Below are 230,686 nucleotides of genomic sequence, written 5' to 3'. Positions count from 1 at the left end.
TATGGGCAGCTGCCAGCCGTTTTCTCCAACATAGAGATGGGCGGTATTGCCGTTAATGGCGACGTGATGGCTGACCTTCCAGTCGCGTAAAAAACGCGCCACGGCTTCAGGGTCAACGCCCTCAGGCGGCAGGTAATCACGCCAGTTATCGCCGAGCAGGCTGTTTAATGCCTCCTCGTTTTGCTCGCTGATGGCTTTTGTCAGGGCGTCCGTTGCCTGTCCCGGCGTCGTGAAATTCTGCTGGGCCAGGGCGAAGGTGGATACCATAAGCAACAGTACGCCGCCAATCAGTTGTTTTTTCATCATGATGTCCTTAATGGTGGCGGAATTCTCGGTGTTCGGCGTGGCGTTCAGACGCCTGTTGTCTGAGGCTGGCACGCTGTTCATCGCTCAGCGATGCTCGCTGACGGCTTTGCAACCCGCGCTGCTGCTGCGCCTGCCAGCTCGGAGAACGGCTGTCGTTGCCGCTCAGGGCGTTGGCGTAGTGCTGAGGGTGCTGGCTTTGCGCGCGTCGCTCGGTCTGCAGGCGATCCTGAAGGGCGTGGTTATTTGCCTGCTGCGCGTGCGGCTTTATCCCGTCGTAGCCCCGGTAGTTATTGCGTTGAGTGATCTGCCTTAGCTGCTGGGTGGAGGCGGGGTGCTGCACGTTGCGGGTGACGGGATGCTGCAGTTGCGACAGCGATTTCCCGGTCGATTTTTGCACCTGCGCCAATGCCGCCTGACGCTGACTGTCGCGGTTAACCGGCTGATGCTGCGTCGCGCTCAATCCGGTGGGGGTCGACGTCGGATGGAACCGGCTGGCAAGCTGGCTGTTGGTATAGGGCACCCCGTTGCGATACGCCGGGTTGTGCTGCCACACCATATTGTTATCCGTGCGGTGCTCGCCGGTTATTTTATTGAAATTATTGACGTTGATATTGATGTTATCGCCGTTATGCGAGTATCCGTCATGGTGATAATAATCATCATCGTGGTGGTGGTGATCGTCGTCATCGTCCCAGTCGATATTGCTGAACAGCGCATAGGTAGTAGCCACGCCGAGGCTATAGCCGAACCCTTTTACAAAGCTGTTGGTGAACTGCTCGCCGGGAGACGGGGGGAGATAAACCGGCGGATAGCTGGCGTTTGGCCAGGTGCCGTAGACGGTCGTTGGGTTATAGGTGGGTACATACACTACCTGCGGATCGGCGGGCTCAATCTTTATCACCGTCTCGCTTGCAGGCGCGGCGACGACCGTTGAGGTGGTACTTTTGGCGGGCGCGGCTTTTTTAACCGTGGTCACCGTCTGCTGAGGAGTTGATTGCAGCGCGCCGGTTTGCTGCGCCAGCGCGCGAAGACGCTGCACGGAGTCCATGACGTCCTTCGGCTGGGCCAGAAATGCATTTCCTAAATTTTGCACCCACTCAGGGTTACCGCCCATCAGCGTCATCAGCTGTGGGAAGGCAACCAGCGATTTTACGCTGGCATCCCACGGCTGGCCGGAGACAGCCTGGATCGCAGCGTCGCCCTGCAATTTTGGATTGTCCTGCGACCACTGCGCGGCCTGGATGACGTTTGAAGGGTAGGTTGAGGCCATCAGGATTTGCGAAAGCAGCGCATCGGGGTAGAGCGCAATGGGCGCCGTCCACTGATCGATTTGAGCCGCAGTATAAGTCGGGGCAACGACCGGCGCGGGCTGAGCAGTTGGGGTGACGGGTTGTTGCGCGACAGGCGCAGGGGAGACCGGCGTTTCTGTCGTGCGGCTTTTAACAAACATCACGCCAGAGGCGGCGAATAACCCGGTACTGCACAGAAGAACAAGCAGATGTGGCTTAAGGGGCAACTTCATATAGTGACTCCGACGAGACCAGCGCAATGCCCTCAGGCGTTGCAATTGCCGCGAGTATTATTCACCCGTCTTTTACAGTTTTGACGATTGTTGGGAATTCACCAGAAGGTCCGGATAAAGAGTGTGAGTATTTATTACACAATTCTGTAAATGCACCTGCCGCAAACCTGCCAGCCACCGCAAGGCAACAAACTCACCGCCTTTCAGGCGGTTTTTTTGTCCCTCAAATTGGCCTCGTCTGCCCGCTATACCATTCTTAACGATTCAGCAAAGTATTTAATGTTGCTTTTTTGTAAACAGATTAACACTGTGCAGAAATCCTGCTATGCTGGCCGACGCGGTATCGGGCATTTACCCTACAAACTGCTGTCTCACAGGAGCGTGAAGAGAACGCCGGCCGCATATGACAATGAGAGCGAGGAGAACCGTCGTGCTAGAAGAATACCGTAAGCACGTAGCAGAACGTGCCGCCGAGGGAATTGTACCCAAACCTTTAGATGCAACCCAAATGGCCGCGCTCGTCGAGCTGCTGAAGAACCCGCCTGCGGGCGAAGAAGAATTCCTTTTAGATCTGCTGATCAACCGTGTACCGCCTGGCGTAGATGAAGCTGCCTACGTAAAAGCCGGATTCCTTGCCGCCGTTGCCAAAGGCGAAGCGACCTCCCCACTGGTTACTCCTGAAAAAGCGATTGAACTGCTCGGCACCATGCAGGGCGGCTATAACATTCATCCGCTGATTGACGCGCTGGACAACGAAAAGCTGGCACCGATTGCTGCCAAAGCGCTCTCTTCAACGCTGCTGATGTTCGATAACTTCTACGATGTGGAAGAGAAAGCCAAAGCGGGTAACGTCTACGCGAAGCAGGTAATGCAGTCCTGGGCCGATGCCGAATGGTTCCTGAACCGTCCTGCCCTGGCCGAAAAAATCACGGTTACCGTCTTCAAAGTGACCGGTGAAACTAACACCGATGACCTCTCCCCGGCACCGGATGCGTGGTCTCGCCCGGATATCCCTCTGCACGCGCTGGCGATGCTGAAAAACGCCCGCGAAGGCATCGAGCCGGATCAGCCTGGCAGCGTTGGCCCGATCAAACAGATCGAGGCCCTGCAGCAAAAAGGTTTCCCGCTGGCCTACGTCGGTGACGTTGTGGGTACTGGCTCTTCGCGTAAATCTGCAACCAACTCCGTGCTGTGGTTCATGGGCGATGATATCCCTCATGTGCCGAACAAACGCGGCGGCGGCCTGTGCCTCGGTGGCAAAATTGCGCCTATCTTCTTTAACACCATGGAAGATGCGGGCGCGCTGCCGATCGAAGTGGATGTTTCTAACCTGAACATGGGCGATGTGATTGACGTTTACCCGTTCAAGGGTGAAGTGCGTAACCACGAAACCAACGAACTGCTGGCAAGCTTCACGCTGAAAACCGACGTGCTGATCGACGAAGTCCGCGCCGGTGGCCGTATTCCGCTGATTATTGGCCGTGGCCTGACCACCAAAGCGCGTGACGCGCTCGGTCTGCCGCACTCAGACGTGTTCCGTCAGGCGAAAGACGTGGCGGAAAGCAGCCGCGGCTACTCCCTGGCTCAGAAAATGGTTGGCCGCGCCTGCGGCGTAGCGGGTGTCCGTCCGGGCGCTTACTGCGAACCTAAGATGACCTCTGTGGGGTCTCAGGATACCACCGGCCCAATGACGCGTGACGAACTGAAAGACCTGGCGTGCCTGGGCTTCTCTTCCGATCTGGTGATGCAGTCCTTCTGCCACACCGCGGCCTATCCGAAGCCAGTTGACGTCACCACGCACCACACGCTGCCGGACTTTATCATGAACCGTGGCGGCGTTTCCCTGCGTCCGGGCGACGGCGTGATCCACTCCTGGCTGAACCGCATGCTGCTGCCGGATACCGTCGGTACTGGTGGTGACTCCCATACCCGTTTCCCAATCGGGATCTCCTTCCCGGCCGGGTCAGGTCTGGTGGCGTTTGCCGCTGCGACCGGCGTAATGCCGCTGGATATGCCGGAGTCCGTGCTGGTGCGCTTCAAAGGTAAAATGCAGCCGGGTATCACCCTGCGCGACCTGGTTCACGCTATCCCGCTGTATGCCATCAAACAGGGCCTGCTGACCGTAGAGAAGAAGGGCAAGAAAAACATCTTCTCTGGCCGCATCCTCGAGATTGAAGGGCTGCCGGATCTGAAAGTGGAGCAGGCTTTCGAGCTGACTGATGCCTCCGCCGAGCGTTCTGCCGCGGGCTGTACCATCAAGCTGAACAAAGCGCCAATTGAAGAGTACCTGACGTCGAACATCGTGCTGCTGAAGTGGATGATTGCTGAAGGCTACGGCGACCGTCGTACGCTGGAGCGTCGTATTCAGGGTATGGAAAAATGGCTGGCCGATCCGCAGCTGCTGGAAGCCGATGCTGACGCAGAGTATGCGGCAGTGATCGACATCGATCTGGCGGATATCAAAGAGCCAATCCTGTGCGCGCCAAACGATCCGGACGACGCCCGTCCGCTGTCCGAGGTGCAGGGCGAGAAGATCGACGAAGTGTTTATCGGCTCGTGCATGACCAACATCGGCCACTTCCGCGCGGCGGGCAAGCTGCTGGATACTCACAAAGGCCAGCTGCCGACGCGTCTGTGGGTGGCACCGCCAACCCGTATGGACGCGGCACAGCTGACCGAAGAGGGCTACTACAGCGTGTTTGGTAAGAGCGGTGCGCGTATCGAAATCCCTGGCTGTTCCCTGTGCATGGGTAACCAGGCACGCGTGGCAGACGGTGCGACGGTGGTCTCTACCTCTACCCGTAACTTCCCTAACCGTTTAGGTACGGGAGCTAACGTCTTCCTGGCCTCTGCGGAGCTGGCGGCGGTTGCGGCGCTGATTGGCAAGCTGCCAACGCCGGAAGAGTACCAGACTTTTGTTGCTCAGGTAGATAAGACGGCGGTTGATACCTATCGCTATCTGAACTTCGACCAGCTTTCTCAGTACACCGAGAAGGCGGACGGGGTTATCTTCCAGACGGCAGTATAACATAATAAAGGGGGGCATATTGCCCCCCTTTTTCTGGTTAAATTATAACTTGCTCGTTATTAAGCAGGGATAAAATTTTATCCTTGGCGCAATCATACTCTAAATTATCTTCCCGTAACAAAATATGAACTGCTTTATGACAATTAGAGCAGAGCATAACAAAATCTTCAATTGAAACTGTGTGCGAGTTTTGATACGTGTGCAACGGTCTTTTATGATGCGCTTCTATATAATTTTTAGAATATAATTTTATAAATTCCAAATTGCAGATATCACATATCCAAGGCATTTTATTTTTTAAATCTTTAATTACTTGTGCATTGCGTTCAGCCAGAAGATGTGTGACAAATTTTCTTTCACCCTCTATATATTTTACATCTTTTTGGGTTGGGGGAGTTGGAATAATGTCTTGGTTTTTATTTAACTCGAGGAGGTTATGTATTTTCTTTAAAACAACAGATGTTTTATCCATTTTTATTATCGTAAAAAGCCCTTCAAAAATCCAATTACTTGATTTCTCGCTGAAGAGAAGAATGGGGTACCCACCTATGGGTTGATTTATAAGGGATTTATTGGCGTTATCATTATAATTGATGACGCCTTGTTGAGCTTTAAATGAATAGCTAAAAACAGTTTTTTCATTGTCCCGCCATCCATCATCTGCATAGCTTCCCTTTCTTGTTTTGATAATTACAGCTTTTAAGTCGAAATTGTTCCCAATCCAGTTTATTCCTTGCTGAGGAGTGTTGTTAATCTTCCACTCGTCTCCTTCATAATATTCAGTCTGATTTTGTTTGGAAAATTGTATGAGATCAAAAAGATTTCTTTTAGAGATGACTGTTTTTGATGTTAGCGATAATAATTGTGAAGGTTTGTTTAATTCTAGTGTTGGTGTCATTTTTTTCCTGAGTAAAGATAATAAATTCAAAATGTTTCTTTCAAGAAAAACTCATTCTTATTGTATTTGCAATTTTTATAGCCGTCAAACTTTTAAATTATAAAGAGGATTTGGGGTGTGATATAATAGTTTTTAGCAAGTGATAACTTTCATTGATTGAAATTAAATATAAATGAGCTTTGTCCTAAGATAAGGGTGTGTTAATTTTTTACAATGATTAAAATTTTTACCAGAAGAATATGTTAACGATAAATAGTTGATAGTAATTCGATTAAGAACGTAAAATATTTTTCTTTTTTTAATGCCTCCCGCTTTTTTTCTTCCTCTACGCTGCGATAATTACCCTAATGGCTTTGCAGAGGAAAACGCTATGGATTACGAATTTCTGCGCGACATCACCGGCGTGGTGAAGGTGCGTATGTCGATGGGCCACGAAGCCGTAGGGCACTGGTTTAATGAAGAGGTTAAAGACAACCTCGCGCTGCTGGATGAGGTGGAGCAGGCCGCGAACACGGTCAAAGGCAGCGAGCGATCCTGGCAACGCGGTGGGCATGAATACACCCTGTGGATGGATGGCGAAGAGGTGATGGTGCGCGCCAACCAGCTTGAGTTCTCGGGCGATGAGATGGAAGAGGGGATGAACTACTACGACGAAGAGAGCCTGTCGCTGTGCGGCGTTGAGGACTTTTTGCAGGTAGTTGCAGCGTATCGCGAGTTCATGAAACAGAAATAACGGTGGAGCATCCTTGCCCCGGCAATACCTACACGGCTGGAATGTTGCGGCCGTAGTAGATTTCGCGCATCTCTTTCCAGAGCAGGTCGGTAATGGCCTTGCGCTCGTCTTCGCTTAAATCTTCCGGTTTGGTGTGGAACATGTAGTGCTTAAGGTCGAACTCCTTAAGCAACATCTTGGTGTGGAAGATATTCTCCTGATAGACGTTGACGTCCATCATGTCATACAGCGCTTTCATATCCTCGGACATGAAGTTCTGAATGGAGTTAATTTCATGATCGATAAAGTGCTTCATGCCGTTGATATCACGGGTAAAACCGCGTACGCGGTAATCAACGGTCACGATATCGGATTCCAGCTGGTGGATTAAATAGTTCAGCGCGTTCAGCGGGGAGATCACGCCGCAGGTCGACACCTCGATATCGGCACGGAAGGTACACAGCCCGCCTTCCGGGTGGCTCTCCGGATAGGTGTGAACGCAGATATGGCTCTTGTCTAAATGCGCAACGACCACTTCCGGCAGCGGGCCGGGGTGCTCGGTTTTGTCGATAAGCTGAGGGTCAACCGGCTCTTCGCTGACCAGAATGGTGACGCTTGCGCCCTGCGGCTCGTAATCCTGACGGGCGATGTTCAGGATGTTGGCGCCGATGATTGAGCAGGTTTCCGACAAAATTTCCGTCAGGCGGTTGGCGTTATAGAGTTCATCGATATAGGCGATATAACCATCGCGCTCTTCTGCCGTCTTGGCGTAGCAGATATCGTAAATACAAAAACTCAGGCTTTTGGTCAGGTTGTTAAAGCCATGCAGTTTAAGCTTTTTCAATTAGTTCACCCCCTTAGAGGACAGCGCGTCTTGCAGATACTGTGGCAAGGCAAAGGCTGCGGTATGGATCGCCGGATTGTAGTAACGGCACTGAAGATGGGTCTGATGGAACCGGGCCTGGATAATTTCGGTGGAGAGATGGCGCAGCGCTTCGTTATCCGTTGCCCAGGCAAAGGTCATGATCCCGCCGTAGTAGGTCGGGATGGCAGCCTGATAGAAGCTCACGTCACTGAAATACGTGCTCAGCTTGCGATGGCTGTCGAGGGCTTCATCCTGCTGCAGGAAGCAGACGCCGTTTTGGGCCACAAAGATGCCGCCCGGTTTCAGGCAGCGCTTGCAGCCTTCGTAGAAGGATGAGGTAAACAGCGATGCGCCCGGGCCGATCGGGTCGGTGCAGTCCGAAATGATCACATCAAACGTTTGCGTGGTCTGGTTAACAAAATTGACGCCGTCGTCGATAACCAGATTGAAGCGCGGGTCGTCGTAGCTCCCGGCGTTGTGGTTAGGCAGGTACTGGCGACAGAAAGAGACCACGCCTGCGTCGATTTCCACCATGGTGATGGTTTCGACAGTCTGATGGCGGGACACTTCGCGCAGCATGGCACCGTCGCCGCCGCCGATAATTAACACGTGTTTTGCGTGGCCGTGCGCCAGCAGGGGAACGTGGGTCATCATCTCGTGATAGATAAACTCGTCGCGCTCGGTGGTTTGCACCACGCCGTCCAGCGCCATCACGCGGCCAAAGGCGGCGTTCTCGAAGATTATCAAATCCTGATGATCGGTTTTCTCATGATAAAGCACGTTATCAACGGCAAAATACTGACCAAACTGGTCATGCAGCGTTTCTTGCCAAACCGTTTTTTCGGTCATGGGGTGTCACCTTCTTCGTTAACATCCATTACTTCCAGCGGAATGGGCGCAACACAACACCGCGCGTGCGTGGCCAGAGTCAACAAGGTGCGTCGGGAAGGTTACTTCACGTAGGCGAGCAGGCTGAGTGAATCGCGTGCCAGTGCTTTGCATTTTTTGGCCGTAGGAATGCCAATGCCGCTTAAATCGCGGTAGCTGTCTTCACCGAGCGCTTTCATGTCGAAGCTGTCGTAGTTGCTAAGATCCCATTGGTTCTGCTGGGCAAAAAAGACCAGTGCGCGACGAATTTGCCCGTTGGGTAAATTCTGGTAACCACAATCGTTTTTCAGAAACACAAAAACAGCCGTCAGATCGGCCATATCTTCTGCTTCATTTTCACTCAGCGCATAACTGTTTGCACACATCGCCATCAGGCCACCGAACAGAATTGTTCTGAAAAACGTCTTCATTGCTTCTACCACTGCGTCACGGAAAATTAACGTTAGCATACTTGGTGCCAGGCCGACGATCTTTATTATCGCCGCTGTGCTTGACCTTCCGGTAAGGGGAGGGTTTATGCTCAAAAGATCGCCTGCTGGAAATAAGGAAATGAACATGCAACGTCGTGATTTTTTAAAATATTCAGTTGCGCTGGGTGCTGCCAGCGCTTTACCGCTCTGGAGCCGGGCGGTGTTTGCCGCCGACAGGCCTGCACTGCCGATCCCGGATTTACTGACCGCTGATGCCCGTGGCCGTATTCAGCTCGTCGTCCAGGCGGGTAAAACAACCTTTGGCAAACACACCGCAACGACGTGGGGCTACAACGGCAATCTGCTCGGCCCCGCGCTGCAGTTGCGCAAAGGCAAGGCCGTGACCGTTGATATCCACAACACGCTGACGCAAGAGACCACCGTGCACTGGCACGGGCTGGAAGTGCCCGGCGAGGTCGACGGCGGGCCGCAGGGCGTTATAAAAGCGGGTGGCAAACGTAGCGTTACCTTTACCCCGGACCAGCGCGCCGCGACCTGTTGGTTCCATCCGCATCAGCACGGCAAAACCGGCCATCAGGTTGCGATGGGTCTGGCGGGGTTAGTGCTGATTGACGATGACGAAAGCCGCCTGCTGCGTCTGCCAAAACAGTGGGGCATCGACGATGTGCCGGTGATCGTGCAGGACAAGAAATTTACCGCAGACGGGCAGATTGATTATCAGCTGGACGTCATGACCGCGGCCGTAGGCTGGTTTGGCGATACGTTGCTGACCAACGGCGCGATTTATCCGCAGCACGCCGCGCCGAAAGGCTGGTTGCGTTTACGCCTGCTCAACGGGTGTAACGCCCGCTCTCTCAACTTTGCCGCCAGCGACAAGCGTCCGCTGTATGTGGTGGCGAGCGACGGCGGCCTGCTGCCAGAGCCGGTTAAGGTAAGCGAGCTGCCAATGCTGATGGGCGAGCGCTTCGAGGTGCTGGTGGATATCAGCGACGGCAACGCGTTTGACTTGGTGACCCTGCCGGTCAGCCAGATGGGGATGGCCGTTGCGCCGTTTGATAAACCTCATCCGGTGCTGCGCATTCAGCCGCTGCAAATTACCGCCTCGGGCATACTGCCGGAGACCTTAACCACGCTGCCAGCACTGCCAGCCCTTGAGGGGCTAACGCAGCGTAAGCTACAGCTTTCGATGGACCCCATGCTCGACATGATGGGTATGCAGGCGTTAATGAAGAAATACGGTGAGCAGGCGATGGCGGGCATGCACCATGGGCAGATGATGGGCCACATGAATATGGACCACGGCAAGATGGGCGGGATGGATCATGGCGGCCACGGATTTGATTTCCACAATGCTAACAAGATCAACGGCAAAGCCTTCGACATGAACACGCCGATGTTTGCCGCCACAAAAGGGCAGTTTGAGCGCTGGGTGATTTCTGGCGAAGGCGACATGATGCTGCACCCGTTCCACATCCACGGCACGCAGTTCCGCATTCTCTCTGAAAACGGCAACGCACCTGCCGCGCATCGTTCAGGCTGGAAAGATACGGTGAAGGTAGAAGGGGGTGTAAGCGAGGTGCTGGTGAAGTTCGACCACGACGCGCCGAAGGAGTTTGCCTATATGGCGCACTGTCATCTGCTGGAACATGAAGATACAGGGATGATGCTGGGTTTTACTGTTTAAAGCAGTGTGGCCTGATGCCCGCACCCACGGGGAGAGGGCACAAACGCTAAAACGGCAACCGAGATTGCCGTTTTAGCATCTTTACGTAGGCCCGGTAAGCGTTAGCGCCACCGGGCTTTGTTGTTACTTAGCGTCGTCAGGCAGTGCATACGCGACAATATAGTCGCCCATCTTGGTGCCAAACGAACCGTGACCGCCCGCAGAGATGACAACGTACTGCTTGCCATTCACTTCATAGGTCATCGGCGTGGCCTGTCCGCCCGCTGGCAGACGGCCCTGCCACAGTTTCTCACCGTTGGTCATGTTGTACGCGCGCAGGTAGTTATCTGCGGTTGCCGCGATGAACAGCACGTTACCGGCGGTGGAGATTGGGCCACCCAGCATTGGCATACCCATATTGAACGGCACCGGAACCGGCATTGGGAACGGCATGCTGTCCTGTGGCGTACCAATACGTTTCTTCCACACAATCTGATTGGTTTTCAGATCCAGACCGGAGATATACCCCCAGGCAGGCTGTTTACACGGCAGACCGAAAGGCGACAGGAACGGGTTCAGCGTCACGCCATATGGCACGCCGTACTGCGGCTGAATACCCGCTTCGGTACCGCTGCCTTTAGCATCTTTCGGCTGTTCCATTGGGTTGCCCGGTCCGCGTGGGATCAGACGGGAAACAAACGGCAGCGCCATCGGGTTGGCAATCGCCACCTGACGGTTAGGGTCAACGGAGATCCCGCCCCATTCGAACATCCCCAGGTTACCCGGGAAGACCAGCGTGCCCTGTTCGGACGGCGGCGTGAAGATCCCTTCGTAGCGCAGCTGGTGGAACATCACGCGGCACACCAGCTGGTCAAACATAGTGGCACCCCACATGTCTGCTCCGCTGAGATCTTTCTTCGGACGGAAGCTCAGGTCAGAGAACGGCTGCGTTTTGCTGACGTAATCGCCTTTCGCGGCGCCCTGTGGAACCGGTTTTTCCGGTGCAGGGACAACCAGCTTACCGTTGCTGCGATCCAGCACGAAGATGTTGCCGGTTTTCGCCGGAGCGTAAATCACCGGAACGGTTTTACCGTTAACGGTAATGTCCGCCAGTGTCGGCTGGGACGGCATATCCATATCCCACAGGTCGTGGTGAACGGTCTGATAGCTCCATGCCAGCTTACCGGTGGTAGCGTTCAGCGCCACGATGGCGCTCGCGTAACGCTCCTGCTCTGGCGTGCGGTTACCGCCCCAGATATCCGGCGTGGACACGCCCATTGGCAGGTAGACCAGGTCCAGCTTCGCGTCATACGCGGCAGGGGCCCAGGAGTTTGGCGAGTTAAAGGTAAAGGTGTGTTCGTCTGACGGGATCGCGTTTGGATCTTTCGCGCCCGGGTCGAAGGCCCACAGCAGTTTACCGGTGTTCACGTCGAAACCACGGATAACGCCCGAGGTTTCGCGGGTAGAGAAGTTATCCGTTACCGAACCGGCAATCACGATGGTTTTATCGGTGATGATAGGCGGAGAGGTCGGTTCATACAGACCCGGCGTGGTGTCCGGCATGTTGGTCTGCAGATTCAGGATACCCTTGTTGGCGAAGGTTTCGCACAGCTTGCCCGTTTCGGCGTTGATGGCGAACAGACGACCATCGTTGACCGGCAGCATAATGCGGCGCGGACAGTCGGCAATGACTTCCGGGCTGGCATTATCGGCACGCGCTTCGTGGTAAGAGACACCGCGGCAGGTAACGTGCTGGAACGACGGGTTGGAGTTCAGCTGTGGATCGAAGTGCCATTTCTCTTTACCGGTGGCCGCGTCGAGCGCGAACAGTCGCTGGTGCGCCGTACACAGGTAGAGCATGTTGCCCACTTTAATTGGCGTAACTTCGTTGGTCAGTTCGCCCGGATCGTTTGGCATCTTCAGGTCGCCGGTGCGGAATACCCAGGCTTCCTTCAGATTATTAACGTTGTCGGCGTTGATCTGCTTGAGTGGAGAGTAGCGTTGGCCTTCCTGGTTACGCCCGTAGGCTGGCCAGTCGCCATCCGCAACCTGAGAAATGGCCGCAGCAGGGGTGGCCTCCGTGTTCAGCGTACCGTTGATCTCCTGCGGGTCGTTAAAGCCGGCCCAGGTCAGGATACCGCCGCTGATCAGCAGCGCCACGACCAGCGCCGCAACGGCACCGCTGGAAGGCACAATCAGGCGACGCCAGACAAACGGCAGGATCAGCCAGATGCCGAAGAACACCAGAATGTCACTGCGCGGCGTCAGTGCCCAGAAGTCGAACCCAACTTCCCAGACGCCCCAGATCATCGTTGCGAGGAGTAATGCAGCGTAAAGCCACAGTGCAGATTGCTTCCTGCGGAGAAGCAGGACGGTTACGGCAACCATAACCAGACCCGCAATCGGGTAATACCAGGAGCCGCCAAGCGCGACCAGCCAAACGCCACCGATTAACAAATACAACGCGCAGAAGGCTGCGAACGCTGCTGTTAATGTCACCAGTAGACGCGGCTGTTGAGTTTTTATTTCAGCCATAGAAAGTGTACTCGTCAGTTTGTTAATTATTTGCTAGCAATTAATTATAGGTATTAACAACTGTGATCGGAATCACAAAATTTGCTTTTTATAACTCATACGCCAGGGTTATCCATTTACTGGTATAATGGCTGGCTTGCGTATCGATGCCGGAGTAAGATTCACCTGCATTGAGAGATTTTCATTAAAATCATATGGTTAGTAATATGAAACATACTGTTGAAGTGATGATCCCGGAAGCCGAGATCAAAGCGCGTATCGCCGAACTGGGTCGTCAAATCACCGAACATTACAAGGACAGCGGCAGCGAAATGGTGCTGGTCGGACTGTTACGTGGCTCTTTCATGTTCATGGCAGACCTGTGCCGTGAAGTGCAGGTGTCCCATGAGGTCGATTTTATGACCGCCTCCAGCTACGGCAGCGGCATGTCCACAACCCGTGATGTGAAAATCCTGAAAGACCTGGATGAAGATATTCGTGGCAAAGATGTGTTGATCGTTGAGGACATCATCGACTCCGGTAACACTCTCTCGAAAGTGCGCGAGATCCTGAGCCTGCGCGAGCCTAAATCGCTGGCGATTTGTACCCTGCTGGATAAACCGTCCCGCCGTGAAGTTCAGGTGCCGGTGGAATACGTGGGCTTCTCCATCCCGGATGAATTCGTGGTGGGTTACGGTATTGATTACGCGCAGCGTTATCGTCATCTGCCGTATGTCGGGAAAGTGGTGATTCTGGACGAGTAGCCTGCGTCTGTTGCCCGGTGGCGCTACGCTTACCGGGCGCTACAAAGCGCACATGTGTAGGCCGGGTAAGGCGAAGCCGCCACCCGGCTTTTTTACAGGCGTTTATTTATGATTGACGTGCTTAAGCTTGAGGTTAGCAATCCCCGAACGGTAGCGCTGTTCCAGCGTTTCGCGGTTCGTCGCGGTCACTTCCAGATTACGCAGTAATCCGTCATGAATGCCGTATGCCCAGCCGTGAACGGAGACCTTCTGCCCGCGCTTCCAGGCGGACTGCATGATGGTGGAATGCCCCAGGTTATAGACCTGCTCCATCACGTTCAGCTCACACAGCGTGTCGAGGCGACGCTCCTGCGGCATTTCGCCCAGCAGTGAGCTATGTTTGAACCAGATATCGCGGATGTGCAGCAGCCAGTTGTCGATTAACCCCAGTTCGGTGTTTTCCACCGCGGCCTGAACGCCGCCGCAACCGTAGTGGCCGCAAATAATGATATGCTCGACTTCAAGCACATCCACGGCATACTGAACAACAGAAAGGCAGTTGAGATCGGTGTGGATAACCAGGTTAGCAACGTTACGGTGAACAAAGAGTTCGCCCGGTTCGAGACCGGTCAGGCGTTCTGCAGGTACACGGCTGTCGGAGCATCCAATCCATAAAAAACGCGGTTTTTGCGCGTGCGCCAGTTTTTCAAAAAATCCGGGATCGTCTTCCACCAGCATTTTTGACCATAGTGCATTGTTGCTGATGAGTGTATCTATGTCGTTCATGGAGGGTGACGGCCTGTAACCGAGTGATTGCGTTGCGCTACTATAGGGTAACCCGACTTTTAATGAAACCACACAACGTGTGTCAGAACTATAGGTAAGTTTAATTCATGGCGATTGCACTTGAGCTTGAACAGCTTAAAAAAACCTATCCGGGCGGCGTTCAGGCGCTACGCGGGATAGACCTTAAAGTAGAGGCGGGAGACTTCTACGCACTTCTGGGGCCAAACGGCGCGGGGAAATCCACCACCATCGGCATTATCAGCTCGCTGGTGAACAAGACCTCTGGGCGGGTGAGCGTGTTTGGCTACGACCTGCAAAAAGATGTGGTCAACGCCAAGCGTCAGCTGGGGCTGGTGCCGCAGGAGTTTAACTTTAACCCGTTTGAGACGGTGCAGCAGATCGTGGTTAACCAGGCGGGCTACTACGGCGTGGAGCGTAAAGAGGCCGTTGAGCGCGGGGAAAAGTACCTCAAACAGCTCGACCTGTGGGAAAAGCGTAACGAGCGTGCGCGGATGTTATCCGGTGGCATGAAGCGCCGCCTGATGATTGCCCGCGCGCTGATGCACGAGCCGAAGCTGCTGATCCTTGATGAGCCGACGGCGGGCGTGGATATCGAACTGCGTCGCTCAATGTGGGGCTTCCTGAAGGATCTCAACGACAAAGGCACCACCATTATCCTGACCACGCACTACCTCGAAGAGGCGGAAATGCTGTGCCGTAACATCGGCATCATTCAGCACGGGGAGCTGGTGGAAAACACCTCGATGAAAAATCTGCTTTCCAAGCTCAAGTCTGAGACCTTTATTCTCGACCTTGCGGCGAAAAGCCCGCTGCCGAAGCTGGAAGGGTACAACTACCGCCTGGTCGACACCTCCACGCTTGAAGTGGAAGTGCTGCGCGAGCAGGGCGTTAACAGCGTGTTCGCACAGCTGAGCGCGCAGGGCGTGCAGGTATTAAGTATGCGTAACAAAGCGAACCGACTGGAAGAGCTGTTTGTCTCTCTGGTGCATGAAAAACAAGGAGACAAAGCATGACGCATCTTTTCTGGGTCGCGCTGAAAAGCATCTGGGCGAAAGAGATTAACCGCTTTATGCGCATCTGGGTGCAAACCCTGGTGCCGCCGGTGATCACCATGACGCTCTACTTCATCATTTTCGGCAACCTGATCGGCTCCCGGATCGGTGAAATGCACGGCTTTAGCTATATGCAGTTTATCGTGCCGGGCTTAATCATGATGGCGGTGATCACCAACGCCTACGCTAACGTGGCGTCGTCGTTCTTTAGCGCCAAGTTTCAGCGCAACATTGAAGAACTGCTGGTGGCACCGGTGCCCACGCACGTGATCATCGCCGGTTACGTGGGCGGCGGTGTGGCGCGTGGCCTTTGCGTGGGTATTCTGGTCACTGCGATTTCGCTGTTCTTCGTGCCGTTCCAGGTGCACTCCTGGCTGTTTGTGGCGCTGACGCTGCTGCTGACGGCGATCCTGTTCTCGCTGGCCGGGTTGCTGAACGCCGTTTTCGCCAAAACCTTTGACGACATCAGCCTGATCCCGACCTTCGTTCTGACGCCGCTGACCTACCTCGGCGGGGTGTTTTACTCGCTGACGCTGCTGCCGCCGTTCTGGCAGGCGCTGTCTCACCTCAACCCGATCGTCTACATGATCAGCGGCTTCCGCTTTGGCTTCCTTGGCATCTCCGACGTGCCGCTGTTTACGACGGTGGCGGTGCTGGCGGTCTTTATCGTCGCGTTTTACGTGCTCTGCTGGTATCTGATCCAACGCGGGCGCGGCCTTCGCAGCTAACCTTCCGCCCGGCGGCTCTCCGCTCGCCGGGCGCTTTTCTTTGACAGTTATCACCGTAAACAAACCTTCACTCCGCTAAACTACTCGCCTGCTAAGGAGGGAGAGTTATGCTGGGATGGGTGATCACCTGCCACGACGAACACGCGCAGGATATGCTGCTGAAACTGGAAGCCCGGTTTGGTCCGCTGGTTCAGTGTCGTGCGGTAAATTACTGGCGGGGCTTAAGCACCAATATGCTGAGCCGTATGATGTGCGATGCGCTGCATGAAACCGACTCCGGCGATGGCGTCATTTTCCTGACTGACAAATCCGGCGCAGCGCCTTACCGTTCGGCCGCGTTGATGAGCCATAAGCATGACAATTGCGAAGTGATCTCCGGGATCAGCCTGCCGCTGCTGGAAATAATGTATCCATGCCGTGAATCAATGAGCAGCGACGAGTTTCGCCAGGCAATCGTGGCGCAAGGCACGCCAGGGGTCAGCAGTTTGTGGCATCAGCAGCAGAAAAACCCGCCTTTCGTCCTTCTGCACGATCTGTATAAGAATTAAACATTGGTATTGATGTCGCTTTTGATACAATGACGTCCGTTTTTTCGTGCCGATAAAGAACCCATGTTTACGCGTCTTCTAGCCTTGCTGTTATTAATCGTCTCCGGCGTCTGTTCCGCCAGTTTATTAAGCCAACAACGCGTGCCTGCGCAGTATATGCAAACCACCGAAGATGCGGCGATTTGGGCGCAGGTGGGTAATGACGTGATTAACGTGGGCAATGTGCGCGCCGGGCAAATTCTGGCCGTGGTGCCTACGGCGGCTGATTACTACGAGTTTCGCTTCGGGTTTGGGACGGGCTTTATCGACAAAGAGCACCTGGAGCCGGTGCAGGGCAAGCAGCGCGTCGAAGACAGCCTGGGCGATCTGAATAAACCGTTGAGCAATCAAAACCTCGTAACCTGGAAGGACACCCCGGTCTATAACGCGCCCAGCAGCGGCAGCGCGCCATTCGGTACCCTGAGCAGTAACCTTCGCTACCCGATCCTCAGCAAACTCAAGGATCGCCTCAACCAGACCTGGTTTCAGATCCGCATCGGTAACCGTCTGGCATGGGTAAGCAGCCTGGATGCGCAGGAAGACAACGGCATTCCTGTGCTGACGTACCACCATATTCTGCGCGACGAAGAGAACACGCGGTTTCGTCACACCTCAACGACCACCAGCGTGCGTGCCTTCAGTAACCAGATGACCTGGTTGCGCGATCAGGGCTATACCACCCTCACGATGTACCAGCTTGAAGGGTATGTGCGTAACAAAATCAATCTGCCGGCCAAAGCGGTGGCGATCACCTTTGACGATGGCCTGAAATCGGTGAGCCGCTATGCCTGGCCGATCCTCAAGGCATACGGGTTTAAGGCGACGGCGTTTGTTATCTCTTCCCGGATAAAAAGACATCCGCAGAAATGGGACCCAAAATCGCTGCAGTTTATGAGCGTGTCAGAGCTGAAGGCTATTCAGGACGTGTTTGATATCCAGTCCCACACCCATTTCCTGCATCGGGTTGATGGTTACAAACACCCGATCCTGCTGAGCCGTTCTTACCACGTGATCCTGTTTGATTTTGAGCGTTCCCGACGGGCGCTGACGCAGTTCAATCCGCATGTTTTGTATCTCTCCTATCCCTTTGGCGGCTACGACAATAAAGCGATAAAGGCCGCGAATGACGCCGGTTTTCACCTGGCGGTGACGACGGTAAAAGGAAAGGTGAAGCCGGGGGATAATCCATTCTTGCTTAAACGTTTGTATATCTTAAGAACGGATTCGCTGGAGACGATGTCGCGGCTGGTCAGCAACCAGCCGCAGGGGTAATTATTCGTAGGTGATCTGCAACGTGCCGATGGCGCTGAACAAGCCTGAAGTGACTTTTTCTGTACCAGACTTAACCAACTGAGCCGTGAGAGACTCGCTGAATGACGGAATGATGGTGTTCCCTGTTGTTGTATAGCTGTTGGTTGAATTAGGCACCGCCAGGCTGTTGTCCGGCCACTTCAGTAACACGCCCACGCCTTTTGCCGCATTTGACGATACGGTATTGGCGAGTAATGAGCCATCAGTTCCGGTTGTCTTGCTGGTGGTCAACTTCATCGTGATTTTACGTGTGTTAGTGCAATTCCCTGACACCATAGCAGAGACTTTTTGCGTGTTATCGTTTTCGACATCGGAAGCATCATATTCCCCCAGGTCTACGGTTTTTGGCGCCGTAAGCGTACAGGTCGGTTTTTCAACAGGAACATTGAAGCCCATATCGGGTATCGTGATTAACGGACGCGGATGGTCACTTTCATCTGAGGTCCAGGGGTTACCTACGACAATATTGCCAATATTTCCGGCTACTGGGCCAATCTTTGTGACGCTCGCGGGCACGCCAGCATATGAGGGTAATTGATAAAATTCCATACGGGCATACCACCATTTTGCTTTAACCACATCTGAATTATCTGCCTGATTGGCTGTCTCTACATAACTTCCTGTCGTTGCAGGAAAAAATGCGTTAAAAGCGTTGCTGGTCGGGTACATGGCCAGCGTGTAGGCGATCCCCGTAACGTTAGTTTTAAAGAGTGCTTTCCCGTCCACGCTACCGATGACCAGTGAGCTGTCCGTTTTCTGATAGACGCGCTCTCCATCATTACCTGATTGGCACCAGCTATAGAGTCCCGGATTCACCTGCAACTCAATAAGGCCACTTATCTTAGTTGGCGCGCTAACGTACTCCAGGGGAACGAGAGTGGGCTTTGCACCCTTGACATCCGAAATAGGCTGTACGCTATATCCATTAAATTTACATTCATACAAATCTGCCGATGCAGAAAAACTTATTGCAAAAATAGACAAAGCAAGGCCTGCACCTTTTATAAAGAAATGAGTTGTTCCGGTCCCTGCTGTATAAAACATTCAAAATCCTTATATCCAATACTTGATATATTTTAATTGTAAATAACATTCACCAGTACGCTTGTGATAACTTTTCCCGCGCTGACGATCCCTGTGCTTTGATAACGGGCATAGAAATTATAGTTTGTTAAATACTGACTTTCGGTTTGGTCGGATACATCAAAAATAACATTTGACGTTCCTGACGTATTTACCACGTTGGTATTGTCTTTTTCTGAAAAAATTACAATTCCTACATTCTCTGCTCCCCCCCCAGAGTCGGGGATTTCATTGGCGAACACCTGCTGGGAGCTTTCGGTAAATTTTCCACTTTGAGGTTTAAACTCAAAATGCAGGGTTTTAGCCAGCCCGGTTTCACTTTCTGCACAGTTTTTCAGCTGTATTTCGAAGCGAGTCCCCCCGGCTGCGTCACCGGGCTGGAGTCGCGGGCTGCCATCTGAGTTATAAAACCAATCTCTGCCAACGATCGGTAAAATGACTTTGCCATTATCCGGAATACTCACCTGGCAGGTATTGTTGATGATGTTTGCTGTCATCTCCATCTCCAGGCTCGAGGCAAACCCTGCTGCGGGAAACCCCAGACAGAAGACGAGCCATGGCATCGCATCTCTAAAGATTACGCGGGAGTGGAGCATCCTGTTTAAGCTACCTGTCTTAATAAACATTATTGATAGGTCACGACAAATGTCACAGGGGCGCTGACCGAACCGGTGGTCACGTCAGAAATGGTTTTATCTTTAGCAATGACGATGCGTGCATCCATTTCAAATTTCCCCGCCCCGTTAGACAGGTTGACGATAGTCGCCGGGGCCGTGGCACAGTTCAGCAGGGAACCTGAGTCGACAGAACCTTTCCAGATTTCAAAACCAACGTTATGTCCGGCGTCATACGAGGTTCCATTTCTGGCACTGCCAGTACAGGACCCACCTGCACCCGGCGTGGCCTGAATGGTGGCATTTTTTACCCCGGCACAGTTGGTGAACGCGATTTTGAATGACTCTCTTCGGTTCTGGTTCACCAGATCGGACTTAAACACATCGCCAAACGGCAAAATGCTTACAGGACCCCCGCTTGCATCCTGAATCTCGGCATTACAGGTACCCGCCTCAATAGTGGACGTAAACGTGGCCTGAACGCTTGTCGTACCCGTAATGGCGCTTAAAGAAACGGAAGGCAGGATGGCAGTCATCGCAAGCACCAGTGATGTCATTGTCTTTTTCATATTAACGCTCCGTATTGCGCCAGTTATTCATAGGTGAAATTAAACGTAGCGATACCGCTAAAGTTGCCGGTCGTGCCTTGTCCGCTTGCGGTTTCCACCAGCGTCGCCAGGAGTGAAACTTCACCAGCACTTATCTCTCCGCTCGACCAGACAAGGCGCTGAGTATCAGTGGATGAATTAATGACAAAGGGGGCGTCCGGAGTGGCGGTGCGAGAAATCGCCACGCCAATATTCTCCGCGCTGCCCTCGCCGGAGAGTGAATTTTTAATTGCCGTAGTCAGTGGGCTGACACTACCGCTAATGGTTGTGTTCAGCTTTGTCAGACTTGACGGGCAAGAGACCATTTTGAGTTTGAAATTTGTCGTTGCTTTGGCATTTTTAAGGATGATGTAATCCAGGCGCACCTTGCCGTCTGTACCGATGGGAATAACATTGCTGGAGCCATCACCGCTGCCACCTTCAATTTTCATATCGCAGGTGGTGTCACGGATATTAGCGGTAAAGGTGATATCGAGATTATCAGCGTATGTTCCGAACGACAGTGCCATCAGCCCCACACTTAACACCCATAATCCTGTTTTTTTCCCAGGTTTAAAAAGCATGCTCTAACTCCCTTTATAAGACAGTGATGTGGCAGGTCTGGCCTGCCAGCAACGTTGTTGGTCCAATCTTTTTCGCATTGGGCGGAATCAGATAGGAGACGGTACAGGATGTGCCGGGCTCACTTCCCCAGACGATGTTTAGCACCCCTTTATCTTCAATTCCGCGGATCCAGGCTTGCCCTGCCTGGCCTACGCTACCTACCGATACGCCTTGCTCAGTTTGAACATCGGCACCCAGCGGAATAAAGCCTCCGTCGTCACGCGTCAGTTCCATGAGTACTGAACGCCCCTGGTCGGTCTCAAAGTTAACCAGCACAACGGCACCGCTACGGGGGACGGTGGTGGAGCGGGTATTTTTGACTTCAACGTCAGAGCGCATATCGCTGATATCAAGACCTACGTTGTTTTCACGGTAGGCAGACAGATAGGGCATCAGGGCATAGCCTGATGATCCGATTTCACCGTTACCGATGGTGACACGGGCCCCTTCTGCTCCCTCTGCTTTAATCAACGCAAGCGTATCGCTTTCGCTAATGCTGCCAGGCGCGAGTGTTACGCCACCCGAGTGCAGAATCATCCCGCCGCTATAGCTGGCGGAATATTGTCGCGTATCGACATCGGATGCGGAGGCGGAAAGACTCACCGGTCCATGCGGGCCGTTATAACTGCCGTAACCGCTTAGCTGGTTTAACGTATCGTCGTTACGCGTGGTGCTTTCGGTGATGCTGTAACTGAAACGATTATCTTCTGAGTTGCCGTTGGCGCTGGCGTTAAAACTGCCGCCGCCTTTTAGATCGCTGCCGATGCCCGTAGTGAGTGATGAGAACCCGCCTGCACGCTTGCCGTTACCCATTAGCGTGTCGAAAGGAATAGTGAGGTTCAGATAGACACTATCGTCTTTTTCCCCGAACTCGTTGTAGGTGCGCTGCACTGAGAGGCTGTAACTTCCCCAGCGTAAAGACTGACTGTGGCCAACGGAGTATTGCGCTGATGAGCTGCTTTCATTCCAGTAGTCCTGCCAGGTTGAGTTGACATACAGCGACCCCAAATCAAGGTCGTCAAAGGCCAGCGGCTGGCTGATATTCACCTGGATCTGGTTCTTCATGCGCTGGAACGTTTGATACACATCGCTGTTATTACGGTCAGGGGTACGCTCTCTGTCACGGTATTTGATCTCGTTGGTCAAGGAGGCCGCATCGCTCAGGCTGAGATAGTCAGACGTCGAAAACCGGTATGCTGCGACGTTGAAAGAGGTATTCGTGGCTTCCATGAGTTTGCTGTAGGAAATGCGATAACTCTCGCCCGTAAGATGTCTTAAGCCCTCAATACGGGCATCAGAATGTGTGACATCAAAGGCGAATGCGCCAATTCGGGTGTTCATAGCCAAACCCAATAATCCGGCGTAAAAATCGCTATCGGTGTACTCCACACCCGCATAACCTGTAAAGGTATTGGATAATCCATAATAGCCCGTGGCGTAACCTACCCTTGGCTTGTCGCGCAGGCTATCGTCACGCAGCTCCCCTACGCCGACATCCCATCGTGAGTAGCCAGGGCGAAGCATTTGCGCGACCGAGGAATACGCGACCGAGAACGAACGCTTGCTACCATCCGTTTCTTCTACAGTGACGATAAGATCGCTACCGTAACCCGTTGTACTGAGATCTGAGATTTCAAAGGGACCCGGCGGCACGGAGGTTTCGTAAATTGTGTTTCCGCTTTGGGCGATCGTGACTTTAGCGTTGCTGTTTGCCACACCCCGAATCACTGGTGCATAAGTCGATATGCCATTAGGAAGCATACGGTCATCGTTATATAAACGTGCCCCGCGCAGACTAATGGAATCGAAAGCATCTCCACGGGTATAAGAATCTCCCGCGATAAACTGTGCTTTCAGCGGTGTGATGTCACGCTGAAGATAAATGTCCTGGCTGGCGTAATGGGTACCAGCATCCTGATCCCAGTTCAGATTACCTCGCGCACGCAGTCGCCACGGCCCCAGGTTTGCGCCATAGCGTAACCCCGCATAGGCCGTATCGGTGCTGTAATCAGGCGTGTCCGCGTGCCAGCCGTTAAGATCCCAGGAGAGCATCGCCGCTGGGATCCCGTCTTCCCAAAGTGAAGGGTCGACAAATCCCGCCGGGCGCTGAATGACGAAAGCCTGAGGAATAGAAAGATCCAACTCCTGTGTAGAAGGGTCGTAAGCCACACGAGAGCCGGGATAGGCGTCCGATACCGAGATACACGTTTCTTCGGAGTCATTCCCGGCCAGTTTAAGTTGTCCGGTCGTTACATTTGTCTGGGTGAGCAGTTTACGAGTGATGCAGGGAGTGGCGCGCGATGTGCCATTGTCCTTAAACACAAGCTCCGTGGTTATGGAAGGTTTCCCATTAATAATCACCTTCACCTTATACGTTCCGGCAAGAACAGGGTTGCCTTTTGAAAAACGGCTGACATCAATTGATGTGCCGGTGTTATAAAGAAACTGATCGTTAAACTGAACGTCTTCTTCTTGACTATTTTCAGCAGCAAATGCACAAAAAGGCAATACCGTGCTTATTGATAAATAGAGTAGCGAACGTCTAAACCGCATAATGAACTCTGTCCCAGAGTTAAGCCAATTATAATTCTTACGAATGATACAAAGTGGAAATGGCATCAATTTTGTATGGACTCATACTTATCAATCCCACCGTAATCATTGATGGCTTGCCAGATGATTTTGTTATTTCCGAAAGAGGTGTAATTTTTTACGTTCATAGTCTGGCTTGAGAATGGCTCAATATAATGCGTTTCAATATCGTAGCTTTTAGCCCCTGCAATAAGCGTTGCTCCCGCCAGTGATACATAATAAGGTGAATCATTCTTCGCACTGAGAACGATTTTTTGTCCTTGTCGGATTTGCGACCATTTAAGATTTTTAGCCGCGTCTGTCGGTGCTCCTTTCAAACCTGTAGGCCGGAAAAAGAGTTTTATGCGGGTTCGGAATGCAAGCTGAAGCAAGCTTTGTGTATTGCTATCCTTTGCCTTAGGCGGAACTTCCAGAACGTTAAACCAGAACAGGGATTCTTTATCTTTTGGCAATGACTGACCAAGCCAGGTGATTCTGACTGTTTGCCCTTTTTGCGGTTCAACACGCGAAACAGGGGGCGTCACAATAAAAGGAAGTTTCAGCTCCTGAGGATTAGTGGTATCTCTGCCGTCATCGAGCCAGGTTTGCACCAGTAAAGGCCGGGTGCCACGGTTATCCATAGACACCGTTACGTCTTTTTCCGATTCAGGATAAATGACACGGGTGCCGGAAATGACAATATCTGCACTGGCGTTAAGAGCAAAAACGCTCACCGAGGCCAGCAGCAGGGCTTTTAATCCGCTCTTAATATTCAGTACGTACATGTAAACTCTCAAATAATACGAAAAAATGTGCCCGGCAGGGCACATTAACAGGACGGATAAAATTATTCGTAGCTCATGGTGAAGTATGCGTTGGCGCTAACTTTACCAGACTGCACAGGGTTAGTGTCTTTCACCCAGTTGGAGCCAGGAACATAAGCAACGCGGTAGAACAGTTTACCCGTGCCGGCAGTCAGGTCTGTTTTCTGCGTATTATTGTCAGGCTGACCCACCATAATACGAGATGAAACGGTTGGCGCATTGTTATACAGGGCAAGTGCAACGTTGCTTGCAGAACCTGCTACGCTAGCATCGGGTTCAATGGTACCGTTCGCAATAGCGCCCATATTTTTTGACATAAAGCTTGCAGAGGCTTTAGTTAATGTCTGAGGGCAGTCGGTGAGCAGCAGTTCAAAATTTTTGGAGCCGACGCCGGCATCAACCGTTGTGGATTCAACTTCAGATTTTTTAACAACGGGTAAGGTAATAGTAATATTATTTTGTTGTGCACCGTTAGAGGTGGAAATATTACATGTTGTGTCTGTTACCGCACCGTCAAAGGTGATTAGACCGAGATCTGTATCTGCGATTGCTGAAAAAGAACCTATTGCAAACAAAGCGACCGCTGACGCTAAAAACGTTTTTTTTAACATAATTAAAATTCCATTTAAATATTCTACTGAGTTAATTCAAGCTAAATGATGATAGGGATCTCTGTATGTATTGGATATTTAAAATTGCTAAAAGTAATCATTAGAAAAAATTAAACATTGATAAGTTATTGAAAATGATCTTTAAAATGATTTTAAATAAACACATAAAGCATTTTTTTAATGTGTTTATATACTATTTGCGGACTTAAATTATAAATGACAAAGATCGTTTCCCTTTTTTATATCAGTCAGGGGAATGTCAATTTCTGAAAGGCGTCACGGGAAGAAAAGCTAAAATAGGGAGAAATGGGGGAGGCGCTATTTGCACAATAATGAATGATGTATTTTTTACCCTTCAAGGCGCGGAGGCTGAGAGCTCCGCGCCTTGTTGGAATCAGGCTACCTGCACCGGAATCGCCTTCGCGGTACGTTTCATCTCATTTTCGCCTTCAAAATAAGCCACTTTAGGCTGCCAGCGACGCGCTTCTTCATCAGACATCATCACGAAGCTGGCGATAATCACGATATCGCCCACGTCCGCGCAGTGCGCAGCCGCGCCGTTAACGGAGATGATTTTAGAGCCGCGCTCGGCGGCGATTGCGTACGTCGAGAAGCGTTTGCCGTTATTTACGTTCCAGATATCAATCGCTTCGTTTTCGAGGATACCCGCCGCGTCGAGAAAATCCTGGTCGATGGCGCAGGAACCTTCATAGTGCAGGTCGGCCTGGGTGACTTTGACACGGTGAAGCTTACCTTGCAGCATTTTGCGAATCATTACGTTTACCTTTCATATTCCTGGTAGAAAAAACTACGCCAGCTCAACCACTTTGTTATCGATAAGGCGCGCCTGACCGAGCCACGCCGCCACCAGAATAACCGCACGCTTGCTGGAATCCGTAAGCGGCAGGAGCGTATCGGCATCCCGAATTTGAACGTCGTCAGCACGAAGACCTTTGTCGTTCAGCGCCTGTTCAGCCAGCGCAACGATCTCTTCTGCGGTTAACTCTTTCGCCAGCAGTTGCTCTGCCATGGTATTCATGACTTTGCTTAATCCCGGCGCAATTTTACGCTGATCGGCGGTCAGATAGCCGTTGCGGGAGCTGAGCGCCAGGCCGTCTTTGGCACGCACAATCGGCACGCCCACAATCTCGATATCGTACCCCATGTCGGCAACCATTTTGCGGATCAATGCCAGCTGCTGGAAGTCCTTCTCGCCGAAGCAGGCAATGTCCGGCTGAACCAGGTTAAACAGCTTGCTGACGATGGTGGAGACGCCGCGGAAATGGCCCGGTCGGCTGGCCCCTTCCAGCATGGTGGATATGCCCGGTACGTCCACGAAGGTCGCTTCGTCGGTACCCTGAGGATAGATATCCGCTGGCGCAGGGGAGAAGACGATATCCACATGGCGTTTTTTCAGCTTCTCGCAATCTTCCTGCAGCGTGCGCGGATAGCGGGCGAGGTCATCGGCACGGTCAAACTGCATTGGGTTAACGAAGATACTGACCACCACAATATCGGCACGCGCTCTCGCTTCGTCGACCAGCTTCATATGGCCGTCGTGCAGGTTGCCCATGGTTGGCACCAGGGCGATACGTTGACCTTCCTGACGCGCCCGGCGGATGTGCTGGCGCAGCAGTGGCAGGGTTTCAATGATTAGCACACCTTAACTCCTTAATGGAAACTGTGTTCTTCGCCCGGATAAACGCCGGACTCTACCTCAGCGATATACTGCCGTACCGCGGCGCGCAAGTCGCCCGCCCCGGTCAGGAAATTTTTAGCAAATTTTGGAATGTGCCCGCCGGTTATGCCGAAGGCGTCGTGCATCACCAGTATCTGACCGTCGGTGACGTTACCCGCCCCGATGCCGATCACCGGAATAGAAAGCGCGTCGGTCACCCGTTTTGCCAGTTCGACCGGCACACACTCCAGCACCAGCAGCTGTGCGCCTGCCGCTTCCAGGGCGAGGGCGTCATCAAGCAGCGTCTGCCCGGCATCACCACGGCCCTGCACCTTATAGCCGCCAAAGATGTTTACGGACTGCGGCGTAAGCCCCAGGTGTCCGCATACCGGCACTGCGCGCTCGGTGAGCATTTTCACGGTGTCGACAAGCCAGGCGCCGCCTTCGATTTTGACCATGTTTGCCCCGGCGCGCATAACCGCAGCCGCATTGTCGAACGCCTGTTCGGGGGTGGCATATGCCATAAACGGCAGATCGGAAAGAAGCAGGCAGGCTGGTGCACCACGCCGCACGGCGCGCGTATGGTAAGCAATATCCTCAACCGTCACTGGCAGAGTGGAATCATGTCCTTGTACCGTCATCCCTAACGAATCCCCCACCAGCATCACGTTGATCCCTTCTTCGGCAAACAATTTGGCGAAGCTGTAGTCATACGCGGTGATGGTGGCGAAGCGTTTTTTTTCCTGTTTGCATTTCTGCAGTAAGGAGATGGTGGTTGGTTTCATACTGTTTCCTGATAACCCAAAAACGAATCTTTGCGCATTCTAACAGTAACATTTAAGGGAACAATGATTTTAGGCAATCGATTAACCACAAATATTTAATGGTTAACCGATAAAAAAGCGTATTACCAGCGGGCCGGTTTTTCCGCGTTGAGAACGTCAAGCACGGACTTCAGCGAGGTACCGTCAGGGAAGGTCAAATCGGGGGCGACTTCAAACAGCGGCCAGAGCATAAAGCCGCGGTTTTTCATGTCGTAATGCGGCACGGTAAGGCGCTCGGTATGGATAACGCTGTCGCCAAACAGCATGATGTCGAGGTCCAGCGTGCGCGGCCCCCAGCGTTCGGCTTTACGCACGCGCCCCTGCTGTAATTCGATGCGCTGGGTGTTATCGAGCAGCGTGTCGGCATCAAGCGCGGTGTCCAGCACCACGGCGGCATTCAGGTAATCAGGCTGATCCTGTGGACCCAGCGGCGGTGTGCGGTAGAAAGAGGAGACCGCAACAATGTGGCTGTGCGGGATCTCCCCCAGCGCCCGTACGGCAGCATTGACCTGCTCCAGCGGAGAGGCCAGATTGCTGCCAAGGGCGATGTACGCGAGGGTCACGCTGATCCTTCACGACGCGGCGCGCGTTTGCGCGGGCGGCGGTGACGACGACGCGGGGCCGGATCATCATCGAGATCGGTCAGCATATCTTTCTGCTCCGGCGGAGCGGAAACCTGGAATTCTCCCCACCACTGCGCCAGACGCTGCAGCTCCTGGTTCTTCTCGATTTCGGCCCGCAGAGAGAGCAGGTCGAACGCGGCGCGGAATTTTGGATGCTCCATTAGCTTCCAGGCGCGTTTACCCTGACGACGGGACATGCGCAGCTGAAGCTGCCAGATATCGCGCACCAGCGTGGTAATGCGTTTTGGAATAGCCAGTGTCCGGCAGGCTTCATCAAGCACGTCGTTAGCCGCCAGGGCAAAGGCGTCGTAATAGGCCAGACCGCTTTCCTGAGTGATCCGCTGAGCCGTTTCCAGCAAGGGATACCAGAACATCGCCGAGAACAGGAACGCCGGGTTCACACGCATATCGTTGTGGATGCGGGTATCGGTGTTCTTCAGCACCTGCGCAATCATGCGCTCCATCGGGCTGTCGCCGTTTTCGGTAAAGTAGCGCGTAATGGTCGGGAACAGCGGCTGGAACAGACTGTATTCACGCAGCAGGTTGTAGGTTTCGAACCCGTAACCGGCCTGCAGCAACTTCAGCGCTTCTTCGAACAGACGGGCCGGCGGTACGTCGTTAATGAGCGTTGCCAGACGGGGAATAGGCTCCGCCGTCTCCGGGCTAATGCGCATATTGAGCTTGGCGGCAAAGCGCACGGCACGCAGCATACGCACCGGGTCTTCGCGATAGCGCGTCTCAGGCGTGCCGATCAGGCGAATCAGGCCGTCTTTCAGGTCCTGCATGCCGCCGACATAATCACGCACGGTGAAATCGGCCACGCTGTAGTAAAGGCTGTTAATCGTGAAATCGCGACGCTGGGCGTCTTCTTCGATAGAGCCAAAGATGTTGTCTCGCAGCAACATGCCGTTCTGGCCGCGCTGGGAGGTGGTACGATCGGCTGCGCTCGCTTCGTGATGACCGCGAAAGGTGGCCACCTCGATAATTTCCGGGCCAAACATAACGTGGGCAAGACGGAAGCGGCGGCCAACCAGGCGGCAGTTGCGGAATAATTTACGCACCTGCTCAGGTGTGGCGCTGGTGGTCACATCGAAATCTTTTGGCTTTTTGCCCAGCAGTAAATCACGCACTCCACCGCCAACGAGATAGGCCTCGTAGCCCGCTTTGTTCAGACGATAGAGCACCTTGAGGGCATTTTCACTGATATCTTTGCGGGAAATATTGTGCTGCTCACGGGGAACAACCGACATGCGGTTTTGTGCAATAGCATCATTCGCCATGCTCTCTTCGCGGCTCAGCACTTTACGGCAAAAATTAGCGACTCGGGTAAAAATGGTACACCTCGTAGTGTGTTTTGTTATGAAAAAAGCGGCTAATCATAGCTCAGCGCAGCGCATTTGAGAATGCTGGATTTTTGGCACGGCCTCAAGTGACCAGTTGGCAATCGCCATTTTCAGCAGTTCTTCGGTCTGAAGATCCTGCCAGCCGTCGATGACAGTCTGGTTGAGAAACCGCAGCGCGTCGATTAAAACCGGGCGCGGATCGCCGCCCGGCAGGGCTGGCGCATGGTTTTGCTTGGACAACTTCAGGCCCGACGCGGTGACCGCCAGCGGGAGATGAATGTAATCCGGCGCTGCCCAGCCAAACTGACGGTACAGCGAAATATGGCGCACGGTGGGTTCCACCAGATCGGCGCCGCGCACAATTTCCGTGACGCCCTGGAAATGGTCATCCACGACCACCGCCAGGTTGTAGGCGAACAGGCCATCGCGGCGGTGGATGATGAAATCCTCCTGCGCCAGACGCGCATCCGCCTGTATCTCACCGGATAGCAGATCGTTAAAACGGGTTACGGGGTCGCGCTGACGCAGACGAACAGCCGCGTTTTCCGGGCCGTTGTTGAGCGTGCGGCAATGGCCGTCATAGACGCCCCCTACGCTCTGAATGCGGGCGCGGGTGCAGGTACAATTGTAGGAAAGCCCTTGCTCGTGAAGCCAGGCCAGCCGTTCACGATAGGCATCGTGGCGTGTTGATTGCCAGAGAACGTCGCCGTCCCAGTGAAGACCGTAATGTTCCAGCTGATGCAGAATGGTGTCTGCCGCACCGGGAACTTCACGCGGAGGATCGATATCTTCAATACGAACGAGCCAGGTACCCTGATGGGCGCGAGCCTGCAGGTAGCTGCCAAGGGCGGCTATCAATGAGCCGAAATGCAATTCACCGGAAGGGGATGGCGCGAAGCGCCCAATATAATGTGATTCAGACATATCAACTAATAAGGCGGGAGAGACTCCCGCCTTTACGGTGTGTTTAGAGGGCGGATTAACCGGCCATCTGTTTTTCGCGAATTTCTGCCAGCGTTTTACAGTCGATACACAGATCGGCGGTTGGACGCGCTTCGAGGCGGCGAATTCCGATTTCAACACCGCAGGATTCGCAGTAGCCAAAATCTTCGTCCTCAACCTTTTTCAGCGTTTTTTCGATCTTTTTGATCAGTTTGCGTTCGCGGTCACGGTTACGCAGTTCGAGGCTGAACTCTTCTTCCTGAGCGGCACGGTCTACCGGATCCGGGAAGTTAGCAGCTTCATCCTGCATATGAGTAACGGTGCGATCGACTTCATCCCTGAGTTGATTACGCCATGCTTCAAGAATACGCTTGAAGTGCGACAGCTGGGCTTCGTTCATATACTCTTCGCCCGGCTTCTCCTGGTATGGCTCCACCCCAGCGATGGCGAGAATACTCAGGGACGATGTTTTACGGTTTTGCCCTTCTTGCATGTTGCTTCTCCTTAACACGCACTATCGATCCCCGTGTCGGGGGAAAAATCAGGTCGCTATAAATAGCAGATGCTTTTCCGTAAGGCAATTATCTAAACGTAACACTTGACAAGCCTGTGAGGAAAAGCGTATTTGCGCACGCGGCCAGAACACATAATAACCAATCGTCTAATCCCTTATAAGACAATGGGAAGAGAGGATCTCAGAGTCATATTTTCGGCCGAAAGTTCCGCTTTATAAGCGAAAATCTCTACCCCCTGCTTTTGTGCCTCATGCAACAATTGCGCGTATTTAAGATCAATATGGCGGGCGGGAGAGAAGCGTTCGATGGCTGAGTGCAAAACGGCAAACAGCAATACGGCGCGCTTGCCCGCCGCCGCAACACTCATTAGCTCTCGCAGATGCTTCTGGCCACGTAGCGTTACCGCATCCGGAAAGTAGCCATTTTCCTGCTCTGCTAACGTCACTGATTTGACTTCAATATAGCACTCAGGACGATCTTCCGCCTGTAACATGAAGTCAATTCTGCTGCCCTCATCGCCATATTTCACTTCGCCTTTCAGCATACTGTAACCCGTAAGTTCCGGGAGCAAATCATTTGTTAGCGCTTCCTTCACTAATTGGTTTGCCCGCAGGGTGTTGACGCAAATAAATGCGCCATTTTGCGTCTGCGTCATTTCCCAGGTATGCGGGTATTTGCGTTTAGTATTTTCTGAAGTGGAATACCAGACGGTGTCCCCCGGCGTGGCACAGCCCGTCATGGCCCCGGTATTGGGGCAGTGCAGGGTAAAGTGTTCCCCCTCGGGAGTCACCACGTCAGCAAGAAAGCGTTTGTAGCGTTGGATAAGCGTGGCGTGCTGCAGAGCCGGACTAAACTTCATCAGAATTCCTTATCGTGTCGCCCAGCGTCCAGCGCTGAAGCGGGGTATAGCGGGTGCGTCCTCGTGCAAAAACCGATTCGTACAGCGCGAAGCCGTTCACCGGAAAAGACCAGTGAAAACCCGGCGGCGGGATGGCGACGGCGTGTCCCGCATCGCGCAGCAGCGTGATATGCGGATGAAACGGCTGCGGGCTTTGGTAGCACCCGCTGCGTGCCGCCTGTGCGCGCAGCATACTGGCAAGCTGTAACAGCCCGCGCGGCGGCTGACGCGTACCCAGCCAGACGACGCGGGAGCGCAACCACTGCCCGGCATCGTCAAGGTGCAGCGTAAACCCCGGCTGGGAAATTCGCCCGGCCATGGCCGCCAGCGCACGCTGCTTTTCGGCACTCACGTCGCCCAGAAATGCCAGCGTCAGGTGCAGGTTTGCCGCCGCAATCGGGCGGCCCGCTTCCGGCGGAAAGTGGCTGGCGCGCCAGCGCACAATTTGCCGCTGCACGTTGGCGGGCAACTCCAGGGCGAAAAACAGTCGTTTCGACTCAGACATACAGGGGACTCGGTAATGATATGCGCCGATGCTACAATGTACGCCGACTAAAGTTAACCCTCTGGAGCTGTTCGTGTCCTCTTTGCCGGTCGCCGTCGTCCTTCCTGAGCTTCTCACTGCCTTAAAATATGCCCCTCAGGTTTTGCTCAATGCCCCCACGGGCGCGGGGAAGTCCACCTGGCTGCCGCTGCAGATCCTGACATCGGGCGTGATCCCCGGGAAAATTATCCTGCTGGAGCCGCGCAGGCTGGCCGCGCGCAATGTGGCGCAGCGTCTGGCGGAGCTGCTGAACGAGAAACCGGGTGAAACGGTAGGCTACCGGATGCGGGCTGACACCTGTGTGGGGCCAACGACGCGCCTGGAGGTGGTGACCGAGGGTATCCTCACCCGCATGCTGCAAAACGATCCTGAGCTTAACGGCGTCGGGCTGGTGATTCTGGATGAATTCCACGAGCGTAGCCTGCAGGCGGATCTGGCGCTGGCGCTGCTGCTGGACGTGCAGCAGGGGCTGCGCGACGATCTCCGGCTGCTGATCATGTCGGCGACGCTGGACAATGCTCTGCTGCGCCAGGCGCTGCCCGACGCGCCGGTGATCTCATCCGAAGGCCGCGCGTTCCCGGTTGAGCGCCGATACCAATCGCTGCCTGCGCATCAGCGTTTTGACGACGCCGTGGCGATAGCGACGGCAGAGCTGCTGCGTCAGGAACCCGGTTCGCTGCTGCTGTTTTTACCCGGCGTGGGGGAAATCCAGCGCGTACAGGAGCAGCTCGCCACCCGCGTGGGCGGTGATGTCGTGCTTTGCCCGCTCTACGGCGCGCTGCCGCTCAGTGAGCAGCGCAAAGCGATTCTGCCTGCGCCTGCCGGTCAGCGTAAGGTGGTGCTGGCAACCAATATTGCCGAAACCAGCTTAACCATCGAAGGCATTCGCCTGGTGGTCGATTGCGCGCAGGAGAGGGTGGCGAGCTTTGATCCGCGGACCGGACTTACCCGACTGATTACGCAACGCATCAGCCAGGCGTCGATGGTGCAACGCGCAGGGCGTGCGGGGCGTCTTGAGCCGGGGATCTGTTTACACCTGATCGGCGCCGAGCAGGCCGAACGGGCGGCGCTGCACGGTACGCCGGAAATTCTGCAAAGCGACCTTTCGGGGCTGACGATGGATCTGCTTCAGTGGGGTTGTCCGGATCCGGAGCAACTGGTCTGGCTCAACCCGCCGCCGGTGGTCAATCTTGCCGCTGCCCGTACACTGCTGGCCCAGCTCGGTGCGCTGGACGGCGAACGGCTGTCGTCGCGTGGGCGGAAAATGGCGGCCATCGGCAACGATCCGCGTCTGGCGGCCATGCTGGTGGCGGCAGAGGGAGATGACGAAATTGCCACGGCCGCGAAACTGGCGGCTATCCTTGAGGAGCCGCCGCGAGGTGGCAGCAGCGATCTGGCGCAGGCCTTTTCCCGTCGTCAGGGGCACTGGCAGCAGCGCGCGCAGCAGCTGTGCCGACGGCTCAACAGCCACGGTGGCGCGCCCGACGGTGACCGTATCGTTCCCCTGCTGGCGCGGGCTTTTCCGGACCGGATCGCACGTCGTCGTGGCCTTGACGGACGCTACCAGCTGGCGAACGGCATGGGGGCCATGCTTGACGTCGACGACGCCCTGACGCGGCATGAATGGCTGATTGCGCCGCTGCTGTTGCAGGGCAGTCACTCGCCGGATGCGCGCATTCTGCAGGCGATTGCCGTTGATATCGACGCGCTCACCCGCGCCTGCCCGCAGTTGCTTCAGCAGTCTGACAGTGTGGAATGGGATGAAGCCCAGGGCACGCTGAAGGCGTTTCGCCGCAGCCAGATTGGCAGGCTGACGCTGGGGACGAAACCGCTGGCGAAGCCCTCGGAAGAGGAGCTGCATCAGGCGATGCTGAACGGCATCCGTGAGAAGGGGCTGGGCGTCCTGAACTGGACGCCGGAGGCCGAGCAGTATCGTCTTCGTCTGCTGTGCGCCGCGCGCTGGTTGCCGGAATATAACTGGCCTGCGGTAGATGACGACACGCTGCTGGCGTCGCTGGAAGTGTGGCTCTTGCCGCAAATGGCGGGCGTACACTCGCTGCGGGCGCTGAAAGCGCTCGATGTTAAGGCCGCGTTACAGAATTTACTGGACTGGTCATTACGTCAACGTCTGGATAGTGAACTGCCTGGGCATTACACTGTGCCGACCGGGAGCCGGATTGCCATTCGTTATCATGACGATAATCCGCCTGCGCTGGCGGTGCGTATGCAGGAAATGTTCGGTGAGGCGAGCACGCCGTCCATTGCCGAAGGGCGTGTGCCGCTGGTGCTGGAGCTGCTCTCACCCGCGCATCGTCCGCTGCAGATCACCCGTGATCTGGGCGCGTTTTGGGCGGGGAGCTACCGTGACGTGCAGAAAGAGATGAAGGGGCGCTACCCGAAACACGTCTGGCCGGACGATCCGGCGAACACCGCACCGACGCGGCGGACGAAGAAGTATTCGTAGGGTAAGTGCGGGCTAATGCCCTCACCCCGGCCCTCTCCCACGGGAGAGGGAGAAAAGACATAAATTTGAGAGATTTCTTCTATCACGCTGATGTGGAAGACAAGAGAATCTGGCCTTTGCGCCTGAATGTTGCGGAGAAAAAGCATGGCGGGGAATGACCGCGAGCCAATAGGACGTAAGGGAAAACCCACGCGTCCGGCGAAAGAAAAAGTGAGCCGTCGTCGACTCAGAGATGAGGAGTATGACGATGACTATGAAGACGATTATGAGGATAAAGGATCCATGCCACGCAAAGGAAAGGGCAAAGGACGCAGGCCTCGTGGTAAGCGCGGCTGGTTCTGGCTGCTGCTGAAGCTGTTCATTGTTTTTGTCGTGCTGATTGCGATTTACGGCGTGTATCTGGATCAGAAGATCCGCAGCCGAATCGATGGCAAAGTCTGGCAGTTACCCGCGGCGGTGTATGGCCGTATGGTCAACCTCGAGCCGGATATGTCCATCAGCAAGAACGAGATGGTCAAGCTGCTGCAGGCGACGCAGTATCGTCAGGTGACGAAGATGACGCGCCCTGGCGAGTTTACGGTACAGGCGAAAAGCATTGAGATGATCCGCCGTCCGTTCGACTTCCCGGACAGCAAAGAGGGGCAGGTGCGCGCGCGTCTGACCTTTGACGGCGATCGTCTTGAAACCATCGAGAACATGGATAACAACCGTCAGTTCGGTTTCTTCCGTCTCGATCCGCGTTTGATCACCATGCTGTCGTCGGCGAACGGCGAGCAGCGCCTGTTCGTAGCGCGTAACGGCTTCCCGGATCTGCTGGTGGATACCCTGCTGGCAACCGAGGACCGTCACTTCTACGAGCACGACGGTATCAGCCTTTACTCCATCGGTCGTGCGGTGCTGGCGAACCTGACGGCAGGGCGCACGGTGCAGGGGGCGAGTACCCTGACCCAGCAGCTGGTGAAGAACCTGTTCCTCTCCAGCGAACGCTCCTACTGGCGTAAGGCCAACGAAGCGTACATGGCAGTGCTGATGGACGCGCGCTACAGCAAGGATCGCATCCTTGAGCTGTATATGAACGAGGTCTATCTCGGCCAGAGCGGCGATAACGAAATTCGCGGCTTCCCGCTGGCGAGCCTGTACTACTTTGGCCGCCCGGTGGAAGAGCTGAGCCTTGACCAGCAGGCGCTGCTGGTGGGCATGGTGAAAGGGGCGTCCATCTATAACCCGTGGCGCAACCCGAAACTGGCGCTGGAGCGTCGTAACCTGGTGCTGCGTCTGCTGCAACAGCAGCAGGTCATTGACCAGGAGCTTTACGACATGCTGAGCGCGCGTCCGCTGGGCGTGCAGCCGCGTGGTGGGGTGATCTCTCCGCAGCCTGCGTTTATGCAGATGGTGCGTCAGGAGCTTCAGAGCAAGCTCGGTGACAAGGTGAAAGATCTCTCCGGTGTGAAAATCTTCACCACCTTCGATTCCGTCGCGCAGGATGCGGCAGAAAAGGCGGCCGTTGAAGGCATTCCGGTGCTGAAGAAACAGCGCAAGCTGAGCGATCTTGAAACGGCGATGGTGGTGGTTGACCGTAACACCGGTGAAGTGCGCGCCATGGTGGGCGGTGCTGAGCCGCAGTTCGCGGGCTACAACCGTGCAATGCAGGCGCGTCGTTCGATTGGTTCTCTGGCAAAACCGGCGACCTATCTCACCGCGCTGAGCCAGCCGAACCAGTACCGCCTGAACACCTGGATTGCCGATGCGCCAATTTCCCTGCGCCAGCCTAACGGCCAGGTATGGTCCCCGCAGAACGATGACAGACAGTTCAGCGGCCAGGTTATGCTGGTGGATGCGCTGACGCGCTCCATGAACGTGCCAACGGTTAACCTCGGTATGGCACTGGGTCTCCCGGCGATCACCGATACCTGGCAGAAGCTGGGCGTGCCGAAAGATCAGCTGCATCCGGTACCGGCGATGATCCTCGGGGCGCTGAACCTGACGCCAATTGAAGTCGCGCAGGCGTTCCAGACGATCGCCAGCGGCGGTAACCGTGCGCCATTGTCAGCCCTGCGTTCGGTCATTGCCGAAGATGGTTCAGTGCTGTATCAGAGCTTCCCGCAGGCAGAACGCGCGGTTCCGGCCCAGGCGGCCTATATGACCCTGTGGACCATGCAGCAGGTTGTACAACGTGGCACCGGGCGTCAGCTGGGGGCGAAGTATCCAGGCCTGCATCTGGCGGGTAAAACCGGGACCACCAACAACAACGTTGATACCTGGTTCGCCGGTATCGATGGCCGTGAAGTGGTGATCACCTGGGTAGGCCGCGATAACAACCAGCCGACCAAACTGTATGGTGCGAGCGGCGCGATGTCGATTTACCAGCGTTATCTTGCCAATCAGTCCCCGGTCCCGCTGAACCTGGTGGCACCGGAAGATATCGTCGATATGGGCGTGGATGACGCGGGTAACTTCATCTGCGGCGGCGGCGTGCGCATGCTGCCGGTCTGGACGACGAACCCGGATTCCCTGTGCCAGCAGAGCCAGCCGGAACAGCCGACGGGTAACCCGTTCGATCAGTCTTCTCAACCTCAACAGCCGCAGCAACAGCCGCAGCAGCAGAATGAGAAGAAAGACAGCGACGGCGTCGCAGGCTGGATCAAGGACATGTTTGGCGGAAACTGATTTTCCCCATGATAAAAAGCCGCTTCCTGACGAAGCGGCTTTTTTTTTGGTAACAGAGCCGCTTACTTTATTCGATAAGATCTCACTTCATTTAAAAATAATGAATATTTCTTTTAGAAATAATAACGATTGCTTTCTTTCAGAAAAATCAGTGAGTTAATAAGAATAGGGTGAGGGAGGCGGTTTTACCCGGTAGACGCACTTGAGGCGATTCTGATTTAATCTTGTTCAGTTTGAAATGTTATTCATTGAGTGGGTCAGAATATTTACCTTTCATTCGTCTCTACTCATTTGTTTTGTCAGGAATGGAATCATCTTTTTATCTCATATAAGGAATATTCGATGAAAAATAAAATTGTGTACTCTTTTTTCGCGGCCAGTATTTTGGCTGTATCATCACTGCCTGCGTTGGCGAGTGATTCCGGTACCGTGAATTTCGCCGGTAAAATTGTTGCTGATACCTGTGTCGTTAACGTTGATGATTCCAACTCAACGGTATCAACCGTTACCTTTGCAGACACGTATCCGTCTGACTATGGCTCAGATGGCAAAGTGGGCACCTCGAAAAATTTCAAAATTTCAGTGTCAGGCTGTGATCCCCTGGTCTCTAAACTGAACCTGAAATTTAGCGGTACCACGACGGATGCGGCGTATAAACGTCTGCAAAACGATCTGACGGGTGCCGGTAATGCGACCCATGTAGGGATTACCGTCACCAATAATAACGGTGGTAAAAGCGATGTGCTGTTTAACGGTTCTGTTCCTGACGGCATAACGGATGTCACGAACGACCCTGAGGGCACGGCTGCCTCTGTTTTTAACTATACCGCGAATGTCATCCAGGTCGGTGATACTGTGCCAACCGCAGGCCACTACTCGGCTTCCGCAACATTTGAAGTAATGTATCGCTAACTCTTTTCGGGGCAGTGTTAAATCGCTGCCCCTTTCGGATTTGAATATTATGAAAGCGTTATTAAAAGTATTATGCGGATGCATAGTCATTGGTTGCTGTTCAGCACAGGCCAGTATTGTATTAGGTGGCACCCGCGTTATTTATCCATCGAATAAATCTGAAGTGCAGATTGCGTTAAAAAATAAAGATCCCCATACGCGTTATTTAGTGCAGAGTTGGGTCAGTAATCCAGACGATACCAAAGCGCCATTTGTTGTTACCCCTCCGGTTTACAAATTGCAGGAAAACCGCCAGACGCTTTTACATATTATTTATACGGGCGATAAAAATGCGCTTCCCAACGACCGGGAAACATTCTTTGTGGCGAACGTTAAGTCCGTTTCGGCGCTTGCGCCAGAATTGAAAGATAAAAATACATTGCAGTTTGCCATGAAGACGCGGCTTAAGCTGTTCTGGCGGCCGTCGCAGTTAAAAGAAGCTGATGCGCTTCAGGCATGGGAAAAGATCGCTTTCCGCCGCCAGGGGACGCAGCTTATTGCGAAAAACCCTACGCCTTTCTATGTCTCCTTTGGCGAACTGGCCGTCGGGGGCAAAGCCGTGCCCGTTGTTGAAACCAAATCCACCCCCGGCGCGGTGGCGATGATGGTTGCGCCTTACAGCGAACAGACCTTCACCTTGCCCGCAGGCGCAAAGGGTGCCGTTACATGGACAGCCATTAACGACCATGGTGCACAAACGCCGCAGAAGCAGCAGGCCCTATAACACATCATGTTGGTAGCGTATGTCTTCGTTCTCAAATTACAGGCCGATTCTGAAGGGGGTCGCGTTAGCCATGCTGGCGTTATTCCAGCCTGCAAATGCGGACGACGAATTCAACCTGCGCATCCTTGAGCTGGACACTCCGCTGGAAAATACCGCTACACTTAAAAATTTCATCGGGAATAACAGCTTACTGGCCGGAAGCTACCCCGTGACCATTATGTGGGGACGGGACATCATCGATAAACGGACCGTGACCTTTGTACTGTCAGACGACAAGCAAAGGCTGCTGCCCGAACTGACCAAGGCAGACCTGCGTGATTTTGGCCTCAAGGTAGATACCCTGTCGGACATGAAAGATCTGGCTGATAGCGCCCGGGTAGAGGATATCTCGCATTTCATTGAAGGGGCGCAGTACGACTTTAATCAGGACGATCAAACCCTGAGTCTGGTGATCCCGCAGATTTATCGCGACCAAACGGCGTCAGGGACGATCAACCCAAAATACTGGGACGACGGAGCATCGGCTGCCTGGGCCAGCTACCAGGTCAGTGGCTCGCAGCAGGAATCAGATTCCGGTAAAAATACCTCCACCTGGCTGGGTCTGGATTCGGGCATTAACCTCGGCGCGTGGCGACTGCGTAATAACAGCACCTGGAGCGACACCGCTGGCTGGGACGCCATCAGTACCAGCCTGCAACGCGACATTAAAGCTTTACGAAGCCAGCTGGAGATTGGCCAGACTGCCACCAGCGGCGAGTTATTTGATAGCGTTCAGATGACGGGCGTAAAGCTTGAAACCGATATCTCCATGTTGCCAACCAGTCAGCAGGGGTTTGCGCCTGTGGTTCGCGGTATTGCCAATAGCGATGCGAAGGTCACCATCAAGCAAAATGGCTATACCCTCTACCAGACCAACGTCGCCCCCGGTCCGTTTGAAATTCATGACTTAAGTCAGGTTACCTCCGGTGCCGATCTCGAAGTGACCGTAGAAGAAGCGGATGGCAGTGAACACAGCTTTATTCAGGCCAGCGCCTCGGTACCCATTCTTCAGCGGGAAGGTGCGTTTAAATATTCCCTCGCAGCAGGAACGTTTCGCGGTAATGAAGGGGAGGAAGAACCTGCTTTTGCGCAAGGAACGGCGATTTATGGCCTGCCTTACGGCGTGACGATCTACTCCGGTGCGCTGGGAGCATCCCTTTATCATGCGTTTCTGGCCGGCGTCGGCGCGGATTTGGGGCGCTTCGGCTCGGCATCGGTTGACGTGACCGCCGCCCACACCCTGTTTGACGATGGCCGCGATCCCGCCAGCGGCTTGTCATGGCGCGCGCAGTATTCGAAAGACATTCCTGATACGGACACCACGGTCACGCTGGCGAGCTATCGCTATTCCACCGCCGGGTTTTATACCTTTCAGGAGGCTATCGACCAACGCGACAGCAACATTGACGACGGGATCTACACCTATCGACGGGTAAATAACCGTCGCAGCCGTATGCAGGTTAACCTCTCTCAGCGACTGGGGGACTGGGGCTCCACCTATGTTAACGCTTATCAGCAGAACTACTGGGATATGAGCGGCAGCGAACGCAGCGTGAGCGCCGGGTTTAGCTCAAGCTGGCGCGATATAACCTGGTCTGTCAGCTACAACCTGACCCGCACCCCGGATGCCGACAACGACAGGCAGCTGGCGCTGATGGTCAACATCCCTTTCTCACGCTGGCTGCCAAATTCATGGGCAAGCTACAGCATGACGACCGCCAGCGGCGGGTATACCTCTCATCAGGCGGGTATTGGCGGAACGGCGCTGGAGGATAATAAGCTCAGCTACAACCTTCAGCAGAGCTATACCAGCAACAATGTCGGATACGGCGCCAGTCTTTCAGGGCGTTACAGAGGATCGGCTGGCGAGGTCGGGCTGGGTTACAGCTACGGCGGCAGCAACAGGCAGTGGAATTACAACGCGAAAGGCTCGCTGGTAGCCCATGAGCACGGGGTGACGCTCGGGCAGTCTGTGCGCGACGCCTTTGCCATCGTCCATATCAAAGACGGCAGCAACGTGAAAGTCCAGAACGGGCGCGGGATTTATACCGACGCTTTTGGCAATGCGATTGTCCCGACGCTGACGGCCTATCGCCATAATGGCATCACCGTAAACACAGAGGATCGTGACGATCTGGATATCGAGCTCGCGACACAGGATGTGGTGCCAACCAAAGGGGCGGCCATGATGGCGAATTTTGATGCGCGTGCAGGCCAGCGCGCGCTGGTCAAGCTGATTTATCTCGGTAAACCCGTGCCGTTTGGGGCCATCGTCACGCTGGATAACACCTCCGCGATTGTCGGTGATGACGGGGAAGTCTGGCTAACCGGCCTGCAGGGGACTGTCGCGTTAAGCGTGCAGTGGGGTGAGGACGCCGGACAGCAGTGCAAAGGGACGTTGACCGTGCCTGCTGAGCGCGCGGCAAACATTTTAAAATCAACGGTGCATTGCCGTTAGGTGGGGAACGATGGGTAATGATTTATCACTCAGGCGTGCGCTGATGAGCATAGGGTTGCTGGCTGCTGCGGGGGCGTTGTCGCCTGCGTATGCCAACACAACCTGTGTCGGCAACCAACTGGAGAATGGGGTACTCAATTTTCAACTTCCGGCCATTATCCGAGTGGACCCCGATTTACCGGTGGGCTCCATTATCTATGAAGACAGTATTGAGAGCGGTCGGGTTGAGATGGAGTGCCAGAGCACCGGCAATAAATACAAAGGCTACGTTGCGTTAACCGACAGCGATGCGCGCAACGGGGTTATGGAGGGCGTTTATCAGACTAACGTTCCGGGTATCGGCATCCGTATGGCGCAAGCCCAGGACAGCACCGCGACCTTTACCTCTTCAGACATTATCACGCCGATGCATTTTGTCAGTTACGGCGGCAGCGGATGGAGCATCATTAAGACCACCTTCCATGGCGCGCTTCAGCTGGTGGTCACGGGAGAGGTGAAAGAGGGGTATCTGGATACGTCCAGGCTGACAGCTGAAGAGAGGTGGGGAAAGGACGTGGTAGCACAGCTGCTGATCTCCCCCGGCAGTGTGCAAATCGTAACGGCATCGCATACCTGCAATCTGGTGGATAAAAATATCTATGTCCCACTGAAAACGGTGAATGCCGGGGATTTTGATAATAACTATTCCGATATTCTCACTGATGAGCGTTTCAAAATCTCCCTGACCGAGTGCTCGGCGGATACCCGTGTGGACTTCCGATTCACCAGTAGCGGCTCCACCGGGGTAACCAATGGTCACACCCTGAACATTGCTGATAGCGCCCAGGCCGCCTCGGGGATAGGTATCCAGATTCTGGATAAGAACAATACACTGCTGACGTTCGACCAGGCCTACACCGCCACCACCAGCACGGGCGATAAAGAGGCCGTGGATATTCCACTGAAGGCGCGGTACATCAAAACGGGGGACGTGAGACCTGGCAAAGTCGATGCCGTAGCCACATTTGATGTGTTCTACCGATAAATGCACCACACCCGCGCCAGCGGGTTAAGTGCGATCAATTTTCTAACCTCATTAACCCTCTCTTTTCATCTGGTTATTTCTTAAACCCTTAATTCTCGTAGGGCCGCTTACTGCTTGCTATGCCGCCAGCGTTTCGCATATTATTCTGCGGTCATAATAATAATTCTCGTTTACGTTATCATTCACTCTTTCATCAGAGAACCATCATGGCGCTTTCCAATACTGCTCAGCCAATTAATACGACGCTGCGTAAAATCGCAGTTGTTGTCGCCACAGCGGTTACCGGCATGTCTGCATATGCACAGGCGGCGGAAACCCCGAAAAAAGAAGACACCATCACCGTTACTGCCGCGCCGGCTGCACAGGAAAGTGCCTGGGGCCCTGCTGCGACGATTGCCGCAAGACAATCCGCTACCGGGACCAAAACGGATACCCCTATTCAAAAAGTTCCGCAGTCCATTTCAGTGGTCACTGCAGAAGAGATGGCGCTGCATCAGCCTAAATCCGTGAAAGAAGCCCTCAGCTATACCCCGGGCGTTGCGGTGGGCACGCGTGGTGCATCCAATACCTATGACTATCTGATCATCCGTGGTTTCGCTGCCGACGGCCAAAGCCAGAACAACTATCTGGACGGCCTGAAGATGCAGGGCAACTTCTATAACGACGCGGTGATCGACCCTTATATGCTGGAACGCGCAGAAATCATGCGCGGTCCGGTTTCCGTTCTGTACGGAAAAAGCAGCCCTGGCGGCCTGCTGAACATGGTGAGCAAGCGCCCAACCACGGAGCAGCTGCGCGAGATCCAGTTCAAAATGGGCACCGACAACCTGTTCCAGACCGGCTTCGACTTCAGCGATGCGATCGATGACGACGGCGTTTACTCTTACCGTCTGACCGGCGTGGCGCGCTCCAACAATGCGCAGCAGGATGATAAAGGCGAGCAGCGTTACGCCATCGCGCCAGCGTTCTCCTGGCGTCCGGACGATAAAACCACCTTCACCTTCCTCTCTTACTTCCAGAACGAGCCGGAAACGGGCTACTACGGCTGGTTGCCAAAAGAGGGCACGGTTGATCCGCTGCCAAACGGCAGCCGTCTGCCGACCAATTTCAACGAAGGTGCGAAGAACAATACCTATTCCCGTAACCAGAAAATGGTGGGATATAGCTTCGATCACGCCTTCAACGATACCTTTACCGTGCGTCAGAACCTGCGTTATGCGCAGAATAAAACCTCGCAGAACAGCGTGTATGGCTACGGTATGTGCTCCGATCCGCTCTATTCAAGCAATCCGGCAACCAGCCCGTGTGCGAGCGTTCCACAGTCCCAGTGGGGTCATACGCTGACGCGTCAGTACGTCATTGATAATGAGAAGCTGGAAAACTTCTCTGTCGATACCCAACTGCAAAGCAAGTTCGCGACGGGTGCTGTCGATCATACCTTGCTGACCGGCGTTGATTTCATGCGTATGCGAAATGATATCGACTCCTGGTTCGGCTATGCCGGCTCCGTTACGCCTTCAGATATCTACAACCTGGATCGCGGCGACTTTGATTTCGGTTCGCACCCTGGCCCATCCGGGGCTTATCAGGTGCTGAACAAGCAGAAGCAGACCGGGGTATACGCACAGGATCAGATCGAGTGGGATAAAGTTCTGGTGACGCTGGGCGGACGTTATGACTGGGCGAAACAGGATTCCCTTAATCGCGTTGCCGGCACAACGGATTCCCGTAATGACAAAGAGTTTACCTGGCGTGGCGGTGTTAACTACCTGTTCGATAACGGGGTAACGCCTTACTTCAGCTACAGCGAATCCTTTGAACCTTCTTCTCAGGCAGGTGAGGGCGGTAAGATCTTTGCACCGTCTAAAGGCAAACAGTACGAAGCGGGCTTGAAATATGTGCCAAGCGATCGTCCTGTCGTCGTGACCGGTGCGCTGTACCAGCTTACCAAATCTAACAACCTGATGGCCGATCCGGCGGGGGGCATTTTCTCCGTAGAAGGCGGCGAGATCCGTGCTCGCGGCGTCGAGCTTGAAGCGAAAGCGGCGTTGTCTGCCAGCGTGAACGTTGTCGGTTCTTACACCTACACCGACGCTGAATACACCACCGACACCAATTATAAAGGCAACACGCCGGCTCAGGTGCCAAAACACATGGCGTCAGTATGGGGCGATTACACCCTGTTTGACGGCGCGCTGTCCGGCCTGACCCTGGGAACAGGCGTACGTTACACCGGCTCCAGCAAAGGTGACCCGGCGAACAGCTTCACCGTGGGCAGCTACACCGTGGTGGATGCGCTGGTCCGTTACGATCTGGCCCGTGTTGGCCTGGCGGGTTCCAACGTGGCGCTACACGTGAACAACCTGTTCGATCGTGAATACGTTGCCAGCTGCTTCAACACCTACGGTTGCTTCTGGGGTGCTGAACGTCAGGTTGTCGCGACTGCGACCTTCCGCTTCTAATCTCTCTTCGGGCACGGTTTTCCGTGCCCTTTTTATTAAAGTTGGCTGACATGCAGGACAATAAAACGCGCTCCGACACCACCTTTGCTCTCAACAACCTCTCCTTTCGCGTACCCGGGCGCACGCTGCTGCATCCGCTCTCTTTGACGTTCCCTGCCGGAAAAGTGACGGGCCTGATTGGTCATAACGGCTCAGGCAAATCAACGTTGCTCAAAATGCTGGGGCGTCATCAGCCGCCGTCGGAAGGCGAGATCCTGCTGGACGGTCAACCGCTGGAGAGCTGGAGCAGTAAAGCCTTTGCCCGCAAGGTGGCGTATCTGCCGCAGCAGTTACCGCAGGCAGAAGGGATGACGGTGCGCGAGCTGGTGGCGATTGGGCGTTATCCGTGGCACGGTGCGCTCGGTCGTTTTGGTGTCGCCGACAGAGAGAAAGTGGACGAGGCGATTGCGCTGGTAGGCTTAAAGCCGCTGGCGCACCGTCTGGTGGATAGCCTGTCCGGCGGCGAACGCCAGCGGGCGTGGATTGCGATGCTGGTGGCGCAGGACAGCCGTTGCCTGCTGCTTGATGAACCGACCTCGGCGCTGGATATCGCCCACCAGGTTGACGTTCTTGCGCTGGTGCATCGCTTAAGCCAGCAGCGTGGCCTGACGGTGATCGCGGTGCTGCATGATATTAATATGGCCGCGCGCTACTGCGATTATCTGGTGGCGCTGCGTGGCGGAGAGATGATTGCCCAGGGCACCCCTTCTGAACTGATGCGCAGCGACACGCTGGAGCACATTTACGGTATTCCAATGGGTATTTTGCCTCACCCTGCCGGGGCCGCACCGGTGAGCTTCGTCTACTGATGCAGGATCCCATCTCACTTAGCCGCCGCCGTCTGTTAACGGCGATGGTGCTCTCACCCCTGCTGTTCAACATGAACAGGGCTCAGGCGGCTGCGATCGATCCGCACCGCATCGTTGCCCTGGAGTGGCTGCCTGTCGAGCTGATGCTGGCGCTGGGCATCACGCCCTACGGTGTGGCCGATATTCCGAACTATACCCTGTGGGTGAACGAGCCAAAATTACCCGATTCGGTGATCGACATCGGTCTGCGCACCGAACCGAATCTTGAACTGCTCACGCAGATGAAACCATCATATCTGTTCTGGTCAGCGGGATATGGGCCGTCGGAAGAGACGCTGGCGCGTATCGCGCCTGGCCGGGGTTTTTCCTTTAGCGACGGGAAAAAACCGCTGACAATGGCGAAAAATTCCATTAACGAGATGGCGCAGTTCCTGAACCGCGAAGCGGCGGCGAAACGCCATCTTGACGCATTCGATGCCCTGATTGACTCCCTCAAACCGCGCTTTGCCCACCGTGGCGATCGGCCTTTGCTGATGGTCACGCTGCTGGACGCCCGCCATATGCTGGTCTTTGGTAAAAACTGCCTGTTCCAGGAAGTGCTCGACAGCTTTGGGATCCGCAATGCCTGGGAAGGAGAGATGACCTTCTGGGGCAGCACCACCGTGGGTATCGACCGTCTGGCGGCGTTTCGTGATGTTGACGTTCTGTGCTTCGACCACGGCAACGAGCGCGAGATGCAAACCCTGATGGCTACCCCGCTGTGGCAGGCGATGCCGTTTGTGCGCGCCCAGCGTTTCCTGCGTGCGCCAGCGGTGTGGTTCTACGGTGCAACGCTGTCGGCCATGCATTTCGCCCGCGTGCTGGACACGGCGCTGGGAGGCAAAGCATGAGTTCACGTATTGCACGTTTTCCGGCCCTGCTGCTGACGCTGATTTTTATCGCGGCGCTGGCGTTGACCGGGTTCAATCTGTCGACGGCTTTGCCCCGCAGCCAGTGGGGCGCAGCCCTCGCCGCGCCGGATATCGATAACATTCAACAGATGCTGTTCCACTACAGCCTGCTGCCGCGCCTGGCGATTTCGCTGCTGGTGGGGGCCGGGCTGGGGCTTGTCGGCGTCTTGTTCCAGCAGGTGCTGCGTAACCCGCTGGCAGAACCGACGACGCTCGGCGTCGCGACGGGCGCGCAGCTTGGGATCACCATCACGACGCTTTGGGCGCTGCCTGGGGCGTTAACCACGCAGTTTGCCGCGCTTACCGGAGCATGTGTGGTCGGCGCGCTGGTGTTCGGCGTCGCCTGGGGTAAACGTCTCTCGCCGGTCACCTTGATTCTGGCCGGTCTGGTAGTGAGCCTCTACTGCGGGGCGATTAACCAGTTGCTGGTGCTGTTCCATCACGATCAGCTGCAAAGCATGTTCCTGTGGAGTACCGGCACGCTCACGCAAACCGACTGGAGCGTGGTGCAGCGTCTGTGGCCGCAGCTGATCGGCGGCGTGGTGTTGACGCTGCTGCTGTTACGTCCGCTGACGCTGATGGGGCTGGATGATGGCGTCGCGCGTAATCTCGGGCTGGCGCTGTCGCTGGCGCGTCTGGCCGCGCTGACCCTGGCGATTGTGCTCAGTGCGCTGCTGGTAAACGCGGTGGGTATCATCGGCTTTATCGGGCTATTTGCGCCGCTGCTGGCGAAAATGCTCGGTGCGCGCCGTCTGCTGGCGCGCCTGATGCTGGCCCCGCTCATCGGAGCGCTGATCCTCTGGCTTTCCGATCAGCTTATCCTCTGGCTGGCGCGCGTGTGGATGGAAGTCTCGACCGGTTCGGTGACGGCGCTGATCGGCGCGCCGCTGCTGCTGTGGCTGCTGCCACGTCTGCGCAGCATCAGCGCACCGGCCATGGATGCCGGGGATAAAATACATGCAGAGCGGCAGTCGTTGCTGTGGTTTAGCCTGGCCGGGCTGGCGGTGCTGATTATCGCCGCCTTCGCGGCGCTTTCTCTGGGACGTGATGCGACAGGCTGGCACTGGGCGACGGGCGACCTGCTTCACGAACTGCTGCAGTGGCGCTGGCCGCGGATCTTCTCCGCGCTGATTGCGGGTGTGATGCTGGCGGTTGCGGGCTGTATTATTCAGCGTCTGACCGGTAACCCGATGGCCAGCCCGGAAGTGCTGGGGATCAGCTCCGGCGCTGCGTTCGGTGTGGTGCTAATGCTGTTCCTCGTGCCGGGAGATGCCTTTGGCTGGCTGATGCCTGCCGGGAGTATCGGCGCGGCGGTGACGCTGCTGATCATTTTGATTGCCTCCGGTCGCGGCGGCTTCTCCCCGCACCGTATGCTGCTGGCCGGGATGGCGCTCAGTACGGCGTTTACGATGCTGCTGATGATGTTACAGGCCAGCGGCGATCCGCGTATGGCGCAGATCCTGACCTGGATCGCCGGCTCTACCTATGGTGCCACCGGCAGCCAGGTGATTCACACCGGGATCGTGATGATCGTGCTGTTGGCCATTGTGCCGCTGTGTCGACGCTGGATGACTATCCTGCCGCTTGGCGGTGAAACCGCGCGTGCGGTGGGGATGGCGCTGACGCCAACGCGGGTGGGGCTGCTGCTGCTGGCGGCATGTCTGACGGCCACGGCGACCATGACCATCGGCCCGCTGAGCTTTGTGGGGTTAATGGCGCCGCATATCGCCAGAATGATGGGGTTCCGTCGGACGATGCCGCACATCGTCATGTCTGCCCTGACGGGCGGCGTGATGCTGGTCTTTGCTGACTGGTGCGGAAGAATGGTGCTGTTCCCGTATCAGATCCCAGCCGGGCTGCTGTCGACCTTTATCGGTGCGCCGTACTTTATTTATCTGCTGAGAAAGCAGAGTCGGTAGGATTAACAGGGAAAGGGTGTAGACCTGAATTCTCCCTCTCCCTGTGGGAGAGGGCCGGGGTGAGGGCATCAGGCCGCACACTGGTCAAGCATCACACCCGCATACTCCCCCTCACCCCAACCCTCTCCCCTAAGAGGAGAGGGAGTGGATCGAGCGGCTTTAACCCTTAGGCATTACAGCTTCGCAAACACCTTACGCGCTGCGTCGATGGTCTTATTGATATCCTCTTTGCTGTGCGCCACGGACATAAAGCCCGCCTCAAACGCTGACGGTGCCAGATACACGCCTTCTTCCAGCATCAGGTGGAAGAAGCGCTTGAAGCGTTCCACGTCGCACTTCACCACGTCCTGATAGCAGGTCACGGTTTTCGCCTCGGTGAAGAAGATCCCGAACATGCCGCCAACGTGGTTCACCACCAGCGGAATACCCGCTTCTTCAGCCGCCTCCAGCAGGCCGTCGGCAAGCTGGGTGGTCAGGTCGGTAAGGGTGTTATGAATACCCGGCTGCGCGACCTCGGTCAGACAGGCAAAGCCCGCCGCCATGGCTATCGGGTTACCGGAGAGCGTTCCCGCCTGGTACACCGGGCCGGTTGGCGCGAGCGCTTCCATTACCTCTTTGCGCCCGCCAAACGCACCTACCGGCATACCGCCGCCGATGATTTTGCCAAGGCAGGTCAGATCCGGGATGACGTCGTAGTAAGACTGCGCGCCCGCCAGCGCCACGCGGAAGCCGGTCATCACTTCATCGATAATCAGCAGCGCGCCAAATTCGTCGCACAGGGCGCGCAGGCCCGGCAGGAACTCGGGCTGAGGCGGAATACAGTTCATGTTGCCCGCGACCGGCTCAACGATAATGCAGGCGATCTCCTGTGGATACTGCTCGAACGCTTCGCGAACGGTGTTGAGATCGTTATAGGTGCAGGTCAGGGTGTGCTTAGCGAAGTCCGCAGGCACGCCCGGAGAGTTTGGCTGGCCGAGGGTCAGCGCGCCGGAGCCGGCTTTCACCAGCAGGCAGTCCGCGTGGCCGTGGTAGCAGCCTTCAAATTTGATGATCTTGTCTCGGCCGGTAAACCCGCGCGCCAGACGGATCGCGCTCATGGTCGCTTCGGTGCCCGAGTTCACCATGCGCACCATGTCCATCGTCGGCACCAGTTCGGTCACCAGCGCCGCCATTTTGACTTCCATCTCGGTCGGCGCGCCGAAGCTCAGACCGCGCTGGGCCGCTTCAATCACCGCGTTGCGGATAGCCGGGTGGTTATGCCCCAGCACCATCGGACCCCAGGAACCGACATAATCGATATAGGCTTTGCCATCGACATCAAACAGGTACGCGCCGTCAGCGCGTTCAATAAACAGCGGCGTTCCACCTACGCCGGTAAAGGCGCGAACCGGCGAGTTCACGCCGCCTGGAATAAGCTCGCGGGCTGCACTGTAGAGGTTTTCTGACTTGCTCATGGCGTGGTTCCTGGTTCGTATAAAATGATTAAGCACACTATTCTAAGTGATCCGCGGAGGGTTATGAAATGTTTGCCCTAATAACGCCTAAACAATTGTTAAGGATTATTCAGAGGACGATGGCGCAGTCTCTGGTAAAATCCTTGCGGCAATTTGTATGACGATAAAAGAACCGGACATGAAATCAGACTCTCCTTCTTTTGAAGAACAACAGTTTACGCGTGCGCAGCGACGCATCAGCATTCGTCGATTGCTTAACCGCGATAAGACTCCGCTGGCTATTTTGCTGGCCGCCGCCGTGGTAGGCACCGTTGCGGGGCTGCTGGGCGTGGCGTTCGAAAGGGCGGTCAATAGCGTCCTCAACTGGCGTATCGGCACCATCGCCGGGTATGCGGATCGCGAGTGGCTGGTCTGGGTATGGGCGTTTGGCCTGTCGGCACTGCTGGCGATGGTGGGGTATTTTCTGGTGCGCAAATTCGCGCCGGAGGCGGGCGGATCCGGTATCCCGGAAATTGAGGGGGCGCTCGAAGAGATGCGCCCGGTGCGCTGGTGGCGCGTGATCCCGGTAAAATTCATCGGCGGCATGGGCACGCTCGGGGCGGGCATGGTTCTCGGCAGGGAAGGGCCGACGGTGCAGCTCGGGGGTAACGTCGGGCGCATGATCGGCGATCTGTTCCGCATGCGCAGCGCCGAGGCGCGTCATACGCTTCTGGCAACCGGTGCGGCGGCGGGGCTTTCCGCGGCGTTTAATGCGCCGCTGGCGGGCATCCTGTTTATTATTGAGGAGATGCGCGCCCAGTTTCGCTATAACCTGATTTCGATTAAAGCGGTGTTCACCGGCGTAATCATGTCGAGCATTGTCTTTCGGATTTTCAATGGCGAAGGAGCCGTCATTGAAGTCGGTAAGTTGACCAATGCGCCGGTCAATACTCTGTGGCTTTACCTGGTGCTCGGGATGATTTTTGGCGTCGTCGGCCCGCTTTTCAACACGCTTATTTTGCGCGCGCAGGATATGTTCCAGCGCATTCACGGCGGCAATACGACCAAATGGGTGCTGGTAGGCGGACTGCTGGGTGGGGCCTGCGGCATCCTTGGGTTTATCGAGCCGAATGCGGTTGGCGGCGGGTTCGGGCTGATCCCCATCGCGGTGGCGGGAAATTTCAGCGTTGGGCTGCTGTTGTTTATGTTTATTTCACGCGTTATTACCACGGTGCTGTGCTTTTCCTCCGGCGCGCCAGGCGGCATTTTCGCCCCCATGCTGGCGCTTGGCACGCTGCTGGGTACCGCGTTTGGCATGGCGGCGGCCTCGGGTTTTCCGGCGTATCATCTCGAGGCAGGGACCTTTGCGGTGGCGGGAATGGGGGCGCTGCTGGCGGCCTCGCTTCGCGCCCCGTTGACCGGGATCGTGCTGGTTCTTGAGATGACCGACAATTATCAGCTCATTTTGCCAATGATCATTACCTGCCTCGGCGCGACACTATTAGCCCAATTCCTCGGTGGAAAACCGCTATACTCCACCATTCTTGCCCGTACCCTGGCGAAACAGGAGGCTGAACAGGCCTCGACGCAGAATACTTGAATGAATTACCAGGGTATTAGATAATGAACAAAAGAATTGGGTGATTTTTACCCAATCGCAGTAAGCAGTATTCATGGGAGCATAAGATGAGTGATGACGTAGCGCTGCCGCTGCAATTTACCGAAGCAGCAGCCAACAAAGTGAAAACCCTGATTGCCGACGAAGACAATCCGGATCTGAAACTGCGTGTCTATATTACGGGCGGCGGCTGTAGCGGCTTCCAGTACGGTTTTACCTTTGACGACCAGGTGAACGATGGTGATATGACTATCGAGAAGCAGGGCGTCGCGCTGGTGGTTGACCCGATGAGCCTGCAATATCTGGTGGGCGGTGCGGTTGACTACACCGAAGGACTGGAAGGTTCGCGTTTTGTGGTGACCAACCCAAATGCGACTAGCACCTGTGGGTGTGGTTCTTCGTTCAGCATCTAAAGCTGAATGCACATACAGGCCCGGTTAGCGTAGCGCCACCGGGCTTATCAACGACAGTTATCTGGCATTTTCATCCAGCGCAAACGTCGGCAGTTTCAGGTGCCAGCGTATCGCCGCTAAACGTATCACCAGCGTCACCACCATCCCCAGCATCGCCGCATTCTCCAGCGGAACGGCAAAGGTGTAATACGCCGTCGCATGAACGATCCCGCCGATAATACAGGCCGTCGCGTAGATTTCCGTTCGCAGGATCATCGGGACTTCACGCGCCAGAATATCGCGAATGATGCCGCCGCCTACGCCGGTTAACACCCCCATACAGATCGCCACCATCGGGCCGGTTCCGGCAAGGAATGCTTTGTTTACGCCGATACCCACAAACACGGCCAGGCCGACGGCATCCAGCACCGGAAGCACCCATTTGGGTAGCCTGCGGGGCTGTCGCACCAGGACAATGGTTAACAGACAGGTGACCATCGCCACCACCATATCGGTTGGGTCTTTGACCCAGAATACCGGACCGTTGGCCAGTGCCATGTCGCGGATCGTCCCACCGCCAACCGCTGTGACCACGCCCAGGACTAACACGCCAAACGGATCCATGCGCAGTTTCCCGGCGAGTAACACGCCGGAGATAGCAAAAACGGCTGTGCCAAGTATATCCAGCCAATACACGAGCATCCTGAAATCCTCGAAAGGGGGCCTGTAACGATGTTAATGACTCTCTGCCAGCGCGGCACAGAGTTGTTTTGCGGCGAGGATAATACGCGGGCTGGCGCGTTCAAACCAGTCGCTGTTTAGGGCGATTACCGGAATTTTGAGCTGGCGTTGCCAGAATTGTTCTATTTTAGGAATCTCACTCGCATTTCCGACCACCACAATTGCCTGCGGCTGCCGGGCGAGTACCTGTTCCCGACTGACCTGCGGCCACGGCACGCGGCTTGCGGCAAAGATATTTTCGCCACCGCAGAGTTCAAGTACCTGGTTCTGAATGGAGCCTTTGCCGGTGGTGAACAGCGGCTGGCTGCCAAACTGCAGGAAGACCCGTTTTTTAGCGGGAGTGTCGTATCTGGCTTTCAGCGCCGCATAGTCGCTGAGCATCTGCTGTGCAGCCTGTTCGGCTTTTATCGGCGTAGGGCTAAAAGGGGCGAGGGCGCGCAGCGCCTGGGCAACTTGCTCGACGCTCACCGCATCTACCCACATCACCTTGATCCCAAGCGACGCAAGCTGGTTAACCTGACGTTCGGCATTGCCGCCGCGCCAGGCCAGCACCAGATCCGGCTTTAGCGCCACAATGCGCTCCAGATTCATTCCCTGCCAGGTGGCGACCTGTTCGATGCCCGCGGCCTGCGCCGGGTAGTCTGAAAAGCTGCTGACGCCGACGGGGACGATCCCGGCTGCGAAGGCCAGTTCGGTATTTGCCGGCGAGAGGGTAATGACGCGCGGCGCGGCGAACAGCCAGGCCGGGGCGAGCAGAAGCAGGGCGCTCAGCGCCCTTACGATCCCTTTACCCACGAGCCAGTTTCTGCACCAGGGTTTCCACCATCACGGTGGACTGTTTTGCCGCAACGGCCAGGAACTCGTCGAAGCTCAGGTGCGATTGCTGGTCGGCCACGTCAGAGATGGCGCGAACCACCACGAACGGCACGCTGAAGTTATGGCAAACGTGGGCGATAGCGGTGGCTTCCATCTCAACGGCCACGGCCTGCGGGAAGTTATGGCGAATTTTCGCCAGGCCTACAGAACCGTTGATAAAGGCATCACCGCTGACGATCAGCCCGCGAACCGCGTTGAGGTTCAGCTCAGCAATGCAGTTTTCCGCGGCGGCAACCAGTTTATCGTCGGCTTTAAAGCCTGCCGGGCAGCCCGGAAGCTGGCCGTACTCGTAGCCAAAGGCCGTCACGTCCGCATCGTGATAACGCGCTTCGTCAGACACGACGATATCACCCACTTTCAGCGTCGGCGCCAGACCGCCCGCAGAACCGGTATTAATGATGAGGTCCGGTTTGCAGCGTTCGAGCAGCAGCGTTGCACCCAGCGCCGCAGCCACTTTACCGATGCCTGATTTCAGCAGAGCAACGTCAACGCCGTTCAGCTGGCCGGTATAGATCTCACAGCCACCCAGCGAAAGGGTCTGACGGTTCTCGATTTTGTCACGCAGCAGCGTAACTTCTTCTTCCATTGCACCAATAATGCCGATTTTCATAGATTTACTCGCGATGTGCCTTGTTAAGGGGCATAGTCTATCATGCGGTTAAGAGGAAACGCATTCTCACGCGGGGGAGCACATGTCACCAATCGATTTTCGAACCAAAATTAACTGGCACCGTCGTTTCCGTTCGCCGCAGGGCGAAAAGAGCGAACATGAGATTTTGCGCATCTTCGAAAGCGACCGTGGGCGCATCATTAACTCTCCGGCGATCCGCCGTCTGCAGCAAAAAACGCAGGTGTTCCCGCTGGAACGTAACGCGGCGGTGCGCACGCGCCTGACGCACTCTATGGAAGTTCAGCAGGTGGGGCGTTACATCGCCAAAGAAATTCTGAGCCGCCTCAAAGAGCAGCGGCTGCTGGAGACCTATCACCTTGACGAGCTGACCGGGCCTTTCGAAAGCATCGTCGAGATGGCCTGCCTGATGCACGATATCGGCAATCCGCCGTTTGGTCATTTCGGCGAGGCGGCCATCAATGACTGGTTTAAACAGCGACTTTTCCCCACGGACGCGAGCAGCCAGCCGCTCAGCGACGACCGCTGCGTGGTGCGAGATTTACGCCTTCGCGAAGGGGAAGAGGGGCTAAACGATCTGCGGCGCAAGGTGCGTCAGGATCTGTGTCATTTCGAAGGGAATGCTCAGGGCATTCGTCTGGTGCACACCCTGATGCGCATGAACCTGACGTGGGCGCAGGTGGGCTGCATCCTTAAATATACACGGCCAGCCTGGTGGATGGGGGAAACGCCCGCCACCCACAGCTATCTGATGAAGAAACCGGGGTATTATTTATCCGAAGAAGAGTATATAGCGCGGCTGCGTAATGCGTTGTCATTGACCCCGAACGGGCGCTTTCCATTGACGTGGATTATGGAGGCTGCCGACGACATCTCCTATTGTGTGGCCGACCTTGAAGACGCCGTAGAGAAAAGAATATTTAGCGTCGAAGAACTTTATCAGCATCTTTATGACGCCTGGGGTAAACATGAAAAAGGGTCTTTGTTTGCGCAGGTCGTAGAAAATGCCTGGGAGAAATCGCGCGCGAATACGCTGAGCCGCAGCACGGAAGATCAGTTCTTTATGTATTTGCGGGTCAATACATTAAATAAACTGGTGCCGTATGCCGCCTCGCGTTTTATTGATAACCTGCCGATGGTCTACAGCGGCGAATTTAATCACGCGTTGCTGGAAGATGACAGCAGCTATAGCCAACTGCTTGAGCTCTATAAAAATGTCGCGGTGCGCCACGTTTTCAGCCACCCGGACGTGGAGCAACTGGAGCTGCAGGGGTACCGGGTGATCAGCGGTTTGCTCGACATTTATCAACCCCTGCTGCAATTATCCGTCGATGAATTTAGCGAGCTGGTAGAAAACGAGCGCGTGCGGCGAATTCCGATTGAATCCCGGCTGTATCAAAAACTGTCGACCCGCCATCGTCTGGCCTATGTCGAAGCCATCAGTAAACTGGACCGGAACGCTGCTCAATGGCCGGTGATGGAATATTATTATCGCTGCCGCCTTATTCAGGACTATATCAGCGGCATGACAGATTTGTATGCCTGGGATGAATACCGCAAGCTGATGGCGGTTGAATAAGCCCGGAGTTTTGTAAAGACGACCAATAAATTTTTACTTTTTCCATAAACTTAATCCCGGAACTAAGCGGTATAAAACGAATCTGAGTTACACAGCAATTTTGCGTTATCTGTAAATTGAGATTGAGAAACATGAAAAAAACCACGTTAGCAATGAGTGCACTGGCTCTGAGTTTAGGTTTAGCGCTGTCTCCTCTGTCTGCTACTGCAGCCGAGACCGCGTCTTCGGCAGCAACCGCGCAGCAGATGCCAAGCCTGGCACCGATGCTCGAGAAGGTGATGCCATCGGTGGTGAGTATCAACGTTGAGGGCAGCACCACCGTCAATACGCCGCGCATGCCGCGTAACTTCCAGCAGTTCTTTGGTGATAACTCACCGTTCTGCCAGGACGGTTCGCCATTCCAGAGCTCCCCATTCTGTCAGGGCGGTGGCCCAGGGGATGACGGTCAGGGCGGTGGCGGCCAGCAGCAGAAATTCATGGCGCTCGGTTCGGGCGTTATTATTGACGCCGCGAAAGGCTATGTCGTGACCAACAACCACGTTGTTGATAACGCCAGCACCATCAAAGTGCAGCTGAGCGATGGCCGTAAGTTCGACGCCAAAGTCGTCGGCAAAGATCCGCGTTCGGATATCGCGCTGATCCAGATTCAGGATCCGAAAAACCTGACGGCGATTAAGCTTGCTGACTCTGATGCCCTGCGCGTCGGTGACTACACGGTCGCTATCGGTAACCCGTTTGGTCTGGGTGAAACCGTGACCTCCGGTATCGTTTCTGCGCTGGGCCGTAGCGGCCTTAACGCGGAAAACTACGAAAACTTCATTCAGACAGATGCGGCCATCAACCGCGGTAACTCCGGCGGTGCGCTGGTGAACCTGAACGGCGAGCTGATTGGTATCAACACCGCCATCCTCGCCCCGGACGGCGGCAACATCGGGATCGGCTTTGCTATCCCAAGCAATATGGTGAAAAACCTGACCGCGCAGATGGTGCAGTATGGCCAGGTGAAACGCGGTGAGCTGGGGATTATGGGCACCGAACTGAACTCCGAACTGGCGAAAGCCATGAAAGTTGACGCTCAGCGCGGCGCATTCGTAAGCCAGGTCATGGCGAACTCGTCTGCGGCGAAAGCAGGCATCAAAGCGGGTGATGTGATCACTTCCCTGAACGGTAAGCCGATCAGCAGCTTTGCCGCTCTGCGCGCCGAAGTGGGTTCCATGCCTATCGGCAGCAAAGTGACCCTTGGCCTGCTGCGTGACGGCAAGCCGGTTAACGTGAGCCTGGAGCTGCAGCAGAGCAGCCAGAATCAGGTAGATTCCAGCACCATCTTCAGCGGTATCGAAGGGGCTGAGATGAGCAACAAAGGCCAGGATAAAGGCGTGGTGGTGAATAACGTGAAGGCGAATTCACCGGCTGCCCGTATCGGCCTGAAAAAAGGCGATGTCATCATGGGTGCTAACCAGCAGCCGGTGAAAAACATTGCTGAACTGCGCAAAATTCTCGACAGCAAACCTTCCGTGCTGGCGCTGAATATTCAGCGTGGTGATACCTCTATCTATCTGCTGATGCAGTAATTCCCTCAAGCCCCTGCACATTGCGTGCAGGGGCTTTTCGCTTTTCTGTGACCCTTTCCACAAGTCCATACTTCTCTCCCTGAGTTTGTGCATCTGCACAATGCAGCGCTGTCGGTACTCCCCTATGCTTGAGCTCTGCTCACAGGAGGGTTACATGGCTGGCTGGCATCTCGATACCAAAATGGCGCAGGATATCGTGGCGCGCACCATGCGCATCATTGATACCAATATCAACGTAATGGATGCCCGCGGGCGCATTATTGGCAGCGGCGACCGTGAGCGGATTGGTGAATTGCACGAAGGAGCGCTGCTGGTACTCTCCCAGGGCCGCGTGGTGGATATCGACGATGCGGTGGCGAAACACCTGCACGGCGTGCGCCAGGGGATCAACCTGCCGCTGCGTCTTGAAGGCGAAATCGTTGGCGTGATCGGCCTGACCGGCGAACCTGAATCGCTGCGTAAATACGGCGAACTGGTGTGCATGACCGCCGAGATGATGCTGGAGCAGTCTCGCCTGATGCACCTGCTGGCGCAGGACAGCCGCCTGCGTGAAGAGCTGGTCATGAACCTGATTCAGGCGGAGGAGCACACCCCGGCGCTGAGCGAGTGGGCACAGCGGCTGGGTATCGATCTTAATCAGCCGCGCGTGGTAGCGGTTATTGAAGTGGACAGCGGCCAGCTTGGCGTGGACAGCGCGATGGCGGAGCTGCAACAGCTGCAAAATGCCCTGGCGACGCCGGAGCGCAATAACCTGGTGGCGATCGTCTCCCTGACCGAAATGGTGGTGCTGAAGCCCGCGCTGAACGCGTTTGGCCGCTGGGATGCGGAAGACCACCGCCGCCGCGTGGATCAGCTGATTGCGCGCATGAAAGAGAACGGTCAGCTGCGTTTTCGCGTGGCGTTGGGAAATTACTTCACCGGGCCGGGAAGCATTGCCCGGTCGTGGCGCACCGCGCGTACCACCATGATGGTGGGGAAGCAGCGTATGCCGGAGAGCCGGAGCTATTTCTATCAGGATCTGATGCTGCCGGTGCTGCTCGACAGCCTGCGCGGCGGCTGGCAGGCCAACGAGCTGGCGCGCCCGCTGGTGCGTCTGAAAGCGATGGATAATAACGGCCTGCTGCGCCGGACGTTGCAGGCGTGGTTCCGCCATAACGTGCAGCCCCTGGCGACGTCAAAAGCGCTGTTTATTCATCGTAATACGCTGGAGTATCGGCTTAATCGAATTTCGGAGCTGACGGGGTTGGATCTGGGGAATTTCGACGACAGGCTGCTGCTGTACGTGGCGCTTCAGCTGGATGAGCAGAGATGATGCTGTGTGCGGTTTTCACCCTCTCCCTGTGGGAGAGGGCCGGGGTGAGGGCATCGGGCCGCACCGTTACTTATTGCGCGTAAGCTTCTCAAGATCCGCTTCAATCTCGCTGATCTTATGGGTGACAACGCTTTCCAGATGACGGAGGTCATCCAGGATCTTACGTTTGAGATCGACTTCAGTACGATCGCGCTGGCAGATCTGATCAAGTTCATCGATCACGTAGCGCAGGTTAGGGCTGATTTCCTGAACTTCTTTGTACCCCTGGCCGATCCCGTCGGCTACAACGGTCTTACGCTGGCGCGGGTATTTAAACTTCACGCTTTTGGCGAAAAACTCTCCTTTGTCTTTGTGAAAATAGATTTTCAAAATATCGTTGTTGGCTTCCTGGCGAAGGCTGTAACGATCAATTTCATCAGGATTGGTAATGCCCAGACTCTTCAGATTGTCGTACATAGCGGTACCCTTTATCTCAACATAACCTTTGAATAATTAACGAAAAAATCCCTTTTTGCCACTCTCCGATTCAAAATTCGCGGAGTCGATCCTGATTGCTTCCCGACTGCACGTAATAGAGCAGGCCAGAAACGGGCGCATCTTAGAAAATCCATACTCAGTATTCGCCTGCCTGCGCTCAGGGAGGGAACAGTAATCTAACTCGTTTATTGTAGTTTTTGGCTACCTCGTCAAGAGGAAATCAATATGAGAGTGAAATTGCTACCGTAGCCGCCATCAGAAATTGTCGGTAAATAAGCAGTCGCAATGAAAAAAGGTGTTCAGGGGATCGGTGGCTATCAGGGCCCGGCAGGGGGTTGGGGCGCGGTAAAAGCCGTCGCGGCGTCGGTGTTTTCACAGCGTGCCGTAGCCCGCGATATTATCGCCATGTTTAAGATGAACCAGGTCTCGGGCTTTGATTGTCCGGGGTGCGCATGGCCTGACCCAGGCCATCGGGCATCCATGGAGCTGTGTGAAAACGGTGTGAAGGCCGTTTCCTGGGAGACCACCAGCAAGAAAGCCTCGCCTGCGTTTTTTAGCCGCCATCCGGTTTCTGCCCTCTGGCATTACAGCGACTATGAGCTGGAAAACGTGGGGCGTCTGACCCATCCCATGAAGTATGACGCCGCGACGGACTGCTGGCAGGCGGTGGAATGGGACGTGGCGTTCCGGGAAATCGGCGAGCGCCTTCGCAGCTACGCTTCCCCGGAACAGGTAGAGTTTTATACCTCCGGGCGTACCTCTAACGAGGCGGCGTTCCTGTACCAGCTTTTTGCGCGCGAATACGGCAGCACTAACTTCCCGGATTGCTCCAACATGTGCCACGGCCCCACCAGCGCAGGCCTGACGCGCTCGATTGGCCTGGGAAAAGGGACGGTGGAACTGGACGACTTTGAGCACTGCGATCTGGTGATCTGCATCGGGCACAACCCCGGGACCAACCATCCGAGAATGCTGACTACCCTGCGGGAGGTGGCTAAACGCGGCGCCAAAATTATCTCGATTAATCCGCTGACTGAGCGGGGGCTTGAGCGTTTCAGTTTCCCGCAAAGTCCGAAAGAGATGCTTACCGGGCAGGCAACGACGCTGAGCCATCGTTATTACCAGGTCAAAATGGGGGGCGATGCGGCGCTGCTCAAAGGGATAATGAAAGCCCTCATTGAGAGGGATGAAGCCCGGGCCTTGCTTAACCAGTCGCCCTGCCTTGACCATGCGTTTATCGCAGAACATACCGACGGCTATCCGGCGCTGTATCAGGATTTGCGACAGTGCAAATGGGCTGAACTGGAGCAGGCAAGCGGGCTGACGCGCAGCCAGATGGAAGACCTGGCGGAAAGCTACAACAAGTCGCGCGCGACGATCGTCTGCTACGGGCTTGGGATCACCCAGCATAAAAACGGCACGGAAAACGTCCAGCAGCTCGTAAACCTTTTGCTGCTCAAGGGCAACATAGGTAAACCCGGCGCGGGGATCTGCCCGCTGCGTGGTCACTCTAACGTGCAGGGCGACCGGTCGGTCGGGATCAACGAAGCTGCGCCGGAAGCGTTCCTGCAGCGTCTGGAAGAGCATTTTTCCATTCAGGTTTCGCGTAAGCACGGGCGTTCCAGCGTGGAGAGTATCAGGGCGATCGAGCGTGGCGATGCCAAAGCGCTTATCTGCATGGGCGGCAACCTGGCGGTGGCCATGCCGGAACCACAGCGCACCTTTGCGGCAATGAAAAAGCTGGATATGCAGGTCCACATAGCCACAAAGCTTAACCGCTCGCACCTGCTGCTGGCGAAGCATAACTACCTGTTACCTGCGCTGGGCAGAACCGAGCGTGATATGCAGGCGACGGGCATCCAGTCCGTGACCGTCGAAGATTCTATGTCGATGGTCCATGCTTCATGCGGCGGATTAAAGCCAGCCTCGCGCGCGTTAAAGTCAGAGCCTGCTATCGTCGCCGGAATGGCACGCGCCACGCTGCCGAACTCCCCGGTGAACTGGGAGGCGATGTGCGGGAACTATGCGCTGATCCGCGAGGCCATTGAGGCCGTTATCCCGGCGTTTGCCGATTACAACGCGCGTATTGCCCGGCCCGGCGGTTTTCGTATGGACACGCCAGCGTCACGTCGGGAGTGGCACACGCCGAATGGCAAAGCAAACTTTGTTGTCGGGCGCCATGTCTGTGCTGAGCATCCGCATCGGCCTGACGATACGCTGATCCTGGCGACGCTGCGTAGCCACGATCAGTACAACACCACGATCTACGGGCTGAACGATAGGTATCGCGGGATCACCGGTCGCCGTGATGTTGTCTTCCTGAGCAAGGTCGAAGCTACGGCGCGCGGGCTGGTGGAGGGCGATGTCGTCAACGTTCAGGCGCTAAATGAAGAGGGTATGCCAGCAGAAGGGCGCGAAATGCGGGGACTGACGGTGGTGATCTACAACATGGCAGCCGGATCGATAGGGGCGTATCTGCCGGAGGCGAATGTCCTGCTGTCGCTGGAGGCGGTCGATAAGGAAAGCCTGACGCCAGCCTATAAAAGCGTGCCGGTCGTTATCGCGAAAGCCCGGTAAAACAAAACCCGCCAGAAGGCGGGTTTTTTACTTCTGGCGTATTGTCGAACGGATTAATCGATGGTGCGCAGCAGTTCGTTGATGCCCACTTTACCGCGCGTTTTCGCGTCCACTTTCTTCACGATAACCGCACAGTACAGGCTGTATTTGCCATCTTTTGACGGCAGGTTGCCGGAAACCACCACGGAGCCAGCCGGTACGCGGCCATAATGCACTTCGCCGGTTTCACGATCGTAAATACGGGTGCTCTGACCGATGTACACGCCCATGGAGATCACGGAGCCTTCTTCAACGATCACGCCTTCAACCACTTCAGAGCGTGCGCCGATGAAGCAGTTGTCTTCGATGATGGTTGGGTTAGCCTGCAGCGGCTCCAGAACGCCACCGATGCCGACGCCGCCGGAGAGGTGAACGTTTTTACCGATCTGCGCGCAAGAACCCACGGTCGCCCAGGTGTCCACCATGGTGCCTTCGTCAACGTAAGCACCAATGTTCACGTAGGAGGGCATCAGCACGGTATTGCGTGCGATGAACGCGCCCTGACGCACGGCCGCAGGTGGCACCACGCGGAAACCTTCTTTCTGGAAACGCGCTTCGTCGTAGTCCGCGAATTTCATGGGTACTTTGTCGAAGTAGCGGCTTTCTGCTCCGTCGATAACCTGGTTATCGTTGATACGGAAAGAGAGCAGCACGGCCTTCTTCAGCCATTGATGAGTCACCCACTGACCGTCAATTTTCTCTGCGACACGCAGTGCGCCGGAATCCAGCAGAGAAATCACCTGGTTTACGGCTTCACGGGTAACGGTATCCACATTTGCCGGAGTGATCTCGGCGCGACGCTCAAAGGCGGACTCAATAACGTTCTGTAACTGCTGCATTGTTTACTCTTTCCATTTCACTAAAAAACACGTCACCCTTTATCGTTTGGATTGAGGGCCGCTGTCAACCGTTGTTGTACTTCAAGTTGCAGCTCATTATTAAGGGCACGCCGGTCGGCGGTGGCGATTATAAATAAATCTTCTACTCGCTCGCCAATGGTTGTAATTCGGGCGCCATGAAGCGAAATTCCCAGATCGGCAAAAACCTGGCCGACCCGGGCGAGCAGCCCTGGCTGATCGAGCGCAATGAGTTCGAGGAACGATTTGCGGTCGGTATGGGTCGGCAGGAAATTGACCTCGGTATCGACGTTAAAAGGTCGCAGTTTGGCTGGTTGCCTGCGCGGCTGCGGCGGCTGCCAGCTGCGCTGGGTGATCGCCTGTTCCAGCCCAAAGCGTATCGCTTCATGCCTGTCCGACGACAGCGGGCTGCCGTCCGGCTCCAGTACGATAAAGGTATCCATCGCCATGCCGTCGCGGGTGGTGAAAATCTGTGCGTCGTGAACGCTCAGGTTTCGCCTGTCCAGTTCGGCGCAAACGGCGGCAAACAGATAGGGCCGGTCAGGGCTCCAGATGAAGATCTCCGTCCCGCCGCGCGTTGCCTGCGGGCTGAGCAGGATCATCGGCTCTGACAAATTATGTTTAAGCAGATGCCGCGCATGCCAGGCGAGCTGGTTTGGGCTGTGGCGCACAAAGTAGTTGGCGCGACAGCGCGCCCAAATCTGATGCAGCGCCTCTTCGTTAATATTTTCCATACGCAGCAACGCCAGCGCCTGAACCTGATGATGGCGCACGCGCTCGCGCATGTCCGGCGTGTTTTGCATCCCGCGGCGCAGCTGTTTTTCCGTGGCGAAATAGAGCTCGCGCAGCAGGCTCTGCTTCCAGCTGTTCCACAGCGTTTCGTTGGTGGCGCAGATATCAGCCACGGTCAGGCACACCAGATAGCGCAGCCTGTTCTCCGTCTGGACCGCTTCGGCGAACTGCTTAATAACTTCAGGATCCTGAATGTCACGACGCTGAGCGGTAACGGACATCAGCAGATGATGACGCACCAGCCAGGCGACGAGCTGCGTCTCGCGGGAGTTCAGCCCGTGCAGTTCGGCAAATTTGAGAATGTCCTGTGCGCCCAGCACCGAGTGATCGCCTCCGCGCCCTTTGGCGATGTCGTGGAACAGCGCGGCGATGAGGATCAGTTCCGGATGCGCCAGACGCGGCCACAGCTCGACGCACAGCGGATGGCGGGAGCGTGTCTCTTCCTGGGCAAAGCTCTCAAGCTTAAGCATCACGCGGATGGTGTGTTCATCCACCGTGTAGGCGTGGAACAGATCGAACTGCATCTGGCCGACGATATGCGACCACTGCGGCATATAGGCCCACAGCACGCTGTGACGGTGCATGGGCAGCAGGCCGCGGCTGACGGCTCCCGGGTGGCGCAGCATGCTCAGGAACAGGGCGCGTGCTTCCGGGATGTAACACAGCGGCTGGCGCAGGTGACGACGCGCATGGCGCAGGTGGCGCAGGGTCGTGGAGTAGATGCCGGTAATCGTGCTGTTGCGAACCATGGTATAGAACATGCGCAGGATCGCTTCCGGTTCGCGCATAAACAGCGTTTCGTCACGCAGATCGATAAGCGTGCCGCGCAGCTGGAATTCATCATCGATCGGGCGCGGCTTTTCGTCAGCCGTCAGCGCCAGGATCGCTTCGTCGAAAAGCTGGAGCAGCATCTGGTTCAGCTCGCTGACGCGGCGGGTGACGCGGAAGAAATCCTTCATCATCTGCTCAACCGGCTCGTTGCCTTCACCGCGATAGTTCAGGCGCTGGGCGACGCTGAGCTGACGATCGAACAGCAGGCGGTTATCGTAGCGGGTGAGTTCCAGATGGAGCGCAAAACGGATGCGCCAGAGCAGGTGCAGACACTCGTTCAGTTCGTTGCGCTCGGCTTCGGTCAAAAAGCCAAAACCGACCATCTCGTCCATCGAGGTGGCGCCAAAATGCCGGCGGGCGACCCACTGCAGCGTATGGATATCGCGCAGGCCGCCAGGGCTGCTTTTGACATCCGGCTCAAGATTGTAGCTGGTGCCGTGGTAGCGCTGGTGGCGCTGATTCTGCTCCTCGACCTTGGCCGCAAAGAATTTTTCCGAGGGCCAGAAGCCGTCGCTGAAGACGTGTTTTTGCAGTTCAAGGAACAGCGCAACGTCACCAATCAGCAGGCGGGTTTCAATCAGGTTGGTCGCGACGGTGAGGTCCGATAGTCCTTCGAGCAGACACTCTTCCAGCGTGCGTACGCTGTGGCCCACTTCGAGCTTCACGTCCCACAGCAGGGTCAGCAGTTCACCCACTTTTTGAGCCTGGTCGTCCGGCAGCCTTTTACGGCTTAAGATCAGTAAGTCGATATCCGAAAGCGGATGCAGTTCACCGCGGCCATAGCCCCCCACGGCAACCAGTGCCAGGTCGCCAATCTGCCCGAAGCCATAGTCGATCCACAGGCGCTGCAGAAGCTGGTCAATAAATTCGGTGCGCGCTTCGATCAGCTGCTCGGCAGAAATACCCGCGTCGAACGCGCTGCCCAGCCAGCGATGGAACACCTCCATGTGGGCTTTGATGTGGGCGCAGGTCAGTTCGTGCGGCGGCCAGACGCCCGGGTTATCAGGCTGGTCGGGGAGGGTGGGAAGGGCTGTGTTAGCATACTGTTCGGGTAAAAGATTACTCATCGTGCGCCACCCATAAGAAAAAACTATCGCCATTAAAAAAGCCGGCAATCGCCGGCTTTTTATCACTCAATATTCGTCAGTATCGCCGGGATGGTGTCATCCTTGCGCAACGTCATAATTTCGCAGCCGTTGTCTGTTACTACAATAGTATGCTCGTACTGTGCAGACAAGCTTCTGTCTTTGGTTTTCACCGTCCAGCCGTCTTTCATGGTGCGGATGCGGTAATCGCCTGAGTTGACCATCGGCTCAATGGTGAAGGTCATGCCTTTTTGCAGTACCACGCCGCCGTCATCCGCATCGTAGTGCAGCACCTGTGGCTCTTCGTGGAAGACGCGACCAATGCCGTGACCACAGTATTCGCGAACCACAGAGAAACCTTCCGCTTCAACGAATTTCTGAATGGCCGCGCCAAGCGTGCGCAGGCGAATGCCCGGCTTGACCATCTTCAGCGCCAGGTAGAGGCTCTCTTGCGTCACTTTGCACAGACGCTCGCCAAGAATGGTTGGCTTGCCGACGATAAACATCTTCGAGGTATCGCCGTGGTATTCGTCTTTAATGACGGTCACGTCGATGTTGACGATGTCGCCATCTTTCAGCAGTTTTTCGTCATCCGGGATACCGTGGCACACCACTTCATTAATAGAGATGCAGACGGATTTCGGGAAACCGTGGTAGCCGAGGCAGGCGGAGACCGCATGCTGCTCATTCACGATGTAATCATTACAGATACGGTCCAGTTCGCCCGTGCTCACACCCGGTTTGACGAACGGCTCGATCATTTCAAGCACTTCCGCGGCCAGACGACCGGCGACGCGCATCTTTTCAATTTCTTCAGGGGTCTTAATAGAGATAGCCATGTAATCTGTCCATCGGTGTCGATTTTTTCGACAATACTAGTCTGAGTAGGGTCAATGGTATCAGCCCGGCGCGTCCCGTGCCAAATTGAGAATCATTAACAGCACACTCAGCCAACAACTGTTGGTTTCTGGTCGTGTTTTGTGGTATAAAGCGCGCCGGACTTCCGATCCATTTCAGATACACAGTCTGGACGGAAGCGATAATCTCACTATGTGTAACAACACACACGTATCGGCACATATTCCGGGGTGCCCTTCGGGGTCGGTAATATGGGATACGTGGAGGCATAACCCCAACTTTTACTATAGAGGTTTTAAACATGGCAACTGTTTCCATGCGCGACATGCTCAAGGCTGGTGTTCACTTTGGTCACCAGACCCGTTACTGGAACCCGAAAATGAAGCCTTTCATCTTCGGCGCACGTAACAAAGTTCACATCATCAACCTTGAGAAAACTGTACCAATGTTCAACGAAGCCCTGGCTGAGCTGAGCAAGATCTCTTCCCGTAAAGGTAAGATTCTGATGGTTGGTACTAAACGCGCTGCAAGCGAAGCTGTGAAAGAAGCTGCTAACAGCTGCGATCAGTTCTTCGTGAACCATCGCTGGTTGGGCGGCATGCTGACCAACTGGAAAACCGTTCGTCAGTCAATCAAACGCCTGAAAGATCTGGAAACTCAGTCTCAGGACGGTACTTTCGACAAGCTGACCAAGAAAGAAGCGCTGATGCGTACTCGTGAACTGGACAAGCTGGAAAACAGCCTGGGCGGTATCAAAGATATGGGCGGCCTGCCAGACGCGCTGTTCGTTATCGATGCAGACCACGAGCACATCGCAATCAAAGAAGCTAACAACCTGGGTATCCCGGTATTTGCTATCGTTGATACCAACTCCGATCCGGACGGTGTTGACTTCGTTATCCCGGGTAACGACGATGCAATCCGTGCTATCAGCCTGTACCTGGGCGCTGTAGCTGCTACCGTTCGTGAAGGCCGTTCTCAGGATCTGGCTACTCAGGCGGAAGAAAGCTTCGTAGAAGCTGAATAATAAGGTTTTACCCCTTATTAGTACCGTGTATGAATAGGGGCCAATTCTCGGCCCCTTTTTTCAATTTATACTGTTTGGCTTCTGGCCGGGCAGTTCACATCTCCCGAGGATTTAAGAATGGCTGAAATTACCGCATCCCTGGTAAAAGAGCTGCGTGAGCGTACTGGCGCAGGCATGATGGATTGCAAAAAAGCGCTGACCGAAGCGAACGGCGACATCGAGCTGGCAATCGAAAACATGCGTAAATCCGGTGCGATCAAAGCAGCTAAAAAAGCAGGCAACGTGGCTGCTGACGGCGTGATCATCACCAAAATCGACGGCACTTACGGCATCATTCTGGAAGTTAACTGCCAGACTGACTTCGTTGCTAAAGATGGCGGTTTCCAGGCATTTGCGAACAAAGTACTGGACGCAGCTGTTGCGGGCAAAATCACCGACGTTGAAGTGCTGAAAGCACAGTTCGAAGAAGAGCGTGTTGCACTGGTTGCTAAAATCGGTGAGAACATCAACATCCGTCGCGTATCTTCCCTGGAAGGCGACGTGCTGGGCTCTTACCAGCACGGTGCACGTATCGGTGTTCTGGTTGCGGCTAAAGGCGCTGACGAAGAGCTGGTTAAACAGCTGGCAATGCACATCGCTGCAAGCAAACCAGAATTCGTTAAGCCAGAAGACGTGTCTGCTGAAGTGGTAGAGAAAGAGTACCAGGTTCAGCTGGACATCGCGATGCAGTCTGGTAAGCCAAAAGAAATCGCAGAGAAAATGGTTGAAGGCCGCATGAAGAAATTCACCGGCGAAGTTTCTCTGACTGGCCAGCCTTTCGTAATGGACCCAAGCAAGTCTGTTGCTCAGCTGCTGAAAGAGCACAACGCTGACGTAACTGGCTTCATCCGCTTCGAAGTGGGCGAAGGCATCGAGAAAGTTGAGACTGACTTCGCAGCAGAAGTTGCTGCAATGTCCAAGCAGTCTTAATGATTGAAAAGGAGCCGCCTGAGGGCGGCTTCTTTTTGTCACCCGTCATACAAAATCAGACAGGCTCTACTACCGCTGTGCTGGTTTGCGACATAACATGTCGCCAGAATTAACCCCCATCTTAATCGTTGACAGTCTCAGGAAAGAAACATGGCTACCAATGCAAAACCCGTGTACAAACGCATTCTGCTTAAGCTGAGTGGCGAAGCGCTGCAGGGAACGGAAGGCTTCGGTATTGACGCAAGCATCCTTGACCGCATGGCACAGGAAATCAAAGAACTTGTCGAACTGGGCATTCAGGTTGGCGTGGTCATTGGCGGTGGCAACCTTTTCCGTGGTGCTGGTCTGGCGAAAGCGGGGATGAACCGCGTTGTGGGCGACCACATGGGGATGCTGGCAACCGTCATGAATGGCCTGGCAATGCGTGATGCGCTTCATCGTGCCTATGTGAACGCTCGCCTGATGTCCGCTATTCCGCTGAATGGCGTATGCGATAACTACAGCTGGGCAGAAGCTATCAGCCTGCTGCGCAACAACCGCGTGGTGATCCTCTCCGCCGGTACGGGTAACCCGTTCTTTACCACCGATTCCGCAGCCTGCCTGCGCGGTATCGAGATCGAAGCCGATGTGGTGCTGAAAGCGACCAAAGTGGATGGCGTGTTTACCGCCGATCCGGCAAAAGATCCGTCTGCGACCATGTACGATCAGCTGTCCTACAGCGAAGTGCTGGATAAAGAGCTGAAAGTGATGGATCTTGCCGCCTTCACGCTGGCTCGTGACCACAAACTGCCGATCCGTGTCTTCAACATGAATAAGCCTGGTGCGCTCCGTCGCGTCGTCATGGGCGAAAAAGAAGGCACTTTGATTACGGAATAATTTCCGTCGGCGATAAATACAGGTAAGATTCCGCTTTATTTTGTAGTGGTATCTTACCCGGGCGCGCCTTTGGCGTTGTCATGAATTAAACGCGACTATACTTAGCACACCTGTAGCGCTGTGCTGGCGGATAGTCTGCCTGAGACAAGTTTTCAAGGATTCGTAACGTGATTAACGACATCAGAAAAGATGCTGAAGTACGCATGGACAAATGCGTAGAAGCGTTCAAAAACCAAATCAGCAAAATCCGTACTGGCCGTGCTTCTCCAAGCCTGCTGGATGGCATCATCGTAGAATATTACGGTACGCCAACCCCACTGCGTCAGCTGGCGAGCGTCACGGTAGAAGACACCCGTACGCTGAAAATCAACGTATTCGACCGTTCAATGAGCCCGGCGATCGAGAAAGCGATCATGGCCTCTGACCTGGGTCTGAACCCAAGCTCTGCGGGCGCCGACATTCGCGTTCCACTGCCAGCGCTGACCGAAGAACGTCGTAAAGACCTGATCAAAGTGGTGCGTGGCGAAGCTGAGCAGGGTCGTGTTTCTGTGCGTAACGTACGCCGTGATGCGAACGACAAAGTGAAAGCACTGCTGAAAGAAAAAGAGATCAGTGAAGATGATGACCGTCGTTCTCAGGACGACGTGCAGAAAATGACTGACGCAGCGATCAAGAAAATTGATGCGGCGCTGGCAGATAAAGAAGCGGAACTGATGCAGTTCTGATTTCTGTCGTACACTGATAAAACGCCGTTCAGAGAGGCCTTGTGTCTTGCTGGCGGCGTTTTGCTTTTATCGGGTCTAACTTTTTTTCGGGCATCTCATGAAGCATTTAACACTCCTTGGCTCGACCGGCTCTATCGGTTGCAGCACTCTCGACGTCGTTCGCCATAACCCTGAACACTACACCGTGACCGCGCTCGTGGCGGGCAAGAACGTGCAGCGTATGGTCGAGCAGTGCCTGGAGTTTACGCCCCGCTTTGCGGTGATGGATGACGAGGAGAGCGCTCGCCAGGTAAAAGCCCAGCTGCTGGAAAAGGGCAGCCGCACCGAGGTGCTGAGCGGACAACAGGCGGCCTGTGATATGGCGGCGCTGGATGAGGTCGATCAGGTTATGGCGGCTATCGTCGGGGCGGCAGGACTGTTGCCGACGCTTTCCGCGATTGATGCCGGTAAAGATGTTCTGCTGGCCAATAAAGAGTCGCTTGTCACCTGTGGACGCCTGTTCATGGAGGCGGTAAAAGCGCGTGGCGCACGCCTTTTGCCGGTCGACAGCGAGCACAACGCGATTTTTCAGAGTTTGCCGCAACCTTTTCAACAGAACCTGGGGTACGCTGACCTGGAGCAGAATGGCGTTGTGTCGATTCTGCTTACCGGGTCTGGTGGCCCGTTCCGCGAGACGCCGCTGTCTGAACTGAGCGCAATGACGCCGGATCAGGCATGCCGTCATCCGAACTGGTCGATGGGACGTAAGATCTCTGTCGACTCCGCCACCATGATGAACAAAGGTCTGGAATACATTGAAGCTCGCTGGCTGTTCAATGCGTCAGCGAAACAGATGGAAGTGCTGATCCACCCGCAGTCGGTGATTCACTCCATGGTGCGCTATCAGGATGGCAGTGTGCTGGCACAGTTGGGCGAACCGGATATGCGCACACCGATTGCACACGCCATGGCGTGGCCAGAGCGCGTTAAATCCGGGGTTAAACCGCTCGATTTTTGCAAGCTGAGCGCACTGACCTTTAGCGAGCCTGACTATGAGCGTTATCCCTGCCTCAGGCTGGCGATGACGGCCTTCGATCAAGGGCAAGCTGCGACAACGGCGCTCAATGCGGCCAATGAAATTACCGTTGATGCCTTCCTCAATCAGCAGATTCGTTTTACCGACATCGCCTCGCTTAATTTGACGGTGCTGGAGATGATGGATTTGCGCGAGCCACAAAGCGTGGAGGAGGTGCTGGCGGTCGATGCACAAGCGCGTATTATTGCGCGTAAACAGGTGACACGTCTCGCAAGCTGGTGATAAAGCAAGCGGTAGTGGCTGTGCCATTTGTTAGCGTTGGGCTTCAGTGATATAGTCAGCGCCACCTGATCGCAGGCATTTGACTTTATGTGGTCAGGTAAGCCGTGGTTTGACACGGCTTTTTTATGTACAGGCTTCAGTATTCCTGAGTACCGTTACATCCTTTTCAGGGACTAAAAACGCGTTATGTTGTCTGCGAACCAACCAATAAGCGAGAACTTGCCAGCGCATGGCTGTCGCCATGTTGCAATCATTATGGATGGCAATGGCCGCTGGGCGAAAAGACAAGGGAAGATACGAGCCTTTGGGCATAAAGCCGGGGCGAAATCTGTTCGCCGCGCCGTTTCTTTTGCCGCCAACAACGGCATTGATGCGTTAACGCTCTATGCTTTTAGCAGTGAAAACTGGAATCGACCCGCGCAGGAAGTGACTGCGTTGATGGAACTGTTCGTGTGGGCGCTCGACAGCGAAGTAAAAAGCCTGCACCGCCACAACGTCCGTCTGCGGATTATCGGTGAGACCAGTCGTTTTAACTCACGTTTGCAAGAACGGATTCGCAAAGCAGAAGCGCTGACGGAAAATAACACCGGCCTGACGCTCAACATCGCGGCGAATTACGGCGGACGCTGGGATATTATCCAGGGCGTTCGGCATTTGGCCGAACAGGTTCAGGAAGGGTTACTGAGACCGGACCAAATTGATGAAGAGGCGCTGAATAAGCAAATCTGCATGAATGAACTGGCACCTGTAGATTTAGTAATTAGGACAGGGGGAGAACATCGCATAAGTAACTTTTTGCTTTGGCAAATAGCCTACGCCGAACTTTACTTTACTGATGTTCTTTGGCCCGATTTTGATGAACAAGACTTTGAAGGTGCGCTGCATGCCTTTGCCAATCGTGAGCGTCGCTTCGGCGGCACCGAGCCTGGTGGCGACAAAGCCTGATGGGGGTAGCTTTTGCTGAAGTATCGCCTGATTTCCGCTTTTGTATTAATACCCATTGTCATTGCGGCACTGTTTTTACTGCCACCAGTGGGATTTGCTATTGTGACGCTGGTCGTGTGCATGCTGGCCGCGTGGGAATGGGGACAGCTTAGCGGCTTTACCTCGCGCACTCAGCGAGTCTGGCTGGCGGTGCTCTGTGGCTTTGTGCTGGCTCTGATGCTGTTTACGTTGCCTGAGTATCACCATGATATTCATCAGCCGCTGGTGGCCGGATCCCTGTGGATATCGCTGGCCTGGTGGGTGGCTGCGCTGTTACTGGTGCTTTTCTATCCCGGTTCGGCGGCCATATGGCGTCATTCTAAGGTGCTGCGCCTGATTTTTGGTCTGCTCACCATCGTGCCTTTTTTCTGGGGTATGATTGCCCTTCGCGCCTGGCACTACGACGAAAACCACTACAGCGGCGCGTTATGGCTGCTTTATGTGATGATTCTCGTGTGGGGGGCTGACTCTGGGGCCTATATGTTTGGTAAACTGTTCGGCAAACATAAGCTGGCACCGAAAGTGTCGCCGGGCAAAACCTGGCAGGGCTTTATTGGCGGTCTGTTTACCGCAGCAATCATCTCCTGGGGCTACGGCGTCTGGGCGAATCTTGAGGTTGCGCCGTCAACGCTGCTGGTGTGCTCTATTTTTGCTGCGCTGGCCTCGGTACTGGGCGATCTCACCGAAAGTATGTTCAAGCGTGAAGCAGGGATAAAAGACAGTGGTCACCTTATTCCAGGACACGGCGGTATACTGGACCGTATTGACAGCCTGACGGCAGCTGTTCCAGTGTTTGCTTGCCTGCTTTTACTGGTATTCGGGACGATTTAACGGAAGGTTTTATGCTGAGCATTCTCTGGAATCTGGCGGCGTTCATAGTTGCACTGGGTGTACTGATTACCGTGCATGAATTTGGCCATTTCTGGGTTGCTCGTCGCTGCGGAGTGCGGGTAGAGCGATTCTCGATCGGTTTCGGTAAGTCGCTCTGGAAGCGCACCGACCGCCATGGCACCGAGTTTGTCATTGCGCTTATTCCGCTGGGCGGCTATGTCAAAATGCTCGACGAACGTGTTGAGCCTGTTGCCCCGGAACTTCGCCACAGCGCGTTCAACAACAAGACGGTTGGGCAACGTGCTGCCATCATTGCTGCCGGTCCGGTAGCTAACTTCATCTTTGCTATCTTCGCGTATTGGCTGGTGTTTATCATCGGTGTGCCTGGCGTGCGTCCGGTTGTGGGGGAAATTGCCCCTCACTCCATCGCGGCAAATGCGCAAATTACGTCGGGGATGGAACTTAAAGCCATTGATGGTATCGAAACCCCTGATTGGGATGCTGTGCGACTGCAACTGGTTTCCAAAATTGGCGATGAGCAGACAACGCTCAGCGTCTCGGATTTTGGATCTGACCAGCGGCAGAAAAAAGTGCTGGATTTACGCCACTGGAGTTTCGAGCCTGACAAAGAAGATCCGGTCGCTGCACTGGGGATTCGCCCGCGTGGCGCGCAGATCGAGCCGGTATTAGCCGAAGTACAAGCGCATTCGGCGGCAAGTAAAGCGGGTTTGCAAGCGGGTGACAGGATCGTTAAAGTCGATGGTCAGCCATTAACAGAGTGGATGACCTTTGTTACTCTGGTGCGCGATAATCCAGGTACATCGCTCGCGCTGGACGTGGAAAGGCAGGGGAGTCCGCTCTCACTGACGCTGATTCCGGATACCAAATCAGGTAACGGAAAGGCGGAAGGGTTTGCTGGCGTCGTGCCGAAAGTGATCCCACTGCCAGACGAGTACAAGACAATACGCCAGTATGGGCCGTTTAGCGCCATCCTTGAAGCCACGGATAAAACATGGCAACTGATGAAGCTAACGGTCAACATGTTGGGGAAATTGATAACCGGTGATGTCAAACTGAACAACCTCAGTGGGCCTATTTCGATTGCTCAGGGGGTTGGAATGTCAGCGGAGTTCGGGGTGATTTACTATCTCATGTTTCTCGCGCTCATTAGCGTGAACCTCGGGATAATCAACCTGTTCCCGCTTCCCGTTTTAGACGGGGGCCATCTGCTGTTTTTAGCGATTGAAAAGCTAAAAGGCGGACCGGTATCCGAGCGAGTTCAAGACTTTAGTTATCGCATTGGCTCGATTTTGCTGGTGCTGTTAATGGGGCTTGCACTTTTCAATGATTTCTCTCGGTTGTAAGAGAGTTAGTTAGGAAGAACGCATAATAACGATGGCGATGAAAAAGTTGCTCATAGCGTCGCTGCTGTTTAGCAGCGCCACCGTATACGGTGCTGACGGGTTCGTAGTGAAAGATATTCATTTCGAAGGCCTTCAGCGTGTCGCCGTTGGTGCGGCCCTCCTCAGTATGCCTGTGCGCCCCGGCGATACGGTTAATGATGAAGACATCAGTAACACCATCCGCGCTCTGTTTGCCACTGGCAACTTTGAGGACGTCCGCGTCCTGCGCGATGGTGATACGCTGCTGGTTCAGGTAAAAGAACGTCCAACGATCGCCAGTATCACTTTCTCCGGCAACAAGTCGGTGAAAGATGACATGCTCAAGCAAAACCTTGAAGCATCCGGCGTTCGTGTGGGGGAATCTCTGGACCGCACAACCCTTTCAGACATTGAAAAAGGTCTGGAAGATTTCTATTACAGCGTCGGTAAATACAGCGCCAGCGTGAAAGCGGTTGTGACACCGCTGCCGCGTAACCGTGTTGACCTGAAGCTGGTCTTCCAGGAAGGTGTTTCTGCGAAGATCCAGCAGATCAACATTGTGGGCAACCACGCGTTCAGCACTGATGAACTGATCTCAACATTCCAGTTGCGTGACGAAGTGCCGTGGTGGAACGTCGTTGGCGATCGTAAATACCAGAAGCAGAAGCTGGCGGGCGATCTCGAAACCCTGCGCAGCTACTACCTGGATCGCGGCTACGCGCGTTTCAACATTGATTCGACCCAGGTCAGTCTGACGCCGGACAAGAAAGGGATCTACATTACCATTAACATCACTGAAGGCGAGCAGTACAAGCTTTCAGGTGTTGAAGTCAGTGGTAACCTGGCGGGACATTCTGCTGAAATCGAATCGCTGACGAAGATTCAGCCAGGCGATCTGTACAGCGGGTCTAAAGTGACCAAAATGGAAGACAGCATTAAGAAGCTGCTCGGCCGTTATGGTTATGCTTATCCGCGCGTGCAGACTCAGCCAGAAATTAACGATGCTGAGAAAACCGTTAAGCTTCACGTCAACGTTGATGCGGGCAACCGTTTCTACGTGCGTAAGATCCGTTTTGAAGGGAACGACACCTCCAAAGATTCCGTTCTGCGTCGCGAAATGCGCCAGATGGAAGGGGCATGGCTGGGCAGCGACCTGGTCGACCAGGGTAAAGAACGTCTGAACCGTCTGGGTTACTTCGAAACGGTTGATACCGATACGCAGCGTGTACCAGGCAGCCCGGACCAGGTGGATGTAGTTTATAAGGTTAAGGAGCGTAACACCGGTAGCTTCAACTTCGTTGTCGGCTACGGTACCGAAAGTGGCGTCAGCTTCCAGGTCGGTGTCCAGCAGGATAACTGGCTGGGTACAGGTTACTCTGTCGGTATCAACGGTACCAAAAACGACTACCAGACCTATTCTGAGTTCTCTGTTACTAACCCATACTTCACCGTTGACGGTGTGAGTCTGGGCGGTCGTATCTTCTATAACGACTTTAAAGCAGACGACGCGGATCTGTCCTCCTATACCAACAAAAGCTACGGTGTAGACGGTACGCTCGGCTTCCCGGTCAACGAATACAACACCCTGCGTGCGGGCTTAGGTTATGTGCATAACGACCTGTCCAATATGCAACCGCAGGTGGCGATGTGGCGTTATCTGGACTCCATCGGTCAGTCAGCGAGTAAGAGCAGCGATAACAACGGCTTTGCCGCCGATGACTTCACGTTCAACTATGGCTGGACGTACAACCGTCTGGACCGTGGCTTCTTCCCGACGCAGGGCTCGCGCGTAAACCTGAATGGTAAAGTGACCATTCCGGGTTCCGATAACGAGTTCTACAAGGTGACGCTGGATACCGCATCCTACTTCCCAATTGATGACGATCACAAATGGGTGGTTCTGGGTCGTACGCGCTGGGGCTACGGTGATGGCCTGGGCGGCAAAGAACTGCCGTTCTATGAAAACTTCTACGCCGGTGGTTCAAGCACCGTTCGTGGCTTCCAGTCCAATAACATTGGTCCGAAAGCGGTTTACTACGGTGGGAATGACAAGGATAACTGCTACAAATCATCTTCTTCCGAAGTGTGTAGCTCTGATGATGCAGTGGGCGGTAACGCCATGGGCGTCGCCAGCCTCGAGTTCATCACGCCGACGCCGTTCATCAGCGACAAATATGCGAACTCTGTTCGTACCTCCATCTTCTGGGATGCCGGTACGGTGTGGGATACCAACTGGGAGAACACTGCCCAGATGCGTGCAGCAGGTGTTCCGGACTACAGCGATCCGAGCAATATTCGCATGTCTGCAGGTATCGCATTACAATGGATGTCACCGCTGGGGCCGTTGGTCTTCTCCTACGCCCAGCCGTTTAAGAAATATGATGGAGATAAAGCGGAACAGTTCCAGTTTAACATTGGTAAAACCTGGTAATAATCCGCTGCAATGGAATGCGTTGGCAGTGTAGCGCTGACAACCGGCGATCGGTAAAACGATCGCCTTGCCACGCAAAGAACGGTACCTTCGGGTGCCAATGGGATGGTAAGGAGTTAATTGTGAAAAAGTGGTTATTAGCTGCAGGTCTCGGTTTAGCGATGGCAACCTCTGCTCAGGCAGCAGACAAAATTGCAATCGTCAACATGGGTAATTTGTTCCAGCAGGTTGCACAGAAAACCGGTGTTTCTGCGACTCTGGAAAACGAATTTAAAGGCCGTGCTGGCGAACTGCAACGTATGGAAGGCGACCTCCAGACTAAAATGCAGCGTCTGCAGCGTGATGGTTCTACCATGAAAGCGAGCGAGCGCAGCAAGCTGGAAAAAGACGTAATGGCACAGCGCCAGACTTTCTCCCAGAAAGCGCAGGCTTTCGAGCAGGATCGTCAGCGTCGTTCTAACGAAGAGCGCGGTAAACTGGTTACCCGTATTCAGTCTGCTGTTAAAGCAGTAGCAGCCGATCAGAGCATCGATCTGGTTGTGGATGCGAATGCCGTCGCTTTCAACAGCAGCGATGTTAAAGACATCACCGCTGATGTTCTGAAACAGGTTAAATAAGTAATGCCTTCAATTCGACTGGCTGATTTAGCTCAGCAGTTGGATGCAGAATTACACGGTGATGGCGATATCGTCATCACCGCTGTTGCGTCCATGCAATCTGCTAAAGCGGGCAACATTACCTTTATAGTAAGCCCTAAGTACCGTGAACATCTGGCCCAGTGCCAGGCGTCCGCCGTTGTGATGACGCAGGACGATCTTCCGTTTGCCACAGGCGCTGCACTGGTAGTTAAAAATCCCTACCTGACTTACGCACGCATGGCCCAAATTCTTGATACCACGCCGCAGCCGGCGCAAAACATTGCTGCCAGCGCAGCGATCGACCCGACGGCTCAGCTGGGTAACAACGTGGCAGTTGGCGCAAATGCCGTTATCGAATCTGGCGTTGTGCTGGGCGATAACGTGGTCATTGGTCCGGGCTGCTTCGTTGGAAAAAATACCAAAATTGGCGCAGGCTCCCGTCTTTGGGCCAATGTGTCCATTTATCATGACGTTGAGATGGGCGAGAATTGCCTCGTTCAATCCAGCACGGTGATTGGCTCTGACGGTTTCGGCTATGCCAACGATCGTGGCAATTGGGTTAAGATCCCGCAGCTTGGTCGCGTTATTATCGGCGATCGTGTAGAGATCGGCGCATGTACGACCATCGACCGCGGCGCGCTGGACGACACCATCATTGGTAACGGTGTTATCATTGATAACCAGTGTCAGATTGCACATAACGTTGTGATTGGCGACAATACTGCCGTTGCGGGCGGCGTGATCATGGCTGGCAGCCTGAAAATTGGCCGCTACTGCATGATTGGCGGTGCCAGCGTGATCAATGGCCATATGGAAATATGCGACAAGGTGACGGTAACGGGAATGGGCATGGTGATGCGTCCTATTACTGAACCCGGCGTCTATTCCTCTGGCATTCCGCTGCAACCGAACAAGGTATGGCGTAAAACAGCTGCACTGGTGATGAATATTGATGATATGAGCAAGCGACTCAAAGCCATTGAGCGCAAGATCGATCAACAAGACTAAGCGTTCACCCGTTTAACGCTCATTTTCTCGGCCTGTCGGCTTTTTTATAAACCGGCAGGCCGTGTTATTATTGCTACTTAGTACATTTGACAGGAAGAGTATTTTGACTACTGACACTCATACTCTGCATATTGAAGAGATTTTAGAACTTCTGCCGCACCGCTACCCGTTTTTGCTGGTAGACCGTGTGCTGGATTTTGAAGAAGGTCGTTTTCTGCGCGCAGTGAAAAATGTCTCCGTTAACGAGCCGTTCTTCCAGGGACACTTCCCTGGTAAGCCTATCTTCCCGGGTGTGTTGATCCTGGAAGCCATGGCGCAGGCTACCGGTATCCTTGCGTTTAAAAGCGTAGGTAAACTGGAGCCGGGTGAACTCTATTACTTCGCCGGCATCGACGAAGCGCGATTCAAGCGTCCGGTTGTGCCTGGCGATCAGATGATCATGGAAGTCACTTTTGAAAAAACGCGTCGTGGCCTGACTCGCTTTAAAGGCGTTGCAACGGTTGACGGCAAAGTTGTTTGTGAAGCGACTATGATGTGCGCGCGTAGCCGGGAGGCCTGATACGTGATTGATAAATCCGCCTTTATTCATCCTACCGCGATTGTGGAAACCGGCGCCATTATTGGTGCTAACGTTCACATTGGCCCGTTTTGTGTTGTTGGACCCCATGTCGAAATTGGTGAGGGTACAGTACTGAAATCTCATGTCGTGGTGAATGGTCATACGACTATTGGCTGCAACAACGAGATCTATCAGTTCGCCTCCATCGGCGAAGTTAACCAGGATCTTAAATATGCTGGTGAGCCGACCCGTGTGGAAATCGGCGATCGTAACCGTATTCGCGAAAGCGTCACCATTCATCGTGGAACAACTCAGGGCGGTGGATTGACGAAGGTGGGCAGCGACAACCTCTTTATGGTAAATGCACACATTGCGCATGACTGTACCGTGGGTAATCGCTGTATTCTCGCCAACAACGCAACGCTGGCGGGACACGTATCGGTTGATGATTTCGCAATCATTGGCGGCATGACGGCTGTCCATCAGTTCTGCATCATTGGTGCGCACGTGATGGTCGGCGGATGCTCCGGTGTGGCGCAGGACGTCCCACCTTACGTGATTGCGCAGGGCAACCATGCCACGCCGTTTGGCGTGAACATCGAAGGCCTCAAGCGTCGTGGCTTTAGCCGCGAAGCGATTACAGCGATCCGCAACGCGTACAAACAGTTGTACCGTAACGGTAAAACGCTGGAAGAGGCGAAGCCGGAAATTGCCGAACTGGCGAATAAGCACCCGGAAGTGAACGCGTTCATGGAGTTCTTTGACCGTTCAACAAGGGGTCTGATTCGTTAATGGTCGACAGTCGTCCGCTTACGATAGCCCTGGTCGCCGGAGAAACCTCCGGCGATATTCTTGGTGCAGGTCTCATCCGCGCCCTCAAGGCTCGTGTACCCAATGCGCGCTTTGTGGGTGTGGCAGGCCCGCTGATGCAGGCCGAAGGCTGCGAAGCCTGGTATGAGATGGAAGAGCTGGCCGTGATGGGCATCGTTGAGGTGCTGGGCCGCCTGCGTCGCCTGTTACACATTCGTGCCGATCTCACACGCCGTTTTACCGATCTCAAACCCGATGTGTTTGTCGGTATCGATGCGCCCGATTTCAATATTACCCTCGAAGGGAACCTGAAAAAACAGGGCATCAAAACCATTCACTACGTCAGTCCGTCCGTCTGGGCGTGGCGACAGAAACGCGTTTTCAAAATCGGACGGTCTACCAACCTGGTACTGGCTTTCCTGCCTTTCGAAAAGGCGTTTTACGACAGATTCAACGTGCCATGCCGTTTTATAGGTCACACCATGGCAGATGCCATGCCGCTGGACCCGGATAAAAACGCGGCGCGTGACGTGCTGGGCATCCCCCATGATGCCCACTGTCTGGCTCTGCTGCCGGGCAGCCGTGGCGCAGAAGTTGAGATGCTGAGCGCCGATTTCCTGAGAACGGCGCAGATCCTACGCCAGACCTATCCCGATCTTGAAGTGGTGGTGCCGCTGGTTAATGCGAAACGCCGCGAGCAGTTTGAACGCATCAAAGCGGAGGTTGCGCCGGATCTGCACATTCATCTTCTGGATGGAAAGGGCCGTGAGGCGATGGTCGCGAGCGATGCCGCTCTGCTGGCCTCCGGTACGGCCGCGCTGGAGTGTATGCTGGCGAAATGCCCGATGGTAGTGGGTTACCGCATGAAGCCCTTCACCTTCTGGCTGGCGAAACGTCTGGTGAAAACCGACTATGTCTCCTTGCCTAATTTACTCGCCGGGCGCGAGCTGGTAAAAGAGCTGCTGCAGGAAGAGTGTCAGCCGCAGGCGTTAGCCGATGCGCTACTTCCGCTGCTGGCAAATGGCAAGACCAGCCATCTTATGCACGAGACGTTCCGTGAACTGCATCAGCAGATCCGCTGTAATGCCGATGAGCAAGCGGCTGAAGCGGTGCTGGAGTTAGCAAAATGATGGAATTTGTTTATCCACACACGCACCTCGTGGCGGGCGTGGATGAAGTGGGGCGGGGCCCGCTCGTCGGTGCTGTGGTCACTGCAGCGGTAATACTCGACCCTGCTCGCCCGATTGTTGGGCTGAATGATTCAAAAAAATTATCTGAAAAGCGCCGACTGGCGCTCTTTGACGAGATTCAGGAAAAGGCGCTGGCCTGGAGTCTGGGGCGCGCTGAACCGCATGAAATTGACGAGCTGAACATTCTTCATGCCACCATGCTGGCGATGCAGCGGGCGGTGGCGGGGCTGAAAATAACCCCTGAATACGTCCTGATTGACGGCAACCGCTGTCCGGCACTGCCTGTGCCTTCAATGGCGGTAGTGAAAGGGGATAGCCGGGTCCCGGAAATTAGCGCGGCGTCAATCATTGCTAAAGTGACGCGCGATGCCGAAATGGCTGCGCTGGATCTCACTTATCCCCTGTACGGTTTCGCCCAGCACAAGGGATATCCTACGGCTTTCCATCTGGAAAAGCTGGCTGAACATGGCGCCACCGAACACCACCGTCGTAGTTTTGGTCCGGTAAAACGTGCGCTGGCACGGGTGTCCTGAATCAAGACGCAAGCAATTAAGTAACGCGGAATCTGAAGATGGCTGAACCACGTTTCGTACACCTGCGGGTGCATAGCGACTACTCCATGATCGATGGGCTGGCAAAGACCGGGCCGCTGGTAAAAAAGGCGGCCGCGCTTGGCATGCCTGCGCTGGCGATCACCGATTTTACCAACCTGTGTGGCCTGGTGAAGTTCTACGGAACGGCACATGGCGTGGGGATGAAACCTATCGTCGGCGCGGATTTTCATGTGCAAAGCGACCTGCTTGGCGATGAGATGACGCAAATCTCCGTGCTGGCGATGAACAACACGGGTTATCAGAACCTTACCCTGCTTATCTCAAAAGCCTATCAGCGCGGCTATGGCGCGCAGGGGCCGTGGATCGACAGAGACTGGCTGGCCGAGCTGAATGAAGGCCTGCTGCTGATCTCCGGCGGCCGCATGGGTGACGTCGGCAAATGCCTGCTGCGCGGCAACAGCGCGCTGGTGGACCAGTGCGTGTCGTTCTACGAAGAACATTTCCCGGATCGCTATTACCTTGAGCTGATCCGCACCGGTCGCGCGGATGAAGAGAACTATCTGCATGCCGCCGTAGCCCTGGCGGAACAGCGCGGGCTGCCCGTTGTGGCAACCAACGATGTGCGTTTCCTGGAATCAGGCGATTTTGACGCACACGAGATCCGCGTCGCTATTCATGACGGCTTCACGCTCGACGATCCGAAACGTCCGCGAAATTACTCCTCGCAGCAGTACATGCGCACGGAAGAGGAGATGTGTGAACTCTTCTCTGATATCCCGGAAGCGCTGGAAAACAGCGTAGAGATTGCCAAGCGCTGTAACGTGACCGTGCGTCTCGGCGAGTATTTTCTGCCGCAGTTCCCGACGGGCGACATGACCACGGAAGATTTCCTGGTTGTGAAATCGAAAGAAGGGTTGGAAGAACGCCTGGAATTTCTCTTCCCGGATGAAGCGGAACGTAAAGAGAAGCGCCCACCCTACGACGAACGTCTGGATATTGAGCTGCAGGTTATCAACCAGATGGGGTTCCCCGGCTACTTCCTGATCGTGATGGAGTTTATCCAGTGGTCGAAGGATAACGGCGTGCCGGTAGGCCCGGGCCGTGGTTCCGGTGCTGGTTCGCTGGTGGCGTACGCGCTCAAAATCACCGACCTCGATCCGCTGGAGTTTGACCTGCTGTTCGAACGTTTCCTTAACCCTGAACGTGTCTCCATGCCCGACTTCGACGTCGACTTCTGCATGGAGAAACGTGACCAGGTGATTGAGCACGTTGCAGACATGTATGGCCGCGATGCGGTATCACAGATTATTACCTTCGGTACGATGGCGGCGAAAGCGGTTATCCGCGACGTTGGCCGCGTGCTGGGGCATCCGTACGGGTTCGTCGATCGCATCTCCAAGCTGGTGCCGCCCGATCCCGGCATGACGCTGGCAAAAGCCTTTGAAGCCGAGCCGCAGCTGCCGGAAATCTACGAAGCAGACGAAGAAGTTAAAGCGCTGATCGACATGGCGCGTAAGCTCGAAGGCGTCACGCGTAACGCCGGTAAACATGCGGGCGGGGTGGTGATTGCCCCGACTAAAATTACCGATTTTGCGCCGCTCTATTGCGATGAGGCGGGCCATCACCCGGTCACACAGTTCGATAAAAACGACGTGGAATACGCCGGGCTGGTGAAGTTCGACTTCCTCGGCCTGCGCACTCTGACGATCATCGACTGGGCGCTGAAGATGATCAACCCCCGCCGCGAGAAGCAGGGTCTGGAGCCGATAGACATCGCCGCCATCCCGCTGGATGATAAAAAAAGTTTCGACATGCTGCAGCGCTCGGAGACCACCGCCGTCTTCCAGCTTGAATCCCGCGGCATGAAAGACCTGATTAAGCGCCTGCAGCCCGACTGCTTCGAAGATATGATCGCGCTGGTGGCGCTGTTCCGTCCGGGGCCGCTGCAGTCAGGGATGGTGGATAACTTTATCGACCGTAAGCACGGGCGCGAAGAGATTTCCTATCCCGACGTGCAGTGGCAGCATGAAAGCCTGAAACCGGTACTGGAGCCTACCTACGGCATCATCCTGTATCAGGAACAGGTCATGCAGATTGCCCAGGTCCTGTCAGGTTACACCCTTGGCGGCGCGGACATGCTGCGTCGTGCAATGGGTAAGAAAAAGCCTGAAGAGATGGCCAAGCAGCGTTCTATCTTTGAGGACGGGGCGAAAAAGAACGGCATTGACGGCGAACTGGCGATGAAAATCTTCGACCTGGTAGAGAAGTTCGCCGGGTACGGGTTTAACAAATCCCACTCCGCTGCCTATGCACTGGTCTCCTATCAGACGCTGTGGCTGAAGGCCCACTATCCGGCTGAGTTTATGGCGGCAGTGATGACGGCCGATATGGACAACACCGAGAAGGTGGTTGGCCTGGTCGACGAGTGCTGGCGCATGGGGCTTAAGATCCTGCCGCCGGATATCAACTCCGGGCTTTACCATTTCCACGTGAACGAGCACGGGGAGATTGTCTACGGGATCGGCGCGATCAAAGGTGTCGGTGAAGGTCCAATCGAGGCGATCATCGAGGCGCGTAACAATGGCGGTTATTTCCGCGAGCTGTTCGACCTCTGCGCCCGGACCGACACTAAAAAGCTTAACCGCCGCGTGCTCGAAAAACTGATAATGTCCGGGGCGTTCGACAGGCTGGGGCCGCACCGCGCCGCGCTAATGAACTCGCTGGGCGATGCGTTGAAAGCGGCCGATCAGCACGCGAAGGCAGAAGCAATTGGCCAGGCAGATATGTTTGGCGTTCTGGCGGAAGAGCCAGAGCAGATTGAGCAGTCGTATTCCAACTGCCAGCCCTGGCCAGAACAGGTGGTGCTGGATGGCGAGCGTGAAACGTTAGGCTTGTACCTGACGGGGCACCCGATCAACCAGTACATTAAAGAAATTGAGCGCTATGTCGGAGGCAACAGGCTAAAAGACATGCATCCGACAGATCGTGGTAAAATCACCACGGCTGCGGGGCTCGTGATTGCTGCAAGGGTAATGGTCACCAAGCGCGGCAATCGTATTGGCATCTGTACATTGGATGACCGTTCCGGGCGTCTGGAGGTGATGTTGTTCACCGACGCGCTGGATAAATACCAGCAATTGCTGGAAAAAGACCGCATACTTATCGTCAGCGGACAGGTCAGCTTTGATGACTTCAGTGGGGGGCTTAAAATGACCGCCCGCGAAGTGATGGATATTGACGAAGCCCGTGAAAAATATGCTCGCGGGCTTGCTATCTCGCTGACGGACAGGCAAATTGATGACCAGCTTTTAAACCGACTCCGTCAGTCTCTGGAACCCCACCGCTCGGGGACAATTCCAGTACATCTCTACTATCAGAGGGCGGATGCACGCGCGCGGTTGCGCTTTGGTGCAGCGTGGCGTGTCTCTCCGAGCGATCGTTTACTGAACGATCTCCGTGGCCTCATTGGTTCGGAGCAGGTGGAACTGGAGTTTGACTAATACAGGAATACTATGAGTCTGAATTTCCTTGATTTCGAACAGCCGATTGCAGAGCTGGAAGCGAAAATCGATTCTCTGACAGCCGTAAGCCGTCAGGATGAAAAACTGGATATAAACATCGACGAGGAAGTGCATCGTCTGCGCGAAAAAAGCGTAGAGCTGACGCGCAAAATCTTCGCCGATCTTGGCGCATGGCAGATTGCCCAGCTGGCGCGTCATCCTCAGCGCCCGTACACCCTGGATTATGTCCGCCTGGCGTTTGATGAATTTGACGAACTGGCAGGCGATCGCGCTTACGCAGACGATAAAGCTATCGTCGGCGGGATTGCGCGTCTCGACGGGCGTCCGGTGATGATCATTGGTCATCAAAAAGGTCGCGAAACCAAAGAGAAAATCCGTCGTAACTTTGGTATGCCTGCTCCAGAAGGCTACCGTAAGGCCCTGCGTCTGATGGAGATGGCTGAGCGTTTTAATATGCCTATCATCACCTTCATCGACACCCCGGGGGCATACCCGGGTGTTGGCGCGGAAGAGCGCGGTCAGTCTGAAGCCATCGCACGCAACCTGCGTGAGATGTCTCGCCTGCGCGTACCGGTCATCTGCACCGTTATCGGTGAAGGGGGTTCTGGTGGTGCGCTGGCGATTGGCGTGGGCGATAAAGTGAATATGCTGCAGTACAGCACCTATTCCGTTATCTCCCCGGAAGGCTGTGCGTCCATTCTGTGGAAAAGCGCCGATAAAGCGCCGCTGGCAGCAGAAGCGATGGGCATCATTGCCCCGCGTCTGAAAGAGCTGAAGCTTATCGACTCCGTGATCCCAGAGCCGTTGGGCGGTGCGCACCGTAAGCCTGAAGCGATGGCCGCGTCCCTGAAAGCACAGCTGCTGGCCGATCTGGCCGATCTGGACGTGCTGAGCAAAGAAGAGTTGCTCGACCGTCGTTACCAGCGTCTGATGACCTACGGTTACGCGTAAGCGCGACATTTATCTGAAAAGCCGCACAGTGTTGCGGCTTTTTTTATACCTGCGGTTTAGCCGGGCTATGCTTACCTAATGTTTTTCAAGGAGGTAGCCCGTGAATATCATTGCCATTATGGGGCCGCACGGCGTCTTTTATAAAGACGAGCCCATCAAGGAGCTGGAGCAAGCCCTGCAGTCCCGCGGATACCAGCTTATCTGGCCGCATAACAGTGCGGATTTGCTGAAGTTCATTGAACATAACCCGCGCATCTGCGGCGTCATTTTTGACTGGGACGAATACGACCTGGAGCTGTGCAGCGACATCAACAGGTTGAACGAGTATCTTCCGCTGTACGCCTTTATCAATACGCATTCGACAATGGACGTCAGCGCTCACGATATGCGCATGGCGCTGTGGTTCTTTGAATACTCGCTTGGCGTGGCGGAAGACATTGCCACCCGCATTCAGCAGTACACGGGAGAGTATCTCGATAACATCACCCCACCGTTTACCCGCGCGCTTTTTACCTACGTGAAAGAAGGCAAATATACCTTCTGTACGCCGGGGCATATGGCGGGCACGGCGTATCAGAAAAGCCCGGTCGGCTGCCTGTTCTATGATTTCTTCGGCGGCAACACGCTTAAAGCGGATGTATCGATTTCGGTCACCGAGCTGGGCTCTTTGCTCGACCACACCGGCCCGCATCTGGAAGCCGAAGAGTATATCGCCCGCACGTTTGGTGCCGAGCAGAGCTACATGGTGACCAACGGTACCTCGACATCAAATAAAATCGTCGGGATGTACGCGGCCCCAGCCGGAAGCACGCTGCTCATCGACCGTAACTGCCATAAATCTCTGGCGCATTTGCTGATGATGAGCGATGTGGTGCCGATCTGGCTGTCGCCGACGCGCAACGCGCTCGGCATTCTGGGTGGTATTCCGCGCCGTGAGTTTACGCATGCGGCGATTGAAACCAAAGTGGCGTCCATCCCGCAGGCAAGCTGGCCGATCCACGCGGTGATCACCAACTCCACCTATGACGGTCTGCTCTACAACACCAACTGGATCAAGCAGACCCTGGACGTGCCGTCGATCCACTTTGACTCCGCGTGGGTGCCGTACACCAATTTCCACCCGATTTACGAAGGGAAAAGTGGGATGAGCGGCGAGCGGGTGCCGGGCAAAGTGTTTTTCGAAACGCAGTCGACGCACAAGATGCTGGCGGCGTTTTCTCAGGCCTCGCTGATCCACATTAAAGGCGAATACGACGAGGACACCTTCAACGAAGCCTTTATGATGCACACCACCACCTCGCCAAGTTATCCGCTGGTGGCCTCGATTGAAACGGCGGCGGCGATGCTGCGGGGTAATCCCGGCAAGCGTCTCATCAATCGTTCAGTGGAACGGGCGCTGCATTTCCGCAAAGAAGTTCAGCGGCTAAAAGATGAAGCGGACGGCTGGTTCTTCGACATCTGGCAGCCTGAAGAGATTGATGAGGCAGAATGCTGGCAGGTCGCGCCCGGCGAAAGCTGGCACGGCTTTCGGGATGCCGACCCGGACCATATGTTCCTCGATCCGGTAAAAGTGACGATCCTGACGCCGGGCATGGACGAGCAAGGGGTGATGAGCGATGAAGGGATCCCCGCCGCGCTGGTGGCGAAGTTCCTCGATGAGCGTGGCGTCGTGGTGGAGAAAACCGGGCCGTACAACCTGCTGTTCCTGTTCAGCATCGGGATCGATAAAACCCGCGCCATGGGGCTGCTGCGTGGTCTGATGGAGTTTAAACGCGCCTACGATCTGAACCTGCGGGTGAAGAACATGCTGCCGGATCTCTACGCGGAAGATCCTGATTTCTATCGCAACATGCGCATTCAGGATCTGGCGCAGGGGATCCACAAATTGATCCGCCAGCACGATCTGCCGCGTCTGATGCTGCAGGCGTTCGACGTTCTGCCTGAGATGAAGCTGACGCCGCACAAGGCCTGGCAGCATCAGGTGAAAGGCGAGGTAGAGACCGTCGAGCTGGAAAACCTGGTCGGGCGCGTGTCGGCCAATATGATCCTGCCGTATCCGCCGGGTGTGCCGCTGCTGATGCCGGGTGAGATGATTGTCGAAGAGAGCCGGGCGGTTCTCGATTTCCTGCTGATGCTGTGTTCGGTTGGGCGACACTACCCTGGTTTTGAGACCGACATTCACGGTGCCAAACGGGATGAAAACGGCGTGTACTGGGTACGGGTCCTAAAATGAAGCTGGCCGCTTGCCAGGCGCAGGTTCCCGGTTGTAACGTTCAGGCATCATGAAAAGGAGAAGCTATGCTGGGTTTAAAACAGGTTCACCATATTGCGATCATTGCCACCGATTACGCGCAAAGTAAGGCTTTCTATTGTGACATTCTCGGCTTTGAGCTGTTAAGCGAGGCGTACCGTGAAGAGCGTGACTCCTGGAAAGGCGATTTGGCGTTAAACGGCCAGTATGTCATTGAGCTGTTCTCCTTTCCTTTCCCGCCTGCGCGTCCTTCTCGTCCGGAAGCCTGTGGCCTGCGCCATCTTGCTTTCAGCGTAGAGGACATTGATAGCGCGGTGAAGCATCTTGAGGCGCACGGCGTGGCATGCGAAGCTATACGCGTCGATCCGTTTACCGGTAAACGTTTCACCTTTTTCAACGACCCGGACGGTCTGCCGCTGGAGCTTTACCAGCAGTAAACGCCGGTATATGTGATAATGCCCGACCAGTTCGGGCATTTTTTTACGTGTAATTGCTTATGACCTCATCTGATATTGCGCAAGCCGTTTCGCCGTACCGCCAGCTGCTGGTGGGGTTTAGCGGTGGGCTGGATTCCACGGTGTTACTTCATCGCCTGATGCACTGGCGCGATCGAGAGCCCGACGTTCAGATTCGGGCTATTCATGTTCATCACGGGTTGAGTCCTTATGCAGATGAGTGGGTTGCGCACTGCGACGCCCTGTGCGCGGCGTGGGCGATCCCGCTGCACGTGGAGCGTGTCGTACTCGAAAATGAAGGGCTGGGCATTGAGGCGCAGGCGCGTAAAGCCCGCTATGCCGCGTTTGCCCGCACTTTAAAGCCCGGCGAGGCGCTGGTGACGGCGCAACACCTTGATGATCAGTGTGAGACATTCCTGCTGGCGCTCAAGCGGGGAAGTGGCCCGGCAGGGTTATCCGCCATGCCTGAGCGTACCGCGTTTGACGGCACAGAATTACTTCGCCCTCTGCTGGGCGAAACGCGCGCGTCTCTTGAAGCCTGGGCGCAGCAATATCAGCTGAGCTGGATTGAAGATGAGAGCAATCAGGACGACAGCTACGATCGCAATTTCCTGCGTCTGCGCGTCTTGCCGCTGTTGACCCAGCGATGGGGGCACTTTGCTGAAGCGACCGCCCGTAGCGCCGCACTCTGCGCTGAGCAGGAAACGCTGCTGGATGAGTTGCTGAGCGACGCGCTATCCGACCTGACATCCGGTGACGGGGCGCTGGCGATTACGCCGCTTGAGTCGATGACTCCGATGCGGCGCGCGGCGCTTCTACGCCGCTGGCTGGCCATGCACAATGCGGCTATGCCGTCGCGCGCCATGCTACACCGTATCTGGGAGGAGGTTGCTCAGGCGCGGGAAGATGCCGCCCCGTGTGTGTATCTCAATGGCTTTGAGGTCAGGCGCTACAAAGGTCGGTTGTGGTGGGTAAAATCCACCCCTTCGCTTACCGATGTGGTGCTGGCCTGGCCGTCACCCCATGACGCGCTGGAACTGCCTTATCAGAGGGGAACCGTTTCGTTGACCGCGTCGGGCAACGTGCGGCTACCCAATGCCGATGAACCTGTTACCGTGCGCTTTAAGGCCAGCGGTGTGCTGCACATTGTCGGGCGCAACGGCGGGCGTAAGCTGAAGAAAATCTGGCAGGAGAACAACGTGCCGCCCTGGCTGCGCGATACCACTCCGCTACTGTTTTACGGCGAGACGTTGATTGCGGCGGCAGGCGTATTCGTGACGAAAGACGGGTGGGCAGAAGAGGGGGTTGGTTTTCAGTGGACGGTGTAACGGGCAGCGGGGCTGCCCGTTAATGTTCATCAGGATTCGCTCACCACAACGGTGCCGATTTCCGGGTGACTGAAGCTGGCGATTTTATCCAGGCGAAGCTCGCGCGTCGCGCCGGCATCTTCCACTACCAGGTATTCCACGTTCTTACGTGAAACCAGGTCGCTGGCTTTCGCCTTCAGCACTTCGCCATCTTTGAGTTCCAGCGTCAGTATTAAATGATGCTGGCAGGCGAGTTCGAGGTTGTCATAGTCATCACAATTGATGGGTTGATAAGTTTCATTCATCGACATAATCGCTCACCAGTAGATTCGCTGCAGCATACGCTGCTTTTTCCCTGACCGATTCTGAAAGACTCTCATCAGAGGCCACTTCATTTAGCACTTTGAGTACACAACCCAACGCATCCGGGATATAGCCCAGATCGCCGCTGGCAATTTCCGCATACCGTTTGCGAATTAGCTCACAATAATTGTTCACATCCCCTCCTGCCAGCGCACTGGCTTACTGTGAGATAACATTAAGCCTACGAAGATAAACTCGGTTTAGCAAGGTGACTATACCATACTCATTTAAGCAATATCAGAGCCTTGATAGCGGCCCATTCATCACCTCGTAACAGCCTTTTGCCGCTATTTTCGCTACACTGTGCGCCTTATACGAAAGGAGTTCTCTCATGGCGCTGAAAGCGACAATTTATAAAGCTGTGGTTAATGTGGCGGATCTCGACCGCAACCAGTTTCTGGATGCGTCACTGACGCTGGCGCGTCATCCGTCTGAAACCCAGGAGCGCATGATGCTTCGCCTGCTGGCGTGGGTGAAGTATGCTGATGACCGTTTGCAATTTACCCGTGGCCTAAGCGCGGAAGATGAACCAGAAGCCTGGCTGCGCAACGATCATCTGGGCATTGATTTGTGGATCGAACTCGGTCTGCCGGATGAACGACGGATAAAAAAAGCGTGTACGCAGTCAGCGGAAGTGGCGTTATTTGCGTATAATCAACGTGCTGCGGAGATTTGGTGGCAGCAGAACAAGAAAAAATGTGCGCAGTTTACCAATCTTACCGTCTGGTATCTGGATGACGAGCAGCTGGCGCAGCTGAGCGCGTTCGCCAGCAGGACCATGGTGTTGCAGGCAACTATTCAGGATGGTGCGATCTGGCTCTCTGATTCTCAGAATAATCTGGAAATCCATTTAACCGCGTGGCAACCAGCGTCATGATTGATTTGTCCCGAAACGTCAGCATTCCTGATAACGAGCTGGAGATCACGGCGATCCGCGCGCAGGGCGCGGGCGGACAGCATGTTAACAAGGCTTCAACCGCTATCCATTTGCGCTTTGACATTCGGGCCTCCAGCCTGCCAGAGTATTACAAAGAACGTTTGCTTGCCGCCAGCCATCATCTGATTACCAGCGATGGCGTGATAATTATCAAAGCGCAGGAATATCGCAGTCAGGAACTGAACCGCGAAGCGGCGCTTTCCCGGCTGGTGGCCGTCATAAAAGAGTTAACCGCAGAGCAAAAAAGCCGTCGGGCTACGCGACCAACCCGCGCGTCGAAAGAGCGCCGGTTATCAACGAAGTCGCAAAAATCCTCGGTAAAAGCACTACGCGGAAAAGTTCGTCGCCCTGTGGAGTGACGAAAAGGAACACACTTTTTCATAAGGGATCCATCGTGAAAAAAGCACTATTTTCAGCATTAGCCGTCAGCACGCTGTTCGCACTCTTCGGGTGTAACAACCGTTCGGAAACGCAGGCCTTGCAGGCCGCGCCTACTGAAGCGTTAAAACCGATGCAGCAGAGCTGGCGCGGCGTACTGCCGTGTGCGGATTGCGAAGGAATCGAAACCACGCTCTTCCTGGAAAAAGATGGCACCTGGGTCATGAACCAGCGCTATCAGGGCGCAAAGGAACCATCTTCTTTTGCGAGCTACGGAAAATGGGCACGTACCGCCGAGAAGCTGGTGCTGACCGATACCACGGGTGATAAAACCTATTTCCGCGCCAAAGGTGAGGGGATGGAGATGCTCGATCGCGAGGGCAACCCGATTGAGTCGCAATTTAATTACACGCTCGCCCCGGTGAAAGCGGCGCTGCCTGCTACGCCAATGGCGATGCGGGGAATGTACTTCTATATGGCGGATGCGGCGATCTTCACCGACTGCGCCACCGGTAAGAAAGTCAGCGTGGCAAACAATGCTCAGCTGGAGCGGGATTATGCCGTCGCGCGCGGGAATGACAGTAAGCCGGTATTACTGACGGTTGACGGTCACTTTACGCTCGAGCCTAACCCGGATAGCGGTGAGATGGTGAAAACGCTGGTGGTTGATAAAGACGCGAGCTTTGCTGCGGGTAAAGACTGTAGCAGTAAATAGCGTCTTCGTGAGCCAATAAAAACCCCGCCTTAGCGGGGTTTTTGTTTTTTAGCCTTTGATGGCTTTCATCAGGTAATCAAGGATGTCGCCGGTCTTGATCATCTGTTTCTCGCCGCTACGACGGTATTTGTATTCGATTTCGTCGCTGTCGAGGTTACGATCGCCAATAACGATGGTGTGCGGAATGCCGATCAGTTCCATATCGGCGAACATCACGCCCGGACGCTCTTTACGGTCGTCCATCAGCACGTCAACGCCCTGAGCGCGCAGTTCAGCGTACAGCTTCTCGGCCAGCTCCTGAACGCGGTAAGACTTGTGCATGTTCATTGGCAGGATGGCTACCTGGAACGGCGCAATGTTGTCCGGCCAGACGATACCGCGCTCGTCGAAGTTCTGCTCGATAGCGGCAGCAACCACGCGCGTGACCCCGATACCGTAGCAACCCATGGTCAGCACCTGGTTACGACCATCTTCACCCTGAACCGCCGCATTCATGGCGCGGGAGTACTTATCGCCCAGCTGGAAGATATGGCCCACTTCGATACCGCGTTTAATCATCAGCGTACCCTGGCCGTCCGGGCTTGGATCGCCCGCAACCACGTTACGGATGTCCGCAACTTCTGGTGTCGCGACGTCGCGATCCCAGTTAATGCCAAAGTAGTGCTTGCCGTCGATGTTGGCACCTGCGGAGAAGTCGCTCATTGCGGCAACCGTACGGTCAACAACCACGGGAACGGGCATATTTACTGGCCCCAGCGAGCCAGGACCGGCGTTCACGACGGCACGGATTTCTGCTTCCGTAGCAAACGTCAGCGGGCTGGCAACCTGTGGCAGTTTTTCTGCTTTCACTTCGTTCAGCTCGTGATCGCCGCGCACCAGAAGGGCAACCAGCGGGTATGCGCTGCCTTCGGCCGATTTAACCAGCAGCGTTTTAACCGTTTTCTCAATCGGCAGGTTGAACTGCTCAACCAGCTCGGCGATGGTTTTGGCGTTCGGCGTATCAACCAGCGTCATCTCTTCGGTTGCGGCGGCGCGTGGCGCTTTTGGTGCCAGGGCTTCTGCAAACTCGATGTTGGCGGCGTAATCAGAGGAGTCAGAGAAGATCACATCGTCTTCGCCGCTCTGCGCCAGAACCTGGAACTCGTGGGATGCGCTACCGCCGATTGAACCGGTATCAGCCTGTACAGCACGGAAATCCAGACCCATGCGGGAGAAGATTTTGCTGTAAGCTTCATACATTTTATCGTAGGTCTCCTGCAGAGATTCCTGAGAGGTGTGGAAAGAGTAAGCATCTTTCATCAGGAATTCGCGGGAGCGCATAACGCCAAAACGTGGACGGACTTCGTCACGGAACTTGGTCTGGATCTGGAAGAAGTTCAACGGCAGCTGCTTGTAAGAGCTCAGCTCGTTGCGGATCAGATCGGTAATGACCTCTTCATGCGTTGGACCGAGAACAAACGGACGATCGCCGCGATCGGCAATACGCAGCAGTTCGGGACCGTACTGCTCCCAGCGACCACTCTCCTGCCACAGTTCAGAGGGCTGAACCACGGGCATTAACACCTCGATTGCACCGGCGTTGTTCATCTCTTCACGCACGATGTTTTCGACTTTTTTCAGGACGCGCACGCCGGTCGGCAACCAGGTGTACAACCCGGAGGCCAGCTTGCGGATCATCCCGGCGCGCAGCATCAGCTGGTGGCTGATCACCTCGGCGTCGGCAGGTGTCTCCTTCAGAGTGGAGAGCAGATATTGGCTAGTACGCATGTTGTTACGGTTCCATTTCGACTATTGGAACAGGCTGAAACGCCAGCCTGACACAAAAAAAGTGGTTTAGTTTACCAGTGTGGCAAAGATGCCAAAAGAGAGGAGATTAAAATTACCTGGGTTCCAGGGCAAACACTTCAAAACCGGCCTCGGTGACGCGCCAGCGAACGTTAAAATCCAGCAGCCAGACGGCGTACGTTTTCCCGGACTCCTCTTCTTTGCGGTAGGCGGGACGGGGGTCCTGAGCCAGCACTTCCGTGATAAAGTCCCGCAGACGAGGATAGCGTTTTTCAAGCTGATTGAGCGTGTCCGTCAACGCCGGTGTGAAAGAGACGGGCATGTCCGCATGAGGCGCGTCCTGTGCATAGCTCGCACGGGCCTCCGGCAGGGCCTCAGCAAAAGGCAGATACGGCTTGATGTCGATAACCGGTGTGCCATCCACCAGGTCGAGACTGCCTAACGCCAGTATCACCCGATCCTTTTCACAGCGTATGCCTTTCAGTTCGACCAGCGACATGCCAACCGGGTTTGGACGGAAGGTTGAGCGGGTCGCGAACACGCCCATTCTCGCATTTCCGCCCAGACGAGGAGGGCGAACGGTAGGACGCCAGCCGCCATCCATTGTCTGGTGAAAGACAAAGACAACCCACAGGTGGCTGAACGCCTCAAGTCCGCGTACCGCATCGGCCTGATTATAAGGCGCGATTAAGTGAAGCTCGCCGCTGCCGCTGGTCACCAGACCAGGCTGGCGTGGGACGGCGAACTTCTCTTTATAGGGGGAGCGGATAACGCCTATCTGCTCGAACTGAAACGAACTCATTTCGCCGTAATGTTCAGCGCAGAACCGATGCAAACCGCCTGACGGTAGCAGCCTGGCGTACCGCTGGTCACTTCACAGCTGTGCAGTAGCACCGCGTTGGCTTTCATTTTTGACGCGTTAATCTGCATACGTTTACGCGCTGTCGGGATATTCGGTGGAGAGTCCTGGTTCGTTGCCTGGCAGGATTCGCCGCTGACTTCACCCAGCTCACGGAATGGTTTTCCGACGAGATCGTCTGCTTTGGTAATAATGCGAACCGGGGCAGGTCGAGGGGCTTTTGGTTTCGCTGGCTCCGCTTTTGGCGGGGTTGCAGTGCTTTGAACAGGTTCAACAGGAGATCTGCTTAGCATAGAACAGCCGCTCAGCATGAGTGCTAAAAGACAGATCGGTAAAGCACGCATAATAGTTCCTCAGTGGATAATCAAAACGTCAGATATTGAATCAGTTGCCCGCACAAATGACAAGACGGGCATAAGCCCGTCTTGATGATATTACACTGAAGTCAGATTACCAGCCTTTAACAGCGCCGCCGTTAAACACTTTATTCGCTTCCTGGTAAACTTCTTCTGATTGGTATGCCTGCACGAATTTCTTCACGTTTTCCGCGTCTTTGTTATCTTCGCGGGTAACGATCAGGTTAACGTATGGGGAGTCTTTGTCTTCAACAAAGATACCGTCTTTCGCTGGCGTCAGGCCAATCTGGCTGGCGTAGGTGGTGTTGATCACGGCCAGCGCAATCTGCGCATCGTCCAGTGAACGCGGCAGCTGAGGGGCTTCCAGCTCAACCAGTTTCAGATTTTTCGGATTCTCGGTCACGTCCAGTACGGTCGGCAGCAGACCTACACCCTCTTTCAGTTTGATCAGACCCACTTTTTGCAGCAGCAGCAGGGAACGGCCAAGGTTGGTAGGATCGTTTGGAATGGCCACCTGCGAGCCTGGCTGCAGTTCGTCCAGCGATTTAATCTTCTTGGAGTAACCGGCAATCGGGTAAACAAAAGTATTGCCCGCCGCAACCAGCTTGTAGCCACGGTCTTTGATCTGCTGATCCAGGTACGGCTTGTGCTGGAAGGCGTTGGCGTCGATATCGCCTTTGCTCAGCGCTTCGTTTGGCAGAACGTAATCGTTGAAGGTCACCAGCTCAACGTCCAGGCCATATTTCTCTTTCGCCACTTTCTGGGCGGCTTCTGCAACCTGCTGCTCAGCACCGACAATAACGCCCACTTTAATGTGGTTTGGATCTTTTTCGTCCTGACCGCAACCCACCAGTGCCAGAGAGCCAATTAGCGCGCCAACCGCTGCAAAGGTCTTTAATTTAAACGCCATGTTTTATCCTTAACTCATCGAGTTTGTGTTGTGTGTAACGTTATTTATGCGTAACAGCCCGGACGATGCGATCGCCAGAGAACTGAATTAAATAAACCAGAACAACCAGCAATACCAGAACGGTATTCATTACGGTAGCGTTATAACCAATATAACCGTACTGGTAGCCAATCTGGCCTAAACCGCCGGCACCGACAGCACCACCCATCGCAGAATAGCCCACCAGGGTAATCAGCGTAATGGTGGCTGCGTTTACCAGGCCCGCCAATGCTTCAGGCAGCAGGACTTTACGTACGATCTGCATTGGCGTGGCACCCATTGCGCGGGACGCTTCAATTAGGCCCGTTGGGATTTCAAGCAGGGCGTTTTCCACCATACGGGCGATAAACGGTGCCGCACCGACGGTCAATGGCACGATAGCCGCCTGTAGACCGATAGAGGTGCCGACGATCACGCGGGTAAACGGAATCATCCAGACCAGCAGAATGATGAACGGAATAGAACGGAAGATGTTCACTAACGCGGAGAGCGTACGGTAGAGCTTCGCGTTCTCAATGATTTGCCCCGGGCGCGTCACGTACAGCAGCACGCCGACCGGCAGGCCAATCACAAAGCCAAAGAAACCCGATACGAAGGTCATTGCCAGCGTTTCCCAAACGCCGCGAACCAGCAGCCAAATCATCGGCTCAGACATAACCCAGTACCTCTACTTTTACATGATGTTCTTGCAGCCAGGCAATTGCCGCCTGGGTTTCTTCCTGTGTGCCGTGCATTTCCGTCAGCATGATGCCGAACTTCACGCCACCGGCGTAATCCATCTGCGCGCTGATAATGTTGTTATTCACGTTGAAGCGGCGCGCGGTTTCCGACAGCAGCGGCGCATCGACCGACTGGCCGGTAAACTCCATGCGTAGCATCGGGACGCTGTCAGGCGTTGCGTCTGTTTTCAAACGTTCCAGATAATCTTCGGGAATATCCAGATGCAGCGTTGACTGGATAAACTGCTGCGCCAGCGGCGTTTTCGGGTGAGAGAACACTTCGCTCACCGTATCCTGCTCAATCAATTCACCATTGCTGATCACTGCCACACAATCACAGATGCGTTTCACCACATCCATCTCGTGCGTAATAAGAAGGATGGTCAGCCCCAGGCGACGGTTGATGTCTTTCAGGAGTTCGAGAATCGAACGGGTCGTGGCCGGGTCTAATGCGCTGGTGGCTTCATCGCACAGCAGCACTTTTGGGTTGCTTGCCAGGGCACGGGCAATGGCGACGCGCTGCTTTTGACCGCCGGACAGGTTAGCCGGATAGCTATCATGTTTATCGCCCAGACCTACGAGGTCGAGCAGCTCGGTCACGCGACGCTTCACTTCTTCTTTCGGCGTATTGTCCAGCTCCAGCGGCAATGCGACGTTGCCAAAAACGGTGCGGGAGGCCAGCAGATTAAAGTGCTGGAAGATCATGCCGATCTGGCGGCGTGCTTTGGTGAGTTCTTTCTCTGAGAGCGCGGTAAGTTCCTGACCGCCAACTTCTACATTGCCCTGGGTTGGGCGTTCAAGCAGGTTAACACAACGGATCAGCGTACTTTTACCTGCACCCGATGCGCCAATGACGCCATAAATTTGACCAGCAGGAACATGCAGGCTGACGTTGTTCAGCGCCTGAATGGTTCGGTTCCCCTGCTGGAACACTTTGGTGATATTGGAAAGTTTAATCATTAGATTATTTTTATCGTATGTAAGTTAGCCGTGGCATTTTGTTCTGCCAGATACGGGTGAAGACCGTAAACAAAACGGATGTTAAGGCATCCAGACGTCTAAATCAATCCAACTCTGTGCGATGAGCACTTTATTGCGCTGCGATTCATGAGATACTAGCCGAACATGCCTTTTTCAGGAGCAAACCGGTGGCAAAATCAGTACCCGCAATTTTTCTCGATCGTGATGGCACCATTAATGTGGATCACGGTTACGTTCATGAGATTGATGAGTTCGAGTTTATCGAGGGCGTAATAGAGGCCATGCGCCAGCTGAAAGAGATGGGCTATGCGCTGGTGGTTGTCACCAACCAGTCTGGTATTGCGCGTGGAAAATTTACCGAAGCACAGTTCGAGACGTTAACAGAATGGATGGACTGGTCGCTGGCGGATCGGGGCGTTGACCTTGATGGTATCTACTATTGTCCGCATCATCCCCAGGGAACAGTAGAAGAGTATCGCCAGACGTGTGATTGCCGTAAGCCGCACCCGGGGATGTTTATCTCTGCGCAGGAATTTCTGAATATCGATATGGCCGCCTCTTATATGGTGGGCGACAAGCTGGAAGATATGCAGGCGGCAACGGCGGCGGGTGTGGGGACCAAAATATTAGTGCGCACCGGCAAACCTGTTACCCCCGAAGCAGAAAACGCAGCCGACTGGGTAATTAATAGTCTGGCCGAGCTGCCAAAAGAGATAAAAAAGCATCAGAAATAGGCTTTTTGGCGAAAAGGTGAGCGGTTGAAATAAAAATGCATTTTTCCGCTTGTCATTCCACGGCGGCTCCCTATAATGCGCCTCCATCGACACGGCAGATGTGAATCACTTCACAGACAACCCGGTCGGTTGAAGAGAAAAAATCCTGAGATTCAGGGTTGACTCTGAAAGAGGAAAGCGTAATATACGCCACCTCGCGACAGAGCGCTAAAGCGCGTCGCAACTGCTCTTTAACAATTTATCAGACAATCTGTGTGGGCACTCAAAGTGACATGGATTCTTAATGTCTTCGGACAATAAATGAATACCAAGTCTCTGAGTGAACATACGTAATTCATTACGAAGTTTAATTCACGAGCATCAAACTTAAATTGAAGAGTTTGATCATGGCTCAGATTGAACGCTGGCGGCAGGCCTAACACATGCAAGTCGAGCGGTAACACAGGGAGCTTGCTCCCGGGTGACGAGCGGCGGACGGGTGAGTAATGTCTGGGAAACTGCCTGATGGAGGGGGATAACTACTGGAAACGGTAGCTAATACCGCATAACGTCGCAAGACCAAAGAGGGGGACCTTCGGGCCTCTTGCCATCAGATGTGCCCAGATGGGATTAGCTAGTAGGTGGGGTAACGGCTCACCTAGGCGACGATCCCTAGCTGGTCTGAGAGGATGACCAGCCACACTGGAACTGAGACACGGTCCAGACTCCTACGGGAGGCAGCAGTGGGGAATATTGCACAATGGGCGCAAGCCTGATGCAGCCATGCCGCGTGTATGAAGAAGGCCTTCGGGTTGTAAAGTACTTTCAGCGGGGAGGAAGGTGTTGTGGTTAATAACCGCAGCAATTGACGTTACCCGCAGAAGAAGCACCGGCTAACTCCGTGCCAGCAGCCGCGGTAATACGGAGGGTGCAAGCGTTAATCGGAATTACTGGGCGTAAAGCGCACGCAGGCGGTCTGTCAAGTCGGATGTGAAATCCCCGGGCTCAACCTGGGAACTGCATTCGAAACTGGCAGGCTAGAGTCTTGTAGAGGGGGGTAGAATTCCAGGTGTAGCGGTGAAATGCGTAGAGATCTGGAGGAATACCGGTGGCGAAGGCGGCCCCCTGGACAAAGACTGACGCTCAGGTGCGAAAGCGTGGGGAGCAAACAGGATTAGATACCCTGGTAGTCCACGCCGTAAACGATGTCGACTTGGAGGTTGTGCCCTTGAGGCGTGGCTTCCGGAGCTAACGCGTTAAGTCGACCGCCTGGGGAGTACGGCCGCAAGGTTAAAACTCAAATGAATTGACGGGGGCCCGCACAAGCGGTGGAGCATGTGGTTTAATTCGATGCAACGCGAAGAACCTTACCTACTCTTGACATCCAGAGAACTTAGCAGAGATGCTTTGGTGCCTTCGGGAACTCTGAGACAGGTGCTGCATGGCTGTCGTCAGCTCGTGTTGTGAAATGTTGGGTTAAGTCCCGCAACGAGCGCAACCCTTATCCTTTGTTGCCAGCGGTCCGGCCGGGAACTCAAAGGAGACTGCCAGTGATAAACTGGAGGAAGGTGGGGATGACGTCAAGTCATCATGGCCCTTACGAGTAGGGCTACACACGTGCTACAATGGCGCATACAAAGAGAAGCGACCTCGCGAGAGCAAGCGGACCTCATAAAGTGCGTCGTAGTCCGGATTGGAGTCTGCAACTCGACTCCATGAAGTCGGAATCGCTAGTAATCGTAGATCAGAATGCTACGGTGAATACGTTCCCGGGCCTTGTACACACCGCCCGTCACACCATGGGAGTGGGTTGCAAAAGAAGTAGGTAGCTTAACCTTCGGGAGGGCGCTTACCACTTTGTGATTCATGACTGGGGTGAAGTCGTAACAAGGTAACCGTAGGGGAACCTGCGGTTGGATCACCTCCTTACCTTAAAGAACCTGCCTTTGTAGTGCTCACACAGATTGTCTGATGAAATACAGCAGTAAAAATCTCTGCAGGCTTGTAGCTCAGGTGGTTAGAGCGCACCCCTGATAAGGGTGAGGTCGGTGGTTCAAGTCCACTCAGGCCTACCAAATTCCTGCTGATGCTGCGTTGCGGCGACACATCACATACTGATGTATGCTTCGTGTCACCACGCCTTGCCTCAACAGGAATTACGGTTCATGAGATTAACTACGATGGGGCTATAGCTCAGCTGGGAGAGCGCCTGCCTTGCACGCAGGAGGTCTGCGGTTCGATCCCGCATAGCTCCACCATCCTTTTACTGCGAAAACAAGAAAACTTCAGAGTGAACCTGAAAAGGTGCACTGCGAAGTTTTGCTCTTTAAAAATCTGGATCAAGCTGAAAATTGAAACGACACACATGTTATGTGTGTTCGAGTCTCTCAAATTTTCGCAAGTCGAGGGTGAATCGAAAGAAACATCTTCGGGTTGTGAGGTTAAGCGACTAAGCGTACACGGTGGATGCCCTGGCAGTCAGAGGCGATGAAGGACGTGCTAATCTGCGAAAAGCGACGGCGAGGTGATATGAACCCCTGACCCGTCGATGTCCGAATGGGGAAACCCAGTGCAATCCGTTGCACTATCGTTAACTGAATACATAGGTTAACGAGGCGAACCGGGGGAACTGAAACATCTAAGTACCCCGAGGAAAAGAAATCAACCGAGATTCCCCCAGTAGCGGCGAGCGAACGGGGAGCAGCCCGGAGTCTGAATCAGCTTGTGTGTTAGTGGAACGGTCTGGAAAGTCCGACGGTACAGGGTGATAGTCCCGTACATGAAAGCACACTTGCTGTGAACTCGAAGAGTAGGGCGGGACACGTGGTATCCTGTCTGAATATGGGGGGACCATCCTCCAAGGCTAAATACTCCTGACTGACCGATAGTGAACCAGTACCGTGAGGGAAAGGCGAAAAGAACCCCGGCGAGGGGAGTGAAAAAGAACCTGAAACCGTGTACGTACAAGCAGTGGGAGCCTCTTTATGGGGTGACTGCGTACCTTTTGTATAATGGGTCAGCGACTTATATTCTGTAGCAAGGTTAACCGTATAGGGGAGCCGAAGGGAAACCGAGTCTTAACTGGGCGTTAAGTTGCAGGGTATAGACCCGAAACCCGGTGATCTAGCCATGGGCAGGTTGAAGGTTGGGTAACACTAACTGGAGGACCGAACCGACTAATGTTGAAAAATTAGCGGATGACCTGTGGCTGGGGGTGAAAGGCCAATCAAACCGGGAGATAGCTGGTTCTCCCCGAAAGCTATTTAGGTAGCGCCTCGTGAACTCATCTTCGGGGGTAGAGCACTGTTTCGGCTAGGGGGCCATCCCGGCTTACCAACCCGATGCAAACTACGAATACCGAAGAATGTTATCACGGGAGACACACGGCGGGTGCTAACGTCCGTCGTGAAGAGGGAAACAACCCAGACCGCCAGCTAAGGTCCCAAAGTCATGGTTAAGTGGGAAACGATGTGGGAAGGCACAGACAGCCAGGATGTTGGCTTAGAAGCAGCCATCATTTAAAGAAAGCGTAATAGCTCACTGGTCGAGTCGGCCTGCGCGGAAGATGTAACGGGGCTAAACCATGCACCGAAGCTGCGGCAGCGACACTATGTGTTGTTGGGTAGGGGAGCGTTCTGTAAGCCGTTGAAGGTGTGCTGTGAGGCATGCTGGAGGTATCAGAAGTGCGAATGCTGACATAAGTAACGATAAAGCGGGTGAAAAGCCCGCTCGCCGGAAGACCAAGGGTTCCTGTCCAACGTTAATCGGGGCAGGGTGAGTCGACCCCTAAGGCGAGGCCGAAAGGCGTAGTCGATGGGAAACAGGTTAATATTCCTGTACTTGGTGTTACTGCGAAGGGGGGACGGAGAAGGCTATGTTAGCCGGGCGACGGTTGTCCCGGTTTAAGCATGTAGGCGGAGGTTCCAGGTAAATCCGGTACCTTTTAACGCTGAGGTGTGATGACGAGGCACTACGGTGCTGAAGTAACAAATGCCCTGCTTCCAGGAAAAGCCTCTAAGCATCAGGTAACACGAAATCGTACCCCAAACCGACACAGGTGGTCAGGTAGAGAATACCAAGGCGCTTGAGAGAACTCGGGTGAAGGAACTAGGCAAAATGGTGCCGTAACTTCGGGAGAAGGCACGCTGATATGTAGGTGAAGCCCCTGCGGGTGGAGCTGAAATCAGTCGAAGATACCAGCTGGCTGCAACTGTTTATTAAAAACACAGCACTGTGCAAACACGAAAGTGGACGTATACGGTGTGACGCCTGCCCGGTGCCGGAAGGTTAATTGATGGGGTTAGCGGCAACGCGAAGCTCTTGATCGAAGCCCCGGTAAACGGCGGCCGTAACTATAACGGTCCTAAGGTAGCGAAATTCCTTGTCGGGTAAGTTCCGACCTGCACGAATGGCGTAATGATGGCCAGGCTGTCTCCACCCGAGACTCAGTGAAATTGAACTCGCTGTGAAGATGCAGTGTACCCGCGGCAAGACGGAAAGACCCCGTGAACCTTTACTATAGCTTGACACTGAACACTGGTCCTTGATGTGTAGGATAGGTGGGAGGCTTTGAAGCGTGGACGCCAGTCTGCGTGGAGCCGTCCTTGAAATACCACCCTTTAATGGCTGGTGTTCTAACGTTGACCCGTAATCCGGGTTGCGGACAGTGTCTGGTGGGTAGTTTGACTGGGGCGGTCTCCTCCCAAAGAGTAACGGAGGAGCACGAAGGTTAGCTAATCCTGGTCGGACATCAGGAGGTTAGTGCAATGGCATAAGCTAGCTTGACTGCGAGAGTGACGGCTCGAGCAGGTGCGAAAGCAGGTCATAGTGATCCGGTGGTTCTGAATGGAAGGGCCATCGCTCAACGGATAAAAGGTACTCCGGGGATAACAGGCTGATACCGCCCAAGAGTTCATATCGACGGCGGTGTTTGGCACCTCGATGTCGGCTCATCACATCCTGGGGCTGAAGTAGGTCCCAAGGGTATGGCTGTTCGCCATTTAAAGTGGTACGCGAGCTGGGTTTAGAACGTCGTGAGACAGTTCGGTCCCTATCTGCCGTGGGCGCTGGAGAATTGAGGGGGGCTGCTCCTAGTACGAGAGGACCGGAGTGGACGCATCACTGGTGTTCGGGTTGTCATGCCAATGGCACTGCCCGGTAGCTAAATGCGGAAGAGATAAGTGCTGAAAGCATCTAAGCACGAAACTTGCCCCGAGATGAGTTCTCCCTGAGACTTTAAGTCTCCTGAAGGAACGTTGAAGACGACGACGTTGATAGGTCGGGTGTGTAAGCGCAGCGATGCGTTGAGCTAACCGATACTAATGAACCGTGAGGCTTAACCTTACAACGCCGAAGCTGTTTCGGCGAAGACAGACAATCAAATTTCAGCTCTGATACAGATGAACAGAATTTGCCTGGCGGCTTTAGCGCGGTGGTCCCACCTGACCCCATGCCGAACTCAGAAGTGAAACGCCGTAGCGCCGATGGTAGTGTGGGGTCTCCCCATGTGAGAGTAGGGAACTGCCAGGCATCAAATTAAGTAGTAAGCCGGTGCATAAATCCGGTGGTTACAGAAGTCTTCGGTGGAGCGGTAGTTCAGTCGGTTAGAATACCTGCCTGTCACGCAGGGGGTCGCGGGTTCGAGTCCCGTCCGTTCCGCCACTTATTGAAAGCCCTGAGCATTTGCTCAGGGCTTTTTTCTTGTCCGCGTTATAATTATTGCTTAAACAGCAAAAATCCTCTGCGTTTCACGATCTTTTTCTGCATAACGGCAACAGCGATAATCTTCCTCACTAATAACATAATGATTTATGAGGAATGACATGACTATCCCTGCACTTGGTCTCGGCACTTTCCGCCTGAAAGACGACGTTGTTATCGCATCGGTAAAAACTGCACTTGAACTGGGCTATCGCACCATTGATACAGCACAGATTTATGAAAATGAAGCAGCCGTTGGTCAGGCCATTGAAGAGAGCGGCGTACCGCGTGACGCACTTTTCATCACCACTAAAATTTGGATCGAAAATCTCAGCAAAGATAAGCTGCTCCCAAGCCTCAAAGAGAGTCTGAAAAAACTGCGTACGGAGTATGTCGATCTGACGTTGATCCACTGGCCGTCACCGAACGATGCTGTTTCTGTAGAAGAGTTCATGCAGGCACTGCTGGAAGCGAAAGAGCAGGGCTTAACCCGGGAGATCGGTATTTCTAACTTCACGATCCCGCTGATGGAAAAAGCCATTGCGGCGGTAGGTGCCGCGAACATCGCCACCAACCAGATTGAACTCTCTCCCTACCTGCAAAACCGTAAAGTCGTGGCATGGGCGAAACAGCACGGGATCCATATTACCTCTTACATGACGCTGGCTTACGGTAAGGCGCTGAAAGACGAAACGATCGGACGTATCGCGCAGAAGCATAACGCCACTGCCGCGCAGGTGATTCTGGCATGGGCGACAGGCGAAGGTTATGCCGTGATCCCGTCATCAACCAAACGTGAAAACCTGGCCAGCAACCTTTTGGCGTTGGATCTCAAGCTGGATGAGGACGATAAAAAAGCGATCGCCGCCCTGGATTGCAACGATCGCCTGGTCAGCCCGGAAGGGTTAGCCCCAGACTGGGACTGAGATTAACCCCTCACCCGATGCCTTAAACCCTCACACAGCTCCTCCTGGAGCTGTTTTTACATGCTCACTCAGGAAGTCGATAAAGGCGCGTATACGCGTACTTACCGCCCTGTCGCTGTAATACACCGCACTAAAAGGCATCTCAACGGGCAAACGCTTATCTGCCATCAGTTCTACGAGTTCGCCGCGCGCAATTTCCTTATCAATCATATAGTCAGACAAACAGGCGATGCCGTTTCCCTCCAGACAAAGCTGTTTCAGCGTCTCACCGCTATTAGACGATAAACCGCAGCTGATTTCGTAAAGTTGCCCGTCATGACAGGCTACAGGCCAGGTATTGAGCGATAAAGGTTCTGTAAATCCCAGGCAGGTATGCTGCTTTAAGTCTTCGACCGTCTCAGGCTTGCCAAACTGCGCGATATACTGTGGCGAAGCGATAATTTTACGATAGCTGGTAAACAGGGGACGGGCGCGCAGACTCGAATCCGTTAAGTTTCCCGCCCGGATCGCCACGTCGACCTTACGTTCAATCAGGTTGATAAACGTCTCTGACGACACCAGTGAAAGCGTCATCTCCGGATAACGCTCGCGGAAGGGTTTAATCAGCGGCATAAGGAAATGCAGGACGACAGGGGTCGCGGCATCAATACGCAACAGTCCGCGCGGCGTATTACGTGATTCGATGATTTCCGTCTCTGCCGCCGCCATCTCCTGCAAAACAGACTGGACGCGACGGAAGTAGCGTTCACCTTCTTCCGTCAGGCTGAGCTGCCGCGTCGTTCGGTTGAGCAGGCTCACCCCGAGCTTCATCTCTAACTTCTTCACCGAGCGGCTGATGGCCGAGTTGGCCTGACCCAGTTGTTCCGCAGCACGGCTAAAGCTGCCGCTCTCTACCACGGCGACAAAGATTGTTAGCTCTTCCGACGTTGCTTTCATTGTTGCACCATCCGCAAAATTCAATTGATATTTTGACCATTTTTGTTATTTAAACACCGGCGCATACTTCGTGTCATCTTAATCCTGAAGAGACGGAGTATTTTATGCCACTGGCGCTACTTGCCCTGACGATCAGTGCTTTTGCAATTGGCACGACCGAATTCGTGATTGTTGGACTGGTTCCAACGATTGCTGACCAACTGTCTATTTCGCTACCCTCAGCCGGGCTGCTGGTTTCTATATACGCTCTCGGTGTTGCCATCGGTGCACCCGTGCTGACGGCACTCACCGGACGGTTTCCACGTAAGCAGCTGCTTATGGCCCTGATGGTGCTGTTCACTGCCGGGAATATCCTGGCCTGGCAGGCACCCGATTACACCACGCTGGTGATAGCCCGCCTGCTGACCGGCCTTGCGCATGGGGTGTTTTTCTCCATCGGCTCGACCATCGCAACCAGCCTGGTCCCGAAAGAGAAAGCCGCATCGGCCATTGCGATTATGTTTGGCGGTCTGACCGTCGCGCTGGTAACCGGCGTGCCGTTAGGGACCTTTATCGGCCAGCATTTCGGCTGGCGCGAAACGTTCCTTGCGGTATCCCTGCTGGGCGTTATTGCCCTGGTGGCTAGCCTGTTATTAGTCCCGTCGACGATCCCCGGTCGTGCCAGCGCCAGCCTGAGCGAGCAGCTCAAGGTGCTCACTCACCCACGATTACTGCTCATCTATGCGGTAACGGCTCTGGGTTATGGCGGCGTCTTCACCGCTTTCACCTTCCTTGCGCCAATGATGCAGGATCTCGCGGGCTTTACACCGGGTGCAGTGAGCTGGATCCTTCTGGGGTACGGTATCTCCGTGGCGATTGGCAATATCTGGGGTGGCAAACTGGCCGATAAGCACGGCGCGGTCCCGGCACTGAAGTTCATCTTTGCTGCGCTGGTCGTTCTGCTGCTGGTTTTCCAGTTCACCGCATCGATGCAGTACGCCGCGCTGGTCACGGTTCTGGTGATGGGGATCTTTGCTTTCGGTAATGTGCCGGGCTTGCAGGTATACGTGGTTCAGAAGGCTGAGCTTCATACCCCTAACGCGGTGGACGTGGCATCCGGCCTGAACATTGCGGCGTTTAATATCGGTATCGCGCTCGGCTCGATTATTGGCGGGCAGACCGTGGAGCATTTTGGCCTGGCGCAAACGCCGTGGATTGGTGCGGCAATTGTACTCGTGGCATTCCTGCTGATTGGCCTGAGCGGACGCCTGGATAAACCCGCGCGCGTGGTGATGGGGTGAACCTGTGTAAGTGCTTGCTTACAAAACTGGAAAGCGGTTTCTCAGAAATTGCGTTGAAAGTGTAACCTAAAGTCCCTATAACAGTAGAACCAGTCCGTTTTCCGGGCTGGTTCACGTTACAGAGGTCGTTTCCAAAAGTGCGAAAAAATACCTATGCCATGCGTTATGTTGCCGGAATGCCCGCGGAGAGAATCTTACCTCCGGGGTCGTTTGCGAGCCTTAGCCAGGCATTACCCGCTGGCACCCCGTTAAGCAGCGATGAAAAAATCCGGGTACTGGTGTGGAATATTTTTAAGCAGCAGCGTGCGGAGTGGTTATCCGTGCTCAAAAATTTTGGAAAGGACGCGCATCTGGTTCTGCTGCAGGAGGCGCAAACCACGCCTGAGCTGGTGAGGTTTGCTACCACTAACTATCTCGCCGCCGATCAGGTGCCTGCGTTTGTCCTGCCGCAACATCCCTCGGGCGTCATGACTCTGTCGGCCGCGCATCCGGTGTACTGCTGCCCGTTACGTGAACGCGAGCCCATCCTGCGCCTGGCAAAATCAGCGCTGGTAACGGTCTATCCGCTGCCGGACACCCGCTTGCTGATGGTGGTAAATATCCATGCAGTCAACTTCAGCCTGGGCGTGGATGTCTATAGTAAGCAGTTACTTCCAATCGGCGATCAGATTGCTCACCACAGTGGGCCGATCATCATGGCCGGTGATTTCAACGCCTGGAGTCGCCCGCGCATGAACGCGCTGTACCGCTTCGCGCGTGAAATGTCGCTCCGGGAAGTTCGTTTCAGCGATGACCAGCGCAAAAAAGCGTTTGGTCGTCCACTCGATTTTGTCTTCTATCGTGGTTTAAGCGTGCATGACGCCTCTGTTCTGGTGACGCGCGCCTCCGATCATAATCCTCTACTCGTTGAATTCAGTCCCGGCAAACCTGATAAATAATGGTGTGTCAGGTCTGCCATAGGGCAGGCCTGTACGGGTGCTGCCCTTTATTTTGTAACCAACCAAAGGACAGTAAGATGACAACAACGCAATCCCATCATGACAACGTAGAAAAACAGTTTGGTTCACAGGCGAGCGCTTATCTGAGTAGCGCCGTACACGCTTCCGGGCGGGATTTGGTCCGGCTGGGGGAACGTCTGGCTGCTTTCCCACAGGCTCACGTGCTTGATTTAGGCTGTGGAGCAGGGCACGCCAGCTTTACCGCCGCGCAGAAGGTGGCACAGGTGGTGGCGTACGATTTATCCAGCCAGATGCTGGAGGTGGTCGCGGAAGCCGCAAGGGCGAAAGGGCTGAACAACGTTGCTACGCGCCAGGGGTATGCCGAATCCTTACCCTTCGAGGATGAAACCTTTGATGTTGTCATCAGCCGTTACTCGGCTCACCACTGGCATGATGTCGGCCAGGCATTACGGGAAGTCAAGCGCGTCCTGAAACCCGGCGGCGTTTTCATCATCATGGATGTGATGTCGCCAGGCCATCCTGTGCGCAATATCTGGCTGCAAACGGTCGAGGCGCTGCGCGATACGTCGCATGTACAGAACTACTCCAGCGGCGAGTGGTTATCGTTAATCACCGACGCCGGCTTAATTTCACGCTCGTTGATAACCGATCGGTTACCGCTGGAGTTCAGCTCCTGGATCGCACGCATGCGCACGCCGGACGCGTTAAGCCAGGCTATTCGTTTATATCAGGAGAGTGCGTCTGCGGATGTGAAGAGGTACTTTGAACTGCAGGAAGATGGCTCGTTTACCAGCGACACCATTATGGCTGAAGCGCAAAAAGCGGGATAAAACAAAAAAGGCACCGGGGGAATCGGTGCCTTTCTTACGTTTCGTCGTGTAATCAGGAGTCTGGTGTGGCGCTGTTTTTCACAAACAACGTCAGCTGGTCACCTGGCTGCAGATTGTCAGTATCATTATTCCAGCGCATCACATCTTTGATGTTCACGCCGTGACGTTTTGCGATACTGGACAGCGAATCACCCTTACGCACGCGATAGGTAATGCTATCGCTGTTTCTGGCAAGACGCTGTGCGCTGCTACCCGCACCAACCGTCAGAGTCTGACCCACTTTCAGGCCTGAACTGCGCAGGTTATTCCACTGCTGCAGATCTTTCGTGTTCACGCCAAGACGTGATGCAATGCCTGAAAGCGTATCGCCTGAACGAACCTTATAACTACGACTGCTTACCGGCGAGGTATCCGCAATCAGCGTTGACTGAACGGCTGCAATCTCACCCGAAGCTAAAGACTCGCGAAGTTGTTCAGCATGCTTCTGCGGAACCATCACATACTGCGGGCCACTTGCCCCCAGCGTTGAGCCTTTAACGCCTGCATTAAAGGTTTTCAATTTACTTACCGACATACCCGTCATATCAGCAACCTGTTGAATATCAACCGGGCTGCTGAGACGAACACGCGCCAGTGCACGACTTTCGTCTGGTGTTGGCAGTGATACACCGTAACGCTTGCTGTTCTTGAGAATATCGCTCAGAGCCAGCATTTTCGGTACGTAAATCTTCGTTTCCTGAGGCAGTGAAAGCGACCAGAAGTCAGTGGATTTACCACGCGCTCTGTTCGATTTCATCGCCTTAAGTACACGACCTTCGCCGCTATTATACGCTGCGACCGTTAATAACCAGTCGCCGTCAAACATCTTATTCAGACGTTGCATCATGTCGAGAGCGGCTGTCGTTGAAGCGACAACATCGCGACGCGCATCGTAGTTGCGGGTCTGTTTCAAACCATAATTGCGCCCGGTGCTCGGAATGATCTGCCAAATACCTGCGGCATTGGCGCCAGACGTTGCGTGTGGGTCAAAAGCGCTCTCCACTATGGGTAGGAGTACCAGCTCCATAGGCATGTTACGTTTCTTAACCTGCCCGGCTATCCAGTACATATACGGCTCTGCCCGTAACGTTACATCGTGGAGATAGCTCTTATTTCTCAAATACTTCTGTTTCTGTTCGCGAATCCGGCTGTTTTCCGGAATTCCCATCTTTAGCTCGTCGCCAATAGAGGCCCACAAGTTCTGTTCCTGCGCAAATGATGTCCCATCGTCCATCCAACGCGCCGAACTTGTAAACTTCCCTGCTTCCCCTTGACCAGCTGCAGAAAGGCTCTGTGCGTGCTGTTGTACGTTATTGCCAGTCTGCGACTGGCAACCGACAAGCAGGACAGAGGCGAGTAATATCGCTTTTGCCTTCATGTGTGTGTCAATAGTTGCTTAAAAGACGAGCGATGATAACGGTGAAATTTTGAAAAGGCAACCCGCATTTATCTGAAGTTATCTTTCTTTGACCTTAACCATGCAAATCGCGCTTCTGGGTGTTGCAAATTTGTTTCTTGAGAAATTTCATTAATTAAATCAACATCATTTGTGCGTAAAAATAAATTTATTTCTCGCTCTTTTTTCAGAATTACGGGTAGTGTTTTTTGGTTTTTTGCACGTAACTCCTTCACTTTCTGGTAATAATCCTGAATAGCACGATCGTACGGTAGAATGCTGGCCGCAAACTTCATATTTCCTAATGTATACTCATGTGCGCAACATATTACGGTGTCGTCCGGGAGGGCGTTAATCTTCTGTAAGGACTGGTACATCTGCGCTGGCGTTCCTTCGAACAACCTTCCACAGCCGCCGGAAAACAGCGTATCCCCGCAAAACAGATAAGGCGCGCTGTAGAAACAAATATGTCCTGAAGTGTGACCTGGCGTAGCAAATACGGAAAACGCCAACCCGAGTATGATCACCTTTTCGCCCTCATCGACTACCTGCGTGACGCCTTTATCGCGCGTCTCCGCCGGGCCGTACACCGCCAGGTGTGGGAACTGCGCCAACAGAGCCGGTACGCCGCCCACATGGTCGTTATGGTGATGGGTAAGGAGTATGGCTTCTGGCTGCCAGTTATTGTCGTTGATGGCCTGCAAAATCGGCGTAGCCTCGCCCGGATCGACAATGATGCACCGACGAGCGTCGTCAACGATTACCCAGATGTAATTGTCCTGAAAGGCGGGAATACTGATAAGATTCATACATTACCTCTTACGGCGTGGCGGATGTGTTGATGAAACAGGCAAGGATACCTCGAACTGTCGCAGCACCTGAACGTTGGGCGGAATTGCCCTGGGGTGACTATTATCGCGAGGCGTTAGAACGCCAGCTTAAGCCCTGGCTCGCGAAAATGTACGGTTTTCACCTGCTTAAGATTGGCAATCTCAGTGCTGAAATCAATACCGAAAGTTGCGCTATCTCTCATCAGGTGAATGTTTCTCTTAACGGCTCTCCCGTGCAGGTGAAGGCAGACCCGCTGCACCTGCCGTTTGCTGAAAAGTCCGTTGATGCCTGTATGCTGGCACACACGTTGCCCTGGTGCAGTGACCCGCATCGTCTGCTGCGTGAGGCGGATCGCGTGCTGATCGATGACGGCTGGCTGGTCATCAGTGGCTTTAACCCGCTTAGCCTGATGGGGCTGCGTAAGCTGGTTCCCGTACTGCGCCGCACGCCGCCGTATAATAGCCGCATGTTCACAATGACGCGCCAGCTGGACTGGCTTTCACTGCTGAATTTTGAAGTGCTCTGCTATGGCGGTTTTCAGGTACTGCCCTGGACGCGCAAAGGGGGCGTGGTGTTAAGCACCCATCTGCCAGCGTTAGGCTGTATGCAGTTTATCGTGGCGCGTAAGCGGACCATCCCTCTTACGCTTAACCCGATGAAGCAGAACAAATCAAAAGCCCGGATCCGCCAGACCGTCGGCGCAACACGGCAATACAAAAAGCCCTGATCAGGCTTCGGCCTGATAGCCAACATCCTCATGCGCGGGGTTGGTTGCGGCCGCGCGGGCGAGCTCGTCGCAGCGTTCGTTTTCGGGATGCCCGGCATGCCCTTTGACCCACTCCCACTTAATGACGTGCTGCCCCAGGGCGGCATCAAGACGCTTCCAGAGATCCACGTTTTTGACCGGTTTCTTCTCTGCGGTTTTCCAGCCGCGTTTTTTCCAGTTATGGATCCACTGGGTAATGCCCTGACGCACATACTGGCTGTCGGTGCTCAGCGTCACGTCGCAATGCTCCTTCAGCGCTTCCAGCGCCACGATGGCAGCCATCAACTCCATGCGGTTGTTGGTTGTCAGAAAATAGCCTTCGCTAAAAGTTTTTTCATGTTCGCGATAGCGCATAATGGCGCCATAGCCACCTGGCCCTGGGTTGCCCAGACACGATCCATCGGTGAAAATTTCTACCTGTTTACGCATCTCTGGTAGACTTCCTGTATTTGAAACGTTCAGTTAAACGATAAGTCTGACATAAATGACCGCTATGAGCACTGCAATTACTCGCCAGATTGTCCTCGATACCGAAACCACCGGTATGAACCAGATTGGTGCCCACTACGAAGGGCACAAAATCATCGAGATCGGTGCCGTTGAGGTGGTAAACCGTCGCCTCACGGGGAACAACTTCCACGTCTATCTTAAGCCCGACAGGCTGGTCGATCCCGAAGCGTTTGGCGTTCACGGCATTGCCGATGAGTTCTTGCTGGATAAGCCAACCTTTGCGGACGTGGCGGACGAGTTCCTGGAATACATCAAAGGCGCTGAGCTGGTCATCCATAACGCGTCGTTTGATATCGGCTTTATGGATTATGAATTCAGCAAGCTGAACCGCGATATACCGAAAACCAACACGTTCTGTAAAGTCACCGACAGCCTGGCGCTGGCAAGGAGAATGTTTCCGGGCAAGCGTAACAGCCTCGATGCGCTCTGCTCACGCTACGAGATAGACAACACCAAGCGAACGCTGCACGGCGCACTGCTCGATGCCCAGATCCTGGCCGACGTTTATCTGACCATGACCGGCGGGCAGACGTCGATGAAATTCAGTATGGAAAACGAATCCCAGCAGTCGCAGGGCGAGGCGGGAATTCAGCGCCTTGTTCGCCAGGCCAGCCGGTTGCGGGTTGTCCACGCCAGCGATGAAGAGCTGCTTAACCATGAATCCCGCCTGGACCTGGTCCAGAAGAAGGGCGGAAGCTGTATGTGGCGGGGTTAATCACCGATAAATGCGCGTAAAATCGCCGTCCGGGTGATTTTTGCAGCAAACGATTCAAAACGTGAGAAAAAGCGTTGACGAGTTCAGAGGCAAACCGTAATATGCGCCTCGTTCCCCAACGGGAACAGTGGAGCGGTAGTTCAGTCGGTTAGAATACCTGCCTGTCACGCAGGGGGTCGCGGGTTCGAGTCCCGTCCGTTCCGCCACTATTCAGAAGGCCTGAATCAGAAATGATTCAGGCCTTCGTCTTTTTTATCTCCCCTCCCGCTATTTACGTCTTACTCCCCCCTCCTGGTTTGGTTAACAAAAAGTTAATATATGCAGTGCAATTTATTAACAATTGCACGATTTTAGTGCATTAATTGCACTTTTATTGTGCGATATCCACTCATCCGTTCGTAAGTCATACATCCGAATGTAATAATTATGTAAAAATAATTCATAAGAAATCATTCGGTTACCTTTTGTTCTCCAAAAACTTCCTGAACCAATGCGCTATTGGTTCGCTAATTGCTTAATCCTTAGCACGATAAGTAGCACGTCATATCAATAACTTATCGTTAATAAAAACAGAGCAATGATGACAGCGAGCGAACCAATATGGAAAAAGCGTCACGGTTTCTGGCAAATTCCAGCACCGCGCTTGAGCAGTTGCGCGGGCTAATCCACCAGCATGAGTCAACACCAGGCATTCCGCTGCCCACCGAACGTGAGCTGTCGGACACTCTCGGCGTAGGACGGCGTGAAGTCCGTCGTGCGCTGGACGTGCTGGAAGAAGAAGGGCGGATCTGGCGTAAACAGGGGAAAGGCACCTTTATCGGTCCGGCTGCCCCCGTTGAACCCCTGGCCCTTCAGGGATTGGTTCAGCAAACCAACCTACTGGAAGTCATGGAAGCTCGTCTGCAGCTCGAACCCGGCTTAGCCCGTCTTGCGGCACTGCGTGCCACCAGGGAAAACCTCGCGCTGATGCAGCGCATGCTGGAGCGCATCGATAAGGTCAGCCCGGATGACCGCGATCTGAATGAGCTGTGGGACAGCGCATTTCACCGTGCGATTGCAGAGGCTGCCGGCAACCGCCTGATGCTCGGCCTGTTCGATGCGATTGATGCCGTCCGGCGCGAACCCGGCTGGCAGCATCTGCGTGAGCTTGCCCGCACCCCTGAACGTGTCGATAGCTACAACGACCACCATCATAGAATCATGTCAGCGATTATCCACCGCCAGCCTAACGAGGCTGCCGGCGCGATGCGCGAACATCTGCTCAGCCTGCAAACCGCGCTGATTCAGGCCATTCACAATGAGGACGACGCCACGCTATGACGACAATCCCTTTTAAGGAAGCCGCCCCCGTACTGCGGCTGGAAAACCTCAACGTCAGGTTTGCTGGCTCTCCGGTTAGCGTGCTGGACGGCATCTCGCTCTGTGTGAAGGCGGGTGAAACGCTGGCGCTGGTGGGGGAATCCGGCTGCGGAAAAAGCATCACCTCGCTGGCGTTGATGGGTCTGTTGCCCGCCAGCGCGCAAATCGTCAGCGGTGAGATGCACTTCCGCCGCCACGATCTGCGTAAGCTCTCACCGCGGGAATATGCTGACCTGCGCGGCAGCGAGCTGGCGATGATTTTCCAGGAACCCATGACCTCACTGAACCCGGCCTTTACCCTGGGCGACCAGCTCAGCGAGGCGGTCATGCGCCATCAGAATGTCTCACGCGCAGAGGCGATGAACGTGGCGCTGCGCATCCTCGAAAAAGTCCAGATTCCGGCCGCTGAGATGCGTCTGAAAGCCTATCCCCACCAGCTCTCTGGGGGGATGCGCCAGCGCGTGATGATCGCCATGGCGCTGATTAACCATCCCCGTTTACTGATTGCCGATGAACCTACCACCGCGCTGGACGTCACCATTCAGGCGCAAATCCTTACGCTGCTCAACACCTTAAAAGAAGAAACGGGCACGGCGGTGCTGATGATTACCCACGATCTGGGCGTGGTGGCCGAGGTGGCTCAGCAGGTCGCGGTGATGTATGCCGGGCAGGTGGTAGAGCAGGGGAGCGTGGAGGCTATCTTTGCCGACCCGCAGCACCCGTACACCATCGGTCTGATGGGGTCGATTCCCTCTCTTGGCGCACGTAAAGGTCAGCTCTCCACTATCCCGGGGTCTGTCCCTCTGCCGGGAGCCATGCCGAAAGGCTGCCGTTTTGCCACCCGTTGCCCGTTTGCGCAGACGCGCTGCCACGATGAAAAACCGCCGCTCAGCGCACTCGGCGCGGGCCATGAGGTTGCCTGTTTCCGCGTACCGCTGGAGCATCACATTGCGCTGGGAGAAATTGCATGACTACACCCATTCTGGAAGCGCGTGACCTGATCAAGCGCTTTCCCGGTCCTAAAAAACTGTTCGCCCCGGCACGGTTCGTTACGGCGGTCGATCGCGTCTCCCTCGCGGTGATGCCCGGTGAAACGCTGGCGATTGTTGGCGAATCCGGTTCCGGTAAATCTACCCTTGGTCGCCTACTTCTGCGGTTACTGGGTGCCAGCGAAGGACGCGTGTTTTATCAGGGAGAGGAGATCACCGATGCATCCGGTGCCCGTCTGAACCAGCTCCGTCGGGAACTGCAAATCATCTTTCAGGATCCCTTCGCCTCGCTGAACCCGCGCATGACCGTCGAGCAAATCGTCGGCGAGCCGCTGTGGCTGCACCAGAAGATGAACAAAAACGATCGCCAGTACCGCGTGGCTGAGTTGCTCAACACCGTGGGGCTGCCCGCCGCCTGGGCCGGGCGTTATCCGCATGAGTTTTCCGGCGGACAGCGTCAGCGTATCGGCATTGCGCGCGCCCTGGCGTCCGGTCCAAAACTGTTGCTGGGCGATGAGCCGGTTTCGGCGCTGGACGTGTCCGTCCAGGCACAGGTGGTGAATCTGCTGGAAAGCCTGAAGCATCAGTTGGGCCTGACGATGGTGATTGTCGCCCACGGTCTGGCGGTCATTCGCCATATGAGCGACCGCGTGGCGGTGATGTATCTCGGGCAAATTGTCGAACTTGCCACGGTAGATGAAATCTTCGACGCACCGCTGCACCCCTATACCCAGGCGTTAATGGCGTCTGCGCCGCAAATGCAGCCGGGCGTTGAGCGAGACGCTCCGCTGCTGCAGGGGGATTTACCGAACCCGGCCAACCCGCCGTCCGGCTGTCGGTTCCACACCCGCTGCCCGTACGTCACCGATGAATGCCGTCAGGTTGAGCCGATTAATCAGGTGCTGGACGGTGGGCGTCAGGTGGCCTGTCACCGCTGGCAGGACATTAATCGCGATCGCAGCGTTATCCAGATAGCACCGCCATCCGCCGCATTTTTGCGCCGCCGCGCGCTGTTTGAACACGCGGCCACCCACTCCTCCCTTTCTTCAAGGAACTCATGATAATGACAATGCGTAACTCTTTTTTGACCGTACTGGGAAGTGTCATGTTGTTAGGCGCGGCGCTGCCCGCCCAGTCTGAAAGCGTGCTGCGAATTGGCCTGGGTGCCGATCCGGACATGCTCGATCCGCATCTGGCGCGCACCTATTACGGTCGTTTTGTTTTTGCTTCCCTGTGCGACAGGCTGGTGGACGTCGATGAGCATCTGAAAGTGGTACCGGGGCTGGCGAAAGACTGGGCCTGGAGCGATGACGGTAAAACCTTGACCCTGAACCTGCGTGAAGGGGTCACTTTCCACGACGGGGAAAAATTCGACGCGGCAGCCGCTAAATACAACCTCGACCGCGCCCTGACGTTAAAAGGCTCGCTGCGTAAAAGTGAACTCTCCTCCGTGGAGTCGGTAGAGGTGACGGGTCCACTGCAGATTGCCCTGCACCTGAAAACCCCTGATGCCGCTTTGCTGATGCAACTGACCGATCGCGCCGGAGCGATGATGGCGCCAGACGCGGCGAAAAAACCGGATTTTGCCGCACATCCCGTCTGCTCGGGGCCGTATAAATTCGACAGCCGCGTGTCCCAGGATCGTATTGTTCTGACGCGTTTCGACAACTACTGGAATAAAGACGCCTACCACTTCGACAAAATCATCTATCTGCCGATCCCGGATGCCTCCGTGCGCCTGGCCAACCTGCGCGCGGGCGATCTTGACCTGACCGAAGGGATTGCCGCAAGCGACGTTAAAACCGTTGAGGCCGACAGCAAGCTGGCGCTGGCGAAGGTGACCGGTCTGGGTTATCAGGGCATTACCTTCAACATTAACAATGGCAAGGTGCCGGCCAACGATCCGTTCAAGGATGCGCGCGTGCGCGAAGCCTTCTCTCAGGCCATTGACCGCGATGCGTTAAATCAGGTGGTCTTTGAAGGTCTTTACACCCCGTCCAACCAGGCGTTCTCGCCGGTAAGCCCGTATCACGTCAACCTGCCGGTACCACCGCGCGACGTCGAAAAAGCCAAAGCATTACTGAAAGCCGCAGGCGTTACCACGCCGCTGACCGTCAATCTGCTGGTGCCAAATAACCCGATTTCCCAGCAGGTCGGCCAGGTTTTACAGGCGATGGTGGCGGAGGCGGGCTTTACCCTCAATCTGCAAATGACCGAGTTCGCCACGCTGCTTGACCGTCAGCAGAGCGGTGATTATCAGCTGAGCTTCTCCGGCTGGTCGGGACGTCCAGATCCGGATGGCAGCATCTACGGTTTTGTTCACAGCAAAGGCACGCTTAACGACGGGCGTTACAGCAATGCACAAGTGGATGAATGGCTGACCCAGGCGCGCCAGAGCACCGATCAGGCCGCGCGCCAGCCGCTGTACAACAACGTGGTCAAGCAGCTTCAGACCGACATGCCGATCGCTTACCTCTACTTTGAACCGCGCATTTTTGGTCTGAACAAGCGCGTGCAGGGCTTTAAACCTTACCCGGACGGCATCGTGCGTCTGGCCGGTTTGACGCTGGCAAAATAAACGCCCTGAGGAGAACCCATGCTGGAACTGATTTGCAAACGTCTGCTGCTGGCGATCCCCACTTTGCTGCTGGTGAGCATGATGGTGTTCGGGCTGCAAAAGCTGCTGCCCGGCGACCCGCTGATCGCCATGGCCGGGGAGGAGCGCGACCCGGCGGTGATCGCCCAGCTGCGCGCCGAGCTTAACCTGGATGCGCCGATCCCCGTGCAGTACTTCAACTGGCTGACGCGTGCGCTGCAGGGCGACCTTGGCGTCTCCCTGCGCACCCACGAGCCGGTGACGCAGCTGATCGCCAGCAAGCTGCCGGTGACGCTGGAGCTGTCGCTGCTGGCGATGATCATCGCGCTGGTGTTTGGCATCAGCATGGGGATCCTCGCGGCGGTAAACAAAAACAGTTGGGTCGATCACGGGGCGAATTTCGTGGCGATCTCGGGGATCTCGATCCCGCACTTCTGGCTGGGTATCCTGCTGATTCTGGTTTTCTCGGTCAACCTGCAGTGGCTGCCTGCGTCCGGCTATGTGCCGTTCAGTGAAGATCCGATCCAGAACCTGCGCACGCTGCTGCTGCCTGCCTCCGTGCTCGGTACGGGGCTGGCCGCCACGCTGATGCGCCATACCCGCGCCTCCATGATCGCGGTATTAAAAGCGGATTATATCCGCACCGCACGGGCAAAGGGGCTATTGCCAAACGCCGTGATCTTAAAGCATGCCTTTCGCAATGCGCTGGTGCCGGTGATCACCCTGACCACGCTGCTGTTCGGTGAATTGCTGGGCGGTGCGGTGTTGACCGAGCAGGTCTTCACCATTCCGGGCTTTGGCAAGATGATCGTCGACTCGGTATTCAACCGCGACTATGCGGTGGTGCAGGGCGTGGTGCTGATCGTGGCGATCGGCTTCCTGATGCTCAATCTTCTGGCCGACGTGCTCTACGTGCTTATCAACCCGAAAATGCGAGGTTAACGATGGCGGAACTGACAACTCAAACCGTTGCGCCTGCGCTGCCACGCGCGAAGAGCCGGGTGTTAACAAAATTCCTTGCCAATAAAAGCGCGGTGATCGGCGCGGTCGTGGTGGGCTTCTTCGTGCTGGTGGCGCTGCTGGCACCGTGGATCGCCCCGTTCGACCCGGTGAAAGCCAACTTCCTGGCGGTGCGCAAAGCGCCGTCGGCGATGTACTGGTTTGGCACCGACGAGCTGGGGCGCGACATCTTATCGCGCATTATCTGGGGAGCGCGAACCTCGCTGATGGCCGGCTGTATGTCGGTGGTCATCGCTGTGGTTATCGGCGTGCCGCTGGGGCTGGTGGCAGGCTACTTCCAGAAGATGTGGGATGGCGTGATCTCACGCTTTATTGAAGCGCTGCTGGCCTGTCCGTTCCTGATCATGGCGATCGCGCTCGGGGCGTTTTTAGGCCCGAGCCTGACTAACGCGATGATCGCTATTGGCCTCTCGGCGATGCCGATCTTCGCCCGCTTGACGCGCGGCCAGGTGATCGCCATTCGCAACGAAGAGTACATCGACGGTGCACGGGCGATTGGTCTGCCGGATCGCTGGATCATCATCAAATACGTACTGCCCAACGTCATGTCGCCGATTCTGGTGCAGGCCACGCTGGCGATTGCCTCGGCGATCATCGCCGAAGCCAGCCTGTCGTTTCTGGGGCTGGGACAGCAGCCGCCGAACCCGTCCTGGGGCTCGATGCTCAACACCGCCAAAGGTTTCCTTGAGCAAGCGCCATGGATGTCTATTTTCCCCGGCGTGGCGATTTTCCTTGCCGTGCAGGGCTTTAATTTACTCGGCGACGGGCTGCGCGATGCGCTCGATCCGCGCCACGACTAAGGAGTCATGATGACCAAAGCGCTTGATTTTACGTCCGGCTACGCTTCACGCCGCCCGCCGATGCTGGGCCACAACGCCGTTGCAACCTCGCAGCCCCTGGCGGCGCAGGCGGGCATGCGTATGCTCCAGCTGGGCGGTAACGCCGTGGATGCTGCGGTGGCAACGGCCATGGCGTTAACCGTTGTCGAGCCAACCGGCAACGGCATCGGCAGCGATGCGTTTGCCATCGTCTGGGACGGAGAAAAGCTTCACGGTTTGAATGCGTCGGGCCGCTCGCCTGCCAGCTGGCATGCCGATCTATTTGCCGGGAAAACCGCCGTGCCGGAAATTGGCTGGGACGCCGTTACGGTGCCGGGCGCGGTATCGGGCTGGGTTGCCCTGGCGGAACGTTTTGGTACATTGCCGCTCACCACGCTGGCGCAGCCGGCAATTGAGTATGCGCGCAACGGTTTTCCCGTCTCCCCGCTGATTGGCCATCTCTGGCAGCGTGGCTACAACAAGCTGAAAGACCAGCCGGGCTTTAGCGCCTGTTTTGCGCCGCAAGGCCGTGCGCCGCGCGTGGGGGAAATCTTCCGTAACCCGGCCCAGGCGAACTCGCTGGAACTGATTGCCAAAACTAACGGCGAAGCGTTTTACCATGGCGAGCTGGCACAAAAAATCGCCGCTTTCGCCAAAGAGCATGGCGCACACCTGACAACCGAAGATCTGGCAAACCATCGCGTGGACTGGGTGGACCTGCTATCGCGCGATTTTGCCGGTGGCTCGGTACAGGAGCTGCCGCCGAACGGCCAGGGGATCGCCACGCTGATTGCGCTCGGCATTCTGGAGCAGTGCGGTATTGAGCAGCATCACCCGGATTCTGTGCAGGGGCTGCACCTCGCCATTGAGGCGATGAAGCTGGCGCTGGCGGATCTCGATCGCTACGTTGCCGATGAAGACCATATGGAGTTCGCGGCGAAAGAGCTGCTGAGCGACCATTATCTCAAGGCGCGCGCGGCGCTTATCGATCAGGATAAGGCCTCTGATTTTGTCTACGGTTCACCGACCCAGAGCGGCACGGTGTATCTGAGTACGGCTGATGCCAGCGGCATGATGGTCTCATTTATTCAGTCAAACTTTATGGGCTTTGGCTCGGGGATCGTCGTGCCGGACACGGGGATCAGCCTGCAAAACCGGGGCTGTGGGTTTGTGCTGGATCCAAAACATCCCAATGCGCTGGCCGGCAGCAAGCGTCCGTTCCATACCATCATTCCCGGTTTTGCGATGGACGGAAACGGCAAACCGCTGATGTCATTCGGGGTGATGGGCGGGCCGATGCAGGCGCAGGGGCACATGCAGATGGCGCTGCGCATCATGCTGCACGGCCAAAACCCGCAGGCGGCAATTGATGCCCCGCGCTGGCGCGTGGTGCAGGGCAGGGAAGTGGTCGTCGAGTCGACGTTCGACCGCAATACCATTGCCGCCCTGCGCGAGCGGGGGCATCAGATTGTGGTGGAAGATCCGCTGCAGGATTATAACTTTGGCGGTGCGCAGGTGATTTACCGGATGCCGGAGGGACACTACGTGGCGGCAACGGAGAGCCGTAAAGACGGACAGGCGTTGGTGAGTTAAACGCGCGAGCAGCATTTGTAGGCCGGGTAAGGCGTAGCCGCCACCCGGCTTTTTTTTACCCGATGCTAAACGTATCCGCATCCTGCCACGCAGGAAACTTCTCCCGATACTCCTTCAGCGCCGTCAGCGACAACTCCGCATCAATGCGCGTCGCCTGATGCGGCTCAGCGGTCGCGATAATCTCACCCTGCGGGTTAACCACCCGGCTGTCGCCGCGATAGTGATGCCCGTTGCCATCGGTACCCACACGGTTACAGCCCGCCACATAGGCCTGGTTCTCAATGGCGCGCGCCGTCAGCAGCGCCTGCCAGTGCAGGGAACGCGGGGCAGGCCAGTTAGCGACGTACAGCGCCAGATCGTAATCGTCGCGGTTGCGCGACCAGACAGGGAAGCGCAGGTCGTAGCAGACCAGCGGCAGGATGCGCCACCCGCGCCACTCGAACACCACGCGCTCGTTACCCGCCTCGTAATGATGGTGCTCATCCGCCATGCGGAACAGATGGCGCTTATCGTAGAAATGCACGTTCCCCTCTGGCTCAACCAGCAGGAAGCGGTTAACCGCCCCACGCTCGGTTTGTAGCGCGGCGCTACCGGCAATCAGGGCGTTGGTCTGACGGGCTTTGGCGTGCATCCAGGCCACGACGTCATCCTGCGGCATCGACTGTTTCGCCGCTTCCATCGCAAAGCCTGTGGTGAACATCTCTGGCAGGACAATCACATCGCGTCCGGTAATCTCTTCCAGTTGACGATCAAAGTGGCGCAGGTTGGCAGGGCCATCCATCCACACTAAAGGTTGCTGCAAAATAGAAAGCTTTAAACCCGGCACGATTCAGACTCCTCACAAGACCGCTTTTTGACACTGTAGCACGTCATTACGGGAAAATGTGGCAATAAAAAACCCCGCGCGAGGCGGGGTTTAGGGAAGCGAAACGCGTTAAGCGGCTTCAGGTTTGCGGACCTTCTCCGGCAGCTTTACCGGCTGCGTCGCCAGCTCGTCCGGCTCGAAATCATCCACGTTGATGCTGCGCAGACGGCTCTCTTCGGCTTTCACCAGCAGGGCAGCTTCATTGTTATCAATAATGCCGCCGGCCAGGGCCTGTTTCGCCAGCTCATCCAGACGTGTGAACGGCAGGTTTTTGCCCAGCTGTTTGCAGATCTTCTGGTGAATCGGGTCGGCGGCCATCACGTCGAGCAGCGCTTCTTCAAGCAGACCGACCGGGTTATGCGGCGTGGGTGCCAGATACTGACCGCGGCCAATACGGGAGCGGGTCGCGCTCGGTATTTGCAGGATCTTCGCCACTTTGTGGTCCAGCAGGTCGGATGGCGCAAGATGATGGCGACCGGTCGGGAAGATAGCCACCCGCAGCGCGCCCGCCACGAAGCGGTTCGGGAAGTTTGCCAGCAGATCGTCAATCGCCTGTTCAGCCTGATAAAGCGCATCCTGTACACCCCAGTGTACCAGCGGCAGATCCGCTTCATGACGACCTTCATCGTCGTAACGTTTCAGGACCGCAGAGGCCAGGAATACCTGACTCAGCACATCACCCAGACGGGCAGAGGTGCGCTCGCGACGTTTCAGGCTACCGCCCAGCACCGCCATCGACACATCCGACAGCAGGGCGAGGTTCGCGCTCAGGCGGTTCAGGTGCTGATAGTAGCGTTTTGTTGCGTCACCGGTTGGCGTGGCGCTGGTGAGGCCGCGCGTCAGGCCCAGCCAGAAGCTGCGAACCTCGTTACTGCCCACATGGCCGATATGTTTGAACAGCAGCTTATCAAAGGCATCCACGTCGTTATTCTGCGCAGCAGCCATCTCTTCAAGCACGTAAGGATGGCAGCGGATCGCCCCCTGGCCGAAGATCATCATGCTGCGGGTCAGGATGTTTGCCCCTTCCACGGTAATCGCAATCGGTGAGCCCTGATAGCCGCGCGCCAGGAAGTTGCCTTCGCCGAGCATAATGCCTTTACCGCCCGCAATATCCATCGCGTCGATGATTGACTGCTGCGCGCGATGGGTACAGTGGTACTTCACAATCGCCGACAGCACGGCCGGTTTTTCGCCGAGCATAATGCCGTAGGTAATCAACGATGCGGCGGCGTCCATCACGTAGGCATTGCCTGCGATACGCGCCAGCGGCTCTTCGATACCTTCCATCTTGCCGATGGAAATTTTGAACTGACGGCGGATATGCGCGTAAGCACCAATCCCCATCGCCACGGATTTCAGGCCACCGGTTGAGTTTGACGGCAGGGTAATACCGCGACCGACGGACAGACACTCCACCAGCATACGCCAGCCCTGACCGGCCATTTTCGGGCCACCGATGATGTAATCAATCGGCACAAAGATATCCTGTCCACGGGTTGGACCGTTCTGGAACGGTACGTTCAACGGGAAGTGGCGACGGCCAATTTCAACGCCCGGGGTAGAGGTCGGGATCAGCGCGCAGGTAATGCCCAGATCTTCCTCGCCGCCCAACAGTTTTTCCGGGTCGGAGAGCTTAAACGCCAGGCCCAGCACGGTAGCGATAGGGGCCAGGGTGATGTAACGCTTGTTCCAGGTGAGGCGCATGCCCAGCACCTGCTCGCCCTGCCACTCGCCCATACACACCACGCCGGTATCCGGGATCGCACCGGCGTCGGAACCCGCTTCCGGGCTGGTCAGGGCGAAGCACGGGATCTCCTGACCGCGTGCCAGACGCGGCAGATAGTGATCTTTCTGTTCTTTAGTACCGTAATGCTGCAGCAGTTCGCCCGGGCCGAGAGAGTTTGGTACACCCACGGTGATCGCCAGGATCCCGGAGACGCCCGCCAGCTTCTGCAGCACGCGCGCCTGAGCGTAAGCGGAGAATTCCAGACCGCCGTACTCTTTCTTGATGATCATCGCGAAGAAGCGATGCTCTTTCAGGTAAGCCCACAGTTCAGGAGGCAGGTCGGCCATCTCATGGGTGATAGCGAAGTCGTTCGCCATGCGGCACGCTTCTTCCACCGGGCCATCGATAAAGGCCTGCTCCTCTGCGGTCAGGCGCGGCTGCGGATAGTTGTGCAGCTTTTTCCAGTCTGGATTGCCCTGGAACAGATCGCCTTCCCACCAGGTGGTGCCCGCGTCGATCGCCTCTTTCTCTGTACGCGACATCGGTGGCATCACCTTGCGGAAGCCTTTAAATACCGGCGCGGAGATCATCGACTTACGCATCGGCACCAGGTTAAGCGGCAGAAGGATGAGGGCCAACGGAACTAAAAGCCAGATATTCCAAAGCCCTGCTACGGCAAGCGCTGCCGTCCAGGCCAGCAGGATCAGGCTGCTGAAGAAGAGACTGACGCGGTGATAGAACAACACACCGAGCAGAACAACGGTTGCGATAATGCTCAAAATCATCATAACGAAAAGCTCCCTTGCTTGTAGGAGGTCTGACCACTTGTGATGATATGGTTGTAGTTGATGTGAATTCCTTTAGCAATGTGTTTACAAAATAATTACAACCTGGTTCACATTGTTCGCGGTTAAGCCGGCACGAAAAAGCAAAACGCCGGACGTTTCGCAAGGCTTTAGCTTCTCGCTTTTAGTGGTATCCGGTACACTCCATCCTGTTATCTCATCAATACTGAAGGATTATCCTCATGTACCAGGATCTTATTCGTAACGAACTGAACGAAGCGGCGGAAACGCTGGCTAATTTTCTGAAAGATGATGCCAATATTCACGCGATTCAGCGCGCTGCGGTCCTGCTGGCCGACAGCTTCAAAGCCGGTGGTAAAGTGCTCTCCTGCGGTAACGGTGGTTCCCACTGTGATGCCATGCACTTCGCAGAAGAGCTGACCGGGCGCTATCGTGAAAACCGTCCGGGCTACCCGGCGATTGCGATTTCCGACGTGAGCCACATCTCCTGCGTAGGCAATGACTTCGGTTACGACCACATTTTTTCCCGCTACGTTGAGGCGGTAGGCCGTGAAGGCGACGTGCTGCTGGGGATTTCGACCTCCGGTAACTCCGCAAACGTGATCAAAGCGATCGCCGCCGCGCGTGAAAAAGGGATGAAAGTCATCACCCTGACCGGTAAAGATGGCGGTAAGATGGACGGTACGGCCGATATCGAAATTCGTGTTCCGCACTTCGGCTATGCAGATCGCGTTCAGGAAATTCACATCAAAGTGATCCACATCCTGATCCAGCTGATCGAAAAAGAGATGGTTAAGTAAGACTTCGCGGGGGGCATATCCATTGGGGCGCTGCCCCCGCTGTTGTGGAGGTGATTATGTGCGAACTGCTCGGGATGAGCGCCAATGTGCCAACCGATATCTGCTTTAGCTTCACCGGGCTGGTACAGCGCGGTGGGGGAACCGGGCCGCATAAAGACGGCTGGGGCATTACCTTCTACGAAGGCAAAGGCTGTCGCACGTTTAAAGATCCACAACCCAGCTTCAACTCGCCCATTGCCAAACTGGTGCAGGATTACCCGATAAAATCCCACTCGGTTATCGCCCACATTCGTCAGGCAAATCGCGGCGAAGTGGCGCTGGAAAACACGCATCCCTTTACCCGCGAGCTGTGGGGTCGCAACTGGACCTACGCGCATAACGGCCAACTGACGGGCTATAAATCGCTTGAAACGGGCAATTTCCGCCCGGTCGGAGAAACCGACAGCGAAAAAGCGTTTTGCTGGCTGCTGCACAAGCTGACGGAACGCTATCCCCGCACGCCGGGCAACATGGCAGCGGTGTTCAAATACATTGCGTTACTGGCGACAGAATTGCGCGAGAAAGGGGTATTCAACATGCTGTTGTCTGACGGGCGCTACGTGATGGCGTACTGTTCGACGAACCTGTTCTGGATCACCCGCCGTGCGCCGTTTGGTGTGGCCACGCTGCTCGATCAGGATGTGGAGATAGATTTTCAGAAGGAGACCACGCCAAACGATGTGGTCACCGTGATCGCGACGCAGCCGCTGACGGGCAACGAAGCCTGGCAAAAGATTATGCCAGGCGAGTGGGCGTTATTTTGCCTCGGGGACCGTGTAGTTTGACGCCAACTGTGGGTGGACGACTTCGTGGCTCAGCGGTTTGCTGACCAGATAACGCCCATCCACAACCGAAACAACCGGCGGCTTATGGGTCTGTTCAAAGTAGTCGTAACCCGGCTTCAGCTGTTTCCAGAAATCCGCGTAGTAAGAGTATTTGTGACGCGCCATGTTGGCATCGGTCATGCGGAACGGATAAATGCTCACCTGCACGTTCGGCTGACCAAAGACCAGTGCGCCGGTCACGAACTGGAAAATCTCATCAATGCCCGTATCGGTCATCGCGTAACAGCCGACAGACACGCAGGCACCGTGGATCATCAGGTATTTACCCTCATAACCGTGGGCACGGTCGAAGGCATTCGGGAAACCGATGTTAATCGCTTTATAGAAACGGCTGTCAGGTTTTAGCTGGCTACGCTGAACGTTGTAAAACCCTTCCGGACTCTTGAAGTCGCCCTGACGTTGTTTTGGTCCAAGGCCCCCTGAATAGTTACAAATCTTATAACTATCAAGCAGCTGATACGTCTCGCCCATTTTGACATACAGGTCGAGAGTGCGCTCTTCCTTGAAGATTTGAATATAAACCGGGGATCCCATTAACTGCTGTTTATATTCTTTGCTGATGGGTGTGGTTGAACTGTTGCTGCTGAGCAGCCCGGCAAACGACACACACGGAATCAGAAGCATCGCAATGAATAATGCGATTTTACGCATACTACTTGTTCCTTGATAAAACCATGACCAACTTGCCAGGACGGCAAAAGAGACCCGAAATCAGATTATTCTGGACAGGAGCGCTCACATTATCATCGCTATAGATTTTCGCAATAGCGAAGCTGTTAGTTTACACATTAGTTTTCCTTTATAAAGTGGGCAGACGCTGCTCGCGTCACGGACGCTTCTCAATTTGCTTATGTTTACTGTATACTTATCCAGTGATGAGTGAGGGTTTACTATGCGCAAAATAATCCATGTCGATATGGACTGCTTTTTCGCTGCGGTAGAGATGCGTGATAATCCGGCGCTACGGGATATCCCTATCGCGATAGGCGGAAGCCGCGTCCAGCGTGGCGTCATCAGTACCGCCAACTATCCTGCGCGCAAATTTGGCGTACGCAGCGCAATGCCTACGGCAATGGCGCTGAAGCTGTGCCCTCATCTCACCCTTTTACCGGGGCGTTTCGACGCCTATAAAGAAGCCTCCGCCCACATACGGGAAATTTTTTCCCGCTATACCTCGCTGATTGAGCCGCTTTCGCTGGACGAAGCCTATCTTGATGTCACTGACAGCCTGCATTGCCACGGCTCAGCCACGCTGATGGCGCAGAAGATCCGCCAGACCATCTCAGACGAGCTAAACCTGACCGCATCGGCAGGCATCGCGCCGGTGAAGTTCCTGGCGAAAATCGCGTCCGATCTCAATAAGCCCAACGGTCAGTACGTCATCACCCCTGAAGAGGTCCCGGCGTTTTTGAAAACCCTGCCGCTCGGTAAAATTCCCGGCGTGGGGAAAGTCTCTGCCGCCAAGCTTGAAAGCATGGGATTACGGACCTGTGAAGACGTGCAGCGCAGCGATCTGGCGATGCTGCTCAAGCGTTTTGGCAAATTTGGCCGCGTGCTGTGGGAGCGCAGCCAGGGGATTGACGATCGCGACGTGAACAGCGAACGGCTGCGTAAATCCGTCGGGGTCGAGCGCACGCTGATAGAAGATATTCACGACTGGTCAGATTGCGAAGCCATTATTACCGATCAGCTCTATCCCGAGCTGGAACGACGTCTGGCGAAGGTGAAACCGGATCTGCTGATTGCCCGTCAGGGCATCAAGCTCAAGTTCAACGATTTCCAGCAGACCACCCAGGAACACGTCTGGCCCCGGCTGAATAAAGACGATCTTATCGCTACGGCGAAAAAAGCGTGGGAAGAGCGGCGGGCAGGGCGAGGGGTTCGGCTGGTGGGGGTGCACGTTACGCTGCTGGATCCGCAGCTGGAGCGGCAGTTGGTATTAGGGTTGTAGCGTGTATCAATCGTAGGCCCGGCAAGCGAAGCGCCACCGGGCATCAAACGGCTAATTACTTCGCAGGGATCGCCTTCAGCAGTTCCGTCAGCAGCGTCCAGTAGTGGCCCACGCTTTCGATATGAACCTGCTCATCCGGGGAGTGTGGCCCGGTGATGGTTGGCCCAATGGAAACCATGTCCATGTTCGGGTACGGTTTTTTGAACAGACCGCACTCCAGACCCGCGTGGATCACCTGGATATTCGGCGTGCTGTTGAACAGACGCTGATAGGTTTCACGTACCAGCGCCATCACCGGAGAGGTGGCATCCGGCTGCCAGCCCGGGTAGCTGCCTTTCGCGGAGGTGTTCGCGCCCGCCAGTTTACCCAGAGATTCCAGCATGCTCACCACATACTCTTTACCGCTGTCGATCAGCGAGCGGATCAGACAGATGATCTCTGCGCTCTCGTCGCTCATGGTGACCACGCCCACGTTCAGAGAGGTTTCTACCACGCCTTTCGCGACGTCGGAGTTGCGGATTACACCATTTGGCGTGGCGTTCAGCAGTTGAACGAAGCTGTCGCGTGACTGTGCGGTCAGCGCGGCTTTATCTGTAGAGACAGATTCCAGCACCACGTTCAGGTTTTTCTCTTTCTCAGACAGTTCGTTTTTCAGGATATCCAGATAAACGCTGGCGAGCTTTTTCAGCTCGTCTGCTTTTGCCGCAGGCACGGCCACGGTGGCGAAGGCTTCACGCGGGATCGCGTTACGCAGCGTACCACCGTTGAAATCCACCAGACGCAGATCCAGGTCAGTCGCATGACCTGCCAGGAAGCGCGCCAGCAGTTTGTTGGCATTGCCGAGACCTAAATGAATATCGCCGCCAGAGTGGCCGCCTTTCAGCCCCTTCAGCGTCAGCTTGAAGGTCTCGAAGCCCGCAGGAACGGCTTCGCGGGAGAGCGGCAGGGTAGAGATGAAATCAATCCCGCCCGCGCAGCCCATGTAGATCTCACCTTCTTCTTCTGAGTCGGTGTTGATCAGGATGTCAGCCTGCAGCCAGTTCGCCTGTAAGCCAAACGCACCGTCCATGCCCGCTTCTTCGGTCATGGTCAGCAGCACTTCCAGCGGGCCGTGCTCAACGCTGTCGTCTGCCAGCACGGCCAGCGCAGAGGCCATGCCAATACCGTTGTCCGCGCCAAGGGTGGTGCCGCGCGCTTTCACCCAGTCGCCATCGATGTACGGCTGAATAGGATCTTTGGTGAAGTCGTGAACGGTATCGTTGTTTTTCTGTGGAACCATATCCAGGTGCGCCTGCAGCACAACCGGTTTACGGTTTTCCATCCCTGCGGTTGCAGGTTTACGGATCAGGATGTTGCCCACCTGGTCACGCTCGGCGTGCAGGCCTTTTTCCTTCGCCCAGCCCATAATGTGTTCGGCTAATTGTTCTTCATGGTAGGACGGGTGCGGAATGGAGCAGATTTTGGCAAAAATATCCCACAGCGGCTGTGGCGATAATTGAGACAGTTCAGACACGATAAGTCTCCTTGTCGGTGCGCTGCAAACAATGATGCAGGACACGGGGTTAGCAGGTTAATAGTTACCACAAGTCGGGCTTGCGAGATGAAACTGAGAATACCACTTTCTCTGGTTGCTGGTAGCATTAAGCATGTAAAAACTCAGGCTCAGGGCGCTAAACACTGGTTTTTAGTGCGTCAGATCTCTATAATCTCGCGCAACCTATTTCCCCCTTGAACACTTTTTAAGCCGTAGATAAACAGGCTGGGACACTTCACATGAGCGAAAAATACGTCGTCACCTGGGACATGTTGCAGATTCACGCACGCAAGCTGGCTGCGCGTCTGATGCCTTCCGAACAGTGGAAAGGCATTATTGCCGTCAGCCGTGGCGGTCTGGTACCGGGGGCGCTGCTGGCACGTGAGCTGGGTATTCGTCATGTCGATACCGTTTGCATCTCCAGCTATGACCACGACAACCAGCGCGAGCTGAAAGTGCTGAAACGCGCAGAAGGCGACGGTGAAGGCTTCATCGTTATTGATGACCTGGTGGATACCGGTGGTACCGCGGTAGCTATCCGCGAAATGTATCCGAAAGCTCACTTCGTGACCATCTTCGCGAAGCCGACTGGTCGCCCGCTGGTGGATGATTACGTGATTGATATCCCGCAGGATACCTGGATTGAACAGCCATGGGATATGAGTGTGGTCTTTGTACCGCCTATTTCAGGCCGCTAATTCCAGTACGTAACTTTACACGCCCGGCCATGCCGGGCGTTGTTCTTTTTAGCCTCTGCCGCGTTACAATGGTCTCTTAATGACGTATCCATGGAGGCAACGCAATGACGCAGGCGAATCTCACTGAGACTCTTTTCAAACCCCGTTTCAAACATCCTGAGACGTCGACGCTGGTGCGCCGGTTTAACTCTGGCACCATGCCTTCAGTGCAGTCTGCGTTAGACGGCAAAAATGTCCCCCACTGGTATCGCATGATCAACCGTCTGATGTGGATTTGGCGCGGTATCGATCCCCGTGAAATCCTCGAAGTGCAGGCGCGCATCGTGATGAGCGAGGCCGAACGCACCGACAGCGAACTGTACGATACGGTCGTTGGCTATCGCGGCGGCAACTGGATCTATGAGTGGTCTAAACAGGCGATGCTCTGGCAGCAAAAAGCCAGCCAGGAAGAGGATGCCACGCTCAGCGGCCAGCACTGGCTGCACGCCTCAAACCTCTACAGCATTGCCGCCTATCCCCATCTTAAGGGGGATGAGCTGGCCGAGCAGGCTCAGGCGCTGGCCAATCGCGCCTACGAAGAAGCGGCTCAGCGGCTGTCGTGCCGCATGCGCGAGCTTGAATTTACCATCCCCGGCGGAGCGTCCGTAACCGGCTTCCTGCATATGCCGGAAGGCGAGGGGCCATTCCCGACGGTGCTGATGTGCGGCGGCCTCGATTCGCTTCAGATTGATTACTTCAGCCTGTTTGAGCGTTACTTTGCACCAAAAGGGATCGCCATGCTGACGCTGGATATGCCCTCAATCGGCTTCTCAACCAAGTGGAAACTGACGCAGGACTCGAGCCTGCTGCACCAGCATGCGCTGAAAGCGCTGGAAAATATTCCATGGGTTGATCATACCCGCGTGGCGGCCTTTGGTTTCCGCTTCGGGGCCAACGTCGCGGTGCGTCTGGCCTACCTTGAATCCTCCCGCCTGAAAGCGGTCGCTTGTCTTGGCCCGGTCGTCCATGCCCTGCTCAGCGATCCCGTGCGGCAGGGCAGCGTGCCAGAGATGTATCTGGACGTGCTGGCGAGCCGTCTTGGCATGCATGATGCATCAGACGAAGCGTTGCGCGTGGAGCTTAATCGTTACTCTCTTAAAACGCAGGGCTTACTGGGGCGGCGGTGTCCTACGCCGATGCTCTCCGGATTCTGGAAAAACGATCCGTTCAGCCCGGAGGAAGAGTCGCGTTTAATCACCTCGTCATCTTCCGATGGCAAACTGCTTGAGGTGCCATTCAGCCCGGTGTATCAGAATTTTGACAAAGCGTTGAAAGAGATCACGCGCTGGATCGCTCAGAGAGTGTGTTAATAGATTGCTAAATTTTGACGGTTTGGTAAAACAGTGGCTTCACAAAAGGAGATCGTAATGACGTTACCGAGTGGACACCCGAAAAGTAGACTGATTAAGAAGTTCATGGCTCTTGGCCCGTACATTCGAGAAGAGCAGTGTGAAGAGAATCGCTTTTTTTTCGACTGCCTGGCCGTATGCGTCAACGTGAAGCCTGCACCTGAAAGCCGTGAATTCTGGGGCTGGTGGATGGAAATGGAAGCAGAGGAAAAACGTTTCACCTACAGCTACCAGTTTGGTCTGTTTAATAAAGAAGGGAACTGGCAGCCTGCGCCTATCAAAGATCAGGAAGTGATCGATCGTCTGGAGCACACGCTGAAAGAGTACCTTGCCAAAGCAACGGCGCTGCTGGCAACGCTGGACCTGAAGCTGGAACCCGCCGATGATTTCTCAAGCGAAGCGGTTAAGCTGACGGCGTAAGGTCAGGTTGGTCATCCGGGTAAGGCGAAGCCGCCACCGGGTAATAAAAAACCGGCATTACGCCGGTTTTTTATTACTGCAAAATCAGAACTGGTACGTCATGCCCAGGGCAACGATATCATCGCTGCTCACGCCCAGTTTATTATCGTCGTCAATCTGGTTGATTTTATAATCAACAAAGGCGGACATATTTTTGTTGAAATAATAGGTCGCGCCCACGTCGATATATTTCACGATGTCTTCGTCACCGATCCCTTCGATATCTTTGCCTTTAGACTGAACATAACCAATGGATGGACGCAGACCAAAATCAAACTGGTATTGCGCCACGGCTTCGAAGTTTTGCGCTTTATTGGCAAAGCCGCCTGAAATCGGGGCCATATTACGCGTTTCAGAATAGATGGTCGCCAGGTAAATATCGTTACCGTCGTACTTCAGGCCTGTTGCCCAGCCTTCCGCTTTTTTACCTTCGCCGCGCGCCTGCAGGTTTTGCTCGTTGGTACGATCAGAGCTAGCGTAAGCGCCGATGATGGAGAAATCGCTGCCGCCGAAGTCATAGCCCAGAGAGGTGCCGAAGCCGTCGCCGTTCTGTTTTTTCACGTCGCGGTTTTCGTTTTTGCCCTGGTATTGCAGGGTCATATCAAGACCATCGACCAGACCGAAAAAGTCGGTATTACGGTATGTTGCAAGGCCGCTGGAGCGTTTAGTCATGAAGTTATCAGTTTGCGCCAGGCCGTCACCGCCGAACTCCGGGAACATATCGGTCAGGGCTGCGACGTCGTACAGCGCGCCCAGATTACGACCGTAGTCGAAAGAACCGAAGTCTTTAATTTTAATCCCCGCGAAAGCAAGACGGGTTTTCTGAGATGAATCGCTTTCTGCTTTGTTACCAGCAAATTCTGCTTCCCAGCGGCCATAGCCGGTCAGCTGGTCGTTAATCTGCGTTTCGCCTTTAAAACCGAAACGGACGTAGGTCTGGTCGCCGTCTTTTGCATCATCATCGCTGAGGTAATGCATTGCTTTTACTTTGCCGTACACATCCAGTTTATTTCCGTTCTTATTATAAACTTCTGCTGCGTGAACCGATGCGGAAGCAACAACGCCCATTACCACTAATGCCAGAGTACTCTTGTTCATTTTCAATCCTGAGTGTTATATACGCGCTAAAATTCGCTGGACGATAAGCGTTTACTTAAGTCCCGTGAAAAAACAGGAAGGGTTTTATCGTTCTCGAATGAACGTTTTATGACAAAGTAAGAATATGTTTAAAAAAGTCAGTTTTATTTTTTCTGTCATATAAGCGTCAAAATCTGCCGTTAGGCTTCCTGATCCCGCGCAACAAAGTGTTCTGCTTTATGCTAAGGCGGTTGGCAACGGGCCTGAGTCCTGTTAAAACGTTCGTTTGACTTCATTTCCCCTTATTGTTGAACGGCAGATAATCATGAGTGACAGCCAGACGCTGGTGGTAAAACTCGGTACCAGTGTGTTAACAGGCGGATCGCGCCGCCTTAATCGCGCCCACATTGTTGAGCTTGTACGTCAGTGCGCTCAGTTGCATGCCGCAGGGCATCGTATTGTTATTGTGACTTCCGGGGCGATTGCCGCCGGGCGTGAACACCTGGGCTACCCCGAACTCCCCGCGACGATCGCCTCTAAACAGCTGCTGGCCGCCGTGGGACAAAGCCGACTCATTCAACTCTGGGAACAGCTGTTCTCCATCTACGGTATTCACGTCGGGCAGATGCTGCTGACGCGTGCCGACATGGAAGACAGAGAACGCTTTCTGAACGCGCGCGACACGCTGCGCGCGCTGCTGGACAACAATATTGTTCCGGTTATTAACGAAAACGACGCCGTGGCGACCGCTGAAATCAAAGTGGGCGATAACGATAATCTTTCCGCGCTGGCCGCAATCCTGGCGGGTGCCGATAAGCTCCTGCTTCTGACTGACCAGCAGGGCTTGTTTACCGCCGATCCCCGTTCCAACCCGGAAGCGGAGCTGATTAAAGACGTTCACGGCATCGACGATGCTTTACGCGCCATCGCCGGTGACAGCGTTTCCGGCCTCGGAACCGGCGGAATGGGCACCAAACTTCAGGCGGCTGACGTTGCCTGCCGTGCGGGTATCGACACCATTATCGCTGCGGGCAGCCGCCCGGGCGTTATTGGCGATGTCATGGAAGGGATCTCCGTTGGGACGCGCTTCCATGCGCAGGCGTCACCGCTGGAAAACCGTAAACGCTGGATTTTCGGCGCGCCGCCAGCAGGTGAGCTGACCGTTGATGAAGGGGCCACTGCCGCTATTCTGGAAAGGGGGAGTTCATTACTTCCTAAAGGAATTAAAAGCGTGACAGGCAACTTCTCGCGTGGTGAAGTGATCCGCATCCGTAACCTCGAGGGTCGCGACATCGCCCACGGCGTAAGCCGCTACAACAGCGACGCATTGCGCCGTATTGCAGGCCACCATTCGCAGCAGATCGACGCTATTCTGGGCTATGAATATGGCCCGGTAGCCGTGCATCGCGATGACATGATCATTCGTTAAGGAGCCAGAACATGTTGGAACAAATGGGTGCCGCCGCGAAGGCCGCCTCTTATAAACTGGCGCTCCTTTCCAGCCGTGAGAAAAACCGCGTGCTGGAAAAAATCGCTGATTACCTGGAATCCCAGGCATCCGAGATCCTGCTCGCTAACGAACAGGATTTGCTGGAAGCGCGTCGCAATGGCCTGAGCGAGGCGATGCTCGACCGCCTGGCGCTTAATCCTGCGCGCCTGAAAAGCATTGCCGACGATGTTCGTCAGGTCTGTAATCTGGCCGATCCGGTCGGGCAGGTGATTGACGGCGGGCTGCTCGACAGCGGTTTGCGTCTTGAACGCCGCCGCGTGCCGCTCGGCGTCATCGGCGTGATTTACGAAGCCCGTCCGAACGTCACCGTTGACGTGGCCTCTTTGTGTCTTAAAACCGGTAACGCCGCCATTCTGCGCGGCGGGAAAGAGACCTGGCGCACCAACGCGGCAACGGTAAAGGTCATCCAGCAGGCGCTGGAGGAGTGCGGCTTACCGGCGGGTGCCGTGCAGGCCATTGAAAGCCCGGACCGCGCGCTGGTGAACGAGATGCTGCGCATGGACAAATACATCGACATGCTGATCCCACGCGGTGGCGCAGGGCTGCACAAGCTGTGCCGCGAGCAGTCAACCATCCCGGTGATCACCGGCGGTATCGGCGTGTGTCATATTCTGGTGGATGACACCGCAGAAATTGACCCTGCGCTGAAAATTATCGTCAATGCTAAAACTCAGCGTCCGAGCACCTGCAATACCGTAGAGACCCTGCTGGTGCACCAGGGCATTGCACGCACCTTCCTGCCTGCGCTGAGCCAGCAGATGGCGCAAAGCGGTGTGACGCTGCACGCTGATGCCAGTGCGCTGGCGCTGCTGAAGGACGGCCCGGCGAATGTGGTTCCCGTGAAAGCGGAGCAGTACGATGATGAGTTTCTGTCGCTGGATCTGAACGTGAAGGTGGTCGCCGATCTCGACGACGCCATTGCGCACATCCGTGAACACGGGACGCAACACTCTGATGCGATCCTGACCCGCACGCTGCGCAACGCGAATCGCTTTGTGAACGAAGTGGATTCTTCAGCCGTGTATGTGAACGCCTCTACGCGATTCACCGACGGCGGCCAGTTTGGCCTGGGCGCGGAAGTGGCCGTGAGCACTCAGAAACTGCATGCGCGCGGCCCGATGGGGCTGGAAGCACTGACCACGTATAAGTGGATTGGCTTCGGCGATGATACTATCCGTGCGTAAATAACGGGCGGGTGATGCAAGTAGACAATGGATTCCAAAGGCCTTAATGCATCTCCCGCGCCATCTCCTTTCCTTCTCGTCGCGGCTACGCCTGCAAACGATCCTTCACTCTGTTTTATCCCGTCAAAAGCCGGGTATCAGTGCATAAACAAGGCAATCAGAATAATGATTGGAATAGGAACGCCTAAAAAGAACAGCAATATCGAACGCATGTAAACCTCCCAAATTATCAATAATTATAAGTCACGCTGACGACCACCGAAGGTCGCACACAGGCTGGCGACGAAAGCACCAATCAGAAGTGAGATGAATGTCCAGAGAGTGATGTAGCTGGTGGTTTTCCGCGCTTCATCAGCGGCCTGCTGAGCTTTGGTTTTGGCCTCTTTCAGCGCGTTCTGCGCTTTTTCGTAAGTAGCAGTCACTCGCTGTTCAGCTTCACTCTGGCTAATGCCCGTTTTCTGAGAAATCAGCTGGGCAACATATTGCTGGTCTTCTTTTGGCAGAGAACCTGTCGTAATACTGTGGGCGAAAATACCGGTGACTTCACCTAACTCCGCAGGGGAAACTTCTTGTTGCGGTGCAGGTCCTGGTGTCTGGGTATTTGTCGATACTGCCGACGTATTCGCGGTGTCAGTATTCATTGTTCTGAATAAAGACTGGATAAAATATTGCGTAGAGGGATCCGAGCCAGAGGTCGCATTTGCAACACCACCCATCGTGGCCGTGGCTGCGCCACCTGCTACCGCACCAATTGCTTTGGCACTCCCGCCGATAATAGAGCCAGCGGTGGTCGTTAATAATATTGCCGAGATAAGTGAAGCCACGGCCCAGGTCAAAAAGCCATGTGCTGTATCGCGGAAATAAACTTCGTTTGAGTGAGTCGCCACCCATTTAGTGCGTAAACGCCCGGCAAGATAGCCACCCATTCCCGATGCTGCTATTTGGGTGAAGGCAAGCCACACGATGGCAGCGATACCTACCGTAGAGGCATCCAGACCATCATTTTCCCAGGGAGAAATAGACGTCAGGCCTAATCCTGCGCCCAGCATAAGTAGAATCATGGAAAGAGAGGCCGCAGCGGCTGCACCTGCAAATATGGCCCCCCATGATACCGCGCTGTTGCTGGCGGCGGGCAGGGATGAATATGTCTCGGGATCCCGACGGAGGGTAGTGGGTTGGTCGTAAATTTGAGTCATATCTGTTGTCCTTTAAATTAACGCTAATCCTGACGCTTCGCGCTGAGAGGGGGAATTAATTGAGCGAAAACAAACGCCTTTGCACCATGAATTAACATAGCGTGATAATAATGGTCCAACCTGATAAATATAAAACCGTGGAGTAAACGTCTATATCCAGTAAAAGATATAATTCCTACTGTCTATATGATACTAGTCGTAATTTGCCAGTTAGCTATCAATGCGCATAAAAAATATCACATGGAATTGTAAATATTTGTAATCAATCATCCTGAGCGAAAAGGTATACTCAGCAATAAAATAGAAACACCAATAAAATCAGAAACAACGCATTTGCATAATCCGCGACCCCAGCTATTATTGATATTTGGATCTAAGAAAACGCAATATAGGGATTAATATTATTTATTCTCACTCACCCTCGGCTGGACATTCACCTTGTAGATAAGAGGCATCTGCAAAAGGGGGACCGACAATTGATCCCTTTATACGTATGCGTCCCAAAACAGACCTCAGTGCATGTGGTCTGGCGAGGCTCTTCATGATCCTGACGCAAAGACGTGCCACCGGGTGGGTGAAGCCGGAGGCAAATGTACTTTTTGTGCGTAAGGAAAACCCGTGTGATGCAAAAATAGACGTTCGATTCAAAAGGGCATTGACGCATCCCCCGGTTAGATCTACTCTTTTGCCCCGTGGTTACGCTCGTAACCGGCCTCTCAGGGCCGATATAGCTCAGTTGGTAGAGCAGCGCATTCGTAATGCGAAGGTCGTAGGTTCGACTCCTATTATCGGCACCACTCTCAATGATAAATCTCTTGCTTCAACCCCCCGTAACAAACATCAAAAATCATTTATCCCTGATTCAGAACAGACATGCCTGAATGAACACACGAGTGCATGTTCCCCGCCATTCCCAAATAACCCCAAAAACATATCCCAAATGAATAATACCAACTGGCAGTTTTCACACTATGAATACCCCGCCAACATCCTATACCCCCTCCCATAATAACCTTGTTCTATATCAGTACATTCCGCGTTTTCAATACTTATTCTGGACCTCTCCCTTCTGTTAAAACGAGTCATTAAAATGAACGGTAAATCATCATGGATGGTGCTTTTGGCTGCGTGCGGCCTTTTTCTGGCGGGAAATGCCACGGCAAAAGGCCATTCAGTATCCGATGAACAGGTAAAAGAGAACGTTATTGCCGAATCGATTGCTTCGTATCCGGGCGTTTGCGCCTGTCCTTTTAACCGTGCGAGAAACGGCAGCGCCTGTGGAAGACGCAGTGCCTGGAGCAAAGCGGGCGGCTATGCCCCCATTTGCTATAAAAACGAAGTCACAGACGAGATGGTCAGGGAGTGGCGCGCGCAAAATAATGGTTAGCCCGCCTCCAGCATTCCAAAGCTTACAATTCGCGAGCGGCCCAGTTCTTTTGCCCGGTACAGGGCGACATCCGCGGCGCGCAGCAGGTTATCGCTCTGGGCGTGCTGCGGATAGCTGGCGATCCCGATCGAGACATCAACCGGACCAATTTCTGTCAGCCCGTAATGGGGGGAGAGGGCCTGCACGCCGTCGTAAATCTTCGTTGCGCAGGCATGCGCTGCCTCTTCGTCCGCACCGGTGAGAAGCGCCAGGAACTCTTCACCGCCGTAGCGGAAGGCCAGGCCGGTATCGTGTACCGCGCGCTGAATAATGGTTGCCACGCTTTTGATCACCTGGTCACCGGCTTCATGACCAAAGCGATCGTTAATGCTTTTGAAGTGATCGATATCGATCATCAGGCAGCTTATCGGCTCCTTATTGCGCATGGCCTGGGTCATCTGCGTGCGTAAGGTATCTTCCAGATGATGGCGATTGCGTAATCCGGTGAGGGGATCAAACAACGCTTTTTCCAGCAGAGCATCGCGCAACCGCTGGTTGGCCAGCGCCAGCCCGAGCGCCTCCGCCATCAGCTCCAGATACGCGCGGGAGGGCGCACTGTCCGGGCTGATGTTCTGGAAAGAGAGCAGGCCGATGGCTTCGCCCTGCGCAATAAGCGGCACGCACAGCGACTGATGCATTTGCGAGGCCGGCAGATGCGAGCAGGTGATATCCGGCTCGCCGTTTACCGGTGGATGGCTCTGCCCGCGTCGAATGGCCCAGCACGCATCCGGGTGGAACGGTTTTTTCTCTCCTTCAGGCGACAGCCATTCGGCCGCGCAGCGCATCTCCCACGACGCGCGATCGACGATATACAAGCGTCCCGACACGCCCGGCGCAATATTGGGGGCGAACAGCTCCGCCACGTTAATCACGTCCGCGAAGCTCTCGCAGCCTTGAAATCGTTGGGTCATGCGCGCCAGCAGCTCGCGGATCGCCCAGTCGGCGTCGCGCTCTTTCTCCAGCCGCTGCCGCGCCAGGCCATTTTCGCGGAAAATACGGATAGCCTGCGCCATATCGCCAATCTCATCGATTTGGGTGAAGTTCGGCGTCTCGACCGCATAGTCCTGCGACGCCAGGCGGTGTACCACGTCGCTCAGCCGCACGACCGGGTGCAGGACGCGGCGTTTGAGAATAAAGCCCATCACGAACAAAAAGAGCAGGGCAGTCAGCCCAACCATTACCTCGGAGGCGGTACGCAGCTTTTTCGATGTGTTTGTGGCCGCCTGCACGTCGGCAATGATGCGTTTATCCAGAAGCTGGCGAAAATGATCAATCTGGCTCTGCGCGCGCTCCAGCTCCTGCTCATAGGTATTGCCATACAGCAGCGCAACGGCCTGCTGCTCGTTACCTTGCGCCATGCTGGCGAGCGCCACCTGCTGTTCATCCTGCAGCTCGTCGATGATTTTCAGCCCTTCCTGCAGCAGCGCCAGCTCTTCGACCGAGGCTCCCGTGTCTTTTAACGCTTCGAGCCGATGCTCAATACCCTTCAGGCTACCTTCTTTCATCCGATACTCGTTGAGGATGGCCGGCTCTTTTTTGATGACGAACAGGCGCGCCAGGTCGGAGAGCATCCAGGCATCGGTCTCCACATTTTCGGTCAGCTGATCGAACTGCTGCCGCTGCTTAACGGCCTCGCGCTCAACGCTGTCGGCATGGGACGCCATCAGCATGACGACGCCGGAGGCGAGGGTCAGACACACCGTGGCGCCGTAGGCCCAGTTTGTGATTGTGGCGATTCGCACCTGTTAATCCTTCTGCGACAAGAGTGGGATGGCGTTCTTTCAAATTATAGAAAACGTTTGATTTATGGTGAAAAAAAAGGCGGCACGGGGCCGCCTCGTTTTAACGATAGGGTTATAAATCCGGCGGGTTTCGCCCTTCTTCGATAAACTCGGCATCCAGCTCTTCGGCGTTGCCTTCATGGTCGCGACCGGAGAACAGGTTCCAGCAGGCGATAAACAGCGCGGCAATCAACGGGCCAATGACGAAGCCGTTAATGCCGTAAAGCTCCATGCCGCCCAGCGTGGAGATCAGGATCAGGTAGTCCGGCATTTTGGTGTCTTTGCCCACCAGCAGCGGACGCAGGATGTTGTCCACCAGGCCGACAATGATGACAAAGAAACCGACGATGAACAGCCCTTGCCAGATTTGATGGGTGGCGAACAGGTAAATTGCCGCCGGAACCCAGACAATCGCCGAGCCGACGGCGGGCACCAGTGACAGGAACGCCATCAGCGCGCCCCAAAGGATACTGCCGTCGATGCCCACAATCGCAAACGCGATCCCACCGAGCGTACCCTGAACTACGGCCACAACGGCCGTCCCTTTTACCGTCGCGCGGGAGACCCCAACAAACTTGGCAAACAGGTGCTGTTTGGCAAAATCAGACAGCGGCAGAGAGTCGAGGATCTGGCGCACCAGATACGGCCCATCTTTCAGCAGGAAGAACAGCAGATAGAGCATGATGCCGAAGCTGATGGCGAACCCGAACGTTCCCTTACCGATCAGGAACGCGCTGCCTGCGAGGTATTGCCCGCCTTTAAGCGCAGCGTCCGAGAGTTTTTTCTGGATCTCGGCGGCGTTGGTCAGGTCGTGATCCGCCAGGAATCCGCTGGCCCAGTCCGGCAGACGGTTAAAGACCCCGGCAACCACCTCCGGGAACTGGGTATTGTTTTGCTGCAGCTTGGTGTAAACCACGTTCAGCTCAATGGCGAGCGAGGAGAGGATCACCGTTAACGGAATAAAGACGATCAGGCAGATAATGCACAGGGTCAGGAACGACGCCAGCCCGTTGCGTTCGCCAAGCGCAGTGCGCAGCTTGTTTTTTACCGGGTTAAAGATGATGGTCAGGATCGCGGCCCACAGTATCGCGGAGAAGTAGGGCGAGAGCACATCGAAAAAGGCCCAGGTAACGAGGGCGAGAATGAGAATGAAGAAACCTTTGGTCAGTCCATTAAAGCGCATAGTAAGTCCTGGTAACGAAGAAACTGTGTCGACTATAGAACTGATTTAAGGATTTACCAATAATTGTGCGGCGGCGGCCTGCCAGTTGCGTGTCACCGGCAGGCCGCATGCGTTATCGCTCCCTCAGTGTAAAGAGAGCCTCACATCTCCTCAAACAGCGCGCTCACTAACGCAATATGCGTCTTCACGCCCACGGCCAGCGCGGCTTCGTCGATGCGAAAGTGCGGGTTATGGACGTTCCATACCGCGCCTTTTTCCTCGTTACCACAGCCAATAAACAGGAAAGTGCCGGGGATTTTCTCCTGATAGGAGGAGAAGTCTTCGCTGCCGAACAGCGCGCGATCGGCCAACTGTAGCGTTCCTTCAGCAAAGTGTTCGGCGATGGCGGCTTTGGCGATGGCGTTGGTATCGGCATGGTTGTTCCCGACGGCATAACCCTGTTGCCAGCGTATCTCACAGCGGGCACCGTGGGCGCTGACAACCCCCTCGACAATCCGCTGCATCAGCTGCGGCACCTGCTCACGTACCTGCTGATTATGCGTGCGTACCGTGCCCGCCAGACGTGCGCTGTCCGGAATGACGTTATAGCTGTCGCCTGCCTGGAAGGTGGCGATGGTCAGCACCGGGGCGTTAATCGGGTCGAGATTCCGCGCCACCACGTTTTGCAGGGCGGTAACCACTTCCGCGCCAATCACGACCGGATCGATACAGAACTGCGGCATAGAGCCGTGACCGCCCTGGCCGAAAAGGGTAATGTCGAAGTTGTCGCTGGAGGCGACGTACACTCCCTCTTTCAGGGTGATTTTGCCGGTCGGGCTGGTGGGGAAAACGTGCAGCCCGAAGATCTTCTCGACGTCGTCAACCACCCCTTTTTCCACCAGTTCGCGCGCGCCGCCCGGCGGCACCTCCTCTGCCGGCTGAAAGATAAACTTAATGCTGCCATGCAGCTGATGGCGCAGGCGGCAGAGCACTTTGGCGGCACCCATCAGCATCGCGGTGTGGGCATCGTGTCCGCAGGCGTGCATTACCCCGGCTTTGGTGGAGCTGAACGCTTCACCGCTCTCTTCCTGTAGCGGCAGGGCGTCAATGTCCGCACGCAGCGCCCACATCGGGCCGGGCTTCTCGCCCTGTAATACCGCGATGACGCTGTTCTCTACCGGGCGGCTCAGTACCAGCTCGGGCAGGGCTGCCAGTTCCCGCGCGATAAAATCAGCGGTCGGCTTCTCCTGAAACGACAGGTCCGGGTTGGCGTGAATATGCCTGCGCCAGCGGATCACATCGTCGTGTACGTCGCGGATAAGGTTTTCAAGGGTACTTTTCATGACACTCTCCTTCAGTCAGTGACCGGCAGCGGTGCGGCAGGTTTTTTTATCAGTGGCGCAATCGCCACGCCTGCGCACACCATTGCCAGTGACAGGAAAATAAATGCGCTCTCATAGCTGTAGCTTTGCCCAACCAGATAACCAATGACAACAGGCGAAACGAAGCCGCCCAGGGTCCCGCCGGTATTAATCAGTCCGATGGCCGAGCCCGTGATGTTTTCCGGCAGGCGCTTCATCGGCAGGGTAAAGGCGGTGACAAAGGTCGCCATCAGGAAGATCTCCCCGACAAACAGCAGGGCGCTGGCGGTCAGCGCTGTGGACGTGTGGAAGATGCCAAAAATGGCGGCGGCACTCACCAGCGCGCAGGTCAGGATCACCTGCGGCTCGCGGTTGTGAAAATATTTCCCGACCAGCCAGCCGGTCCCTAATGAGGATAGCCAAATCCCCGCGCCACCGGCCGCCACGATATAACTGGAAATCTCCAGCGGCATGCCCATGCTCTGGACGAAAAATTTTGGCAGCCACGCCAGCAGGCCGTAGCTGGGAATATTGACGCAGAAGACGGAGATAAACAGCAGCACGACCGTTGGGTTGCGCCACAATGCGCCGCTCTGGCCCTGCGCGTGCTGGCGGGCGGCGGGTTTCTGGTACGGCACGCGCACGGCGATCAGCACCGCAATGGCGCAGGCAACGATCCCCAGCGAGACAAACGACGCGTGCCAGCCGAGGTGTGCCAGCGCCCAGACGGCGACAATCGGCCCTACGGTCATCGCCAGTCCGGCGGAAGAGAGCAGAACGGATTGGGCAAAGGTGCGCTTTTCCAGCGCGAAGTTACTGACCACCGCTTTGGCGCAGGAGCAGGGATAGCCCGAATGCCCCACGCCGGAGAGAAAGCGAAACACCAGCAGCAGGCCAAAGCTCATGCCCAGCGCGCCAAAGCAGAGGGCGAAGATCCCCAGCGCGCACAGGGAGAGGATCAGCATGGTTTTGTAGCCGATTTTATCGTTCAGCCAGCCCGCCGGTATCTGAAACAGGGAGTAGGCCAGGAAGAAGATCCCGGTGATATACCCCAGCTGCGCGGTGCTCAATCCAAACTCTTTTTCGATGGGCAGCAGCGCAAAGCCCATCACGGTTTTATCGATATAGACCACGACATACCCGATAAAGAGCAAAAAAATCATCTGTGACTGGCTTTTCATATTTTTTTCCGCCTGGCGTCAGAGTGCGATGAAAGGTGTTGTGTGCATCCTGAATCTAGGGGTTTACCGGAGGGGCGGGAAGATATAATTTTTCTATAGGTGATGCTTTTTTGTTATAGGGTGAGGGATGAACTATCTGCCAAAACTCGGCCATCTTCTGGCCTTTCGTCAGGTCGCGCGCAGTGGCAGTATTCGTTCGGCGGCGCGGGAGCTGGGCGTCTCTCAGCCCGGATTGAGCCGAACATTGCGTGAGCTTGAGCAAACTTTAGGCACACAACTTTTATTGCGCAGCAAAGAGGGCATCACGCTTACCGAGGCGGGAATGGCGTTTTCCCGGCGTGCGGAGTGGGTGCTGGAAGAGTTGCGCCGCGCGGCCGATGAGGTGGAACAGATTAACCATTTCACACACGGGCGGCTGACCGTGGGATTCTCGTCACTCATTGCTCTGACGGTGTTTCCGGGCGTGGCCGATGCTTTTAAGGAGACGCTGCCCCAGGTGTTACTGACGGCCAAAGAGGGGCAGCTGTCCTCGCTGCTGCCCGGCGTGCGCAGCGGTGAAATTGATATCGCTATTGGCTCAGTCGATCCGATGGCACCGCCGGAAGGGGTGATGATCGAGCCGCTGTTTACCTCACCGTTTTGCATCGTCGCGCGCAAGGGGCATCCGCTGGCGGAGGCTCGCGAGTTGATGGCGCTACGTCAGGCCAAATGGCTGCTGCCGGAGTCGACCATGGGCTACTACCAGCAGCTGCAGAATGAACTTAGCCATTTTTATCGTCAGGTCGACGTCACCCCGCTGCGCACGGATTCCGTCATCACCGGGTTAAATATGGTCATCAACGCAGACTATCTGACGGTCGTGGCCCGGGCGATGTGTCAGCCGCTGCAGCTTGAAGATAAGCTGGTGGCGCTGCCGATCACCCAGCTGCCGTCGGCACAGTATTGCGCGGTGTGGTCGCAGAAATCGGCGATGACCACCAACGCCCGACAGTTTTTGATTCGCTTGCGCGAGGCGTGCAGGGGGTTTAGCTGGTAAAGACGCTCTCGCACTTTCGTCTGACCGCAGCTGCCAGCCAGCCGCGCCATACTGTCAGTAACTGCCTGCGGAGGTGCTTATGGCCTGGCGTCCCATCCTTTACGTGATCCTCACCACCCATCCCCGACTCAGCGCCCGGCGCGCCCGGTTGCGGCGTGTCGTCTAGCTTTTTGTTAACAATCGCGGTATAACACACCTTCTTTGGATGTTTAGATGTCCATACGTTTAGAAGGTAATATGCAAACAGAACAAAACGGACAGCTTAAGCGCACCATGAAAACGCGCCACCTGATTATGCTCTCGCTGGGCGGCGTGATTGGTACAGGGTTATTTTTCAATACGGGCTACATCATTTCTACAACCGGGGCGGCGGGCACGCTGCTGGCGTACCTGATCGGCGCGCTGGTGGTCTGGCTGGTGATGCAGTGCCTCGGCGAACTCTCGGTGGCGATGCCGGAAACCGGCGCGTTTCACGTCTATGCCGCCCGCTATCTTGGCCCGGCGACGGGGTATACCGTGGCGTGGCTCTACTGGCTCACCTGGACGGTGGCGCTCGGATCGAGCTTTACCGCCGCCGGATTCTGCATGCAGTACTGGTTCCCGCAGGTTCCCGTCTGGGCGTGGTGCGTGGTGTTCTGCGCGGTGATTTTCGGCCTCAACGTTATTTCGACGCGCTTCTTTGCCGAAGGGGAGTTCTGGTTCTCGCTGGTTAAAGTCATCACCATCATCGCCTTTATTATCCTCGGCGGCGCGGCCATCTTCGGGTTTATCCCGATGCAGGACGGCTCACCCGCGCCAGGCCTGAGCAATATCACCGCTGAAGGCTGGTTCCCGCACGGCGGCCTGCCGATCCTGATGACCATGGTGGCGGTGAATTTCGCCTTCTCGGGAACGGAGCTGATTGGCATTGCGGCAGGGGAGACCGAGGATCCGCACCGGGTCATTCCGGTGGCGATCCGTACCACCATCGCCCGGCTGATCATTTTCTTTATCGGCACCGTATTTGTACTGGCAGCGCTGATCCCAATGCAGCAGGCCGGCGTGGAAAAAAGCCCGTTCGTGCTGGTGTTTGAAAAAGTCGGTATTCCCTATGCCGCGGATATCTTTAACTTTGTGATCCTGACGGCGATCCTCTCGGCGGCCAACTCGGGGCTGTATGCATCCGGGCGCATGCTGTGGTCGCTGTCCAACGAGAAAACCCTGCCGCGCTGCTTTGCCCGCGTTAATAAAAACGGCGTGCCGCTGACGGCGCTCTCCGTGTCGATGCTCGGCGGCGTGCTGGCGCTCTTTTCAAGCGTGGTGGCCCCGGACACGGTGTTTGTCGCACTCTCGGCAATTTCCGGGTTTGCGGTGGTGGCGGTGTGGATCAGCATCTGCGCCTCGCACTTCGTCTTTCGTCGTCGTCACCTGCAGTCCGGCCAGCCGCTCTCGGCGCTGCAGTACCGCGCGCCGTGGTATCCGCTGGTGCCGGTGCTGGGCTTTATTCTGTGCGTGGTGGCCTGTATCGGCCTGGCGTTTGACGCGAGCCAGAGAATTGCCCTTTACTGCGGGCTGCCGTTTGTCGCCCTGTGTTATGGTGCGTACTATCTGACCCAAAAAACGACGACGCAGGAGCCTGAACATGTCGCAGAATAATCCGCTCACCGCCCTCCTTGAAACGCAGCCTTACGTGGTGCTCGATGGCGCGATGGCAACACAGCTGGAAGCGCGCGGTTGTAACCTGGCTGACAGCCTCTGGTCTGCCAAAGTCCTGGTGGAAAACCCGGAGCTAATCCGCGAGGTGCATCTGGATTACTACCGTGCCGGTGCCCAGGTGGCGATCACCGCCAGCTACCAGGCCACGCCAGCGGGCTTTGCCGCGCGCGGGCTGGACGAGGCGCAATCGCGTGTGCTGATCGGCAAAAGCGTGGAGCTGGCGCGTAAGGCGCGGGAAGCGTATCTCGCCGAAAACGCAAACGCGTGCACGCTGCTGGTGGCGGGGTCCGTGGGGCCGTACGGCGCATACCTGGCGGATGGTTCTGAGTATCGCGGTGACTACGTGCGTAGCGCTGAGGAATTTACCCGGTTCCACCGTCCGCGCGTGGAAGCCTTGCTGGATGCGGGTGCCGATTTGCTGGCCTGCGAAACGCTGCCATCCTTTGCGGAGATTAAAGCGCTGGCATCACTGTTGGCAGAGTATCCCCGCGCCCGGGCGTGGTTCTCGTTTACGCTGCGTGACAGCGAGCATCTGAGCGACGGCACGGCGCTGCGCGAGGTGGTCTCTGCACTGAGTCATTACCCGCAGATTGTGGCGCTGGGGATTAACTGTATCGCGCTGGAAAACACCACGGCGGCCCTGAAACACCTGAACAGCCTGACGGCGCTGCCGCTGGTGGTCTACCCGAACTCGGGGGAGCATTATGATGCGGTGACGAAAACCTGGCATCACCACGGTGAAGCCTGCGAGACGCTGGCGGGGTATCTGCCCCAGTGGCTGGAAGCTGGCGCGAAGCTGATTGGCGGCTGCTGTCGGACCACACCGAAAGACATCGCTGAGCTGAACGCGCAGCGCTGAGTGCTTTGCCGGGTAAGGCGTAGCCGCCACCCGGCACAAAACAACCGCACAAAACCAACTATCCTTTCCCGCTTTTTATCTAAAAACGAATCGTCATTAGCGATTCTTTTTTATTCCTTTATCAAAATTCCTGCGCCGGAAATACTGCCTCCATAACAACAAGGGGAGCAGGCACTATGGCAGTTTCATCGCGGATCACACTACTCGGCGCGCTGGCGCTGTGGGCATTTCAGGCGCAGGCGGTGGAGGTCACCGTTGCGTATCAAACCTCTGCCGAGCCGGCGAAAGTCGCGCAGGCCGATAACACCTTTGCCAAAGAGAGCGGGGCGAAAGTCGACTGGCGCAAGTTCGACAGCGGAGCGGCCATCGTCCGGGCGTTAGCCTCCGGCGACGTGCAGATTGGCAATCTCGGCTCCAGCCCGCTGGCCGTGGCCGCCAGCCAGCAGGTGCCGATTGAGGTCTTCCTGCTGGCCTCGCAGCTCGGGAACTCCGAAGCGCTGGTGGTGAAAAAAACCATCACCAAACCCGAGGATCTGATTGGCAAGCGCATCGCCGTGCCGTTTATCTCCACCACCCATTACAGCCTGCTGGCGGCGCTTAAACACTGGGGCATTAAGCCGGGCCAGGTGCAAATTCTCAACCTCCAGCCGCCGGCCATTATTGCAGCCTGGCAGCGCGGTGATATTGACGGAGCCTACGTCTGGGCGCCCGCCGTGAACGAGCTGGAAAAAGACGGCACCGTTCTGACGGACTCCGCAAAAGTCGGTGAGTGGGGCGCGCCCACGCTCGACGTGTGGGTAGTGCGTAAGGATTTCGCCGAAAAACACCCGGAGGTGGTGAAGGCCTTTGCTAAAAGCGCCCTCGACGCGCAGCAGCCCTATATCAGCAATCCCAATGCGTGGCTGAGCGAGCCTGCTAACCTGGAAAAACTGTCGCGCCTGAGCGGCGTGCCGGAGGCTGACGTGCCGGGGCTGGTGAAGGGCAATACCTATCTCACGCCCGCTCAGCAGGTACAGCAGTTAACCGGGCCGGTGAACAAAGCCATCGTCGACACGGCAACGTTCCTGAAAGAGCAGGGCAAAGTGCCTGCGGTGGCCGCGGATTACAGCCAGTACGTGACCGATCGCTTTGTGAAATAAGGGGGCTGCCATGCTGACGATAACGAACCTGTCTGCAGATTACGGCGGCAAACCGGCGCTGGAAGAGATTAACCTGACGCTGGACGGCGGTGAACTGCTGGTGGTACTCGGCCCCTCCGGCTGCGGGAAAACCACGCTGCTCAACCTGATCGCCGGATTTGTCCCTTATCAGCGCGGCAGCATTCACCTGGAAGGGAAAAAGGTTGATGGGCCGGGCGCCGAGCGCGGCGTGGTCTTTCAGAATGAAGGCCTGCTTCCCTGGCGAAACGTTCAGGAAAACGTGGCGTTCGGTTTACAGCTGGCGGGAGTCGGGCGCGAACAGCGCCTTGCCACCGCGCGGGAGATGTTGAAAAAAGTCGGGCTTGAGGGCGCTGAAAAACGCTTTATCTGGCAGCTGTCTGGCGGCCAACGTCAGCGCGTCGGCATTGCCAGAGCCTTAGCCGCCAGCCCACAACTGCTCCTGCTCGACGAGCCGTTCGGGGCGCTGGATGCCTTTACCCGCGAGCAGATGCAGACCCTGCTTTTACGCCTGTGGCATGAAACCGGTAAGCAGGTCCTGCTGATCACCCACGATATCGAAGAAGCGGTGTTTATGGCGACCCACCTCGTGCTGCTGTCGCCGGGGCCGGGGCGAGTGGTGGAGCGCCTGTCGCTCGACTTTGCCCGCCGCTTCGTGGCGGGGGAGTCGGTGCGCAGCATCAAGTCCGATCCGCGGTTTATCGAAAAACGTGAATACGTGCTGAGCCGCGTGTTTGAACAGCGGGAGGCGTTCTCATGAGCATCGTTTTCAGTGAAAAAGCGCGCCGCACGCGCCTCGCGTTGCGCTGGCCGTTTTCACATCAGCTCACCCTGAGCGTCGGCACGCTGCTGGTGCTGCTGGTGGCGTGGTGGGCCGTGGCGGCGCAGCAGTGGATCAGCCCGCTGTTCCTGCCGCCGCCGGGACAGGTGCTGGAAAAACTGATCACCATCGCCGGGCCGCAGGGGTTTATGGATGCGACGCTCTGGCAACACTTAGGGGCCAGCCTGGCACGCATTCTGGTCGCGCTGCTGGCGGCGGTGCTGATCGGCGTGCCGGTGGGTATCGCCATGGGGCTAAGCCCGACGGTGCGCGGCATTCTCGACCCGCTGATTGAGCTTTATCGCCCGGTTCCGCCCCTGGCCTATTTGCCGCTGATGGTGATTTGGTTTGGCATTGGTGAAACGTCCAAAATCCTGCTGATTTATCTCGCCATCTTTGCGCCGGTTGCCCTGTCGGCGCTGGCGGGAGTGAAGAGTGCCCAGCAGGTGCGGATCCGCGCGGCGCAATCGCTCGGGGCCAGCCGCGTTCAGGTGCTGCTGTTCGTGATTTTACCCGGCGCGCTGCCGGAGATATTAACCGGGCTACGCATTGGTCTTGGCGTCGGCTGGTCCACGCTGGTGGCGGCAGAGCTTATCGCGGCCACGCGCGGGCTTGGGTTTATGGTGCAGTCGGCGGGTGAGTTTCTGGCGACTGACGTCGTACTGGCGGGGATTGCGGTCATCGCCGCGATCGCCTTTGGATTAGAACTGGGGCTGCGTGCGTTACAGCGCCGCCTGACGCCCTGGCATGGAGAAATACAATGAGTGAACGTTTGATCATTACCCCGCTGGGGCCAAACATCGGGGCGCAGGTCGCTGGCCTGGACGTGACCCGTCCGCTGAGCGATAACCAGTTTGAACAGCTCTACCACGCGGTTCTGCGCCATCAGGTGGTGTTCCTGCGCGAGCAGGCGATCTCGCCCCAGCAGCAGCGGGCGCTGGCTCAGCGCTTCGGCGATCTGCATATCCACCCGGTTTACCCGCATGCGGAAGGCGTCGAGGAGATTATTGTCCTGGACACCCACAACGATAATCCGCCGGATAATGACAACTGGCATACCGACGTCACCTTTATTGAGACGCCGCCCGCCGGGGCGATTCTGGCGGCGAAGCAGCTGCCCGAAACGGGGGGCGATACGCTGTGGGCCAGTGGGATTGCCGCCTTTGAAGCGCTTTCAGCACCGTTCAGGGCGCTACTGAGCGGGCTGCGGGCGGAACATGATTTTAAAAAATCCTTCCAGGAGTACAAGTACCGGAACAGCGACGAGGAGCATCAGCGCTGGCAGGAGGCGGTGGCGAAGCATCCGCCGCTGCTGCATCCGGTGGTGCGCACGCATCCGGTAACGGGCAAACAGGCGCTGTTCGTGAACGAAGGGTTTACCACCCGCATCGTTGACGTGAGCGAAAAGGAGAGTGAGGCGCTGCTGAGCTTCCTGTTCGCGCACATCACCAGACCGGAGTTTCAGGTGCGCTGGCGCTGGCAGGAGAATGACCTCGCTATCTGGGATAACCGCGTCACCCAGCACTATGCGAATGCGGATTATCTGCCACAGCGGCGGATTATGCACCGGGCGACGATTCTGGGGGATAAGCCGTTTTATCGTCCTTGACCCCGCCGCTTGTACACCGTTCTTGCCGGGTGGCGGCGTTGCCTTACCCGGCCTGGGTTTCCTTGCAGGCCCGGTATGCGTAGCGCTACCGGGCAGCGGGGCTAAAGGTGCACCGCGATATAGCGCTGATAACGGTTCGCCTTCAGATAGCACAAATCCACCAGCACCAGCCCGTCAACGCAGTGACCGAACGCCGGATCGCTGCCGAAATCGATAAACTGCACGCCGCCGGGCTCGCACAGCTCTGAATACTGTTTGTAGAGCGGGGGAATGCCGCACCCGAGGTTACCCAGCAGGGATTTCAGCCTGGTCAGATCCTCGGCGTAATCCACGCCGCCAAACTGGGCGAGCACGTCCGGGAGCGATGCCGGATAAGGCTGGCGCGAGGCGGCGAGCGGGTGGCTTGCCGGAAACCAGAGCCGGTAAAACGCCACCAACAGATCCCGCGCGGCGGGCGGCAGCCCGCCAGAAATAGAGACCGGCCCGAAAAGATAGCGGTAGTGCGGATAACGTGCCAGATAGGCACCAATGCCCGACCACAGGTAATCCAGGCCACGCCGTCCCCAGTAGCGCGGCTGGATAAAGCTGCGCCCCAGTTCGATGCCGTGCTCCAGCACCTCTTTCATCTGCTGGTCATAGTGGAACAGGCTGTGGCTGTAGAGTCCCTCCACGCCGCGCTGAGCGATTTGCATCGCCGTGGGCATAAAGCGGTACGCCCCGACGATCTCAAGATCGTCGTCATCCCAGAGGATCAGATGCAGATAGTCATCGTCGTAGCGGTCGGTGTCGCGGCGTTTACCGCTGCCTTCGTCGACCGCGCGAAACGCAATCTCCCGCAAACGACCCAGCTCACGCAATACTGGTGCCTCCTCCTGGCCGTTGCGCTGCCACAGGTAGACGGTTTTGCCATCGCTGGTTTTCCCCAGACATTCGGCCTGCGCCAGCGCGCGCTTCAGGGTGGCCCGGTCTTCCGCTCGGGCGATGGCGCACTGGGTTTTGAAAACGCCCGGCAAGCCCTTGCCAAGACGCATCACGTGCTGACGGCATCGCTCGGCCATCTCACGCGATGAAAGACCGGCGCTAAACCACTGGCTCCAGGCAATCTGCTGGCCGATTGTGATTGGCAGCGTGCTGTGGCGGCGGCGGAACATCTGCTGCATCAGCAAAAGCATCGACAGGGTGGGCGAGACCAGCGTGCTGGCATAGAAGAAAAGGCCGTTGCGCGCCTGAATATGCATCGGCAACAGCGGGGCACGCAGTTTACCGGCCAGTTTGATAAAGCCTGAATGCCATTTTTTATCGCGGATGCCTTTGCGCGTTGGCCGCGACACTTCGCCTGCCGGGAAGAAAATCAGTACGCCGCCGTTGTGCAGATGCTGCTCCATCTGCATCAGCGAGGACTTTGACGTTCTGCCGTTGATGTTATCGACCGGGATGAACAGTGAGCCGAGCGGCTCAAGGTGGGTAAGCAGCCGGTTGGTTACCACTTTCACATCACGACGCACGCGGGAGACGGCGTACATGAGCGCCAGCCCGTCGAGGGTGCCTGTAGGGTGATTTGCAATAATGACGAGCGGACCGTGGTCGGGGATCTGTTCGAGGTCGCGGGCTGAAACGGTGCAGTGAATATCGAGATGCTCCAGAATCTGCTCCACCATATCCAGCCCTTTCAAGTGGCGATGGGCGGCGGCAAATTGCTGGAATTCTTCTTCGTAGAGCAGCTTTTTTAAGAGATTTTTTTGCCAGGGTGCGGGCCTCGCCTGAGGCCAAAGGTCATCGAGAACGCTATCGAGACTAAACATAGTCACTCCTCCTGCCGTCTTGCAAAGACAGTAGAAGGGGGAGATGTCGGTGGTATTGCAGTTTGGTGACGTTATGACGAGCACCCCCTCCCCCCGAAGGGAGAGGGGATGAGGATTAACGCAGAATGTTCTTCTCGGCCAGATCCAGCGCGAAATAGCTGAAGATCAGATCCGCGCCCGCGCGTTTGATCGCGCCGAGGCTTTCCAGGATCACTTTCTCTTCATCTATGGCACCCGCCTGGGCGGCAAACTTGATCATCGCGTATTCGCCGCTGACCTGATAGGCACCCAGCGGCAGCTCGGTGCGCTCGCGGATATCGCGCAGGATATCGAGGTACGCGCCAGCGGGTTTGACCATCAGGCAGTCCGCGCCCTGCGCTTCGTCGAGCAGCGATTCACGGATCGCTTCGCGACGGTTGAGCGGGTTCATCTGGTAGGTTTTACGATCGCCTTTCAGGGCGGTACCGGCTGCTTCACGGAACGGGCCATAGAAAGACGAGGCAAATTTGGTGGAGTAGGACATGATGGCGGTGTCGGTAAAGCCCGCGGCATCAAGCGCCTGGCGGATAGCCTGCACCTGGCCGTCCATCGCAGCGGAAGGCGCGATGAAGTCTGCACCCGCAGCGGCTGCCACTACCGCCTGTTTACCGAGGTTCAACAGGGTTGCATCGTTATCCACGCCGTGGTCGCACAGCACGCCGCAGTGGCCGTGAGAGGTGTATTCACAGAAACAGGTGTCGGACATGACGATCATCTCCGGCACGGCGTCCTTACAGATGCGGGACATACGGGCAACCAGGCCATCTTCTTTCCAGGCATCGCTGCCGGTAGCATCGGTGTGGTGGGAGATCCCAAAGGTCATTACCGAGCGGATCCCCGCCCGGGCAATGCGTTCGATCTCGCGTGCCAGATGTTTTTCGGGAATGCGCATCACGCCCGGCATAGCGTCGATGGCTTTGTAGTCATCGATCTCTTCTTCAACAAAAATCGGCAACACCAGATCGTTTAAGGTCAGTGTTGTCTCTTCAAACATAGCGCGCAGTGCAGGTGACTTGCGCAGGCGACGGGGACGAGCAATTAAATCGGTCATGATATGCCTGACGTTTGTGGAACAAAGAGGGTAAGTTTACCTGAAAGTGAGGAGGGGCGTTTTACTAAAGTGGGCTTTTTGTTTTTAGCGCCCGACCGCGCGGTGGAGAACATGGGCGAGGGATAAAAGAAAGTCTGAATAATTTGTATTATATCTATATTAGATAAATTATATAATTAATAATGATCTATTTTAATTTTTTATATTTTCAATATTTATGGGATTTATCTCTAACGCGCTGTTTTTATAATATTTATCTAGAGTATTTGGCCTCTCAAGGTTATTCTCTTCGTTATTTGTCTGTATACGGACTTAATGGAATCATTCATTGAACCTTTTCGAAGTGCAACTGCATAATTCCCTCCGCAATAAAATATTGCTATATGGTTTGATGGAAAAACTTGCTTACGTCCCTGAGGAGGGATGACCCAATGCAAACATGGAAAAAGAAACTGGTTGTATCTCAACTGGCATTAGCCTGCACCGTGGCGATCGCTTCTCAGGCAAATGCGAAAGATATTTCCGGCACAACGTTTAATACGTTTGGATATGATAATACGGCCACGACGCCATGGTATTATGGCTATGCCGACTGGGATTACTCCGGGGCGGCACACGATGGCGACATCTATCCTGTTATCAAAAAATCGACGGTCAACGGCGTTATTTCAACCTATTACCTGGATGATGGTGCGAATGGCCGTGCGAATGCGCTGAGCATTTCTAACAGTACCATTAACGGTATGATCACCTCGAAGTGCATGACCTCCACCTGCGCTGACGGTATGGATACTGACGGCACGGCACATGCGCAATATGACCGTTTCAGCCTGACCGTCGATAATTCCACGATCAATGATACCTACGAACACTACGCTTATGATGTGGTAACCGGAGAGACCAGCGAAACGCATTATCTGGACACTTACGATATGGGTAATGCAATTACCCTGGACGTGGAGTCAGATATTGTTATCCAGAATAATTCTCACGTTGCAGGTATTACCCTGACGCAGGGTTATCAAAACCTGGATAACACGCCTTACGACAATGAAACGGGCGTGGCGAACAACAGCAATGTGTTCACCGATACGCTGGTGGTGAAAGACTCTGTTCTGACCTCTGGCGCCTACAGCGACCTGGGCAAAAGCGGCTTCTACGGTCAGACTGCGAAGCCGAGCGATTACGGCGAAACTAACCCGACATGGGCTGATGATGCAGTGCCGGATGATGCAGTGCCGGATGATGCAGCGCTGGATGATGCAGCGCTGGATGATGCAGCGCTGATTGTGGCCGCTGGCGCGTCTGACAACGCCATGCAGACCACGGCGACGTTCGATCGCTCCACCATTACCGGCGATATCCTCTTCGCCAGTACCTTTGATAACAACTTCTACGAGAAGGGCGACCCGGCAACCGATACCACCGAAGACGGTGTGTATAACCCAACCACCAACGGCTGGGATGGTACCGATAAACTGGACGTCACGCTGACGAACGGCAGCAAGTGGGTAGGTGCAGCGCAATCCAGCGTTGAGGCTATCGGCGCCTCTGATATGTACGGTCAGGGTTATAACAACGTTGACTGGAAAGCGCTCTCCCCGAACAGCATCTGGCCTGACTCTACCTTCGACAGCAACGGCCACGTTGCGGGTGAAGAGGTGTATCAGAGCGGTCTGTTCAACGTGATGCTGGACAACGGTTCCGAGTGGGATACCCGCAAGGTCTCTAACATCGACAAGCTGGCGGTGAATAATCACTCTCAGGTTAACGTTGAAAACTCCGGCCTGCTGGCCGACTCCATCACCCTGACTAACGCGTCTACCCTGAACGTGGGCGATAGCGGTGCTGTGGCAACCGATAGCCTGTATCTGGACAGCGATAGCCGTGCAGCGCTGACGGAAGAAACGGCAGACCTCTACGCCAACACCATCACCGTGGATAACGGCGCTGAGCTGGCGCTGGGTCTGGGCCAGGTTGATACCCATAACATGGTGCTGACCGATGGTGGCGTGCTGAACGTGGCCAGCCGTGATTACGTGCTGAATTCCGATCTGAACAACGCTCGCTATATTACTAACGATAAGAGCAAAGCGGAATACGACCACGGCGTCGTGGCGATGAACTCTGACGGCCACTTAGCCGTAAACGGAGATGTCGCAGGTAACTACAGCGTGCGTATCGACGATGCGACCGGTGCAGGTTCCGTTGCGGACTACAAAAACAAAGAAATTATTCGCGTTTACGACAATAACGCGGGGACCAGCGCAAGCTTTACGGCGGCAAACAAAGCCGATCTGGGTGCTTATACTTACCAGGCACAGCAGAAAGGCGACACCGTGGTTCTGCAGCAGAAAGAGCTGACCGACTCCGCTAACATGGCGCTGAGCATTCCTTCTGCGAACACCAATATCTGGAACCTGCAGCAGGACACCGTAGGCACGCGTCTGACCAACAGCCGTCATGGCCTGGCCGATAACGGCGGTGCCTGGGTGAGCTACTTTGGCGGTAACTTTGACGGGGATAATGGCGACATTAGCTACGATCAGGACGTCAGCGGCATTATGGTCGGTCTGGATACCCAGATTGATGGCAATAATGCGAAGTGGATTGTCGGCGGCGCGGCTGGTTTCGCGAAGGGTGACATCAGCGATCGTACCGGTCAGGTTGATCAGGATAGCCAGACTGCGATGATCTACGCATCGGCGAAGTTTGCTAACGATGTGTTCCTCGACAGCTCCCTGAACTATACCCGCTTCAATAGCGACCTCTCTGCTAACATGAGCAATGGTCAGTACGTTGACGGGAATACCACGACCGATGCCGTAGGCTTTGGCCTGAAGCTGGGTTATGACTGGAAACCAAATCTGTCTGGTTACGTCACGCCGTATGCGGCCGTGTCTGGCCTGTTCCAGTCTGGCGATGATTACCAGCTGAGCAACGATATGCGTATCGATGGTCAATCCTACGATAGCCTGCGCTACGAAGCGGGTATTGATGCGGGTTACACCTTCAATTACGGTGGTGAGCAGGCGCTGACGCCTTACTTCAAACTGGCGTACGTCTACGACGATGCCAACAACAGTGCCGATGTTAATAACGACAACATCGACAATGGTGTGAAGGGCTCTGCCGTCCGCGTTGGTTTAGGCACGCAGTTCAGCTTCACCAAAAACTTCAGTACCTATACTGATGCAACCTATCTGGGCGGCGGCGACGTTGACCAGAACTGGGGCGCTAACCTGGGTGTGAAATATACCTGGTAACATCTGAAAAGCGGGGATTTCTTTCCCCGCTTTTTCTTTAGACAAAATCACAGAACCGACATATACAGATGACTTGAGGTCTGCATGAACGTTGATGCTAAACCACTTTCTGAATTAAGCCGGCTCGAACAGTGCCTGAAAGTCGATGGAACGCCTTTTAAAACTGCGAAGCAGCAACGCATTTCACAGAATGTCTCTGGCGAAGAACCCTACACCTTCGTAATACAAAGCGGCATTATAGAAATTTACCGTCAGTCAGATGAATTACTGATTGGCATTGCAAGGGCACCGTTTATTTTTGGTTTGACCGCTGGAATGAATGATAACCTAAAAGAATATATTATGGTCACGCAGACGCCGTGTTCAGGATTTTATTTACCCGCCGTAACGGCCCGCCAACGTATTCAGCAAGAATATCTTTGGCGTGAAGCATTCGGCTGGTTATCCTGGGTGAATTATATTCTTGCGAAACGCGATATGCAGCTGGTTGGTAATAATTCGTATAGCCAGATCCGCGCCATGCTCATGGAAATGGCCGAATGGGATGAAACCCTGCGTTCAAAAATAGGCGTAATGAATCATATTCAGCGAAGTACGCGAATTTCCCGTTCCGTTGTTGCGGAAATACTCGCCGCGCTACGCCGGGGAAATTATATTAATATGAGCCGGGGCAAACTGGTTAGCGTCAACCGTTTGCCCACGGAATATTAAATCAGTTAGACGCAGTAAGTACCTGCGCTTTGTTGGCGCTCAATTCAGCCACTAAATTATTGATACCATCACTCATATTGACGAACCTCGTGTTCGGAGAGCGGGTGACCACCACAAAAGCGCCAACGTTGGATTGCGGGATCATCGCCATATAGGTAATGAACCCGCCACCGCCGCCCGTTTTTTGAATAATACCGGGACGACCGTCTTTCGGCGCCATATAGACCCAACCCATTCCAAGCGCATCGGCTTTACCCGGCACGTCCATACCGATTACGCGGTGCAGCTGTGCACGCTTATACATCAGCGTCTGCATACGGTCAGCCTGGCTGCTGCGCGAGTAGAAATCAGAAGAGAGGAACTGCTGCATCCAGCGCATCATATCCCCTGGCGTGGAATAAACCCCGCCGCTACCGATTGCCGCCAGCGTGTTGTTACACGGACTGGCACCTTTCTCGGCGACCATCAGGCGACCGCACTGGTCAGGAGAGGGGGTAAAGGTGGTGTCCTTCATGCCCAACGGACGCGTTATCTGCTCTTCAAACAGCTGCGTGTACGGTTTGCCCGAGGCCGTGGATAACGCATCGGCAAGAAGATCAAACGCAAGGTTAGAATAAGACGCCTGTGACCCCGGCGCGGCTTTCAGCGTCGCGGTGCTCAGGTAATTCCAGCGCTGTTCGCGGGTAGGCCAGACGAATACAGGACGATGGGGGGCACCGCCCGGCTGTTCACGCGGAAGCGCACTGGTATGGGTAGCCAGGTTGACCAGCGTAATCGGCGCACCCTGATACGTCGGCACGCGCGCGCCGGGTGGCGCATATTTGCTGAGCGGATCGTCGAGCTTCACCACGCCCTGATCGAGCAGTTTCACCAGCAATTCGCTGGTCATCAGCTTGGTCAGGGACGCAATGCGGATCACGGAATCGAGCTGCGGGTGGACGTTATTGCCCGGACGCGTTTCGCCAAAGCTGCGAAACACGCGCTGGTTACCGTCGATAACCACCATCGCCATACCCGTTGCACCGCTGCCGTAGTAGATCAGATTTGCATAGCGATCGGCAATATCAGAGGCCAGAACAGGTGCCGTCAGCGGCTGGACTGCCTGAGCGTGAGCGGTGGACAGCGTTAGCGCACACAGCGCGGCAAGAGTAAGCAGACAACGTTTCAACGAAAAGCATCCATGAAGTGAATTAATACGGTAATGGGTATTTATACTACTAAACGACACGGCGCAATGGCCCGAATAGCATAACCATAGCGAGAAAAACGTAACCATGGGTAAATAAGCGCAATTTTACTGCGGCGCGTCTCCCATTTTGTGACGTCAGGCTTATGATAGTGGCCGGTCAGAGGGGGCGGGGTTTGAAACGCACCGAAACAATTCTCATCAACGCCGATGCGAACTAATATTCACCCGTTGGGTCTGACCATTTTGCCTCCGCTATGAGATGGGCGCAGGCAAGGTTTTCGTGTGGTGATTTACTGAACGTAGCAACAGCCATAACAACAAGAAGGAAGCATCATGTTTAAGTCTTTTTTCCCAAAGCCGGGGCCGTTTTTTTTGTCGGCATTTATTTGGGCAATTCTTGCCGTCATTTTTTGGCAGGCAGGCGGCGGCGCATGGCTGTCGCATCTGATCGGCGCAACGAAGGACGTGCCGATTAGCGCCGCGCGATTCTGGTCGCTGAGCTATCTGCTTTTTTATGCCTATTACGCGCTCTGCGTCGGTATTTTCGCGCTGTTCTGGTTTATCTATTCGCCGCATCGCTGGCAGTACTGGTCGATTCTCGGCACCGCGCTCATCATCTTTGTGACCTGGTTTCTGGTTGAGGTGGGCGTGGCGGTTAACGCCTGGTATGCCCCATTCTACGATCTCATCCAGACCGCGCTCAGCTCGCCGCACAAGGTCTCGATAAACCAGTTCTACCACGAGGTGGGGATCTTCCTCGGCATTGCCCTGATTGCGGTCATTATTGGCGTCATGAACAACTTCTTCGTCAGCCACTACGTTTTCCGCTGGCGTACCGCGATGAACGAACACTATATGGCGCACTGGCAGCACCTGCGCCATATCGAAGGTGCCGCGCAGCGTGTGCAGGAAGACACCATGCGTTTTGCCTCTACGCTGGAAGATATGGGCGTGAGCTTTATCAACGCCATTATGACCCTGATCGCCTTCCTGCCGGTGCTGGTCACCCTCTCGGCGCACGTTCCGGACCTGCCGATTGTCGGCCATCTGCCGTACGGGCTGGTGATTGCGGCGATCGTCTGGTCGCTGATGGGAACGGGCCTGCTGGCGGTCGTCGGGATCAAGCTGCCGGGCCTGGAGTTTAAAAACCAGCGCGTAGAAGCAGCCTACCGTAAAGAGCTGGTGTATGGCGAAGATGATGCCAATCGCGCGTCGCCGCCTACCGTGCGCGAGCTTTTTGGTGCGGTGCGCAGAAACTACTTCCGCCTCTATTTCCACTATATGTATTTCAATATCGCCCGTATTCTTTACCTGCAGGTCGATAATGTTTTCGGTTTGTTCCTGCTGTTCCCGTCAATCGTAGCGGGTACGATAACGCTCGGTCTGATGACGCAGATCACCAACGTTTTCGGTCAGGTACGCGGTTCGTTCCAGTATTTGATCAGCTCATGGACTACGCTGGTGGAGCTGATGTCCATTTATAAACGTTTACGCAGCTTCGAACGCGAGCTGGACGATAAAGAACTGCAGGACGTTACCCCTACTTTAGGTTAATACAGGAAGTTGCTATGCCATTTGCCGTACCGCGTGCGTTACCGCTGTCCTTACTCGCTGCCTTCGTGCTGGCGGGTTGTGCTGAGAAAGGGGCCGAGCCGCTCAAGAAAGGCGAGAAGCCCGTGGATGTGGCGAGCGTGGTGCGGCAAAAAATGCCTGCCAGCGTGAATGATCGCAATCAGTGGGCCGATGCGCTGGCAAAAACCTTTGAGAGCCAGAAGATCGCCCCTACCGAGGCGAACATCTGCTCGGTGCTGGCGGTTGCGCAGCAGGAGTCGATGTACCAGTCAGACCCGGCAGTGCCCGGGCTGAACAAAATTGCCTGGAAAGAGATCGACCGGCGCGCCGAATCGATGCATATCCCGGTGTTCCTGGTCCATACCGCCCTCAAAATCACCTCGCCGAACGGCAAAAGCTACAGCGAGCGGCTGGATACGGTCAAAACCGAGAAGCAGCTGAGCGCTATCTTTGATGATTTCATCAATATGGTGCCGATGGGCCAGACGCTGTTTGGCTCGCTTAACCCGGTGCATACCGGCGGGCCGATGCAGGTCAGCATTGCGTTTGCGGAAAAACATACCGATGGATACCCGTGGAAAATCGACGGTACGGTGCGTCAGGAAGTGTTCTCCCTGCGGGGCGGGCTGTGGTTTGGCACCTATCATCTGCTGAACTATCCCGCGAACTATGACGAACCGCTCTATCGCTTCGCGGACTTCAACGCGGGATGGTACGCCAGCCGCAACGCGGCTTTCCAGAATGCGGTGAGCCGTGCGAGCGGCGTTAAGCTGGCGCTGGACGGCGACCTTATCGCCTACGGTAGCAGCGAAGCCGGAACCACGGAGCGGGCGGTGCGCAAGCTCTCCGCCAAACTGGGCATGAGCGACAGCGACATTCGTCGTCAACTGGAAAAGGGTGACAGCCTGGCGTTTGAGAAAACCGAACTCTATCAGCAGGTCTTTGCGCTGGCCGAGCGGAAAAACGGGAAAGCTTTACCAAGAGCTATGCTGCCGGGCATTCAGCTTGAAAGCCCGAAGATCACGCGTAACCTCACGACGGCCTGGTTTGCCAAACGTGTGGACGATCGACGGGCGCGCTGTATGGGGCTGTAATCAGCGACGATGACGCCAGCGGATGACGAGTGCGATTGCGCCCAACACCATGCAACCCGTGAGGAAGGGGATAAGCCCAAAAACGGTGCTTACGCCAAAGCCGATCTCTACGCGCGGGCGTCCGCTGTCCTGAACCTGCATCAGATGTTCATACACGCCTGGCGCATGGACCAGCATATTCAATAGCTGCGATCCGGCCCAGAAGCAGAACAGCACGAAGAGCGCGTAAGCGATATTACCCGGCGTTGAGGTTTTTGGTTGTTTACCGCCAAAAATCGGTTTCGACAATGTAAAATCAGCCATAACGACCTCCCACAATATCACCCAGTTCAGAAATAGGTCTTACAAGGTGAGTTTGACAGGTCATAACATTTGTCAATATCAGAATCGTGGTAATTTACGCCAGGGAATCCTCCTGGATTGATGAATTCTGCAGCGCATCACAGATTTATGACTTAGGTGAAATTTGCGCTCGTTTCAGAATTTCCGCATCCGCCACAGACCTGGCCGCAAAACTGTGAGAGGATGATATTTTTCCTGCCGGAGCTGCCATGAAACTCACTTCTAAACTACGCCGTGACTGGCACTACTATGCCTTTGCGATTGGGCTGATCTTTATTCTTAACGGTGTGGTGGGCCTGCTCGGGTTCGAGGCGAAAGGCTGGCAAACCTATGCGGTCGGGCTGGTGACGTGGGTGATCGGTTTCTGGCTGGCGGGGTTGATTATCCGCCGCCGTCCGGAAGAGACGACAGCGGAAGAGGCGGAAACGGCAAAGCGGAACGATTAACCGTTTACCGAGCTTTTAAGAGCGCTGTCGGCCGCGTGACGCTCCAGCGCCAGTTCCAGCAGACGAGTAATCAGATCCGGATAGCTAAGCCCGCTGGCCTGCCATAACTTCGGATACATGCTGATGTTGGTAAAGCCCGGCAGCGTGTTGATTTCGTTAATCACCACGTCATTGTCTGGGGTAAGAAACACGTCGACGCGCGCCATACCGCTGCAACCCAGCGCCTGATAGGCTTCAACGGCGATCGCGCGGATCTTATCGTTGATAGCCGGATCAAGAACCGCCGGGACCACCACCTGCGCGCCTTGGTCATCAATGTATTTGGTGTCGTAAGAGTAAAAGTCACTGTTTAACACCACTTCGCCGCAGGTGCTGGCCTGCGGGAAATCATTGCCCAGCACGGCGCATTCGATTTCACGGCCTTTAATTCCCTGCTCAACCACCACCTTATGGTCAAATTCAAATGCCAGGCGAACCGCCTCGGTATACTGGGTTTCGCTGGACACTTTACTTACGCCAACGGAAGAGCCCTGATTTGCCGGCTTAACGAACAGCGGCAGGCCCAGTTGGGCCGAGAGTTGGGCAAAGGTATAGCTTTCGCGATTAGCGCGCGTCAGGGTGACAAACGGCGCAATATTCAGTCCGGCGTCGCGCAGCAGCCGCTTGGTCATATCTTTATCCATGCAGGCGGCGGAGCCGAGTACGTCAGAGCCGACAAACGGCAGGTTAGCCATGCGCAGCATGCCCTGCAGCGAGCCATCTTCGCCCAGCGTGCCGTGCACAATCGGGAATACCACGTCAATCTGGGCCAGCGCCTGCGCATTTCCGGCATTGATAAATTGTCCCTGAACGACGCCAGGTACGGTAGCAACGCTGATTTCAGAAGGGTTTAAGGCGATGTGCGCCGGATCGTCAGCATTTAACAGATACTGGCTGGCATCGTTAACGTGCCACTGGCCCTGTTTATCAATGCCCAGCAGCACCACGTCGAAGCGGTTTTTATCAATTGCGTCGACGATATTTTTGGCCGATTGCAATGAAACCTCGTGCTCTGCTGATTTTCCCCCAAAGACAATACCTACGCGCTGCTTTGCCATTTCACTCTCTTCCAGTCTGACGAAAAGCCCATAACATACCACGATGCCCGGCGGGTTTCGCGGCCTTCTGCCATAATGTTTTAACCCGCGTCAGGAGGATATGTGAAAGGAATAAAATGGCTGATTTGTATCATGATTGTGGCTGCTGTGACGGTGGGCTACCGCTGGTTGCCGTCATGGTACAACCCGTTTGCGCCTCTTACTCTTGACGATCCGCCGGGCAAGATAACCCAGTTTAAACTGCGCCGTTTAACGCCCGAGGCCTGCGAGACTTTGTTATCGGAGGCCAACGACAGAAAGCTCATCCGCTCGCAGCCGGTTGCCGACAGTGCGGGAGAGTGCCCTCTCAGCAACGTCGTGCGCGTGCGCAGCTTTGGCCCGGTCAGCCTGAGCGGCAGCTTTTTAGCCAGCTGTCCGCTGGCGCTCAGCTCCGCGTTATTTGTTAGTCAGCAGGCTCGCCCGCTCACGAAACAGTTTATGGGCGCAGAACTGACACGCATCGATCATCTGGGGAGCTTCGCCTGCCGCAATATCTATCATCGTGCGGACGCGCGACGCAGCGAGCACGCCACGGCCGACGCGCTGGATATCAGCGCGTTTCGTCTGGCAGATGGCCAGCGGGTAACCATCCTCAGCGGGTGGCGTTCAGCCCGTACCCAGCCCTGGCTTAAGGCGCTGCTGGCGGCAAGCTGCGGCTACTATGGCAATGGCCTCGGCCCGGAATATAACGCCGCCCACGCCAACCATTTTCATCTTGGAATGCGCGGGTATGGACTCTGCCGTTGAAGCATAATCCTCCGCCAAAAACGGTATGATTTGTGACTTGTTTCACAAATATGATGACTGGGAAGATAAAACACCAAAGTCGATCGGGCCGCATCTCTCGCGCTACGTGACCTGGCGTAACTTGCTAATCTACAGGCGAATTCGCCTAAAAATGAAGACTGCCTCTGTTATGGAATCGTGGAAAGTTAACCTTATATCGGTCTGGTTCGGCTGCTTTTTTACCGGGCTTGCCATTAGCCAGATCCTGCCGTTCCTGCCGCTGTATGTTGCCCAGCTCGGGGTTTCATCCCATGAAGCCCTGTCGATGTGGTCAGGCCTGACGTTCAGCGTCACCTTTCTGGTCTCCGCGATTGTCTCGCCCATGTGGGGCAGCCTGGCGGATCGCAAAGGGCGTAAGCTCATGCTGCTGCGCGCCTCGCTGGGGATGGCAATCGCTATTCTGCTACAGGCCTTTGCCACCAACGTCTGGCAGCTGTTTATTCTGCGCGCGATTATGGGGCTCACCTCCGGCTATATCCCTAACGCGATGGCGCTGGTGGCCTCGCAGGTCCCGCGCGAACGCAGCGGGTGGGCGCTGAGCACGCTGTCTACCGCACAGATAAGCGGCGTGATTGGCGGGCCGCTGATGGGGGGCTTTCTGGCGGACCACGTTGGCCTGCGCGCGGTCTTCTTTATTACCGCCATTTTGCTGGTGGTCAGTTTTCTGGTTACGCTGTTTCTCATCAAAGAGGGCGGGCGTCCGGTTGTCAGTAAAGCTGAGCGCCTGAGCGGCAAGGCGGTCTTTGCGTCGCTTCCCTATCCGGGGCTGATGATTAGCCTCTTCGTCACCACCATGGTGATCCAGCTGTGTAACGGCTCCGTCGGGCCGATCCTGGCGCTGTTTATCAAATCGATGGCACCAGACAGTAACAACATCGCTTTTCTCAGTGGGATGATTGCGGCCGTACCGGGCGTCTCTGCGCTGATCTCCGCGCCGCGCCTCGGGAAACTGGGAGACAGGATCGGCACGGCGCGCATTTTGATGGCGACGCTCATCTTTGCGGTCGTGCTGTTTTTTGCCATGTCGTTCGTCACCTCGCCGTTCCAGCTCGGCGTGCTGCGTTTCCTGCTCGGGTTTGCCGATGGGGCCATGCTCCCGGCGGTGCAGACGCTGCTGGTGAAATATTCCAGTGACCAGGTCACCGGGCGTATTTTTGGATACAACCAGTCGTTTATGTATTTGGGCAACGTGGCCGGCCCGCTTATCGGGGCGTCAGTTTCCGCAATGGCCGGGTTCCGGTGGGTTTTCGCCGCCACGGCTGTCGTGGTGCTGCTGAATATTATTCAGCTCGCTATTGCCTTGCGTCGCCGCAGACAAATAGCCGAGGCAAAGTCAGCACGATTATCAAAAGGCTGATGTATTATATATTCTTATGTGCGCTGCGTTTATTTATAACTAAATGCAGCATCTTTTTTATAGAAAAACGTTTCGCTGCGTGTTCCCTCTCTCTATTTTGGCAGCGACATCACTTTTGTATAAGATAATACTTTTCTCCTCTTTGCATTATTCAATGACAGTGCTAATTTCAGGGAAAATCCCATAAGGAAATAGCACGATGAAAAATCTCATTGCTGAGTTGTTGGTGAAGCTTGCCGAAAAGGAAGAAGAGTCAAAAGAGCTGGTCGCTCAGGTCGAGGCGCTGGAAATTGTGGTCACGGCGCTGCTACGGCATATGGCGAAACAGGAGCAACAGGCCCTGATAGACAGCATTGAGGGGGCGCTTGAGAAGGCTAAGCCAGACCTGCAGGTTCCGGCCCAGGATGCCGAAATGCTCCAGCAATACGTAAAGAAGCTTTTAAGGCATCCTCGCAGCTAAACGATTTCAGGGCCTGAGCCAGTGTCATTGAATTGTCATGCAGGATGCCTATAGTCGCTCTGTTTTTATTTTTATGTATTTTTACATGGAGAAAATAAATTGAAACAGAGCGCACTTTTCATCGCATTACTTCCCCTGTTAATTACCCCCGCTATTCATGCCGATACCCTCAATACTCAGGTGCTGGATAATCGTGCGGCTCAGGGCGATATCACCCAACCCGGCGGAGCACGCCGCCTCTCAGAAGATCAGACCGCCGCTATTCGCGCATCGCTCAATGACAAGCCCGCCAAAAATATTATTCTGCTGATTGGCGACGGCATGGGCGATTCTGAAATTACTGCCGCGCGTAATTATGCCGAAGGGGCAGGTGGATTTTTTAAAGGCATCGATGCCTTACCCTTGACCGGGCAATATACCCACTACGCGCTGGATAAAAAAACCGGTAAACCCGATTACGTGACAGATTCTGCGGCCTCCGCAACGGCATGGTCAACCGGTGTGAAAACTTACAATGGCGCGCTGGGCGTGGATATCCACGAAAAAGATCATCAAACCATTCTTGAGATGGCCAAAGCGGCAGGTCTGGCAACGGGCAACGTTTCAACCGCAGAGCTGCAGGATGCGACCCCGGCGGCGCTGGTTTCCCATGTCATCTCGCGTAAATGCTATGGCCCGTCCGTGACCAGTGAGAAATGCCCGGCCAACGCGCTGGAAAAAGGCGGGAAAGGCTCGATTACCGAACAACTGCTGAACGCGCGTCCAGACGTGACGCTGGGCGGCGGTGCGAAAACCTTCGCAGACACCGCGACAGCAGGCGAGTGGCAGGGTAAAACCCTGCGCGAGCAGGCGCAGGCGCGCGGCTACCAGATAGTCAGCGATGCGGCCTCTCTGGACGGGATCGCCGAGGCGAACCAGGATAAACCGCTGCTGGGCCTCTTCTCTGAAGGGAATATGCCGGTGCGCTGGGAAGGGCCGAAAGCCTCTTACCACGGCAACATCGACAAACCTGCCGTGACCTGCACGCCCAACCCAAAACGCACTGACAGCGTGCCGACCCTGGCGGCAATGACGGACAAAGCCATCTCGCTGCTGAGCAAAAATGAAAAAGGCTTCTTCCTTCAGGTAGAAGGTGCGTCAATTGATAAACAGGATCACGCGGCCAACCCGTGCGGCCAGATTGGCGAAACGGTCGATCTCGACGAAGCGGTGCAGAAGGCGCTGGCGTTCGCGAAGAAAGACGGTAACACCCTGGTGGTGGTCACCGCTGACCACGCTCATGCCAGCCAGATTATCCCGTCAGACGCTAAAGCACCGGGCCTGACCCAGGCGCTGAACACCAAAGACGGCGCGGTGATGGTGATGAGCTACGGCAACGCTGAAGAAAAGTCAATGGAGCATACCGGCACCCAGCTGCGCATTGCGGCCTACGGCCCGCATGCGGCCAACGTGGTAGGGCTGACTGACCAGACGGATCTCTTCTACACCATGAAAGCGGCGCTTGGCTTGAAATAACGGTTTTTCCCGGCGGAAATGCGATCCGCCGGGTGGTTTTTTCTGCACCACGAACCAGACTTAAAGGGTGATTTCACAAAAGGATGGTGCAATGAAAACAACAATACTGATTACGCTACTCTCCGGCGTGTTCCTGATGGCTTCAGCGAACGCGGCAGAAAAAACCTTAACGCCTCAGCAGCAGCGCATGACCACCTGCAACCAGCAGGCGACAGCGCAAACCCTCAAAGGGGATGCGCGTAAAACCTACATGAGCGACTGCCTTAAAAACGGCGCTTCAAAGCCGGGCGAGAAAAGCCTGACGCCGCAGCAGCAAAAGATGCGTGAATGCAGCTCCCAGGCAACGCAGCAAATGCTTAAGGGCGAGGATCGCAGCAAATTTATGAGTGCCTGCCTGAAGAAACAGGTGTAGTGCAAACGGGTGAGGCACGGTCGTGCCTCACCCGAAATTTCATACTTCCCCCGTACACCCCCTCTCTATAATTTGGGAAATTGTTTTAGACTATTCCCAAAAATGATCAATGATGAAATTTTTTACACTAAAGAGAGCGTTCAGGAAGAGTGGCATCAGGATCTTTTTCAGGATGACTCACACCGTTCCGGCATCCTGTTTGCCCGGCGGGTGCGGCTGGCGCGAACCGTGGGGCTGGCGGCGATGTTTTTCCCGATTGCGGGCGTGCTGGTCAGCCATTTTCTGCCCGGCGGCTGGTGGCTTCTGCTGGTCGGCTGGGCGTTTATCTGGCCGCACCTGGCCTGGCAGCTCGCCTTCCGCTCCGCCGCGCCTTACCGCCGGGAAGTCTACAACCTGAAGGTGGACGCCATTATCGCCGGGGTCTGGATTGGCCTGATGGGGATCGGTGCGTTGCCGTCTGCCGCGCTGTTCATGATGATCGGCATGAATATGATGGGGGCGGGCGGCTTTCGCCTGTTCTTAACCGGCACGATCCTGGCCGTGCTCTCAGCGCTGATCACCTTACACCTGACCGGTAACATCATAACCTTCGCGCCCGGCGGGCTGGAGTGGGGGCTGACGCTACCGGTGCTGATCCTCTATCCCATGCTCTTCGCCTGGGTCAGCCACCAGACGGCAATTCGCCTCGCCGAACATAAGCGCCGGCTGGAACTCATGAGCAGCCGTGACGGCATGACCGGCGTTTACAATCGCCGCCACTGGGAAAATCTCCTGCGCAATGAGTACGAGCAGTGCCGCCGCAGCCATCGGGAAGCGACCATCCTGCTGATCGATATCGATCACTTTAAGGGGATCAACGACACCTGGGGGCACGACGTGGGCGATGAGGCCATTATTGCTATCACCCGCCAGCTTCAGATGTCGCTGCGCGCGGGCGATTTTATTGGCCGCTTCGGTGGGGATGAGTTTGCGGTGATTATGTCCGGCACGCCTGCGGAGAGTGCGATTGCGGCGATGTCGCGCGTTCATGAGCGTCTGAATCACATGACGTTACCCCGGGCGCCCGGCGTGCGGTTACGGATAAGCGTCGGCGTTGCGCCGTGGAGGACGCAGTTTGGGCACTACCGCGAATGGCTGAAAGCCGCTGATGTTGCCCTTTATAAGGCGAAAAACGCCGGGCGCGGCCGCACTGAAGTCGCCGCCTGACGCCCGGCACTGCGGATCAGGATTTACTGAGCGCCTCTGATTTTTCCATGCATTTTTCCATCGCCTCGATGACAGCCGAGCGGAACCCACGATCCTCGAGCACGCGTACGGCTTCAATGGTCGTACCGCCCGGTGAACAGACCATATCTTTCAGCTCACCCGGATGTTTGCCGGTCTCCAGCACCATTTTGGCAGACCCCATCACCGCCTGTGCGGCAAATTTATAGGCCTGCGCGCGCGGCATTCCGCCCAGCACGGCAGCATCCGCCATCGCTTCGATAAACATAAACACGTAGGCGGGTGCAGAGCCACTTACGCCCACCACCGGATGGATCATGGCCTCATTAATGACCTCCGCCTCACCGAAGCAGCGGAAAATATTGAGCACATCGGCAATGTCTTCAGAGGTGACCAGCGCGTTCGGGGTCACGGACGTCATACCAGCATTGACCAGCGAAGGGGTGTTCGGCATGGCGCGGACAATTTTGCGGTCATGTCCCAGCGCACGCGCCAGCTGGTCGAGCGTCACGCCCGCGGCAATCGAGACCACCAGCGTCTCTTTATTCAGGCTGGAGGTGACGTCGCTCAGGACCTTAATCATGATGTTGGGTTTGACAGCACCGAAGACGATATCCGCCACCTGGGCCACTTCCTGAGCGCTTTCCGCCGCATTAACGCCATACTCATCGCGCAGCGCCGCGACTTTATCCGGTGATGGGGTATAGACCCAAATCTGCCCCGGCAGGACTTGTCCACTGGCGATAAGACCGCCCAGAATCGCTTTGCCCATATTACCGCAGCCGATAAACCCGATTTTCTTATCCATCACGTTTCTCCGTTATTATGCGTTGTCGTCTCTGATGGATAGCTTAACAACGAAATGCAGGCGACAATAGTCACAGATCAACAAGGGGAGACCATATGGCGATTTGGGTTGATGCGGACGCGTGTCCGAATGTGATTAAAGAGATTTTATTCCGCGCGGCCGACCGCGTGCAGATGCAGCTGACGCTGGTGGCGAACCAGAATATCCGCGTACCGCCGTCGAAGTTTATCCGTTCCCTGCGTGTGCCGGCGGGGTTTGACGTGGCAGACAACGAAATTGTGCGCCTGTGCAGCGCCGAGGATTTAGTGATCACGGCGGATATTCCGCTGGCCGCAGAAGTGCTGGAGAAAGGCGCGGCGGCGCTGAATCCGCGCGGCGAACGCTACTCGCCTGCGACCATCCGCGAAAAACTCACCATGCGTGATTTTATGGATACGATGCGTGCCAGCGGTGTGCAAACCGGTGGGCCAGACAGCTTATCGCAACGCGACCGCCAGCAGTTTGCCGCAGAGCTGGATAAATGGCTACTCGAGGTGAAGCGCCGCACGGCGAAATAAGAACCCTTCTTAAATTGTGGTACAGTGTGGCCTCCACAGGGTTGTCATTCCGTACCGCTTTGCAGTAAAGTAAACGCAACATCTTCTGCAATAATTTCTTTACAGTCTTCAGCCATCCGGCTTCAAGGGGAACACCTGGTCATGAACCCACCCATCTTTTTAGTTGGCCCCCGCGGCTGTGGGAAAACCACCGTTGGTCTTGAACTGGCGCGGATCAATCACAGTCAGTTTGTCGACACCGATCACTGGCTACAGAAGCAGGCCGGGAAAACCATCGCGGAGATCGTCGACGAAGAGGGCTGGGAGAGTTTTCGCGCACGCGAAACGGCAACCCTCGAAGCGGTAACGGCACCTTCCACCGTTGTGGCTACCGGCGGCGGGATCATTCTGGCACCTTATAATCGTCAGTTTATGCACGAGAACGGGATCGTAATCTATCTGTGCGCCCCGGTTTCCACGCTGGTGGCCAGACTGGAAGCCTTTCCGGAAGAGGGGCAACGCCCGACGCTCACCGGCAAGCCGATCAGCGAAGAGGTAAGCGAGGTGCTGGCGGAGCGTGATGCGCTCTATCGCGAAGCGGCACACCATGTGGTTGACGCCGCTGCTGCCCCTGAAGAGGTGGTAATTCAGATTATTACCGCCCTGCGTTTGGCTTGCGCCAGCTAGCCGCCGTCTATACTCATAGTTCAGACAGTCAAAAAGGATGAACTATGCCAACCAGACCCCCTTATCCGCGTGAAGCCCGTATTGTTACCGTCGAAAAAGGTAACGGCGATCAAACCGTTACCTGGTACCAGCTGCGTGCTGACCACCCGAAACCAGACTCGCTGATCAGCGAACATGAAACTGAACAGGAAGCGCGGGACGCCAAACGGCGTTACGAAGATCCTGAAAAGACCTGACAAATTCCTAAATTCGCTACAACTGTGTTGATATCACACTTTTAACTCGGCGTTGTTGTTAAGCAGGAGTTAATATTTAGTTATTACAGGCGCTTTCGGAAAGGCCATGGGATCTTTACACTTCGGTCTGAAGATCAGCTGCTACGCTTTTGTGCTGGTAAAGTGCAACAGAAGGCGCGCAGCGTAGTGAGCCTGTGCCTGTGTCAACGCAGTGGTAGTGAATGAAGGCGAAAAAAATGAAGGCAACATTGGCGATCCTCACTATTGGGGTGGTTCCCGTAAGCGAAGTGTTACCGCTCTTAACCGAGCATATCTCTGAACAACAGATTGTCCATCTGAGCCTGTTGGGTAAGATCAGTCGGGAAGAGGTCATGGAAGACTACGCTATTGAACCGGGGGAGGATGCCCTGCCGACATTGTTAAGTGACGGTGAAATAGCGCACGTCTCGCGACAAAAAATTGAGCGCGCCCTGCAGGGCGTCATTGAAGTCCTTGATAATCAAAATTATGACGTCATCCTGCTGATGAGCACCGCCCCCATTACTGGCCTGGTGGCGCGTAATGCAATCCTCCTTGAACCGATGCGTATCATCCCGCCGCTGGTTGCCTCTATTGTCGACGGTCATCAGGTGGGCGTTATCGTCCCTATTGAAGAGCTGCTCGATAACCAGGCCAATAAATGGAAGGTACTGGCGAAAACCCCGCACTACGCGCTGGCCAATCCGTTCTGGGATAGCGAGACGAAACTGATTGCCGCGGGCCGGGAGCTGATAGAAAAGGGGGCTGACGTTCTGATGCTGGATTGTCTGGGTTTCCACCAGCGGCATCGTGATTTACTGCAGAAAGCACTGGATGTGCCGGTGCTCCTGTCCAACGTGCTGGTGGCCCGCCTGGCCTCTGAACTGCTGGTCTGATGATTTTGCGTGACAGGCGATGAGCCTGGCCCCTATAGTGAATTTTTATCAATAAATATAAGGGCCAGCCCATGCTTCAAAGTAATGAATACTTTTCCGGTAAAGTGAAATCCATTGGTTTTACCAGCAGCAGTACTGGCCGTGCCAGTGTCGGCGTGATGGCTGAAGGGGAATACACCTTTGGTACCGCAGAAGCGGAAGAGATGACGGTTGTCAGCGGCGCGCTGAACGTCTTGCTGCCGGGCGAGACAGAGTGGAAAGTGTTTGCCGCGGGCCAGGTTTTCAACGTGCCGGGCCACAGCGAGTTTCACTTGCAGGTGGCTGAACCTACCTCTTATCTGTGCCGCTACCTGAAATAAAGTTAAGCCGGGTAGCGCTCACGCGTGCCCGGCCTGTGTTTTACCTTAGCGTTGCGCTTCTCCGCCAAGGCCTTCCACCAGACTCTGAATCAGCGCCGCCAGCTCGCCTGTCATCAGGATAAAGTCTGCGTCAAAGCGCTGGGCGAAATCTTCCCGGTCGATATCTTCATTCTGATCGCGTAGCTCATCGCAGAACTTCAGACGCTTCACGGAGCCGTCGTCGCACATCACAAACTGAATGCGCTGCTGCCAGTCGAGCGCCAGTTTCGTGACCACTTTGCCTGCTTCAATGTGCACCGCAATCTCATCGCTCACCAGATCCTGCTTTTTGGCACGGATCACGCCGCCATCTTCCAGCAGCGCTTTCAGCTCGGCTTCATCCAGGATCTGGAAGCCCTGCGCGGCACTGCCGCTACGCACCCATTCGGTCAGGGTCAGCTCAATCGGCGTTTCCAGCGCCAGCGGCACCACCGGCAGCGAGCCGAGGCTTTTACGCAGCAGAGCCAGCGTATCTTCAGCTTTTTTGGCGCTGGCGCAGTCCACCATGATCAGCCCGTTGACGGTGTCGATCCACATCATGGTCTGGCTAAAGCGGCTGAAGGCGCGCGGCAGCAGCGAGTGCAGCACCTCATCCTTCAGGGAATCTTTTTCGGTCTTTTTCAGCTTACGGCCCTGTTCGGCTTCCAGCTTGAAAATCTTCGCTTCGAGCGCCTGCTTCACCACCGGCGTCGGCAGGATTTTTTCCTCTTTACGGGCGCAGACGATGATTTGGCCCGTGCTGCTGGCGTGGGTCAAGGCATCGCTTTGTGAACCCATTGGCGGAACCCAGCCGGTTTTCGCCATATCCTGGCTACCGCAAGGGGAAAAGGTATAAGCGGCTAACTGTTTTTCCATCTCTTCTGCACGCAGCGAAACGTCGCGGCTGAGACGGTAAACCATCAAATTTTTGAACCACAGCATGATAATTTCCACGGCCTTGTCGTTAAATCAGCGGGCATGATAGCGAATTGTCGCATCGCTTGCATTGCTAATCGGGTAGACCGCTTCTACTCTGTTGATAATCAAAATAAAGAGGAGTGTCCTGTGCGTATTGGGATCGATTTGGGCGGCACCAAAACAGAAGTTATCGCGCTGAGCGAGCAGGGGGAGCAGCTGTTTCGCCACCGTTTGCCGACGCCGCGTGATGACTATCATCAAACCATCGAGACAATCGCAAGCCTGATTGAGATGGCCGAGCAGGCCACGGGGCAGCGCGGCACCGTGGGAATGGGCATCCCGGGATCGCTTTCGCCCTATAGCGGGGTGGTGAAAAACGCTAATTCCACCTGGCTCAACGGGCAGCCTTTCGATAAAGACGTAAGTCAACGCCTGAACCGCGACGTGCGTCTGGCAAACGATGCCAACTGTCTGGCGGTGTCGGAGGCGATTGATGGCGCGGCAGCGGGCGCGCAGACCGTCTTTGCGGTCATTATTGGCACCGGCTGCGGCGCAGGCGTGGCGTTTGGCGGCCGCGCGCACATTGGCGGTAACGGCACGGCGGGCGAGTGGGGCCATAATCCGCTGCCCTGGATGGATGAAGACGAGCTGAAATACCGTGCTGAGGTTCCGTGCTACTGCGGCAAGCAGGGGTGCATTGAGACGTTTATCTCCGGGACCGGTTTTGCCACGGATTACCATCGCCTGAGCGGGCAGTCGCTCAAGGGCAATGCGATCATGCGGCTGGTTGAAGAGCAGGATCCGGTAGCGGAACTGGCGCTCAGTCGCTACGAAATGCGTCTGGCAAAATCGCTGGCGCACGTGGTGAATATCCTTGATCCTGACGTTATCGTCCTCGGCGGCGGCATGAGCAACGTTGATCGGCTGTACGCCACGGTGCCAAACCTGGTGAAGCAGTGGGTCTTCGGCGGAGAGTGCGAAACCCCCATCCGCAAAGCGGTGCACGGGGATTCCAGCGGCGTGCGCGGCGCAGCGTGGCTGTGGCCACAGTGAGATATCGGGTGGTGCGGCCCGCTCCCCCTCACCCCGGCCCTCTCCCTCGAGGGAGAGGGGGATCAATTCCCTCTCCCCGTGGGAGAGGGTTAGGGTGAGGGCATCAGACCGCACCAGTGTATCCTCACCCCACCGCAAACACCTTATCCAGCCTGCTATAACCCAGTCCGTTAATTTTCTTCACTTTGATCTGCACCGGAATGCGCTCTTTCATCGCCTCGACATGGCTGATCACGCCAATGGTTTTCCCGGTGGCGTTCAGCGCGTCGAGCGCGTCCAGCGCGGTATCCAGCGTTTCGCTGTCGAGAGTGCCGAAGCCCTCGTCAAGGAACAGGGAATCAATGCGGGTTTTGTGGCTCACCAGGTCAGAAAGCGCCAGGGCCAGCGCCAGGCTGACCAGGAAGCTCTCTCCCCCGGAAAGGGTTCGCGTATCACGCACGGCATCGGCCTGCCAGGTATCGACCACTTCCAGCTCCAGGGCGTCGCTGGCCTTGCGCTGAAGCAGGTAGCGCCCGTGCAGCCGGTTAAGCTGCTGGTTGGCGAGCCACACCAGATTATCCAGCGTAAGGCCTTGCGCGAACTTACGGAATTTGTCGCCCGTACTGGAACCAATCAGCGCATTCAGGTATCCCCAGTCGTCGGCCAGGCGGGCGCTCTCTTCAATTTGCTGCATCAGCGCCTGCTGGTGCAGCCGGTTGTCGCTGTCCTGCTTAAGCTGCTGGCGGATTTCACCCTGGCGCGTCGTGTTTTCTCGCAGTTTTTGCGCCAGCTGCGTCAGTGTCGCCTGCAGCGCAGGTGCATCGGCTTCCAGCCCCTGCGGGCGAAGCGTCTGATGTCCGGCAAGCTGCTGATTGGCCTGCCCGGCCAGCGCTGTGGCCTGCTGAAGCTGATTTTCAAGCGTCTGCTTAAGCTGTTCAAGACGACGGAGGGTATCCTCATCCAGCAGTGCGGCAAGGAACGCCTCGCGATCGGTGAAGCAGCTTGCGTCCAGCGCGGCGCTGAACTGGGCCTGCGAGTACTGGAGCCGTTCGCGCTCCAGTGTCTCTTGCTGCTGAAGCGTACTGAGCTGACTTTGCAGCGACACGCATTCGTCGTGGATCGCGCGCCAGTGTTCAGGAATCACCGCTTCGGCTTGTGCGTCGTCGCCGACCGGCAGCGTATCCAGAATGGGCGTTAACGCGTTTATACGTTCCTGAATCGCACCGTGCTGGGTCTGTTTATCCTGCCATTGGGCATATTCGGTTTCGCGTGCGCTGAGCCAGACGCTTTCAGCCCCGTCATCGGGCACGTTAAGCGACAGCGACTGGAGCGAGGATGCCAGCGCCTGACGCGTCGACGTCAGCTGCTGCTGGTACTGGCGCGCCTGTGCGTCCAGTTCATTGAGCTGGTTTTGCAGGGTCAGGCGCTGGCTGAGCTGATACAGCTGGCGTTCGTACTGCTCCTGCTCGCTCATCCACGGGGCGATATCATCCTGAATGTTCAGCGCTATATTCAGGGAGGTGCAGACCTCCAGCCACTCTTTAGTGAGTGCTTGCTCTTCCTGAGAGAGCGCCTGAGCTTCTTCTGTCTCGCGCTGGATCTGTTGGGTCAGGGCATTCACCTGCCCGAGCACCAGCAACCCTTCGTCTTTTAGCGCGGCAACTTCTTTGGCTAACGCGTCACGACGCAGCTGGTTGGCGCTCAGCTCCAGCGCCCGGTATTCCGTGATGGCCGGATGAGTGGTTGAACCGCAGAGCGGGCAAGGTTTGCCTGCCTGCAGATCTGCCCGCTCCGCCTCCAGTTTCTTGATGGTCTTTTCTTGTTCGCAAAGCGTAACAACATCCTGATAGTGCTGGTTTTTTTCTTTGTACTGCTGACGGCGCAGGCTCAGGGTTTCGTTAAGTGTTACCTGCTCAGCCTGCGCTTTCTGCACGCTTTGCGCATTCTGGCGCAGCCGTTTTTGCAGTGGCTGATAGCGTGCGTGTAGCGCGGTCAGGCGCTGACGGAGCGCCCGTGACTGCGCCTGCTGCTCCATTGCCGTGGTGATAGCCTCAGCCGTCAGCGTCAGCGCGCTCTCCGGCATTTCAGCCAGCTTCTGGCGCAGTTCAGCAATGCGCGCCGATTGTGCCGCAAGCTGGCTTTTATCGCGATTCAGCTGCGCGAACTGCGCCCGCCAGCCAGCAATCTCTTGTCCCCATTGGCGAAAACGATCCTGTTCGCTCAGCCATTGCGCCAGAGCCGTATGCTCTGCCTGCAGCTGCTCCCGATGGCGAAGCGCGCCGTTGCGGATACGCGAGCGCAGCGCTGCTCTGTCGAGTAAGCGAGTGTTTACTTCAGCAATGACCTGGGTCGTCTGCGCCAGGCGGGTGGTTTGCTCCTGCTGGCGCTCCCACAGCGGGCGTAGCTGGGCGGCGGGGTGAGCCAGCTGGAGCTTTGCCAGCTCAGGCGCGGCATCGGTCAGCGCCTGCTGCGCCTGCTGCTGCGAAGCGGCGGCGCGCTTCTGTTCACGAATCAGCTCGTCGCTGCGCGTCAGCCACTGGAACGCTTTCTGGTGGCTTTGCTGCTCTGCCAGCAGGGTTTTCTCTTCGTCAGTAAGCACCTGCAAACTTTGCTGCAACTGCTGCTGTTGCTCTTCGCTTAACAGCACGACGCCCGCGGCCTGCGCTTCACACTTTTCCAGCGCGCTGCGGGCGGCTTTGTGCTTCTCAAACACCATGGCCGAAATCTGCCCGTAGATCTCGGTACCGGTCAGCTCCTCCAGCAGCTCGGCGCGATCGCTCGGCTTAGCATTAAGAAACGCGGCGAATTGCCCCTGAGAGAGCAGCATTGAGCGGGTAAAGCGGCCATAGTCCAGCCCGGTGAGCGCGGCGGTTTGTTCCAGCTTATCCGTCACTTTATCGGCGAGAATTTTGCCGTCTTCGCAGCGCGCCAGCTCCACGCGCGGAGCCTGTAAGTTCCCGTCCGGCTGATTGCGCGCGCGGTTCTGGCTCCAGAACGCGCGGTAGGCGATGCCTTTGACCTCGAATTCCACCTCTGCCAGGCACTCGGCCGTGTCGCGCGTCATCAGGTCGTTTTGCGCCTGAGACACTTTTTGCAGGCGCGGCGTTTCGTGGTACAGCGCCAGACAAATGGCGTCGAGAAGGGTAGTTTTGCCTGCACCGGTGGCACCGGTAATGGCAAACAGCCCGTTGCTGGCGAAAGGCTCAGCGGTAAAATCGATTTTCCACTCGCCCTTGAGCGAGTTGAGGTTTTTCAGACGCAGGCTGAGAATTTTCATGCGCTTTCTTCCTCATCATGCAGGGTGTGCAGAGTCTGAACAAACAGCTCGTTGAGCCTTGTGCGTTTGTCATCGTCCAGCTCTTCATGCGCAAGCCGCCGCTCGAAGACCTCTTCCACCCGGAGTTCGCTAAGCGTTTCGCGCCGGGCACCTGAGAGAAGTTTCTCGCGCTGCTCGCGGCTGCGGCGTACCAGCAACACTTCGACGGGAAGATCTTCCGTCAGCGCCTGAATTTTGCGCTGCATATCGTGCAGGTAGTTGTCAGTGGTGATTTCGATATCCAGCCAGACGGGCGGGTTAAGCTCTGCGCCGCGCCACTGCTCAAGCTGGGCGGTAATGGCGGCCAGATCGCCCTTCAGTACCGCCAGCGGCTGGGTGACAGGGACTTCCAGCGGCTCAACGGCGCTGAGTTTGCCGTCGGTGAAGCTCACCAGATGCACGCATTTCGCCTTGCCCGTTTCGTCAAAACTGAGCGGAATGGGCGAGCCACAGTAGCGGATGTGTTCGCAGCCGCCAATCACCTGCGCGCGGTGAATGTGCCCAAGGGCGATGTAGTCGGCAGGCGGGAAGTTTTGCGCCGGGAAGGCGTCCAGGGTGCCGATATAGATCTCGCGAACCGCGTCACTTTTACTGGCTCCGACGGTGGTCAAATGGCCGGTGGCAATAACGGGAAGAGGTTGTTCACCGCGCAGGGTGCAGGCCTGTGCGTGCTGCTGGTGATAATAGTCGGTGATGGCCTGCAATAAATGCTTCTGCTTTTCGCTGCCGGAAAGGCCGGCCTGGCTTTGAACGATATCCCGCGGGCGTAAAAACGGGATCGGGCACAGCACTGCCCCCGGCGTGCCGTCGCGTTTGTTCAGGATCTGCGGCGCGTGCCCGGCACTCGCCACCACGGTCGTGTTGAGGAACGCCAGAATATCGCGGGATTCATTCAGCGTGGCGACGGAGTCATGGTTGCCCGCGACAATCACCAGATGACAGCCGGTTTGCTGCAGGTTGACCACAAAGCGGTTATACAACTCGCGCGCATAGCTCGGCGGCTGTCCGGTATCAAAAATATCGCCTGCCACGATAATTGCGTCGACCTCCTGCAACCGGGCCGTCTCCAGCAGCCAGTTCAGAAACGCTTCATGTTCAGCGGCGCGGCTTTTGCTGTAAAAATTTTGACCCAGATGCCAGTCCGAGGTGTGAAGTATGCGCATATCAGATCCGTGGCGAAAAAAGATGGGGGGGATTATAAACTTTCAGGGAACGGAAAATAACCGCTGTAATAAAACAACAGTTTGCCATTGATGATGGTAATGTTTTTCATAAATCTGTCATAAATCTGACGCATAATGGCGCCGAATTACAACATGTAACTTAAATAAGACAAAACAGGGCAAAGTATGGCGAGACGTATTCTGGTCGTAGAAGATGAAGCTCCGATTCGTGAAATGGTGTGCTTCGTGCTCGAACAAAACGGTTTCCAGCCGATTGAAGCGGAAGATTATGACAGTGCGGTGAATCAGCTGAATGAACCCTGGCCCGACTTGATCCTGCTGGACTGGATGCTGCCCGGCGGCTCCGGACTGCAGTTTATCAAACACATTAAACGTGAAGCGATGACCCGCGATATTCCGGTGGTTATGCTGACGGCGCGCGGTGAAGAAGAGGATCGCGTTCGCGGTCTGGAAACCGGCGCGGATGATTACATTACCAAGCCGTTCTCCCCGAAGGAGCTGGTTGCCCGCATTAAAGCCGTGATGCGCCGTATTTCGCCGATGGCGGTGGAAGAGGTGATTGAGATGCAGGGCCTGAGCCTTGACCCGACCTCGCACCGCGTCATGACCGGCGAAAATCCTCTCGACATGGGGCCGACCGAATTTAAGCTCCTGCACTTCTTTATGACCCACCCGGAGCGCGTCTACAGCCGCGAACAGTTGCTGAATAACGTCTGGGGAACTAACGTCTATGTCGAAGACCGAACGGTTGACGTCCATATTCGCCGCCTGCGTAAAGCGCTGGAACTGAGCGGCCACGATCGCATGGTGCAGACGGTCCGCGGCACGGGTTATCGTTTTTCGACCCGTTTCTGAACAATGACAGGAGTGTGACGCGTGCTGGAACGTCTGTCATGGAAAAGGCTCGTCTTTGAACTGATCTTATGCTGTATTCCGGCCTTCATTCTGGGGGCTATTTTTGGCTATCTGCCGTGGTTTTTACTGGCCGCGGTGACCGGATTGCTGATCTGGCATTTCTGGAATCTGCTGCGCCTCTCCTGGTGGCTGTGGGTGGACAGAAGTATGACCCCTCCGCCGGGAAGCGGAAGCTGGGAGCCGCTGCTGTACGGCCTGCATCAGATGCAGATGCGTAATAAAAAGCGCCGCCGCGAGCTGGGCAGCCTGATAAAACGCTTTCGCAGCGGCGCAGAATCGCTGCCGGATGCGGTTATTTTAACCACCGAAGAGGGGACCATCTTCTGGTGTAACGGCCTGGCGCAACAGCTGCTCGGCCTGCGCTGGCCGGATGACAATGGCCAGAATATCCTTAACCTTCTGCGTTATCCCGAGTTCACGCTGTACCTCAAAAAGCGTGACTTTACCCGCCCGCACGATCTGAAGCTCAACAATGGCCGTCATCTTGAGATCCGCGTGATGCCCTACAGCGATCGGCAGTGGCTGATGGTGGCGCGCGACGTGACCCAGATGCACCAGCTGGAAGGGGCGCGCCGCAACTTCTTCGCCAACGTTAGCCACGAACTGCGCACGCCGCTGACGGTGCTGCAGGGCTATCTGGAGATGATGCAGGAGCAAACGCTGGAAGGAGCACCGCGCGAGAAAGCCCTGCACACCATGCGCGAGCAGACGCACCGGATGGAAGGGCTGGTGAAGCAGCTGCTGACGCTCTCGAAAATTGAAGCGGCTCCGTCGCTGGCGCTCACTGACACCATTGACGTGCCGATGATGCTGCGCGTGGTGGAGCGTGAAGCACAGACGTTAAGCCATAAGAAACACTCCTTCAGCTTTGAGGTGGATAACAGCCTCAAAGTGCTCGGCAGCGAGGATGAGCTGCGCAGCGCCATCTCCAACCTGGTCTATAACGCGGTGAACCACACGCCGGAGGGAACGCATATCGTAGTGCGCTGGCAGCCTACCCCGGCGGGGGCTGAGTTCAGCGTCGAGGATAACGGGCCGGGCATTGCGCCGGAGCACCTTCCGCGCCTGACCGAGCGTTTTTACCGTGTGGATAAAGCGCGCTCACGCCAGACCGGGGGCAGCGGTCTTGGACTGGCGATTGTGAAACATGCGGTGAATCACCACGAAAGCCGTCTTGATATTCAGAGTACGCCGGGCAAAGGAACCCGTTTCAGTTTCGTCATGCCGGAACGATTGATTGCCAAAAAGATCGCCTGACGGCGGGTGTGTCATTTTACCTTTCCACGGGTCAGCGTATGCTGGCCCGTTTGCTTTGCAGTCAAGCGAAACGCGGGTGAATATTATACGGCTGTTGTTTTTTTGTTCGCATGATTAGCCATGGGTTTTTCCTGAATATGGCGTATCGTGCTGCCTTGAATTTCTATGCTGGTATATTGTTCTGGTTTTACGATCCCTCCTTGCCTTTAAACGTTATAAGCGTTTAAATTGCCCCCCATATACTGTCAGACCGACTGTATTTGCGTGGTAAATCGAAAAACTATTCTTCGCCACGCCAGGACGGGAGCATATCCCGCTGAAATTGAGCAAATTTTCCGCTGTATCGTCCCGCGAGGGATGGCGAAAATCTCAACGTTTTCAACACCACATCCACAGGCAGTAAGGTTCTATGACCCATCACTTAAAATCGCGTGACATCATCGCGCTGGGCTTTATGACATTTGCGCTGTTCGTTGGCGCAGGCAACATCATTTTCCCTCCTATGGTTGGTTTACAGGCGGGTGAACACGTCTGGACCGCCGCGTTTGGCTTCCTGATTACTGCCGTGGGGCTGCCGGTGCTTACCGTGGTCGCGCTGGCGAAAGTGGGTGGCGGCGTCGATAGCCTCAGCACGCCAATTGGCAAAGTGGCGGGCGTCCTGCTGGCGACCGTCTGCTATCTGGCCGTTGGCCCGCTGTTTGCGACCCCGCGTACCGCGACCGTCTCCTTCGAAGTGGGGATTGCTCCGCTGACCGGTGACGGCGCGATGCCGCTGTTTATCTACAGCCTGGTTTATTTTGCCATCGTGATTCTGGTTTCCCTTTATCCGGGCAAACTGCTGGATACCGTGGGTAATTTCCTGGCTCCGCTGAAAATCATTGCGCTGATCGTGCTGGCCGTTGCCGCCATCATCTGGCCGGCGGGGCCTATCAGCCACGCGATGGATGCCTACCAGAACGCAGCCTTCTCTAACGGCTTTGTAAACGGCTATCTGACGATGGATACGCTGGGTGCGATGGTCTTCGGTATTGTTATCGTGAATGCCGCGCGTTCTCGCGGCGTGACCGAAGCGCGTCTGTTGACCCGCTACACCATCTGGGCTGGCCTGATGGCCGGTGTGGGCCTGACGCTGCTGTATCTGGCGCTGTTCCGCCTGGGGTCCGATAGCGCAACGCTGGTTGATCAGAATGCCAACGGTGCGGCGATCCTGCATGCTTACGTTCAGCACACCTTTGGTGGTGCGGGCAGCATGCTGCTGGCGGTACTGATCTTCCTGGCGTGTCTGGTGACCGCGGTTGGCCTGACCTGCGCCTGTGCGGAGTTCTTTGCCCAGTATCTGCCGCTCTCTTACCGCACGCTGGTCTTTATCCTTGGCATCTTCTCCATGGCGGTATCCAACCTGGGGCTGAGCCACCTGATTCAAATCTCTATTCCGGTGCTGACGGCCATCTATCCGCCGTGCATCGTGCTGGTGGTGCTGAGCTTTACCCGTCCATGGTGGAACAACTCCTCGCGAATTATTGCGCCGGCCATGTTTATCAGCCTGATTTTTGGTATCCTTGACGGGATTAAAGCATCGGCATTCAGTGAAGTGCTGCCTGGCTGGACACAGCGTCTGCCGCTGTCCGAGCAAGGTCTGGCCTGGCTGCTGCCTACCGTTGTCGCGCTGGTTCTGGCCATTGTCTGGGACCGTGCTGCAGGGCGTCAGGTAACATCGAACGCCCATTAATCAACGGCAACAAAGTGTTTAACCACGGGGCTTAAGGCCCCGTGGTTTTTTGTTTTTTCGTGTTGAATGGCAAGACTTAAATGGAAAGCACTAACAAACTTAAACGTGGACTGAGCACTCGCCACATCCGCTTTATGGCGCTGGGCTCTGCTATCGGTACCGGTCTTTTTTATGGCTCGGCAGATGCCATCAAAATGGCCGGTCCCAGCGTGCTGCTGGCCTATATCATCGGCGGCGTGGCGGCCTACATCATTATGCGCGCGCTCGGGGAGATGTCGGTTCATAATCCGTCCGCCAGCTCCTTCTCGCGTTATGCTCAGGAAAACCTCGGCCCACTGGCGGGCTTCATTACCGGGTGGACCTACTGCTTTGAAATCCTGATAGTGGCAATTGCCGACGTCACGGCGTTTGGTATCTATATGGGCGTCTGGTTCCCCGCCGTCCCGCACTGGATATGGGTGCTGAGCGTCGTGCTGATCATCTGCGCCGTGAATCTGATGAGCGTGAAGGTGTTTGGTGAACTGGAGTTCTGGTTCTCCTTCTTCAAAGTCGCGACCATCATCATCATGATCCTCGCCGGTTTCGGCATCATCATCTGGGGTATTGGTAACGGCGGGCAGCCGACCGGGATCCATAACCTGTGGACCAACGGTGGCTTCTTCAGCAACGGCTGGCTTGGAATGGTGATGTCGCTGCAAATGGTGATGTTTGCCTACGGTGGGATCGAGATTATCGGTATTACCGCGGGCGAAGCGAAAGACCCGGAGAAATCCATTCCGCGCGCCATCAACTCCGTGCCGATGCGTATTCTGGTGTTCTACGTGGGTACGCTGTTCGTGATCATGTCCATTTATCCGTGGAACCAGGTGGGCACCAACGGCAGTCCGTTCGTATTGACCTTCCAGCACATGGGCATTGCCTTTGCGGCCAGCATTCTGAACTTCGTGGTGCTCACCGCGTCGCTTTCCGCGATCAACAGTGACGTGTTTGGCGTAGGCCGTATGCTGCACGGCATGGCGGAGCAGGGCAGCGCGCCGAAGGTGTTTGCCAAAACGTCGCGCCGCGGTACGCCGTGGGTGACGGTGGTGGTCATGACCGTTGCGCTGCTGTTCTCGGTTTACCTGAACTACATCATGCCGGAAAACGTCTTCCTGGTGATTGCCTCGCTGGCCACGTTCGCTACCGTGTGGGTGTGGATCATGATTTTGCTGTCGCAGATTGCGTTCCGCCGTCGGCTGCCGCCGGACGAGGTTAAGGCGCTGAAGTTTAAAGTGCCGGGCGGGGTACCAACCACCGTGGCCGGGCTGATCTTCCTGGTGTTTATCATCGGCCTGATTGGCTATCACCCGGATACCCGCATTTCGCTGTACGTCGGCCTGGCGTGGATCGTCCTGCTGCTGGTGGGCTGGGTGTTTAAACGCCGCCATGACCGTCAGCTGGCGCAAGCGCAGTAATCCTCTTTCCCCTCTCCCTGTGGGAGAGGGGCCTGATGCCTCCTCCCCCGTCCTCCTCCCCCAATAAATCCCCTCATGGTGAGCTAACCTTAACTACCCTGTGGCAAGGTGACGTCAATTTCATCAAAGGGGATTCGTGATGTTAAATGCCTGGCACCTTCCGGTTGCCCCATTTGTTAAGCAAAACAAAGACAATCTGGTGATTACGCTCTGGCTGGCAGGAGAAAATCAGCCTGAACGCGTGACGCTTCGCGCTGAAGTGGATAACGAAGAAACGACGCTGAAAATGCACAAACAGCGCAGCCAGCCGCAGCCTGGGGTGACGGCGTGGCGGGCGAATATTGATTTGGGCAGCGGCCAGCCGCGTCGGCGCTATAGCTTTAAACTGCTGTGGAATAACCGCCAACTGTGGTTCACTCCGCAGGGGTTCAGCCGTTTCCCGCCCGCGCGCCTGGAGCAATTCGCGGTGGATTATCCCGATCACGGCCCGCAGTGGGTTAATGACCAGGTCTTTTACCAGATTTTCCCGGACCGCTTTGCCCGAAGCGAAAAGCGGTCCACGGATCAGGATAAGGTCTATTACCACCATGCGGCAGGGCACGAAATTATCCTGAAAGCATGGGATGAACCGCTTACCGCGCAGGCGGGCGGCTCGACCTTTTACGGCGGCGATCTCGACGGGATCAGCGCAAAACTTCCGTACCTGAAATCCCTCGGCGTCACCGCGTTGTACCTGAACCCGGTGTTTAAAGCCCCGAGCGTGCACAAATACGATACCCAGGACTATCGTCACGTTGACGAGCAGTTTGGCGGCGATGAAGCGCTCCTGCGCTTACGGGAAAATACGCGGCGCGAAGGTATGCGTCTGGTTCTGGACGGCGTATTCAACCACAGCGGCGATTCGCACGCCTGGTTTGATCGCCATAACCAGTCGATGGGCGGCGCGTGCCACAACCCGGATTCGCCGCAGCGCGACTGGTACAGCTTCGATGAGGAAGGGCGCGCGCTCGACTGGCTGGGCTATCCCAGCCTGCCGAAGCTGGATTTTCAGTCGCCCACGCTGGTGAATGAGATTTACGGTGGCGATGAGAGCATTGTGCGCCACTGGCTGAAGGCGCCGTGGAGCATGGACGGCTGGCGGCTGGACGTGGTGCATATGCTGGGCGAAGCGGGTGGGGCGCGAAACAACCTGACCCACGTTGCCGCAATCACCCACTCGGCGAAAGTCGCCAACCCCGACGCGTTCGTCTTTGGTGAACATTTTGGCGACGCCCGCCAGTGGCTGCAGGCCGATGCAGAAGATGCGTCGATGAACTATCGCGGCTTTACCTTCCCGCTGTGGGGATTCCTTGCCAACACGGATATCTCTTACGATCCGCAGCATATCGACGCTGAAACCTGCATGGCGTGGATGGATAACTACCGCGCTGGGCTGTCGCATCAGCAGCAGCTCAGGATGTTCAACCAGCTGGACAGCCACGATACCGCCCGCTTTAAATCGCTACTGGGTAAGGACGTGGCGCGCCTGCCGCTGGCCGTTACCTGGCTCTTTACCTGGCCGGGCATACCCTGCATTTACTACGGCGATGAGGTGGGGCTGGATGGCAATAACGATCCGTTCTGCCGCAAAACCTTCCCATGGGAGCCAGAAAAACAGGACAAGGTGCTGTTTAGCCTCTATCAGCGTCTGGCGAAAGTGCGTAAACAGAGTCTCGCCCTGCGCTACGGCGGCTGTCAGGTGGTCTACGCCCACGATAACGTGGTGGTGTTTGTCCGCGTCTATAACCAGCAGCGCGTGCTGGTGGCGATAAACCGCGGTGAAGCCTGTGAGGTGGTGCTGGACCACTCTCCGCTGCTAAACGTAAAAAGGTGGCTGCTTAAAGAGGGAAAAGGCACCATTCAGGAAAATATCCTGTCGCTACCTGCCATTTCCGCCAGTATCTGGTTCGGCAATTAATCCTTAATCGCGGCAGGTGTTTATTTCCTGCCGCAGAATATATTCGATCTTGTTCTGTTTAATTCACCAGAGGAGACAAATTTCTTTAATATCCTCTTAATCAATTCTCGCTATACTCAATTTGCTTAATCAGTCAGGGCCCTTTCTCATTTAGCACACACAAACGTTGGCTTTTAACACATTGATTAAAAGGTACTTTTATGTCTATTCGTGAACTGATTGACCCACAAAACTCCGCATTAATTTTTATCGATCACCAGCCACAAATGTCCTTTGGTGTCGCTAATATTGACCGACAATTATTAAAGAATAATACGATTGCCCTGGCGAAAGCCGGCAAAATATTTGATATACCGGTTATCTATACCTCAGTCGAAACAAAAAGTTTTAGTGGTTATATCTGGCCAGAATTGCTGGCAGTTCATCCTGACGTCAAACCGATTGAACGTACCTCAATGAACTCCTGGGAAGATGACGCGTTTGTTGCGGCGGTAAAAGCGACGGGCCGCAAAAAACTCATCATCTCTGCCCTGTGGACCGAAGTCTGCCTGACCTTCCCGGCGCTGATGGCGCTGGATGAGGGCTTTGAAGTCTACGTGGTAACCGACACCTCCGGCGGCACTTCTGTGGATGCCCATGAACGCGCTATCGACCGTATGGTACAGGCCGGTGCGGTGCCGGTGACCTGGCAGCAGGTTCTGCTTGAGTACCAGCGCGACTGGTCACGTAAAGGCACCTACGATGCGGTGATGGACCTGGTGCGCGAGCACAGCGGCGCGTACGGCATGGGTGTCGATTATGCCTATACCCTCGTACATGGCGCGCCTGAGCGTAAAGCTTAAGCCTTTCAGGGCGGGTCTTTCCCGCCCGATTTTGACCAGGAATTTATATGGCGCAAACATCTCATGTGACGCTGGTGATTGCTCACACGCTTCTTCCGGGACAGGCTGAGCGGTACGAACAGTGGCTTGGCAAAATTATGCCCATTGCGGCGGACTTTCCCGGACACCTTGGCGCGAACGTGATCCGCCCCCAGGAAGGACAGCAGTTGTGGACGATCATTATTCGTTTCGACACCCCCGAACACCTCTATGCATGGACGCAGTCTGAAACCCGTAACGCGCTGGTGAAAGAGATTGAGCCGTTACTGGCGGAAGGAGACAAAACCGAAGTGCGCACCGACGCGGCATTCTGGTTTACCCCGCCCGAACCGCACATCCGCAAGCCGAAGCAGTGGAAGCAGTTTCTTATCACGCTGCTGGTGATTTTCCCCAGCACCAACGTGGTGCCGCAGGTAACCGGGGCGCTACTTCCTGGCCTGAAAGGCTCTTTATTGCTGCATTTGATTAACGATGCCTGTGTCGTCGCGCTGGTGGTCTGGCTATGGATGCCCATCGTGACCCGTCTGTTTGCCGGATGGCTGAAAAAAGCCTGATTCGGCCCAAAGGAGGACCTTATGTCCCACACTGCCACACTGATCTTAACCCACGGTAAGATCCACACCCTCGATCGCGACAATCCGCTCGCGGAAGCGGTCGCCATCGCCAACGGCAAGATCCTTGCCACGGGGAATCACGATCGCATCATGAGCTTTGCGACCCAGGGCACCCAGATTGTTGACCTGAAGGGGAGTACGGTCATCCCTGGCCTGAACGATTCGCACCTGCACCTGATCCGCGGCGGGCTGAACTACAACCTGGAGCTGCGCTGGGAAGGCGTGCCGTCTCTGGTGGACGCGCTGCGGATGCTGAAAGATCAGGCTGACCGTACGCCTTCCCCGCAGTGGGTGCGCGTGGTAGGCGGCTGGAGCGAGTTCCAGTTTGCCGAGCGCCGGATGCCAACCATCGAGGAGCTTAATGAAGCGGCGCCGGATACCCCGGTGTTTGTCCTGCACCTCTACGATCGCGCCCTGCTTAACCGGGCGGCGCTTAAAGCCGTCGGCTATACCAAAGAGACGCCAAACCCGCCGGGCGGTGAGATCGTGCGCGATAACCACGGCAATCCGACCGGGATGCTGATCGCCAAACCGAATGCCATGATCCTGTACGCCACGCTGGCGAAAGGGCCGAAACTGCCGATTGAGCAGCAGGTGAACTCCACGCGCCAGTTTATGCGCGAGCTGAACCGCCTTGGGCTGACCAGCGCCATCGACGCGGGCGGCGGCTTCCAGAACTACCCGGAAGATTACGAGGTGATCGCCGAGCTGCACGCCAAAGAGCAGATGACGGTACGTATTGCCTACAACCTCTTTACCCAGCGTCCTAAACAGGAGCTGGAAGATTTTGAGCGCTGGACCGACATGCTCAAGCCGGGGCAGGGAACGGACTTTTACCGTGCCAACGGTGCGGGCGAGATGCTGGTCTTCTCGGCGGCGGATTTTGAAGACTTCCTCCAGCCGCGTCCGGACCTGCCGGAAGGGATGGAAGACGAGCTGGAGCGCGTGGTGCGCCATCTGGTAGAACATCGCTGGCCGTTCCGCCTGCACGCTACCTATGACGAATCTATCAGCCGTATGCTGGACGTATTCGAGAAGGTCAACCGCGATATTCCGTTTAACGGCCTGCACTGGTTCTTTGACCATGCGGAGACCATCACCGAGCGCAACATCGAGCGCGTGAAGGCCCTGGGCGGCGGGATCGCGGTGCAGCATCGTATGGCCTTCCAGGGAGAGTACTTTGTCGATCGCTACGGCAAAGAGGCGGTGAAACACACGCCGCCAGTGGCCAAAATGCTGGAGCTGGAGGTGCCGGTTGGGTTAGGTACCGACGCAACCCGGGTGGCAAGCTACAACCCGTGGACGGCGCTCTACTGGCTGGTTTCCGGGCGCACCGTGGGTGGGCTGGCAATGTATGACGATAACAACCGCCTGCCGCGCGACGTGGCGCTGGAGCTGTGGACGGCGGGCAGCGCATGGTTCTCAAGCGAGCAGGGCAAGAAGGGCCGCTTGGTCGAAGGGCAGCTTGCGGATCTGGTGGTGTTGTCGAAAGACTACTTCAGCGTGCCGGAGGAGGAGATTAAGGGCATTGAATCGGTGCTGACGGTGGTCGATGGCAAGGTGGTGTATGCCGCCGGGCAGTTTAGCCCGCTGTCGCCGCCGCCTGTTCCGGTAGTGCCGGAGTGGTCACCGGTGGTGAAAGTGCCAGGCCATTACCGCTCTGCGCCGCCTGCAGTCAATCACGTTGGCGCAGTGGTTCAGATGCATCAGTGTATTGGCAGCTGCGGGGTGCATGGGCACGCGCACGGTATCGCGCGCCAGTCATCGATTCCGGTATCGGACGAGCAGGCGTTCTGGGGCGTGCTTGGCTGTTCATGCTTCGCGTTTTAACGCGAGGGAGCGAAAGCGTTTTCCGCACGGATTGCCCCCTCTCCCTTGAGGGAGAGGGCTGGGGTGAGGGGGGAAACGCACAAACAAAAAGGCCCGCACAAGCGGGCCTTCTTCGTAAACCGTGCCGATTACAGGCTGGATACGTTCTCAGACAGGTACTTAGCCACGCCGTCCGGAGACGCGTTCATGCCTTCTTTCCCTTTTTCCCACTGAGCCGGGCACACTTCGCCGTGCTCTTCGTGGAACTGCAGCGCGTCAACCATGCGCAGCATTTCGTCGATGTTACGACCCAGCGGCAGATCGTTCACAACCTGGTGACGAACGATACCGTTCGCGTCGATCAGGAAAGAACCGCGCAGCGCAACGCCTGCGTCCGGATGCTCAATACCATAAGCCTTCTGGATTTCGCGTTTGATGTCCGCAACCATCGCGTATTTCACCGCACCGATGCCGCCGTTGTCGACAGGGGTGTTACGCCATGCGTTGTGTACAAATTCAGAGTCGAAGGAGACGCCAACGACTTCCACGCCACGCTTCTGGAATTCTTCATAACGTTTGTCGAACGCGATCAGCTCAGACGGGCAAACGAAAGTGAAGTCCATTGGCCAGAAGAACAGAACGGTCGCTTTACCGTTGGTATGCTGTTTGAAGTTGAAGTTTTCAACGATTTCACCGTTGCCCAGAACTGCTGCAGCCGTAAAATCCGGAGCCGGACGAGTTACCAGAACCATATGATTCTCCTGTAGATACTAAGGTTATTTGGAACGCAACGCGGGCCAGTATAGAGAGTGTGCAGCCATAAGACAAAGAGGTGCTGACAATCGTTCAGCCAGCTTTTACCTATCAATGCAGATCCTGTTACAGCTGTTTGTTTTTCGCCTGCGCCATCATGCGCGGGTAGAACTGCCAGAAACGGCTCTCCAGCGCGTCGTAGTGCGTGTCCAGGTCGTACCAGGAATCGCGTAGCGCATCGAGACGCGGGCGGCGGCTGGCCATGCCGTTCAGGACGTTCTGGATAAAATCCATCTCGCGATACCGCTCCAGCCAGCGTTCAGACCACAGATAGTTGTTGAGATTGACAAAACGCGGCGGGGAGTCCGGTAAAATTATCGCCACCTGCTGACGGGCATAGCGTACAAATTCCGGCAGCGGCAGGTTCGGCGACAGCTGTTCCCAGTGGCGCGACAGGAAGTGATCCCACATGACGTCGAGCGTAATTGGCGCGACGCGGCGGGTTTCGGGGCGGAACCATGCTTTCGCTTCGGTCACTTCCGGCAGGTTATCGGTCAGGACGTCGATCCGGCGATGCATAAAGATCCCTTCGACAACCTCTGCGGAATACGCCTCGGCGGGGTTGCCGCGCACGAAATCGGCCAGCAGGTTGCCGGATAAAGAGCTTTCAGCGAGATGAGCAAGATGCAGGTGAGCGAGAAAATTCATGCGTTTTATTTGTCCGGGGGCGGCTAGTTGTTGCAGCAAAAGGGTGTGAGCACTAGACTATGCCGCCTGTTTTTAAGTCACGAGTATACGTCATGCGCGTCGCCGATTTCTCCTTTGAATTACCTGAATCCCTGATTGCTCACTATCCCATGCCTGAGCGCAGTAGCTGCCGTTTACTGTCACTGGACGGGCCGACGGGCGAGCTGACGCACGGTACTTTCACCGATTTGCTCGACAAGCTCAACCCTGGCGATCTGCTGGTGTTTAACAATACCCGCGTGATCCCGGCGCGCCTGTTTGGTCGAAAAGCCAGCGGCGGCAAGATTGAGGTGCTGGTTGAACGTATGCTCGATGATAAACGTATTCTGGCACATATTCGCGCCTCGAAAGCGCCGAAGCCGGGCGCAGAGCTGCTGCTGGGCGATGACGAGAGCATTAACGCGACCATGACCGCGCGCCACGATGCGCTGTTTGAGGTGGAGTTTAACGACGAACGCACGGTGCTGGATATCCTCAACGCCATCGGCCATATGCCGCTGCCGCCGTACATTGAGCGCCCGGATGAAGAGTCTGACCGTGAGCTGTACCAGACCGTCTACAGCCAGAAGCCTGGCGCGGTGGCTGCCCCCACGGCGGGCCTGCACTTTGATGAACCGCTGCTGGAAAAGCTGCGCGCAAAAGGCATTGAGATGGCATTCGTCACGCTGCACGTTGGCGCGGGGACGTTCCAGCCGGTACGCGTAGACAGCATTGAAGATCACATCATGCACTCCGAGTATGCCGAAGTGCCGCAGGAGGTGGTTGACGCGGTGCTGGCGGCGAAAGCGCGTGGAAGCCGTGTTGTGGCGGTCGGGACAACCTCCGTGCGTTCCCTTGAGAGCGCGGCGCAGGCGGCAAAAACCGATCTTATCGAGCCGTTCTTTGGCGATACCCAAATCTTTATCTACCCAGGCTACCAGTACAAAGTGATTGATGCGCTGGTAACCAATTTCCATCTGCCTGAATCAACATTAATTATGCTGGTGTCGGCCTTCGCGGGTTATCAGCACACGATGACGGCCTACAAGTCTGCGGTAGAACAAAAATATCGCTTTTTTAGCTACGGGGACGCGATGTTTATCACGTACAATCCGCAGGCTTTGAATGAGCGTGTCGGGGAATAAGTCCGCGGCACCGTTTTACAACGTTGGACTGTTTTTCTGACGTCGGAGAAAAAATGAAATTTGAACTTGATACCACCGACGGTCGCGCACGCCGCGGTCGCCTGGTGTTTGATCGCGGCGTGGTGGAAACCCCCGCGTTTATGCCTGTGGGCACGTACGGCACCGTAAAAGGGATGACGCCGGAAGAAGTTGAAGCCACTGGCGCACAAATTATCCTCGGCAACACCTTCCACCTGTGGCTGCGCCCGGGCCAGGAAATCATGAAGCTGCACGGCGACCTGCACGACTTCATGCAGTGGAAAGGCCCTATTCTTACCGACTCCGGCGGTTTCCAGGTCTTCAGCCTGGGCGATATCCGCAAGATCACCGAAAAAGGCGTGCACTTCCGTAATCCGATCAACGGCGATCCGATCTTCCTCGATCCGGAAAAATCCATGGAGATTCAGTACGATCTCGGTTCCGATATCGTGATGATCTTCGATGAATGTACGCCATACCCGGCAGACTGGGATTACGCCAAGCGTTCAATGGAAATGTCCCTGCGCTGGGCGCAGCGCAGCCGTGACCGTTTTGACGCCCTGCAGAACAAAAATGCGCTGTTCGGCATTATTCAGGGCAGCGTTTACGAAGATTTACGTGATATCTCCGTTAAAGGTCTGGTAGAGATAGGCTTTGATGGCTACGCTGTCGGCGGTTTGGCTGTGGGTGAGCCGAAGGAAGACATGCACCGCATTCTGGAGCACGTCTGCCCGCAAATCCCGGCCGATAAACCGCGATACCTGATGGGTGTGGGTAAACCAGAAGATCTGGTGGAAGGCGTTCGTCGCGGCATTGATATGTTCGACTGCGTCATGCCAACCCGTAACGCGCGTAACGGGCATCTGTTTGTGACCGATGGCGTGGTGAAAATCCGTAACGCGAAGCATAAGAGTGACACCAGCCCGCTCGATTCCGAGTGCGATTGCTATACCTGTCGCAATTATTCTCGTGCGTACCTGCATCATCTCGATCGTTGCAACGAGATTTTAGGTGCGCGTCTCAATACCATTCATAATCTTCGTTATTATCAGCGCTTAATGGCTGGTTTACGTAAGGCTATCGAAGAGGGTAAATTAGAGAGCTTCGTGACCGATTTCTACCAACGTCAGGGTCGGGATGTTCCGCCGTTGAACGTTGATTAATTTTAATAATGAGGGAATTTGAATGAGCTTTTTTATTTCTGATGCGGTAGCAGCAACTGGCGCGCCATCACAGGGCAGCCCAATGTCTCTGATTCTGATGCTGGTTGTGTTCGGTCTGATCTTCTACTTCATGATCCTGCGTCCACAGCAGAAACGCACCAAAGAGCACAAAAACCTGATGAACTCCATCGCGAAAGGCGATGAAGTGCTGACCAACGGTGGCCTGGTCGGTCGCGTAACCAAAGTAGCTGAAAGCGGCTATATTGCTATCGCCCTGAACGACACCACTGAAGTGGTTATCAAACGTGACTTCGTAGCTGCCGTTCTGCCGAAAGGCACCATGAAGGCGCTGTAATCCCAACTTTTCCCAAAGGGAACTGCCGTGTTAAACCGTTATCCTTTGTGGAAGTACATCATGCTGGTCGTCGTGATTATCGTCGGCCTGCTGTACGCGCTTCCCAACCTGTATGGTGAGGATCCGGCCGTTCAAATCACTGGCGCGCGCGGTGTCGCCGCCAGTGAGCAAACGCTGATCCAGGTCCAGAAAACGTTACAAGAAGAAAAAATTACCGCTAAGTCTGTGGCACTGGAAGAGGGCGCAATTCTTGCTCGCTTCGACACCACCGACACGCAGCTCCGCGCCCGTGAAGCGCTGATGGGCGTGCTGGGTGATAAATATGTCGTGGCGCTTAACCTTGCTCCTGCAACCCCACGTTGGCTGGCTGCGCTGAACGCAGAGCCAATGAAACTCGGTCTTGACCTGCGTGGTGGCGTTCACTTCCTGATGGAAGTGGATATGGACACTGCCCTTGGCAAGCTGCAGGAACAGAATATCGACAGCCTGCGCAGCGATCTGCGTGAAAAAGGCATCGCCTACACGACCGTGCGTAAAGAAGATAACTACGGCTTGAGCATCACGTTCCGCGACGGCGCGGCACGCGACCAGGCTGTGACTTACCTGTCTCAACGTCATCGCGATCTGGTGATCACCTCCCAGGGCAGCAACCAGTTGCGTGCGGTCATGACCGATGCGCGTCTGAGTGAAGCCCGTGAATACGCTGTTCAGCAGAACATCAACATTCTGCGTAACCGTGTAAACCAGCTGGGCGTGGCCGAGCCGCTGGTACAGCGTCAGGGTGCTGACCGTATCGTGGTAGAACTGCCGGGTATCCAGGATACTGCGCGTGCGAAAGAGATTCTGGGTGCAACCGCAACCCTGGAATTCCGCCTGGTGAATACCAACGTCGATCAGTCGGCTGCCGCTTCTGGCCGTGTGCCAGGCGACTCCGAAGTGAAACAGACTCGCGAAGGCCAGCCCGTTGTGCTGTACAAACGCGTGATCCTGACCGGTGACCATATCACCGACTCCACTTCCAGCCAGGACGAATACAACCAGCCGCAGGTTAATATCTCGCTTGATAGCGCGGGTGGTAACATCATGTCTAACTTCACCAAGGACAACATCGGCAAACCGATGGCGACCCTGTTCGTGGAGTACAAAGACAGCGGTAAGAAAGACGCTAACGGTCGCTCTGTGCTGGTGAAAGAGGAAGAGGTGATTAACATCGCCAACATCCAGTCTCGTCTGGGTAACAGCTTCCGTATTACCGGTATCAACAACCCGAACGAAGCGCGTCAGCTCTCTCTGCTGCTGCGTGCCGGTGCGCTGATTGCGCCAATCCAGATTGTTGAAGAACGTACCATTGGTCCAACCCTGGGTATGCAGAACATCAAACAGGGTCTGGAAGCGTGTCTGGCCGGTCTGGTGGTCTCTATTCTCTTCATGATCTTCTTCTACAAGAAGTTTGGTCTGATTGCGACCTCCGCGCTGGTGGCAAACCTGGTGCTGATCATCGGTATCATGTCTCTGCTGCCGGGGGCAACGCTGACCATGCCGGGGATTGCGGGTATCGTCTTAACCCTTGCGGTGGCGGTCGATGCGAACGTACTGATAAACGAACGTATCAAAGAAGAGCTGAGCAACGGTCGCTCTGTGCAGCAGGCGATTGAAGAAGGCTATAAAGGGGCGTTTAGCTCCATCTTCGATGCGAACGTAACAACACTGATTAAGGTTCTTATCCTGTATGCAGTGGGGACTGGCGCTATCAAAGGCTTTGCAATTACGACCGGTATCGGTGTTGCAACGTCAATGTTTACCGCTATTGTCGGCACCCGTGCCATCGTGAACCTGCTGTATGGCGGCAAGCGCGTCAAAAAGCTGTCTATCTGAGGAGTGCGTTGTGGCACAGGAATATACTGTTGAACAATTGAACCACGGCCGTAAAGTCTGGGACTTTATGCGCTGGGACTACTGGGCCTTCGGGATTTCAGGTTTTCTCCTGATTCTCTCCATCGCCATTATGGGTGTGAAAGGCTTTAACTGGGGTCTCGATTTCACCGGTGGTACGGTGATTGAAATCACCCTGGAAAAACCGGTCGATATGGACCAGATGCGCGAATCGCTGCAGAAAGCGGGCTTCGAAGAGCCGCTGCTGCAGAACTTCGGCAGCAGTCGCGACATCATGGTGCGTATGCCGCCGGTGCACGATGCCAACGGCAGCCAGGAGCTGGGCAGCAAGGTCGTTCACGTCATTAACGAAACGACCAGCCAGAATGCGACGGTTAAGCGTATTGAGTTCGTCGGCCCAAGCGTGGGTGCGGACCTGGCGCAAACCGGTGCGATGGCGCTGATGGTGGCGCTGATCTCCATCCTGATTTACGTTGGTTTCCGCTTTGAGTGGCGACTGGCGGCAGGCGTGGTTATCGCCCTGGCGCACGACGTGGTGATCACCATGGGCGTACTGTCTCTGTTCCATATTGAGATTGACCTGACGATTGTGGCATCCCTGATGTCCGTTATCGGTTACTCACTGAACGACAGTATCGTGGTATCTGACCGTATCCGTGAAAACTTCCGTAAGATCCGTCGCGGTACGCCGTACGAAATCTTTAACGTGTCATTGACCCAGACGCTGCACCGTACCTTGATCACATCCGGTACCACCTTGATGGTTATCCTGATGCTGTATCTCTTCGGTGGCCCGGTACTGGAAGGCTTCTCGCTGACCATGCTGATTGGTGTCTCTATCGGTACGGCGTCGTCCATCTATGTGGCGTCCGCGCTGGCACTGAAACTCGGCATGAAGCGTGAGCATCTGCTCCAGCAGAAGGTCGAAAAAGAAGGGGCGGATCAGCCGTCAATTCTGCCGTAAGACAGCGTCTTTCGCATAAAAAAATCCCGGTCTGTTGACCGGGATTTTTTTGTCTTTGCGCCCTCTCCCGTGGGAGAGGGGAGGGCATCAGCCCGCACAATTTCGGATCCCAGGCCCGGTAAGCGCAGCGCCACCGGGCGAATCCCGCAGAGATTAGAAGTTGTAACCCACCACCAGGTAACCACCCCAGCCGGTAGAACGCACGCTGAAGTCGCCGTTGCCGAAGTTCAGGCTGGCGTCATCGTTCCACTGACCACCGTTGTGCCAGTAACGCGCCACAACAGAGTAGTGCCAGTGATCGTAGTTCAGCGCCAGAATGTGGCTGGAGGCGATGGAGTCGTTGGTGCGCGCTTTACGGCCATTCAGGTCGCGGAAGTCGTTATCGCCCAGGTCTGAACCCCAGTCAAAGTTGGTGAAGCCGATGTAGCTCAGGTTGCCGCCCCACAGCTGGGTCAGTGGCACAAAGTATTTCACTTTGAAACGGTAGCCGTCCCACTCGTTCTCGTTCGCTGCACCGTAGTTCTGCCACTGGTATTTCGCGTAGACGTTCATGGACAGGCTCATTGGCAGACCGGTTTCAATGTCCGTACCCAGACCCATGTACCAGGTGCTCTGACGACCGGAGGCGTTGCGGCCCATGTCGTAGATGTAGTTGTTTGCGAAGTACCACTCTTTAAACGGACCAAACGCCAGGCTGGTGCCGGTCAGCTTATCAATGGAGAAACGTGGTTCGATTTCCATGAACAGCGGAGAACCGTGGTTCCAGATACCTTTCGCGTCGGTGTTACCGCCGAAGAAGACCGGCGCATCCATATAACCGTAGAAATCAAACCAGTCTTTTTTAGCGAACGCTTCGTATTCCAGGTAGGTATCGTTGCGGATCTGCGGTCCAAAACGGGTGTGGTAGCTGCCCACCACGTTAACGCTCTGATGCCACCAGTCGGAAACATATTCTGGTTTGTTATTTTCCGCTGCGTTAACAGTGAAAGAGGAGGACAATGCCAGCGCTGCACCGGCTGCGAGTAATGTTTTTTTCATAATCATGCCACTGATTGAAATTCCCTTCCGGGAGTGAAAAATGCGCGAATTGCGTTTCTAAATATTTCGTGTTTCTGCGGAGCCTATTATAGGAATCCCTGCTCACAAAAATACGTGTTGTTTCACAGTTCTCTCACATACGTAATCGATTGCGTTCACGTTTGCGTACTTTAAACGGCGGGGATTGTATCGACAACCATTTATGTTGCCAATGTTTTCAGCGTGTAAATGTTAGCGGAGTAACAGCGTACTCCGCTAAAGGGGAGGATTATTGCGCGGCGGGCTGGATGTCGTGGATGCGAACAAAGCCTAACTGGTCCGGCGTGAGGCCGTTCAGCTGAACCGGGATATCAACATCGCTCGGCGCGAGCGTGCTGGCAGGGGCCGTGATCAGCTGATTTTTCACATTCACCTCCTGGAAACTTTCCGTGGTGCCCTGGATCTGGCCCCACTCTACGGTGCCGCTAAACGCCGGCAACGGATCGTTGGATTCGCCCTGAATACGCAGCGTGGCGCGCGTGCCTTCGGCGTTCGGTGCGAGGTTAACCAGCGACATTTTCAGCATGCCGATCTGGCTGTTCAGGCGCGCAGGGGTATTGGCACCGGGCAGAAGATACACACCGCTGGCGGATTTTGCATTCAGCGCGTTTTGCTGCGTGATTTTCACGGTTTCTTTATTCAGTTTGTCCATCGCCGTGTTAAGCGTATTCACGCTTTGTTTCATCTCGCGGACTTCAGTTTGCTGTGCGCATGCGCTAAGGGTGAACAGGCTTCCCACCAGGAGAATTCTTAGGTAACGTCTTGTCATTGCGTTTATTTCCCTTGAAATAACGGATGCGTGTAATGGTAGCCAGCATCCTGTCGTCAGGCATAGATCCTTAGTCTCAAAAAGCTCTTCCTTTGTTGTCGGGCCAGATCAGGGTAAAATGAAACTCAGTTAACCAGATAACAGGGATACCGTATGCATTGCCCATTCTGCTCCGCTGTGGATACCAAAGTCATCGACTCTCGCCTGGTGGGCGAAGGGTCCTCCGTACGCCGCCGTCGGCAGTGTCTGGTGTGCAACGAGCGTTTCACCACCTTTGAGGTGGCCGAACTGGTGATGCCGCGCGTGGTCAAAAGCAACGATGTCCGCGAGCCGTTCAATGAAGAGAAGCTGCGCAGCGGGATGCTAAAAGCGCTGGAAAAACGGCCCGTCAGTGCAGATGACGTCGAAATGGCGTTAAACCACATTAAATCGCATCTTCGTGGGTTAGGGGAGCGCGAGGTGCCAAGCAAAATGATTGGCAACCTGGTGATGGAGCAGCTTAAAAAGCTCGATAAAGTTGCCTATATCCGCTTTGCCTCGGTCTACCGCAGCTTCGAAGATATCAAAGAGTTTGGCGAAGAGATCGCCCGCTTACAGGATTAAACGCATGCAGGATGAGATTTACATGGCGCGAGCCATGAAGCTGGCGCAGCGCGGGCGTTTTACCACCCATCCTAATCCGAACGTCGGGTGCGTTATCGTGAAAGACGGCGAGATCGTCGGCGAAGGGTTCCACTACCGCGCGGGTGAGCCGCATGCCGAGGTCCACGCGCTGCGGATGGCCGGCGAAAAGGCGCGGGGGGCAACCGCCTACGTGACGCTGGAGCCGTGCAGCCACCACGGGCGCACGCCGCCGTGCTGTGAAGCGCTGATTGCGGCAGGTGTCTCGCGCGTTGTCGCGTCTATGCAGGATCCGAATCCGCAGGTGGCCGGGCGCGGGCTGTACCGCTTGCAGCAGGAAGGGATCGACGTTAGCCACGGCCTGATGATGCAGGATGCGGAAGCCCTCAACAAAGGCTTCCTGAAGCGTATGCGAACCGGGTTCCCCTATATTCAGCTTAAGCTGGGCGCGTCTCTGGACGGCCGCACGGCGATGGCCAACGGTGAAAGTCAGTGGATCACCTCGCCGCAGGCAAGGCGCGATGTGCAACGTCTGCGCGCGCAAAGCCATGCTATCCTCACCAGCAGTGAAACGGTGCTGGCCGACGATCCGGCGATGACCGTGCGCTGGGATGAACTGAACGCCGATACCCAGGCGCTCTACCCGCAGGAAAACCTGCGCCAGCCGCTGCGCATTGTGATTGATAGCCAGAACCGCGTTACGCCTGAGCACCGTATCGTGCACCAGCCCGGTGAAACGCTGTTTGCCCGCACCAAAGACGATTCGCGTCAATGGCCGGAAGGCGTGCGCAGCATTATGGTGCCGGAACACAACGGCCATCTTGATTTAGTGGTGCTGATGATGCTGCTGGGCAAGCAGCAGGTGAACAGCATCTGGGTTGAAGCAGGGCCGACGCTGGCCGGTGCGCTGTTGCAGGCGGGGCTGGTGGATGAGCTGATTGTCTACGTGGCCCCTGTGCTGTTGGGCAACGACGCGCGCGGCCTGTTTGTGCTGCCTGGCCTTGAAAAACTGGCCGATGCACCGCAACTCAAATTTAGCGAGATCCGTCCGGTAGGCCCGGATGTTTGCCTGCACTTAACGACAGCATAATTGCTCCCGAAATAGGGAAGCAGTATGCAAAGTATTATGATAAAATCCGCCCCCCTGCGGGGCCAAATGAACCCGTAAAGGAAGAGTATGAACATTATTGAAGCTGCTGTAGCTACCCCGGACGCTCGCGTCGCCATCACCATTGCGCGTTTCAACAACTTCATCAACGACAGCCTGCTGGAAGGTGCAATTGACGCCCTGAAACGTATCGGCCAGGTAAAAGATGACAACATTACCGTTGTTTGGGTTCCAGGTGCTTACGAACTGCCACTGGCAGCGGGCGCGCTGGCGAAAACCGGTAAATACGACGCGGTGATTGCCCTGGGTACAGTTATTCGTGGCGGCACTGCGCACTTCGAATACGTAGCGGGCGGTGCAAGCAATGGTCTGGCACACGTCGCCCAGGACGCTGAAATTCCTGTCGCGTTTGGCGTGCTGACCACCGAAAGTATTGAACAAGCCATCGAACGCGCTGGCACCAAGGCCGGTAACAAAGGTGCAGAAGCTGCACTGACCGCGCTTGAAATGATCAACGTATTGAAAGCCATTAAGGCCTGATTTTTTTGTAAGGGGAATTCCGTGAAACCTGCTGCTCGTCGCCGCGCCCGTGAATGTGCCGTTCAGGCACTTTACTCCTGGCAGTTGTCCCACAACGACATCGCCGATGTTGAGTACCAGTTCCTGTCAGAACAGGACGTGAAAGACGTCGATGTTCTGTACTTCCGTGAACTGCTGTCGGGAGTGGCGACTAATAGCGCGTATCTCGATGGCCTGATGAAGCCATACCTGTCCCGTCTTCTTGAAGAGCTGGGTCAGGTTGAAAAAGCAGTGTTGCGTATCGCGCTGTTCGAGCTGTCCAAACGTGATGATGTGCCGTACAAAGTGGCCATCAACGAAGCGATCGAACTGGCGAAAACCTTCGGCGCTGAAGACAGCCACAAGTTTGTTAACGGCGTGCTGGATAAAGCCGCACCTGCGATCCGTCCCCACAAAAAGTGATCCGCAAACCGGAGTCTTGCACTGCCTCACCGGCAGTGCGGCTCCGGTTTTTTCTTTTATTTGCTGAGGCATAACGTATGGCATGCGGCGAATTCTCCCTGATTGCCCGTTATTTCGACCGTGTCAGAACCTCTCGTCTTGATGTTGAAACTGGCATTGGCGATGACTGTGCACTTCTCAATATTCCTGAAAAACAGACGCTGGCTATTAGCACCGACACCTTAGTCTGCGGACGTCATTTCCTTCCCGATATCGATCCTGCTGACCTGGCGTATAAAGCGCTGGCGGTTAACGTCAGCGATCTGGCGGCGATGGGGGCCGATCCCGCGTGGCTGACGCTGGCCTTAACCCTGCCGAATGTCGATGAAGCCTGGCTTGAAGCCTTTAGCGATGCGCTGTTTGATCAGCTCAACTATTACGATATGCAGTTGATCGGGGGAGACACCACGGCCGGGCCGCTGTCGATGACCCTGGCGATCCACGGCTATGTTCCCGCTGGGCGGGCCCTGAAGCGTTCCGGGGCCAAACCGGGCGACTGGATTTACGTTACCGGTACGCCGGGAGATAGCGCCGCAGGGCTGGCTATCCTTCAGGACCGTTTAACCGTTGAAGATAAAGACGATGCGGCGTATCTGGTCAAACGCCATCTGCGCCCAACGCCGCGTATTCTGCACGGCCAGGCGCTGCGCGATCGCGCCAGTTCGGCTATCGATCTGTCTGATGGCCTGATCTCCGATCTCGGTCATGTCCTCAAGGCCAGCGGCGTGGGTGCGCGTGTCGATCTCGACCTTTTCCCGCTGTCAGAACAGCTCCTGCGTCACACAGAGCCTGAGCAGGCGTTGCGCTGGGCGCTGTCCGGTGGTGAAGATTACGAGCTGTGCTTTACCGTTCCGGAACTGAACCGCGGGACGCTGGACGTTGCGTTAGGGCATCTGGGCGCGCGGTTTACCTGCATCGGGCAGATTATGCCGGAAAGCGAAGGGCTGCAGTTTGTCCGGGACGGCGCGCCGGTCACGCTCGACTGGAAAGGGTACGATCACTTCGGGTGATTCTGTACGTTCCGTGTTGCCGGGTGGCGGCTTCGCCTTACCCGGCCTACGCGAGCATATGATTTTGTAGGTCGGGTAAGGCGAAGCCGCCACCCGGCTTTTGTTTATTTAAACCCTACCACCGGATGCTGCTCATACGGCGTCTCAAGCTCGGCAATCTGTTCTGGCGTCAGCGTGATGTCTACCGCGTTCAGCAGTTCGTCCAACTGCTCCTCGCGCGAGGTGCCGATAATCGGTGCTGCAACGCCACGTTTGCTCAGCAGCCATGCCAGCGCCACCTGCGCGCGCGTTGCGCCGGTGTCATCTGCAATGCCCGCCAGGCGCTCCGCAATCACGGCGTCGCTGCTTTCCGTATTTTCATACAGCGTTTTACCGAACGCATCCGATACCGAGCGGGCTGTCGTTTCCCCCCACGGGCGGGTTAAGCGTCCCCGCGCCAGCGGGCTCCACGGGATCACCGCTACCCCTTCCTGATAGCACAGGGGCAGCATCTCGCGCTCTTCTTCGCGATAGATCAGGTTGTAATGGTCCTGCATTGAGACAAATCGCGCCCAGCCGTGCTGCGCCTGCAGATCCAGCGCCTGGGCAAACTGCGACGCATGCATCGACGACGCGCCGATGTAACGCGCTTTGCCCGCGTTGACCACGTCATTAAGGGCCTCCAGCGTCTCTTCGATGGGCGTATTGTAATCCCAGCGGTGGATCTGCAGCAGGTCGACGTGATCCATGTTCAGGCGGCGCAGGCTGTCATCGATGGAGCGCAGGATCTGCGCCCGGGACAACCCTTCGGCGAGATCGCCGACCTGATGGTAAACCTTCGTCGCAACGACGACCTCATCACGACGGGCAAAATCGCGCAGGGCGCGGCCCACGATCTCCTCGCTGCTGCCGTCGGAGTAGCTGTTGGCGGTGTCAAAGAAGTTAATGCCGCCCTCAAGGGCGCGTTTGATGATGGGGCGGCTGCTCTCTTCCGGCAGCGTCCAGGCGTGATTCCCGCGGTCAGGCTCGCCAAACGTCATGCAGCCCAGGCAAAGTCGGGAAACCTTGAGGTCTGTTTTTCCTAATGTTGTGTATTGCATGGTTCCACTCCTGCTGTTTTTAAACCTGATGTTTAAGCATAGCAGGAGCGGAAAAGGGGAGGGATTACGCCAGCCAGGCGCGAATTTTGGCTTCGATACCGGCGGCGTCAAGGCCAATCGCCGCGCGGGCTTCGTCCTGGGTGCCCTGCGGAATAAAGTGATCCGGCAGGCCGAGGTTCAGTACCGGCACCCATTTACGGTTCGCCATCAATACTTCGTTCACGCCGCTGCCCGCGCCGCCCATAATGGCGTTTTCTTCCAGCGTGACCAGCAGCTCGTGGCTGGCGGCCATCTCAAGAATAAGCGCCTCGTCGAGCGGTTTCACAAAGCGCATATCGACGAGCGTCGCGTTCAGCGTGTCGGCGACCTGAGCGGCTTCCGGCATCAGCGTACCGAAGTTAAGAATGGCGACTTTCTCACCGCGACGCTTGACCAGACCTTTGCCGATCGCCAGTTTTTCCAGCGGCTTAAGTTCGACACCCACGGCGTTGCCGCGCGGGTAGCGAACCGCACTTGGGCCATCCTGATAGTGGTAGCCGGTAAACAGCATCTGACGACATTCGTTTTCATCTGACGGGGTCATGATCACCATGTCAGGAATGCAGCGCAGGAATGACAGGTCGAACGCCCCCTGGTGCGTCTGGCCGTCGGCACCGACGATGCCTGCTCGGTCGATAGCAAACAGCACCGGCAGCTTCTGAATAGCCACGTCGTGGATCACCTGGTCGTAGGCGCGCTGCAGGAAGGTGGAATAGATCGCCACAATCGGCTTGTAACCGCCAATCGCCAGCCCGGCGGCGAAGGTCACCGCGTGCTGCTCGGCAATCGCCACGTCGAAATACTGGTCAGGGTATTTTTTGGAGAACTCCACCATACCCGAGCCTTCACGCATCGCAGGTGTTACGGCCATCAGCTTGTTGTCTTTCGCGGCGGTTTCGCACAGCCAGTCGCCAAAGATTTTGGAGTAGCTCGGCATGCCGCCGCTGCTTTTTGGCAGACAGCCGCTGGTCGGGTCAAATTTCGGTACCGCGTGGAAGGTGATCGGATCTTTTTCCGCCGGTTCGTATCCGCGTCCCTTTTTGGTCATGATATGCAGGAACTGCGGCCCTTTGAGGTCACGCATGTTCTTGAGCGTGGTCACCAGTCCCAGCACGTCGTGGCCGTCGACCGGGCCGATATAATTAAAGCCCAGCTCTTCAAACAGCGTGCCCGGCACAACCATGCCTTTGATATGTTCTTCCGTACGCTTGAGCAGCTCTTTGATTGGCGGCACGCCGGAGAAGACCTTTTTGCCGCCTTCCCGCAGGGTGGAGTAGAGCTTGCCGGAAAGCAGCTGCGCCAGATGGTTATTCAGCGCGCCGACGTTCTCGGAGATCGACATTTCGTTATCATTGAGGATAACCAGCATGTCTGGCTTGATATCACCCGCGTGGTTCATCGCCTCAAAGGCCATGCCCGCGGTGATCGCGCCGTCGCCAATAACGCAGACGGTGCGACGCTGTTTATTCTCTTTTTCGGCGGCAACGGCAATCCCGATCCCGGCAGAAATCGACGTGGACGAGTGGCCGACGCTCAGCACGTCATACTCGCTCTCACCGCGCCACGGGAACGGGTGCAGGCCGCCTTTCTGACGAATGGTGCCAATTTTATCGCGACGTCCGGTCAGAATTTTGTGCGGATATGCCTGGTGTCCCACGTCCCAGATCAGCTGATCGAACGGCGTGTTGTAGACGTAGTGCAGCGCCACGGTCAGTTCAACCGTGCCAAGCCCGGAGGCGAAATGGCCGCTGGAGCGGCTGACGCTGTCGAGCAGGTAGCGACGCAGTTCGTCGCACAGCTTCGGCAGGTTCTCTTTCGGCAGCAGACGCAGCTCCTGGGTGGAGTCCACTAACGCCAGTGTCGGGTATTTGGCAATATCAAAACTCATCAAAGGCTCATCGAGATAGGTAGTTTATTTATTACGCTGGATTATGTAGTCCGCTAGCGCTTCCAGTGCCGAGGTATCCAGGGATTGCGCGGCCAGCTGACTCAGCGACTGACGGGCATCCTCTATCAGATCTCGGGCTTTACGCTGGGCTTGCTCAAGTCCCAGCAGGGCGGGGTAGGTACTTTTGCCAAGCTGCTGGTCCGCACCCTGACGTTTACCCAATGTTGCAGTATCGCCCACCACATCCAGAATGTCATCCTGAACCTGGAACGCCAGACCGATGCTTTCTGCGTATCTGTCCAGAATCGGCAGGGCTTTCCGCCCTTGCTCCCCGGCGCTCAATGCCCCCAGTCGAACGGCGGCACGTATTAATGCCCCCGTTTTATGGCGATGAATACGCTCCAGCTGTTCAAGATTCACCTGACGGCCTTCGGCTTCCAGATCCAGCGCCTGTCCGCCGCACATGCCGGCCACGCCGCTGGCCATCGCCAGTTCGGACACCATGGCCAGACGAGCGCGATCGCTCACTTCGACCATCGGCGCATCGCTCAGAATCGAGAATGCCAGCGTTTGCAGGGCGTCTCCGGCCAGAATGGCATTCGCCTCGCCAAACTTAATGTGGCACGTCGGCTGGCCGCGACGCAGATCGTCATCGTCCATGGCCGGTAAATCATCGTGGATCAGCGAATAGGCGTGGATACACTCAACGGCAGCGGCCGGGGCGTCCAGCGTGGCGTCGCTGATACCGAACATGTTGCCCGTGGCATACACCAGGAACGGCCGCAGGCGCTTTCCACCCAAGAGTGCGCCATAGTGCATGGCTTCAACCAGTGGAGTGTTCTGAAAAGGCTGTGGCGCGATAAAACGGCGCAGGGCGTCGTTGGCGCGCACAACGCGCGCCTGAAGCTCGGTGGCAAAATCCATTTACTCGGCGTCCGGTGTGAAGGGCGCAGGTTTGGCATCTTCGGCATCAGAGAGCAGGATCTGCACGCGCTGCTCGGCCTGCTGCAGTTTGACCTGCCCCTGGCGCGCCAGCTGCACGCCGCGTTCGAATTCGTTCAGCGCCTCTTCCAGCGGTAAATCGCCGCTTTCAAGACGGGTTACGATGTGCTCCAGTTCATTCAGCGCAGTTTCGAAACTGGCCGGTGCGTCGTTCTTCTTCGGCATAGTGAATTGACTCTTATATTCTCAGCCCCGACATGGTAACGGACTCGGGGCAATTATCAAATAACGCGCAATGTGCACAGGAGCCGCGCGATGGTGGTATACTTGCGCGCCTGGAAGCAGCCTTCGGTTATAGGGGCTGCTGTACTTTTCCATTACAAGCCTTATCGCTTGCCTAAGAAACATTGCCGCCATGAAGTTTATCATTAAATTGTTCCCTGAAATCACCATCAAAAGCCAATCTGTGCGTTTGCGCTTTATTAAAATTCTCACCGGGAACATCCGTAACGTATTAAAGCACTACGATGACACCCTTGCCGTGGTGCGTCACTGGGACCACGTAGAAGTTCGCGCGAAAGACGAAAACAAGCGTCTGGATATTCGCGACGCGCTGACCCGCATTCCGGGTATCCACCATATTCTGGAAGTGGAAGATGTACCCTTCACTTCCCTGCATGACATCTTTGAGAAGGCGCTGGCGCAGTATCGCGATCAGATCGAAGGCAAAACCTTCTGCGTGCGCGTGAAGCGTCGCGGCAAGCATGAATTCAGCTCAATTGAAGTGGAACGCTACGTTGGCGGCGGTCTGAACCAGCACGTTGAAACGGCGCGCGTGCGTCTGACTCACCCTGACGTGACCGTGAATCTCGAAATCGAGAACGATCGCCTGCTGCTGGTGAAAGGCCGCTACGAAGGTATCGGCGGCTTCCCGATCGGCACGCAGGAAGATGTGCTGTCGCTGATCTCCGGCGGTTTTGACTCCGGCGTTTCCAGCTATATGTTGATGCGTCGCGGCTGCCGCGTTCACTACTGCTTCTTCAACCTGGGCGGTGCGGCGCATGAAATTGGCGTACGTCAGGTGGCGCATTACCTGTGGAACCGCTTCGGCAGCTCCCACCGTGTACGCTTTGTGGCGATTAACTTTGAACCGGTTGTCGGTGAAATCCTGGAGAAGGTCGACGACGGTCAGATGGGCGTGGTGCTCAAGCGCATGATGGTGCGCGCAGCGTCGAAAGTGGCTGAGCGCTACGGCGTGCAGGCGCTGGTCACCGGCGAAGCGCTGGGCCAGGTGTCGAGCCAGACCCTGACCAACCTGCGCCTGATCGATAACGTCTCTGACACGCTGATCCTGCGCCCGCTCATCTCCCATGACAAAGAGCACATCATCGATCTGGCGCGTGAAATCGGCACCGAAGATTTCGCCCGTACCATGCCGGAGTATTGCGGCGTGATCTCGAAAAGCCCAACCGTGAAGGCGGTGAAGGCGAAAATCGAAGCGGAAGAAGAAAACTTTGATTTCGCCATCCTGGATAAGGTCGTTGCGGAAGCGTCGAACATCGATATCCGCGAGATCGCTCAGCAGACTCAGCAGGACGTCGTAGAAGTTGAAACCGTCAGCGGTTTCGGCGCTAACGACGCGATCCTCGATATTCGCTCCGTTGACGAGCAGGACGACAAACCGTTGCAGGTTGAAGGCGTTGAGGTCGTGTCTCTGCCGTTCTACAAGCTGAGCACCAAATTCGGCGATCTTGACCAAAGTAAAACCTACCTGCTGTGGTGTGAGCGTGGCGTGATGAGCCGTCTGCAGGCGCTCTATCTGCGTGAGCAGGGCTTTGCCAATGTGAAGGTGTATCGCCCGTAGCGTTCCTGCCCGGTAGCGTGAGCGCTTACCGGGCCTGCGTGGTGGTCTTGTAGGCCGGGTAAGACGTAGTCGTCACCCGGCTTTTTTATGCATCAGGCTTCGTAGAAATTATAAATTCCCGCCGCCATCACCAGCGACGAAGCCACTTCGTAGGCCTTCTCGCGCCCGACCAGCAGGTCGATAATCTTCAGCCCGAAATCAATCGCCGTGCCTGGCCCCTGGCTGGTGAGCAGGTTGACGCGCGGGTCCCAGACAACGCGCTTATCCACCCATTGATCTTCCGGGATGGTCTCTTTGAGCGCAGGGAAGCCGGTCATGTTGCCAATCGGGAAGAGATCGTGCGGCACCAGAACCGTGCCGGCTGCGGCGCAGATAGTGGCGACGATGCGCCCTGAAAGGTGAAACTGACGAACGGTCTCAACCAGCAGCGGGCTGTCGCGAAAACACTCCGCGCCTTTCAGACCGCCAGGCAGCACGATGATGTCGTAATCGCCATCCGCCACCTGCACCAGCGGCGCATCGGCGAGGATCTTCACGCCGCGTGAGCAGGTGACAGCCAGATTGCCGTCGCTGGCCACGCTGGCCGTTGTGACGGCGATACCGCCGCGTACCATCACATCGATGGTGGTCACGGCTTCCATTTCTTCGCTACCAGGGGCGAGGCAGACCAGTGCCGACACGCTCATATTCACTCTCCTTACGTTTAACCAGGTCATACAGGCGGGCGTTTTCCGGCACTGCAACACCGTGCGCGCGAGCGCGTTTTAACAGATAGCCGGTGATATAGTCGATTTCGGTATGGCGTAGCGCCCGAACGTCCTGCAGCATCGACGAGATATTTTCTGCCGTACTATCAATTACCTGGTCGACATAATAGCGTAAATCCTCCGCCGACGTGTGCAGGCCTTCACGCTCAATCACTGCCGCCACCTCGGCACACAGCACGGCAACCTCCTGCGGATGATTTTGCAGCTCGCCGTTGGGGCAATCCCACAGCGCGGTCAGCGGATTTATCACGCAGTTCACCGCCAGCTTACGCCACAGCTGCGGGCGAATAGTGTTGTGCCAGGCCACGTCCGGCAGCACGCTTTGCAGAACGTCAGCCAGATAGCTGTAGTCGCCATCCTGTTCGCGGGCAGGGCCGATGTGCGTTACGCCGCTGGCAACGTGGACGATGATGTTGCCATCCCGACGCGCGGCATGGGTGGTAATGCCCATCAGCAGCGGCTGCGCGATGCTTTTCAGCTCATCAAGGGTTCCCATGCCGTTGTGCAGCAGCAGAATAGGCGATGTCGGGGGGAGCTGGGCTGCCAGGGCTTTTACCGCATCTGAAACCTGCCACGCTTTCAGCGTGACCAGCAGCAGATCGCTTTGCGCCAGAAAATCCGGATCGTTGGCGGTGAGTGATTCGTTAAAGATGCTTCCGTCTTCATCAATCAGGTTTACACTGCAATAGGGCTGTGGCACACGCAGCCAGCCCTGTACCTCGTGTCCGTGCTTGCACAGCGCCGTCAGCCACAGCTGACCAAGCGCCCCGCATCCGAGCACTGTTATTTTCATTGTTCCTCCTCACCTGCAACTGCGCCAGGTGTTACGGCCTAAGTATAGCGCCGTCAGCTAAGCTTCTCGTTATGCCTCGTTACGGGTATTATGCAACGCAACAAAAATGAAGGGAGAAGAAAAGATGCCATCTTTCGATATTGTTTCCGAAGTTGATATCCAGGAAGTCCGCAACGGCGTGGATAACGCAAGCCGTGAAGTTGAGTCACGTTTCGATTTTCGTGGCGTTGAGGCGACGTTTGAGCTGAACGACGCAAATAAGACCATAAAAGTGCTGAGCGAGTCTGATTTCCAGGTCAATCAGCTGCTCGATATTCTGCGCGCCAAGCTGTTAAAACGCGGCATTGAAGGCACCTCTCTGGACGTGCCGGAAGAGTTTGTCCACAGCGGGAAAACCTGGTTTGTTGAAGCCAAACTCAAGCAGGGTATTGAGAGCGCGGTGCAGAAGAAAATCGTTAAGCTCATCAAGGACAGCAAGCTGAAGGTCCAGGCGCAGATCCAGGGCGAAGAGATCCGCGTTACCGGTAAATCCCGTGATGATTTGCAGGGCGTAATGGCGCTGATCCGCGGCGGCGATCTGGGACAGCCGTTCCAGTTTAAAAACTTCCGCGATTAAGACGAAAATGCCCGGTCAGACCGGGCATTTTTTCAGGCGTTTAGCGCCTGCTCCACTTCAAACCGGTTGGTGACTTTGCTGTCAATTTTGACATAGGCGCTGCGCTCTTCCGGGACGATAAGCACTTCATTCACCCCTTCCGTGGCCTCAAGCCGCTGTTTCAGCGTTTCGCTAATCTCTATGCCCTCAGGGATTTCAACGCGCAGGCTGCTCACGTAGCGTGGCTCTTTCATGGTGCTGGAGACAAACAGCCAGACCATCGCCAGCAGCGCCCCCATCAGGAATACGGTTTGCGAGTCAAACAGGCCGTCCACCCAGCCGCCGAGCGAGCCGCCGATAGCTACGCCGAGGAACTGGCTGGTGGAGTAAATGCCCATCGCCGTGCCTTTATAGCCCGCAGGAGACTCTTTGCTGATCAGCGACGGCAGCAGGGCTTCCATCAGGTTAAACGCCAGGAAGAACAGCTGCACGCCGGCAACCAGCTCCCAGAAGTGCGGGCCGGAGCCCCACAGCACGATCTCCGCAATCAGCAGCAGCGCCACGCAGCCCACGAAAACGCGCTTCATCTTGCGCTTCACTTCGGCATAGATAATAAACGGCACCACCGAGAGGAAGGAGATGAGCATCGTCACCAGATAAATTTTCCAGTGCTCTTCCGCCGGGAAGCCCGCAGCCGCCAGCTGGCCCGGCAGGGCGACAAAGGTCGACATCAGCAGAATATGCAGACACATGATGCCGAAGTTCAGCTTCAGCAGGCGCGGTTCAACCAACACTTTGCTGAAGCAGCCTTTCACCATGCCGGACTCACGGTTGAGGACGTGGTTTTTGCTGTCCGGCACCACCCACAGGGTTAAGGCGATACCCACGCTCGCCAGCACGGCGATCATCCAGAACAGGGCGTGCAGGCCGAGGTGATGGGTAATGATCGGGCCGAGAACCATCGCGATGGCAAAGGTGACGCCAAAGCTGACGCCGATAAAGGCCATCGCCTTGGTGCGGTTTTGCTCGCGGGTTAAATCCGACAGGAGCGCCATGACGGCAGCGGCAATCGCGCCGGAGCCTTGCAGGGCGCGGCCAAGAATAATCCCCCAGATGGAGTCGGAGAGGGCGGCAATCACGCTGCCGAGCACAAAGACGAGCAGCCCGCCGACGATCAGCGGTTTACGGCCCACGCGGTCTGACAGCAGGCCAAAGGGGATCTGGAATACGGCCTGGGCTAAACCATAGATACCAATGGCCAGGCCAATCAACGCTTCGCTGGCGCCCTGAAGCGCCATGCCGTACGTGGTCAGAACAGGCAGGACCATAAACATGCCAAGCATACGTAGCGAGAAAACAGTCCCTAAACCCCAGGTCGCGCGCAACTCGCCCGGCGTCATTTTATAATCGTTCATTACCACCTCTACCAAAAAGCAGGCCATAGTTTAGGCGGGGTGATAAGTGTGGTAAATAGGTGTTTGTTTAAGAGATATTACGAGGGTGTAATAAAAGCACCCCCGGGTAAAAAAATTAGGCTTCCACGCGCAGGCCGTAGCTTTTAAATTTCTCCAGCACGACGGCAATTTCGTCGTCATCCAGCACCGGAACCGGGTCTACAATCGCCAGCGTTGTCAGATACAGTTTTGCCAGCACTTCCACCTCCTGTGCCAGCCACAGCGCTTTTTCGAGACTCTCTTCGCAGGTGATTAACCCATGATGCTGCAGCAGCGTGGCGTTGCGATCGCGCAGGGCAACGGCAACGTGTTCGGATAACGCCCGCGTGCCGAAGGTGGCGTAGGGCGCGCAGGGGATTGAGTTGCCGCCCGCGGCCGCGATCATGTAGTGAATGGCCGGGATCGGACGATTGAGTATTGAAATCGCCGTGCAGTGGACGGCATGGTTATGCACCACCGCGTTGGCTTCCGGGCGGGTTTGATACACCACCTGATGAAAACGCCATTCGCTGGACGGCAGCTTCCCCTCCTCGTGGCGACCCCCGGCATCAACGTAGACGATGCTCTCTTCGGTCAGGCGCTCGTAGGGAATGCCGGTCGGCGTGATCAGCATGCCGTCGCGGTAGCGCACGCTGATATTGCCTGCGGTGCCCTGATTTAATCCCAGATGGGTCATCTCAAGGCAGGTGTCGATGATGTCTCTGGCTAATCTGGCTCGTTCCATTTTTATTCTCCGGGTACAGTTTTATTTTTACTGGCGGGAACGTTTGACCAGCTTCATATCCACCTTCGCCGTCTCGTTGACCGCTTCGCCGTCGATGGCTCGTTGCATCAGCTCAAACGCTTTTTCCGCCCAGGTATCTTCATCCTGCTGCATCGACCAGACGCTGTTCGGCAGGAATCCCAGCATGGGGTGTTCATCGAACGTACCGATATTGATGTGCTGCGGCACGGTACCGGCGCGCGCGCGCAGCGCCTCGATTGCCCCTTCCAGCACCGGGAGCGACGAGGCGATAAAGGCCTGGGGTACGCCATGGCTGTCGATCAGTTTGTCCATCAGGGCATATCCTCCCTGCGGCGTATTGTCCGGGCCTTCAATCACCCAGTTGCGGTGATCAATGCCCGCCGTGTTCAGAGCATGTAAATAGCCGTTCAGTCGGTCAGTGATGCTCGGCAGGGCGGTATCGCCTACCAGGAACCAGAGCGGGGTATCGCTGACGCCCAACATGCTGCGCGCCAGTTCATCGCCACCGGCTTCGTTATGACTCTCCACCAGCGCGTTGTCGGTGAAGCCAAAATCCCGGTCGAGAAGCACCAGCGGCTTTTGGATCTGCCGCAGATGATGCTGCTGGTTTTCCAGCGTCGAGGGGACGATAAACAGGCCGTCGACGTTTCGCGCCATCAGGGCTCTGACCAGCTTGTTCTCATAGTCCACGTCGTTGTAGGTACAGCTGATCATCAGCTGATAGCCCGAACGGCGGCAGCGCAGCTCCAGCTTTTCTGCAAGCGTGGCGAAGAACACGTTCGAGATATTGGGGACGATCAGCCCCAGCGTCTCGGTTTTGTTCAGCTTCAGGCTGCGCGCTGAATGATTCAGGGTGTAGCCGTAGCGCTCGACGTGTTCATTGATTCTGGCCTGCGTTTTCATGCTGATCCGGTACTGCCCGGCTTTGCCGCCCAGCACCAGGCGCACGGTGGTAACGGATAAATTCAGATCCTTCGCTATCTGTTCAACTGTTTTGGCCATCGCTACGCCTCAATCCTTTTCGTGTGTGAAAAACCTCAGATAAAGCATACGCATCCTGCCATTACATTTCCTGTTGCATCAGTTCATTAAGCGCCTGCTGCTGGGTCCATAGCGCCAGGTAGGCGGCATATTTTTGCTGGTGGAAGGTGGCGGTTTCCGGGCGAGGAGCGATGACGTCGCCAGTGTTGACCATCGCGCGGGTCGCGTCGGACAGCGTTGCCCACGCGCCGCTGGCAACCGCGCCACAGAGTGCAGCCCCCAGCGTAACGGCATCTTCTTCAGCCAGAAGGTGAATGTGACAGCCGGTGGCATCGGCATACTCCCGCAGCCACAGCCGGTTATGGGTCGCCCCGCCGCAGATAACAATGCGCGACAGCCTGTGACCGTGATTGTGCAGGGTATCGATGATATGCCGCGTGCCGTAGGCGATAGCCTGCAACGTCGCAAGGTAGAGCCTCGCCAGCGCGCGCTCGCCGGTTTCTAACGTCAGCCCCACGACGCTCCCCCGGGCGTCCGGGCGCGAGCGCGGGGAACGGTTGCCGTGGTGATCCGCCAGAACATGCAGGTTACGGGTCGGGTATTTCTCTTCCTGCTCCAGCGCGGCCACCCAGTCGTTAATTACCGCGACCGGATGGCGTTGCGCAGCCTCGGCTTTGGCAAACAGCGCCGCGCTGGCGTGATGCTCGCGCAGCGTCCAGTCAACCAGCGCGCCCGCGGCGCTTTGCCCGCCCTCCGTCAGCCAGTAGCCGGGAAGCATCGCCCCCCAGTACGGGCCCCAGACGCCGGGGGTAAAGATTGCCGTCTGGCTGGCAAGCATATGGCAGTTTGAGGTGCCGCTAATCAGCGCCAGCGTACCTTCAGGCTGTGCGCCGGTCAGCGCCACGCCGCCCGCGTGGGCGTCAATCATCCCGCTGGCGACAATAACGTGTTCGGGTAATCCCAGCTCTTGTGCGGCCTGCGGGCTTAGCGTGCTGGCGCGGTCGGCCACGTCGAGGATCGTCTCAGGGATTTTGGTCAGCAGGCTCTCCAGCCCCACGGCCTGAAGCAGCGTATCGCTGAAGCGCGCCTCGTGCGCCAGATAGTTCCACTTGCAGGTGAGGGTGCACAGGCTGGCGACGTCCTGACCGGTCGCTTTCCACACCAGAAAATCAGCCAGATCGAAAAAGCGCCAGGCGTTGTTCCAGGTTTCAGGATGGCGTTCTTTAAGCCACAGCAGCTTTGGCAGCTCCATCTCAATGCTCACCTCGCCGCCCACGTAGCCAAGTGCCGGGTCGCGGGTGGCATTGATGCGGGCAGTCTCCTCCTGCGCCCGGTGATCCATCCACATAATAATGTCCTGCGCCGCCGGGCTGTCCGGCGACGCGCTCAGGCCATGGCCCTGGGCGTCCAGCGCCACCAGCGAGCAGGTGGCGTCGAACCCTATGGAGCGGATCGCGTCGCGGGCGATCCCGGATGCATTGACGGCTTCCCGTACCGCGGCGCAAACCTGCTGCCAGATTTCCGCAGAGGATTGTTCTACGCGCGCGTTATCGGCGCGAAACTGCGAAATCGGGCGGGTCGCGAAGCGCAAACGCTCGCCCTGTGCGGAGTACAGCCCGGCGCGCACGCTGGCCGACCCGACATCAACCCCGAGGAAATAGCCGTCACTCATCCTGAACTCCCTTATTTTTTACCAAACGGATGCAGCAGTTTATCAATTTCAGGGGTGTTGATATTCTGCGCGTTGACATATTTGACTGGAATATCAATTTCTTTCGCCACGGTCTGCCCGGCGATCGCCGCATTAAGCGCCTTAATACCCTGATAGCCAATCTGGTATGCGTCCTGCACCACAAACCCCTGGATCACACCGTTCTTGAGGAAGTTGATGATCGCTTCGGTACTGTCGAAGCCGATGACTTTGACTTTGCCTTTCAGTTTTTGGCTGTCGATGGCGTTCGCCACGCCCAGCGTTGAACCTTCGTTGGTGGCATAAATGCCTGCGATATCCGGGTTGGCCTGAACCATATCGATGGTTTTATCCATCGCTTTTTGCGGATCGCCGTCGCTGTACTGCACCGGCAGCACCTGAATGTCCGGGTACTTCGCCTTCATCTCTTCGCTGAAGCCTTCGGAGCGTTCGATAGCCGATGTTGTTCCGGCAACGTGCGCAATAATGCCCACCTTGCCTTTTTTGCCGACCTGTTCGGCCAGCGCATCGGCCGCCTGCGCGCCCGCCTTGCGGTTGTTGGTGGCGACAAAGCTGGCCGGAATATCGGAGTTTACGCCGGAGTCAAAGGTCACGACCTTGATCCCGCGGCTGTTGGCGGTTTCCACCAGCGGGGCAAGGGCGTTGGCGTCCAGCGCAGCCAGCAGCAGGCCGTCCGGTTTTTGCGCCATGGTGTTTTCTACCAGCTGGATCTGCTCGGCGATTTGCGTTTCATCCGCCGGGCCTACGTAGCTGGTCTTATCCCCCAGCTCTTTTGCAGCGGCTTCGGTCCCCATTTTGACCGTTTGCCAGAATTCGTGCTGGTAGCCTTTACTGACCACCGGCAGGTTTAACTCTTTCGCCAGCGCGCTGCTGGTCATGATAGCGGCGAGCGACAGGGCGCTCAGGATATGGCTGGTTTTCATTATTTTGCTCCGTAGTAGGGTTTGCAGGGCTTTTTTATGTCGGGAACCTAACGCATTCTTTTACGCAACGTATCCAGATAGACGGCAGCAACGACCACGACTCCCATCGCCACCATCTGCCAGAACTGGGAGACCCCCATCAAATTGAGGCCGTTTTTCAGCACGCTCATAATGAACGCGCCGATGATGGTGCCGCCGATGGTACCCACGCCGCCCATCAGGCTGGTGCCGCCGATAACCACGGCAGCGATAGCTTCCAGCTCGTAACCCACTCCCACGGTGGGCTGGCCGGAGTTGAGGCGAGAGGCGAGGATCACCCCGGCCACGCCGGTTAACAGGCCGCAGAAGGCATAGACGAAAATCTTCACCCGCTGCACGTTGATCCCGGAAAGGTGCGCTGCGGTTTCATTGCTGCCGACGGCGTAGATATAGCGCCCCATCACCGTTTTTTTCAGGATCCACATGGCAATCAGCGCCACAATCACCAGGTAAAACACCGGATAGGGCAGGACATCGAACAGGCGGCCCTGCGCCAGCATTCGGAACTGCGGGTAGTCAGAGAAGTAAATCGCGCGCCCGTCGGTCATCACCATGTTGATGCCGCGAACCGACATCATCAGCCCGAGGGTGGCGATAAACGGCGGGATGGTCATCTTCGTCACCAGAAATGCGTTCATATAGCCGCACACGCCGCCCGCCAGCACGCCCGCCAGAATACACACCGGCAGCGGCAGTCCAAACCCGGCGGCGATCCCCACTGCAACGCCTGAAAAGGCCACCACCGAGCCAAGCGACAGGTCGATCCCGGCGGTGATAATCACAAAGGTGACGCCAATGGCCATGATGCCAATCACCGCCGTTTGCAGGGCGATGGTCATGATATTTTCGGTATTAAAGAAGAACGGTGAGCTGAAGCTGAAAAACAGCACCAGCAGCACCAGGCTAAACAGGGGGGCGAGGCGCATCAGCAGCGCTTTATTTATCTTCACAGAAGCATTCCCGCCTTGCGGCGAAGGGACGGTAACGGACATGATTAATCCTCCAGCGTGGCGTATTGCATGATTTTTTCCTGAGTGGCGTGCTCAGCCTCTATTTCGCCGGCAATACGACCGCTGCGCATCACCAGGATGCGGTCGCACATGCCCAACACTTCCGGCAGTTCGGATGAAATCATGATGATAGATTTACCTTTAGCGACAAGGCGATTCATTAATTCATAAATTTCCAGCTTGGCGCCGACGTCTATTCCCCGGGTTGGCTCATCAAAAATTAAAATGTCGGTGTCTTTACAGACCCAGCGGGCGATGATGATCTTTTGCTGATTGCCGCCGCTGAGGTTGAGGGCCGCCTGTTCCAGATGCGGCGTTTTAATTCGCAACGCATCCACCAGTTTTTGGCTGGACGCCCGGCAGCGTTTTTCATTAACGTTGCCCGCCACGCCGGAATAGTCCGGGTAATTGCCGAGCATGATGTTCATTTCAACGGAGAAGCCGAGGGCAAGCCCCTCTTTTTTGCGGTCTTCGGTTAAATAGCTGATGCCTTTGCCAATGGCGTCCGCCACGTCTTTGATGCGCGTTGGCGTGCCGTTCAGCGTCAGGGTGCCGGCGTCGATCGGATCGGCCCCAAACAGCGCTCTGCCAAGCTCCGTCCGGCCCGCGCCCATCAGACCGGCCAGGCCGAGGATCTCCCCGCGCCAGAGGGTAAAATCGATATCCTTCAGCACGCCGTTGCGCGTCAGGCCAGTTACCTCAAGCACTTTCTCGGTGCGCTGATGCGGTGGGCGTTTGGGATAGATATTGTCGAGATTGCGGCCCACCATCATGGCGATCAGCTCGCTAATCTGCACCCTGTCGTAATCGACGGTGGCGATGTACTGCCCGTCGCGCATTACCGTGGCGCGGTCGGCAATCAGCGCCAGCTCCTCCAGGCGGTGCGAAATGTAGACGATACCCGTTCCCTGGGCCTTGAGCATATGCGTCACCTCGAACAGGCTCTCTATTTCGCTCTCGGTCAGCGCGGCGGTGGGCTCATCCATAATCAGCACTTTTGCGTTAACGGAAATGGCTTTGGCAATTTCCACCATCTGCTGCTGAGCCACGGTTAAATCACTGACCCGGGCATCCGGAGCAATCTTTAAATTCAGGGTTTGCAGTATTTTCTCAACCGCCTGGCGCTGCGCACGTTTATCGAGCTGCCAGCGGCTGTTTTTGCAAAACTCGCGGCCAATAAAGATATTCTCTTCGACGGTTAAATCGGGAAAGAGATTGAATTCCTGATGGATGATGGTAATACCCGCCAGCTGGGCGCTGAGCGGATCGCTGAATGAAACCGGCTGGCCTTCAAACAGGATCTCTCCCGCATCAGGTTGATACACGCCGGACAGAATTTTCATCAGCGTCGATTTACCGGCGCCGTTTTCGCCCAGCAGGGCATGCACCTCGCCGCGACGTAAATCAAAATCAACCTGGCTCAGCGCAAGGACGCCGGGAAAGCGTTTCGTTATCCGCTTCATCTGTATAAGAGTTTCTGACATTGCAAGATTCCTGTGTTGGAAAGGCAATGAATCACTGGCATAACGGTTTTATAAGTAAGCTAACTCGACTTAGCTTGCGTCCTTAAAAGCTATTTTAGGGTCAGAATTTAGCCAAATCATTTGTATTCAAATTGTGACGCTGTGCAAAGGTAATTTATTAACCTATTGATAAATAACCGATAATGCTATTTTTGCTGAATCGTAATACCTGACGCCGATCGAATTTTGACCACTCATCGTGAAACTGCTCACAGATCCTGCACAATTCTCTTGTCTCGTTTTCAGTGTGAAACCTAAGCTAATTCGAGTTAGCAAATTTCACATCTCTCGGTCAACGGTGCTGTCGATGCGCGTTTTGTACGGCTACGCCCCATGAAACGGAGAGGTTAACCAACGTGAGGAAGGGCTATGAAAACAAAAACAGCGTTACCCCGTATTGGCATCCGACCCGTTATCGATGGCCGTCGGCTGGGTGTACGCGAATCTCTGGAAGCGCAGACCATGAACATGGCGAAGGCAACGGCGGCGCTGTTGAGCGAAAAACTCCGCCATCCCTGCGGAACGCCTGTGGAATGCGTGATTGCCGATACCTGCATCGCCGGTATGGCCGAGTCGGCGGCCTGTGAGGAGAAGTTCAGCACTTCGCACGTTGGCCTGACGATAACCGTGACGCCCTGCTGGTGTTATGGCAGCGAAACCATTGATATGGATCCCCTGCGTCCGAAAGCCATCTGGGGCTTTAACGGCACCGAGCGCCCCGGCGCGGTGTATCTGGCGGCGGCGCTGGCGGCGCACAACCAGAAGGGCATCCCGGCGTTTTCGATCTATGGTCACAACGTGCAGGACGCAGGGGACGAGAGTATCCCCGCTGACGTAGAAGAAAAACTGCTGCGCTTCGCCCGGGCGGGCCTGGCGGTTGCCAGCATGAAGGGGAAAAGCTATCTCTCCATCGGCGGCGTCTCGATGGGGATTGCCGGCTCGATTGTCGATCATAACTTCTTTGAATCCTGGCTTGGCATGAAGGTTCAGGCCGTGGACATGACTGAACTGCGTCGCCGCATCGATCATAAGATCTACGATGAGCAGGAGCTTGAGCTGGCGCTGGGCTGGGCGAACGCGCATTTCCGCTTTGGCGAGGACAAAAATGCGCAGCAGTATCGGCGCGATGAGCAGCAAAACGCGGCGATCCTGCGCGAAAGCCTGCTGATGGCGATGTGCATCCGCGACATGATGCAGGGCAACGCGAAGCTGGCCGATGCTGGACGCGTGGAGGAGTCGCTGGGCTATAACGCCATCGTCTCCGGCTTCCAGGGGCAGCGCCACTGGACGGATCACTATCCGAACGGCGATACCGCAGAAGCGCTGCTCAACAGCTCCTTCGACTGGAACGGCATTCGCCAGCCCTGCCTGGTGGCAACCGAAAACGACAGCCTGAACGGCGTGGCGATGCTGTTTGGCCATTTGATGACGGGGACGGCACAAATTTTTGCCGACGTGCGCACCTTCTGGTCCCCGGAGTCGGTGGCGCGTGTGACCGGCCAGAAGCTTACCGGGCTTGCTGAGCACGGCATTATCCACCTGATTAACTCCGGTTCGGCTGCGCTCGACGGTACGGCCGAGCAGAAAGATGCCGACGGGAAACCGACCCTCAAGCCGCACTGGGAGATGACCCAGCAGGAGGCTGATGCCTGCCTCGCGGCGACCCGCTGGTGTCCGGCAGTGCATGAATATTTCCGCGGCGGTGGCTTCTCGTCTCATTTCCTCACCCGCGGTGGCGTGCCATTTACCATGACCCGGGTGAATATCATTAAGGGCATTGGCCCGGTACTGCAAATCGCAGAAGGCTGGAGCGTCGATCTGCCCGACGCGGTGCACGACGTATTGAACAAGCGTACGGACTCCACCTGGCCGACGACCTGGTTTGCGCCACGTCTTACCGGGAAAGGCCCGTTCAGCGATGTCTATTCGGTGATGGCAAACTGGGGGGCGAACCACGGGGTGTTGACCGTGGGACACGTCGGGGCCGACTTCATCACCCTGGCATCCATGCTGCGTATTCCGGTGTGCATGCATAACGTGCCGGACGCGCAGATTTACCGCCCGACGGCCTGGGGTGCGCACGGAATGGACGTCGAAGGGCAGGACTATCGCGCCTGCGAAAACTACGGACCGCTGTACAAACGTTAACCCTGACTGCCCGCCTGTCCGGGCGGGCAACCTGTGGGGGCCATAATGAAAAAATGCTTTCTGGTTCTCGACTGCGGTGCGACCAACGTGCGCGCCATTGCGCTCGATCCTGACGGGAAGATTGTGGCGCGTGCGGCTGTCGCAAACGCCAGCGAAAGCGCGGCTGAAAATCCGGCATGGCACCAGTGGTCGCTGGACGCCATCATGCAGCGATTTGCCCAATGCTGTCAGGCGATCGGCGCGGTCCTGAGTACGTACCGGCTGTGCGGCATAAGCGTCACCACCTTCGGGGTGGATGGCGCGCTGGTGGATGAGACGGGAGAGCTGCTTTACCCGGTGATCAGCTGGAAATGCCCGCGCACGGTCGCGGTGATGGAAAATGCGTCCCGACGCTTCTCCCCGGCAGAGCTGCAGCGAATAACCGGGGTAGGGCAGTTTAGTTTTAACACGTTATACAAAGTGCTGTGGCTGCGGGAAAACCGTCCCGACCTGCTGCAGCGCGCCCACGCCTGGCTCTTTATCTCCTCGCTGATCAACCATCGCCTGACGGGCAAAATGACCACCGATTTCACCATGGCGGGTACCAGCCAGATGTTCGATCTCGCTCAGCAGCGGTTCAGCGAAGCGATTCTCGCGAAGGCGGGGATATCGCCTTCGCTTTTCCCGGCGCTGGTGTACCCCGGTGACGTTATTGGCGAGCTGCAGCCCGTCGCGGCGGCTCGGCTCGGGTTGCCTCCCGGCGTGCCGGTGATCTCCGCCGGGCATGACACGCAGTTTGCGCTGTTTGGCGCGGGGGCGGGGATTGATGAAGCGGTTCTTTCTTCGGGGACCTGGGAGATCCTGATGGCGCGTACGTCGCGCGTAAACACCGCGTCGCTCATTCACTATCCCGGGGCAACCTGTGAGCTGGACAGCCAGCCGGGGCTGTTTAATCCGGGCACGCAATACATGGCATCCGGCGTGCTGGAGTGGATCCGCAGACTGTTCTGGTCTCCTGATACGAGCTGGGACACCATCCTTTCTCAGGTGGCGGAGCTGCCGAGGGGGGCGGACGGGGTGACGATGAATACGCAACTGCTCGATTCCCCGCTCGCCGGCTGGCAGGGCGTGACGCTCAACACCACGCCTGCCCACTTTTACCGCGCGGCGCTGGAGGGGCTGACGGCGCGACTGAAAGATAACCTTGGCGCGCTGGAGGACATCGCGCAGTTTACGGCGCGCGAGCTTCTGCTGGTGGGCGGTGGCAGCCGCAATGCGCTGTGGAATCAGCTTAAAGCTGATGCCCTCGGGATCCCGGTTAAAGTGCTTGATGAGGGTGAAACGACGGTGCTTGGTGCGGCCTTGTACGGCTGGTGGGGCACCGGTGAGGCCGCCAGTGCCGTTGCGGCTCGCGCCTGCGTGGAGTATCGCTACCGCTATTTTTATCCAGAGGGAAAAAACCATGCTTAAAACGATATCACCGCTGATCTCACCCGCGCTGCTTAAAACCCTGGCAGAAATGGGGCACGGAGATGAGATTATTTTTGCTGACGCCCATTTTCCCGCGCACAGCCTCGGGCCAGAGGTTATTCGCGCCGACGGCCTGCAGGTGAGCGAGTTACTGGCTGCCGTCATCCCGCTTTTTGAACTCGACAGCTATGCGCCACCGCTGGTGATGATGGCACCCGTGGAAGGGGATACGCTTGATGGTGCGGTAGAGGCGCGGTACTGCCAGGCATTATTCGGCAACGAAGAAGGGGAGGGGATCGTGCGCATCGACCGTTACGCGTTTTACCAACGGGCGCAGCAGGCATTTGCCATCGTCGTGACGGGCGAGACGGCGAAGTACGGCAATATTTTACTGAAGAAAGGCGTGACGCCGCAGGCATAAAAAAAGCCGGGTTCAACCCGGCTTTTTCAATTCAGCACACTTACCAGACGTATGTCAGCAGGCTGTGTGAATCCGGTACCATGAAGTCCACGGACATCATCACGCTGAGTGCGGTAATGGCGATGATGGAGAAGCCGAACAGCTTGCGCGCCCAGACTTTATCATCTTCCACTTTGTAACCACGCAGCGCCATGCCGAGCCACCAGACGCTCACCGCAGCGGCCACCACCAGATATTTGTATCCAGCGTAACCGCCCAGAGAGAGCATCAGCGTTGCCACGGCAAAAGCGATGATGTAGAGCGTGATATGGTTCTTGGCCACTGAAATGCCTTTCACAACCGGCAGAACCGGGATGTTCGCTGCCTGATAATCCTTAAAGCGGAAAATCGCGATGGCATAGGAGTGCGGCATCTGCCACAGGCTAAAGATAGCCAGCAGGATGAGCGCACCGCTGTCGAACTCGTTTGTGACGGCGCAGTAGCCAATCACCGGCGGCGCAGCGCCGGAGAGTGAACCAATCAGCGTGCCGTAGACGGAGTGACGTTTCATATACAGGCTATAAACGCCCACATATACCACGAACCCCATCACCCCCAGCCAGCAGGCCAGCGGGTTAGCACCAAACCACAGCAGCATAAAGCCAGCAATACCCAGCAAGGTGGCGTACACCAGCGAGACGGAAGGGGCGATCAGGCCTTTCACCAGCACCCGATTTTTGGTCCTCTCCATCTTCTTGTCGATATCCATGTCGATGTAATTGTTAAATACACAACCGGACGCAACAACCAGTGACACACCCACCAGCGTGGAAGCAAAGAGGGTGTAATCGATGCTGCCTTTGGAGGCCAGCAGGAACCCTCCGATCACGGAGATCAGGTTGCCAAAGATGATGCCTGGTTTCGTTACTTGCAGGTATTGCTTAAACATACTCGCCGCTCTTAGTGAACCATCATGTTGTAGTTGAGGTTCCACATAATCCAGATGGAACCGACTACCAGGATAGCGATGATAATCACGGTAAAGATAAAGGCGGTCATATTCCAGCCTTCATCGGACTTGGTGTTCATGTGCAGGAAGCAAACCAGATGCACCAGAATCTGAATCACCGCGGTCACCAGGATTGCACCCAGAATAACCGGCTTAGACGCAGAACCGCTCATCACCATCCAGAACGGGATCACCGTGAGGATGATCGACAGGATGAAACCTGTCATGTAGGTTTTTACGCTACCGTGGGAAGCGCCATGATCGTTTGAATGACTCATTACATCGCCCCCATCAGATACACTACAGAGAACACACAGATCCACACCACGTCCAGGAAGTGCCAGAACAGACTCAGGCACATGATACGCGTGCGGTTTGTGCTGGTCAGGCCGCGACGGGATACCTGGAACATCAGTACAGCCATCCAGATAAGACCCGAGGTGACGTGCAGACCGTGGGTACCAACCAGCGCGAAGAACGCTGACAGGAAGCCGCTACGATCCGGACCGAAACCTTCCATGATCAGGTGATGGAATTCATAGATTTCCATCCCGATGAACCCAGCACCAAACAACCAGGTCAACGCCAGCCAGGAGACAACCTGGCTCTTGTTGTTTTTGTACATGGCGATCGCCGCCATGCCGTAGGTGATGGAGCTGAATAACAGCAGTGCGGTTTCTACCAGCACGAACGGCAGTTCAAAAATATCCTTGCCGGTCGGGCCACCCGCTGTGCCGTTCACCAGAACGGCATAGGTCGCGAACAGACAGCAGAACAGAATGCAGTCGCTCATCAGGTAGATCCAGAAACCGAAGACTTTCATCGGTCCTGTATCGTGGTGCGCATGTTCATGCGCGTGGGCAGTTGAGTGCGCCAGAGTATCAGTTGCCATGTTTCAGCCCCGCTTTAGAAATCTCGTCGAAATGCTGTTTTTCCAGCGTTTCAACTTCACGGACTGGTACGTAGTAGTCCACGTCCTCGTCAAAGCTCTTCACAATCCAGCTGATGACGATGCCAGCAAAGCCAACAATCGCAAGCCACCAGATGTGCCAGATCATTGCGAAACCAAATACCGTTGCGAAGGCGGCAATCACAATGCCCGCACCGCTGTTTTTCGGCATGTGGATCTCTTCGTAATGAGCAGGTTGCTTGTACGCTTCACCTTTTTCTTTCATTTCCCAGAATGCGTCGCGCTCGTGGATCTGCGGCACAATGGCGAAGTTATAGAAAGGAGGTGGGGAAGAGGTTGCCCACTCCAGCGTACGGCCACCCCATGGGTCACCGGTCAGGTCACGGTTCTGCTCGCGGTCGCGAATAGAGACGTAGAACTGAATCAGCTGGGACGCAATACCACAGGCAATCAGCACCGCACCGCCTGCTGCAATCATCAGCATTGGGTGGAACTGCGGATCGATCTGCTGGCTCAGGCGACGGGTCATACCCATGAAGCCCAGCACGTACAGCGGCATAAAGGCAACGAAGAAGCCGATGATCCAGAACCAGAACGCGCGTTTACCCCATTTTTCGTTCAGGGTGAAACCGAACGCTTTTGGCCACCAGTAGGTTACGCCAGCGAAGCAGCCGAAGACCACGCCACCGATGATAACGTTATGGAAGTGCGCAATCAGGAACAGGCTGTTGTGCAGTACAAAGTCCGCACCTGGTACCGCCAGCAGTACACCGGTCATACCCCCTACAGAGAAGGTGACGATGAAGCCGATGGTCCACAGCATCGCTGAGTGGAACACGATACGACCCTGGTACATGGTGAACAGCCAGTTGAAGATCTTCACCCCGGTAGGGATTGCGATAATCATCGTGGTGATACCGAAGAAGGCGTTTACGTTCGCGCCCGCACCCATGGTGAAGAAGTGGTGCAGCCAAACGATGAACGACAGTACGGTAATACACACGGTTGCCCACACCAGCGAGGTGTAGCCAAACAGGCGTTTACGCGAGAAGGTTGCTGCGATTTCGGAGAAGACACCGAACACTGGCAGAACCAGAATGTACACTTCCGGGTGACCCCATGCCCAAATCAGGTTGATGTACATCATCATGTTGCCACCCATGTCATTCGTGAAGAAATGGGTGCCCAGATAGCGATCCAGGGTCAGCAGCGCGATGGTGACGGTCAGAATTGGGAACGACGCAATAATCAGGATGTTGGCGCACAGAGATGCCCAGGTAAATACCGGCATCTTGAACATGGTCATGCCAGGGGCACGCATCTTGATAATAGTCACGAAGAAGTTGATACCGGTCAGGGTTGTACCAACACCGGAGAGCTGAAGCGCCCAAATCCAGTAGTCGACACCTACGCCAGGACTGTACTCAATTCCCGAAAGCGGCGGGTAGGCCAGCCAGCCGGTCTGTGCGAATTCGCCCACACCCAGTGACAGGTTTACCAGAATAACGCCGACAACCGTGAACCAGAAGCTCAGGTTGTTCAGGAACGGGAACGCTACGTCGCGCGCGCCGATTTGCAGCGGAACGACCACGTTCATCAGACCGATAACCAGCGGCATCGCTACGAAGAAGATCATGATAACGCCGTGGGCGGTAAAGATCTGGTCGTAGTGGTGCGGCGGCAGGAAGCCAGCTTCACCCGCAGAAGCAAGTGCCTGCTGGCTACGCATCATGATCGCATCCGCAAAGCCACGAATTAACATGACGATACCGACGATGCAGTACATGATACCGAGTTTTTTGTGGTCAACCGAAGTCAGCCACTCTTTCCACAGGTAGCTCCACTTACCGAAGTAAGTGATCAGGCCAACTAAGGCCGCACCACCGATGATAATGGCAGCCACCGTAACCATGATAATGGGTTCATGGTAGGGCACTGCATCCAGTGTCAATTTTCCGAACATTTTCTTCCTCGGCCCCTTAGTGAGCGGTTTCCGCGTGGCTCATGTCCATGCCTTCCATCCCCTGGTGTGCGTTATGCTCACCTTCAGGTTGGGTCACGTCCATGCTCTTACCGTGGTCCATAAATTTGCCAATAACGTCTTTGAACAAATCAGGCTTCACGTTAGAGAAGTACTCCACCTTGTTGTATTCGCTTGGAATAGCCACTTTTTCGAACGCCGCCATGTCAGACATGGTGTTTGGTGACTGCTTCGCTTTTTCAACCCACTGGTCGAACGCGGCGCGGTCTGGCGTAGCGATAGCTTTAAACTTCATACCCGAGAAGCCCGGGCCACTATAGCTGGCGGAGATACCGTCGTAGGTGCCTGCTTCATTAGCGATCAGGTGCAGGTTGGTCTGCATACCGGCCATCGCATAGATCTGGCTACCCAGACGCGGGATGAAGAAGGAGTTCATTACGGAGTTGGAGGTCACTTTGAACTGAACCGGAGTGTTCGCCGGGAAGGCGATTTCATTCACGGTAGCAATGCCTTGTTCCGGATAGATGAAGAACCATTTCCAGTCCATGGAGACCACTTCAATGGTAATAGGTTTCTCATCGTGAACAAGCGGTTTGCTTGGCTCAAGCGCGTGAGTGGTTTTCCAGGTCAGTACGGCAAGGAACAGGATGATCAGAATAGGCACCGTCCAGACCACAGCTTCCACTTTATTGGAGTGTGACCAGTTAGGGCTATACTTCGCATCTTTATTGCTCGCACGGTACTTCCAGGCGAAACCAACAGCCATCAAGATGGCCGGGATAACCACAATCATCATCAGGCCAAATGCCGTCAGAATCAGTGAACGTTGTTCCAGTCCAATCTGTCCTTTGGGGTCTAGTAGTGCAGAATCGCAGCCGCTGAGTAATACAGTGCCTGCAAATAATGACAACCATCCCAAACTTTTATTGTATTTCCTGAGTCTCATTTAACGACCTCAATTCCACGGGAGTCTGGTGGCGTTTAAAGTGTGGGGGCATTTTACGGGAAGGTTACATTACTGTAAACATCATTAGGGCTGTGTCAGGAAGGTGTTACCGGGTTCTGCCGTGCATGTCACAAGTGTTGCAGATTGTGTCGCTTTTTAAGACAGAAGCCGCGTGCCACGGGCTTTATTACGAAAGAATCCCCAAGCATAGCTCAAAAGGGGCAATTGGTATAACCATTGTCAAAAATATACAAAAAATTAACAATTAATTATCAATATAAAGACATTTAAAAAACGAAAAATCAATCTTTCAAATGCTGAATCGGTTAACGGAAAATAGCGTTTCGGATTCGGCTCCAATAATTTCCGAAAACTATCCCGCACAAAACAACAAATATTTTTTTTAGCCGCCGTCGGTTATTTCACCGTTATAATTTCGCCTCGTGATTACAACGGGAAATAACCTTTCGCTTTTTTCTTCAGGTCATCTGCGTTTTACGCAATGCCAGGAAATCAAGCATGCCGCCGAGGAGGATCCCGGCAACGGCCAGCAGCGCACCCACGTCCAACAGAAGGGTATCAAAGGGAAGTGACAACGCGGTTGTGGCGTTGATAATCAGTACTGCAAGCCACAGTACCAGCGCAAGACAGCCCACCATTAACAGACGTAATGCAAAACGGTAGACGCGATGGTATTCGGTGCGCGGCATAAAGTGGTCTGTCCGCTGGGTATATTCCAGCGTCCGGCGACACACCAGCAGCAGTAATATTCCGGGTACGGCAGCCACCACGGAGAAGAGATAAAACGTCGGCCAGCCGTGCGCTTCAACAAACCAGCCCGCAATGGGCCCGACATAAACGCGGCCCACGGCGGAGAGCGCCGAGAGCAGGGCGAATTGCGTGGCGGAAAACGACTTGTTGCACAGGGTCATGAGCAGAGCGACAAAGGCCGCGGTTCCCATTCCGCCGCAGAGGTTTTCAAAGAACACCGCGGTCGCCATGCTGATCATATGTTTGTCAGTGATGGAAAGCAGCCAGTAACCCGCGTTCGATGCCCCTTGCAGGATGCCGAAGATCAGAAGGGCGCGGAACAGGCTCAGGCGCTGCATCAGGACGCCGCCATACAGCGCGCCGAGGATGGTCGCAAACAGCCCCAGCGTTTTATTCACCACGCCAACTTCACCGGCATCAAAGCCAACGCCGCGGATCAGGAAGGTGGTCGTCAGGCTCATAGCAAACGCATCGCCCAGCTTATAAAGGACAATCAGCAGAAGGATGAGCCAGGCATTGTTACGGCCAAAGAAATCACGCAGCGGTTCGGCAACGGCCTGTTCCAGCGAGCGTGGAACCGGGATCACATCGCTCGGTTCGGGCGCAAGCAGGGT

At 55.7% G+C, this 230,686-nt stretch carries 203 protein-coding genes, 5 tRNA genes and 3 rRNA genes (2 of these 211 only partly in view); 125 read left to right on the top strand and 86 right to left on the bottom strand.

The window, feature by feature from the left end:
* Together I6L58_RS08610 and I6L58_RS08605 are read right to left on the bottom strand one after the other, a co-directional pair.
* Window positions 1-303, bottom strand: partial view of a DUF2950 family protein gene (locus I6L58_RS08610; RefSeq protein WP_088208879.1) — the start only. It extends 489 nt beyond the left edge of the window; only the first 303 of its 792 coding nucleotides appear in the window; the start codon lies at window positions 301-303; its stop codon lies off the left edge, out of view.
* A gap of 10 nt (window positions 304-313) precedes the next feature.
* The gene (locus I6L58_RS08605) at window positions 314-1,828 is read right to left on the bottom strand and encodes a DUF3300 domain-containing protein (RefSeq protein WP_088208880.1); all 1,515 of its coding nucleotides are present in this window, start codon (window positions 1,826-1,828) and stop codon (window positions 314-316) included.
* 430 nt (window positions 1,829-2,258) lie between these two features.
* Here I6L58_RS08605 and acnB point away from each other — a divergent pair, with 430 nt between their 5' ends.
* Window positions 2,259-4,856, top strand: coding sequence for a bifunctional aconitate hydratase 2/2-methylisocitrate dehydratase (gene acnB / locus I6L58_RS08600; protein WP_088208881.1), 2,598 nt, complete (start codon window positions 2,259-2,261; stop codon window positions 4,854-4,856).
* 37 nt (window positions 4,857-4,893) lie between these two features.
* Here the strand turns inward: acnB and I6L58_RS08595 are convergent, their stop codons facing one another.
* The gene (locus tag I6L58_RS08595; RefSeq protein WP_088208882.1) at window positions 4,894-5,754 is read right to left on the bottom strand and encodes an HNH endonuclease; all 861 of its coding nucleotides are present in this window, start codon (window positions 5,752-5,754) and stop codon (window positions 4,894-4,896) included.
* 370 nt (window positions 5,755-6,124) lie between these two features.
* Between I6L58_RS08595 and yacL the strand changes: the two genes are divergently transcribed.
* Window positions 6,125-6,487 carry a protein YacL gene (yacL, locus tag I6L58_RS08590; protein WP_006173797.1) on the top strand — a complete coding sequence of 121 codons (363 nt, stop codon included), beginning with the start codon at window positions 6,125-6,127 and terminating at the stop codon, window positions 6,485-6,487.
* Window positions 6,488-6,515: 28 nt separating this feature from the next.
* Here the strand turns inward: yacL and speD are convergent, their stop codons facing one another.
* From speD to I6L58_RS08575, 3 genes are all read right to left on the bottom strand, one after another.
* On the bottom strand, window positions 6,516-7,310 hold the full coding sequence (gene speD, locus I6L58_RS08585; RefSeq protein ID WP_006173795.1) for an adenosylmethionine decarboxylase: 795 nt from the start codon (window positions 7,308-7,310) through the stop codon (window positions 6,516-6,518).
* A complete protein-coding gene (speE, locus tag I6L58_RS08580) occupies window positions 7,311-8,180 on the bottom strand; it encodes a polyamine aminopropyltransferase (RefSeq protein WP_006173793.1) in 870 nt (289 codons plus the stop codon). It lies immediately after the preceding gene.
* A 101-nt stretch (window positions 8,181-8,281) separates the two neighbouring features.
* The gene (locus I6L58_RS08575; RefSeq protein WP_042320459.1) at window positions 8,282-8,629 is read right to left on the bottom strand and encodes a YacC family pilotin-like protein; all 348 of its coding nucleotides are present in this window, start codon (window positions 8,627-8,629) and stop codon (window positions 8,282-8,284) included.
* A gap of 145 nt (window positions 8,630-8,774) precedes the next feature.
* Here I6L58_RS08575 and cueO point away from each other — a divergent pair, with 145 nt between their 5' ends.
* Complete coding sequence (cueO, locus tag I6L58_RS08570) at window positions 8,775-10,334, top strand: multicopper oxidase CueO (RefSeq protein ID WP_058609692.1); 1,560 nt, start codon at window positions 8,775-8,777, stop codon at window positions 10,332-10,334.
* 123 nt (window positions 10,335-10,457) lie between these two features.
* On the opposite strand, the gene I6L58_RS08565 is transcribed toward cueO, so the two are convergent.
* Entirely contained in the window at window positions 10,458-12,848 is a 2,391-nt protein-coding gene (locus I6L58_RS08565) for a glucose/quinate/shikimate family membrane-bound PQQ-dependent dehydrogenase (RefSeq protein ID WP_088208883.1), read from the bottom strand.
* A 206-nt stretch (window positions 12,849-13,054) separates the two neighbouring features.
* On the opposite strand from I6L58_RS08565, the gene hpt reads away from it, so the two are divergent.
* Window positions 13,055-13,591, top strand: a complete 537-nt coding sequence (gene hpt, locus I6L58_RS08560) for a hypoxanthine phosphoribosyltransferase (RefSeq protein ID WP_058609693.1) — start codon at window positions 13,055-13,057, stop codon at window positions 13,589-13,591.
* A 102-nt stretch (window positions 13,592-13,693) separates the two neighbouring features.
* On the opposite strand, the gene can is transcribed toward hpt, so the two are convergent.
* A complete protein-coding gene (gene can, locus I6L58_RS08555) occupies window positions 13,694-14,356 on the bottom strand; it encodes a carbonate dehydratase (protein WP_006173783.1) in 663 nt (220 codons plus the stop codon).
* A 107-nt stretch (window positions 14,357-14,463) separates the two neighbouring features.
* Here can and I6L58_RS08550 point away from each other — a divergent pair, with 107 nt between their 5' ends.
* From I6L58_RS08550 to I6L58_RS08535, 4 genes are all read left to right on the top strand, one after another.
* Entirely contained in the window at window positions 14,464-15,390 is a 927-nt protein-coding gene (locus I6L58_RS08550; RefSeq protein WP_006173776.1) for an ABC transporter ATP-binding protein, read from the top strand.
* Window positions 15,387-16,157 (top strand): ABC transporter permease, encoded by a 771-nt coding sequence (locus tag I6L58_RS08545; protein ID WP_006173774.1) that lies wholly within the window; start codon window positions 15,387-15,389, stop codon window positions 16,155-16,157. Before I6L58_RS08550 ends, I6L58_RS08545 begins: the two co-directional genes overlap by 4 nt.
* 107 nt (window positions 16,158-16,264) lie before the next feature.
* Entirely contained in the window at window positions 16,265-16,705 is a 441-nt protein-coding gene (locus I6L58_RS08540) for a PTS sugar transporter subunit IIA (protein WP_058609694.1), read from the top strand.
* Between the two features lie 63 nt (window positions 16,706-16,768).
* A complete protein-coding gene (locus I6L58_RS08535) occupies window positions 16,769-18,016 on the top strand; it encodes a polysaccharide deacetylase family protein (RefSeq protein WP_088208884.1) in 1,248 nt (415 codons plus the stop codon).
* On the opposite strand, the gene I6L58_RS08530 is transcribed toward I6L58_RS08535, so the two are convergent.
* The 16 genes from I6L58_RS08530 to thpR all read right to left on the bottom strand — a co-directional run bounded on the left by I6L58_RS08530 (window position 18,017) and on the right by thpR (window position 32,297).
* Window positions 18,017-19,099, bottom strand: a complete 1,083-nt coding sequence (locus tag I6L58_RS08530; protein WP_088208885.1) for a fimbrial protein StkG — start codon at window positions 19,097-19,099, stop codon at window positions 18,017-18,019.
* Between the two features lie 32 nt (window positions 19,100-19,131).
* Window positions 19,132-19,701 carry a fimbrial-like protein gene (locus I6L58_RS08525; RefSeq protein WP_254082153.1) on the bottom strand — a complete coding sequence of 190 codons (570 nt, stop codon included), beginning with the start codon at window positions 19,699-19,701 and terminating at the stop codon, window positions 19,132-19,134.
* A gap of 62 nt (window positions 19,702-19,763) precedes the next feature.
* Window positions 19,764-20,321: a fimbrial protein gene (locus tag I6L58_RS08520; protein WP_088208887.1), complete on the bottom strand. Its 558-nt coding sequence runs from the start codon at window positions 20,319-20,321 to the stop codon at window positions 19,764-19,766.
* A gap of 23 nt (window positions 20,322-20,344) precedes the next feature.
* Window positions 20,345-20,923, bottom strand: a complete 579-nt coding sequence (locus tag I6L58_RS08515) for a fimbrial protein (protein ID WP_088208888.1) — start codon at window positions 20,921-20,923, stop codon at window positions 20,345-20,347.
* Window positions 20,924-20,936: 13 nt separating this feature from the next.
* On the bottom strand, window positions 20,937-23,516 hold the full coding sequence (locus tag I6L58_RS08510; RefSeq protein ID WP_088208889.1) for an outer membrane usher protein: 2,580 nt from the start codon (window positions 23,514-23,516) through the stop codon (window positions 20,937-20,939).
* 65 nt (window positions 23,517-23,581) lie between these two features.
* Entirely contained in the window at window positions 23,582-24,319 is a 738-nt protein-coding gene (locus I6L58_RS08505) for a fimbrial chaperone (RefSeq protein ID WP_088208890.1), read from the bottom strand.
* Window positions 24,320-24,381: 62 nt separating this feature from the next.
* Complete coding sequence (locus I6L58_RS08500; RefSeq protein ID WP_088208891.1) at window positions 24,382-24,969, bottom strand: fimbrial protein; 588 nt, start codon at window positions 24,967-24,969, stop codon at window positions 24,382-24,384.
* A 394-nt stretch (window positions 24,970-25,363) separates the two neighbouring features.
* The gene (panD, locus tag I6L58_RS08495; RefSeq protein ID WP_006173750.1) at window positions 25,364-25,744 is read right to left on the bottom strand and encodes an aspartate 1-decarboxylase; all 381 of its coding nucleotides are present in this window, start codon (window positions 25,742-25,744) and stop codon (window positions 25,364-25,366) included.
* Between the two features lie 33 nt (window positions 25,745-25,777).
* Complete coding sequence (panC, locus tag I6L58_RS08490) at window positions 25,778-26,629, bottom strand: pantoate--beta-alanine ligase (RefSeq protein ID WP_006173749.1); 852 nt, start codon at window positions 26,627-26,629, stop codon at window positions 25,778-25,780.
* Window positions 26,630-26,640: 11 nt separating this feature from the next.
* Window positions 26,641-27,432 carry a 3-methyl-2-oxobutanoate hydroxymethyltransferase gene (gene panB, locus I6L58_RS08485; RefSeq protein WP_088208892.1) on the bottom strand — a complete coding sequence of 264 codons (792 nt, stop codon included), beginning with the start codon at window positions 27,430-27,432 and terminating at the stop codon, window positions 26,641-26,643.
* A gap of 122 nt (window positions 27,433-27,554) precedes the next feature.
* The gene (gene folK, locus I6L58_RS08480; RefSeq protein WP_006173746.1) at window positions 27,555-28,034 is read right to left on the bottom strand and encodes a 2-amino-4-hydroxy-6-hydroxymethyldihydropteridine diphosphokinase; all 480 of its coding nucleotides are present in this window, start codon (window positions 28,032-28,034) and stop codon (window positions 27,555-27,557) included.
* Window positions 28,031-29,428: a polynucleotide adenylyltransferase PcnB gene (pcnB, locus tag I6L58_RS08475; protein ID WP_072208804.1), complete on the bottom strand. Its 1,398-nt coding sequence runs from the start codon at window positions 29,426-29,428 to the stop codon at window positions 28,031-28,033. The genes folK and pcnB overlap by 4 nt, the downstream gene beginning before the upstream one ends.
* A gap of 42 nt (window positions 29,429-29,470) precedes the next feature.
* On the bottom strand, window positions 29,471-30,361 hold the full coding sequence (gluQRS, locus tag I6L58_RS08470) for a tRNA glutamyl-Q(34) synthetase GluQRS (RefSeq protein WP_088208893.1): 891 nt from the start codon (window positions 30,359-30,361) through the stop codon (window positions 29,471-29,473).
* A 55-nt stretch (window positions 30,362-30,416) separates the two neighbouring features.
* Window positions 30,417-30,872, bottom strand: a complete 456-nt coding sequence (gene dksA, locus I6L58_RS08465; protein ID WP_001155232.1) for an RNA polymerase-binding protein DksA — start codon at window positions 30,870-30,872, stop codon at window positions 30,417-30,419.
* Window positions 30,873-31,048: 176 nt separating this feature from the next.
* Window positions 31,049-31,753, bottom strand: coding sequence for a DNA/RNA nuclease SfsA (sfsA, locus tag I6L58_RS08460; protein ID WP_006173665.1), 705 nt, complete (start codon window positions 31,751-31,753; stop codon window positions 31,049-31,051).
* Entirely contained in the window at window positions 31,743-32,297 is a 555-nt protein-coding gene (gene thpR, locus I6L58_RS08455; RefSeq protein WP_058609704.1) for an RNA 2',3'-cyclic phosphodiesterase, read from the bottom strand. Before thpR ends, sfsA begins: the two co-directional genes overlap by 11 nt.
* 73 nt (window positions 32,298-32,370) lie before the next feature.
* Between thpR and hrpB the strand changes: the two genes are divergently transcribed.
* The 10 genes from hrpB (at window position 32,371) to fhuB (ending at window position 48,842) form a co-directional block, all read left to right on the top strand.
* Entirely contained in the window at window positions 32,371-34,800 is a 2,430-nt protein-coding gene (hrpB, locus tag I6L58_RS08450) for an ATP-dependent helicase HrpB (protein WP_088208894.1), read from the top strand.
* Window positions 34,801-34,944: 144 nt separating this feature from the next.
* On the top strand, window positions 34,945-37,467 hold the full coding sequence (mrcB, locus tag I6L58_RS08445; protein WP_042319225.1) for a bifunctional glycosyl transferase/transpeptidase: 2,523 nt from the start codon (window positions 34,945-34,947) through the stop codon (window positions 37,465-37,467).
* Between the two features lie 342 nt (window positions 37,468-37,809).
* On the top strand, window positions 37,810-38,379 hold the full coding sequence (locus I6L58_RS08440; RefSeq protein ID WP_006173658.1) for a fimbrial protein: 570 nt from the start codon (window positions 37,810-37,812) through the stop codon (window positions 38,377-38,379).
* 49 nt (window positions 38,380-38,428) lie between these two features.
* Window positions 38,429-39,142, top strand: coding sequence for a fimbrial biogenesis chaperone (locus tag I6L58_RS08435; RefSeq protein WP_088208895.1), 714 nt, complete (start codon window positions 38,429-38,431; stop codon window positions 39,140-39,142).
* 19 nt (window positions 39,143-39,161) lie between these two features.
* Window positions 39,162-41,639: a fimbria/pilus outer membrane usher protein gene (locus I6L58_RS08430; protein WP_088208896.1), complete on the top strand. Its 2,478-nt coding sequence runs from the start codon at window positions 39,162-39,164 to the stop codon at window positions 41,637-41,639.
* A gap of 43 nt (window positions 41,640-41,682) precedes the next feature.
* Window positions 41,683-42,663 carry a fimbrial protein gene (locus I6L58_RS08425; RefSeq protein WP_254082152.1) on the top strand — a complete coding sequence of 327 codons (981 nt, stop codon included), beginning with the start codon at window positions 41,683-41,685 and terminating at the stop codon, window positions 42,661-42,663.
* Window positions 42,664-42,869: 206 nt separating this feature from the next.
* Window positions 42,870-45,125 carry a ferrichrome porin FhuA gene (gene fhuA / locus I6L58_RS08420; protein ID WP_088208898.1) on the top strand — a complete coding sequence of 752 codons (2,256 nt, stop codon included), beginning with the start codon at window positions 42,870-42,872 and terminating at the stop codon, window positions 45,123-45,125.
* A gap of 50 nt (window positions 45,126-45,175) precedes the next feature.
* Window positions 45,176-45,973, top strand: coding sequence for a Fe3+-hydroxamate ABC transporter ATP-binding protein FhuC (gene fhuC, locus I6L58_RS08415; RefSeq protein WP_006173646.1), 798 nt, complete (start codon window positions 45,176-45,178; stop codon window positions 45,971-45,973).
* Window positions 45,973-46,863 carry a Fe(3+)-hydroxamate ABC transporter substrate-binding protein FhuD gene (gene fhuD / locus I6L58_RS08410; protein ID WP_088208899.1) on the top strand — a complete coding sequence of 297 codons (891 nt, stop codon included), beginning with the start codon at window positions 45,973-45,975 and terminating at the stop codon, window positions 46,861-46,863. Before fhuC ends, fhuD begins: the two co-directional genes overlap by 1 nt.
* Window positions 46,860-48,842 (top strand): Fe(3+)-hydroxamate ABC transporter permease FhuB, encoded by a 1,983-nt coding sequence (fhuB, locus tag I6L58_RS08405; RefSeq protein WP_088208900.1) that lies wholly within the window; start codon window positions 46,860-46,862, stop codon window positions 48,840-48,842. Before fhuD ends, fhuB begins: the two co-directional genes overlap by 4 nt.
* 173 nt (window positions 48,843-49,015) lie before the next feature.
* On the opposite strand, the gene hemL is transcribed toward fhuB, so the two are convergent.
* Window positions 49,016-50,296, bottom strand: coding sequence for a glutamate-1-semialdehyde 2,1-aminomutase (gene hemL / locus I6L58_RS08400; RefSeq protein ID WP_088208901.1), 1,281 nt, complete (start codon window positions 50,294-50,296; stop codon window positions 49,016-49,018).
* Between the two features lie 178 nt (window positions 50,297-50,474).
* Here hemL and clcA point away from each other — a divergent pair, with 178 nt between their 5' ends.
* Both clcA and erpA read left to right on the top strand, forming a co-directional pair.
* Window positions 50,475-51,875 (top strand): H(+)/Cl(-) exchange transporter ClcA, encoded by a 1,401-nt coding sequence (clcA, locus tag I6L58_RS08395; protein ID WP_042320453.1) that lies wholly within the window; start codon window positions 50,475-50,477, stop codon window positions 51,873-51,875.
* An 86-nt stretch (window positions 51,876-51,961) separates the two neighbouring features.
* On the top strand, window positions 51,962-52,306 hold the full coding sequence (erpA, locus tag I6L58_RS08390; RefSeq protein WP_006173633.1) for an iron-sulfur cluster insertion protein ErpA: 345 nt from the start codon (window positions 51,962-51,964) through the stop codon (window positions 52,304-52,306).
* 57 nt (window positions 52,307-52,363) lie between these two features.
* Here erpA and I6L58_RS08385 read toward each other — a convergent pair whose 3' ends face one another.
* From I6L58_RS08385 to mtnN, 3 genes are read right to left on the bottom strand one after another with little or no spacing between them, the layout of a single operon-like run.
* On the bottom strand, window positions 52,364-52,987 hold the full coding sequence (locus I6L58_RS08385) for a TRIC cation channel family protein (RefSeq protein ID WP_006173631.1): 624 nt from the start codon (window positions 52,985-52,987) through the stop codon (window positions 52,364-52,366).
* Window positions 52,988-53,020: 33 nt separating this feature from the next.
* Window positions 53,021-53,821 (bottom strand): vitamin B12 ABC transporter substrate-binding protein BtuF, encoded by an 801-nt coding sequence (btuF, locus tag I6L58_RS08380; protein ID WP_006173630.1) that lies wholly within the window; start codon window positions 53,819-53,821, stop codon window positions 53,021-53,023.
* Complete coding sequence (gene mtnN / locus I6L58_RS08375; protein ID WP_058609716.1) at window positions 53,814-54,512, bottom strand: 5'-methylthioadenosine/S-adenosylhomocysteine nucleosidase; 699 nt, start codon at window positions 54,510-54,512, stop codon at window positions 53,814-53,816. The genes btuF and mtnN overlap by 8 nt, the downstream gene beginning before the upstream one ends.
* Window positions 54,513-54,594: 82 nt before the next feature.
* Here mtnN and dgt point away from each other — a divergent pair, with 82 nt between their 5' ends.
* From dgt to cdaR, 3 genes are all read left to right on the top strand, one after another.
* Window positions 54,595-56,109, top strand: coding sequence for a dGTPase (dgt, locus tag I6L58_RS08370; protein ID WP_088208902.1), 1,515 nt, complete (start codon window positions 54,595-54,597; stop codon window positions 56,107-56,109).
* 131 nt (window positions 56,110-56,240) lie between these two features.
* A complete protein-coding gene (gene degP, locus I6L58_RS08365; protein ID WP_006173627.1) occupies window positions 56,241-57,680 on the top strand; it encodes a serine endoprotease DegP in 1,440 nt (479 codons plus the stop codon).
* Between the two features lie 154 nt (window positions 57,681-57,834).
* Window positions 57,835-58,992 (top strand): DNA-binding transcriptional regulator CdaR, encoded by a 1,158-nt coding sequence (gene cdaR / locus I6L58_RS08360; RefSeq protein WP_042319217.1) that lies wholly within the window; start codon window positions 57,835-57,837, stop codon window positions 58,990-58,992.
* A 66-nt stretch (window positions 58,993-59,058) separates the two neighbouring features.
* Here cdaR and I6L58_RS08355 read toward each other — a convergent pair whose 3' ends face one another.
* A complete protein-coding gene (locus tag I6L58_RS08355) occupies window positions 59,059-59,448 on the bottom strand; it encodes a DUF3461 family protein (RefSeq protein WP_006173625.1) in 390 nt (129 codons plus the stop codon).
* A 306-nt stretch (window positions 59,449-59,754) separates the two neighbouring features.
* Between I6L58_RS08355 and I6L58_RS08350 the strand changes: the two genes are divergently transcribed.
* Complete coding sequence (locus I6L58_RS08350; protein ID WP_088208903.1) at window positions 59,755-62,046, top strand: FdhF/YdeP family oxidoreductase; 2,292 nt, start codon at window positions 59,755-59,757, stop codon at window positions 62,044-62,046.
* Between the two features lie 53 nt (window positions 62,047-62,099).
* Here I6L58_RS08350 and dapD read toward each other — a convergent pair whose 3' ends face one another.
* The 3 genes from dapD to map form a co-directional block, all read right to left on the bottom strand.
* Window positions 62,100-62,924 carry a 2,3,4,5-tetrahydropyridine-2,6-dicarboxylate N-succinyltransferase gene (gene dapD, locus I6L58_RS08345; RefSeq protein WP_008501915.1) on the bottom strand — a complete coding sequence of 275 codons (825 nt, stop codon included), beginning with the start codon at window positions 62,922-62,924 and terminating at the stop codon, window positions 62,100-62,102.
* Window positions 62,925-62,956: 32 nt separating this feature from the next.
* Entirely contained in the window at window positions 62,957-65,632 is a 2,676-nt protein-coding gene (glnD, locus tag I6L58_RS08340; protein WP_101738203.1) for a bifunctional uridylyltransferase/uridylyl-removing protein GlnD, read from the bottom strand.
* A gap of 62 nt (window positions 65,633-65,694) precedes the next feature.
* The gene (gene map / locus I6L58_RS08335; protein WP_006173616.1) at window positions 65,695-66,489 is read right to left on the bottom strand and encodes a type I methionyl aminopeptidase; all 795 of its coding nucleotides are present in this window, start codon (window positions 66,487-66,489) and stop codon (window positions 65,695-65,697) included.
* 320 nt (window positions 66,490-66,809) lie between these two features.
* On the opposite strand from map, the gene rpsB reads away from it, so the two are divergent.
* The 20 genes from rpsB (at window position 66,810) to tilS (ending at window position 90,295) form a co-directional block, all read left to right on the top strand.
* Window positions 66,810-67,535, top strand: a complete 726-nt coding sequence (gene rpsB / locus I6L58_RS08330; protein WP_006173614.1) for a 30S ribosomal protein S2 — start codon at window positions 66,810-66,812, stop codon at window positions 67,533-67,535.
* A gap of 117 nt (window positions 67,536-67,652) precedes the next feature.
* Window positions 67,653-68,504 carry a translation elongation factor Ts gene (gene tsf, locus I6L58_RS08325; protein ID WP_006173611.1) on the top strand — a complete coding sequence of 284 codons (852 nt, stop codon included), beginning with the start codon at window positions 67,653-67,655 and terminating at the stop codon, window positions 68,502-68,504.
* Between the two features lie 150 nt (window positions 68,505-68,654).
* Window positions 68,655-69,380, top strand: a complete 726-nt coding sequence (gene pyrH, locus I6L58_RS08320) for a UMP kinase (protein WP_006173609.1) — start codon at window positions 68,655-68,657, stop codon at window positions 69,378-69,380.
* A 167-nt stretch (window positions 69,381-69,547) separates the two neighbouring features.
* The gene (frr, locus tag I6L58_RS08315) at window positions 69,548-70,105 is read left to right on the top strand and encodes a ribosome recycling factor (protein ID WP_006173607.1); all 558 of its coding nucleotides are present in this window, start codon (window positions 69,548-69,550) and stop codon (window positions 70,103-70,105) included.
* 97 nt (window positions 70,106-70,202) lie between these two features.
* Window positions 70,203-71,402: a 1-deoxy-D-xylulose-5-phosphate reductoisomerase gene (gene ispC / locus I6L58_RS08310; RefSeq protein WP_006173606.1), complete on the top strand. Its 1,200-nt coding sequence runs from the start codon at window positions 70,203-70,205 to the stop codon at window positions 71,400-71,402.
* A gap of 186 nt (window positions 71,403-71,588) precedes the next feature.
* Window positions 71,589-72,347 (top strand): (2E,6E)-farnesyl-diphosphate-specific ditrans,polycis-undecaprenyl-diphosphate synthase, encoded by a 759-nt coding sequence (gene ispU / locus I6L58_RS08305; RefSeq protein WP_006173604.1) that lies wholly within the window; start codon window positions 71,589-71,591, stop codon window positions 72,345-72,347.
* A gap of 12 nt (window positions 72,348-72,359) precedes the next feature.
* Entirely contained in the window at window positions 72,360-73,217 is an 858-nt protein-coding gene (gene cdsA / locus I6L58_RS08300; RefSeq protein ID WP_006173603.1) for a phosphatidate cytidylyltransferase, read from the top strand.
* A gap of 11 nt (window positions 73,218-73,228) precedes the next feature.
* Window positions 73,229-74,581 carry a sigma E protease regulator RseP gene (gene rseP / locus I6L58_RS08295; protein WP_088209506.1) on the top strand — a complete coding sequence of 451 codons (1,353 nt, stop codon included), beginning with the start codon at window positions 73,229-73,231 and terminating at the stop codon, window positions 74,579-74,581.
* 31 nt (window positions 74,582-74,612) lie between these two features.
* Window positions 74,613-77,030 (top strand): outer membrane protein assembly factor BamA, encoded by a 2,418-nt coding sequence (bamA, locus tag I6L58_RS08290; RefSeq protein ID WP_088209505.1) that lies wholly within the window; start codon window positions 74,613-74,615, stop codon window positions 77,028-77,030.
* Window positions 77,031-77,152: 122 nt separating this feature from the next.
* Window positions 77,153-77,647: a molecular chaperone Skp gene (gene skp, locus I6L58_RS08285; RefSeq protein ID WP_042319211.1), complete on the top strand. Its 495-nt coding sequence runs from the start codon at window positions 77,153-77,155 to the stop codon at window positions 77,645-77,647.
* A 3-nt stretch (window positions 77,648-77,650) separates the two neighbouring features.
* A complete protein-coding gene (gene lpxD, locus I6L58_RS08280; protein WP_006173599.1) occupies window positions 77,651-78,676 on the top strand; it encodes a UDP-3-O-(3-hydroxymyristoyl)glucosamine N-acyltransferase in 1,026 nt (341 codons plus the stop codon).
* A gap of 103 nt (window positions 78,677-78,779) precedes the next feature.
* Window positions 78,780-79,235: a 3-hydroxyacyl-ACP dehydratase FabZ gene (fabZ, locus tag I6L58_RS08275; protein WP_006173598.1), complete on the top strand. Its 456-nt coding sequence runs from the start codon at window positions 78,780-78,782 to the stop codon at window positions 79,233-79,235.
* A gap of 3 nt (window positions 79,236-79,238) precedes the next feature.
* On the top strand, window positions 79,239-80,027 hold the full coding sequence (gene lpxA, locus I6L58_RS08270; RefSeq protein WP_042319209.1) for an acyl-ACP--UDP-N-acetylglucosamine O-acyltransferase: 789 nt from the start codon (window positions 79,239-79,241) through the stop codon (window positions 80,025-80,027).
* Window positions 80,027-81,175 carry a lipid-A-disaccharide synthase gene (gene lpxB / locus I6L58_RS08265; protein ID WP_088209504.1) on the top strand — a complete coding sequence of 383 codons (1,149 nt, stop codon included), beginning with the start codon at window positions 80,027-80,029 and terminating at the stop codon, window positions 81,173-81,175. Before lpxA ends, lpxB begins: the two co-directional genes overlap by 1 nt.
* The gene (rnhB, locus tag I6L58_RS08260; RefSeq protein WP_006173594.1) at window positions 81,172-81,768 is read left to right on the top strand and encodes a ribonuclease HII; all 597 of its coding nucleotides are present in this window, start codon (window positions 81,172-81,174) and stop codon (window positions 81,766-81,768) included. Before lpxB ends, rnhB begins: the two co-directional genes overlap by 4 nt.
* 38 nt (window positions 81,769-81,806) lie before the next feature.
* A complete protein-coding gene (gene dnaE / locus I6L58_RS08255; protein ID WP_088209503.1) occupies window positions 81,807-85,289 on the top strand; it encodes a DNA polymerase III subunit alpha in 3,483 nt (1,160 codons plus the stop codon).
* A gap of 12 nt (window positions 85,290-85,301) precedes the next feature.
* Window positions 85,302-86,261, top strand: coding sequence for an acetyl-CoA carboxylase carboxyl transferase subunit alpha (accA, locus tag I6L58_RS08250; RefSeq protein ID WP_006173590.1), 960 nt, complete (start codon window positions 85,302-85,304; stop codon window positions 86,259-86,261).
* A gap of 100 nt (window positions 86,262-86,361) precedes the next feature.
* Window positions 86,362-88,494: a lysine decarboxylase LdcC gene (locus I6L58_RS08245; protein WP_006173589.1), complete on the top strand. Its 2,133-nt coding sequence runs from the start codon at window positions 86,362-86,364 to the stop codon at window positions 88,492-88,494.
* Window positions 88,495-88,559: 65 nt separating this feature from the next.
* Window positions 88,560-88,949, top strand: coding sequence for a VOC family protein (locus I6L58_RS08240; RefSeq protein WP_006173587.1), 390 nt, complete (start codon window positions 88,560-88,562; stop codon window positions 88,947-88,949).
* A 59-nt stretch (window positions 88,950-89,008) separates the two neighbouring features.
* A complete protein-coding gene (gene tilS / locus I6L58_RS08235; protein ID WP_088209502.1) occupies window positions 89,009-90,295 on the top strand; it encodes a tRNA lysidine(34) synthetase TilS in 1,287 nt (428 codons plus the stop codon).
* A gap of 29 nt (window positions 90,296-90,324) precedes the next feature.
* Here the strand turns inward: tilS and rof are convergent, their stop codons facing one another.
* Window positions 90,325-90,585 (bottom strand): Rho-binding antiterminator, encoded by a 261-nt coding sequence (gene rof, locus I6L58_RS08230; protein ID WP_006173581.1) that lies wholly within the window; start codon window positions 90,583-90,585, stop codon window positions 90,325-90,327.
* Complete coding sequence (locus I6L58_RS08225; RefSeq protein WP_006173580.1) at window positions 90,572-90,772, bottom strand: YaeP family protein; 201 nt, start codon at window positions 90,770-90,772, stop codon at window positions 90,572-90,574. Before I6L58_RS08225 ends, rof begins: the two co-directional genes overlap by 14 nt.
* A 196-nt stretch (window positions 90,773-90,968) precedes the next feature.
* On the opposite strand from I6L58_RS08225, the gene I6L58_RS08220 reads away from it, so the two are divergent.
* Genes I6L58_RS08220 through nlpE form a run of 3 tightly spaced genes read left to right on the top strand, consistent with a single transcriptional unit; the run spans window position 90,969 to window position 92,667 of the window.
* On the top strand, window positions 90,969-91,514 hold the full coding sequence (locus tag I6L58_RS08220) for a YaeQ family protein (RefSeq protein WP_006173579.1): 546 nt from the start codon (window positions 90,969-90,971) through the stop codon (window positions 91,512-91,514).
* Window positions 91,511-91,933 (top strand): alternative ribosome rescue aminoacyl-tRNA hydrolase ArfB, encoded by a 423-nt coding sequence (gene arfB, locus I6L58_RS08215; protein WP_006173578.1) that lies wholly within the window; start codon window positions 91,511-91,513, stop codon window positions 91,931-91,933. Before I6L58_RS08220 ends, arfB begins: the two co-directional genes overlap by 4 nt.
* Before the next feature lie 35 nt (window positions 91,934-91,968).
* A complete protein-coding gene (nlpE, locus tag I6L58_RS08210) occupies window positions 91,969-92,667 on the top strand; it encodes an envelope stress response activation lipoprotein NlpE (protein WP_042319204.1) in 699 nt (232 codons plus the stop codon).
* A 48-nt stretch (window positions 92,668-92,715) separates the two neighbouring features.
* Here the strand turns inward: nlpE and proS are convergent, their stop codons facing one another.
* From proS to metN, 6 genes are all read right to left on the bottom strand, one after another.
* Complete coding sequence (gene proS, locus I6L58_RS08205; RefSeq protein ID WP_006173573.1) at window positions 92,716-94,434, bottom strand: proline--tRNA ligase; 1,719 nt, start codon at window positions 94,432-94,434, stop codon at window positions 92,716-92,718.
* Window positions 94,435-94,546: 112 nt separating this feature from the next.
* The gene (tsaA, locus tag I6L58_RS08200; protein WP_042319201.1) at window positions 94,547-95,254 is read right to left on the bottom strand and encodes a tRNA (N6-threonylcarbamoyladenosine(37)-N6)-methyltransferase TrmO; all 708 of its coding nucleotides are present in this window, start codon (window positions 95,252-95,254) and stop codon (window positions 94,547-94,549) included.
* Window positions 95,251-95,655 carry an Rcs stress response system protein RcsF gene (gene rcsF / locus I6L58_RS08195; RefSeq protein ID WP_010426664.1) on the bottom strand — a complete coding sequence of 135 codons (405 nt, stop codon included), beginning with the start codon at window positions 95,653-95,655 and terminating at the stop codon, window positions 95,251-95,253. The genes tsaA and rcsF overlap by 4 nt, the downstream gene beginning before the upstream one ends.
* Before the next feature lie 106 nt (window positions 95,656-95,761).
* Window positions 95,762-96,577, bottom strand: a complete 816-nt coding sequence (gene metQ / locus I6L58_RS08190) for a methionine ABC transporter substrate-binding lipoprotein MetQ (RefSeq protein ID WP_042319200.1) — start codon at window positions 96,575-96,577, stop codon at window positions 95,762-95,764.
* A gap of 40 nt (window positions 96,578-96,617) precedes the next feature.
* On the bottom strand, window positions 96,618-97,271 hold the full coding sequence (locus I6L58_RS08185; protein WP_088209501.1) for a methionine ABC transporter permease MetI: 654 nt from the start codon (window positions 97,269-97,271) through the stop codon (window positions 96,618-96,620).
* On the bottom strand, window positions 97,264-98,295 hold the full coding sequence (metN, locus tag I6L58_RS08180) for a methionine ABC transporter ATP-binding protein MetN (protein WP_058609776.1): 1,032 nt from the start codon (window positions 98,293-98,295) through the stop codon (window positions 97,264-97,266). Before metN ends, I6L58_RS08185 begins: the two co-directional genes overlap by 8 nt.
* A 188-nt stretch (window positions 98,296-98,483) precedes the next feature.
* Between metN and gmhB the strand changes: the two genes are divergently transcribed.
* The 8 genes from gmhB (at window position 98,484) to dkgB (ending at window position 105,655) form a co-directional block, all read left to right on the top strand.
* On the top strand, window positions 98,484-99,050 hold the full coding sequence (gmhB, locus tag I6L58_RS08175; RefSeq protein WP_042319195.1) for a D-glycero-beta-D-manno-heptose 1,7-bisphosphate 7-phosphatase: 567 nt from the start codon (window positions 98,484-98,486) through the stop codon (window positions 99,048-99,050).
* A gap of 368 nt (window positions 99,051-99,418) precedes the next feature.
* A 16S ribosomal RNA gene (locus I6L58_RS08170) occupies window positions 99,419-100,958 on the top strand.
* Window positions 100,959-101,027: 69 nt separating this feature from the next.
* Window positions 101,028-101,104, top strand: a tRNA-Ile gene (locus I6L58_RS08165).
* A gap of 107 nt (window positions 101,105-101,211) precedes the next feature.
* Window positions 101,212-101,287: transfer RNA gene (locus I6L58_RS08160), tRNA-Ala, on the top strand.
* A gap of 181 nt (window positions 101,288-101,468) precedes the next feature.
* Window positions 101,469-104,372: ribosomal RNA gene (locus I6L58_RS08155) — 23S ribosomal RNA — on the top strand.
* Window positions 104,373-104,442: 70 nt separating this feature from the next.
* Window positions 104,443-104,558 (top strand): 5S ribosomal RNA (gene rrf, locus I6L58_RS08150).
* The 16S, 23S and 5S rRNA genes sit together here with 3 tRNA genes alongside, the layout of an rRNA operon.
* A gap of 55 nt (window positions 104,559-104,613) precedes the next feature.
* Window positions 104,614-104,690 (top strand) — tRNA-Asp (locus I6L58_RS08145).
* 161 nt (window positions 104,691-104,851) lie between these two features.
* Entirely contained in the window at window positions 104,852-105,655 is an 804-nt protein-coding gene (gene dkgB, locus I6L58_RS08140; protein ID WP_058609364.1) for a 2,5-didehydrogluconate reductase DkgB, read from the top strand.
* Between the two features lie 30 nt (window positions 105,656-105,685).
* On the opposite strand, the gene yafC is transcribed toward dkgB, so the two are convergent.
* Window positions 105,686-106,591 carry a DNA-binding transcriptional regulator YafC gene (yafC, locus tag I6L58_RS08135; protein WP_088207894.1) on the bottom strand — a complete coding sequence of 302 codons (906 nt, stop codon included), beginning with the start codon at window positions 106,589-106,591 and terminating at the stop codon, window positions 105,686-105,688.
* Between the two features lie 104 nt (window positions 106,592-106,695).
* Here yafC and I6L58_RS08130 point away from each other — a divergent pair, with 104 nt between their 5' ends.
* The 3 genes from I6L58_RS08130 to I6L58_RS08120 all read left to right on the top strand — a co-directional run bounded on the left by I6L58_RS08130 (window position 106,696) and on the right by I6L58_RS08120 (window position 109,660).
* Window positions 106,696-107,871, top strand: a complete 1,176-nt coding sequence (locus tag I6L58_RS08130; RefSeq protein ID WP_088207893.1) for an MFS transporter — start codon at window positions 106,696-106,698, stop codon at window positions 107,869-107,871.
* A 137-nt stretch (window positions 107,872-108,008) separates the two neighbouring features.
* Complete coding sequence (locus I6L58_RS08125; RefSeq protein WP_042320745.1) at window positions 108,009-108,809, top strand: endonuclease/exonuclease/phosphatase family protein; 801 nt, start codon at window positions 108,009-108,011, stop codon at window positions 108,807-108,809.
* 77 nt (window positions 108,810-108,886) lie between these two features.
* Entirely contained in the window at window positions 108,887-109,660 is a 774-nt protein-coding gene (locus I6L58_RS08120; protein ID WP_088207892.1) for a class I SAM-dependent methyltransferase, read from the top strand.
* Window positions 109,661-109,712: 52 nt separating this feature from the next.
* Here I6L58_RS08120 and mltD read toward each other — a convergent pair whose 3' ends face one another.
* Window positions 109,713-111,077, bottom strand: a complete 1,365-nt coding sequence (gene mltD / locus I6L58_RS08115; RefSeq protein WP_006176775.1) for a murein transglycosylase D — start codon at window positions 111,075-111,077, stop codon at window positions 109,713-109,715.
* A 68-nt stretch (window positions 111,078-111,145) separates the two neighbouring features.
* Window positions 111,146-111,904, bottom strand: coding sequence for a hydroxyacylglutathione hydrolase (gloB, locus tag I6L58_RS08110; RefSeq protein ID WP_088207891.1), 759 nt, complete (start codon window positions 111,902-111,904; stop codon window positions 111,146-111,148).
* A gap of 32 nt (window positions 111,905-111,936) precedes the next feature.
* Between gloB and I6L58_RS08105 the strand changes: the two genes are divergently transcribed.
* The gene (locus I6L58_RS08105; RefSeq protein ID WP_088207890.1) at window positions 111,937-112,653 is read left to right on the top strand and encodes a class I SAM-dependent methyltransferase; all 717 of its coding nucleotides are present in this window, start codon (window positions 111,937-111,939) and stop codon (window positions 112,651-112,653) included.
* Here the strand turns inward: I6L58_RS08105 and rnhA are convergent, their stop codons facing one another.
* Complete coding sequence (gene rnhA, locus I6L58_RS08100; protein WP_006176778.1) at window positions 112,654-113,121, bottom strand: ribonuclease HI; 468 nt, start codon at window positions 113,119-113,121, stop codon at window positions 112,654-112,656. It abuts the gene before it with no gap.
* A 64-nt stretch (window positions 113,122-113,185) separates the two neighbouring features.
* Here rnhA and dnaQ point away from each other — a divergent pair, with 64 nt between their 5' ends.
* From dnaQ to I6L58_RS08055, 9 genes are all read left to right on the top strand, one after another.
* Window positions 113,186-113,917, top strand: coding sequence for a DNA polymerase III subunit epsilon (dnaQ, locus tag I6L58_RS08095; RefSeq protein ID WP_072208784.1), 732 nt, complete (start codon window positions 113,186-113,188; stop codon window positions 113,915-113,917).
* A 129-nt stretch (window positions 113,918-114,046) separates the two neighbouring features.
* Window positions 114,047-114,123 (top strand) — tRNA-Asp (locus tag I6L58_RS08090).
* 394 nt (window positions 114,124-114,517) lie between these two features.
* Window positions 114,518-115,237, top strand: coding sequence for a FadR/GntR family transcriptional regulator (locus I6L58_RS08085; protein WP_088207889.1), 720 nt, complete (start codon window positions 114,518-114,520; stop codon window positions 115,235-115,237).
* A complete protein-coding gene (locus I6L58_RS08080) occupies window positions 115,234-116,247 on the top strand; it encodes an ABC transporter ATP-binding protein (RefSeq protein WP_088207888.1) in 1,014 nt (337 codons plus the stop codon). Before I6L58_RS08085 ends, I6L58_RS08080 begins: the two co-directional genes overlap by 4 nt.
* Window positions 116,244-117,326 carry an ABC transporter ATP-binding protein gene (locus tag I6L58_RS08075; RefSeq protein WP_088207887.1) on the top strand — a complete coding sequence of 361 codons (1,083 nt, stop codon included), beginning with the start codon at window positions 116,244-116,246 and terminating at the stop codon, window positions 117,324-117,326. The genes I6L58_RS08080 and I6L58_RS08075 overlap by 4 nt, the downstream gene beginning before the upstream one ends.
* A 2-nt stretch (window positions 117,327-117,328) precedes the next feature.
* A complete protein-coding gene (locus I6L58_RS08070) occupies window positions 117,329-118,843 on the top strand; it encodes an ABC transporter substrate-binding protein (RefSeq protein WP_176399412.1) in 1,515 nt (504 codons plus the stop codon).
* Between the two features lie 18 nt (window positions 118,844-118,861).
* Entirely contained in the window at window positions 118,862-119,803 is a 942-nt protein-coding gene (locus I6L58_RS08065; RefSeq protein WP_006176784.1) for an ABC transporter permease, read from the top strand.
* 2 nt (window positions 119,804-119,805) lie between these two features.
* Complete coding sequence (locus I6L58_RS08060; RefSeq protein WP_058609354.1) at window positions 119,806-120,681, top strand: ABC transporter permease; 876 nt, start codon at window positions 119,806-119,808, stop codon at window positions 120,679-120,681.
* Window positions 120,682-120,690: 9 nt separating this feature from the next.
* The gene (locus I6L58_RS08055) at window positions 120,691-122,292 is read left to right on the top strand and encodes a gamma-glutamyltransferase family protein (protein ID WP_088207886.1); all 1,602 of its coding nucleotides are present in this window, start codon (window positions 120,691-120,693) and stop codon (window positions 122,290-122,292) included.
* A 55-nt stretch (window positions 122,293-122,347) separates the two neighbouring features.
* Here I6L58_RS08055 and I6L58_RS08050 read toward each other — a convergent pair whose 3' ends face one another.
* Both I6L58_RS08050 and fadE read right to left on the bottom strand, forming a co-directional pair.
* Complete coding sequence (locus I6L58_RS08050) at window positions 122,348-123,118, bottom strand: amidohydrolase (protein WP_088207885.1); 771 nt, start codon at window positions 123,116-123,118, stop codon at window positions 122,348-122,350.
* A 108-nt stretch (window positions 123,119-123,226) separates the two neighbouring features.
* Window positions 123,227-125,671, bottom strand: coding sequence for an acyl-CoA dehydrogenase FadE (gene fadE, locus I6L58_RS08045; RefSeq protein WP_088207884.1), 2,445 nt, complete (start codon window positions 125,669-125,671; stop codon window positions 123,227-123,229).
* Between the two features lie 239 nt (window positions 125,672-125,910).
* Here fadE and lpcA point away from each other — a divergent pair, with 239 nt between their 5' ends.
* Together lpcA and I6L58_RS08035 are read left to right on the top strand one after the other, a co-directional pair.
* Window positions 125,911-126,489: a D-sedoheptulose 7-phosphate isomerase gene (lpcA, locus tag I6L58_RS08040; protein ID WP_003863232.1), complete on the top strand. Its 579-nt coding sequence runs from the start codon at window positions 125,911-125,913 to the stop codon at window positions 126,487-126,489.
* Window positions 126,490-126,545: 56 nt separating this feature from the next.
* Entirely contained in the window at window positions 126,546-127,313 is a 768-nt protein-coding gene (locus I6L58_RS08035; RefSeq protein ID WP_006176791.1) for a class II glutamine amidotransferase, read from the top strand.
* Here I6L58_RS08035 and dpaA read toward each other — a convergent pair.
* The gene (dpaA, locus tag I6L58_RS08030; RefSeq protein ID WP_006176792.1) at window positions 127,284-128,024 is read right to left on the bottom strand and encodes a peptidoglycan meso-diaminopimelic acid protein amidase; all 741 of its coding nucleotides are present in this window, start codon (window positions 128,022-128,024) and stop codon (window positions 127,284-127,286) included. The two genes, I6L58_RS08035 and dpaA, sit on opposite strands and share 30 nt — an antisense overlap.
* A 241-nt stretch (window positions 128,025-128,265) precedes the next feature.
* Between dpaA and dinB the strand changes: the two genes are divergently transcribed.
* Entirely contained in the window at window positions 128,266-129,324 is a 1,059-nt protein-coding gene (gene dinB, locus I6L58_RS08025; protein WP_088207883.1) for a DNA polymerase IV, read from the top strand.
* A gap of 55 nt (window positions 129,325-129,379) precedes the next feature.
* Here the strand turns inward: dinB and pepD are convergent, their stop codons facing one another.
* The gene (gene pepD, locus I6L58_RS08020) at window positions 129,380-130,837 is read right to left on the bottom strand and encodes a cytosol nonspecific dipeptidase (RefSeq protein WP_088207882.1); all 1,458 of its coding nucleotides are present in this window, start codon (window positions 130,835-130,837) and stop codon (window positions 129,380-129,382) included.
* Between the two features lie 260 nt (window positions 130,838-131,097).
* Here pepD and gpt point away from each other — a divergent pair, with 260 nt between their 5' ends.
* From gpt to crl, 3 genes are all read left to right on the top strand, one after another.
* Window positions 131,098-131,556 carry a xanthine phosphoribosyltransferase gene (gpt, locus tag I6L58_RS08015; protein WP_088207881.1) on the top strand — a complete coding sequence of 153 codons (459 nt, stop codon included), beginning with the start codon at window positions 131,098-131,100 and terminating at the stop codon, window positions 131,554-131,556.
* A 104-nt stretch (window positions 131,557-131,660) separates the two neighbouring features.
* Window positions 131,661-132,905, top strand: coding sequence for an esterase FrsA (frsA, locus tag I6L58_RS08010; RefSeq protein ID WP_088207880.1), 1,245 nt, complete (start codon window positions 131,661-131,663; stop codon window positions 132,903-132,905).
* 57 nt (window positions 132,906-132,962) lie between these two features.
* Entirely contained in the window at window positions 132,963-133,364 is a 402-nt protein-coding gene (crl, locus tag I6L58_RS08005) for a sigma factor-binding protein Crl (protein ID WP_006176796.1), read from the top strand.
* Window positions 133,365-133,448: 84 nt separating this feature from the next.
* Here the strand turns inward: crl and phoE are convergent, their stop codons facing one another.
* Window positions 133,449-134,501 carry a phosphoporin PhoE gene (gene phoE, locus I6L58_RS08000; protein WP_006176797.1) on the bottom strand — a complete coding sequence of 351 codons (1,053 nt, stop codon included), beginning with the start codon at window positions 134,499-134,501 and terminating at the stop codon, window positions 133,449-133,451.
* Between the two features lie 304 nt (window positions 134,502-134,805).
* Between phoE and proB the strand changes: the two genes are divergently transcribed.
* Together proB and proA are read left to right on the top strand one after the other, a co-directional pair.
* Window positions 134,806-135,909, top strand: a complete 1,104-nt coding sequence (gene proB / locus I6L58_RS07995; RefSeq protein ID WP_006176799.1) for a glutamate 5-kinase — start codon at window positions 134,806-134,808, stop codon at window positions 135,907-135,909.
* A gap of 11 nt (window positions 135,910-135,920) precedes the next feature.
* The gene (proA, locus tag I6L58_RS07990) at window positions 135,921-137,174 is read left to right on the top strand and encodes a glutamate-5-semialdehyde dehydrogenase (RefSeq protein WP_006176800.1); all 1,254 of its coding nucleotides are present in this window, start codon (window positions 135,921-135,923) and stop codon (window positions 137,172-137,174) included.
* 236 nt (window positions 137,175-137,410) lie between these two features.
* Here proA and I6L58_RS07985 read toward each other — a convergent pair whose 3' ends face one another.
* On the bottom strand, window positions 137,411-138,370 hold the full coding sequence (locus tag I6L58_RS07985; protein ID WP_006176802.1) for a hypothetical protein: 960 nt from the start codon (window positions 138,368-138,370) through the stop codon (window positions 137,411-137,413).
* 721 nt (window positions 138,371-139,091) lie between these two features.
* Between I6L58_RS07985 and I6L58_RS07980 the strand changes: the two genes are divergently transcribed.
* Both I6L58_RS07980 and I6L58_RS07975 read left to right on the top strand, forming a co-directional pair.
* Window positions 139,092-139,167: transfer RNA gene (locus tag I6L58_RS07980), tRNA-Thr, on the top strand.
* 293 nt (window positions 139,168-139,460) lie between these two features.
* A complete protein-coding gene (locus I6L58_RS07975; RefSeq protein ID WP_058609333.1) occupies window positions 139,461-139,757 on the top strand; it encodes a hypothetical protein in 297 nt (98 codons plus the stop codon).
* On the opposite strand, the gene I6L58_RS07970 is transcribed toward I6L58_RS07975, so the two are convergent.
* The 4 genes from I6L58_RS07970 to I6L58_RS07955 form a co-directional block, all read right to left on the bottom strand.
* Window positions 139,754-141,538: a diguanylate cyclase gene (locus I6L58_RS07970; RefSeq protein WP_088207879.1), complete on the bottom strand. Its 1,785-nt coding sequence runs from the start codon at window positions 141,536-141,538 to the stop codon at window positions 139,754-139,756. The genes I6L58_RS07975 and I6L58_RS07970 overlap by 4 nt on opposite strands.
* A gap of 112 nt (window positions 141,539-141,650) precedes the next feature.
* Window positions 141,651-142,760 (bottom strand): AI-2E family transporter, encoded by a 1,110-nt coding sequence (locus I6L58_RS07965; RefSeq protein ID WP_006176809.1) that lies wholly within the window; start codon window positions 142,758-142,760, stop codon window positions 141,651-141,653.
* A gap of 140 nt (window positions 142,761-142,900) precedes the next feature.
* Complete coding sequence (locus tag I6L58_RS07960; RefSeq protein WP_088207878.1) at window positions 142,901-144,082, bottom strand: amidohydrolase; 1,182 nt, start codon at window positions 144,080-144,082, stop codon at window positions 142,901-142,903.
* Between the two features lie 11 nt (window positions 144,083-144,093).
* Window positions 144,094-145,281, bottom strand: coding sequence for an MFS transporter (locus tag I6L58_RS07955; RefSeq protein ID WP_088207877.1), 1,188 nt, complete (start codon window positions 145,279-145,281; stop codon window positions 144,094-144,096).
* A 127-nt stretch (window positions 145,282-145,408) separates the two neighbouring features.
* On the opposite strand from I6L58_RS07955, the gene I6L58_RS07950 reads away from it, so the two are divergent.
* The 7 genes from I6L58_RS07950 to tauD all read left to right on the top strand — a co-directional run bounded on the left by I6L58_RS07950 (window position 145,409) and on the right by tauD (window position 152,457).
* Window positions 145,409-146,317, top strand: coding sequence for a LysR substrate-binding domain-containing protein (locus I6L58_RS07950; RefSeq protein ID WP_006176815.1), 909 nt, complete (start codon window positions 145,409-145,411; stop codon window positions 146,315-146,317).
* Window positions 146,318-146,554: 237 nt separating this feature from the next.
* On the top strand, window positions 146,555-147,952 hold the full coding sequence (mmuP, locus tag I6L58_RS07945; protein ID WP_006176816.1) for an S-methylmethionine permease: 1,398 nt from the start codon (window positions 146,555-146,557) through the stop codon (window positions 147,950-147,952).
* Window positions 147,939-148,871, top strand: a complete 933-nt coding sequence (gene mmuM / locus I6L58_RS07940) for a homocysteine S-methyltransferase (protein ID WP_088207876.1) — start codon at window positions 147,939-147,941, stop codon at window positions 148,869-148,871. Before mmuP ends, mmuM begins: the two co-directional genes overlap by 14 nt.
* Before the next feature lie 176 nt (window positions 148,872-149,047).
* Window positions 149,048-150,010 (top strand): taurine ABC transporter substrate-binding protein, encoded by a 963-nt coding sequence (gene tauA, locus I6L58_RS07935; protein ID WP_088207875.1) that lies wholly within the window; start codon window positions 149,048-149,050, stop codon window positions 150,008-150,010.
* Between the two features lie 10 nt (window positions 150,011-150,020).
* A complete protein-coding gene (gene tauB, locus I6L58_RS07930) occupies window positions 150,021-150,788 on the top strand; it encodes a taurine ABC transporter ATP-binding subunit (protein WP_088207874.1) in 768 nt (255 codons plus the stop codon).
* On the top strand, window positions 150,785-151,612 hold the full coding sequence (gene tauC, locus I6L58_RS07925) for a taurine ABC transporter permease TauC (protein ID WP_088207873.1): 828 nt from the start codon (window positions 150,785-150,787) through the stop codon (window positions 151,610-151,612). The genes tauB and tauC overlap by 4 nt, the downstream gene beginning before the upstream one ends.
* The gene (gene tauD, locus I6L58_RS07920; protein WP_088207872.1) at window positions 151,609-152,457 is read left to right on the top strand and encodes a taurine dioxygenase; all 849 of its coding nucleotides are present in this window, start codon (window positions 151,609-151,611) and stop codon (window positions 152,455-152,457) included. The genes tauC and tauD overlap by 4 nt, the downstream gene beginning before the upstream one ends.
* A 101-nt stretch (window positions 152,458-152,558) precedes the next feature.
* Here tauD and I6L58_RS07915 read toward each other — a convergent pair whose 3' ends face one another.
* A complete protein-coding gene (locus I6L58_RS07915) occupies window positions 152,559-154,259 on the bottom strand; it encodes a lysophospholipid acyltransferase family protein (RefSeq protein WP_088207871.1) in 1,701 nt (566 codons plus the stop codon).
* Window positions 154,260-154,374: 115 nt separating this feature from the next.
* Complete coding sequence (gene hemB, locus I6L58_RS07910) at window positions 154,375-155,349, bottom strand: porphobilinogen synthase (RefSeq protein WP_042320773.1); 975 nt, start codon at window positions 155,347-155,349, stop codon at window positions 154,375-154,377.
* A gap of 431 nt (window positions 155,350-155,780) precedes the next feature.
* On the opposite strand from hemB, the gene I6L58_RS07905 reads away from it, so the two are divergent.
* Together I6L58_RS07905 and I6L58_RS07900 are read left to right on the top strand one after the other, a co-directional pair.
* The gene (locus tag I6L58_RS07905) at window positions 155,781-158,615 is read left to right on the top strand and encodes an autotransporter outer membrane beta-barrel domain-containing protein (RefSeq protein WP_088207870.1); all 2,835 of its coding nucleotides are present in this window, start codon (window positions 155,781-155,783) and stop codon (window positions 158,613-158,615) included.
* A gap of 84 nt (window positions 158,616-158,699) precedes the next feature.
* Complete coding sequence (locus I6L58_RS07900) at window positions 158,700-159,326, top strand: helix-turn-helix domain-containing protein (protein ID WP_006176829.1); 627 nt, start codon at window positions 158,700-158,702, stop codon at window positions 159,324-159,326.
* 1 nt (window position 159,327) lies between these two features.
* Here the strand turns inward: I6L58_RS07900 and ampH are convergent, their stop codons facing one another.
* Window positions 159,328-160,494, bottom strand: a complete 1,167-nt coding sequence (gene ampH / locus I6L58_RS07895; RefSeq protein WP_006176830.1) for a D-alanyl-D-alanine-carboxypeptidase/endopeptidase AmpH — start codon at window positions 160,492-160,494, stop codon at window positions 159,328-159,330.
* Between the two features lie 354 nt (window positions 160,495-160,848).
* On the opposite strand from ampH, the gene sbmA reads away from it, so the two are divergent.
* Both sbmA and I6L58_RS07885 read left to right on the top strand, forming a co-directional pair.
* Complete coding sequence (gene sbmA, locus I6L58_RS07890; RefSeq protein ID WP_006176831.1) at window positions 160,849-162,069, top strand: peptide antibiotic transporter SbmA; 1,221 nt, start codon at window positions 160,849-160,851, stop codon at window positions 162,067-162,069.
* Between the two features lie 14 nt (window positions 162,070-162,083).
* The gene (locus I6L58_RS07885; RefSeq protein WP_088207869.1) at window positions 162,084-163,181 is read left to right on the top strand and encodes a DUF1615 domain-containing protein; all 1,098 of its coding nucleotides are present in this window, start codon (window positions 162,084-162,086) and stop codon (window positions 163,179-163,181) included.
* Here the strand turns inward: I6L58_RS07885 and I6L58_RS07880 are convergent, their stop codons facing one another.
* Entirely contained in the window at window positions 163,182-163,484 is a 303-nt protein-coding gene (locus tag I6L58_RS07880; protein WP_088207868.1) for a YaiY family protein, read from the bottom strand.
* 248 nt (window positions 163,485-163,732) lie between these two features.
* Between I6L58_RS07880 and I6L58_RS07875 the strand changes: the two genes are divergently transcribed.
* Window positions 163,733-163,969, top strand: a complete 237-nt coding sequence (locus I6L58_RS07875) for a DUF2754 family protein (protein ID WP_088207867.1) — start codon at window positions 163,733-163,735, stop codon at window positions 163,967-163,969.
* Here I6L58_RS07875 and ddlA read toward each other — a convergent pair.
* Window positions 163,966-165,066 carry a D-alanine--D-alanine ligase gene (gene ddlA, locus I6L58_RS07870; protein ID WP_088207866.1) on the bottom strand — a complete coding sequence of 367 codons (1,101 nt, stop codon included), beginning with the start codon at window positions 165,064-165,066 and terminating at the stop codon, window positions 163,966-163,968. The genes I6L58_RS07875 and ddlA overlap by 4 nt on opposite strands.
* Window positions 165,067-165,198: 132 nt before the next feature.
* Here ddlA and I6L58_RS07865 point away from each other — a divergent pair, with 132 nt between their 5' ends.
* The 6 genes from I6L58_RS07865 to adrA all read left to right on the top strand — a co-directional run bounded on the left by I6L58_RS07865 (window position 165,199) and on the right by adrA (window position 170,841).
* Window positions 165,199-165,852 carry an extensin-like domain-containing protein gene (locus tag I6L58_RS07865; RefSeq protein WP_088207920.1) on the top strand — a complete coding sequence of 218 codons (654 nt, stop codon included), beginning with the start codon at window positions 165,199-165,201 and terminating at the stop codon, window positions 165,850-165,852.
* A gap of 169 nt (window positions 165,853-166,021) precedes the next feature.
* Window positions 166,022-167,248, top strand: coding sequence for a multidrug efflux MFS transporter (locus I6L58_RS07860; RefSeq protein ID WP_042320776.1), 1,227 nt, complete (start codon window positions 166,022-166,024; stop codon window positions 167,246-167,248).
* Between the two features lie 199 nt (window positions 167,249-167,447).
* Complete coding sequence (gene iraP, locus I6L58_RS07855) at window positions 167,448-167,708, top strand: anti-adapter protein IraP (RefSeq protein WP_006176840.1); 261 nt, start codon at window positions 167,448-167,450, stop codon at window positions 167,706-167,708.
* A 99-nt stretch (window positions 167,709-167,807) separates the two neighbouring features.
* Window positions 167,808-169,223, top strand: a complete 1,416-nt coding sequence (gene phoA, locus I6L58_RS07850; RefSeq protein WP_088207865.1) for an alkaline phosphatase — start codon at window positions 167,808-167,810, stop codon at window positions 169,221-169,223.
* A gap of 91 nt (window positions 169,224-169,314) precedes the next feature.
* The gene (psiF, locus tag I6L58_RS07845) at window positions 169,315-169,635 is read left to right on the top strand and encodes a phosphate starvation-inducible protein PsiF (RefSeq protein WP_058609318.1); all 321 of its coding nucleotides are present in this window, start codon (window positions 169,315-169,317) and stop codon (window positions 169,633-169,635) included.
* A 102-nt stretch (window positions 169,636-169,737) separates the two neighbouring features.
* Window positions 169,738-170,841: a diguanylate cyclase AdrA gene (gene adrA / locus I6L58_RS07840; RefSeq protein ID WP_006176843.1), complete on the top strand. Its 1,104-nt coding sequence runs from the start codon at window positions 169,738-169,740 to the stop codon at window positions 170,839-170,841.
* A 16-nt stretch (window positions 170,842-170,857) separates the two neighbouring features.
* On the opposite strand, the gene proC is transcribed toward adrA, so the two are convergent.
* Entirely contained in the window at window positions 170,858-171,667 is an 810-nt protein-coding gene (gene proC / locus I6L58_RS07835; protein WP_088207864.1) for a pyrroline-5-carboxylate reductase, read from the bottom strand.
* A gap of 95 nt (window positions 171,668-171,762) precedes the next feature.
* On the opposite strand from proC, the gene I6L58_RS07830 reads away from it, so the two are divergent.
* The 5 genes from I6L58_RS07830 to ppnP all read left to right on the top strand — a co-directional run bounded on the left by I6L58_RS07830 (window position 171,763) and on the right by ppnP (window position 174,399).
* Entirely contained in the window at window positions 171,763-172,224 is a 462-nt protein-coding gene (locus I6L58_RS07830; protein WP_058609316.1) for a YaiI/YqxD family protein, read from the top strand.
* 141 nt (window positions 172,225-172,365) lie between these two features.
* Complete coding sequence (gene aroL, locus I6L58_RS07825; RefSeq protein ID WP_088207863.1) at window positions 172,366-172,890, top strand: shikimate kinase AroL; 525 nt, start codon at window positions 172,366-172,368, stop codon at window positions 172,888-172,890.
* Window positions 172,891-172,934: 44 nt separating this feature from the next.
* Window positions 172,935-173,126, top strand: coding sequence for a protein YaiA (gene yaiA, locus I6L58_RS07820; RefSeq protein WP_006176847.1), 192 nt, complete (start codon window positions 172,935-172,937; stop codon window positions 173,124-173,126).
* 236 nt (window positions 173,127-173,362) lie between these two features.
* The gene (locus I6L58_RS07815; RefSeq protein ID WP_042320780.1) at window positions 173,363-174,040 is read left to right on the top strand and encodes an AroM family protein; all 678 of its coding nucleotides are present in this window, start codon (window positions 173,363-173,365) and stop codon (window positions 174,038-174,040) included.
* 71 nt (window positions 174,041-174,111) lie between these two features.
* The gene (gene ppnP / locus I6L58_RS07810) at window positions 174,112-174,399 is read left to right on the top strand and encodes a pyrimidine/purine nucleoside phosphorylase (protein WP_006176849.1); all 288 of its coding nucleotides are present in this window, start codon (window positions 174,112-174,114) and stop codon (window positions 174,397-174,399) included.
* A gap of 45 nt (window positions 174,400-174,444) precedes the next feature.
* On the opposite strand, the gene rdgC is transcribed toward ppnP, so the two are convergent.
* The gene (rdgC, locus tag I6L58_RS07805; protein ID WP_006176850.1) at window positions 174,445-175,359 is read right to left on the bottom strand and encodes a recombination-associated protein RdgC; all 915 of its coding nucleotides are present in this window, start codon (window positions 175,357-175,359) and stop codon (window positions 174,445-174,447) included.
* Between the two features lie 123 nt (window positions 175,360-175,482).
* Between rdgC and mak the strand changes: the two genes are divergently transcribed.
* A complete protein-coding gene (mak, locus tag I6L58_RS07800) occupies window positions 175,483-176,388 on the top strand; it encodes a fructokinase (RefSeq protein WP_088207862.1) in 906 nt (301 codons plus the stop codon).
* A 124-nt stretch (window positions 176,389-176,512) separates the two neighbouring features.
* On the opposite strand, the gene sbcC is transcribed toward mak, so the two are convergent.
* Entirely contained in the window at window positions 176,513-179,644 is a 3,132-nt protein-coding gene (gene sbcC, locus I6L58_RS07795; protein ID WP_088207861.1) for an exonuclease subunit SbcC, read from the bottom strand.
* Complete coding sequence (gene sbcD / locus I6L58_RS07790) at window positions 179,641-180,846, bottom strand: exonuclease subunit SbcD (protein WP_006176853.1); 1,206 nt, start codon at window positions 180,844-180,846, stop codon at window positions 179,641-179,643. The genes sbcC and sbcD overlap by 4 nt, the downstream gene beginning before the upstream one ends.
* 186 nt (window positions 180,847-181,032) lie before the next feature.
* Between sbcD and phoB the strand changes: the two genes are divergently transcribed.
* From phoB to I6L58_RS07750, 8 genes are all read left to right on the top strand, one after another.
* The gene (gene phoB / locus I6L58_RS07785; protein ID WP_006176854.1) at window positions 181,033-181,722 is read left to right on the top strand and encodes a phosphate response regulator transcription factor PhoB; all 690 of its coding nucleotides are present in this window, start codon (window positions 181,033-181,035) and stop codon (window positions 181,720-181,722) included.
* A gap of 21 nt (window positions 181,723-181,743) precedes the next feature.
* Window positions 181,744-183,039 (top strand): phosphate regulon sensor histidine kinase PhoR, encoded by a 1,296-nt coding sequence (gene phoR / locus I6L58_RS07780; protein WP_088207860.1) that lies wholly within the window; start codon window positions 181,744-181,746, stop codon window positions 183,037-183,039.
* A 409-nt stretch (window positions 183,040-183,448) separates the two neighbouring features.
* Entirely contained in the window at window positions 183,449-184,768 is a 1,320-nt protein-coding gene (gene brnQ / locus I6L58_RS07775; RefSeq protein ID WP_006176856.1) for a branched-chain amino acid transporter carrier protein BrnQ, read from the top strand.
* Between the two features lie 80 nt (window positions 184,769-184,848).
* Window positions 184,849-186,222, top strand: coding sequence for a proline-specific permease ProY (gene proY, locus I6L58_RS07770; protein WP_006176857.1), 1,374 nt, complete (start codon window positions 184,849-184,851; stop codon window positions 186,220-186,222).
* A gap of 139 nt (window positions 186,223-186,361) precedes the next feature.
* Window positions 186,362-188,179, top strand: a complete 1,818-nt coding sequence (gene malZ / locus I6L58_RS07765; protein WP_088207859.1) for a maltodextrin glucosidase — start codon at window positions 186,362-186,364, stop codon at window positions 188,177-188,179.
* 200 nt (window positions 188,180-188,379) lie between these two features.
* Entirely contained in the window at window positions 188,380-189,021 is a 642-nt protein-coding gene (locus I6L58_RS07760) for a hydrolase (protein ID WP_088207858.1), read from the top strand.
* 47 nt (window positions 189,022-189,068) lie between these two features.
* On the top strand, window positions 189,069-189,614 hold the full coding sequence (locus I6L58_RS07755) for an antibiotic biosynthesis monooxygenase (RefSeq protein WP_006176860.1): 546 nt from the start codon (window positions 189,069-189,071) through the stop codon (window positions 189,612-189,614).
* A 21-nt stretch (window positions 189,615-189,635) separates the two neighbouring features.
* Window positions 189,636-191,504, top strand: a complete 1,869-nt coding sequence (locus I6L58_RS07750; protein WP_088207857.1) for an amidohydrolase — start codon at window positions 189,636-189,638, stop codon at window positions 191,502-191,504.
* Window positions 191,505-191,632: 128 nt separating this feature from the next.
* On the opposite strand, the gene I6L58_RS07745 is transcribed toward I6L58_RS07750, so the two are convergent.
* Both I6L58_RS07745 and acpH read right to left on the bottom strand, forming a co-directional pair.
* Entirely contained in the window at window positions 191,633-192,235 is a 603-nt protein-coding gene (locus I6L58_RS07745) for a peroxiredoxin (RefSeq protein WP_006176862.1), read from the bottom strand.
* Between the two features lie 127 nt (window positions 192,236-192,362).
* A complete protein-coding gene (gene acpH, locus I6L58_RS07740; protein WP_058609307.1) occupies window positions 192,363-192,944 on the bottom strand; it encodes an ACP phosphodiesterase in 582 nt (193 codons plus the stop codon).
* A gap of 92 nt (window positions 192,945-193,036) precedes the next feature.
* Here acpH and queA point away from each other — a divergent pair, with 92 nt between their 5' ends.
* Genes queA through secF form a run of 5 tightly spaced genes read left to right on the top strand, consistent with a single transcriptional unit; the run spans window position 193,037 to window position 198,500 of the window.
* Entirely contained in the window at window positions 193,037-194,107 is a 1,071-nt protein-coding gene (queA, locus tag I6L58_RS07735; protein WP_088207856.1) for a tRNA preQ1(34) S-adenosylmethionine ribosyltransferase-isomerase QueA, read from the top strand.
* 53 nt (window positions 194,108-194,160) lie between these two features.
* The gene (gene tgt / locus I6L58_RS07730; protein ID WP_006176865.1) at window positions 194,161-195,288 is read left to right on the top strand and encodes a tRNA guanosine(34) transglycosylase Tgt; all 1,128 of its coding nucleotides are present in this window, start codon (window positions 194,161-194,163) and stop codon (window positions 195,286-195,288) included.
* Window positions 195,289-195,310: 22 nt separating this feature from the next.
* Window positions 195,311-195,643 carry a preprotein translocase subunit YajC gene (gene yajC, locus I6L58_RS07725; protein WP_042320789.1) on the top strand — a complete coding sequence of 111 codons (333 nt, stop codon included), beginning with the start codon at window positions 195,311-195,313 and terminating at the stop codon, window positions 195,641-195,643.
* A gap of 27 nt (window positions 195,644-195,670) precedes the next feature.
* Entirely contained in the window at window positions 195,671-197,518 is a 1,848-nt protein-coding gene (gene secD, locus I6L58_RS07720; RefSeq protein WP_088207855.1) for a protein translocase subunit SecD, read from the top strand.
* A 10-nt stretch (window positions 197,519-197,528) separates the two neighbouring features.
* The gene (gene secF / locus I6L58_RS07715) at window positions 197,529-198,500 is read left to right on the top strand and encodes a protein translocase subunit SecF (RefSeq protein WP_006176868.1); all 972 of its coding nucleotides are present in this window, start codon (window positions 197,529-197,531) and stop codon (window positions 198,498-198,500) included.
* 153 nt (window positions 198,501-198,653) lie between these two features.
* On the opposite strand, the gene I6L58_RS07710 is transcribed toward secF, so the two are convergent.
* Both I6L58_RS07710 and I6L58_RS07705 read right to left on the bottom strand, forming a co-directional pair.
* Window positions 198,654-199,538: a nucleoside-specific channel-forming protein Tsx gene (locus I6L58_RS07710; protein ID WP_042321399.1), complete on the bottom strand. Its 885-nt coding sequence runs from the start codon at window positions 199,536-199,538 to the stop codon at window positions 198,654-198,656.
* A gap of 268 nt (window positions 199,539-199,806) precedes the next feature.
* Window positions 199,807-200,346 carry a SadB/YajI family lipoprotein gene (locus I6L58_RS07705; RefSeq protein ID WP_006176871.1) on the bottom strand — a complete coding sequence of 180 codons (540 nt, stop codon included), beginning with the start codon at window positions 200,344-200,346 and terminating at the stop codon, window positions 199,807-199,809.
* A 153-nt stretch (window positions 200,347-200,499) separates the two neighbouring features.
* Between I6L58_RS07705 and nrdR the strand changes: the two genes are divergently transcribed.
* From nrdR to thiL, 5 genes are all read left to right on the top strand, one after another.
* Window positions 200,500-200,949, top strand: coding sequence for a transcriptional regulator NrdR (gene nrdR, locus I6L58_RS07700; RefSeq protein WP_006176872.1), 450 nt, complete (start codon window positions 200,500-200,502; stop codon window positions 200,947-200,949).
* A gap of 4 nt (window positions 200,950-200,953) precedes the next feature.
* Window positions 200,954-202,057, top strand: a complete 1,104-nt coding sequence (ribD, locus tag I6L58_RS07695; protein WP_006176873.1) for a bifunctional diaminohydroxyphosphoribosylaminopyrimidine deaminase/5-amino-6-(5-phosphoribosylamino)uracil reductase RibD — start codon at window positions 200,954-200,956, stop codon at window positions 202,055-202,057.
* 87 nt (window positions 202,058-202,144) lie between these two features.
* Entirely contained in the window at window positions 202,145-202,615 is a 471-nt protein-coding gene (gene ribH / locus I6L58_RS07690) for a 6,7-dimethyl-8-ribityllumazine synthase (protein WP_006176874.1), read from the top strand.
* Between the two features lie 21 nt (window positions 202,616-202,636).
* Window positions 202,637-203,056, top strand: a complete 420-nt coding sequence (gene nusB / locus I6L58_RS07685; RefSeq protein WP_014882759.1) for a transcription antitermination factor NusB — start codon at window positions 202,637-202,639, stop codon at window positions 203,054-203,056.
* A gap of 77 nt (window positions 203,057-203,133) precedes the next feature.
* Window positions 203,134-204,105: a thiamine-phosphate kinase gene (gene thiL, locus I6L58_RS07680; RefSeq protein ID WP_006176876.1), complete on the top strand. Its 972-nt coding sequence runs from the start codon at window positions 203,134-203,136 to the stop codon at window positions 204,103-204,105.
* Window positions 204,106-204,209: 104 nt separating this feature from the next.
* Here thiL and I6L58_RS07675 read toward each other — a convergent pair whose 3' ends face one another.
* The 4 genes from I6L58_RS07675 to xseB all read right to left on the bottom strand — a co-directional run bounded on the left by I6L58_RS07675 (window position 204,210) and on the right by xseB (window position 208,278).
* Complete coding sequence (locus I6L58_RS07675; protein ID WP_042320800.1) at window positions 204,210-205,184, bottom strand: aldo/keto reductase; 975 nt, start codon at window positions 205,182-205,184, stop codon at window positions 204,210-204,212.
* A gap of 64 nt (window positions 205,185-205,248) precedes the next feature.
* Complete coding sequence (gene dxs, locus I6L58_RS07670; protein WP_006176878.1) at window positions 205,249-207,111, bottom strand: 1-deoxy-D-xylulose-5-phosphate synthase; 1,863 nt, start codon at window positions 207,109-207,111, stop codon at window positions 205,249-205,251.
* Window positions 207,112-207,135: 24 nt separating this feature from the next.
* A complete protein-coding gene (gene ispA / locus I6L58_RS07665; RefSeq protein ID WP_088207854.1) occupies window positions 207,136-208,035 on the bottom strand; it encodes a (2E,6E)-farnesyl diphosphate synthase in 900 nt (299 codons plus the stop codon).
* Window positions 208,036-208,278, bottom strand: coding sequence for an exodeoxyribonuclease VII small subunit (gene xseB, locus I6L58_RS07660; RefSeq protein WP_006176880.1), 243 nt, complete (start codon window positions 208,276-208,278; stop codon window positions 208,036-208,038).
* A gap of 190 nt (window positions 208,279-208,468) precedes the next feature.
* Between xseB and thiI the strand changes: the two genes are divergently transcribed.
* Complete coding sequence (gene thiI, locus I6L58_RS07655) at window positions 208,469-209,917, top strand: tRNA uracil 4-sulfurtransferase ThiI (protein ID WP_058609301.1); 1,449 nt, start codon at window positions 208,469-208,471, stop codon at window positions 209,915-209,917.
* Window positions 209,918-210,009: 92 nt separating this feature from the next.
* On the opposite strand, the gene yajL is transcribed toward thiI, so the two are convergent.
* Window positions 210,010-210,603, bottom strand: coding sequence for a protein deglycase YajL (gene yajL / locus I6L58_RS07650; protein WP_042320805.1), 594 nt, complete (start codon window positions 210,601-210,603; stop codon window positions 210,010-210,012).
* Window positions 210,566-211,477, bottom strand: a complete 912-nt coding sequence (panE, locus tag I6L58_RS07645) for a 2-dehydropantoate 2-reductase (protein WP_006176883.1) — start codon at window positions 211,475-211,477, stop codon at window positions 210,566-210,568. The genes yajL and panE overlap by 38 nt, the downstream gene beginning before the upstream one ends.
* A 124-nt stretch (window positions 211,478-211,601) precedes the next feature.
* Here panE and I6L58_RS07640 point away from each other — a divergent pair, with 124 nt between their 5' ends.
* Window positions 211,602-212,093, top strand: coding sequence for a YajQ family cyclic di-GMP-binding protein (locus I6L58_RS07640; protein ID WP_042320808.1), 492 nt, complete (start codon window positions 211,602-211,604; stop codon window positions 212,091-212,093).
* 32 nt (window positions 212,094-212,125) lie between these two features.
* On the opposite strand, the gene I6L58_RS07635 is transcribed toward I6L58_RS07640, so the two are convergent.
* The 7 genes from I6L58_RS07635 to I6L58_RS07605 form a co-directional block, all read right to left on the bottom strand.
* Window positions 212,126-213,487 carry an MFS transporter gene (locus I6L58_RS07635; protein ID WP_088207853.1) on the bottom strand — a complete coding sequence of 454 codons (1,362 nt, stop codon included), beginning with the start codon at window positions 213,485-213,487 and terminating at the stop codon, window positions 212,126-212,128.
* A 115-nt stretch (window positions 213,488-213,602) separates the two neighbouring features.
* Complete coding sequence (gene fucA, locus I6L58_RS07630; RefSeq protein WP_088207852.1) at window positions 213,603-214,250, bottom strand: L-fuculose-phosphate aldolase; 648 nt, start codon at window positions 214,248-214,250, stop codon at window positions 213,603-213,605.
* A gap of 27 nt (window positions 214,251-214,277) precedes the next feature.
* Complete coding sequence (locus tag I6L58_RS07625; RefSeq protein WP_088207851.1) at window positions 214,278-215,273, bottom strand: LacI family DNA-binding transcriptional regulator; 996 nt, start codon at window positions 215,271-215,273, stop codon at window positions 214,278-214,280.
* Window positions 215,274-215,334: 61 nt separating this feature from the next.
* Window positions 215,335-216,924 carry an FGGY-family carbohydrate kinase gene (locus I6L58_RS07620; RefSeq protein WP_088207850.1) on the bottom strand — a complete coding sequence of 530 codons (1,590 nt, stop codon included), beginning with the start codon at window positions 216,922-216,924 and terminating at the stop codon, window positions 215,335-215,337.
* Window positions 216,925-216,935: 11 nt separating this feature from the next.
* Entirely contained in the window at window positions 216,936-217,886 is a 951-nt protein-coding gene (locus I6L58_RS07615; protein WP_088207849.1) for an ABC transporter substrate-binding protein, read from the bottom strand.
* A gap of 47 nt (window positions 217,887-217,933) precedes the next feature.
* Window positions 217,934-218,917: an ABC transporter permease gene (locus I6L58_RS07610; RefSeq protein ID WP_058609295.1), complete on the bottom strand. Its 984-nt coding sequence runs from the start codon at window positions 218,915-218,917 to the stop codon at window positions 217,934-217,936.
* 2 nt (window positions 218,918-218,919) lie between these two features.
* Window positions 218,920-220,419: a sugar ABC transporter ATP-binding protein gene (locus tag I6L58_RS07605; protein ID WP_088207848.1), complete on the bottom strand. Its 1,500-nt coding sequence runs from the start codon at window positions 220,417-220,419 to the stop codon at window positions 218,920-218,922.
* Between the two features lie 408 nt (window positions 220,420-220,827).
* On the opposite strand from I6L58_RS07605, the gene I6L58_RS07600 reads away from it, so the two are divergent.
* The 3 genes from I6L58_RS07600 to fucU are packed head-to-tail and all read left to right on the top strand — an operon-like array spanning window position 220,828 to window position 224,476.
* Window positions 220,828-222,606, top strand: coding sequence for an L-fucose isomerase (locus tag I6L58_RS07600; protein WP_088207847.1), 1,779 nt, complete (start codon window positions 220,828-220,830; stop codon window positions 222,604-222,606).
* 42 nt (window positions 222,607-222,648) lie between these two features.
* On the top strand, window positions 222,649-224,055 hold the full coding sequence (fucK, locus tag I6L58_RS07595) for an L-fuculokinase (RefSeq protein ID WP_390881728.1): 1,407 nt from the start codon (window positions 222,649-222,651) through the stop codon (window positions 224,053-224,055).
* Entirely contained in the window at window positions 224,048-224,476 is a 429-nt protein-coding gene (gene fucU, locus I6L58_RS07590; protein WP_088207845.1) for an L-fucose mutarotase, read from the top strand. Before fucK ends, fucU begins: the two co-directional genes overlap by 8 nt.
* Window positions 224,477-224,516: 40 nt before the next feature.
* Here the strand turns inward: fucU and cyoE are convergent, their stop codons facing one another.
* From cyoE to ampG, 6 genes are all read right to left on the bottom strand, one after another.
* Window positions 224,517-225,404, bottom strand: coding sequence for a heme o synthase (gene cyoE / locus I6L58_RS07585; protein ID WP_006176898.1), 888 nt, complete (start codon window positions 225,402-225,404; stop codon window positions 224,517-224,519).
* Between the two features lie 11 nt (window positions 225,405-225,415).
* The gene (locus I6L58_RS07580; RefSeq protein WP_006176899.1) at window positions 225,416-225,742 is read right to left on the bottom strand and encodes a cytochrome o ubiquinol oxidase subunit IV; all 327 of its coding nucleotides are present in this window, start codon (window positions 225,740-225,742) and stop codon (window positions 225,416-225,418) included.
* Window positions 225,742-226,356, bottom strand: coding sequence for a cytochrome o ubiquinol oxidase subunit III (locus tag I6L58_RS07575; RefSeq protein ID WP_006176900.1), 615 nt, complete (start codon window positions 226,354-226,356; stop codon window positions 225,742-225,744). Before I6L58_RS07575 ends, I6L58_RS07580 begins: the two co-directional genes overlap by 1 nt.
* Window positions 226,346-228,337: a cytochrome o ubiquinol oxidase subunit I gene (cyoB, locus tag I6L58_RS07570; RefSeq protein ID WP_006176901.1), complete on the bottom strand. Its 1,992-nt coding sequence runs from the start codon at window positions 228,335-228,337 to the stop codon at window positions 226,346-226,348. The genes I6L58_RS07575 and cyoB overlap by 11 nt, the downstream gene beginning before the upstream one ends.
* Before the next feature lie 16 nt (window positions 228,338-228,353).
* Window positions 228,354-229,301, bottom strand: a complete 948-nt coding sequence (gene cyoA, locus I6L58_RS07565; RefSeq protein ID WP_006176902.1) for a cytochrome o ubiquinol oxidase subunit II — start codon at window positions 229,299-229,301, stop codon at window positions 228,354-228,356.
* A 479-nt stretch (window positions 229,302-229,780) separates the two neighbouring features.
* Window positions 229,781-230,686, bottom strand: the 3' portion of a protein-coding gene (gene ampG, locus I6L58_RS07560; protein WP_006176903.1) for a muropeptide MFS transporter AmpG. 570 nt of this gene lie beyond the right edge of the window; only the last 906 of its 1,476 coding nucleotides appear in the window; its start codon lies off the right edge, out of view — the gene reads right to left on this strand; it ends in the stop codon at window positions 229,781-229,783.

This window comes from Enterobacter cancerogenus (assembly GCF_019047785.1).
Taxonomy (GTDB): domain Bacteria; phylum Pseudomonadota; class Gammaproteobacteria; order Enterobacterales; family Enterobacteriaceae; genus Enterobacter; species Enterobacter cancerogenus.
Note: the sequence above shows the minus strand (reverse complement) of the source record. Positions and strands in the feature narration are given on the sequence as shown.

Coding starts and splice junctions, on each gene's coding strand:
- I6L58_RS08605 (WP_088208880.1), bottom strand. CDS start 1,828: ATGAAGTTGCCCCTTAAGCCACATCTGCTTGTTCTTCTGTGCAGTACC.
- I6L58_RS08595 (WP_088208882.1), bottom strand. CDS start 5,754: ATGACACCAACACTAGAATTAAACAAACCTTCACAATTATTATCGCTA.
- yacL (WP_006173797.1), top strand. CDS start 6,125: ATGGATTACGAATTTCTGCGCGACATCACCGGCGTGGTGAAGGTGCGT.
- speE (WP_006173793.1), bottom strand. CDS start 8,180: ATGACCGAAAAAACGGTTTGGCAAGAAACGCTGCATGACCAGTTTGGT.
- I6L58_RS08575 (WP_042320459.1), bottom strand. CDS start 8,629: ATGAAGACGTTTTTCAGAACAATTCTGTTCGGTGGCCTGATGGCGATG.
- cueO (WP_058609692.1), top strand. CDS start 8,775: ATGCAACGTCGTGATTTTTTAAAATATTCAGTTGCGCTGGGTGCTGCC.
- I6L58_RS08565 (WP_088208883.1), bottom strand. CDS start 12,848: ATGGCTGAAATAAAAACTCAACAGCCGCGTCTACTGGTGACATTAACA.
- hpt (WP_058609693.1), top strand. CDS start 13,055: ATGAAACATACTGTTGAAGTGATGATCCCGGAAGCCGAGATCAAAGCG.
- can (WP_006173783.1), bottom strand. CDS start 14,356: ATGAACGACATAGATACACTCATCAGCAACAATGCACTATGGTCAAAA.
- I6L58_RS08550 (WP_006173776.1), top strand. CDS start 14,464: ATGGCGATTGCACTTGAGCTTGAACAGCTTAAAAAAACCTATCCGGGC.
- I6L58_RS08545 (WP_006173774.1), top strand. CDS start 15,387: ATGACGCATCTTTTCTGGGTCGCGCTGAAAAGCATCTGGGCGAAAGAG.
- I6L58_RS08540 (WP_058609694.1), top strand. CDS start 16,265: ATGCTGGGATGGGTGATCACCTGCCACGACGAACACGCGCAGGATATG.
- I6L58_RS08535 (WP_088208884.1), top strand. CDS start 16,769: ATGTTTACGCGTCTTCTAGCCTTGCTGTTATTAATCGTCTCCGGCGTC.
- I6L58_RS08530 (WP_088208885.1), bottom strand. CDS start 19,099: ATGTTTTATACAGCAGGGACCGGAACAACTCATTTCTTTATAAAAGGT.
- I6L58_RS08525 (WP_254082153.1), bottom strand. CDS start 19,701: ATGCCATGGCTCGTCTTCTGTCTGGGGTTTCCCGCAGCAGGGTTTGCC.
- I6L58_RS08520 (WP_088208887.1), bottom strand. CDS start 20,321: ATGAAAAAGACAATGACATCACTGGTGCTTGCGATGACTGCCATCCTG.
- I6L58_RS08515 (WP_088208888.1), bottom strand. CDS start 20,923: ATGCTTTTTAAACCTGGGAAAAAAACAGGATTATGGGTGTTAAGTGTG.
- I6L58_RS08510 (WP_088208889.1), bottom strand. CDS start 23,516: ATGCGGTTTAGACGTTCGCTACTCTATTTATCAATAAGCACGGTATTG.
- I6L58_RS08505 (WP_088208890.1), bottom strand. CDS start 24,319: ATGTACGTACTGAATATTAAGAGCGGATTAAAAGCCCTGCTGCTGGCC.
- I6L58_RS08500 (WP_088208891.1), bottom strand. CDS start 24,969: ATGTTAAAAAAAACGTTTTTAGCGTCAGCGGTCGCTTTGTTTGCAATA.
- panD (WP_006173750.1), bottom strand. CDS start 25,744: ATGATTCGCAAAATGCTGCAAGGTAAGCTTCACCGTGTCAAAGTCACC.
- panB (WP_088208892.1), bottom strand. CDS start 27,432: ATGAAACCAACCACCATCTCCTTACTGCAGAAATGCAAACAGGAAAAA.
- gluQRS (WP_088208893.1), bottom strand. CDS start 30,361: ATGTCTGAATCACATTATATTGGGCGCTTCGCGCCATCCCCTTCCGGT.
- dksA (WP_001155232.1), bottom strand. CDS start 30,872: ATGCAAGAAGGGCAAAACCGTAAAACATCGTCCCTGAGTATTCTCGCC.
- sfsA (WP_006173665.1), bottom strand. CDS start 31,753: ATGAAGTTTAGTCCGGCTCTGCAGCACGCCACGCTTATCCAACGCTAC.
- thpR (WP_058609704.1), bottom strand. CDS start 32,297: ATGTCTGAGTCGAAACGACTGTTTTTCGCCCTGGAGTTGCCCGCCAAC.
- mrcB (WP_042319225.1), top strand. CDS start 34,945: ATGGCGGGGAATGACCGCGAGCCAATAGGACGTAAGGGAAAACCCACG.
- I6L58_RS08440 (WP_006173658.1), top strand. CDS start 37,810: ATGAAAAATAAAATTGTGTACTCTTTTTTCGCGGCCAGTATTTTGGCT.
- I6L58_RS08435 (WP_088208895.1), top strand. CDS start 38,429: ATGAAAGCGTTATTAAAAGTATTATGCGGATGCATAGTCATTGGTTGC.
- I6L58_RS08430 (WP_088208896.1), top strand. CDS start 39,162: ATGTCTTCGTTCTCAAATTACAGGCCGATTCTGAAGGGGGTCGCGTTA.
- I6L58_RS08425 (WP_254082152.1), top strand. CDS start 41,683: ATGAGCATAGGGTTGCTGGCTGCTGCGGGGGCGTTGTCGCCTGCGTAT.
- fhuA (WP_088208898.1), top strand. CDS start 42,870: ATGGCGCTTTCCAATACTGCTCAGCCAATTAATACGACGCTGCGTAAA.
- fhuC (WP_006173646.1), top strand. CDS start 45,176: ATGCAGGACAATAAAACGCGCTCCGACACCACCTTTGCTCTCAACAAC.
- fhuD (WP_088208899.1), top strand. CDS start 45,973: ATGCAGGATCCCATCTCACTTAGCCGCCGCCGTCTGTTAACGGCGATG.
- fhuB (WP_088208900.1), top strand. CDS start 46,860: ATGAGTTCACGTATTGCACGTTTTCCGGCCCTGCTGCTGACGCTGATT.
- hemL (WP_088208901.1), bottom strand. CDS start 50,296: ATGAGCAAGTCAGAAAACCTCTACAGTGCAGCCCGCGAGCTTATTCCA.
- clcA (WP_042320453.1), top strand. CDS start 50,475: ATGAAATCAGACTCTCCTTCTTTTGAAGAACAACAGTTTACGCGTGCG.
- erpA (WP_006173633.1), top strand. CDS start 51,962: ATGAGTGATGACGTAGCGCTGCCGCTGCAATTTACCGAAGCAGCAGCC.
- I6L58_RS08385 (WP_006173631.1), bottom strand. CDS start 52,987: ATGCTCGTGTATTGGCTGGATATACTTGGCACAGCCGTTTTTGCTATC.
- mtnN (WP_058609716.1), bottom strand. CDS start 54,512: ATGAAAATCGGCATTATTGGTGCAATGGAAGAAGAAGTTACGCTGCTG.
- dgt (WP_088208902.1), top strand. CDS start 54,595: ATGTCACCAATCGATTTTCGAACCAAAATTAACTGGCACCGTCGTTTC.
- degP (WP_006173627.1), top strand. CDS start 56,241: ATGAAAAAAACCACGTTAGCAATGAGTGCACTGGCTCTGAGTTTAGGT.
- cdaR (WP_042319217.1), top strand. CDS start 57,835: ATGGCTGGCTGGCATCTCGATACCAAAATGGCGCAGGATATCGTGGCG.
- I6L58_RS08355 (WP_006173625.1), bottom strand. CDS start 59,448: ATGTACGACAATCTGAAGAGTCTGGGCATTACCAATCCTGATGAAATT.
- I6L58_RS08350 (WP_088208903.1), top strand. CDS start 59,755: ATGAAAAAAGGTGTTCAGGGGATCGGTGGCTATCAGGGCCCGGCAGGG.
- dapD (WP_008501915.1), bottom strand. CDS start 62,924: ATGCAGCAGTTACAGAACGTTATTGAGTCCGCCTTTGAGCGTCGCGCC.
- glnD (WP_101738203.1), bottom strand. CDS start 65,632: ATGAGTAATCTTTTACCCGAACAGTATGCTAACACAGCCCTTCCCACC.
- map (WP_006173616.1), bottom strand. CDS start 66,489: ATGGCTATCTCTATTAAGACCCCTGAAGAAATTGAAAAGATGCGCGTC.
- rpsB (WP_006173614.1), top strand. CDS start 66,810: ATGGCAACTGTTTCCATGCGCGACATGCTCAAGGCTGGTGTTCACTTT.
- tsf (WP_006173611.1), top strand. CDS start 67,653: ATGGCTGAAATTACCGCATCCCTGGTAAAAGAGCTGCGTGAGCGTACT.
- pyrH (WP_006173609.1), top strand. CDS start 68,655: ATGGCTACCAATGCAAAACCCGTGTACAAACGCATTCTGCTTAAGCTG.
- ispC (WP_006173606.1), top strand. CDS start 70,203: ATGAAGCATTTAACACTCCTTGGCTCGACCGGCTCTATCGGTTGCAGC.
- ispU (WP_006173604.1), top strand. CDS start 71,589: ATGTTGTCTGCGAACCAACCAATAAGCGAGAACTTGCCAGCGCATGGC.
- rseP (WP_088209506.1), top strand. CDS start 73,229: ATGCTGAGCATTCTCTGGAATCTGGCGGCGTTCATAGTTGCACTGGGT.
- bamA (WP_088209505.1), top strand. CDS start 74,613: ATGGCGATGAAAAAGTTGCTCATAGCGTCGCTGCTGTTTAGCAGCGCC.
- lpxD (WP_006173599.1), top strand. CDS start 77,651: ATGCCTTCAATTCGACTGGCTGATTTAGCTCAGCAGTTGGATGCAGAA.
- lpxB (WP_088209504.1), top strand. CDS start 80,027: ATGGTCGACAGTCGTCCGCTTACGATAGCCCTGGTCGCCGGAGAAACC.
- rnhB (WP_006173594.1), top strand. CDS start 81,172: ATGATGGAATTTGTTTATCCACACACGCACCTCGTGGCGGGCGTGGAT.
- dnaE (WP_088209503.1), top strand. CDS start 81,807: ATGGCTGAACCACGTTTCGTACACCTGCGGGTGCATAGCGACTACTCC.
- accA (WP_006173590.1), top strand. CDS start 85,302: ATGAGTCTGAATTTCCTTGATTTCGAACAGCCGATTGCAGAGCTGGAA.
- I6L58_RS08240 (WP_006173587.1), top strand. CDS start 88,560: ATGCTGGGTTTAAAACAGGTTCACCATATTGCGATCATTGCCACCGAT.
- tilS (WP_088209502.1), top strand. CDS start 89,009: ATGACCTCATCTGATATTGCGCAAGCCGTTTCGCCGTACCGCCAGCTG.
- rof (WP_006173581.1), bottom strand. CDS start 90,585: ATGTCGATGAATGAAACTTATCAACCCATCAATTGTGATGACTATGAC.
- I6L58_RS08220 (WP_006173579.1), top strand. CDS start 90,969: ATGGCGCTGAAAGCGACAATTTATAAAGCTGTGGTTAATGTGGCGGAT.
- arfB (WP_006173578.1), top strand. CDS start 91,511: ATGATTGATTTGTCCCGAAACGTCAGCATTCCTGATAACGAGCTGGAG.
- proS (WP_006173573.1), bottom strand. CDS start 94,434: ATGCGTACTAGCCAATATCTGCTCTCCACTCTGAAGGAGACACCTGCC.
- tsaA (WP_042319201.1), bottom strand. CDS start 95,254: ATGAGTTCGTTTCAGTTCGAGCAGATAGGCGTTATCCGCTCCCCCTAT.
- rcsF (WP_010426664.1), bottom strand. CDS start 95,655: ATGCGTGCTTTACCGATCTGTCTTTTAGCACTCATGCTGAGCGGCTGT.
- metQ (WP_042319200.1), bottom strand. CDS start 96,577: ATGGCGTTTAAATTAAAGACCTTTGCAGCGGTTGGCGCGCTAATTGGC.
- I6L58_RS08185 (WP_088209501.1), bottom strand. CDS start 97,271: ATGTCTGAGCCGATGATTTGGCTGCTGGTTCGCGGCGTTTGGGAAACG.
- metN (WP_058609776.1), bottom strand. CDS start 98,295: ATGATTAAACTTTCCAATATCACCAAAGTGTTCCAGCAGGGGAACCGA.
- dkgB (WP_058609364.1), top strand. CDS start 104,852: ATGACTATCCCTGCACTTGGTCTCGGCACTTTCCGCCTGAAAGACGAC.
- yafC (WP_088207894.1), bottom strand. CDS start 106,591: ATGAAAGCAACGTCGGAAGAGCTAACAATCTTTGTCGCCGTGGTAGAG.
- I6L58_RS08130 (WP_088207893.1), top strand. CDS start 106,696: ATGCCACTGGCGCTACTTGCCCTGACGATCAGTGCTTTTGCAATTGGC.
- I6L58_RS08120 (WP_088207892.1), top strand. CDS start 108,887: ATGACAACAACGCAATCCCATCATGACAACGTAGAAAAACAGTTTGGT.
- mltD (WP_006176775.1), bottom strand. CDS start 111,077: ATGAAGGCAAAAGCGATATTACTCGCCTCTGTCCTGCTTGTCGGTTGC.
- gloB (WP_088207891.1), bottom strand. CDS start 111,904: ATGAATCTTATCAGTATTCCCGCCTTTCAGGACAATTACATCTGGGTA.
- I6L58_RS08105 (WP_088207890.1), top strand. CDS start 111,937: ATGAAACAGGCAAGGATACCTCGAACTGTCGCAGCACCTGAACGTTGG.
- rnhA (WP_006176778.1), bottom strand. CDS start 113,121: ATGCGTAAACAGGTAGAAATTTTCACCGATGGATCGTGTCTGGGCAAC.
- dnaQ (WP_072208784.1), top strand. CDS start 113,186: ATGAGCACTGCAATTACTCGCCAGATTGTCCTCGATACCGAAACCACC.
- I6L58_RS08085 (WP_088207889.1), top strand. CDS start 114,518: ATGGAAAAAGCGTCACGGTTTCTGGCAAATTCCAGCACCGCGCTTGAG.
- I6L58_RS08080 (WP_088207888.1), top strand. CDS start 115,234: ATGACGACAATCCCTTTTAAGGAAGCCGCCCCCGTACTGCGGCTGGAA.
- I6L58_RS08075 (WP_088207887.1), top strand. CDS start 116,244: ATGACTACACCCATTCTGGAAGCGCGTGACCTGATCAAGCGCTTTCCC.
- I6L58_RS08070 (WP_176399412.1), top strand. CDS start 117,329: ATGACAATGCGTAACTCTTTTTTGACCGTACTGGGAAGTGTCATGTTG.
- I6L58_RS08065 (WP_006176784.1), top strand. CDS start 118,862: ATGCTGGAACTGATTTGCAAACGTCTGCTGCTGGCGATCCCCACTTTG.
- I6L58_RS08060 (WP_058609354.1), top strand. CDS start 119,806: ATGGCGGAACTGACAACTCAAACCGTTGCGCCTGCGCTGCCACGCGCG.
- I6L58_RS08055 (WP_088207886.1), top strand. CDS start 120,691: ATGACCAAAGCGCTTGATTTTACGTCCGGCTACGCTTCACGCCGCCCG.
- fadE (WP_088207884.1), bottom strand. CDS start 125,671: ATGATGATTTTGAGCATTATCGCAACCGTTGTTCTGCTCGGTGTGTTG.
- lpcA (WP_003863232.1), top strand. CDS start 125,911: ATGTACCAGGATCTTATTCGTAACGAACTGAACGAAGCGGCGGAAACG.
- I6L58_RS08035 (WP_006176791.1), top strand. CDS start 126,546: ATGTGCGAACTGCTCGGGATGAGCGCCAATGTGCCAACCGATATCTGC.
- dpaA (WP_006176792.1), bottom strand. CDS start 128,024: ATGCGTAAAATCGCATTATTCATTGCGATGCTTCTGATTCCGTGTGTG.
- dinB (WP_088207883.1), top strand. CDS start 128,266: ATGCGCAAAATAATCCATGTCGATATGGACTGCTTTTTCGCTGCGGTA.
- gpt (WP_088207881.1), top strand. CDS start 131,098: ATGAGCGAAAAATACGTCGTCACCTGGGACATGTTGCAGATTCACGCA.
- frsA (WP_088207880.1), top strand. CDS start 131,661: ATGACGCAGGCGAATCTCACTGAGACTCTTTTCAAACCCCGTTTCAAA.
- crl (WP_006176796.1), top strand. CDS start 132,963: ATGACGTTACCGAGTGGACACCCGAAAAGTAGACTGATTAAGAAGTTC.
- phoE (WP_006176797.1), bottom strand. CDS start 134,501: ATGAACAAGAGTACTCTGGCATTAGTGGTAATGGGCGTTGTTGCTTCC.
- proB (WP_006176799.1), top strand. CDS start 134,806: ATGAGTGACAGCCAGACGCTGGTGGTAAAACTCGGTACCAGTGTGTTA.
- proA (WP_006176800.1), top strand. CDS start 135,921: ATGTTGGAACAAATGGGTGCCGCCGCGAAGGCCGCCTCTTATAAACTG.
- I6L58_RS07985 (WP_006176802.1), bottom strand. CDS start 138,370: ATGACTCAAATTTACGACCAACCCACTACCCTCCGTCGGGATCCCGAG.
- I6L58_RS07975 (WP_058609333.1), top strand. CDS start 139,461: ATGAACGGTAAATCATCATGGATGGTGCTTTTGGCTGCGTGCGGCCTT.
- I6L58_RS07965 (WP_006176809.1), bottom strand. CDS start 142,760: ATGCGCTTTAATGGACTGACCAAAGGTTTCTTCATTCTCATTCTCGCC.
- I6L58_RS07960 (WP_088207878.1), bottom strand. CDS start 144,082: ATGAAAAGTACCCTTGAAAACCTTATCCGCGACGTACACGACGATGTG.
- I6L58_RS07955 (WP_088207877.1), bottom strand. CDS start 145,281: ATGAAAAGCCAGTCACAGATGATTTTTTTGCTCTTTATCGGGTATGTC.
- I6L58_RS07950 (WP_006176815.1), top strand. CDS start 145,409: ATGAACTATCTGCCAAAACTCGGCCATCTTCTGGCCTTTCGTCAGGTC.
- mmuP (WP_006176816.1), top strand. CDS start 146,555: ATGCAAACAGAACAAAACGGACAGCTTAAGCGCACCATGAAAACGCGC.
- mmuM (WP_088207876.1), top strand. CDS start 147,939: ATGTCGCAGAATAATCCGCTCACCGCCCTCCTTGAAACGCAGCCTTAC.
- tauA (WP_088207875.1), top strand. CDS start 149,048: ATGGCAGTTTCATCGCGGATCACACTACTCGGCGCGCTGGCGCTGTGG.
- tauB (WP_088207874.1), top strand. CDS start 150,021: ATGCTGACGATAACGAACCTGTCTGCAGATTACGGCGGCAAACCGGCG.
- tauC (WP_088207873.1), top strand. CDS start 150,785: ATGAGCATCGTTTTCAGTGAAAAAGCGCGCCGCACGCGCCTCGCGTTG.
- tauD (WP_088207872.1), top strand. CDS start 151,609: ATGAGTGAACGTTTGATCATTACCCCGCTGGGGCCAAACATCGGGGCG.
- I6L58_RS07915 (WP_088207871.1), bottom strand. CDS start 154,259: ATGTTTAGTCTCGATAGCGTTCTCGATGACCTTTGGCCTCAGGCGAGG.
- hemB (WP_042320773.1), bottom strand. CDS start 155,349: ATGACCGATTTAATTGCTCGTCCCCGTCGCCTGCGCAAGTCACCTGCA.
- I6L58_RS07905 (WP_088207870.1), top strand. CDS start 155,781: ATGCAAACATGGAAAAAGAAACTGGTTGTATCTCAACTGGCATTAGCC.
- I6L58_RS07900 (WP_006176829.1), top strand. CDS start 158,700: ATGAACGTTGATGCTAAACCACTTTCTGAATTAAGCCGGCTCGAACAG.
- sbmA (WP_006176831.1), top strand. CDS start 160,849: ATGTTTAAGTCTTTTTTCCCAAAGCCGGGGCCGTTTTTTTTGTCGGCA.
- I6L58_RS07885 (WP_088207869.1), top strand. CDS start 162,084: ATGCCATTTGCCGTACCGCGTGCGTTACCGCTGTCCTTACTCGCTGCC.
- I6L58_RS07880 (WP_088207868.1), bottom strand. CDS start 163,484: ATGGCTGATTTTACATTGTCGAAACCGATTTTTGGCGGTAAACAACCA.
- I6L58_RS07875 (WP_088207867.1), top strand. CDS start 163,733: ATGAAACTCACTTCTAAACTACGCCGTGACTGGCACTACTATGCCTTT.
- ddlA (WP_088207866.1), bottom strand. CDS start 165,066: ATGGCAAAGCAGCGCGTAGGTATTGTCTTTGGGGGAAAATCAGCAGAG.
- I6L58_RS07865 (WP_088207920.1), top strand. CDS start 165,199: ATGATTGTGGCTGCTGTGACGGTGGGCTACCGCTGGTTGCCGTCATGG.
- I6L58_RS07860 (WP_042320776.1), top strand. CDS start 166,022: ATGGAATCGTGGAAAGTTAACCTTATATCGGTCTGGTTCGGCTGCTTT.
- iraP (WP_006176840.1), top strand. CDS start 167,448: ATGAAAAATCTCATTGCTGAGTTGTTGGTGAAGCTTGCCGAAAAGGAA.
- psiF (WP_058609318.1), top strand. CDS start 169,315: ATGAAAACAACAATACTGATTACGCTACTCTCCGGCGTGTTCCTGATG.
- adrA (WP_006176843.1), top strand. CDS start 169,738: ATGATCAATGATGAAATTTTTTACACTAAAGAGAGCGTTCAGGAAGAG.
- proC (WP_088207864.1), bottom strand. CDS start 171,667: ATGGATAAGAAAATCGGGTTTATCGGCTGCGGTAATATGGGCAAAGCG.
- I6L58_RS07830 (WP_058609316.1), top strand. CDS start 171,763: ATGGCGATTTGGGTTGATGCGGACGCGTGTCCGAATGTGATTAAAGAG.
- aroL (WP_088207863.1), top strand. CDS start 172,366: ATGAACCCACCCATCTTTTTAGTTGGCCCCCGCGGCTGTGGGAAAACC.
- yaiA (WP_006176847.1), top strand. CDS start 172,935: ATGCCAACCAGACCCCCTTATCCGCGTGAAGCCCGTATTGTTACCGTC.
- I6L58_RS07815 (WP_042320780.1), top strand. CDS start 173,363: ATGAAGGCAACATTGGCGATCCTCACTATTGGGGTGGTTCCCGTAAGC.
- ppnP (WP_006176849.1), top strand. CDS start 174,112: ATGCTTCAAAGTAATGAATACTTTTCCGGTAAAGTGAAATCCATTGGT.
- rdgC (WP_006176850.1), bottom strand. CDS start 175,359: ATGCTGTGGTTCAAAAATTTGATGGTTTACCGTCTCAGCCGCGACGTT.
- sbcC (WP_088207861.1), bottom strand. CDS start 179,644: ATGAAAATTCTCAGCCTGCGTCTGAAAAACCTCAACTCGCTCAAGGGC.
- sbcD (WP_006176853.1), bottom strand. CDS start 180,846: ATGCGCATACTTCACACCTCGGACTGGCATCTGGGTCAAAATTTTTAC.
- phoB (WP_006176854.1), top strand. CDS start 181,033: ATGGCGAGACGTATTCTGGTCGTAGAAGATGAAGCTCCGATTCGTGAA.
- brnQ (WP_006176856.1), top strand. CDS start 183,449: ATGACCCATCACTTAAAATCGCGTGACATCATCGCGCTGGGCTTTATG.
- proY (WP_006176857.1), top strand. CDS start 184,849: ATGGAAAGCACTAACAAACTTAAACGTGGACTGAGCACTCGCCACATC.
- malZ (WP_088207859.1), top strand. CDS start 186,362: ATGTTAAATGCCTGGCACCTTCCGGTTGCCCCATTTGTTAAGCAAAAC.
- I6L58_RS07760 (WP_088207858.1), top strand. CDS start 188,380: ATGTCTATTCGTGAACTGATTGACCCACAAAACTCCGCATTAATTTTT.
- I6L58_RS07755 (WP_006176860.1), top strand. CDS start 189,069: ATGGCGCAAACATCTCATGTGACGCTGGTGATTGCTCACACGCTTCTT.
- I6L58_RS07750 (WP_088207857.1), top strand. CDS start 189,636: ATGTCCCACACTGCCACACTGATCTTAACCCACGGTAAGATCCACACC.
- I6L58_RS07745 (WP_006176862.1), bottom strand. CDS start 192,235: ATGGTTCTGGTAACTCGTCCGGCTCCGGATTTTACGGCTGCAGCAGTT.
- acpH (WP_058609307.1), bottom strand. CDS start 192,944: ATGAATTTTCTCGCTCACCTGCATCTTGCTCATCTCGCTGAAAGCTCT.
- queA (WP_088207856.1), top strand. CDS start 193,037: ATGCGCGTCGCCGATTTCTCCTTTGAATTACCTGAATCCCTGATTGCT.
- tgt (WP_006176865.1), top strand. CDS start 194,161: ATGAAATTTGAACTTGATACCACCGACGGTCGCGCACGCCGCGGTCGC.
- yajC (WP_042320789.1), top strand. CDS start 195,311: ATGAGCTTTTTTATTTCTGATGCGGTAGCAGCAACTGGCGCGCCATCA.
- I6L58_RS07710 (WP_042321399.1), bottom strand. CDS start 199,538: ATGAAAAAAACATTACTCGCAGCCGGTGCAGCGCTGGCATTGTCCTCC.
- I6L58_RS07705 (WP_006176871.1), bottom strand. CDS start 200,346: ATGACAAGACGTTACCTAAGAATTCTCCTGGTGGGAAGCCTGTTCACC.
- nrdR (WP_006176872.1), top strand. CDS start 200,500: ATGCATTGCCCATTCTGCTCCGCTGTGGATACCAAAGTCATCGACTCT.
- ribD (WP_006176873.1), top strand. CDS start 200,954: ATGCAGGATGAGATTTACATGGCGCGAGCCATGAAGCTGGCGCAGCGC.
- ribH (WP_006176874.1), top strand. CDS start 202,145: ATGAACATTATTGAAGCTGCTGTAGCTACCCCGGACGCTCGCGTCGCC.
- thiL (WP_006176876.1), top strand. CDS start 203,134: ATGGCATGCGGCGAATTCTCCCTGATTGCCCGTTATTTCGACCGTGTC.
- I6L58_RS07675 (WP_042320800.1), bottom strand. CDS start 205,184: ATGCAATACACAACATTAGGAAAAACAGACCTCAAGGTTTCCCGACTT.
- dxs (WP_006176878.1), bottom strand. CDS start 207,111: ATGAGTTTTGATATTGCCAAATACCCGACACTGGCGTTAGTGGACTCC.
- ispA (WP_088207854.1), bottom strand. CDS start 208,035: ATGGATTTTGCCACCGAGCTTCAGGCGCGCGTTGTGCGCGCCAACGAC.
- xseB (WP_006176880.1), bottom strand. CDS start 208,278: ATGCCGAAGAAGAACGACGCACCGGCCAGTTTCGAAACTGCGCTGAAT.
- thiI (WP_058609301.1), top strand. CDS start 208,469: ATGAAGTTTATCATTAAATTGTTCCCTGAAATCACCATCAAAAGCCAA.
- yajL (WP_042320805.1), bottom strand. CDS start 210,603: ATGAGCGTGTCGGCACTGGTCTGCCTCGCCCCTGGTAGCGAAGAAATG.
- panE (WP_006176883.1), bottom strand. CDS start 211,477: ATGAAAATAACAGTGCTCGGATGCGGGGCGCTTGGTCAGCTGTGGCTG.
- I6L58_RS07640 (WP_042320808.1), top strand. CDS start 211,602: ATGCCATCTTTCGATATTGTTTCCGAAGTTGATATCCAGGAAGTCCGC.
- I6L58_RS07635 (WP_088207853.1), bottom strand. CDS start 213,487: ATGAACGATTATAAAATGACGCCGGGCGAGTTGCGCGCGACCTGGGGT.
- fucA (WP_088207852.1), bottom strand. CDS start 214,250: ATGGAACGAGCCAGATTAGCCAGAGACATCATCGACACCTGCCTTGAG.
- I6L58_RS07625 (WP_088207851.1), bottom strand. CDS start 215,273: ATGGCCAAAACAGTTGAACAGATAGCGAAGGATCTGAATTTATCCGTT.
- I6L58_RS07620 (WP_088207850.1), bottom strand. CDS start 216,924: ATGAGTGACGGCTATTTCCTCGGGGTTGATGTCGGGTCGGCCAGCGTG.
- I6L58_RS07615 (WP_088207849.1), bottom strand. CDS start 217,886: ATGAAAACCAGCCATATCCTGAGCGCCCTGTCGCTCGCCGCTATCATG.
- I6L58_RS07610 (WP_058609295.1), bottom strand. CDS start 218,917: ATGTCCGTTACCGTCCCTTCGCCGCAAGGCGGGAATGCTTCTGTGAAG.
- I6L58_RS07605 (WP_088207848.1), bottom strand. CDS start 220,419: ATGTCAGAAACTCTTATACAGATGAAGCGGATAACGAAACGCTTTCCC.
- I6L58_RS07600 (WP_088207847.1), top strand. CDS start 220,828: ATGAAAACAAAAACAGCGTTACCCCGTATTGGCATCCGACCCGTTATC.
- fucU (WP_088207845.1), top strand. CDS start 224,048: ATGCTTAAAACGATATCACCGCTGATCTCACCCGCGCTGCTTAAAACC.
- cyoE (WP_006176898.1), bottom strand. CDS start 225,404: ATGTTTAAGCAATACCTGCAAGTAACGAAACCAGGCATCATCTTTGGC.
- I6L58_RS07580 (WP_006176899.1), bottom strand. CDS start 225,742: ATGAGTCATTCAAACGATCATGGCGCTTCCCACGGTAGCGTAAAAACC.
- I6L58_RS07575 (WP_006176900.1), bottom strand. CDS start 226,356: ATGGCAACTGATACTCTGGCGCACTCAACTGCCCACGCGCATGAACAT.
- cyoB (WP_006176901.1), bottom strand. CDS start 228,337: ATGTTCGGAAAATTGACACTGGATGCAGTGCCCTACCATGAACCCATT.
- cyoA (WP_006176902.1), bottom strand. CDS start 229,301: ATGAGACTCAGGAAATACAATAAAAGTTTGGGATGGTTGTCATTATTT.